The organism is Flavobacterium aquiphilum, from assembly GCF_027111335.1.
Taxonomy (GTDB): Bacteria; Bacteroidota; Bacteroidia; order Flavobacteriales; family Flavobacteriaceae; genus Flavobacterium; species Flavobacterium aquiphilum.
The window spans coordinates 1,787,406-2,018,091 of sequence record NZ_CP114288.1 but is presented as its reverse complement, the minus strand read 5'-3'; the positions used below and the strand labels follow the sequence as shown (position 1 = coordinate 2,018,091).

Sequence of the window (230,686 nt, the reverse complement as noted above, 5' to 3'; positions counted from 1 at the left end):
TCCGGCCAGATTTTGTCGTGACGTTTTTTGTACTCAATTTCAAAGCCCGGTTTTAATTTCATTTTGAAAGCGTTTCTAACTGTGTTGGTTTTCATTTTTTGGTTGGTTTAAGGTTAATATATACAGATTTATCTCTATTGCAAACTATTTCACCGTTGATGTATTCCAGTTCAGCGACCTGAATAGAGCTTCTTCTGGTTTCATAGCTGTCAATTCCTTTGTTCTCGAGTGTTCGCCCCGGATGAGTAAAATAAAAGACATAAGCTTTGTCTCCATTCTCCACGACATCGGGATGCCCGCCGATTACTCCATCATCTTTACCGGTTCCGGGTATTTGCAATATATTTTTTTCTTGTCGGTTCCAATTGACAAAATCTTCAGATGAATAGACACCTAAACCTCTCCAGGCATCGTTTATCAACCAATTTTTGCCTTTCCAGCTAAATACTTTTGGTCCTTCTCCCCTGTCTTTTACGACTTTTTTACCGCTGTTTGTCCAGTTGTATAAGTCTTTACTATCGGCATAATAAATAGATTTTCCGTCATTTTCATTATTATAATACATTCGCCAGTTTCCATCGGGCAATTGAAAAACAGAAGCATCAATGCAACGTTCTGAAGCAAGTGTTAGTTTGGATTCAAAATTCCAATCAATCAAATTTTTACTGGTCAAATGTATAATGTAGCGAGGGTGATACCAATCTGTAAAAATACCCGGAACAATAGTCAAATACATATGATATTTGCCTTTGTACATAATTACGTCCGGCGCCCAATACGTCACATCCTTAACCGAATAATTGATATTGCAATTGGTTTTATATTTCCAATGTGCACCATCTGACGATTCAGCAATTCCTATAGGTGTCCCATGTACCCAACTTACACCATCACCACCTATATTGGCTCTTCTATTGGTATAAAACATAAACCATTTTTTCTCTTTACTGTTCCAAATGATTGTTGAATCGGCAGCGCCGTCATAATTAGGGTCTCGAAACAGCGGTTTATCGGCAATTTTACCCTCTTCTTTTCTCTGATCATTTTGAGAAAAAAGAGGTATAGCAAATAAAAGAAACAATAGAACAAAAAATTTTCTATGGAATTGTATTAACCTAAATTTCATATAGTTTGGTGGGTGATTTATACCAAATATATTTATTTATTATTTCAATACTGTCCTGCTCTTCCCTGTAACCTAGAAGTATAAAAAAAGAGGACTTACAATGTTGTAAATCCTCTTAAAAAAGACTCTATTTTGTTATATTTTAAATGTTTTGCTAAATGATTTTGACTACCAATCATCAGTCCTGAAAGGGGAAGCCGGCAGTTTTTCTTTATTGAACAAATTTGGTTCTGGAATAGCTTTCCATGCAAAACGAACAGCAACAGGGCTTTTTACTTTTTCAGAAGAAACGACAACTGTTTTTCCTTCAATTTTGGCGTCTGCCGGATAAAACACTTTATCTTCTCCTGCAATTTCAAATTCTTTCAACACATCACCGTTTTTTACAAGACCACTTTCAGCATAATCAAAAAACAATTGGGCACGGTTCTTTTTGATTTTCATATTATTATAAATTGGTCCCGAAAACACCAGATTTGGTTCGTTATAAGTTTTGGCACGAGCCAATAAAGACAAACGGTAACCTACAGTTTGCTTATCAATTGGGTGAATATTATTGGCATCACCAACATCCGTTGTAACTACCATTCCAGAATTGGCAATACTTTTGGATGAAATTAACTGCGCTTCCCTTATGTCTGGATTTTGTCCTTTATGTGGAGCGATTTGGACAAAATAAAAAGGAAAATCTCCTTGATTCCAATCATTTCTCCAATTTTTAACCATCGCCGGAAACAAACTGCGGTACAAATAAGCTTGTTCTGCATTGCTCTCTCCTTGATACCAAATCACACCTTTCATCGTATAATTAACTAGCGGATTTAACATCGCATTATATAGAACGTATGAAGTTTTATTATCCTCTTTTTTAGGCTTTTTTAATTGACTTTTTGACAAATCATTATTATTTGCAATTCGCTCCTTTTTCAAATCCGAATAATACGCTTCGAGTTTTTCCTGATATAATTTTTCGTTTTTGGCATCGTTTTCCAAAATTGGTAAAAAATCAGTATTCTCTTCCAATACTTTTTCGGAAGTCCAAGCTTCAGCTTTAGTTCCTCCCCAAGAAGAAGCAATCAAACCAATCGGAACATTCAGTTTTTGGTACAGATTCCTTCCAAAAAAATAGCCTACAGCCGAAAAACTTTTCACACTAGCCGGTGAGCATTCCTTCCAACTCCCAGTAACATCATCAAGCGGTTTTTGGGAAGCTTTGGTCAAAACTGTAAATATTCTGATATTAGGGAAATTGGCATTTTTGATTTCTTCCTCATAATTCACCACGCCAGTTTTCCAAGTTCCCTCTTCTTTACCAACCGGAAAATACATGTTCGACTGACCGGAACAAATCCAAACTTCACCAATAAGTACATTGTGCAGAATAATTTTGTTTGAAGCATCAATAGTAATATCATAAGCCTTTTCATTTCCTTTCGGAGTATCAACTGCTGTTTTCCAGGTTCCATCAGGGTTTGCCGTAATGACAACTGGAGCAGTTTGCCATCCCAATTGAATATTAATTTTTTCGTTTGGTGAAGCCCAACCCCACAAATTCACTTTGGAATTTTGTTGCAGAACCATATTGTCTCCCACGAGAGCTGGCAATTTAACTTGGGCTATCAAAGGTAATTTAGCGCCCAAAACAATAAGAATTAGCAATAACTTTTTGAAGTAATTCATAAATATTTCGATTTTAATACTAAGCTTTAAAAATAAGAGAATTGATAGGCAATCGTATCCTGCCCTAACCTGCATAAGTTAAGTTAATTGAAAACAAAAAGCCGTCTCGAAATTGAGACGGCTTTCAAAAAAATAACTATAATTATTAATAACCTGGGTTTTGCCAAGCTGCTTTTTGACTGCTTGACAAGTTAGTACCGTCAGGATTCAATATACCATCAATAAATGATTGTGGTATTGGACGGAGTTCATGCTTATTAACTGTTATGTATTTAGCTTCAGGATTGAATACTTTAGTACGTTTGATTAATGTTCCTGTACGAGATAAAGTTTCCCAACGATCCCATTCACCCAACAATTCACGTGTACGCTCATCAAGAATGAAATTCAATGCACGATCCAAATCTGTAGAAGCACCAACTTGCGCAATTATTGCTTCATCTTCTGCTGGTAAATTAGCGGGGAACGATTTCAATGTCAAATCAGATGCAGCAGTTGTAACTGCCACTCCTGGATTTGACAAATAATAGGTGTTCATGTTCAAATTCGAATTAGTATAAAATGTTGCGTTTGTACCTGCATTTAAAGCATTTTTCTCAAAAGCTACCGAACCATCAATATAGTACGATCTGTTTTCTCCGGCTTTCCATTGCGCACGTGCACGAACAACATTAATATCGTTCATTGCAAGACCATATTGTCCAAGACGAGCATAACACTCTGCACGGACTAGATACGTTTCTGCAAGACGTGCCATAGTTACATCACGATGCGCATCTCCTTTTTCAGCAGTACGAGATCCATCCTCAGTTTTATTGATACCAGCAAAGAAATTACAAATAGGCGTACTTTTAAAGTTAGGCGCTACATATGTACCATTTTGATACAAAACCAATGAATTTGGAGCAAATTGCCCTTTCTTACTTGTCAGACTTCCAGCAGTAGGAGTTTGTCTAGTACCTGAAGCGCCTCCCCATGCTGGCAAACGTCCTGCAACATCTTTCCAAGTAGGATTTTGAACAAAGGCTCCAAAAGTATATCCATTATAAGTGTTATCATTTTTGGTATTCAAAATCATTACAACAGCAGGATCACCCAACGCTACACCATTTGGATTAGGTGTTTTTACAGTGTTTACACCATAAACAGTTTTAAATGTTTTCCACATACGGGCATCATTAACGTGATCAAAAACAGCATAGCTATACTCTGTAGGACGACAACGTTGGAAATCCATACCACCAATCCATACCCCACGTGCAGACCATCCTCCTGCAAAAACGGAGAATTGAGGATCAAAATAGTTATAAGTACGGTTACCAAAACGACCAACAGTAGTTGCATCTCCATTATAACCAGCAGCCATCAAAATTTCACTAAGTTGTTCATTAGGACAATCAATTCCTGTCCAGTTAGCGTATAAATCATTATAATTAGCAGTTAGTGCACCACGCGCAGTTATAGCGTAACTACAAGCATCGATCGCTTCTTTATAGTCACTCGTTTTGTAAGCACTATTCCATGCATTGTTACGCTCAGAAGAACGGAACAATAATGCTTTAGCAAGAAAGTGAGCCGCTGTCGCTTTGGTCCAGGTAATTCCTTTTCCATAAGTAAAAATTTCCCCTTCAAAAAGCTGATAAGCATTACGAAGATCAGATATAACCTGTGCCCAACAAGCCTCCTCAGTTGAACGAGTAAAACTACGAACTACAGTAGTAACTGGTTCTGTTTGAAGTACAACTCCTCCGTATTGAGCTGTTAGACGGTAGTAGTTATAACCACGCATAAAATAAGCGTGAGCCAAAACACGATTACGAATTTTTACATCAGTAATTACAGTTGGTGCTTTTGCAATAATCGTATTGGCAGAAGCAATTCCATAATACATCTCATCCCAAAGATCAGATGGTGCAGTAGCATTACCATTTGCCGCTCCTGTCGCAGTAGTTGCTTTAATTGGTCCTAACCTATTGTCATACGTATTCCACATTTCATTCGTAAGGTCATTTGCATTTGTAAACTCATCGGTACCATAAAGTGTAGTTCCATAAGCCCATTCATACCCAAAATGCCAGCGAATATTACCATAAAGTGACTCCGACAAATCTACAAGTCCCTGCTGTGTATTAAAATAGTCAGTGGAATATTTAGTTGTCTGTTCTTCATCAAGAAAGTCATTCGAACACGAGGCAATGGTGAGCCCCATCATTGCTAAAAAGACGAATCCTATATTTTTAATATTATTCATTTTCCTATTTTTTAATATTAGTTTTTTAACCCTTTTATTTATTAGAATCCAACTTGAAGTCCCATAACAAAACTTCTGTTGTAGTAGGTCGCGTTAGTATCAAAATCATACCAGCTCAATGATTGGTAGATATTTCCGGGGCTTATCGCTTGGGCATACAATTTCATATTAGCTACACCAATTTTGGAAGCCTGTTCTTTAGAAAAGTTATACCCCAAAGAGATATTACGAATTTTTGCAAATGCTGCTTTCTGAAACCCTAATAGCCCTGAAAATGAATCAGCAGAACCTGATGTCGCTTGCGCCAAAATCGGTTTTTGGAATTCAGCTCCAGTGTTTGTTGGCGTCCAATAATCCGTTTCACGTTGATTGGCATGAGCTGTCAACGCTTCACCTCCTAATGATGCCATATAACCCATACGTCCATAGATTTCTATCCCTAATTCTAGACCTTTGTACTCAAAAGTATTGTTCCATCCCATTGTCCAATTAGGATTACTATTACCAAGAACCACACGGTCATCTGCAGTCATTTTGTAGTCGCCATTTTGGTCTTTTGGACGAACATTTCCTGGTGTAAACTTGTATCCATTAGCATTCCACTTCGCCATTTCTGCAAGATCTTCCGGAGTATTTTGCCACATACCTAAATTATCATAACCATATTGCACATTAATAGATCTTCCTATGAACCATGCATTGTCAGCCATATCATTTTTACCATAAGCCAACTCTTCGATTCTATCTTTTTGCCAAGCACCAATCAGAGTTGATTCCCAAGTAAATCCACTTTTAGTTTCCACCGGAATTAAGTTAAGCGTAACCTCAACCCCATGATTACTTGTTTTACCGACATTGGCAAAAGTAGAAGGAAAACCTGTTAGAGTAGGTATTTTCATTTCCATAATCAAATCGTTAGTATATGTTTTATAGCCTTCAACACTACCACTGATACGGTTATCCAAGAAACTAAAATCAATTCCCAAGTTGTATTGTGTTGTTTTTTCCCAACCGAGGTCTTTATTAGCCATAGATACTTGATCTTTTGTATAATAAGGCTCATTAGTAGTATAAGCCATCTCATTTGCTATGCCGTTAAAAGGAAGTAAAATTGAACTAATATTTCCAGCTGTTGCATACGGATCAACTGATGAGTTTCCAGTCACACCAACACCTAAACGAAGTTTCAAATTTTGAATCCAATCAATATTGTTCATGAATTCTTCTTTATTGATACGCCATCCAAGAGCTGCAGATGGGAAAAAGTCCCATTTATGCCCTTCTGAAAGCTGAGAAGCTCCATCCCATCGTCCAGACATTGTCAATAAATAACGTCCATCATAACCGTAGTTTACACGTGCCATGTACGAATTCAATTGACGCTCTGTAAGACCAGAACTCATTCCTGCTTTATTTGCTGCATTAGTAATATCAACTGTTCCAAATGCATTCCATAAAAAAGATGGTACAGGTATATTATCAGCATTCATAGACGATTCTTCTATATTCCAAGCTGAAGCTGACTGAAGTAATGTAACCCCAAAATTATGTTTACTTGCAAAAGTGCGGTCATAAGTCAACATATTATCCAAAGTCCAAGAAAAATCACGACGATTTTTTAGTCTAGCATAATTAGATCCGGGAGTCCCGTTTGAATTAATTTTATTTACTGATGTTCCATCAATATAAACCCCCTCTCTCCAATGACGGAAATCTGGACCAAAATTCATTTTATAACTAAGTCCTTTTACAGGTTCCCAAACCTTTCCAATATCGATTGTTGTAGAGAAATTTCCTAACACACGCATAATTTGCGATAATTGTGTGCTTTTATCCCATTCATTCATAATAGTATAAATACCACTTTCTCCTCCTGGATTGATAACTAAATTACCGTTTGCATCAAAAGGAACAGCCATATTGTAAATAGATTTTGCAGCGCCATAAATAGAATTTGGTGATGAGTTACTGCGACCTCCCAAAGTTGACATTCCATAATCCTGCTCGCTCCAAGTTGCATTTAATGATGCAGTCATTTTGAACCAATCTGTAGCATTGATATTTGTACTCACTTTTGCAGTATAACGCTCATACGATTGTCCTTTTTGAGTCCCTTGATTATTCAAATAACCAAATGAGCCGTAACTATTTACTTTTTCTGAACCTCCACTTGCACTTAAAACATGCTCTGTGGTAACCCCTGTTCTGGTTACAAATTTAGTCCAATCCGTATTGGTTACTTTTGAAGGATCCCAGGAACCGCTTGCCCAACCTTTTAATACGTTATCTCTAGAAGTTTGTCCATCTAAAGCACTGTCAAAAATCAATTTATCATTTGCATAAGTTGGGGCGTCCGGACTTGGATATTTAGTTGGATCAAGATTATAAGCAGCTGTGCGCCTGAAATTAATGAAATCGGAAGCACTCATTGATGGAGAACGGTCAACAATCTCTTGCGTTGTAACAGTTCCAGAATAATTTAAGCTAAACTGTCCCGCTTTACCCTGCTTAGTAGTAACAATAATAACCCCGTTAGCTCCACGAGAACCATAAATAGCTGTTGCAGAAGCATCTTTAAGAATATCAATAGATGCAATATCACGCGGGTTAAGTGTTTCGATAGACGACGCCGACATCAAAGGCACACCGTCCACCACATAAAGAGGTGAATTACTAGCTGTCAAAGAACGGTTACCACGAATACGAACATCCCCAATAGTTCCTGGACGTTCACTTGTTTTAATATCCACTCCGGCCGCTTTTCCTTGCAAAGCCTCCAACGCATTGTTCACTGGACGAGTTGTCAATTTCTCGGCACCAACACTTACGATCGCTCCGGTTACATCCGACTTCTTAACCGTACCGTACCCAACAACTACAACTTCATTAAGTTGAGCTACTTCGTCAACCATAACCACATCAATAGCACTAGTTGATTGATTAACCGTTCTTTCTACCGTTTTAGAACCAGTAGAACTATAAACCAATACCTGACCAACAGAAGCACTGATAGAATACTTTCCATCAAAATCAGTACTAGCCCCCGTTTTTGTTCCTTTAACAACCACATTTACCCCAGGTATAGGCAAGCCGGTTGCGTCTTTAATTGTTCCTTTAACCACTTTGCTCTGAGCATAACTTGATACATGCAGTAAAGCAAACAAGGCGATAGTCAGAAAAAGACTAAATTTGTTTTTCATAATAGTTAAATTAAGTTAATTTTTTTAATAGTGTTTCAAATTTATCTACATCAAAAAGCAGTTCTATCCTGTAGTATGCTGTTAATTTTCAATAAATTAATTTAACCAAACCTAAAAAACTGTATTTATGCAAACCAAGTAGCTTAACAACAATCAATTAACATTTTTTAACTTTTACCAAATTTTTTTCAAGAAAAAAAATTTTAACATTATTAATTAAAGCTTAAAAAATTAGCAAATTCGTAAAATTTAGCTATTAATATTATATTTACACAAAAAGATCAAATCACCTTTTTTCAAATGAAACAAAAAAAACCGCCTCAATTGAGACGGCTTTCAAAAAAATATAAACTTATCGATTAATAACCAGGATTCTGCATTGCTTGTTTTTCAGAAGCAGTCAACGGTCTTCCATTTGAATAAACTCCATCAAGGAAAGTTTGAGGAATCGGGCGCAAGTTGTGAAAATCTTGAACATTTGCTGCAGCTTCAATATTATAAGCTTTTGCTCGTGCAACCAAAGTTTTGGTTCTACTCAAGTCCTCCCAACGGTGGAACTCACCACAAAGTTCTCTGGTACGCTCATTTAATACCAAACACAACATTCTGTCATAATCACTGGAGTAACCCAATTTTGTGATTACTGCTTGATCTTCTGCCGGTAATGCATTGATATTACCAATAGTCAAATTAGTTGCTGTAGTTACCACAGGAATATTAGTTGATTCATAATAGGAGTTTTCAGGGATATATGAAATTGGAATTCCAGCTTGTCCCGTTGTAGTATATGCCGCAGATCCATCAGCATAAGCAGCACGGTTTTCACCTGACTTATATGCAGCACGAGTACGAACTGCATTAATATAAGTTAATGCATCGCTGTATGAAGCCGATCCTAATTTTGCCAAACGTATTTTTGCTTCTGCAGCCATTAGATAAGTCTCGGCAGAACGTGCCAATGTAATGTCCCGTGATCCTTTTGTGCTACTCAAATCGATTCTGTTACCATCCATATATTTGCTCAAAGACGGGAATCTCACATCAGCCATTAAACCAACTTTGTCTGCCGCATAAGCCACATACACGCTAGGAATCGTTTTTCCTGTTTTAGAATAGATAATTGCATCTGTATTTTTTGTTTTTGCAAAACGAGTGTCTGTAGCTGTATTCACAACATACATTATACCCAAATCCCCATTTTTATAATATGTCCCTGATTGGTTGTTAACAATGCTTTTGGTTTGGAAACTTTTCCAAAAACGAGAATCGTTCACTTTATCGAAAACATCATAAACAAAATAAGTTGGAGCCAAACGGCTAAATGGTCTTCCTCCTGCAAGGTTACGTTTCATTTGCGCTAACTGATCGTATGTTGAAAGGAAATACAAATGTTGTTGATTTCCTCCTGTCGTCAACGTACTGGCATTAAATTGACCTGACAAAATCAACTCAGGCAATTTTTCGTTTGCACCATCGGCAGCTGTATAACTCCAAAGATTATCGTAGTTTGCTGCCAATGGGTGGCGAGAAATAACCTCATCTGCCAAAGAAACTACTTGTTGTAAATCAGCCAATTTTGTAGTTGAGTTCCAACTGTCATTGATTTCACTAGCACGAGCTAAATAAGCTTTTGCCAAATAATGCGCTGCGGCATCTTTTGTTATTTTAGCAGGAGATCCAGTATTGCTTAACAAATTATAGGCTTGCTTAAAATCGGCAATTATCTGATCAAAAACCGCTTGAGGAGCCGCTCTAGTAAATTCCAATTCTACTGTAGAACTGGTTTTCAATTTCAAAGGCACGGCACCGTATTGACTCACCAGTTTTAAATAATTAAAAGCTCTCAAAAAGTAACCCTCTCCCAATGCTGTTTTCTTGATCGCATCGTTTGTTGAATTAATATTTGTGGCCGCTTCAATTAATTCATTGGCATTACCTATTCCAATGTATAAGTTATCCCAATTTGTATTAGCTGCAACTGTATTTGAATTTGAAACCGTCACAAAAGCCTTAAATCCTGCACCATACGAATTCCAAATCCAGTTCGAAGGGTCACCTCCCGCATGAAATTCATCTGTTCCTGATTCTGTTGCGGTAAGTGGTACTTCTGTAGCAAATTCTGCCGCAAATGTCTGATAATATGTCCCTACAGCCAAAGCCTGTATCCCTGCTTCAGTTTTATAATAGTCTTTACTATAGGCTGTTGTCAAATTCTCCTCAAGAAAATCCTGGTTACAAGATGAGCTACCTAGAGCCATTACAGCTAAAAGCAACATATTGATATATGGTTTTTTATAATTTTTCATAGTGTATCGTATTAAAATTCAATTTTAGAATTGGACATTTAACCCCATTGTAAATCCTCTGTTTGAAGCCGTCGTTTGCGTGTCCAAATCAGTCCATTTCACTTTAGAATAAATCATGAATGGATTATTTGCCTGCATATACAATCTCAATTTTGTTAGTCCCATCTTTTGAACAAGATCTTTATCGAAAATATAACCCAAAGAAATATTTCTCATTTTTAAGAATGTCCCATCACGATAGCCCAAAGTAGGATAATAAGAATCTCCAGTACCAGCAGAATAAATTGGTTTTTGATATTCTGAATTGGTATCATTCTCATAATAATAATCGATAGATCTTTGGCTACCTTTTGCTCCTTCATTTTCACCTCCTGTATCATATTTGTAACCCATACGACCATATACAAAGAATGAAAACTCAACATTTTTATAAGTAAAAGTATTGGTCAATCCCGCAATGTATTTTGGGTCTTTACTTCCAATTATAACACGGTCATTATTAGCGTCAATTTTATAATCACCATTTTGATCTACTGGTCTTGCATTACCAAAAGTAAAACCAGCACCGTTGGCATTGAATTTTGCCATTTCGGCAGCATCTTCAGGTTTCCAAATTCCGTTTGAAGCAAAACCGTAAATCACGTTTTGAGATTGCCCAATGAATAAATTGTTGTTGATATCATCAAACTTACCGTTTTGCAAGGAAACAATTTTGCTTTTTTGGTATGAACCACTAAGACTTGAAGTCCACTCAAAATCTTTTGATGTAATGTTCACAGTATTCAAAGTAAGCTCAACCCCATGTCCTTCAGTTTCCCCTACGTTTTGATAAGTGTCTTTAACCCCAAGAACTGTAGGAACACTACTTTTCAACAACAAATCATTAGTATTACTTGTATAATATTCTAATGCTCCTGAAACTCTATGGTTAAACATAGAGAAATCTACCCCATAGTTAAACTGAGTAGTTTGCTCCCAACTCAAGTCTTCATTACCCAAAGAAGTATTATTTACAACACCAGAACCAGTTGCATAAACAATTCCTGTTAACGGTGGTTGTGTAGCATAAGCTGGTACAGCAGCATTTCCGGTTACCCCATAACCAAATCTAAGTTTTAGTTGGTCAACCCATTTCACATCTTGTAAGAACTTTTCTTTGCTGATTACCCACGCCAAAGAAGCTGATGGGAAAAAAGCCCATTTATTTCCAGGAGCCAATTGAGATGCCCCATCATAACGTCCTGATGCCGTAACCAAATATTTATCGGCATAACCATAATTTATCCTTCCCATATAGGATAACAATCCTGTTTGAGTTAAACCGGAAGAATATCCAGCAAGGGTTACATTGGCAGGATTAAGAGCATTCCATTTATTTTCAGGATTCTTGATATCATTGGCAGACATCGAACTTCCTTCATTTTGATATTGTGTCTGGCTCGCCAATAAAGTCACGCCAAAATTATGATCTCCGATTGATTTGTTGTAGAAAATCAAGTTATCCAACGTATATGAAATAGTTTGTTCTTTAGCCAAAGATGCAAAACTTGTCCCTGAACGAATAGCTGACTTACCATCCAAATAAACACCATCACGGTAAGAAGTCAAATCTGGTCCAAAATTGATTCGGTATTTCAAACCATCAAGAGATTTTGAAATTCCACCCAAATCAAACTGAGTGTACAAACTACCAAAAGCACGCATAGTGATACGTTGATCTTGTGAATACAAATGCTCATCAACAGGAGTTCTAATAGTTGAATCCCCTCCTGGGTTATCTATTCTGTTTCCATTGCTATCATAAGGAACAGCATAAGGTAGATTTGTGCGGGCAGTTGCATATATTCCTCCCGAACTAGTTACTGCTGTTCTACCTACGTTAGATTGTCCATATTCATTAATACTATAGCTGGTATTAAGACTTACCCCCATAGAGAACCATTTGGTAGGTGTAATATCGACATTGGCAGTACCATTATAACGTTTATAACTTTGTCCCAGTAATGTTCCCGTATTGTTTACATATCCAAAAGATCCATAAGATTTCATTTTTTCTGTACCCCCACTAACACTTAGGGTGTGTTGTTGCGTAACCCCTGTACGTGTAACGAATTTAGTCCAATCTGTAGTAGCTACTTTAGAACCATCCCATACATCTTTACCACTAGCATCTTTACTCCAACCTTTTGTAAAGTTCGCCCATGCTGAAGGATCCGCAGATTTCAAGAAAATCAATTCATCATTAGCAACCGTTGGCTGATCTCCTCTAGGAAATGCAGACGGATTAGAGTAATATCTTCCCCAACGACGGAAATCAATATACTCCCCTGCCGTCATCATTGGAGCATTCTCATGAATTGTTTCGGTCATTAACGAAGTATCATAATTCAATGTGTACTTACCGTTTTTACCTTTTTTGGTTGTAACGATAACTACCCCATTAGCTCCACGAGAACCATAGATTGCCGTAGCCGAAGCATCTTTCAAAATATCAATTGTCTCAATATCTGTAGGGTTCAAGAAATCAATCCCTCCTGAATTTGGATCCACACTGATTTTTCCAGTAGAAGCATCAGTAACAAGTCTGGTATTCATTGGTATCCCATCAACTACATAAAGCGGTGAGTTGGAAGCAGAAATAGAACGAGCCCCACGAATTGTAATACTCCCCACTTGTCCCGGACGCTCATTGGACGAAACATCAACCCCTGCTGCCTTTCCCTGCATAGCCTGTACGGCATTTACAACTGGTCTGGAAGCAATATCTTCAGCATCTACACTTACGATTGACCCAGTAAGATCCTTTTTCTTTTTTGTTCCATACCCCACAACAACAACCTCTTCCAATGCGTTATTTTCTTCTTTCAAAACCACATTAATTTCTGATGACTGTCCAACAGTTATCTCTTGCGTTTTGGAACCTACAAAACTAAACACAAGCACAGATCCTGAAGGAACACTAAGAGAATACTTTCCATCAAAGTCTGAGTCTGTACCCTTCTGAGTTCCCTTAATAAGAACATTTGCTCCCGGCAAAGGTAAACCGGAAGCATCCGTAATTTTTCCTTTGATCACCTTGTTCTGCGCATAGCCTGATGTATACATCATAGCAAACATTGCCACAATAAACAAAAAGGTCAATTTGTTTTTCATAAAAGTTAATTTTTAGTTAATTAATTAGTCAAAGCAAATATATTTAGAAGAAACACTGATCGCATCCTGTCGTATCCTGTTATTTAAGTTAATTTTAATAAAATTATCAATGTTTTTAAGAAAAAACAGATATTAATATTTATTTATAATGAAATAAAAATTGATTATGAAAAAATAAAATTAAAATACCTATAAAACAATTTATTTATTTTTTTCATCAAAAAAAATAAAAAACAACTAAATACTCAAAAAAATATGCTTTTTTCACTAAATCCTTTATGTTTTTATCAAAAACAGGATGCGACAGGATACTAATTAAATATACTACTGATATTTTTACAGTAATACAAAAAATCATCAATTTTAGATTATGTATTAGCAAATTCAAGGACTAACGATTACCAAAAAAACCAAAGAATAATTATTAATAATGAGAACTAAACTTCAGTATTGCTTTTTAGCATTCCTATTAGCATTCACAATCTCTTGTTCTTTGAGCACTTTGGCCCAAGAGACAAGTAATTCTCCTTGGCCAAAATCAACTAATATTAATCAGCCTTGGGCTCGTTGGTGGTGGATGGGAAGCGCAGTGGACAAACCTAATTTAAAAAAAAGTCTCTTGGATTTTCACAAAGCCGGAATTGGTGGAGTTGAAATAACTCCTATATATGGTGTAAAAGGCGAAGAAAATAATTTCATCGACTACCTATCACCTAAATGGATGGAAATGCTCGATTACACTATTAAGGTATCCGACAGCCTTCATATGCAGGTCGATATGGTTCTTGGAACAGGATGGCCTTATGGAGGTGCCCATGTAACACTTCCTCATGCTGCAACAAAGCTAATTGTGGAAAAATATCAAGTAAAAAAGAATGAAACAATCGATAAAAAAATAGCACTTGACAGTACAAAAGAAAAAGTACCCGCTACACTTTTATATGTGGTTGCTTATGGTAGTAACGGTACTTATGCTAATTTAACCGATCAGGTTGTAAACCAAAAGGAAAAACCCAATCAACTGAAATGGAAAGCAAAAAAAACCGACTATACTATTTATGCCGTTTTTAGCGGTAAGACAGGCCAGCAAGTCAAAAGAGCTGCCCCGGGTGGCAAAGGATATACTTTGGATCATTATTCCGAAGAAGCGCTCAATGAATATGTTGTTCCGTTTGACAAAGCTTTCAAAGGGCGCGAAGGCAAAATTCGCGCTATATTCAATGACAGTTACGAAGTTTACGGAACTGATTTTACACCAAATTTTTTCGAAGAATTCAAGACCAGAAGAGGTTATGATTTGAAAGAGCAATTACCTGCTCTGCTTGATGAAACAGACAATATAACCAGTAACAGAATTCGAAGCGATTACCGCCAAACATTGTCGGATTTATTGCTAAACAAATTTGACAAACCTTGGACTAATTGGGCGAATGCCAAAAACTTCAAAACCAAACTTCAAGCTCACGGTTCGCCAGGAAACTTAATTGATTTATACGCTTCGGCTGATATTCCTGAGTGTGAAACTTTTGGCTCTATGCCTTTTGATATTCCGGGCTTTAGACGTGAAAAAGAAGATATCCGCGAGGGAGATGCTGATCCTGTAATGCTCAAATTCTCTTCTTCGGCGGCACATATTTCAGGGAAAAATCTGGTTTCATCCGAGACTTTTACATGGTTAAGAGAGCACTTTAAAACAGCGTTATCACAATGCAAACCCGAAGCCGAAGATTTAATGCTTAACGGAATCAATCATATATTCCTTCACGGTTCGACTTATTCTCCAACAAGAGCTGCGTGGCCGGGATGGAAATTTTATGCATCTGTAAACTTTAACGCTAATAACAGCATTTGGGAAGATGCACCTTCCCTATTTTCCTATATTGCGAACTGCCAATCGATGTTGCAACAAGGAAAATCAGACAACGAAACATTGCTCTACTGGCCTATTTTTGATACTTGGGACAAAAATCTTAAAGGAACTTTATTTTTCCAATTTAAAATACATTCCTTATCCGAATGGTTATACGAGACTTCGTTTTATGACACAACCAAAAGTTTAATCAAAAAAGGATATGGAGTCGATTTTATTTCGGACAACTTTATTGCCCAAGCCAAAGTTGTTGACGGAAAAATTAGTCTGCCAGGAGGAACTTTCAAATCCTTAATTGTTCCGGCTTGCAAAAAAATGCCTTTAGCAACTTTGCAAAAACTTATCGATTTACAAAAAGCCGGAGCAATCATTATATTTGAAGGATTACCAGAGTCTGTTCCTGGATTTTATGATTATAAAAATCAGGAGCAACAACTTAAAGCTCTTTTAGAAGCAAACAAAGAAACTGTAAAACCGGTTACAGATATTTTTAAAGCTTTAGAAAATGTTCAGGTCTTCCCTGAAACACTTGTAGAATTAGGCCTCAAATACACTCGCCGAATTGTTGACGGTGAAAAATTATATTATCTCGTAAATCATTCATCTAAAACAGTAGAAGGATTTATTCCGTTGCAAATTGGTAATAAAGAAGTGGTGATTTTCGATCCTTTGACAAAAGATTTTGGCAATGCTATCGTAAACAAAAATGACAAAACTACATTGGTTAAACTTAGAATTGAACCAGGACAATCCTTTTTCCTAAAAACAGAAAATACCGCTTCGCAAAAAAGATGGAACTACTATGAAACCGCTGCTGATGGCGTTGCTTTGAACGGAAAATGGCAAATTAATTTCGATAAAGGTGGCCCACAATTACCTCCAAGCGCAACAGTTTCTAACTTAGAATCTTGGACAAAATTAGGTCCTGAAGCCGAAGCTTTCTCTGGATCAGCGACCTATACTTTACAATTTGACAATCCGAATGCCAAAATTGACAATTGGTACTTAAATTTGGGTGATGTTCGCGAAAGTGCAAAAGTTTGGTTAAACGATAATTTTATTGGTACAGCTTGGTCTGTTCCGTTCAAATTGCAGACTGGGAAATTAAAACCCGGTAAAAACATTTTGAAAATTCAGGTTACTAACCTATCTGCCAACAGAGTTAGGGATATGGAACTGAAAGGTCAGGAATGGAAGATTTTTTACGAAATCAATATGGTCGATAAAGATTATAAAAAGTTTGATGCTACAAAATGGAGTCCAATGCCTTCAGGATTACTAGGGCCTGTTAGCCTTACACCGTTAAAAAAAGAAAATTAATTATAACAAATAATAAAATGAAAAAAATAGTATTGTTTTTCGCCTTATGTTTTTCATCAATAAGCTCGATTACAGCTCAGGAAGCATTTGATAAAAAATTAATTTTAAAACAAATGATGCTTGCCAATGATTATTTTATGCAAAAATGGCCTGATGTAGGCAAAACCATTGTTACCAATAAAGAGCGTCCTAGCCATATCTGGACTCGTGGTGTTTATTATGAAGGATTGATGGCTTTGCATGAAATTTTCCCAAAAGAGACTTATTATGATTATGCCTATTCCTGGGCTGAATTCCACAAATGGGGCTTTAACGGAGGAAATACTACCCGAAATGCCGATAATTATTGTGCTGCTCAAACCTATATTGATTTATACAATTTAGAACCGGATTCAAAAAAATTAAAAAATACAAGAGCAAACATCAATATGCTTTTGAATACTGCTCAACTCGATGACTGGTCTTGGATTGATGCTATACAAATGGGAATGCCTGTTTTTGCAAAAATGGGGGTGATCGAAAAAGACGATCGTTATTTCGAAAAAATGTACCAAATGTACATGTATTCAAGAAACAAACATGGTGATCACGGTCTTTTCAACCCAAAAGACGGACTATGGTGGCGTGATGCCGATTTTGATCCTCCGTATAAAGAACCAAACGGACAAGATTGCTATTGGAGCCGTGGGAATGGTTGGGTAATTGCAGCTTTGGCAAAAGTCCTGACCATAATTCCAAAAAATGCACCTCACAGAGAACAATATGTAAACGATTTGAAAGCAATGGCTGCGGCATTGAAACCAATTCAAAGAGCCGATGGATTCTGGAATGTGAGTTTGCATGACCCAACAAATTTTGGCGAAAAAGAAACATCTGGTACAGCTTTATTCATTTACGGAATGGCTTATGGTGTAAACAGCGGAATTTTGAAAAAAGAAACCTATTTACCTGTTATCCAAAAAGCTTGGAATGCTGTCACAAAAGAAAGCTTACATGACAATGGATTCTTAGGCTATTTGCAATCAACAGGAAAAGAACCAAAAGACGGACAACCATTATCTTATGACAAAATCCCTGATTTTGAAGATTACGGATTGGGATGCTTTTTATTGGCAGGTTCTGAGGTTTATAAAATTAAATAATCGTTATTTTGTCAAAACCAAATTTTATGACCAAATTAAACTATTTTAGCCAAAAGGTATCTTTATTAAGTTTATTATTCGGAATGGCAATATCCTGTTTTTCGCAAAGCAAAGAAATAAAACTATGGGACAATATCCCCGGTGCAATAACTGCCGAAGGATATAAAGAAGAACCAAGAATCGATGCTCAAGGAAATATTACAGGAATTAAAAAAGTTACCGAACCTACCTTAAAAATATTTTTGGCAGAAAACAAAGGTGCTAAAAATGCTGCGGTTGTTATTTGCCCTGGCGGAGGTTACGCCCTTCTGTCTCACGAAAAAGAAGGTGATAAAGTAGCAAAATGGCTTCAATCTGTTGGAGTTTCGGCTTTTGTTTTGAAATATCGATTGCCAAGTGATGCCATTATGAAAGATAGGACAATCGGGCCACTACAGGATGCACAGGAAGCGATAAGAACTTTGCGCCGAAATGCTGACGAATGGAATCTTGACATATCAAGAATTGGTATTATGGGCTTTTCAGCAGGAGGACATTTGGCTTCTACTTTGTCAACACATTACAATGACAAGGTTTATGAATCCAAAGACAATACCAGCGCTCGTCCGGATTTCTCTATTTTGATTTATCCCGTAATTTCAATGGAAGACGGAATTACGCACAGCGGTTCGAAAGAAAATCTTATTGGGAAAAATGCCAGCAGTGAATTGGTTGCAAAATATTCGAATGAGAAACAAGTTAACGAAAATACTCCTAAGACATTTTTGGTACATGCCACTGACGACAAAGCGGTTCCTGTAGAAAACAGCATCAATTATTATTTGGCATTAAAGCAAAACAAAGTTCCAGCCGAAATGCATTTGTATGAAAATGGCGGACACGGTTTTGGTTTAGGAGTTGCCGGAACCAATAAAAATTGGCCAAACGCCTGCGAAAAATGGTTAGCTGCCAACGGACTGATTAAAGGTCCTGACACTTATTTATTTGCTTATTTCAAAGGAAACGGAGAGGACGGTTTACACTTGGCTTACAGCAATGACGGCTACAAATGGGAGGCTTTAAAGAAAGATGCTTCATTCTTGACTCCTGAAGTTGGTAAAGACAAACTGATGAGAGACCCTTGTGTCATAAAAGGTGGTGACGGCTTGTACCACATGGTTTGGACGGTAAGTTGGACAGATAAAGGGATTGGCTATGCTTCTTCAAAAGATATGATTCACTGGTCAAAACAAGAGTTTATTCCGGTTATGGCTCATGAAGAAAAAGCCCGTAACACTTGGGCGCCCGAAATCACTTATGATGAAAAGTCAAAAACATATATGATTTATTGGGCTTCCACTATTGACGGAAAATTTCCGGAAACACAATCAACCGAGGAAAAAGGATATAATCACAGAATATATTATACCACAACCAAGGATTTCAAAAAATTCAAACCTACAAAACTGCTTTATGAACCAGGCTTCAATGTCATCGATGCGACTATTGTAAAACAAGGCGAAGGATATGCGATGTTCCTAAAAGATGAGACTAAAGTTCCAGTTCAGAAAAACTTAAAAATTGCTTATAGCAAAAACCTAACTGGCCCTTACACTAAAGCAAGTGACCCTATTACAGGAAATTACTGGGCTGAAGGACCAACAGCAATTCAGATTAATGACGAATGGACAGTTTATTTTGATAAATATACTCAGAAAAAATACGGAGCTGTAAAACAAACTTCCAAAGGTTGGGAAGACATCTCCGAACAAATCAGTTTCCCGACGGGAACTCGTCATGGAACTGTTATCAAAGTTCCGGCAGAAGTTATTGCTAATTTGAAGAAAGAATAAAAACTGACTTTTTTAATAATTCTCAAGAGCCTGTAAATTTAAGTATTTACAGGCTTTTGTTATTTTATGCTGTCTTGGAATCCTTATCTTTACTTTCAAAAATTTTTTCCATGCAAAAAACCTATTCACTTGTTATTCATCCATCAGACGAAATTCTTGGTTTGGTAAAATCCATGAAAGAGCAATTAGCGGCAGAAGTGGGCTGGTTCAACAGTAAAAATTCTGTGGGGCATATCACCATCTGCGAATTTAAAACAACCGAAAAGGAACTTGAAAATATCAAAACCCAAATCAAAAAAATATGCGCAAAACTGTCTAACGTTGATGTGCATTTGAATGAATTTGGTTCTTTTCCAAACGGCGCTTTTTTTATAGCACCCGACAATGATTCCAAAAAAAGTTTAAAGCGAATCATGAAGCAATTCCATATCTCATTGCTTCTTCCCGACATGCTGAAAAGCGACAATCCTCACCTTACCATCGCCCGTCGCCTTAAACCCGAAAATCTTGTCAAAGCCAACCAAATGTTCACTACAATAGACTTAAACTTCGTTTGCGACAACGTGGTCTTAAGAGAATTTGACGAAAAAGTAAAGCAGTTTTTTGTGATTGACACTTTTGAATTTGGCAACAATCCGCAACCCGAAATGATTCAAGGGACACTTTTCTAGATCTTACAGGCCATTATTTATGATTTTTTTGACAAAATGAAAAAAATCGGCTTAGTAAAAAACGTTAAATTGCGATTCTAAAACAATGAAAATTTCTCCAAATATGCTATCAATGAAATTCGCAATAAAACACACTTTCATTATTGTTCTCTTGCTTTTTGTGTCTATCGCAAAAGCGCAAAAACCAGCGATCAATTTCTTGCAAAATGACTATAAATCGGCACTTGAAAAATCCAAAGCCACTAAGAAGCCTATTTTTGTTATGGTTTACGCCACCTGGTGTCCGCATTGCAACAAAATGAAAAATACCGTTTTAAAAGACGCTTCTGTAATTGATTTTTTCAACACCAATTACATCAACGTAATGATGGATGGCGAATCGGAAACGGGGAAAGATTTTATGAAAAAGTTCAAAATAACTTCGTTTCCAACCTTTTTATTTCTGGATAACAACGAAACCCATTTGTATAGCACCGGAGGAGAATTTACTTCAGAAGAATTTATTTTGGAATCCAAAAAAGCATTAAATCCAAATACTCAAATTCCCTATTTAGAGAAACAATTTAATGACAATAATAGTAACCCAGAAACTTGTCTTCTTTATCTAAATGCCATAAAAAAAAGCATTGAAAGATACAAAACGGATGATGTTGTTGCCAAATACATGTCTACACAACCCAAAGATCAACTATTTACCGCTATCAACTGGAAGATTTTTGCCTTTGGCGTTAATAAATTGGATACAAAAGAGTTTGATTTTCTGTTGAATCACCAAAGTGATTTTGCCAAAGTATCGTCTCCCAAAAGAGTCGATGCCAAAATCGTTAGCGTAGTCAATCAAGCTTTAACGCACAACATGGAAAGCATGGATTCTATTGCATATTCTAAAAGCAGGGCCATTGCAAAAAACAGTAATATCACAAAAGTAGATTCCTTAGTATTCAAATACGATTTACAGATGTATGAGGCCTGCAAATGTTGGACAAAATACAAACAAACTACACTAGAATCCGTTCAAAAATGGGCTTGGAATGATTATAAAACCATCAATGAGATTTCTAAAATTTACATACTCCACGTAAAAGAAACAGAAGATTTACAAACAGCTATTGCGTGGGCAAAACATTCACTGGAATTGAACAATTCAGCTGAGAGTAATTTTCTGCTCGCACGATTGTGCAACAAAATCAAGGATAAAAAATCGGCAACTGATTATGCTCGAAAGGCCAAAGCCATCATAACAGCAATGGGTTGGGATACCAAAGATATTGACCAGTTTTATTTGGATTTGGGGATAAAATAACTTTTTATAACCTATTTTCCAAGTAAAAAAAGCCTGCCAGAAATTAATCGTAAGCAGGCTTCGTTATCGAAATAATTGAATTAGTAAGCACATTTATTTCTAATTTTTATTCTTCAATCGATCGATCAATTCCCTGCGGTATGTGATTCCGATTGGTAGTTTTTCATCTTTAATGGTGACAAAATCCTTTTCGGCGGCATCAATTTTGTCTAATGCGACGATATAAGATTTATGGATGCGCATAAAGTTTTTTTCGGGAAGGCATTTCTCAAATTCACTAGTGGTTATGGAGGCGAGATAAATCTTTTTCAACGTGTACAATTTCACATAATTACCAAAACTCTGAGCAAACAAAAGTTGGTCCAATTCGATATCGATAAAATAACCATCCACTTTTACGCTTACCGAATTGACAACTTCCTCCTCCGTTTTGATCACATTTTCGGATGCAAAAAAACGGTCGATAGCCTTTAAAAAACGGGGGAAATAAATAGGTTTCAGCAAATAGTCAATTACTCCGTAATCATAACTCTCAAGAGCGTATTCGGAATAAGCGGTTGTTAAAATGGTTTTAGGATGTGTTGGAATGATTTTCAGCAGTTCCATACCCGAAATCTCAGGCATATTAATATCAAGAAACATCAAATCGACTTTGTTTTCCCGGAGATAATCCATGGCTTCGATGCCGTTGTAACCTTGAAAAACCAACTCCAATTGTGGATTCTGTCTGATGTAGTTCGCCAAAACATAATGTGCGGCCGGCTCATCATCAACAATAATACACTTTTTGACTTCTTTCATTATAAAATCTTTTTGAGTTGCAATTTCAAATCAACAATATAAGTGTTTTTATCGTCCTGAATATCTAGTTTATAGCCTTTTCCATAAATTAAATTCAAACGCTCAATAGTATTTTTTATTCCGATTCTAGTTGAAACCACATCGTTTTTCTTTGGAATCGAATTCACGATATGTAAATGCAGCAAACCGTTTTCAACCGTAATTATGATTCGGACAAAACATTTTTCTATGGCACAAGTTCCATGTTTGAAAGCATTTTCGATAAAAGCAATCAGCAACATTGGGGAGACTTTATAAGCGTTTTCATTGTCGATTTTACAATCATAAGTAACATCGCAACGATAGCCTACACGTTCTTTTTCGAGCTGTACATAGCTGTTTATAAAATCAAGTTCGTCTTCAAGAGAAACGCATTGTTTGCTGTTGCTTTCGAGTTGATAGCGCATCAATTGCGAGACTTTCATAATCAAATCGGAGGTTCTTTCAGGAAATTCCAAACTGATTCCGTAAAGTGTATTGAATGTATTGAACAAAAAATGAGGATTCAACTGCCCTTTGAGCGCATTCAACTGCATTTGATTGAACAGCAAAGCTTCATCGGTTTGTCTTTTGTGAATTCTATAAAATTTAAAAACGATTATCGGACTCAAAATACAAACCAATGTTCCTAAAACACTGGCTAATTGATACAAATAACTTCGTTGATGCGAGTTTTGGTACAAATTGAATTTATTGAAAAAGTCCAAAGAAGTGATTTCGAATAAAACTATCGAAAACACAAGTACTCCCAATAAGGTTAAACCAATGTAAGTTAACGGCCTTTGTTTCTTGAATAATATTGGCAATATGAAAAAACGGTTGAATTGGGCATGCATGTACAAAATCAGATAGAACAAAATTCCCATCAAAATGGAAGCTACGGAACTGAATAGCATCCAATCATTTTTTAACGTATAAATGGTGAATGAAAAACAGACGACGGCAATTTCCTGCCACCATTTGTTATCCATCATATTATCGAACTTTTTATCCATTTCTGATACTTAATAATTTGCAAATTAACCATAAATATTTCGTTTTTATTTCTAATAAATGATGAATTGAATTGGTCATTTATGATTGTATTACATCATTTAAGAAGGACTATTTCAACGCAAGAGAAATAATTTTGCTCCACTAATCATTTTTTAAGTTTTATGTATTTCAAAAAAATTACTTTTTTGCTTGTACTGATTTTTGCCACTGTGGGCTATTCACAGACCTTGACTTTGAAAGAAGCCATAAAAACAGGTCTTGAAAACTTTGGTTCAATCAAAGCAAAAAACAACTACGCCAACGCTTCGCGCGAAACGCTCAAACAGGCGCACCGCGATTATTTACCCAATCTTAGTTTGTCAGCCCAACAGGATTATGGAACGGTCAATGGACAAAACGGACCTTTATACGGATTTAATGGTTTAGGAACGGCTTCTTCCGGTCCAACATTGGCCGAACAAAACTGGAACGCCGCTTTTGGGGCTTTGTATCTCGCTAACGTAAACTGGGACTTTTTCACTTTTGGGAAAATTCAGGAAAAAATCAATTTGGCCAAAATTGATGTTCAGTCCAAAGAAACCGATTTGAAACAGGAACAGTTCCAACAGGAAATTAAAATTTCTTCGGCTTATCTAAATTTATTGGCAAGCCAAAGATTATTGATTTCGCAACAAAAAAATTTAGCCCGAACCGAAGTTTTCAAAAGAACTGCCGTTGCAAGGGTTAAAAACGGATTACTTGCGGGAGTAGATTCAACTTTGGCGACAGCCGAGGTTTCAAAAGCTAAAATCGCCCTGAACCTTGCCAAAAATCTGGTAAAGGAGCAAAACAGCAAATTGGTCGATTTAATGGGGGTTGCACCACAAAACATTATTACAGATACTGTTTTTGTGAACCAAATTCCAAAGAACATCGTTATGGATGAAAAAGCCACTGACAGCCTACATCCTTTGCTGAAATTCTACAAAACAAAAATTGATTACAGCAACCAACAAACAAAGCTGTACAAACGATTTTACTATCCAACTATGAGCGCTTTTGGAGTAATGCAAACGCGAGCTTCGGGTTTTAATTATGATTATGCTTTGGATCGAAATTCGTTCAGCAGAAATTATTTGGATGGCGTGAATCCCGACCGTTCCAATTATCTGGTCGGAATTGGAATTACGTGGAATTTAACCACTCCGTTTCGAATGAGTAAACAAGTAAGCGCTCAAAAGTATGTTACTCAAGGTTTGCAGGAAGAATACAATCAGGCCGATCGTGAACTGAAATCACAATTGAATTTGGCAGAAGAAAAAATAAAAATCACACTTGATAATTATGCCGAAGCTCCTGTACAGGTAAAAGCGGCTGCTCAGGCTTATCTGCAAAAAACGACTTTATACAAAAATGGCCTAACTGATTTGACTGATTTGACCCAAACCCTATACATTCTAAATCGTGCCGAAATCGACAGAGATATTGTCAACAATAATGTGTGGCAGTCATTTTTGTTAAAAGTAGCTGCAACAGGTGATTTTGACTTATTTATAAATGAATTTTAACATTTTAAACACATAGAACATAGCTAATCTCAATTTTTTAATTAGTCGTTTCACTTAATTTTAAAATACATAGTCTATGTGAAAACCAAGTATTGGTCTATCACAATCTTTTTTTTCTATGTTTCTATGTGTTTAGTTTTTTTAATTTCTTAAATACTTAACAATTTGAATTTTAATAAAAAATCATAATGAATTTAATACGCTTTGCACTCCGCAAACCCATCTCGATACTGGTATTGGTGGCAGGCTTGTTCTTTTTTGGTATTGGAGCCATAAAGGAAGTTAAAGTTGACATCCTGCCCAAAATGAACCTTCCGGTAATTTACATTGCTCATCCGTTTGGTGGATATACTCCTGACCAAATGGAAGCCTATTTTGCCAAAAACTACGTTAATATTCTACCTTTTGCCAATGGTATAAAATCAGTCGAAACCAAGAATATTCAAGGTTTGATGATTATGAAAATAACCTATTACGAGAACACCAATATGGCGCAGGCCGCTGCCGAATTGGGTGCGCTTTCGAATAGGATTCAAGCGGGATTTCCTCCGGGAACCCAACCACCATTTATCATCCGATTTGATGCTTCTTCATTGCCAATCGGGCAATTGGTATTGAGCAGTAAAATACGCTCCAACAACGAATTGCAGGATATGGCAAACGTCTATGTCCGCGCTTCGTTTACTTCGATTCCGGGATTGTTGTCGCCGGCACCCTTTGGCGGAAGCCCAAGAACAATTGAGGTTAACGTTGACCCTGATTTGCTGCGCTCGCATAACATGACACCCGACCAAATTGTAGAGGCGATTCGATTAAACAACCTTACTGCCCCTTCGGGAAATGTTAGAATTGGCGATAAAAACTATATCACGCCAACGAATAATACGATTAGAGAAGTTAAAGATTTTGAAAAAATTCCGTTGTTTAAAGGTGGAGTTCAAAACCTGACTTTGGGAGATGTCGCAACGGTAAAAGATGGTGCCGATATTACCGCAGGTTATGCTTTGGTAAACGGAAAACGTTCGGTTTATATCAGCATTGCCAAAGCGGGAGATGCTTCAACCTGGGACGTGGTTAAGAAACTAAAAGCCGAATTGCCAAAAATCCAAAGTACACTGCCTGAAGACGTAAAATTATCCTATGAGTTTGACCAATCGGTTTACGTAATCAATTCGGTTAAAAGTTTAATTACCGAAGGAATAATTGGTGCGGTACTGACAGGATTAATGGTTTTATTGTTTCTTGGCGACCGAAGAGCTGCCCTCATTGTGATTATGACCATCCCGATTTCTATCATTTCGGGAGTTTTATTCCTTAAATTATTTGGGCAAACCATCAATTTGATGTCGTTAAGCGGACTAGCTTTGGCGATCGGAATTTTGGTGGACGAAAGTACGGTAACCATTGAAAACATTCACCAACATCTCGATATGGGCAAGCCGAAGGCACTCGCTATTTGGGATGCGTGTAAAGAAATAGCGTTGCCAAAACTGCTTATTTTGCTTTGTATCTTGGCGGTTTTTGCTCCTGCCTTCACAATGGTGGGAATCCCGGGAGCCTTGTTTTTGCCTTTGGCGTTGGCTATTGGTTTTTCGATGATATTTTCGTTTTTATTGTCGCAGACATTTGTGCCTGTAATGGCGAATTGGCTGATGAAAGACCATGCAAAAATTGAACATGAACCAAACATTACCGATGATGAAGCCGAGTTTAACGCTTGCGGATTAACACCAGAATCTGAAAAAGATATCATCAGCCAAAAAAGGGTGATGGTCGAAAGAGAAGATTTTAACAATGATCATAAAATAAGTGCTTTCGAAAGATTCAGAATCCGATTTATGAAAACGCTGAACCGTCTTTTTCCACACAAAAAAGCGAGCAGTTTGATTTACCTCATCGGAATTACACTTTTGGCAGTTTTGTTCCTTACAACAATAGGAAAAGATGTATTTCCAAAAGTGAATTCGAGTCAGTTCCAACTTAGAATGCGAGCCCCTGACGGAACACGATTGGAACGTACCGAAGAAAAGGTGGTTTTGGTTTTAAAAGAATTAAAGAAAATGGTTGGTCCGGAACACATCGGGATTTCATCGGCCTATGTGGGACAACACCCATCGTTGTTCTCGATTAACCCAATCTACTTATTCATGGCGGGGCCGCATGAGGCGGTTTTCCAAGTGAGTTTAAAGGATTACGAAACCGACATGGACGATTTCAAAGACGAATTTAGAAAACGAATCAAAAAGATTTTGCCTGATGTAAAAATTTCGTTTGAACCGATTGAGCTTACCGATAAAGTATTGAGCCAAGGCTCTCCTACTCCAATCGAAATTCGAATTGCAGGAAAAGACAAAAAAAGGAATGAGCTTTACGCCAACCAAATTGTCGATAAACTGAAGAAAATATCCTATTTCAGGGATGTGCAAATTGGTCAGCCGATTCATTATCCTGCAATGAATATTGAAATTGACAGAACCCGAGCCGCCGAATTGGGTGTTGACATGAATGACATTTCACGTTCGTTGGTCGCCTCGACATCATCTTCAAGATATACTGAAAAAAATACTTGGATTGATGAAAAAGCAGGACTCTCGTACAACGTGCAGGTGCAAGTTCCTTTGAACAAAATGAAAAGTCAAACCGATATTGGGGAAATTCCCGTATTGAAAAATTCGCTTCGTCCGGTTTTGAGTGACGTTGCCAAAATTACGCCCACCTATGTAAATGGTGAAAATGACAATTTAGGTGCTATGCCTTTCATCACTGTAACAGCAAATACCTATCAAACGGATTTGGGTACTGCAACAAAAAATGTGGCGGCAACAATCAATTCATTGGGAGAATTGCCACGTGGTTTGTTCATTGAACCCATAGGTATGACCAAAGTATTGAATGAAACATTGAGCAGCTTACAACTCGGATTATTAGTTGCCGTTTTTGTAATTTTCTTGATGCTTGCCGCCAATTTTCAATCGTTCAAGGTTTCTGCTGTTATTTTAACAACCGTTCCCGCGGTAGTTTTAGGAGCTTTATTAATGCTGACAATCACTGGTTCGACACTGAATTTGCAATCTTATATGGGAATCATCATGTCGGTTGGGGTTTCGATAGCCAATGCCGTTTTATTGGTTACCAATGCCGAGCAATTGCGAAAACGAAGCGGAAATGCCCTTGAAGCGGCGCGTGAAGCGGCAGGTTTACGACTCAGACCTATTATCATGACAAGTGTGGCTATGATTGCGGGAATGTTGCCTATGGCGATTGGTCATGGCGAAGGAGGCGATCAGGTTTCTCCATTGGGAAGAGCCGTCATTGGAGGATTATTATTTTCGACTTTTGCCGTATTGCTGATTCTGCCTTTAATTTTTGCTTGGGCACAAGAAAAAACATCGACGCAATCTATCTCTTTGGACCCCGAAGACAAAGAAAGCATCCATTATATATCATCATTAAAACATAAAAAGAAAATCGCCAAGAAGTAATTTGTTGCAAACAAATAAGCGATACTATAAATAATAACTTTTAGATTTATGAAATCGCCATTAACAATAAGTTTGCGTAAGCAAACACCGACAAATAAAAAGGCGATAACATATATGACCGCTAAAAAATAAATTTTACATATATGAAAACTAAAATAGTACAATCAACAATATTATTTGCAGCACTATTGATTCTTAGCAGTTGCAATTCCAATAAAAAAGAAGAAGTTGTTGCCGAATTGGAACCTAAAATAGAAACTTTCGCTTTAGCAAAAGCAAAACTGAATACCGACTTGCGTTTACCTGCCGAATTATCTGGTTTCAGCCAAGTGGATTTATTTGCCAAAGTGAACAGCTATGTCAAAACACTCAAAGTTGATATTGGTTCCAATGTAAAAAAAGGGCAATTACTGATTGAACTCGAAGCACCGGAAATAAGCTCACAACTAGCCGCCGCCGAGTCGCGCCTACATTCGCAGGAAGCGGTTTATACGGCAAGCAACAGCACGTATCAACGATTACTTGAAACGAGCAAAGTGGAAGGGACAATTTCTAAAAATGATTTGGATTTGGCTTTCGCCAAAAAGAATTCGGATTTTGCTCAACTGTCGGCTGCGCGTGCGGGGCACAGGGAAATCAAATCGGTGCAGGGCTATTTGCAAATTCGCGCTCCCTTTGACGGAAAAGTTACGGCACGAAATGTTAATATTGGTGCTTATGTGGGACAAGGAGCCCAAATTCCGCTACTGACTGTGCAGGATCAAAAGAAACTTCGTTTGTCCATTTCGGTGCCTGAAGCTTACACCGGTTACCTGAAAGTGGGTGATGTAATCGACTTTAATGTAGTGTCTTTGCGTGGCGAAACATTTAAAGCTAAAATCAGCAGAATGGCCGGAGCCTTAGACCTCAAACTGCGTTCCGAGCGTGTCGAACTAGATGTAGTAAATACCAATGACAAATTACTTCCGGGAATGGTTGCCGAAGTGATTCTACCACTTAACAGCAAAAAAGAAACTTTTGTTGTACCAAAATCAGCGGTGATAAATACTGCCGAAGGAATCTTTTTGATAAAAGTAATCAACAAAAAAGCACAACGCGTCAAAGTAAGCCTTGGACTTGAAGTTGATGACAAGATTGAAGTTTTTAGCGATTCATTGCAAGAAAATGATGTTTTACTAAGCAAAGCAAATGAAGAAATTAAAGATGGTGATGAGATAAAGTAATAAAACGATAATTGCTAATTTGTTTGGAAAGTGCTGTGAGACTTAGGTTTTACGGCATTTTTTTTTTTGAGCTGATTCCTGCTGTACGCTGTATCTGTGGTCCTGAACCCCAGGACCACAGGATGCCGCTTCCATCAGGGCTAGTGATTTTGCATTTCAAAAGATGATTTTACTCTATCACGCAAATAAAATTCTTCTGACAATTTGTAAAAGTTTTTTCTATATTAGCAAAAGATTTATGGCACAAAGCCAACTCAAATTAGGTGTATTGGAGCCATTTTGTGGCTAGTATAAACAACTTAGTGGCAAGCAGACATTCACCGCGAAAAATAATGAAAAAAACAAAGTCTAAAACGTTCAAGTCATACATTTTACATACTTTAATATTACTTTTTTCGGTAATATTTTCTTCTTTTGTAATATTTCAATGTTTTGAAAAAAAGAAAACTAAAAATGTTAAGTTTAGATTTTCAATGGTTTCCAATAGTGCAGAAAATATCTCGTGCAAAATAAAGCTTAATGATTCAATTTTTATAAAATCTGCTGATATCTCAAAAACAGCATCTTCTTTCATTGAACTAAAAGATGGATTTTATAAAATTGAAGTATCAACTATTAATGGCGATTTTAAAAAATACAAGGAGTTTAAAATTAAAAATTCTGAAAAAAAAATTATTTACATAACATTCTTTTATTTTCTCAACTACAATGATTATTTACCAATTTATAAAAAGAGATACTTTGAACGATATTTAGAAAATAAAAGCTATTCCAAAGAGGAAAAATCTGAAATATGGAGACAAGTTAATGAAAAAATCACTTTAAAAACGCTGAAATTAAGTGGATACACACCTCAAAAAAGAGTATTTGAAATTGAGGTTCGTGATAGTGAATATATGATAGATTGAAGCCAGCCACTAACAGCTACAATGGATTTGGGCAATTGGCTTAATGAGAAGATGGTTTTGTATCTGAATGATTTGGCAAATCCGACAATAGGGCTTTATTTAATCCCAAATATTACGTTAAAATAACTATGAGAGAAATAACACCGAACGAATCATTCGAATTTTATATCGATACATTATCTTATTTAGACGAAAAAAATCTCTTGAATTCTGATGAGGAGCTTCAAAAAATCATATTGGAAGAACTAGATTCAGATTCTCATACATTTTTAAATCACTTTACTGTCAATAGATTAGTTGAAAATGATTTAATTCCGCAAAATGTAGCGAAAGAGAGCATCGAATTAAGGAAACAAATAAGAATACTAATAGATACTAAATTCTCGATCGATGAAATTCGTAATAATAAAGATTGGATTAAAGTTAGGGAAATAGCAAAAAACATACTTAAGGATATTGAAAAATGAAATATAAATTTGTCGTACGGGCTGTGCGACCCCCGAAAGCTTTCGGGGCCGACTTCGCACCCATTCCAATAAGCACTGCAGCTTAGCAAAATCTCCTTGCTTTTACGACAATTGAATTGATGTTTTGAATCTTAATTTACAATTCGAAAGCATATAATTCTAAAGAAAATTAACCAAAAAGTCGGGAGACTTTTGACTGATTTAGTGCTTTTAAGAACATTTTAAAAAAGCGCAAAGTCGGGAGACTTTGCGGAGCGGAGACGTTAGCCATTACTTGATACTACGAGAAACAACAATAAGACAATTCAATGAACTACAAAATAGAAAAATATTTAGAGCCCGAAAACAAATTAAATCTTTTAAATTTCAATTCCAACAATTCATTTTATTTTATTCCAGAAAATATTAATGATGAAACTGAAAGCGCAAAATACATATATTCTGAATCGACAACCGATATCCGTAAGTTGTTAAAAGCAGAAAATATAACTGTCGAATATTTAACAAAAGACAAACCGTTATTGAGGGCAAGAAAAAGCGCGGATTGGTTTGGACCAATTTTATTTATAACTTATTCTTTATTCACACAAAATTCAGCTTTAATTGGTGTTTCTCTAAACCTAATTTCAAGTTATCTCTATGATCATTTTAAAGGAAATACAGAATCAAAAAATATAAAATTTGAAATCATAATTGAGAATAAAAAAAAGAAAGAATATAAAAGAATAAAATACGAAGGAAACATTCAAGGAATAAAGGAACTGGAGAGTGTAATTAATAATATAGAAAAATGATAATTACTGACATTGAAGTAAAAAATATATTTGAAGAGTTTAATGCAATTGCAGATAATGCACAAAACATTGCTATTTTTTCAAGAGATATTGAATTACAAAAAAGCGAAGTATTAGAAATTGATTCTTATATGAACAAATTAAGCGATTTAATGTCGAAGAAAGGATTAACTGAGACTGAAATGAATCTTCTTTTATTCTTAAAGTATTCTATTGATTCTGTTAAACAAGAAATCCAAATGATAGTAAATTTGAAATTAGGTGAAACAGATTCTGCATGGACAGCTTTGATTTTAGCTCAAAATTGCATTTCAATTGCTTCAACAAATCATCCTTTTAATTCCAATCAATTAAATAATTACATCAATCGTCTTGAAATTTACGAAAAGATTCTTTTTCCAAAAATCATGTTCGCAAGTGTTGGCGGAATAATAAAAAAAACTAAATGCAGCATTTGTGAATTAGAATATGAAGATTGTGACCATATGAAAGGAAAATTTTATTCAGGTAAAATGTGTGTTAGAGAAATTCACGAAATGGAATTAGAAGAAGTATCAATGGTTGAAAATCCAGCAAGTAAAATGAATAGACAACTAAGAATAACCTATAAAGGAAAAGACGTTGATATATTCAGTTTAAAATAAAAATCCCGACAGCTCAGATCTAGACAACGATAGCAGAATTGCTTCTCCTATTCGCTATCACTCGGGTCGTAAATTTTTCTTTTTATCTGTGAATATACCATAAAAATCGAAGCAGAACTTCGAGGAATTAAACCAAAAGAGATTAAAAAACCCCAATTTTTACGTCAAGGACCCCATGTATGGGGTTCGAGACGCCAAATTTTACGTCATACAACCCCATTCATAGGGTTAGCAACGCCATTTTTGGGGTTCAGGACGCCAAATTTGGGGTTATACAACCACAAAAATGGGGTTCAGAACGCCATACATGGCGTTATATGGGATAAATGACATGGAGTAACAAAACCGCCTTTACTCCAAAAAGCGCTGTCGATTGGCTGGAAAGAGTTACGGATGAGGAATTCAATAGTTACAATTGGTAAAAACTGAGCGCCTTAAGTTTGACTAAGCAAAAGAAAACCGTTACTCCTCAATACCATTGGAGTAACGGTTTCGTTAAAAAAAAATGATTCGGGTTACTAATTCAAAATTATTTTTTTTCTAATTCTCGTATATAATTGACCAATTTCCATCTTTGGTCATCTGTTAATAGTTCAAAATAAGTTGCCATCGGGGCCTTTCCATTCGTTATCTTCCAAAAAATAGCACCATCAGTTTCATTTTTTACATTCAAAGCTAAAAAATTAGCGGGGTGAGGCTGTAAAGTAAGACCTGCTTCTCCATTTCCCTGACCCTTCGCACCGTGACACAAAACACACATTTGTTCGAAAATTACTTTACCTTCATTAGTAGCCTTCTGATTTCCTACAAATGGGTTTACTAAAGAACTTGAATACTCTGGTGCTACCCAGCTTATTTCTTGAGCTATACTTTTTGTACCTGACACAATTAGTAAAGCAAATACTACCAAAACTTTGATTACTGCTTTCATGGCCTGATGTTGTTTAATTATATATCAAATTTATGAAAACGTTGTAGCAAGAAAGCTGATAATTATCATGAAAACAGTACTTTTTTAAGTAAAAACCAAAATAATTGCGCAAAATTAATAATTATTAAATAAAATCAAATTTTATTAATAATTCAACATATTATTTAAGGGACTAGCATCCATAAATATACCATTATCAAGAGAAATCGACTTAATTTTTTTATCTGATTTCAAAGTAATTACAGTGTTTTTTTGATTAGTTTGCCAAATAGATGGATTTTGGTGAAAAATTTCTTTTGATCCGTCTTTATAAACAACGATAACATCAAAAGGAATGGCAAACCCTCCTACATTTTTGACCCAAATTGAATTTTTCGAATTAACACTTTCAACTTTTTCTATCATCAAATCGATATAATTATTGGAAAAAAACCAATTATTGAAAAACCAATTTAAATTTTTGCCCGAACTTGTATTCATGCAATTGAAATAGTCCCAAGGAATAGGATGTTTACCATTCCAAGTTTCCATATAAAAATGCAGTGCTTTTTTAAATTGCTCGTCGCCCAGCAGGTCTTTTAAGGCAAGATAAGAAAGCGATGCTTTACCATACGAGTTGTTACCATAACCTGCCTCTGATACTTGTGTTGACATCGAAATTATAGGCTGATCTTCCTCTGCTGAAGAATCATTTATATAATAGTCAATTCTGAATTCTTTATAAAATTTATCGGCAGCTTCTTTACCGCGCTCTTCTATACCAATCAAATATTCAAAAGTAGTAGCCCAGCCCTCATCCATAAAAGCATATCTGGTTTCATTTATTCCCATATAAAAAGGAAAATAAGTATGTGCAATTTCATGATCTTGTACAAATTGTGCAAAATTCGGATCACCAACTTGGGAGTCATTAACCATCATGGGGTATTCCATATCTGCAAATCCTTGAAAAGCGGTCATCTTAGAGTATGGATAAGGTACACCTGGCCAATTATTAGAAAACCAAGACAATGCGTAATTACTATTTTTAACAGAGTTTCTGAAATCGGTTCCTTTTACAATATCATAAGTGGCTTGAGTGCTCGCCCGGCGTTTGGTTTTTGCATCTACAACAACACTTCCGGCATCCCATACATAATGGTTGCTTAAACCAAAACAAACATCAGTAATATTGTTCGCCTGAAATTTCCAGCTATTCCATTCCTTTTGTTGAGTTACAACTCCTGAACTCATTTCTTTTTCATTGGCTATGTGCACTACCTCATCTGTCGTGTATGATTTTTTTAAACGATCTGCAAATTCCGGCTGCAAGACCTCATCAGGATTCAGTAAATCTCCCGTTCCATATACTACGTAATTTTTTGGAGCTTTTACTGTATAAGAATAATCATTAAAGTCATTATAAAATTCCTGACGATCTGTATGAGGCAATCTATCCCATCTATTGTAATCGTCAAAAACAGATACTCTAGGATAACTATAAGCGACATAGAAAGTAGTTTCGTCTATTTGTCCTTCCCTTCCACTTTCTTTTGACAAAGGATAGTTCCATTCGATCTCAAGGGTTGCTTTGGAATGTGGCAATATCACTTTATTCATTTTTACATTACCAACCGTTCCCCAATTTCTTGCATCTTCCTTATAAACTTCCCCATTTATTTTTAAAGAAGTTATCGTTAATCCATTTGACAAAAAATCATTACTAACACTACCGCCTCTGGGAGAAGAAGGCTTATGTATATTATTCACAAATCGTATTACCATATTCCTCAATGTGTCAGCACTGTTATTTTCATAAACTATGGTTTCTGCTCCACTGACCATTTTTGTGGCTGGATTTACGCTAATATCCATGTCATATTTACCATGATTTTGCCAATATTTTTTGCCAGGCAAACCGTCCATTGAACGGGTTCCTTTTTCATAAGCTTCCTTTATATTTCTGGGCATATAAAGCTCTTGTGCAAAAATATTTTGCTGAAAAAACAGAAATACTAATACTAATTTTAACAGGCTTGATTTTCTCATTTTTAGATTTTTAGGTTTATTGATGATGGTAACAATAATCTGTAAGTCTAAAAATGAAGATTTTGTAACAAATTTTTAAAAAAAATTATAAATTCAGATTACAAATGATAAAATGCTTTGATAAGAAAACGGACCAATAAATATAAAACAGAGGCTATCAAAACTACTGCTATAATGAAGGTAAGAATGTTGATGACAATATTAGGAATAAAACTTAGTCTGGGATGCACATAAAAAGGCTCACGGTGCAATCGTCCATGAACATTTCTGGCTGCTATTTTTATTCTCTTTTTGATGTTTGTAGTAGTAAAAAATTCATCAATTCAGTTACCCTATAGAAAACCATTTGAACGCAATATTCAATAGTTAGAAAAAACTAGGAATCGCTACTACAAATATAATCAATTAGCAAACAACATTTTGGAATAAATTCTAAAAACAAATCAGTTAACTAAATTTCAAAACAACTATTTGAAAATAAAAACCGCCTCACTTTTTAAAATGAGACGGTTATTAAAATGTTTAAGAAATGATTACAAAATATAATCGGTATTGATGAAATTCGATTCTTTGCTGTTCAACAAATCTTGTAAAATCTCATTGTTATAAGAATTGTCTTTTGAAGCTACAAAAGTTCTGATTGAGAACGAACGCAAGGCATCATGGATACTTAATGTTCCTGTAGCCGAATCTTTTCTTCCTGTGAAAGGGAAAACGTCTGGTCCTCTTTGGCAAGAACTGTTCAAGTTTACTCTACAAACCAAATTTACTAATGTATCAATTAGCGGTGCAATGGTTTTGATGCTTTTTCCAAACAAACTTACTTGTTGACCGTAGTTAGATTCTGCCATATCGTTCAATGGTTCTTGAATATCTTTGAAAGTCAAAACCGGAACAACTGGTCCAAATTGCTCTTCATTATAAACTCTCATATCTTTACTTACCGGAAACAAAATAGCTGGGTAAATAAAATTCTCTGTGCGTTTTCCACCTTTTGGATTGATTACTTTAGCTCCTTTTTCTTTGGCATCTTTAATCAATTCTTCAATATAGGCCGGTTTTTCGGTTTCCGGAAGCGGAGTCAATGCTACTCCTTTTTCCCAAGGATTTCCAAATTTAAGCGCATCCACTTTTTCAGCAAAACGTTTGTTGAATTCGGCTGCTACATTTTCGTGTACATAGATCAATTTCAATGCGGTACAACGTTGACCATTAAACGATAATGAACCTGTTATACATTCTTGAACTGCCAAATCCAAATCGGCATCCGGTAATATAATCGCAGGATTCTTGGCTTCTAATCCTAATACTAAACGTAATCTGTTTTTATTTGGATGTTGATCCTGCAAAGCAATTGCTGATTTACTGTTTCCGATCAAAGCCAAAATATCAACTTTTCCGGATTTCATAATTGGCGAAGCAATTTCACGTCCTCTACCATAAACAATGCTAATAACTCCTTTAGGAAAACAACTTCTGAAAGCTTCCAACAATGGCGAAATCAATAATACACCATGCTTAGCCGGTTTGAAAATTACTGGATTCCCCATAATCAAAGCAGGAATCAGCAATGTAAAAGTTTCGTTCAATGGATAATTGTATGGTCCAAGACACAATACTACTCCGATGGGTCCTCTACGCACCATAGCATTTATCCCTTGCACTTTAGAAAAATATGCCGAACGGCTGTTTAATTCTTTATAGCTTTCGATAGTATCATTGATATACTCTACCGTTCTGTCAAATTCTTTCTCAGAATCTCCAAGTGATTTACCAATTTCCCACATCAAAAGTTTAACTACTTCTGTACGGGTCTCTTTCATTTTTTCAACAAACTTCTCCATGCATTTAATACGATCAACAACTTTCATTGTTGGCCATAAACCTTGTCCGTTGTTGAAAGCAGCTTTTGCAGACTCTGCCACTTCTAATGCTTCAGCCTCTCCCATAAAAGGGATAGAACCTAATAATGTTGGTTCATACTTTTCGGTTGACGAAATTGTAGAATATACTGGTGTTGTTTTACCGGTCCATTTTTTCAATTCACCATTTACCAAATAGGTGTCTTGAACCAGTGGGGCAGTTATTTTAAATTCTTGAGGTATTGTATTCATTACTTTTCCGGTTATTTTGGTTATTTTTTATTGATCTTAAAAAAAGAGGCTTATGGCCTCTTTATGATGTTAAACTATATCTCCATTCCATTCTATTATTCCTCCGAGCAAATTATAGGCATTTTCAATACCTAACTCGTTCATTATCTCGCATGCTTTTGCACTTCTCATTCCTGAGCGGCAATACACATAATAATTTTTGTTTTTGTCCAATGCCTCAATAGCATCTATAAATTCCTGTCCTTTATGAATATCTATATTGATAGCACCTTCTATTATGCCTTGATCGCATTCATCTTCGGTTCTTACATCCAATATCACTGCATTATCATCAGCCTCTAATTGGGAAACCCATTCCTCTTGTGTTAGATTCATAATTTATATTTTTTTGTAAAAATACGAGGTTTTTCTCAAACAATACACCTCTTTTTTGTGAATTAATCAAAAAATCAAAGAAAACGTTTTCGTAGGATTCATTCTTTAACACCTAAAAAAAGCCTGTTTTTCAAATTATTAAAGAAGTAATTTTAATTAAAATACAAACAGGATTACGCTCATTTAAAAAAACTATACTAAATCTTCACCGTTTAAAACTTTTGGCTAAGATTTCAATAAAAAAATTATTGTCTTAGTTTTAATATACTATCCATAGCTATTTATAAAAACAGCTTCAATTTTTACTAATTTTACAATATCGATCGCCAATTCACTCCAAAATAAAAACTCAAAATGCAAGATCAGTTAAAAAAATTATTCCCATCCTTTTCAAACGAATTAATTAAAGACATTAAAGAAAACCAAGTCATTAAAAACTTTAGTTCGGGCGAAGTGATTATGCGTACCGGGCAATACATCAAAAATACAGTCCTGGTTAGCAAAGGAACTATCAAAGTGTATCGTGAAGATATTGATGGTGGTGAATTTTTTATGTATTATTTGCAGCCCGGGCAAGCTTGTGCCTTATCAATGGTATGCTCTGTCAATAGTGAAAAAAGTCAGTTTATGGCAAAAGTGGTGGATGACGCCGAACTTATTATGGTTCCGCTGGCTTTAATGGACAAATGGATGATGCAACATCGAACCTGGTACGAATTTGTGATTGGCAGTTATCGCAATCGATTTGAAGAAGTTTTGGAAGTAATTGACAGCATAGCTTTTAGAGCCATGGACGAACGCCTTGAATTCTACCTGAAACGACAGGTCGAAGCTTGTGGCTGCAAAGAGCTGAAACTTTCCCATCAGGAAATTGGTTCTGATTTAAACACTTCAAGAGAAGTCATTTCAAGACTGCTCAAAAAAATGGAACAAAGAGGTTTGGTGGTTTTGAGCCGTAACCAGATTGAAATTTTGATGTGATTCAAAGGGCAAAAAACAAAGGGCAAAAGGGCAAAACTAAACCTCTAAACTTTTAAACTTTTAAACTTTCTCAACCTCTAACCTTCTAATCTTTCTAAACTTTCCCTAAGTGACAAAAGTTACAGTATGTCAAAAATAGTCTTCGCATCTTTGCCTAAACAAAAAGCAAACATGGTATACATTGGTTATTTAGCATCTGTAGTTATAGGACTCTCACTAGGTTTAATAGGTGGTGGCGGATCTATTTTGACAATTCCCATATTGGTTTATTTATTTAAAATAGACCCTAAATTAGCCACAAGTTATTCCTTATTTATTGTCGGGATTACAGCTTTGTCTGGTTGTTTCAGTCATTACCGAATGGGAAATCTCAAAATCAAATCGGCATTGTTTTTTGCCATTCCTTCCGTATTTTCCATATTGGTAATCCGTGAAGTAATTATCTTAAAAATTCCTAATGTACTTTTTACGATAAATGATTTTCAGGTCACCAAAGATTTCCTGATTATGATTGTTTTTGCAGTCTTGATGATGGCTGCATCAATTTCTATGATTCAAAAAAAGATCCCTCAAATAGAATCAGTAAAAACTAATTATTTTCAATTGGCAATAATCGGTTCTGTCGTTGGTATTGTGACCGGGTTTCTTGGTGCAGGCGGAGGTTTTTTAATTATTCCAGCTCTGATATTTTTTGCCAATTTACCTATGAAACAAGCCGTAGGGACTTCATTATTGATCATTTTTATTAACTCTTCCATTGGATTTGCCGGTGATTTATACATTGGCACACCAATTAATTATACTTTCCTATTGAGTATCTCAACCATTGCTTTTATAGGAATGCTTATAGGTTCCTCTTTGTCTAAAAAAATAGACGGAAACAAACTCAAGCCCTTTTTTGGATGGTTTATTTTAGTGATGGGAATATACATTATTATCAGGGAGTTAAGTTTCTAATACAAAAGGCAAAGAGCAAAGGGCAAAAAAGCAACAAAAAGCAACAAATAGTAAACAAGAAACAACAATAACATTTTCTACATTTTTGAACCTTTAAAACTTAAAAATCAAAACCTTAGTTACTCAGAATCTTAGTAACTTTATATCTTAATAAAAATACCATGAAAATCGAACAAATTTATACTGGCTGTCTGGCACAAGGTGCTTATTATATCACTTCCAATGGCGAAGCGGCTATAATCGATCCGTTGAGAGAAACCCAACCATATTTGGACCGTATCGAACGTGATGGAGTTAAGTTGAAATATATTTTTGAAACTCATTTTCATGCCGATTTTGTTTCGGGACATTTGGATTTAAGCAAAGAAACAAATGCAGAAATCGTTTATGGTCCAACCGCTCAACCCGAATTTAAAGCTACAGTTGCTACTGACAATCAAATATTTGAAATAGGTAATATCAAAATAAAAGTATTGCATACGCCCGGTCACACACTGGAAAGTTCTACTTATTTACTGATTGACGAAAACGGAAAAGATCATGCAATTTTCTCAGGAGACACGCTCTTTATTGGCGACGTTGGAAGACCTGATCTTGCCCAAAAAGCTGCTTCGATGACTCAGGATCAATTAGCGGCCTTATTATTCCATTCGTTAAGAAACAAAATAATGACTCTGGCAGACGATGTCATTGTTTATCCAGCACACGGAGCCGGTAGTGCCTGCGGAAAGAACATGAGTAAAGAAACCGTATCGACTATTGGAAACCAAAAAGCAACCAATTATGCATTAAGGGACAATATGACCGAAGCTGAATTCATCAAGGAAGTTACAGAGGGACTGCTCCCTCCCCCAGCCTATTTTGGGATGAATGTTGCCATGAATAAAAAAGGGTACGATAGTTTTCAGGAAGTTTTACAAAATGGAATGCATGCTTTATCTGTAACCGAATTTGAAACCATAGCTGAAGAAAAAGGAGCATTAATTCTGGATACAAGAAACAACAGTGATTTTGCCAAAGGATTCGTTCCACAATCAATAAACATAGGAATCAACGGTGATTTTGCCCCTTGGGTAGGCGCTCTGATCGCCAATGTAAACCAACCTATCATACTTATTACCGAGGTAGGAAAAGAAGAAGAAACTGTAACCCGTTTGAGCCGTGTAGGTTTTGACCATTTAGTAGGTCATTTAAAAGGAGGTTTCGATACCTGGAAAAATGCCGGTAAAGATGTTGACACCATCAACCGAATCACCGCAGAAGAATTCAAAACGAAAGTAAAAATTGGCGAAAGCAAAATTATTGACATTCGTAAACCAAGTGAATACAGCGCCGAACATGTTGAAGAAGCGTTCAACAAACCGCTCGCAAACATTAACGATTGGATAAAAGACATTGACCCAAAAGAACATTTCTTCATGCACTGCGCCGGTGGCTATCGCAGCATGATTGCAGCATCAATTTTACAAGCCCGTGGTTTTAGAAATTTCAGTGAAATTGAAGGTGGGTTTAATGCTATTGCCAAAACTGATGTTCCCAAAACCGATTTTGTGTGTCAAAGTAAACTAATGAAATAAAAATCAGTCACTATATTCATCAACCTATAAATACTTTTTATTATGAAAAAAAACATGGGTTCTACAGACAAATTGATTCGTTCCGTAATAGGAATAATCATTGCAATATTATACTATTCGGGTATAATAACCGGTACATTGGCAATTGTCCTATTGGCTTTTGCTATCATCTTTTTACTAACCAGTTTTATTAGTTTCTGTCCATTATACACTCTTTTTGGCATCAACACCAATAAAAAAATATAATTCATGGAAAACTTACAATGCTGCATAACTTCTTGTGAAAAACCATTGGATCAAACCTATTGGGATAACCAATATCAGGCTAACTCAACAGCTTGGGATCTTGGTCAAGTGTCACCTCCTTTAAAAAGCTATATTGACTCTTTAAAAGATAAAAACATTTCGATTTTGATTCCGGGCTGCGGGAATACTTATGAAGCTGAATATCTTTTGGAACAAGGATTTACAAATATTACTGTAATTGACATTGCACCAACATTAGTAGAGAACTTAAAATTCAAGTTCAAAGACAATTCCAATATTAACATCGTATTGGGTGACTTTTTTGAGCATCGGGGAGTTTATGACTTGATTCTTGAACAAACTTTCTTTTGTGCCTTGCCTCCAACAATGCGCCAAAAATATGTTTGGAAAATGCATCAACTTTTGGATGATAAAGGAAAAATTGCAGGCTTATTATTCAATCGAACTTTCGAAAGTGGGCCTCCATTTGGCGGAAGCCAGGAAGAATACAATCTTCTTTTTCAGAAGTCTTTTGATTTTTTAAAAATGGAAATTTGCCGAAATTCTGCAGAAAAAAGAGCTGATTCCGAATTATTTATTGAATTTCAAAAAAACAGCGAAGTCCTTGTCAATTTATACCCGTTTGAAGGAATTACATGCAGTGGTTGTAAAAATACAGTTTCAGAAAAATTCTCTTCAATTGAAGGCATCTTAAACGTAAGTATGAGTAGTAATTTTGCCGAAGTTTTGATTGTAAGCAAAAATGAAATTGCATTAGAAACATTACAAAAAGAAATCGCTTATGATATCAAATACAAAATTGGAAAGCATTTTGTTTGAACCTCATAAACGTTAAACCATTTTAAAAGAAAAAATGAAAGAAATCCTATTTAGCAACTGGCATGTCATGCGGGTTTTCCGTCTTGCTTTTGCACTATTTTTATTCTCCCAAGCCTATTATACAAACGAATGGTTCTTCATCGTATTTGGATTATTTTTCTTAGTTCAAGTAATTTTCAATACGGGCTGTGGACCAAACGGCTGTACAATTCCAAAAAAATAACGCTTAAAAAATGAGTACTTTCAACGATATCATTCAATCCGAAAAACCTGTTTTAGTCGATTTTTTCGCTACTTGGTGTGGACCTTGCCAAACATTGGCACCCATCCTGAAACAGGTTAAAGACAATTTGGGCGACCGAATTTCGATCATCAAAATAGATGTGGACAAAAACCAGCAAATTGCTTCACAATATCAAGTACGCGGTGTCCCCACTATGATTCTTTTTCAAAAAGGAAAACAATTATGGAGGCAATCTGGAGTTGTGGGAACAAATGATTTAGTCAAAATAATCATCGAAAAAAGTAATACATGAACCAAAAAGCAATTTTAATCACCGGAATCGGAATTCTCACTGGCGCAATAGCTGGCTACTTGTATTACCATTTTGTGGGTTGTGCTTCGGGAAGTTGTGCTATAACCTCAAAACCTGTGAATTCTACTTTATATGGTAGCTTACTTGGCGGACTATTTTTTAATTTATTTACAAATCAAAAAAAATAAAACCAAGTAAAAGTCCTAAAAAGTGGCAAAACAGCATTACTTTCAAACCACAACTACCTAATATAAAACGCATTAATACTAATGAGTTATAAAAAAGTTAATTAATGAAAGTGATTCAAAAAAAACAATACTTTTGACTCATCATTAATCAAAACAAATAACTATGAAAAACCTAATCACAGTTTTGGCAGTTGCTCTTTTTTCGGCAGGAATGAACATGAGCGCTCAGGAAACGAAACCAAAAGAAACTTCAAAAAAAGAATGCACGGCTAAAGAAAAAAAAGCTTGTGACAAATCCACAAAATCTTGCTGCAAAGCAAAGACTGATAAGAAAGCGTAATTGTAATTAATTTATAATGACCCTAAAAAGAGTGTTTGTTACCTGCAAACACTCTTTTTTTATAAAAAAAAGAATGGCAACAATTTTATTGCCGTCTCTCCTTTGTCACTGCTTTATAATTCTATATTTTTGGCAAAAATCTTCTTTATGCTCAAAAAGTCTTCAATTCTCATAGGAATCCTCATCATTCTGTTTATAATCTTTAGAGTTTTTATTGTTGACAGCTGCAGCTCAAGAGATGGTGAATACACCGAAACACTTTCTGATAACAATGCCTATGTTGGAGATAAATCCTGTGTAAAATGCCACACCACAGAGCATCATCAATGGAAACAATCCGACCATTATATGTCTATGCTTCCTGCCAATGATTCTACTGTAAGAGGAGATTTTAATAATGTGACTTTCACCGCCGATGGCGTTACCAGCAAATTCTATAAAAAAGGTTCTAAATTTTTCATCAATACTGAAGGAAGCGACGGCAAAAACCATGATTTTGAAGTAAAGTATATTTTTGGATACAAACCTTTACAACAATATCTGGTTCAATTTCCGGGAGGAAGAATGCAAGTACCCCGTTTAAGCTGGGATGTCAATAAAAAGAAATGGTTCAATCAATATGCAGGGCAAAAAATACCCTCTCATGACTGGCTGCATTGGACAGGAAATGCCCAAAACTGGAATACGATGTGCGCTACCTGCCATTCGACCAATTTGCACAAAAATTACGACACCAAAACCGATACTTACAAAACCAGTTACAGCGTAATCAATGTTAGTTGTGAAAGTTGTCATGGTGCCGGACAAAAACATTTGAATTACATCAACGGCTCCGATTACAAATCAGGAGATAAAGTAACAGGCAGTTTTATGAAATTGGCCAAAAACACTGGACAATTGGAACTGATCAATACTTGTGCTCCCTGTCATGCCAGAGTTTCGGAAATTAGTCCAAAACATATTGACAGCAAGGAAATAATGGATAACTACATTCCGCAGATTCCGGACACTGAGTTTTTTCATGCAGACGGACAAGTTGATGACGAAGATTACATTTATACTTCTTTCTTACAAAGCAAAATGTATAGCAAAGGTGTAAAATGCAGTAACTGCCATAATCCACACAGCATCAAACTGAAAAAAATTGATAATCAAACCTGTTTGCAATGTCATATCGCAAAAAAATACGACACGCCAAAACATACCTTCCATACTGTTGGTTCAAAAGGTTCTCTTTGCGTAAACTGCCATATGCCAGGTAAATTATATATGGGCAATGATTTGCGTCATGATCACAGTTTTAGAGTGCCACGTCCCGATCTTTCGGTTAAATATGGCACTCCAAATGCCTGCAGTAATTGTCATAAAGACAAATCGGAAAAAGAATTGGCAAATGCCGTAATCAAATGGTATGGCCCAAACCGAAAATATCATTTTGCCGATGATTTGATTCCCGGAAGTAAATTGGATGCCAATAGCGAATCACATTTGGTACAATTAATTAATCTTCCAACTACTCCGAATATAATCAAAGCTACAGCTGTTTTCTACCTTGGCAGTATCAATACACCAACGAGTTTGAAAACAATATTGTCTTGTTTGAACCATAAAGATGCACAAGTGCGTTACAGAGCTTTGCGTAGCTTAGCTATTTTCGCCCCAAATGATTGGATTAGCAATGTAGGCCCTTTATTATTGGATAAAGTAAGAGCGGTTCGTATTGCTGCTGCAGATCTTTTTGTGAGTTTACCAAAAGACCAAATTCCAACTCAATACACAACTGCTTTTGAAGCTGCCAACAAAGAATTAGTAAGTTATCTTCGTTACCAAACCGACTTTTCCATTGGAAATGTAATGCTAGCAGATTACTATCTTAAAATTCAAGATTACGTAAACGCTGAAGCTTTCTATTTGAAAGGATTAAAAAAAGACAGCAAAATCAATTATGCTTTGCTTAATTTATCTTCGTTGTATAATGCGGTTGGGAAAAACGATGCTTCATTACAAGTATTGCAAAAAGCGTTGAAAAACGACCCAAATAACGAGCGTATTTATTATAATTTGGCTTTGCTTTATAACGAAATGAATAATGCTGTTGCTGCTGAAGCCGCTTTTGCGAAAGCTGTATCCTTAAAATCACAAAATCCGAGAGTGTATTATAATTATGGCTTGATGCTAAACGCTAAGAAAAAATTCAAAGAAGCCGAAGCGGTTTTACAAAAAGGTATTGCCATAAATCCTGATACTTCTGATTTATATTATGCGCTTACTTTTGTCTATATCCAAAGTGGTAACAATGCAAAAGCACAGCAAACCGCCTTACGATTGAAACAACTAGACCCAAACAATCCTAATTATCAAGATTTGTTTAGAAATTTGGGAGTATAAGAACAAATTCTTAGGACTTTTAAAAGAATGAACCTAACTCAATTGTTTTTGAGGCAACCATTTTCGAAATATTAAATCCAAATCGTCTTCGATTATTGGCTTAGAAACATAATCATTCATACCAAACTCAAGGCATTTGTCCTTTTCACCAACCATAATTCCTGCCGTTAGAGCAATGATAGGGATTTTGTCAGCTCCTTTATGGTTTCTAATTTCCATTGTGGCTTCATACCCGTTTTTTATTGGCATCTGAATATCCATCAAAATCAAATCGGGCTTATTAATTTCCAATTGATCTATCGCCAATTTTCCATCTGTTGCTTCTAGAATAACGGCATTCGGAATAATTCGTTTCACTAAAGTTTTGGTCAGAAACATATTTATTTTGTTGTCTTCAACAATCAAAATACGCAACGCTTCTAAATTATTTGCATATTCTATCTTTCTAATTTCTTTTTGCGGAGTCAATTCAACATAAGTATCTTTTATTGGGTTCGCTTTTTTAAATTTGATTAAAAAGAAAAAATCACTACCATCGCCGTATTTACTTTTCAACTGTAGATTGCTCTTCATTAATCCAAGCAATAAATTGGAAATAGCCAAGCCCAATCCGGTGCCACCAAATTTTTTTGAAGTAGCACTTTCTTCTTGCACAAAAGAATTGAAAATTTTCTTTTGGTTATATTGCTTAATTCCAATTCCGGTATCTTTAATGGAGAATTTTATAGTTACGTTATTCTTAGATTCTTTTACCAACTCAGCATCCAAATTAATATGTCCGAAAGAAGTAAATTTCAGAGCATTACTCATTAAATTCACCAATATTTGTTTCAATCGAATCGAATCGGCACAGACATATTGTGGCACATTCTCCTCTATATTTAATATCAACTCAATATTTTTGATATTGGCCTGATGTTTAAACAAATCAATCACCTGATGCAACAACACAAAAAGATCAATATCTTCTATGTATAAATCTAATTTTCCCGATTCAATTTTTGAAAAATCAAGTATATCATTAATGATTTCCATAAGGGAATTTGCCGAAACATTAATAGTTGACATGTATTCCAACTGATTTTTTTCCAGATTGGTCTTCATCAATAAATCGGTAAAACCAACTATACCGTTTAGCGGAGTCCTAATCTCGTGACTCATATTGGACAAAAAGTCTGACTTGGCTTTATTAGCTTCCTCGGCCTGAATTTTTGCTTTTTTAAGCTCCCTGTTGGTCTCTTTCAACTCCTGATTAATCTCCTCGTATTCTATATATTTAACATACAAATCCTTTTCGTTTTCTTCGGCTTTTTCTTTAGATCGTATTAATTCCAATTCCAATAATTTACGATCTGTTATATCGCGAATAGTTCCTACTACAACAGAAGGATTATCATCTTCATCATATTTTAAATTCCCTATTCCGTGTAACCAGCGTTCTGCTTTGTCACTTGCTCTTATGATTTTATATTCCTTGTTGAATGGTTTTCTTTTTTTAATGACTTCTTCCTGGAAATATTCCTCCAAAGGTTCCCGCCAATCAGGATGAAGAAACTCTGGCCAAGTTTGCTGATTCAAATCATAATCGGCATCTATTCCCAAAATAGCATTCAATATATCAGTTCTCCCCCATTTTCCGGTGCGCAAATCAATGCTATAAGACCCCAATCTCGCTATACTTTGGGTTTCTTTCAAGAACAGTTCGCTTTCTTTTAATTTCGTTTCGGCATTTTTTCTTTCTGTTATATCTTTTACAAATAATAAAACCTGTTTTTCCGATAATTTAACGGCATCAATGGACCAAAACCTTACAGTTTTTGCTTTATTTATAAATTTAACTACTTCATTTGAAGTCCCTTTCAAAGAAAGAGTTTCAAACAAACTTTCAATTTTACTCAATGAATCTGTCGGAATCAAATCCCTAAATGTTTTTTTTAGCAGCTTTTTTTTGGAATAACCAGTAATTTTTGTTGCGGCAGGATTTACTTCTAAAAAATTCCCATCATTGTCCACAACCATTACACCATCGGGCGCATTTTCAACATAGTTTCTGAATTTGGCATTGCTTTGCTGTTCTCTTTCTTTCTCTTTGATTTCCTCGAATTCTTTTTCTTTGGCCAAAATTTCACTCTCAATCCTTTTTTTCTCAGTTATGTCCTGGGCGACTCCCTTCAGCATAACAATTTCTCCTTTATCATTTGTGATCGGAACTGCGGTTCCAAAAACCCATTTAAAACGATTATCAGCAAAATTCAGTTTATGTTCTATTTCATAAGGTAATTTTGTTTTAATCGATTCATCTATTTTTTTGTAGAGAATCTCCCTGTCTTCTTCCGAAAAACAACTCAGATATAGTTCATACAAGTTTTCTTTGGTACCAAAGGGAATTTCAAAAATATGATACAATTCTTTGGACCAAACCAATTCCTGAGTTTTCAGATTGAATTCCCAACTACCTATTTTTGCAATTTTTTGGGCATCATTCAATAAACTTTCACTAGTAACCAGCTGTTCTTGAATTTTTCTAATGTCGGTAATATCTCTTCCTATGGAATAAATTAAAGTTTTTTCAGGATTGATAATGGATGTCCATTGTACTGACAAAAGTTCTCCTTTCTTGGTAACAATCCTGTTCTCAAAGGTAACTGAGGTACTTCCATTTAAAAGTTCTTGAAATGCTTGATATGATATTTCAAGGTCTTCCGGATAGAAAAATTTGGTATAACTATCCACCAATAATTCCTTTTTGGAATATCCTAACTTGTTCATGAACACAAGATTGAATTCCTTCAAATATCTATTTAAATCGGTAACACAAATGAAATCAGAAGTTTCCCGGGTGAAAAATTCAAAATTAGCAATTGAATCTATCTTCTTTTGCAATAAAGAAATCTTACGCTCTTGCTTCTTGATCTTTTGTAACAATTCTTCAACTGATGGTAGAGTTTCTTTCATATGTTGATATTTATTGTTTTTTATCGATCATATGAAATTAGCATATCACCATTGGTACTGCGCCCAATTTTGTAGTCATGCTCATTTCATAATCACAAAGCAAAATTGAATTAACAAACAAAAACAAGTAACCAAAATGCCATTTAAATATACGAAACTTAAGCTACATAAACCATTAATAACTAACTTTTTGTCTCCCTGAAATTGATCTATTTAAGCTAAAATATTCCTTACATTAAAGCATTAATCATTCAACCATTTTAACAACACTTTTTCAAGTTCAAACTGTACAATAGGCTTTGTTAGATAATCAGACATTCCGTGTTCAATGCACTTTTCTTTTTCTCCATTCAAAACTCCTGCCGTCAACGCAATTACGGGAATGTGCTTAGTTTTTTCTTTTTTTCGGATTTCCAAAGTAGCATCGTACCCGTTACGAATTGGCATTTGAATATCCATAAAAATTAAGTCGGGTAATCTTTCTTCGGCCAAAACTACGGCTTCAAAGCCATTTGTAGCTTCGATCAATTCACAGTTCTTTATGATTTTTTTGATTAAAGTTTTAGCCAAAAGCATATTTATTTTATTGTCTTCGACAACTAATACCTTAAAATTAGTCAGCGAATTAGACAAACGAAAAGGGATATGTACAACAGAATTCAGTTTTTCTTCAATAGCTCTTTTTTTAAATAAAATTTTCTCGAAAGCAACTGTAAAAAAGAATTCACTTCCTACACCATAAGTACTGATTAATTCTAACTCACTGTTCTTTAAAGCCAAAAGTTGATTTGAAATTGCCAATCCCAAACCTGTTCCTCCATATTTTCGGGTTGTGGTGTTATCAGCCTGAATAAAGGATTGAAAAATTTTCTTTTGATTATAATCCATAATTCCAATTCCTGTATCCAGCACCGAAAATTTGATTTTTGAAACTGAATCTTCCTCCTCGACCTGAGCAACCTTCAATTTTATATAACCCGAAAAAGTAAACTTCATCGCATTACTCAACAAATTGACCAATATTTGTTTTAATCGAAAAGAATCTCCTTTGATGTATTTTGGAACATTAGAATCGATCTCCAGCTCTAAATCAATTTTCTTGTGGTTTGCTTCGTATTTAAACAAATTGATAATTTGGTTTAGCAATTGTATAATATCAATTTCTTCAAAGCTCAATTCCAATTTTCCCGCCTCTATTTTTGAAAAATCAAGAATATTACTGATGATTTCCATCAATGCATTAGCCGATTCATTGACTGATTTGAGATATTCTAATTGGTCATTATCAAATTTTGTCTTTAATAACAAATCAGTAAAACCAACTATTCCATTAAGAGGAGTCCTAATTTCATGAGTCATATTGGCCAGAAAATCTGATTTAGCCTTATTAGCAGCCTCGGCTTTTTCTTTAGCTTTAATAGTCTCATCAATCAGCTTCTTCTGGGTAATATCCTGAACCACTCCTTTTAAAGAGACGACATTATCATTTTTATCCAAAACCGGAACTCCCGTACAAAACACCCACTTCATTCTTTGGTTAGCCAAAATTATTCGATGCTCCATTTCATAAGGAATCTTGTTCGAAATAGTGTTGTAAACGTTTCTATTTAATAGTTCCGCATCTTCGGGTAGAAAACTTGATAGATATTTAGCATACAGTTCGGAGTCATGAGGATTGTTTTCAATTTCGAATATCTCATATAATTCGTTGGACCAATTTAATTCCTGAGTTGTCAAATGAAAGTCCCAACTCCCAATTTTAGCAATTCGCTGTGCCTCATTAAGTGATTTTTCACTTGATAAAAGTTTTTCCTCAGTTTTTCTAATCTGCGTAACATCTCTGGCAATGCCGTAGATTAAATTATTTGTGGTGTGCAAATTGGCTTTCCATTGCAAAAAAACAGTTTCCCCGTTTTTAGTTATGTATCGGTTTTCAAAATCAATAGTCGGATGTTTTTTTGTCAAATTCTTGACTTCTGCCAAAGTTTTCTCTAAATCTTCCGGATGAATAAATTGAAGAAATGGTTTTGACAACAATTCTTCCTTAGAATAGCCCAAGACTTTGACAAAACCTTCGTTGATTACTTTGAAATAGGCATTAGTATCGGCAATGCATATTAAATCTGGTGATTCTTTTACAAAATACTCAAAATTGGTAATAGCATTCTTTTCTTCATTTAATTCTTTAATATGTTGCTCCTGCTCCTTTACTTTTTGGAGTAATTCTTCATAAGTAAATTCCTTTTTTAGCTTTTCCATTATCAAAAATCAAATAATTTAATATTTAATATGTCATTTTTTTATAAATATAGCATAGTCTTTTAGAAAAAAAAACAAACCTCAGTAAAAAGCAAATAAATCGGATCTATTGAAAAACTCGCCTAAAAGATTATTTATTATTTTTTTTCAGAATCTACAACCTCAACAATTAAAAAGGATTTAAATTTATTAACAAAAATTTAACTTTAACATTTGTATATACAAATTTAAATATGACTACATTTGTATCAACAAATAAGACACCTACAAATATGAGAATTGAAGAGGAGTTAAAAAGTACAGTTGACTATAATAAAGCAACAAGAGTGGTTTTGAATTTGATGTATACACAAAATGTCATCATTGAACGTTTTAATGAAATCATAAAACCTTATGACATTTCAGCAGAACAATACAATGTGTTACGAATATTGAGAGGACAAAAAGGTTGTCCTGCCAATATGTGCATCATACAGGAACGAATGCTGGCTAGGACAAGCAATACAACAAGACTTGTTGATAAATTATTACTCAAAGATTTGGTCACAAGAAATGTTTGCCCCGATAACCGAAGAAAGATTGAAGTATTGATTACTCAAAAAGGGATGGATTTATTAACCGAATTGGATCCAAAAGTAAAGGAGCATGAAGATTTCTTTGCAAAAAATCTAACCGAAGAAGAATTAATACAATTGAATACATTACTAGAAAAATATCGAACTAAATAAATACGAATATATTATGAGCAATTTTTTGAACAATCAAAACTGGAGATATGCAACAAAGAAATTTGATGCAACTAAAAAAGTTTCTGACGAAGATTTAAACACTTTAAAAGAAGCAATTCGTATGAGTTCATCCTCATATGGTTTACAACCTTACAAAGTTCTTATTATTGAAAATCCGGAATTGAGAGCACAATTACAACCTGCTGCCTGGGGGCAAACACAAATCGTCGATGCATCACATTTATTCATTTTTGCAAACGAAACAAATGTTGGAGACGAAACAATCGATAAATTTTTGAACGCTATCAGCGAAACAAGAGAAACTCCATTAGAATCATTAGCTGGATATGGTGACTTCATGAAATCGAAAATTTCGACTTTGGAACCAGCAGTTAAAAACGTTTGGACTTCAAAACAAACTTACCTGGCACTTGGAAATTTACTTAATGCAGCTGCCGAACTTAAAATTGACGTAACTCCAATGGAAGGTTTTGTTCCCGCACAAGTAAACGAAATACTAGGATTAGACAAACAAAATCTTAATGCTTCGTTAATCGCAACTGTTGGATACCGTCACGAAGAAGATGCCACTCAATTTTACAAAAAAGTAAGAAAATCACAAGAAGACTTATTTGTTACCTTATAATAATTACTAATTCAAATTAAAATCAATTAAATCAAATTAAACAATTTACACACATGAAAAATTTAAAAACAATTGCCTTAGCATTCGTAGTAGCTTTATCTACATTAACTGTATCTGCACAAACTAAAAAAATAGATGTTTCAAAAAGTACAATCAACTGGGTTGGAAAAAAGGTAACTGGACAACACTCTGGAACTGTAGCTTTCAAAAGCGGTTCTTTGGTTTTCAAAAAAAATAAATTAACTGGAGGTTCTTTCGTGGTTGATATGCCATCTCTTACTTCTACAGATTTAACTGGAGAATACTTAGGAAAATTAAACGGTCACTTGAAAGCCGATGACTTTTTTGGAACTGACAAATACCCTACTGCAACTCTAGTTTTCAAAACTATCGCTGCTAAAGCAAACAACGTATATACTGTAACTGCCGATTTGACTATCAAAGCAAAAACAAACCCTGTTACTTTTGATATCACCGTAAACGGAAATACCGCAACGACATCATTCCAAGTAGACAGAACTAAATACGATATCAAATACGGTTCAAAAAGTTTCTTCGAAGGATTGGGAGACAAAACAATCTACGATGATTTCGACTTGACAGTGAACTTGAAATTTTAATTTTAGATCATTTAATGGAAAGTACCCTCGGCAATTGTGTCGGGGGTATTTTTTTTACCCTAGTCCGTTTTTTTTTGGAGCAGAAATTTGGTTTTTCATGACAAGATTTGTCCCGCTGTCCACTATATCTGTTGTCCCGAACCCCGGGACAACAGGATGCCGTTTCCATTGGGGCTCATGAGAAAAACTTGACCTTTTCATAAGCATAAAAAAGTCTGCGTTAGTCTGCGCAAAAAAACACAGATCAATGAAAAACACATTCCCTTTACCCAAAATCTCCCAAAGCACCCGCACCCTTTTCCTCTTAACTCAAAGGTTACATATAAATAATCTTAACAAAATACGCTAAAAACATTGTTGCGGTAATTTTGACAAAAAATAAATAACCAAAGCTACACTGCAAAAAACCTACAATTTATAGCGCTATGAAAAAAAAACTATTCGTTGTCATTATTACACTTTTTATTATCCCGCTTAATGCACAACAGATAAAAGGAATCACCGGCGAAACTAACTGGCTTACCAATTGGACAAATTTCAAACCGGCCACGACAGAATACAGTGAACCAACACAAATATTGGCTGGCACCATCAACTCCGATTTAAGACTTACAAAAAACAATATCTATCTTTTGACTGGAACAGTTTACATAACTAATAAAGCCGTTTTGACTATTGAACCCGGTACAGTTATTAGAGGCGATAAAGAAACCTGCGGAACACTTGTCATCACCAAAGGTTGTAAAATTATGGCTGAAGGTACCGCTACTAATCCTATAGTTTTTACTTCAAACAAAAATATCTCTGAAAGAAGACCAGGAGATTGGGGTGGAATTCTAATCCTTGGCGAGGCGCCAATAAATAAAATTGGAGGTACAGGATTTTTAGATTTCAACCTTGATCCCGCAGTAAGCTACTATGGCGGACAAGATCCTAATAGCAATTCGGGTATTTTAAAATATGTTCGCATCGAATTTTCAGGACATAAAATAAATATGTTGAAAGAGTTGAATGGCTTATCAATGGCGGGAGTTGGAAAAGGAACTAAAATTGATTTTGTTCAAATCAGTTTCTCCAACGATGATTCGTTCGAATGTTATGGTGGAGACGTCAATTTTAGTAATCTGATTTCGTTTAGAGCTACAGATGATGATTTTGATTTCACACAAGGAGTTCAATGCACAATATCAAATAGTATTGCTATCCGTAACCCTTACTCTTCAGACTTTTCAGGTTCTCGTTGCTTTGAAATCGATTCTTACGACAAAGCTGAAAATGCTGATTTAACCAAAAAACTAACAAAAATCACCGCCAATAACATGACGTTGATCAATACAGAAGACAATAGCCAGGGATTAGTAAGAGAAGCGGTTTATGTCAAAGATAAAAGTTATTTCAATATCAATAACAGTGTAATTGACGGATTCAGCAGTTGTGTTTTACTTGAAAATAAAATTGGAAGCCTTCCAGCAAATTTAGCAAAAATCAACATTCAAGGCTTACAAATCAACCGATGCGGTGGAATTGTATTTAGCGAAAATGCAGAGCTAAATCCTGAACTAAACAAATGGTACAATAGCGATACATTCTCATTAGAATCGACAAAATTAAGTAATATCGAGTTGTTCTTACAGCCAGATATCAAAAAAGCCCCAGATTTCAGAACAAGAAACTCGAGCCAGCTGGTCAGTTCAAAATAGTTCTACTAAGCCTGATGTAAGTTATCAGGCTTTTTTTTTTGCAAAAACTTTTATTTTCTTTCAATATCTATTCCTTTAAACGCTTATTTCAATCTGAACTTAAAAAAAACATAACTCACTTATCCTTAAAATAATAATTCAAAAACTATAGGATTAATTTTTTTTGCTTTAACTTTATAAAGCATTTGACAATCTGTAATTTACAAATATTTAGGCTTTCGTTTTGTTTTTTGTAAAAAATCAAAATCAGCCGACACTTCGTTAACTATATTATTAACTTAATCGCTGTAAATATGAGAAGCTTAAAATCATTTAGTCTTGTTTTATTGGTTCTTTTTTCCTATACCAAAGTAATTTCGCAGACTTACAAAATTGATGTTTCCAAAAGTATCATTAATTGGGAAGGAAAAAAAATAACGGGACAGCATGAAGGAACAATTAAGTTTAAAGATGGCTACCTTATTTTCAAGGACAAAAAATTGACTGGAGGCAGTTTTACCGCAGACATGAAAACATTATCAAATACAGACCAAACAGGGAGTTCCAAAACAAAATTGGAAGGCCATTTAAGATCTGAAGATTTTTTTAGTGTCGATAATTTCACAACTTCCACTTTAGTATTCAAAAGCATTGCCAACAAAGGAAACAATACCTACCTCATCAATGCCGATTTGACTATTAAAGGAATTACAGGCAATGTTCAGTTTGATTTGGTTGTAAACGGAAATAAAGCTACCGCCGAATTGGAAATTAACCGTACCAAATATGATATCAGATACGGTTCAGGAAGTTATTTTGACGATTTGGGAGACAAAACAATTTATGACGATTTTGAATTAAACGTAGTTTTGGCCTTCTAAACAAAACAATTTAACAAAAAAGCAAAAAAAATATCTTTTTTTTTATTTCATATTTTTTGCCGAAACAAATATCATTTATATATTTGCAAACAACAAAACAAAACATGAAAACATTAACAAACAATACTTGGTGGTGGAACAATTTACGTCAAACGTCGTGAAGTAAGCTCCTATAGTATTATTTGAACTATAATATAAAAAGGCTTGTCATCACGACAAGCCTTTTTTTTATTTCGAAAAACACAAAAAAAATCCATTGTATCAAAAGCAAGATAAAGCATGAAAACCTATAAACTACAAACACATTACAAACAAATACTAGCCGATACGACGACACCGGTAAGCATCTATTTCAAAATAAGAGATAAATTTCCAAATAGCCTTTTATTGGAAAGTAGCGATTATCATGGAAACGACAACAGTTTTTCATATATCTGCTGCAATCCGATTGCTTCGATAAAAATTGAGAACGAAACGATCTCCAAAAACTATCCTGACAGAACGTCCGAAACAATTACAATTGATGCAAACACTGATGTACCAGAAATTATTCAAAACTTTTCAGGGCAATTCAAATCTGACAAAACCGATTTCAAATTCATCAATAACGGTTTGTTTGGATATATCTCATATGATGCCGTTCGTTATTTTGAAAAAGTAAGTATTGCTAAAAAAGAAAACAGCAATTCGATTCCGGATGTGTATTATGCGGTTTACCAAAACATCATTGCTATCAACCATTTCAAAAATGAAGCCTATATTTTCTGCCACAATCTTGACGGCACAAACAATATCTCGGAAATTGAACAATTATTACAATCGAGAAATATTGCTTCGTATAAATTCTCTAAAGAAGGTGAAGGTTTTTCAAACCTAACTGATGAAGAATTCAAACAAAATGTGGCTTTGGCCAAAAAACATTGTTTCCGTGGCGATGTGTTCCAATTGGTTTTATCCAGAAGGTTTACGCAAGGATTCAAAGGTGATGAGTTCAATGTTTACAGAGCTTTAAGAAGCATTAACCCATCCCCTTACCTATTCTTTTTTGATTATGGTGATTTCAAAATTTTTGGTTCTTCACCCGAAGCGCAAATTATTGTAAAAAACCGTAAAGCCGAAATTCACCCAATCGCAGGAACTTTCAGAAGAACCGGAGATGATGAAAAAGATGCCGATTTAGCAAAAAAACTATCCGAAGACAAAAAAGAGAACAGCGAGCACGTAATGTTGGTGGATTTGGCCAGAAATGATTTAAGCCGACACGGACATGCCGTTCAGGTAGAAAAATACAGAGAAGTACAGTTTTTCTCCCACGTAATCCATTTGGTATCCAAAGTAACCGGACATTTACACGATAAAGCTACTACCATGCAGGTTGTTGCCGATACTTTCCCGGCAGGAACTTTAAGCGGGGCTCCTAAACACAGAGCCATGCAATTGATTGAAGATTACGAAAAAACAAACCGTAATTTTTACGGTGGCGCCATCGGTTTTATGGATTTTGAAGGCAACTTCAACCACGCCATTATGATCCGAACTTTTCTTTCCAAAAATCACCAGCTGCATTCCCAAGCGGGAGCCGGAATTGTCGCCAGTTCAGATGAAGAAAGCGAAATGCAGGAAGTTTACAATAAATTACTAGCATTGAACAAAGCATTGGATTTAGCCGAAACAATTTAATCCCCCTAGCCCCCGAAGGGGGGACTTCAGCTACAGTGGAAAAGATAACACTAAACAATAAATAATAATTAAAACCCTATTTACCCCAATAGGCACTCCCCTCCTTCGGAGGGGCTGGGGGAGGAAAAATGAAAAAAATACTAGTCATAGACAATTACGATAGTTTCACTTATAATTTGGTACACTATCTTGAAGATTTAGATTGCGAAGTTACCGTTTACAGAAACGATGAATTTGATATTGATGAAATAGCAGGTTTCGATAAAATCTTGCTTTCCCCTGGACCCGGAATTCCTGATGAAGCGGGATTATTGAAAGCTGTTATCCAGAAATATGCCCCTACCAAAAGTATTTTCGGGGTTTGTCTTGGACAACAAGCAATTGGAGAAGTTTTTGGAGGAACACTTTCCAACTTGGACAAAGTATATCACGGTGTTGCCACACTGGTAAAAAAATCGGTTAGTGACGAATTACTCTTTGAAGGATTAGAGGACGAATTCGAAGTAGGACGCTACCATTCATGGGTTGTCGATGCCAATTTACCTGATGTTTTGGAAGCCACTTCTTTTGACGAAAATGGTCAGGTTATGTCTTTGCGCCATAAAACATACGATGTTCGAGGTGTACAGTTTCACCCCGAAAGCGTGTTAACACCAAACGGAAAAAAGATTTTGGAAAATTGGTTGAAAAACTAGAAATCAATATTTTAGACCTAACAGATTTTAAAAACCTGTTAGATCTCTAAATGACAAACAAATGAAAACAGTCAAAATCCGCTTTATCATCTCTTGCCTTATTTTTTGCTTTCTTTCCTGTAACAAACAAAAGGAGCAAAAAATAGAGCAAACCGTTACTGCACAACCCGAAATGGTTTTGGATTTAGTTGCTTTGCAAGCAAATAGTAAATTGGGAAAAGATACTGTTGTCACTGTTATTAATGATCCTGTTTATCATAAAACGAAGAAATATCATGCCGTAAACGCATCGCTTCTTTTAAAAAATGAAATGGATTTGTCAAAAGTTGACATCAAGAACACACTGATTGTTTTCGAATGCATTGACGGTTACAAACCCGAAATGCCTCTTGAATTATTTTTGGAAACAAAATCATTTCTAGCTTTCAAAGATGTTGATGCACCAAAAGGTTCCAATTGGGAAAAGATTGTCAAAAACGGAAACGAAATGAATGCAGATCCGTTTTATTTGGTTTACACATCGATTTCAGCGGATAATCAGAAATACAAATGGCCATATAATGTGATAAAATTTCACTTGGAGCCGAAAAATAAAAACATCGAAGCCTTGCAACCAAAAGATGATGAAGCGGCAATGAAAGGTTTTGAACTATTTCAAAAATACTGTATTACCTGTCATGCGATAAACGGAATTGGAGGCGAAATGGGACCTGAATTAAATTATCCCAAAAACGTAACCGAATATTGGAAAGAAACCGAATTGGTTGATTACATTGTAAATCCGGCTTCTTTCAGAAACAAAGTAAAAATGCCAACACTCGGAATCACAAAACAGGAATCGCAGGAAATTGTAGATTATTTGAAATACATGTCGGGAAAGAAAATAGAAGTTAGAAAATAGAGGATAGAAAACAGAAAATAGACGTTAGAAGTTAGAAAAAAATCTTAGAAACTTAGTCACTTAGAATCTTAACAACTTAAAAAAATGAACATAACCATTTCCGAAACAAGGGACATAAATCTCGATGACATATTAGTATTGTACAAAGCAAACGGCTGGAGCTCTGCTGAGAAACCAACACAGTTGTACAATGGTTTATTGAATTCCGAAACGCTGATTACAGCTTGGGAAGACAAAAAACTTATCGGACTTGGAAATGCTATTTCTGACGGGCATTTAACGGTTTATTATCCGCATTTATTGGTACTACCGGAATATCAGGGAAAAGGAATTGGTAAAATGATTGTTGACAAAATGCAGGAGAAATACAGTCACTTCCATATGCAAATGCTGACCGCCGACGGAAAAGCAGTGGATTTTTATAAAAAAAATGGTTTTGAGCGTGCCGGAAACACCGAACCAATGTGGATTTATCAAGGAAATGAACACTAAAAAAGTTGATTGTTTTCAGTATTTAGAATTCAGTCAATAATAAACTTAAAAACTTAGTTACTTAGAATCTTAGCAACTTAAAAAGAAAAATGAAAAACATATTAAACAGATTAATCAACCACGAAATTCTCTCCAAAGAAGAAGCCAAAAACGTATTGGTTAACATCTCTAGCGGAAGTTACAACCCAAGCCAGATTTCGGCATTCCTGACCGTTTACATGATGAGAAGCATTAGTATAGAAGAGTTAGCGGGATTCAGGGAAGCGCTTTTAGAATTATGTATTCGTGTAGATTTATCCGATTATAATACTATCGATTTGTGCGGAACGGGTGGTGACGGAAAAGACACTTTCAACATTTCTACTTTAGCCTCATTTGTATCTGCCGGTGCAGGAATAAAAGTCGCAAAACACGGAAATTACGGTGTTTCTTCGATTTCAGGTTCAAGTAACGTGATGGAAAAATTGGGCATTAAATTCAGTAACGACGCAACTTTCATTGAAAAATGCATCGACAAAGCCGGAATTGCGATTTTACATGCACCATTATTTCACCCTGCGATGAAAAACGTGGGTCCGATCCGAAAAGAATTGGGAGTTAAAACCTTCTTCAATATGTTGGGGCCAATGGTAAATCCATCTTTTCCACAAAACCAATTGGTAGGTGTTTTCAATCTCGAATTGGCCAGAATGTATGGTTATTTATATCAAAATACCGATATCAATTTTACTATTTTACATTCACTAGATGGCTACGATGAAGTTTCATTAACAGGGCCAACAAAAATAATAACCAGCACTAAAGAAGGAATATTGAATCCTTCTGATTTTGGTGTTTGTCTTTTAGCGCAAAGCGAAATTGAAGGCGGAAAAACCATCGATGAATCGGCAGAAATGTTCATCAATATTATTTCCGGAAAAGGAAACGAAGCGCAAAACAATGTAGTTTGTGCCAATGCAGCAATGGCAATTTCAACTGTAAATGGCAGTTCTCCATTAGAAAGTTTTGAATTGGCTAAAGAAAGTTTGTTCTCTGGAAAAGCATTAGCAGCTTTAAATAAATTGAAAGAATTAAGTATTTAAGTTGAATCAATAAAAACAAATAACTCATGTTTAAAAAGATTGTTTTTGCCATCACGCTTTTTCTGTCAATACATTCCTCTGCACAGAAAGTCCCGTTTTACGGCGATATTCAGGCTTTCAAAAAGGAAGACAGCTTAAAAACTCCAATAAAAAATCCCGTTCTTTTTGTCGGCAGTTCGTCTTTTACAAAATGGACACATTTACAACAGGATTTCCCATCGGTTCCTCTTATAAATCGTGGTTTTGGCGGTTCAACTTTATTAGATGTGATTCGTTTTCAAAATGAAATTATTTTCAAATACCATGCTCGAAAAATAGTTATCTATTGTGGAGAAAATGACATAGCGAGTTCTGAAAAAGTTACACCAACCGAGGTGTTCAATCGTTTCAAAACTTTGTACAAAAACATTAGAAAACAAGAGCCAAATGTTCCAATTATCTACATTTCTATAAAACCTAGTCCGTCACGATGGCAAATGAAAGAGAGACAAATAGAAACCAATAAACTTATTGAAAACTATATAAATAAAAATCACAATATCATTTTTGTAAATATTTGGGATAAAATGCTTGACGCAAACGGAAATCCAAAAGAAGATATATTTGGGTCAGATCGTTTGCACATGAATGAAAAAGGATATCAAATATGGATCGATACCTTAAAAGACAAATTGAATTAGGCAAAAAACTACAAGAATTAAGTAAGAAGAAAATCATGGCTTTTGAATTAAAAAATGTAGTCCCTTGGGGGCGAAATTTAGAAGAATACACCAAAATTTTCAAACTGACGGATGCTGATTTCAATAATCGAATTATCAGTTTTGGAGATGGACCGGCTAGCTTCAATTCAGAAATGGCAAAACTTAATAAAACTGTAGTTTCACTGGATCCAATTTATCAATTTACAAAAGCTGAATTAAATCAACGAATTGACGAGACCAAAGAAACAGTTCTGGAACAAATGAGAACGAATCAGGAAAAATTCGTTTGGAAAAACATCAAAAACGTTGATGAATTGGAACAAATTCGCATGAAAGCAATGTCTGTTTTTATTGATGATTATGAAAAAGGGAAAGAGCAACAAAGATACATTTATCACGAGTTGCCAAACAAAACAAAATATGACACTTCGGAATTTGATTTGGGGTTAAGTTCCCATTTCCTCATTCTGTATTCGCAACTGGGATTGGATTTTCACATTAAGTCAATTAGCGAAATGTTGCGTATTTGCAAAGAAATAAGGATATTTCCAATATTGAATTTGAATGCAACAAAATCAGAAGTTTTAGAAGATATCATTACTCATTTTAGTACTGATTTCAATGTGACGATTGAATCATCAGACTATGAATTTCAGAAAGACGGAAACAAAATGCTGGTAATTAAAAGAAAAATCAATTAAATAAAATGAATATATTAGACAGAATCATAGTTGACAAAAAAAGAGAAGTTGTTCTTAAAAAATCAATCATTCCGGTTTCGCAATTGGAATCCTCTGTTTTCTTTGAAAAAAAAGTGATTTCTCTAAGTCAAAATTTGAGAAACAGCAACACGGGAATCATCGCCGAACATAAACGTCGTTCTCCTTCAAAAGCGGTTATCAATCACGGTTTTACTGTTGAGGAAGTGGTTAAAGGATACGAAAGTGCGGGTGCTTGCGGGATTTCGGTTTTAACTGACGGAAAATATTTCGGTGGCTCTTTGGACGATTTACTTTTGGCGAGAGCATCGGTTAATATTCCGCTGTTGCGAAAAGAATTCATTGTTGACGAATACCAAATATTGGAAGCCAAAGCCCACGGAGCTGATTTAATTTTGCTTATTGCTGCAGTTTTGACAAGAGAAGAAATCAAATCATTATCTGAATTTGCTAAAGGTTTGGGATTGGAAGTACTGTTGGAAGTACACAATCTGGAAGAACTGGAAAAATCAATAATGCCGACATTGGATATGATTGGGGTGAATAACAGAAACCTGAAAACTTTTGAAGTTAGTCTTGATTTCAGCAAAGAATTGGCAGACAAAATCCCTAACGAATTTGTAAAAGTTTCTGAAAGCGGTATTTCGTCAATCGAAGCCATAAATGAACTGAAACCTTATGGTTACAAAGGATTTTTGATTGGAGAAAACTTTATGAAAACCGACAACGCCGGAAAAGCGGCAACGGAATTTATTGAGCAATTAAAATAAAGACACGGATTTCATAGATTAACACAAATTAATTCTGTGATTTATATCTAAAATTTAAAATGAAAAAACATTCAGAACATAAAGACACTTCGACTCCCTCTCCTTTGGAGAGGGCTGGGGTGAGGATTAAAATCTGCGGAATGAAATACCCTGACAATATGATCGAAGTAGGTTCGCTCCTACCCGATTATATGGGATTTATATTTTGGCCAAAATCGGCTCGCTATTTTGATGGAGAAATGCCTGAATTACCTAAATCCATTAAAAAAACGGGAGTTTTTGTCAATGAAAGCATCACTGTAATTGAGGAAAAAGTAAAAAAATATAATTTACAGGCTGTTCAATTACACGGTCAGGAATCGGTTGCATTTTGTTCGGAAATAAAAACTAAATTTGGTACTTCCATCGAAATCATCAAAGTGTTTTCAGCAGACGAAAATTTTGATTTCAGTGTTTTGGAACCCTACGAATCGGTTTGTGATTATTTTCTTTTTGATACCAAAGGAAAATTACCGGGCGGAAACGGAACCACTTTCGACTGGAAAATATTGGAGAACTATCCATCGACAAAACCGTTCTTCCTTAGTGGCGGAATTGGAATTGAAGAATTGGATTCGGTAGCAGCAATTTTAAAAACCAATTTACCGATTTATGCCATCGACGTAAACAGTAAATTCGAAATCGAACCTGGATTAAAAAACATCAATCTTGTACGGACAATTCGCGAATTGTCCCTACGCGAAAACAAATAAAAAAAATAAAATGTCATACAACGTCAACGAAAAAGGCTATTACGGAGAATTTGGGGGAGCTTACATCCCTGAAATGTTATATCCAAATGTGGAGGAATTACGCCAACAATACCTAAAAATAACCGCAGAACCTGAATTCCAAAAAGAATTCAACCAATTACTAAAAGATTATGTGGGTCGCCCAAGTCCATTGTATTTTGCAAAAAGGCTTTCTGAAAAATACAATACCAAAATCTACCTCAAAAGAGAAGACCTCAACCATACGGGAGCGCACAAAATCAACAACACTATTGGACAGATTCTGGTTGCCAAAAAACTAGGCAAAAAACGTATCATTGCTGAAACCGGTGCTGGACAACACGGAGTTGCAACCGCTACCGTTTGTGCTTTGATGGGATTGGAATGCATCGTGTACATGGGCGAAATCGACATCAAGCGTCAGGCGCCAAACGTTGCCCGTATGAAGATGCTTGGAGCGACTGTACGCCCTGCGCTTTCTGGTTCAAGAACATTGAAAGATGCGACAAACGAAGCCATTCGCGATTGGATTAACAATCCGGTGGATACTCACTATATCATTGGTTCTGCGATTGGACCACATCCTTATCCGGATATGGTAACCCGTTTTCAAAGTATTATCTCCGAAGAAATCAAATGGCAGTTACAAGAAAAAGAAGGACGCGAAAATCCTGATTTTGTTGTAGCTTGCATTGGTGGAGGAAGTAATGCAGCAGGAACTTTTTATCATTTCCTTGACAACGAACAAGTGGGAATCATAGCGGTTGAAGCTGCCGGAAAAGGTGTAAACAGCGGTCACAGCGCCGCAACGAGCAAACTGGGAAAAGTGGGTATCATTCACGGTTGCAAAACCTTATTGATGCAAACACCTGACGGGCAAATTACCGAACCTTATTCTATTTCGGCAGGATTGGATTATCCTGGTGTAGGACCAATGCATGCGCACTTGGCACAATCAGGTCGCGCCGAATTCTTTTCGGTTACCGATGATGACGCTATGGAATCGGGATTGGAATTATGTAAACTGGAAGGTATTATTCCTGCTATTGAATCTTCGCATGCTTTGGCGGTTTTGAAAGAAAGAAATTTCAAACCGACGGATGTTGTAGTTATCTGCCTTTCAGGTCGTGGAGACAAAGATTTGAATACGTATATTGATTTTTTCAAGTTGTAAAAATAAGTTACTGAGATTCTGAATGTCGAAAAACAACTTTTTTGGGGTATGATGGCAAATGAGCAATGGTGTTTCCTTTTAGCCCCGATAGAAGTGGAAATCCTTTTGTAGAGATGGGTTTCAAACCCACCTCTACAAAAGATTGTAACGGATAGCGGGAACAATGCCGGCAAAAAATGCCCTAATGTTTCTGCTTCAAAAAATAATAATTAAAACTCAGATTAATAATAAATGACAGTATAATATTCTCAAAACATAGTAGCTATGCAAAAATTATTCGCTTATGGGACTTTACAGGACAAGGATGTCCAAGAAAATCTTTTTGGCCGTATTCTTGACGGAACGCCGGAAACATTGGTTGGTTATGAATTAAATGAAATCCAGATTGAAGAAGAATTTGGCATAGAGCATTATCCTATCATTATGGAAACTAACGATTCCAACGACACCATCAGCGGTGTTTTATATGAAGTCTCGATGAGGGAACTCCATCAGGCAGATTTATATGAAGGACTGCATTACAAACGTGTGGAAGTTTTACTGCAATCAAACCAAAAAGCCTGGGCTTATAGCGCTGCGATTTAGCAAAAGGCAAAAAATAAACTATGCATTATTTAAAATTGCATAGCAATAAAAAACACAACGACAGGATTTTGGATCCCAAGAAAAATATTTTTAAAATGAACAGAATAAACCAAAAATTACAAGAAGATAAAAAAATACTTTCTATCTACTTTTCAGCGGGATATCCCAACTTGAACGACACAGTGCAAATCATTCAAGACTTAGAAAAAAACGGTGTTGACATGATAGAAATCGGGTTACCTTTTAGTGATCCTTTGGCTGACGGACCAACCATTCAGGCGAGTTCGACACAGGCTTTGGAAAACGGAATGACATCACAAATTTTATTTGACCAATTAAAAGACATTCGCAAAAGCGTAAATATTCCGTTGGTGATAATGGGATATTTTAACCCAATGTTGCAATATGGAGTGGAGAAATTCTGTGCAACATGTGCCGAAATAGGGATAGACGGTTTAATTATCCCCGACCTTCCTGTTGATGTCTATGCCGAACAATATAAAGCCATATTCGAAAAATACGGATTACTCAATATTTTCCTGATTACACCGCAAACTTCAGACGAGCGTATTCGTTTTATCGACAGCGTTTCGGACGGATTTATTTACATGGTAAGCTCTGCTAGTGTTACGGGTTCACAATCAGGTTTTGGAAATACACAGGAAACGTATTTCAAACGCATCGGCGAAATGAATTTGAAAAACCCACAAATCGTTGGTTTTGGAATCAGCAATGCAGAGACTTTCAATCAAGCAACACAATACGCCAAAGGAGCGATTATCGGAAGTGCTTTCATCACGCATTTGAAAGAAAACGGAAGCGGAAAAATAGGTGATTTTGTGAAAACGATTCGATAAACAGTTTCTTTTTATAAATCATTAAACCGCAAATTCGCAAATTATAATAAGTATTCTGTACTTAATAAATTTGCGAATTTGCGGTTATTTTTTTGCCTACGCAATATTTTCCCCATATCGTAATTCCCCTTCGAACCTAAACGCTATCATTATTTTTTGGAGCAGAAAGATTATGCCTTTTCAGAAACATTGGTCCCGCTTTCCGCTTCAATCTTGTGATCTCGTCTTTCAAAGGACGAGACCACAAGGATTTCCACTGCAATCGGGGCTAAAAAACAACATTACGCCTTTTAATAATCATTCAAAAAAAAGAGAACAATTAGTTCAGATTTAGAATAAACAGCAAAAACCGAAGCCTCTCAAGTTTTAGAGTGTTTCCCTCTCAAAAAACTCCTCCTTTACTCATACCCCTATTTAGCCTTCTCATAACTCAATATTAAGGGTTAATGCCATTTTTTTCCAAATCAACAAATCAATTCGGCAACTTTGAATTGGTAAAAATGTTAATTTTTTAACGAAAAAAAGCACAATTAACAAGTCTAACGACATATCTTTACAATATTACAACTATTTTTCCTAATAAAAACAAAAAAAATCTCCCAATACTGACATGAAAAATTCTGTAAATTTCTTTTTGAACGGAAAAGCCACTACCATAGAAAATCCCTCACCTGATTTACTTTTAATCGATTATTTAAAATCTCCAAAAGTGGCACTCTCAGGCCCTAAAAAGCCATGCGGTCAGGGTGGTTGTGGTGGTTGTACCGTAATCCTTTCGGAATGGAACGACACAAAAAAAGAGGCTGAACATCTTGCTATCAATTCCTGTCTTAGACCGGTATGCTCCATAGGCGGACTTTCAGTCACAACAATTGAAGGAACAGGAGGTGTTCGTAAACCAGATCCTGAACACCTTATACAAAAATCCAGTTCTACACGCAGCAACGTTCCCCTCGATGAGGATATTTCTCCTGTATTGGAGGCGGCAAAAAAAGAAGCAGAAGACAAACGACTTGCGGTACAGGAAAAAATAGCCGAAAATATGCAAAGCGTCATTTGTACAGCAGAATTAAAAATTATTGAGGAAATCTCAGAATATCCTTCTGAGGAATCACACTTAGGAATGAATCCTGTTGCATACCAATTGGCTTTAAACAATGGTAGTCAGTGCGGATATTGCAGCGTTGGATTTGTAATGAATATGTCTGAGTTCATACACAATAAACCAAATGCAACCAAAAAAGAAATTGAGGAAGCGTTCGACGGAAACTTATGCCGTTGCACCGGTTACCGCTCCATTCTTACCGGAATGAAAACTTTTGCCTCTGATTGGTCTGCCACCGACGAAAAAAACAGAATGCCCTGTAAACTAGATCCGGTTACCAAAGCCCAACTTCCTTCCAATGTCGAAATTCCCTTTCCTAGAGATGCTCAACAGCCTGCTTCCGGTGTTACCACAAACCGTTGGGTAGCTCCAAAATCGCTATCGGAATTGGCCGAAATATTTAAAAACAACAAGAATATAAGACTCGTACATGCCAACACTTCTTATGGAATCTACAAAAACGAGTATTTAGACACGACTTTTTACGTTGACATTCGATTCATTCCCGATTTGAATACCGAACACAAATTAACGGACGATTATCTTCAAATAGCTGCCAGCACAACATACAGTGAACTTATCGAGATCCTCTCTCAAGGTATCGATAAGCTCAAACACATAAACAAAAAAACATCAATATCTGACATTTCGATATTGGAGGCATTGGACTATATGGCACGCCGAACCGCTGGCCGAATTGTCCGTAATGCTGCTTCTATCGGCGGAAACACCATGCTGGTGCTAAAACATATTCCGATGCATACCGGAGAACCTTTTCCGTCCGATCTTTTTACTGCCCTATTTGCGGTGGAAACAAAAATTAATTACTTATTATTGGACAAAAACGGTATTTTCAAGGAACACACAAAAACTGCCGAAGCGCTAGTTGAAGCTATCATAAAAGATCCTAAACTCGCAGATGAAATTGTCCTTACTTCCTATGTAATTCCTTTGAAAAGTTCAAATGATGTGGCACTGGCGCAAAAAGTGGCACTTCGCGAAGTGAATGCTCATAGTATTGTCAACGCCACTACCAATTTCAGCATTAATGATAATTTGATTGTCAATTCGGCAATGATCGTATTTGGAGGGATTGCACCGTATCCTTGGAGAGCTACGGAAACTGAAGAGGCCATGAAAAATAAAAAACTGACCTTGGGGGATGCCGAAAATCTTTCAAAGATATTGGCAAAAGAAGTCTCCAAAGAACTGGATGCGCAGAAAAAAAGAATGGAAGAAGTTCCAAACGAAGACTTCACCTCGGAATACCGCACCCAACTAGCCGTTTCTTTTTTCTACAAGGCAATTGTAAATGCTTTGGCCGTAAAAGGAGCTTCTATACCGGAAAACCTGATTTCCACAGCTGAAACCAAATGGGGTAATTGGCCGGTAAGTGACGGAATACAAACTTACAAAACACAAGATTATAAAGCTCCGGTAGCGCAACCCTACATCAAGGTTACGGCTATGTACCAAACTTCCGGACAAACCAATTACACTCATGAACTCGCTGTACCGCCACTAACTCTAAACGGTGCATTCGTACAAAGTCAGAGAGCGTTGATGAATTACTCGTTTATAAATCCAAACAATAAAAAAATAGCTTCGATTGAGGAACTAAAAACATTTCTAAAAGAGAAATTCCCAACTTTTACTGATATTATTACCGCAGAAAATATTAAAAACGGGGGGCGTAACTATCAGGGAATGGGAAGTGACCAACCGTTATTTGCGGAACAATTGGTTAGTTATGTAGGACAATCCATTGCGATGGTACTTGCTCCAAGTGAGCAGGACGCTATTAAAATTGCTGCCTTTGTGTCCACGGAATGTGTGCAATATTCGAAACCTGGAGCGCCATGGACAGAGCAATGGAGCGAGCCAATCATAGATTTACTTGAGGCCATCAAAAAAGGAAGTATTTTCCCCGACGCACCGGTTTCTGCTTCTTTCGCTTCCCATATTTGGAAAATAACCCGTCCTGGAAGTCAATTTGAATGGGCCACAAATGATGACACGACGGTTCCTAAAACGCTTTTACGCGAACAAAAAATAGATACAAAAAAAGTTACTGTTGACAGCGTGCCTTGCACCGTCGTTAGTTCCTCACAGCTTTGCGGTGGTCAAGCCCATTTCTACATGGAACCACAGGCCTGTATCGTAACGCCAATGGATGAGCATCGCATGAAAGTACAGCCATCCGTACAAAGTCCCGGAGGAATGCATGATACCGTTGCTTCGGCATTGGCAATGTACCATCACCAAATTGAAGTCGAAGTACCGCCAGTGGGTGGTGGATTTGGAGGTAAAACGGAACAAACTCGTTTTATTGCCGGACCAACAGCCGTGGCTGCAAAAGCGACAAAAAGACCTGTTCGTCTTGCAGTTCCCCGAGATGAGGATACCGCAATGATCGGAAAACGTCATGCTTACTATGGTGAATACCAAATTGCTGTTGACACCGGTGAACATAAAAACGAAAACAAAGGAATTATTCACGGATTCCAACTAAAAATGTGGGGAGACGGCGGTGCTTTCTACGACTGCTCGTTTATCGTTTCCAATTGTATTCAGTTGAGAACGGACAATGCCTACAAAATCAAAAATTTTGAGAGTCAAATCGACGTGTGTCGCACCAATACGGCTCCAAGTACTGCAATGCGTGCGTTTGGTGACGTACAAGGTAAAAATATTGTTGAAAACGCAATTGATGATGCCGCTGTATCATTGAACATGAGACCGGAAGATTTACGCGAAAAAAACCTTTACGACCGTGGTGATGTCACACCATTTGGACAGGCACTTACTTATTGCTACATGAAACAAGTTTGGGCTTATGCCAAGAGAGTTTCGAATTTCGAAGCCAAATATCTGGAAGTGGAAAAATTCAACAAGAAAAACAAATGGCATAAAAGAGGAATTTCTATGATACCCGTAAAATACGGCTCAGGATATAATTTACTTGCATTGGAACAATCTGCTGCCATAGTGGTCATCAATCCCGGCGACGGAACCGTTGTCATTCATCAGGGTGGTGTCGAAATTGGACAAGGTTTGGTTACACAAGCACAACAAGTCGCGGCCTATGTCCTGGGAATACCGATGGAAATGATATTCATTGACAATGTAAACACAAGTGTTATTCCAAATCCAACAAGTACTGGAGGATCTACTGGAACTCCCTATTCTTGTGAAGCGGTAAAACAAACCTGCGAAGAAATGCGAGCCAGACTTATGGAATTTGGCTATCAATTGTTGAAAGAAAACGGTGAGGACTGGTGTAAAAAGAAAAACATAGACTTTTGGAATTATGGTGCCGGAGAAGACAAAGGCTGGGCTAAAAAAATTAAAAGCGGTGACGGAAAAGAAACAATGATTTGGCAAAATCTAATCAGCCAAGCGGCATCGCAAAGGGTTAATCTTATTGCTTCTTTTAACACCAAAATAAAAGGTGGTGAGGTTCAAATTCCGGCCATGACATTCAAAACCGAAAAAGACCAACCTAACATTCCTGGTATAGAACGCGTTAAAGATGCCAAACTTGGTGGTGGCGTTGATTCGTTTGTTGGATTTACCTATTCGGTGGCTTGTTCTGTCACAGAAGTGGATATCCTTACGGGAGAAGTCAAAATCATTAGTTCCGACATCATCTATGACATGGGATGGAGTATGAATCCAGCCATCGACATAGGACAAGTAGAGGGTGCTTTTGTTCAGGGGATCGGATACCTGTTAACCGAAAAATTAGTCTCAGAAACCGAAGGAGCCAATAAAGGTCGATTAAACTCGACAAATACCTGGCGTTATAAAATTCCAGCAATCACTACCATACCGCTGGAAATGAACACTTTTCTTTTTCCTAGAGATGAAGAATCGGTACAAAGTATTCCGGAAGACTCCAACCAAATATTTTCAGCAAAAGAGGTTGGTGAACCTCCTCTGGTATTGGCTAATAGTGTATTCTTCGCAATCAAAGCCGCGATTCGTGCTTCAAGGATTGAACGAAACCTAGACCCACTCTTCCGTTTCGATGCACCGGCAACAGTACAGGAAGTTCGCAGAGCCTGTGAAGTAACCGAAAAACATCTTGGACAATAAAATATTATAGACAAATAAAAACAATCATTACTAATCTTTTTAACAAATGAAAAACTTAAGACCATTAATTATTGCAACTTCCGTCCTTATTGCCTCCTGCAACGGAAAAAAGGATGAGGCGCCAATTATTGAAAAAAGCACGGCTGCACTTGCTGCTTTAGAAAAACAAAACTATGAAGAAAATGGATTCCCTGATTTTGGTTACATGGTAAGCCCTCAGGAATACAGAGAAAAATATTCTGACCAGCCTATATTTCGTTTAAAAACAGATTTCCCAACGGAAATGCCTGAAGACATGCCGAAATTTCTCGAAATAGATTTCAAAAAAGAACCTTTAAAATATATTGAAGCCGTTCGCGATTATGGTTTTGAAGGAAATACAGAAGACTGGGATCCTTATGAAAATAAAGTTCGCAACTGGTATCATATCCCATGGCTACATCCAAGTGTTGAAGGACCAAATGCCTATCCGCCAAATGGAGGAACTGAAGGTTTTCACGGTCTTATTAAAGAAGCTCCACTAGGACCTCTCCAATTAGGTCCTGGACTTAAAGGAGTTGACGGTGATTATTCTGTATATGCCATTACTTTGATCAATGATAAAGCAGGTTATGCAATGGGGCAAATGTGGAAAGATCCTCAACACCCTAATCTTAAAGTATTGGATAAACGTTATAATAATGGTGGATTCCCAACTGGAACCGTCTTCGTAAAATTATTATTTACCGATGCTCCAAAAGGAACCGATTTTGTAGATTATCTTGTAAATCCATTGACATGGAAAGCTTACATCACTGAAAATTTCTGGAAATCAAGCAAAAGAGTCGTTTCTGATGTGCATCTTTTACAAATGGATATCTCCGTTCGTGATCCAAGGGCAGACAGAAGCCCAAGCAATCCTGAAGGAACCGGCTGGGTATTTGGAACTTTTTGCTACAACGGAAAACTGAATAAGAAAAATAAATTGATGAATCTTGTGCCTGTTGGACTTACCTGGGGGAATGATCCTAAAAACAGAATAAATAAAACATCTCCATATCCGCCAATTAAAACTGAGGTTAACAAAGACCTAAAAGAAACTGTAATTTTCGAAAGTCCAAATCTTCCGCCTCAGCATCTTGGATGGAACGGACGATTAGACGGTCCTGCCGATTTAAATACCGTTTCTTGTATGTCATGTCATAATGCGGCTCAATATCCCGCAGTTACTTCACTTGTTCCGCCTAATGCAGCGCCTGATGGTGGACAAGCTCCTCCAGTAGGCGGCGGCGGTCATGAATGGATGAAATGGTTTCAAAATATAAACTGTGGTACCTCAATGAATCAAACTGTATATTCAACAGATTTTTCTTTTCAGGTGGCCATTGCTTTAGAAAACTTTTTCACTGCTAAAGAAGCTGCAGAGAAAGGAAGTTTTGCTTCCCAGTACAAAGCTGTACAAGTACCTATCCGACGTGGAGATGTAGCTCCTAATAAATAATTTGCAAGAGGGATTATTAATTCATAATAAGAATACCGATTCAAGTCATCAAAGATTTGAATCGGTATAACTATACTTGATACTATTAAGAAAACTTAAAAAAATATAAAATGGCTAATACAATTTCTGCATTAGATGAAAACGGTCAACAAGTTGATTGGTGGTTTGCATACAAAGTTCCAAAACTTGGAAAAACCGCAAACGAACCTACAGCCACCGGCTATGAATACGTTTATTATGACCCAAACATAAAAAAAGTTGTCCAATCACCTAATTTACTGACTGACGGAAAAGGAGCGCTTGACCTTACACTAAAAGCCATCTTTGACACACCGCCAACACCAACTACCGGGTGGATTCTTTACAATGATGAAATGCCTGCCGATGCCAATAGAACAGACAGTAGTACATTTGGACATACTAAAGGTGTTTTGGCTTTTGATACTGAAACAAAAACAGCATTATGGTTACTTCATTCTTGGCCAAAATATGCTGACGCAAAAGAAACATCAATGCCGACACCTGAATACGGCCAGACTTTCCTTTGTATTTCTATAGATATTGAAACGGCTGGAAAAATTGCTGCTCAAATGGCAAATCACCAGGTTCCGCAAGTATACTTACCACAAATTCCAGAATCATTAGATAAAAATGATCCTCTTTATATTCTCAGTCAACCCCTAAACCCAAATCCCACAGGGGATTCAGATGTGTTGGCTTATAAATCCCGAGGAGGATTTGACTTTAAAGTTATTGCAAAGAATCAAAAATGGAATAAAGATTTCTGGAATGATTTAGTTGGTCCTGCACTTAGAACAGACATTGATGTAGAAACCTGGATTCGGGGCAAAATCCCTCCAACATTGGACAGTGACGGTATTCATAAAACTTTCGATGTTAAATACATTGACCTGAGTCCGCTTGGAGTGCCATGGAATTGGCCGGAAACACACGATCATGCCAAATGGGCTGTTAGTGTGGACTCTGACTGGGTTTGTGTTGGTGATATCAATCGCATGATTTCGCAGGAAAAACGTGGTGGAGGTACTATTGCTTTTCAGGACAATACATTATGGGCGGCTTTATCTAAAACAGACCTTATCATAGCACCTCCGGGACATTCCAGGGTTGATGCCCAAAATTTAATTAAAGCTACACATTAAACAGCGTCTAATTTCTGCCAAAAAACTTAACCAAGATGAACCAATATCTAAAACCCAATACGGGAAAATTACAAGATACCATCAAGCATATTGTAGTCTTGATGATGGAAAATCGGTCTTTTGACAATCTTTTGGGTTGGTTATATGACGGTGAAAAACCGCCACACAACCAGCAATATGAAGGATTAACCAAAGATTTATGGAATCCGCTTAATAATATAGATTCAGATGGTATTCCTTTCATTGAAAAAGTAATGGTTGAGAAAAACGGTCAACCCAAAAAACGCAGAGGAGAACTTGTTCCAAATCCTGTAGATTTTACTCTTCCAAACCCTGATCCGGGAGAAGGTTTTAAAGACACCAATCATCAATTGTATTTAAAATATAATGTAGCTCAGCAATATGCACCTCCTGCTATTAATATGGGATTTGTTCAGAATTATCAAAATGCCATGCTTTACGGGGCGTTCAGCTTTGGGGATGATCCAACAAACCCTCGCAGCATTATGAAATGCTATACTCCAGAACAAACTCCCGTATTAAGCGAGCTCGCAAAAAGTTTTGCTGTCTGTGATCATTATCATTGTTCTGTTCCCAGCCAGACGATTCCTAATCGCGATTTTGTACACGCAGCCACTTCAACTGGGCATGTCAATAATAATCCGGTTGCTCAATGCGATGCAAAAACTATCTTTAACCAAATGCAGGATGCTATCGATGGAGGAAGAAAAGACCTTAGTTGGGGAATTTTTGGCAACAATGATTTTGCTAGTGCTAAAGATGAAGACGGCAAGTTTGGAAACAATCATTTTTCGCTCACCCGGCTTATCATGACGCAATTACATGATTCTAAATACAATAATAATTTTGGAACATTATCAGATTTTGAAGCAAAATGTAAAGAGGGGAACCTGCCGAGTTACTCTTTCTTAGAGCCTAACTATGGCGGAGAAGGGCAAAATGACCAACATCCGCCAACTGACATTCGGGCTGGTGAAAAACTGATTGCCGACATCTACAATATGATAAAATCGTCACCTTTTTTTGACAGTACACTATTTATTATTACTTATGATGAACATGGCGGTACTTATGATCACGTCCCTCCTCCAACCGGAGCCAAAAATCCTTATGAAGACGGACGAGCTGGTCAGGATGGATTTCTTTTCAACCGCTTTGGTGTGCGTGTGCCCTGTGTGGTCATTAATCCTTTCATTAAAAAAGGACTGATTGCAAGGCCTGATGGATATACGCCATTTGACCATTCCTCTATTATCAAAACCGTTCAAAATTGTTTTAACCTTGAAGGCTCACTTACGGAAAGGGACAAATCAGCCCCTGATTTTTCGTGTTTATTACAATTAGAAAATGCCCGTAAAGATGATATTCCGACAGTAAAACCATTAGAATGGAATTTGAAAGCAGGTGAATTACATGTAAACGACCTGCACAACCTGATAGCAGATATTCTGGAAGATATGACCGGTAATCCAAAACCTTCATCGAGTGAAATTTTGGAATATATTCAATTAAACTATAAAAATCTTTTCGGGAATAATTAATCATTCCCGAAAAGTTTAAACCGTAGAATAAATGACCCACGAGTTTTTAAAAATAATAGAGTCATACAAAAAGGCAAGTAAAAAGGATGTCCGGACAGTTCTTGCAACAATTGTCCATACAGAAGGTTCTTCTTATCGAAAGGAAGGCACACAAATGCTGATTGATGAATATGAAAATATAACCGGAGCATTAAGCGGTGGCTGCGTAGAACAGGAAGTTATAAGGCAATCCATCAGTGTGTTCTCTTCAAATTGCCCGAAAGTTTTTAAATACGACGGCCGTTTTCGATTGGGCTGTGAAGGAAGCATTTATATTTTAATAGAAATGTTCCATCCTGACAATGAACTCATTCAACTAATTGAGCAGGCTATTAAAAAAAGGCAGCCTTTTTCATTGTCTTGCTCATTCTTAACGGACGAAATTAGCAAACTCAATTTTGGAACTTCTTTTGAATTCAAAGACATCACTATCTATCATTCCAATTATCAGAAAGAATCAGACAATATGGTTTTCAAGCAGGAAATACAGCCTTTAAACAGATTATGTATTTTTGGAATAGAACATGATGCAGAAAAATTAAGTCAAATGGCGTCATTCTTAGGGTGGGAAGTTGTCATTATTGGTTCCGAATACAGTTCGGTAAATGACAGTGATTTTCCATTTGCAAAATCGGTTTTAACGATGAAACCGGAAGATCTCGATCAAAATCTCTTTTGTAAAAACACTGCGGTTGTGGTTATGAGCCATAATTTCTCAAAAGATCTGCGTTTTTTACTGACAATGATTACTTCAAAAGTTCGCTATATTGGTCTTCTTGGGCCAATTCATCGCAGAGAAAAACTACTAAATGCTATTCTTGATACTGATTTATTTATTGATGATGTTATTTTTGATAAAATTCATGGACCTGTTGGATTACCTATCGGAAGCCAGACACCGGAAGAAATAGCTTTATCCATCATGGCAGAAATTATTAGTGTTTTTAAGTCTGATACGAAAATTAACATTGCAAATAAAGAGTTCAAATGCACTGTTAAATAATATAGCGCAATTTGTAAATTTGTAATCAATAAAACTAAACCACTACAGACAATCACATAAATTTGCTCAAGTAAAACAACAAATCATGACCATCATAAGAACAACCTCTGAAAATATCGATTTCCAAAAACTGGTCGTTTTGCTTGATCAAGATTTGAAAATTAAAGATGGAGAGGATCATGATTTTTACGCCCAACACAACACATTGGCCAAAATAAATCATGTTGTGGTTTGCTATGAGGAAACTATTGCAATTGGCTGCGGGGCTTTCAAAGAATTTGATGCTGACACTGTCGAAATAAAAAGAATGTTTGTTCACCCAGATTTTCGGGGAAAAGGAATTGCAAGTCGGGTTTTGAAAGAATTGGAAATTTGGGCTACCGAAAACAATTATACCAACTGCATTCTGGAAACAGGTACAAACAATCCCCAGGCCGTTGCTTTGTACCACAAATCAGGTTACCAGATAATCCCAAATTATGAACCGTATGAAAATGTTGAAACCAGTGTCTGCCTAAAAAAATCACTATAACATGAACTTTCAAACGGAACCCAGAATTGAAATTTTACATGAAAAAAAATTAATTGGTAAGCAACTTCAAATGTCGCTTGCTGATAATAAAACGCATCAGTTATGGCAAAGTTTTATGCCAAAACGTGCCGAAATTCAAAATCCGTTAAGCTCAAATTTATTTGCTGTTCAGGTATATGAACCAAACTATTTCAAAGCTTTCGATCCTAAAGCCATTTTCGTGAAATGGGCAACACTTGAGGTTTCAGACTTCATTAATATTCCTTCCGAAATGGAGCCTTTTACTTTATCAGGCGGACTTTACGCTGTTTTCGAACTTAAGGGACACGACATCGCCATTTTTGACTACATCTTCAGAACCTGGATTCCTAATTCAGATTACGATTTGGACAACAGGCCGCATTTTGAAATATTGGGAGAAAAATATAAAAAAGACGATCCCAACTCCGAAGAAGAAATCTGGATTCCGATTAAAGAAAAAAATATTCCGGCATAAATAGCAGTTAATTTCAAAGCTTATTGAAATGATAATTTATACCAAAATTAATTTATAAAAAATTCTGTTTCTTCCTTTTTAAAACCCAAAAAAGTCCTTTCACATTTGCTTCCCACTTTGGGAGTAATACTACCAATGCAATTTCTTCAATAAGCTGAATAACGGTTACAAAAACAGCCAAGTAAAATAAAAAAAGTAAAGGTTCTGGCAAAATAAAACTCGATGTCAAAAAAACACCTTGTAATAAAGCTGCCAATTTAGCAAGATATGTGTGAAAACTTGAAATTTTCTTATAGCGAACCAAAGAAAAAGTGGTTTGGATAATATAAAATGAAAAAAGTATAGCTAATACAACAGTTTCCTTGTGAATAAATTCAGGGTTAAATACAAACAGACCAACCAGTGCGACAAAAACCGTTAAATCATCACCAATAGAATCAAATCTTGAGCCCAAGATACTGACAACTTTAAATTTTCGGGCAAGATAACCATCTACCAAATCAGTAAAAAAGCTAAAACAGAGAAACCACCTGAAAAGATCGAATTGCTTCGTATAAATAAAAATAAGCAACAAAGGAGCTGCCAAAATACGATACAATGTGATTGCGTTAACAATATAATAATTTCGATTTCTCATTTATTTATTTTATTACAAACCAATTAACTATCAAATATAACAAAAGATAGATGACCTTTTTCGTCATTTTTCTGACAGAACGCCTTTTCTGCTTATTTCAATTTGGTATTTCACCCTATCCTTTTTTCTCTTCAAACAAAGCCTTAACCCCTACCAATACTACAATTTAACTACATCGTTAACTGTTAAAGAAAAGTTAAAGAAAAATTAAACAACCGTTTAATTTAAACAGTTGTTTAATTTTGTGCCGTTAAAATATTAGAAATTGTGAAAACCGATTTAAACGACAAACAAATTGAGATCCTAAAAGTAGCCGAAACGCTATTTGCCGAGAAAGGATTTGAGGGTACGTCCATCCGGGATATTTCGAAGGAAGCAAACATTAACGTCGCTATGGTTTCTTATTATTTTGGAAGCAAGGAAAAATTATTGGAGGCGTTGATTTTGTACAAAACTTCGGGTCTCAAGGAACAACTGGTTAACTTGATTGAAGAAAAACTAGAACCTGTAGAAAAAATAAACAAGCTCATTGAGCTATATGTAAACCGACTCAATTGCAACAGGGGAATTTACCGAGTGCTCCATTTTGAATTGGCTTCCATGAAAAGGGCTTTGAAAATCCAGTCACTTTCCGACATCAAGAAAGCCAACTTACAATCATTGGAAATCATTGTCCACGAAGGTCAAATCAAGGGCATTTTCAGGAAAGACGTGATTATTCCGTTGATAATGCCAACGATGTTGGGCACTTATTTTCACTTCCAGATGAACAAACCTTATTTCGAGGAAATACTGAACTTGAAAACAGACGAAGAATTCAATACTTATATAAAAACAACACTGACAATGCACATTCAACAAACCATTAAAGCCCTCTTGACATATGAAAGTTAGAAATTTAATGCTCTTTGGAAGTTTCTTCATTGGAGTTTCATCAATCAATGCCCAAGACAAGACCAATATTAAGCTGGAAGAGGCGATACAATTGGCTTGGACAAAAAGTAATGAAATCTCATTGGCCAACACCAAAGTAGAAACCAAGAAACAGGAATTACAATCGGCCAAGAACACGCAATACCCGGACCTGAAAATCAACGGGCAATTGCTTCAATTAACCGAACCAACAGTAAAATTAGACATCAATGCTGGATCTGGAGCTTTTCCTGTACCGGATAGAATAATGATAGGCCAAGCCAGTTTAAATATCCCTGTATTTGCCGGAATGAAAATTCAAAACGGTATAAAACTTCAGGATAATTTATTTCAGGCTGAAAATGCGATGGCATCCAAGACTAAAGAAGATGTGGCCATGAGAGTGATAAACTACTATGCCAATCTTTATAAAGTACAAAGAACCATCGAATTATTGAAGGAAAACCAAAAAAGCGCCAATCAACGTGTTACGGATTTTATTGCTTTGGAAAAAAACGGAATCATTCCTCGAAATGATTTATTGAAAGCGCAACTTCAGGCTTCAAAAATTCAGTTGTCACTTGACGAAGCGTTAAACAATGAAAAAGTAATCAATTACTATCTCGTAACTTTGTTAAAATTACCAACAGAGACTAAATTGGTTGTTAATGAAAGTGATTTGATTAATCTTCACAAAGATGAAGTCCCATCAGACGAGAAACCCGCTTTTGAAAACAGAAAAGATTTGGAGGCATTGCAATTTCAGGAAAAAGCAACTCAAAACAATGTCAAAATTGCCAAAGGAGCCTACTACCCTAGCGTAGCTTTGGTGGGTGGATATGCTGCTTTGAACATGAACAATATCGTAACTTTGGAAAATGCGATGTTCTTTGGTGTAGGCGTATCTTACGACATCAGCGGAATCCTTAAAAATGGTACACAAGTAAAAATTGCAGAAAGTAAAGCTCTTGAAGTAAAAAACACTGAGGAACTTTTAAAAGACAACATTAGAGTTCAAGTACAGCAGTCAATTACCAATTATGATTTGGCAATAAAACAAAACATTGTTTACAAAGAAGCTGTTGATCAGGCAACTGAAAATTACCGAATCGTAAAAGATAAATACGAAAACGGTCTTTCGGACACCAATGATTTACTTGAAGCCGATGTAGAACAACTGAAATCAAAAATAAGCGAAACCATTGCCAAAGTTGACGTGATTCAAAGATATTACGAATTACTTTCGGCTACAGGACAATTATCACAAACCTTCAACCTTTCAAAAATATAACTACCGCCAATATCATGGAAAAGAAAAAAACAAACACAAAATTCATCATAATCCTATTGGTTTTGATCCTAACAGGAGGAACTTACGGAATCGTAAAATACATCCATTCTCAAGGACACGAAGAAACAGACGATGCCCAAATTGAGAAAAACATGAATCCTATTATCCCAAGAGTTTCGGGATATATCAGCAAAGTATATGTTAAGGATAATGATTATGTAAAAAAGGGAGATACTTTATTTACCATTGACAAAAGAGATTATCAATTAAAAATTGAAGAAGCAAACGCAGCTTTAATCGGTGCTGAAGGTGGTTATGAAGTAGCCAAAGAAGATATTGGAAGTGCATTGGCTAGCATTGCCGTTTCGGATGCTAACGTTCAATCGGCTGGAGGAAATATTGAAACTGCCAAAATCAGATTGGGCAGAGCAACTAGTGATTATGTTCGTTACGAAAACCTATACAAAAATCACTCGATCACAAAACAACAATACGAACAAGCATTGGCCGCCAAACAAGAAGCTGAAAGCCAAGTACGTATTTTGCAACAACAACAAAAAGCGAGTGCTTACCAAAAATCGGTAATCGAAGCAAAATCAAGAGTTACCAATAAACAAACGGAAGTTGCGGCTGCCAATATCAAAAAAGCAAAAGCATTGCTTGAAGTGGCTCAATTAAACCTGACTTACACTGTGGTAACCGCTGCTATTGACGGACAAGTTTCAAAAATTGACATTCAACCGGGACAACTGGTACAACAAGGACAATCTTTATTTTTCATCATCAATAACAATGAAGCTTGGGTTGTGGCTAATTTTAAAGAAACACAATTGAACAAAATGGTTATTGGCCAAAAAGTAACGGTAAGAGTAGATGCATATCCTGACTATGATTTTGAAGGAACGCTTACTTCTTTTTCACCGGCTACAGGATCCCGTTTTTCATTACTTCCTCCGGATAACGCAACTGGAAACTTTGTAAAAACCATCCAAAGATTACCGGTAAAAATAAGCCTTAACGCTTCAAACGATCCTCAAAAAATAAAATTGCTTCGTCCGGGTATGAACGCTGACGTGGATGTTCATTTGAAGTAATAAAACCGCTTTATCAAATAGATTATTTTAAACATATAAGTCATATAAGCTTTTTATTTAAAACGTTATCAAGCAAAATTAAAAGTTCATCTAAGTAAAGTAAGTTTTCAACTTATACTCTCTTTTAAACACTGATGAACAAAATTTTAAAAACTTATATGACTTATATGTTAAAAGAATACAGCGAATAAATCAGAAAAAAATGGTACAAAACCAAGAAGACGATTTAGTAGAATACGGCATTAACAGGGTTATTATCACGATAACCTGTATAATGTGTGCTTTACTGGAAATTGTGGACACCACAATTGTCAACGTAGCCCTAAATAATATGAGAGGTAGTCTTGGTGCTACCCTAACCGATGTCGCTTGGGTAATCACCGCGTATGCTATTGCAAACGTAATCGTAATCCCAATGACAAGCTGGTTGTCGCAACAATTTGGACGTCGTAATTACTTTGCAACTTCGATTGTTGTTTTTACGGTATCTTCCTTTTTGTGTGGTAATGCCACCAATATTTGGGAACTTGTCGCATTCCGATTCATACAGGGTCTGGGAGGAGGAGCCTTACTGGTAACCGCCCAAACCATCATCACCGAAAGTTATCCGGTTGCCAAAAGAGGAATGGCACAGGCCATTTACGGAATGGGAGTAATTGTGGGGCCTACATTGGGGCCGCCGTTGGGAGGTTATATCGTTGACAATTTCTCATGGCCTTTCATTTTTTACATCAACATTCCAATTGGTATTATTGCCGCCTTGCTGACTATTGGTTATGTAAAAAGCCCAAAATACGGAGACAAACTAAAAGCAAACCAAGTCGATTGGTGGGGAATTGCCCTCTTGGCAACTTTCATCGGTTCACTCCAATTTATTTTGGAACACGGACAACAAGACGATTGGTTCAATGACGGTATGATAGTGGCATTGAGCGTAGTTTCGGTCTTTGGCCTGGTGCTGTTTATATGGAGAGAACTCGTTTATAAACACCCTATTGTAAACCTAAAAGTATTGAAAGACAACAATCTTAGAGTAGGAACCATTATGTCGTTCATTATGGGATTCGGGCTCTTTGGTTCCACCTTTATTATTCCGATTTACACACAGTCAGTATTGGGATGGACAGCTACCGATGCAGGGTTGTTACTGCTTCCGAGTTCGATAACAACCGGAATTATGATGCCTTTTATTGGGAAAATGATTCAGCGTGGAGTTCCCCAAACCTATATGGCAGCGGGAGGATTCCTAGTGTTTTTCATCTTTACTTTCCTAATGCACGGGCTAATGACACCGGATACGGGAGTAGAACACATGTTTTGGCCGTTAATCCTTAGAGGAGTTGGTTTAGGATTTTTATTCGTGCCAATTACCACTTTGTCACTATCCACTTTAAAAGGAAAACATATTGGTGAAGGAGCCGCTTTTACCGGAATGATGAGACAGTTGGGAGGTTCATTTGGTATTGCCATCATCACGACATACATCTCTAGGCTTAATCAGGAACATAGAGTGAATTTGATTCAGTACCTTGACCAAAGTTCGCTCAAAGTACAACAAATGGTACATCAGTTACAGATGGGCTTCATGTCAAAAGGATATGCCGCCAACGAAGCCTTGTCCAAAGCCTATAAAGTACTCGAAATGAAAGTAATGCTCCAAAGCACCGTATTGTCCTATATGGATATCTTTCTGTACCTCGGAATCCTGTTCCTGTTCTGCATTCCTTTCATCCTTACGATCAAAAAAGGAAAAAACAAAATAGATCCATCCGAAGCGATGCATTAATATTTTAGAATTTAATTTTATAAAACTCCGGAGTTCACTGATTGATTAGTGAAATCCGGAGTTTTATTTTTTTATCATTTTTAGGAGCAAGAACAGTTGGTGTTTTTTACAACATTGTTCCCGCTTTACACTACAATCTCTTGTGTTGAACCCCAACACAAGAGGATTTTCATTTCAATCGGGGCTAGAGAGGAACATTTTTACCTTTTTACAATTATTCCTAAAAACAACATTCTTACTTTGTAAGTTTATAATTATTATTTTCTATATTTGAAACATCATAAAACCCACAAAACCTGAGCCAATCTACCTGATTTTGAGTATATATAAGAAGGTTTGTTGCACCTATATACTAGTTGGCAGTAATTCTAAAAAATGAGAAAAACAACGATAATATTAGCATTAATTTTAACTTTAATTTCTTGTAAACAGAAATCTAATAATTATGGGAGATTAATTATAGGCGATTGGAAAAGTTTTTACGAGATCCCAAAAGAAACAACAAATGAAGATATAATTATACTTCCAAGGAGATTTAGTCCATTTGGGGAATCCGGTTATTCATTTTACAAAAATGGAGAAGTCGAGAATAAAACCGGATATTTTGATTTTACTGAAAAAGATAATGATGGGAGAAATAAGAGAAAGTTTCTCGGGAGCTATACAAAATATAGAATTAAAAATGACAGACTAGAAATGTTTGATTTAAAAGATAAAAAGTGGGTAAATATTAAAATATTTAAACTTACTAAAGATTCTTTAATTTTAGAATACAATGACAAATCAAAAGAAAAATTTTTAAAGCAACACTATAAAATTGACCCACTAAATTCCTTTGACAAAGTTATTGTGTCAACTTCGGGATGTTATGGGACTTGTCCTATTGATGACATAATGATTTCCAAAAGTGGAGAAATTGAATACTATGGAAAGATGTATGTGGATCAAAAAGGATACTGTAAATCTAAAATTAGCCGAAAAAGTTTCATTAAAATTGAAAACAATTATAAAAAAGCAAACTTTATAAACTTAAAAGATGATTACATAGCAAGTCGCTCGGATGCGATGACTATTACGACTACATTTATTAAGGATGGCAAAATATTAAAAACTATAACAGATTACGGAGACGAATCACCAACGGAAATGAAATGGGCAACTTTACCAATAGTTTTTCTTAATCAAAATATTAAACTTGAAAGAAAGGATGAGCCCAGGAAATTTGTCGATTTTGAATATGCACGATTTATAAGCGGTAAGAAAGTCTGCGAATTAACTAAATCCGAATGCTTCTATTTAAAAAGTATTTTGCAAAATTGTGAAGAAAGCAAAAAAGACTTTAAAGTAAAATATACAATTAATTATTGGACAGATGATACTGAAAAAAAAGTAGAAAGTGATGGCCAGTATTTTAAATTTGAAACTAAAAAAGGTGAATTTACCACACTAAATCTTGGCTACAATTTTTTAGAGAAAAATAATTTATTAAAAAGAGTAAGAAACAAAACAGAATACGATTAAAAAGAACTACTGCCAACTGATAAGGTTTAGTTGCGTGCGCAGTACGAACAATGAAACTCGTGTTGAACTGAACCGTGTGATTCCTCAACTATGGACTTGTCGTAAAAAAAAAATGTAATATTTCAAGAGGATTTAATGTCCTCTTTTTTTAAAGAAATTCAAAGGTAATTTTTTCGTATTTTTAGTTACCAACTCTCAGAAGAGTTTCTTAAAAACAATCGTTCTTAAAACTGATAAGGCTGTACGAAGTCGGGAGACTTTCATAAAGCAAGAAGTTAGCTGCAATACTACAAGCGACAAACAAAAAACGAATGAAAGCACCAATCTTAGAAGAAAATAAATGTTCGATTCTTATCGCTGAATATACGACAGGTCACGTTTTTAAAAAAGACTTAACAATATTCTCAAAAGGTAACAACGAAGGAGAAGTTTATCAACTATTTGACAATTTTTATGATGCAGAAAGTTTTGTCCTTAACTTAATAAAAAGTAAACCTGAATTTGAATGTTCTATCTATAATCATAACGGCGAACATTTAAAAACTTACGATATCACAGGAGAACGAAAATTTACTAAAAATGATTAGAAATAATGTAGAATTAGTAGACAAATGGACTTTGCGTTTTGACGAGGTCACAAATAATGTTTATAAAGTTGAACTTATAGACAAATTTGGACGACAAACAGAAACAACTGACCACAATTTAGATAGGGCTATTGAAACTTGCATATCATATGCGTTTGACATAGAAAAACAACTTGGCAATTCTCTCAATAAATTTACGTATGATTTATTCAAATATTTTTTTGAAGATGAAAAGTTATTGGTAGACAACTATTCAGACAAAGATTTTGGTTCGTGGACAATTGAAAAAAACAAAAAGAGAATTATTTTAGACGGAAGAGATTTACAACTAATATTTCAGAGCACAACAGAAACAAGTAATTGGACAGACAATTTTTCCACAAAACTTACTGATATGACATTTGAACAAATTAACTCACTAAAAGATACATTTAAAAATAGCAACTAGCGACAAGCAATAAACTATTATTACTCTTGCGAAGTCGGGAGACTTTGCACAGCAAATTTTATTATTTAGTCAGTTAAACGTTTGAATTAAAATCCGTGGCAATCAGTTTTATCCGTCTAATCCGTGGCCAATTAAAGCCTACCTCGTAAAAACCAAATTATTTCCTTTGGATAAATTAGTGTCAAACTGATAGCCTTCGTAATTGAATCCTTTTAAATCATCAATGGTTTGGGCATTGGTGTCCAAAATATAACGCACCATCAATCCTCTCGCCTTTTTGGCAAAAAAACTGATCATTTTCAGTTTACCGTCTTTGTAATCCTTAAATTCGGGAGTGATGACAGGAACTTTCAGGGCTTTGGCATCCACAGCCGAAAAATATTCATTACTCGCCAAATTGATGAACAACTCCCCTTTTTTAAGTTCTTTGTTCAGGGAATCGGTGATGGTCTTTTTCCAAAACTCGTATAAATTTTTGCTTTCGCCAATGGGTAATTTCGTTCCCATCTCCAATCGGTAGGGCTGAATCAAATCCAACGGTTTCAAATATCCGTACAAACCTGACAAAATCCTAAGACTGCCTTGAAGCTGTTCCATTTTATCCACAGGAATTGAGTAAGCGTCGAGTCCGGTATAGACATCACCATCAAAGGCATAAATAGCGGGACGGGCGTTCTCGGGAGTGAAAGGTGTTTTCCAATCTTGGTTACGCTTCCAATTCAAATCAGCTAGCTTGTCCGAAATCGACATCAATTCCGATAAATTTTTCGGTGATTGTTGCTTCAAAACTTTATGGACTTGTCTGGATTCTTTCAGAAAAGAAGATGATGTATGTTGGGTTATTGGTAATTCCTGTTCGAAATTTAGCGATTTGGCCGGAGAGAGTACGATTTTCATTTTTATGTGTTCTTTTAAAACGATTTCAAAAATACAAATTGAAATTTAGATTTCGGAAACTATGAATTGAATTGTTTAATGTTGTCATAGATTTTTAAAATGAAATAGAAAAAAATAAACACGAATTTCAAGAATTAGCACAAATTAATTAGTAAAAATTCATGTAATTTGTAGCAGATTTTTAGCTTAAAACAAAAAAGCAAAATGCCGGCTTTTAGCCCCGATTGAAACGAAAATCCTCTTGTACTGGGGTTCAGTACAAGAGATTGCAGTGTAAAGCGGGACGATATTTCCTGAAAATGCCCTATGTTTCTGCTTCAAAAAATTATAATAAAACCGATTGAAATGATTGAAATTAAAAAAGCCAATATAAAAGACCTCAGCACGATACAGGACATAAGCATTAGGTCATTTACCGAAACTTTTTCGGAAATAAACACTCCCGAAAATATGGAAAAATACCTGCAGGAAAGTTTCAACACGGCTCAATTGACTTTGGAAATAAACAATCCGGATTCGCCATTTTACATTGCCTATTGGGACAATGAACCGGTGGGTTATCTCAAATTAAATCTGGGAAATGCACAAACCGAAACGGTTGAGGACGAGACAATCGAAATTCAGCGTATTTATGTTTTGAAAGATTTTCACGGAAAAAAATTAGGGCAACTGCTGCTTGACCAAGCCATAAAAACGGCACAGGAATATCAGGTGGATTATGCGTGGCTGGGCGTTTGGGAAGAAAACCACAGAGCGATACAGTTTTATGCAAAAAATGGTTTTGTCACTTTCGACAAGCACGTTTTTACTTTGGGCGATGAACAGCAAACCGATTTATTAATGAAACTAAAAATATAGACCAACTCTTGATAAATGGCGTTTCTCCGCTGATTTTTGGATCGCTTGGATAACAATGACACTATTTTATATGACTATCCGTTAATAATACCAACCCAAAATTTTGTCGGTTTATTAAAAAACAAAAGGTTTTTTCTCTTAAAACCATTAAGAAATTAAGGTTCATTAAGCCTAAAAACTTAATTTTCTTAATATCTTAATGGTAATTTTGGTCCGCTAAGCGGACAGTCATATTATTTTATTTAAGTCAATTTCACTTAGAGATAACATAAATTCATCTAATTTGATTATTTTTGAATGAAATTTAGAAAATGAAAATAATTTATACCTTCTTCTTTTCAATTCTACTTCAAACGGCTTTTGCTCAATCAGCCGAAAATTATTTAGAAAAAATCAGAAACAACGAAGCCGACCTTACGGCTTTTTTTGCACAAATGCCCAAAGGAGGCGATTTGCACCACCATTATTCCGGTTCGATTTATACTGAACCATTATTGGCTCACGCCATTGCCAAAGATTTCTATCTCAACACACAAACCATGGCAGTGAGTCAGGAAAAACAGTTGGGATCTGACTGGGTATTATTCTCTACGCTTCAAAAGAATGGAGAATTGGACGCTTACAAACAAAAAATAATACAAAAATGGTCTGCCAAAGACTACAACAATGTTGATTATCCTTCGGATAAATTGTTTTTCGAATCTTTCATGAAGTTTGAGCCCGCCACGCAAGGCAATTTTGAAGCCGGTCTACTGGAAATCAAAAACAGAGCTATCAAAGAAAATGTAAGCTACATCGAAACCCAATTGTCAACTATTCCATGTGATATAAAAACGGATGATTTAGCCACATACAATGCCTATTTGAGAAAATTGGCAGCAACCAAAAACGAAAAAGCTGTAATGAAATCTTTGGACTCCCTGTACGCTATTTTCATTCAAAAAGACGCCAAAAAATATGCTGCCGATTTTAACACCAACTTTGTTACCAAAATGCACGCAGCACTCAAAATAGATGACAGCCAATTCACAATGCGCTATCAAAATTTTGTCTTGCGTTTTATGGAACCTGTGGATTTATTCAAAAATCTAGTAGTTGCTTTTATCTCGGCAGACAGCAGTCCGTTGATGACTGGAGTCAATATCGTTTCTCCCGAAGATGGCGAAACCTCCATGAAAGATTATTGGCTGCACATGGTTATGTTTAAATATTGTCACAGCCGTTTTCCAAAAGTGAAATACGCGATGCATGCCGGTGAACTCACACTGGGACTAGTTCTCCCTGAAGAATTAAGCTGGCATATCAATGCTGCAGTTTATATTGCCGGTGCCAATAGAATCGGGCATGGAGTTGATATGGCTTATGAAGATAAAAGTTATGATTTGATGCGCTATATGGCCAAAAACAACATTCCGGTCGAAATCAATCTTGCGAGCAACGAATTCATTTTGAAAGTAAAGGAAAATCGCCATCCTATTCTGCTATACAAAGAATTTGGTGTGCCAATTGTAATCAGCACTGACGATGCGGGAATATTACGAACCAATATGACCGAGCAATATGTTTTACTGGCCAAAAGATATCCGACCATTTCCTATATCGACATCAAACAATTTGTTTACAACAGCATCAATTACAGTTTTATTCAGGATGCAAGAGTAAAAAAACAACTAGTTCAGGATTTGGATAATAGATTCAAGGCTTTTGAAGCTAATTTTAAAAATTAGTTTAATAGATTATAAGTCGTTAATATTAAAGAATTTAAACAACACTAATACTTTAACCGCAAATTCGCAAATTTTCATTTTTTATTAAAGCCTCAAATGTTCTTAACTAAAGTAAGTCAAATTTAACTTGACAATAAAACTGATTTGTGACACTTTTTAAAAATACAAAAAAACAATTTGCGAATTTGCGGTAATATAAATTCTTCTATTATGCATAGAGATTTTATTAACGAATCGAATTATATTTGTATCCGCAAAAAATCCGTTTAATCCGCGTTATCTGTGTGCCTATTTTGAGCATAAACAGGCAAAAAATACAAATCCAAAATGAAACATTGGGACATCCTTTTATCCAATCAAGTTGACAAAAAATCCTTTATAAACACTATACTATCAGGAAACATTCAGGGAGATTTGGCTGTTTTTAATCCTTTGAAAGGAATTTTGTATTCCGATATTTCGATCCAAAAATTAATCGAAGAAGAATTCATTCACGAATCGATGGAAGCAACGGCTGAATTCCACCGAAACCTAAGAACTTTTTCGTCCGGTGAGCGAAAAAAGGAGTTTTTAAAATATTGCCTTAAAAAAAATCCTGATTATATCATTCTTGACAATCCTTTGGACCATTTGGATCAGGCTTCACGAATTCAATTAGCAAAGGAGATTGAAGTTATTTCAAATTCGGTGCGCATCATTCAATTGGTTAACCGAAACATTGATTTACTTCCTTTTATTACCAATAAAGCCCACATTTCCGACAATTCATTTGAACTAAAACCAATAAACGGTTCCGAAAAGAATTCATTGGAAAACAACAGTTACAAAATACCAATACATAGAGAAGTTTTTGATGACAGTGTTCTTATCAAGATGAACGATCTATCCGTTTCCTATGATGAAAGACCAATAATCGATTCGCTTTCTTGGACAATAAAACAAGGTGAATTTTGGCATCTAATTGGTCCAAATGGTTCCGGAAAAAGCACTTTGTTATCCTTGATTTCAGGGGAAAACCCAAAAGGTTACGGACAGGATTTAGAAATTTTCGGCAGAAAAAAAGGAAGTGGCGAAAGTGTATGGGAAATCAAAAAGCGAATTGGTTTTTTCAACACTGCCATGACCGATCTATTTAGCAGGAATTCCACTTTGGAAGAAATGATTCTTTCCGGTTTCTTTGATTCGATCGGATTATATCGTCAACCCACAACTTTACAGAAAAAAATAGCCGCCGATTGGTTGGAAACCATCGAAATGACGCATCTAAAAAAGAAAATTTTCAATCGCCTTTCCATTGGTCAGCAAAGAATTGCTCTTATAGCCAGAGCCGTCATAAAGCATCCTCCCCTATTGATTTTGGACGAACCGCTTGAAGGTTTGGACGATCATAATGTATCCTTAGTAATCCAACTTATAAACACAATAAAAAAAGAAACCAACATTTCTATCTTATTCGTTTCCCACCGAATGGAACCCAATCTTTTCCCTGATTCTATTTTGGAATTAAAACCAAGCCCGACAGGGTCAAAAGGCGTTATTAATCATCTATTCGAAATACAATCAAAGTAATTTCCATAAAAAAGTCCCGAAAAATCGGGACTTTCATTTTTTATTTCTTGTTTGTTCAATATCAAAAAGCGATCTTAAACAATTTAAACTTTAAAACTTTAAACCTTTACTCCTCCTCAGCATGATGTGATTTCGAATACCCTCTCCATTTCTCGATACAATCTTTAAAATCCTGAGGCAATTCGGTATCAAAACGCATCATTTCTCCCGTAGTTGGATGCACAAAACCAAGTGTTTTGGCATGCAAAGCCTGACGCGGCAAAGCTTTGAAACAGTTTTCGACAAACTGTTTGTATTTAGTAAATGTCGTCCCTTTCAAAATCAAGTGTCCACCGTAACGCTCATCATTAAAAAGCGGATGTCCAATGTGTTTCATATGAGCACGAATTTGGTGTGTTCTTCCTGTCTCCAATTTACAGGAAACCAAAGTCACGTACCCAAAACGCTCCAAAACTTTATAATGTGTAATAGCAGGTTTTCCTATCTCAGGATCGGCAAAAACAGCCATCTGCATACGGTCTTTCAGGTGACGCGCCAAGTTTCCTTCAATAGTTCCTTCGTCTTGAGCAACATTTCCCCAAACCATAGCAATGTACTCCCTTTCAGATGTCTTGGCTTCAAATTGTTTGGCCAAATGCGTCATCGCCGCTTCGGTTTTGGCAATCACTAATAAGCCCGAAGTATCCTTGTCTATTCGGTGAACCAGTCCGGGACGTTCGCTGCTGTTCATTGGCAGATTCTCAAAATGAAAAGCCAATGCATTCACCAAAGTCCCCGTATAATTCCCATGACCGGGATGCACGACCAAGCCCGGCGGCTTGTTTATTAGCAAAAGAGCGTCATCCTCATAAACAATGTCCAGCGGAATATCCTCCGGATCTACCCTGTTTTCAAATGGCGGATGCGACAACATAATCTGCACCACATCAAAGGGTTTCACCTTATAATTCGACTTTACAGTCGCATCATTCACGTAAATATTCCCGTCGGTGGCTGCGTTCTGAATCTTATTTCTCGTAGCATTTGGAATCAGACTCATCAAGTATTTGTCAATTCGCAAAATGGCCTGTCCTTTCGGAACCTCAAACCTGTAATGCTCAAACAACTCGTCGTCCAGTTCCTCTATTGGTTCATTATTTTTGTTCATTTGTTGTAGTAGTTTCTTCTTCTTTTGGAGCAGCGGTAGAATCTACCGGTGTTTCCTCTTGATAACTCTCTTTCCCGTCTCCTAAAACCAAATCAATTTTTGAAGCTTTCAAAACTCTGTCCCCTACTTTCAGGTTTCGCCCTTTATAACGCATTTCCAAGACCATGTCTTTTCCTAAATTCGGTACATAAGTAACAGTCCCTGCTTCAAGCCCCAAAGCTTTAAGCGTTGGTACCGCCTCACGGTAGGTTTTATCAATTAAATCAGGGATTCGAACAGACGAAAACCCAGAAGAATTTATTTTAATATATACTTTTCTACCTACTTTCACCATAGTTCCCGGCATTGGATCTTGCTCCACAACGCTGTATTTTGGGTAATCTCCCCTAAAATCAACACTGTCCAACAACTCATAATCCAAATCCAATTGATCTAGCTTATCTTCTACTTGTTCCTCTGTCAATTTTCTCAAATCGGGAACAGCGATTTCATGCCCGTGGTCGGTCGTGAATGTCAACCAGTGCATAAACAAATAACCCAAAACTGCAATAATCGCAAGTGCGGCCAACACTTGTCCAAAAAATACGCGACTAGTAAGATACTTTTTTAAGCTCATAAATATTTTTGTTTCCGGCAAAGATAAAATATTTCATTCCAAAAAAAATGATAATTTTGTTTAAGCCAAAAAATGAGATTAATCTCGTTTCCCTAAGCCAAGTCGAAGGGAGGAGCTATTTCCCGCTATTCGTTGCAATCTTTTTATTTTTAAAGAAAAAATATAAAGGATTTCCACTTCTATCGGGGCTAGGGCATCAGTTTCCAAAAGAAGCTTTTGCAATTACGACAACAAAAACCACCCCGCCTTGCAGGCACCCCTCCAAAGGAGGGGAATACGTTCGACTTCCCCTCCTTTGGAGGGGTGCCTGCAAGGCGGGGTGGAAAATTTTCAAGATTTATAATATCACAATAATCAAACAAAAAAACATGAAAAACATTGCCATCATCATGGGCGGCTATTCAAGCGAATACAAGATCTCTCTCATCAGCGGAAACGTAGTTTACAACTTCTTGGATAAAACCAAATTCAACGCTTTCCGTATTCATATTTTTAAGGAAAAATGGGTTTATGTTGATGACAATGATACCGAATTCCCAATTGACAGAAATGACTTTTCGGTAAACATAAACGGAACCAAGCAAACTTTCGACTGCGTTTTCAATGCCATTCACGGAACTCCTGGCGAAGACGGATTGATGCAGGCTTATTTTGAATTGTTGAACATACCGCAAACTGCCTGCGATTATTATCAGGCTGCATTAACCTTTAACAAACGCGATTTATTGTCGGTTTTAAAACCATACGGAATCAAAACTGCCAATTCCTATTACCTAAACAAAGGCGACGCTATCAACACCGAAGAAATTGTAAACAAATTAGGTTTGCCTTGTTTTGTAAAACCAAACAAAGCCGGTTCCAGTTTTGGGATTTCAAAAGTAAAAACCGCCGCTGAATTGCCTATCGCTATTGAAGTAGCGTACAAAGAAGACAATGAAATTATCATAGAAAGTTTCCTTGACGGTACCGAAGTTTCTGTTGGGGTAATCAATTACAAAGGAAAGATCACGGTTTTACCAATAACCGAAATCATTTCCGAAAATGATTTCTTCGATTATGAAGCAAAATACCAAGGAAAATCACAAGAAATCACCCCTGCTCGCCTTTCGGACGAGATGACGCAAAAAGTGGGAGAAATTGCAAAACGCGCCTACGAAGTGCTAAAAATGAAAGGATTCTCCCGTAGCGAATTCATCATTGTGGATGGTGAACCACATATGCTCGAAATGAACACCATTCCCGGCCTAACCACCGAAAGTTTAATTCCGCAACAAGCTAGAGCAGCAGGAATTTCATTGGAAGATTTATTCACAAATGCCATCGAATTGGTACTGAATTAAGTTCCTGAACTACTACGATTCTGAGTTTCTAAGGATTTTATTAACTCAGGATCTTACCATATTAGCATATTAAAAACATAGAAACTCAAAAGAAAAATGAACAAAAGCAGACTCGAAGCCTTTAGTGATGGTGTACTAGCCATAATCATTACAATCATGGTTCTGGAAATAAAAGCTCCTGAAAAAGATAGTTTCGAATCTTTGCAACATTTAATTCCGATTTTCCTGAGTTATGTTTTAAGTTTTATCTATGTTGGCATTTATTGGAACAATCACCACCACATGCTTCAAGTGGTAAAAAGAGTAAATGGTTCTGTTTTATGGGGCAATCTCTTTTTACTTTTTTGGCTGTCTTTGATTCCATTTGCTACCAGTTGGATTGGGGAACATCATTTTTCAGCAGTTCCTATGAGCATTTATGGTTTTGTACTGTTAATGTGTGCTATTGCTTATAATATTCTTCAAAACAGAATTATATGCCTAGAAGGAAAAGATTCTATTTTGCACCGGGCAGTAGAAAAGGATCTTAAGGGTAAAATATCTGTAGTATGTTATATTTTAGCCATTCCACTTGCTTTTGTCTCCCCTTGGATTTCGGGTTTACTCTATATTGCGGTAGCATTACTTTGGATTATTCCTGATTCGAGAATTGAAAAACAATTAAATAAATTATAATGAACAAAGCCATTTTTCCTGGATCATTCGATCCTATCACATTAGGTCATGAAGATATTATACAAAGAGGAATTCCTTTGTTTGACGAAATTGTAATTGCCATTGGTGTCAATGCCGATAAAAAATACATGTTCTCATTGGACGAAAGAAAACGTTTCATTGAAGAGACTTTTAAGAATGAACCAAAGGTTACTGTAATCACTTATGAAGGACTTACTATTGATTTATGTAAAAAAATCAATGCCAATTTTATCCTGAGAGGACTCCGCAACCCCGCCGACTTTGAGTTTGAAAAAGCCATTGCCCATACCAACAGACGATTGTCCAAAATAGAAACAGTCTTTTTATTGACTGCAGCGAGAACATCTTATATTAGTTCCAGCATCGTAAGAGACGTTATCCGTAATCACGGAGAATATGAAATGCTTGTTCCGGACGCAGTTAGAGTTAAATTACATAAGTAATAAAAAATCAAAAAAAAGTCAGCCCCGACAGTTTTTTGAAACCTGTCGGAGCTGAATTTAAATTGATAGCATAAAAATCATAAACTTGCAAAAACTACCAATTTAGCGTACTTTTGCCACCAAAAAAAAAATCACTTATAATGAGCTTCGAAAGAGAATTAAATAAACGCAGCGGTTCCCAATGTGAATTATGCGCTGCTACCGAAAACCTGAAAGAATTACAATTATTACCTACTAGAAAAGGCGGATTGGACGAAAGTATTTTTGCTTGTCCAACTTGTATCGACCAAATCGAAAATCCAGGTCATGAAGACCTAAACCACTGGAGATGCCTAAACGACAGCATGTGGAGCGAACACATTCCTGTGCAGGTTGCCGCTTGGAGAATGTTGAGCCGTTTGCGCAAAAATGGTTGGCCGCAAGAACTTTTGGAACAAATGTACTTGGACGAAGAAACTTTAGAATGGGCACAAGCCACCGGCGAAGGAGAAGACGACGAAAACAAAATCGTTCACCGAGATGTAAACGGGGTAGTTTTATCGCAAGGTGATTCAGTAGTCCTAATTAAAGATTTAAAAGTAAAAGGATCAAGCATGGTTGCCAAACAAGGAACTGCTGTGCGTAACATTCGTTTAGATCACGAAAATGCTGAATATATTGAAGGAAAAGTGGATGGACAACAAATTGTAATTATTACGCAATACGTTAAGAAAATCTAATATTTCAAGTTTACATAAAAAAAGTCCTCGAAAATCGAGGACTTTTTTATTATCGGTATAATCTTTAGTCTTAATTCTAAAATCTTAATACTGACTAACTTTTTTGAAATAATTTTTCAATCTGCTCTCTTGATAAAGGCTCTGAAATATGGGTTAAACCAGCATCTTTGCTTGAAACCATAAACTGCACCATTGTTTTGTCAGAACTTGCAATATAGTGCAACCAAACAAAATTATTAGGTAATTCCAATTTCACATCATTCAAAGGGCTTGCGCTAAATCCACCTGAAATAATTTTGTAAAAACTTTGATAAGCATTGTCAACATTTTTAAAAGTAAAAGCTTTCAAAGCAGGTTCTTCATCTTCACTTTGAGCTGTTGTGTAAAAAAAGGTAAACTCATCACCTATTTTTTGAACATAAAAACTGTTATTTACTCTACCTAGTTTTTCAACTTGTACAGTTTCAAGAACTTTAATTTGGCTAAAACCAATAGAACTAATAAATAAAGCAACAATCGCAATAATTTTTCTCATAATATATTTGGGGTTAATAATACACTTAGTAGGTAAGCATTTACCAGCAAACATAATAATAAAAAAAGACAAGTTTTTTACAGCCCTATAATTTTATCAACAGGATTTTTTGTTTTTTGTTTGTAAATTAAACCTACAAGTGCCTGAATTTTTAAATTCTATTTTTTTGACCGTAGTTTAAAAAAAAAACATACTGTAATTTAAAAAACAGCTAACTACTCTTCTTTTTTGATAACTTTTCTTGCCACTTCAATCTTAAATTTCTTGCCTTTCATTTTTTCATCTTTCACATGATGAAGTAAATCCTTGACTTTATTGTATTTTACAGCAGCAAAAGAAATAAAATCTTTCACTTCAATCAGTCCCAAATCTCCTTTTTCCAGTTTCCCTTTTTGAGAAAAAAAGCCGACGATATCTATTTTATTCAGCTTGTTTTTCTTTCCACCACTGATGTAAATAGTTTGAAACTCGGGAGGTTTTGGCAGTGTGGCTGCAGTTTCCACATCAAGCACCTCCATACCATAATCCAAGTAATCCATTTTTTTCTCGCTCTCGTGGGCAATCACATAGGCGGTTCCGGTAGCCTGCATACGTGCGGTGCGACCATTTCTATGGGTAAACTCATCCTCTTTCAAAGGCAGATGATAATGAATTACGTGTTTCATTTCGGGGATATCCAAACCACGAGCTGCCAAATCGGTAGTAATTAAATAACTCATACTTCCATTTCGGAATTGAATTAAGGCTCTTTCTCGTTCTTCCTGATCCATCCCGCCGTGATAATAAACAGAATAAATTCCCTTTTCATTCAAAGTATCGCTAATCCTTTCGGCAGCGTCACGATGATTGCAAAAAACGATCGCCGATTGGGATTTTAACGAACAGATCAAATTAAACAAACTTCCAAGTTTGTCTTTTTCTTTTGAAACCACCATTTTGGTAACCAAATTACTTTCCTCTTTTTCCTCGGTTGGAATAAAATCCAAAATCGTTGGATTTACAACTCGGGTATATTTTGGAATTTCAATATCTGATGTTGCAGAAACTAAAACTCGTTTATTAAGCTTGGACAATTTTCCAATAATGAAAGACATTTGTTCATGAAAACCTAATTGAAGAGATTTATCAAACTCGTCCAAAATCAAAGTTTGGATTTTGTCTAATCTAAAAGTTCCTCTATCGATATGGTCTGCAACACGACCGGGAGTTCCTATCAAAATTGCAGGCGGGTTGCTCAGATTTTTGATTTCAGTATCAATTGAATGTCCTCCATAGCAAACATTCACTTTGTAATCAGTTCCCATTTTTTTCCAAACCTGCTCAATTTGTAAACCAAGCTCTCTTGACGGAACCAAAATCAGACATTGAACCGACAAAATTTCAGGCTGTAGCATTTCAAAAATTGGTAACAAGAATGCCAATGTTTTTCCCGAACCAGTTGGAGAAAGCAGTAAAACATTATTGTCATTTAGGATGACATCTTGTGCAACTTCTTGCATTTCGTTTAGGCTTTCGATACCTAAATTCAATAATATATTGTTTGAGTGGTGTTTCTTATTCATTTTGCAAAGGTAATCAAAAATAACACTTTGCTTTTGAGAGTAAATAGGAGTATCATAATATCGAAAATCACTTCTAATTATTATGACTTAATTAAAATCTGTAATGAAGGCAAAAGAACAAAAATATTTCCCTTTAGCCCTGATTGTAGCGGCATCCTTTTCCTTTTTAAAGAAAAAAGGAAAAGATACAGCGAAAAGCAGGATCCATGTTTACAAAAACGCCTTATGTTTCTGCTCCAAAAAAAAATTAAAAAGCCTCAGCAATTCTGAAATAAAAACCCCAATCCCCACGACCTACTGCAACATCTATTCCTGCATTTACTTTTTGACCAGCTTTTTCAATTACCTGATAACGGGCACCAGCACCTATACTTGGTAAAGGCTTGCTCCAGGAAGCGCCGGAATTATACCAATCCCCAGCTGCTGCACCTTCTTCGGACTTTCTGTAGGCGATTCCAAGTCCGGCAAAACCAACATAGCCCCATTTTTTATAAAAATTATTCCGGAATTCAGATTGAACCGTATAAGTTTGATTTCCTCTGTATTCCCCTTGGGTATAACCTCTTAAATCCGTTTGCCCTATATAATCTTGCGAAGCAAAAGGAACATCGCCAAAATTGGCTTTCATTGCGAACCGGCTGGCCAAAATTTTATGGTCTCCTAATTTTTTATAATGATTTACATATAGCATTGTTTTAACGAAATCATTGTCATTATCAAGCCATGAGGGGACAATTGAAAATCTTCCGTCAATAAAAATTCCAGAGCTAGGATTGTAGATACTGTTTCGGGTATCATAACTAATTGGCACTGACAATGAATTAATATTATTGGGTTGCACTACTTCACTGCCATCTGGGAGTGAGACTGTCACATCAGACCGCATCATGAATCCTCCTATTCCCAAATAAAAATTTTCAAAGACTCTTCTCTGTAAGGCAAAAGCAAACAAACCTCCCTTTGTGGTATATGGAGTTTCATAAACACCCGTAACTCCTCCAGTGCCGGCATCTTCAAAATCTTGAAATGCCTGAAAATTGTAATTAATATATCCTACAGCAGCAAGTATTCTCCACTGATCTTCCATTAAATAAAGACGCGTTCCCAGCATCATGTAATAAGAATCATTTGTAGCATAATTACCAATTGCCATAATCCTGGAAAGAGGTACTTTTTTTGAGTCATCTGCCTTAAAAAGTCCCATAGCTATTACCCCAATTCCGGCTCCTTGTGAACGGTCGTAAGTCAAGGTAGGCAATGGCATAAAAGCAAATTTCTTCTCTTTCTTTTTGATGGTATCTGATTTTTTCACAGTATCCAAAACACCAATTAACACTGTCGATGTCATTCCCTTTTTACAGAACGAAGGATTCTCATTTTTCGAAAATGAAAAGGCATAAAAAGTATAAGAGAGGAAAGCAAGGAGGGTGAGAGTTATTTTCATTCGAACTTAAATTTTGAATACCAATAAATGATAATTGTAAAAATTCAACTATCAAAAATAAGGATAAACAAATTTAAAAACGATTTTTTCTTAGACTAAAAATCACTAATAATCAAGCCTAAAGCGGCTCTATAGTGACTGAGGTTTTATTTAATCATTTTTTCTTCTTCAAACAGAAGCTTAATATTTTCATACGAATTTTGCAATGCAGCAGGGATTTCATTTGGTTTAAGCCAGGCCACTTTTTCAATTCCTTCTTCCAATTGTCCCTTTGGTGTACCTTCAAATGTAGATTGCATCTCAAACCAATGGGTAATCTTTAATCGGTACTTTCCGTTTCGTTTAAAGATGTGATAAGTCTTCTGAAGTTTTTTTACGACTTTTAATCCGTTTACACCGGTTTCCTCTTCCACTTCGCGCATCGCGGTTTCTTCAATTAACTCACCTTTATCGGTGCCACCTTTAGGCAAATCCCATTTTCCATTTCTAAAAATGAATAAGACTTCACCTTTTTTATTATATACCAATCCACCTCCAGCTTTATTGACAGCAATTTTAGCTTTCAAAGTTTTCATTATCACGCTTTCATCAGGATGATACAAATAAGCTTTCTTAATTTTATTCTGAAACATTTTCACAATAACCTGTTCAATATCAATACTGTCAAGCAAGAAAAGTTGAAAATCTGTCTCTTTTGAGATTTGATTTGTCAAAAAAAGTGGTTTGTCGTTAACAAAAACTTTATACATTTGTATTATGATTTTTAATAAAAATACAGCCGAAAAAACAGCCGAATTGCTTTTGCAAATAAATGCAATTAAATTGAATCCAGGAAATCCTTTTACATGGGCTTCCGGGTGGAAATCGCCTATCTATTGCGATAACCGTTTAATCCTCTCGTTTCCAGCGATAAGAAATTATGTTAGAGACGAATTTTCCAAAAATATAGAAAAACAATTTGGTAAACCAGACGTAATTGCCGGTGTAGCCACTGGAGCAATTGGTATAGGAATGCTAGTTGCAGAAAGTATGGGATTACCTTTTGTATATGTACGTCCTGAACCAAAAAAACACGGTCGCCAAAACCAAGTGGAAGGATTTTTGCAAAAAGGACAAAACGTAGTAATAATAGAAGATTTAATCAGTACTGGAAACAGTAGCTTGCTCGCCGTTGAAGGCTTACGGGAAGCAGGAGCAGTTATAAAAGGAATGGCAGCTATATTCACTTATGGTTTTGAAGTTGCAGACCAAAACTTCAAAAATGCCAATATCGATTTATACACTTTGAGTAATTATCAAAACTTATTGAATTTGGCTGTTGCCAAAAAGTATGTTACCGAAGAAGAAGAGCAAACTTTAAGAGAATGGAATGTAAGTCCATCTACTTGGAATATTTAACATTCATTCTCATTTTAGGTAAATTACTTTAAACAAAACACAAAAAATAATGAACTTAGAAAGTCCAAAAGTTACAGTTGAAAAATCAAGCCAAGAATTATTTAATTTATTGAGTGATGTAAAAAACTTCGAAAAATTAATGCCGGACAATATCGCTAAGTTTGAAGTTACCGATGCAGACGCTTTTATTTTTGGATTAAAAGGAATGCCGGAAATCAAATTAAAGATGAAAGAAAAAGTGGCTCCAAACAAAATTGTTTTGGGTGCTGCAAGCGACAAAGTTCCATTTACATTGGTAGCGAACATCGATACGGTTTCAGAACAATCAAGCGCAGTAAAACTTGATTTTGAAGGCGAATTTAATGCAATGATGGCCATGATGGTGAAAGGTCCTATCAGCAAATTCATTGAAACCCTGGCAAACAACATGACAAAACTTTAATCAGTTATAATCAAAAAAGAAAGCCTTTTAGCAAAAACTAAAAGGCTTTTTTATTGCTATAAAATAAATTCAGACTTAGTAAAGCATTTGCACTTCTTTCAGATTGTATTCACAAACACTGTCATCTTCCAAAAGAATCTGCAGTTTTCCCATAGAAGAAACCCCTTTTATGATCCCCATAAAGTTGTCTTCATTTTCATTAGAAAAAGCCGCAGGAACTCCAATTTTAAATAATTCGCTGGTATATTCTTCCCATAAATCAAAAGCGTTTACAGCATAACTACCTATCATTTGCTCCATTTCTGCAATAATTCCAAACAAAATTTCTTCTTTATCAAAAAAACAATTGCAGATTAATGCCAACGAAGAAGCTCTTGGTAAATTCTCAAATTGCATCTGATTTACATTCAAACCCAATCCTACAACTGAGTTTATAGCCCCTGTTCTTTTAATACTATTTTCAATCAGTATGCCACCAATTTTCTTATTGGCTGACATAATGTCGTTAGGCCACTTCACACTTAATTCAGGGATATTGTATTTTTTCAACGTCCTGATTACCGCCAACGAAACGACTACATTTATATTAAAAACGGACTCACTATCAAACAAAAAATCCTTAATCAAAACACTCATTATTAGATTTTTACCAGACTCAGAATTCCACTTTGCCCCCATTTGCCCCTTCCCTTTCAATTGATTCTCGGCGGTGACAACAGTAAAATTTTGAACCTCTTGCTTGTTCGATAAACCTTTTAGAAATTCATTTGTAGAATCTATGGCATCGAGTTTGATTAGCTTCATGTATACTTTTTTTTGGTAAAACATAATTTAATATTATGTTAAGGTTCAAAATTAATCACAAAAAATGGTAACTTTACAAACTTATACAAAAAAATAAATGACGAAAAAGACTATAAACAACGATGTTCTACTAGCAAACATCATAAAAGGAATAGAAGAAGTAAAAGGAAGTGATATCGATATTTTAGATTTAAGAGAAATAGACACAGCCGTTTGTGACTATTTTGTCATCTGCAACGGTAATTCAAACACTCAAGTGAATGCCATCGTCAATTCTATTCAAAAAACAGTTTCTAAAGATTTAAAAGACAAACCTTGGCATGTTGAAGGTTCTGATGTTGCCGAATGGGTACTAATGGATTACGTTCACATTGTAGTTCATGTATTTCAAAAACACATTCGTGAATACTACAACATTGAAAGCCTTTGGGGTGATGCCAAAATCACTAAAATTGAAAACAAATATTAAAGAAATAACATTCTGTAATGGCTAAAGAAAATAATCAAAATCCAAATAAATTCAGGGTAAGTCCTTGGTTAGTCTATACTGCTATACTATTAATTTTCCTAGCAATAAGTTTTTTAACTGGTGGATCTAACTTTCACGAACCTGCTCAATTAACTTCTTCCAAATTCAATTCTTATTTAGAAAAAGGACAAATCGAAAAAGTAATTATTTACAATAAAAACGAAGCAGAAGTTTATTTAAGCGAGAAAGCTTTAAGCGACCCTCAACATAAAAACGTAGCAAAAGACGTACTGGGCAACATAAACAAAGGCCCTCATTATACATTTGACATTGGTAATGACCAAATTTTTCAGACTAAGTTAGAAAAAGCCGTTTCTGAAGGAAAATTAAAAGATTATGATTTCAAACAAAAAAGTAATTGGACTGATCTTTTTGTAAGTCTATTACCGATAATTATCATTATTGGTGTTTGGATTTTCATCATGCGAAAAATGTCTGGTGGCCCAGGTGGCGGAGGCGGACAGATTTTTAATATCGGAAAATCTAAAGCGAAACTTTTTGATGAAAAAACAGATATCAAGACTACATTCAAAGATGTAGCTGGCTTGGAAGGTGCCAAAGAAGAAATACAAGAAATTGTAGAATTTCTTAAAAACCCTGAAAAATATACCAATTTAGGAGGTAAAATCCCTAAAGGAGCGTTGCTTGTAGGACCTCCAGGAACTGGTAAAACATTATTGGCAAAAGCTGTAGCTGGCGAAGCACAAGTTCCATTCTTCTCTTTATCAGGTTCTGATTTTGTTGAAATGTTCGTAGGCGTAGGTGCTTCAAGAGTACGTGATCTTTTCAAACAAGCTAAAGAAAAATCACCTGCCATCATTTTTATTGACGAAATTGATGCCGTAGGTAGAGCCAGAGGAAAAAGCAATATGTCTGGTGGTAATGACGAAAGAGAAAACACATTAAACCAATTATTGACCGAAATGGACGGCTTCGGAACCAATTCAAATGTAATTGTTTTAGCAGCGACAAACAGAGCCGATGTTTTAGACAAGGCTTTAATGCGCGCCGGTCGTTTTGACAGACAAATTTTTGTTGACTTACCGGATATTCGCGAGAGAGCTGAAATTTTCGAAGTACACCTTGCTCCATTGAAAAAAGTAGAAGGATTAGACATTGATTTCTTAGCCAAACAGACACCAGGTTTTTCCGGTGCCGATATTGCCAATGTATGCAACGAAGCCGCATTAATTGCTGCCAGAAATAACAAAGAAGCTGTTGACAAACAAGATTTCCTTGATGCAGTTGACCGTATCATAGGAGGACTTGAAAAGAAAAATAAAATCATCACTCCTGAAGAAAAGAGAGCTATCGCTATTCACGAAGCTGGACACGCAACAGTAAGTTGGATGTTGGAACATGCTGCTCCGCTAATCAAAGTAACCATTGTTCCTCGTGGACAAAGCCTTGGAGCCGCATGGTATCTACCAGAAGAGCGTTTAATTGTTCGTACAGACCAAATGCTTGACGAGATGTGTGCTACTATGGGAGGTAGAGCTGCCGAAAAAGTAACTTTTGACAGAATATCAACCGGAGCTTTAAGCGATTTGGAAAAAGTTACAAAACAAGCCCGTGCTATGGTTACTGTTTACGGCTTAAATGACAAAATCGGTAATGTAACTTATTACGATTCAAGCGGACAAAGTGAATACAGTTTTTCTAAACCATATTCTGATGAAACTGCTAAAGTAATTGACAAAGAAATTTCAGATCTTATCGAAAAACAATACCAAAGAGCGATAACTATTCTGGAAGAAAACAAAGACAAATTAGAACAGTTAGCTTCAATCCTAATCGAAAAAGAAGTTATTTTCAAAGACGATTTGGAAGCCATTTTTGGAAAAAGAAGTTTTGACAAAAACCTAGGTGAAGTAGTGTCGTAATTACTAAATAAACACAAATAATTAAAATCTTAATTCAAAACCCTGTTTTGAATTAAGATTTTTTTATCTTTGAACGTTTTCAAGTAACACAGAACGATTATTAACAAATTATGAATCTTTTTAAAAAATTATTTGGTTCAAACGATCCCGCTTCAGATGAAGCAAAAAGCGGTCATTCAGACAAACCAAATCCAGATATTAATTCCCCTATGGACGAGCAATTTGTCTATAATTTCAAAAAAAATGGGGGTAAATTTTTATACTGCGAAAACTCAAATGAAGTAAAAGAACAATTTGAAAATATACTTGAAGAAAACGATTGGTTTGAATGTGAAGCTTTATGTTACGAACCAAAATTATTTCCTTTATTGGATGAAAACAAACTCATTTACGGTCAAAACATAAATCCTAAATTTTTATTATCAAGCTGCGAAAATCTGGTTGCCGAAGAAGGTTCTATTTTATTTTCATCAAATCAGATCAAGCAAAAAAAACCAAATGATTTACCTACAAACATCATTATTCTTGCCAAAACAAGCCAAATAGTTGAAGGTAAAAGCGATGGCCTTAGTGCAATAAGACGAAAATACTTGACGGAATACCCTACCAATATCACAACAATAAAATATTTTGAAAAAGCAAAAGAGGAAGATTTTACGCAATACGGAAGTTCTGCCAAAAATTTATATTTATTGCTTTTAGAAGATCTTTAAAATGAATGAAACTCTAAAAAGATCGATATCCGGGGCTCTATATATTTTATTACTCATAGCTTCAATACAATACTCAATAGAAACTTTTTTCATTCTATTCGGAGTTTTTTTATTGATAGCGGTAATGGAATTTTGCAATTTAGTTCACTTAAACAAAATTACCCCTATTATAATTGCCAATGTATTTTATTTGCTTTTTTTCAAAATTGCAGTAGCCACAAAAGTTGATGGGATTTTTTACATTTTACGCTACAGCAAAAATTTTGATTTAGCAGTACTTTTTCTATCCCTGATCGTTTCCCTAAAATGTATTGTGTTCTTATTTGATAACAAAAATCTAAAGGTAGATACCTTTTCTAAATTTGCTTATCTAATAGGATACATCATCTTACCCTTTATCATTATTACCAAAATACCTTTCGGAATAAAAGGATACAATCCAAATATTCTGATTAGCATTTTCATTTTAATCTGGACCAATGACACTTTTGCCTATTTAGTTGGTAAAACCTTTGGTAAGCACAAATTATTTGAAAGAATTTCTCCCAAAAAAACTATCGAAGGCTTTTTGGGTGGAATTGGATTCTCTTTAATTGCCAGTTATTTTATCTCAAAATATTTTTTACAACTTCCAGAAAAGAACACTTACATTTGGATCATAATTGCTTTAATAGTAGGTATTTTTGGAACAATAGGCGATTTGGTCGAATCTAAATTCAAACGAATTTCAGAAAAAAAAGACAGTGGAAACATAATGCCTGGTCATGGAGGCATTCTAGATCGACTAGATAGTGTTATCTTTGTCGCACCAATAATATTTTTATTTTATCAAATTTTAAGTTATGTTTCATAAAGAAGGAACTCAAAGTATTTTACTAGGAACTGTTTTTACCGCTGTTGTTTGTTTAGTAGCTGATCATTTCATTCAGACAGAATGGATTAAAATGACTATTGAAATAATAGCTCTATTGCTATTAATTATCATTTTACAATTTTTCAGAAACCCAAAACGTACAGTAGAAATAAACGAAAATCATATTCTTGCTCCTGTTGATGGAAAAGTTGTTGTCATAGAAGAAGTATTTGAGAGTGAGTATTTTAAAGACAAAAGAATTCAGATTTCAATATTTATGTCTCCTATAAATGTTCACGTAACTCGTTATGCTATAAGCGGAATTGTAAAATTCAGTAAATATCACCCAGGTAAATTTTTAGTTGCTTGGCATCCAAAAGCAAGTGAAGAAAATGAAAGAACTACAATTGTAGTAGAAAACAATACTTTCGGCGCTATATTGTACCGTCAAATTGCTGGTGCATTAGCCAAACGTATTGTAAATTATGCGAAAGAAGGAATGCAGGTTGTACAAGGTACCGATGCTGGTTTTATTAAATTTGGTTCAAGAGTAGATATATTTTTACCTTTAGGTACTCCAATAAATGTGGAATTAAACCAAAAAGCAATTGGAGGGAAAACAATAATTGCAATTAAATCTTAATGACCGGAAAAGATTTAGATAAAAAATTTAAAGAAGCCGTTGAAATTGCTTCCGCTATGACACAAGCATCTCTACCACAAGATGTCCAGTTACGCCTTTATGCCTTTTATAAGCACGCGACATTTGACAAATCCAAATTTAGTGTTTCGGACAATTCTGACCTAAGAAATGCGTTCAAAACTAATGCCTGGATTCAAATAAGCCATCTTACTAAAGAAGAAGCAAAAAGACAATATATTGAACTAATTCATTCCTTGACAAAAAAGTAATTACTCTATATTCTGATGAAAAAGAAGACTTATATAGCAGCTTATTTACTCTTCATTTCGGTTTTAATTTCATGTAATGATAAAAAAATGACCGAAGTTGTAGAAGTACCACTTCCAACTGTACAGGAAAAAGTAAAAATAGGCAATCCAGATGACCTAAAAGCTGAAGAAGGTCCATTTAAAATGGAAAAACTTCCTTTTGGATATGATGCATTATCGCCAAATTTATCAGCTTTGACGATGGAATCGCATTATAGAAATTATTTGTATTACACCAACAGCTTAAACAAAACGATTGTTGGAACCGACAAAGAAAATCTCAGCATTGAAGACATCTTAACCAAATTAGATATTAACGATGCTGCCCTTCGAAATAATGCCGGAGGATATTACAACCATAGTTTATACTTTAGATGTATATCTCCAAAAGCGGGAGGTGAACCAATAGACACATTAGCATCAAAAATCACAAAAGATTTTGGCTCTTTTTCCAATTTCAAAACAGTATTTAAAGACGCCGCAAATAAACAATTTGGCTCAGGATGGGTTTGGTTAATAGTGGACAAAACAGGAGTTCTTCAATTATCAACAACACAAGACCAAGACAATCCGCTAATGACATACGCACCGGTTGTTGGATTTCATGGTACACCAATTTTAGGAATTGATCTTTGGGAACACGCCTATTTTATGGATTACCAATACAAAAAGAAAAAATATATCGATGATTTTTTCGATATAATAAACTGGGAAAAAGTTAACGAAAACTATAAGGGAACTTTCAAAAAATAAGAAACAAAAAAAGCTGATACCTTAAAAAATATCAGCTTTTTTATTTCTTTTCATCTTAGTTAATCCAACTGGTAAATAAATGATTCCAAAGGATGAATTGTTATTGAAGCTTTTCCTTCGCCATTTGAAACCTGCAACTGAACGGCATTTTTTCCATACAATTGATCATTTAAAACATAAGTTCCATCTTTCAAATTCCATTTACTTATAATATCTGATGAAATTTTCAATTCAAAACTATTTGTTGATTCAGAAGAAAAACTAGTAATAACAATTAATTTTTGCTTATCCGACCAACGAACAAAAGAATACAAATGATTAGGATCATATCCAAGACCCGCATGACGGTTTACTTCCTGAAGATCTTGAAATTGCCCCATTACTCCTGAGCTTTTAGCAGAAAAATTGAGCAATCTTTTATAAAAATCACGCAAGTCTTTTTCGCTTTGCGACAATTTCCCTCCATCAAATGCGCCATCATTCATCCATCGTTGATGATTTGGAACGCCTACATAATCAAAAATAGATGTTCTTGAATGGGATCCAAATCCACCATTCTCATTTCCGGCCTCTCCTACTTCCTGTCCAAAATAAATCATAATAGGTGCCGAAGTTATCATCGCCGAAACAACCATCATTGGTTTTCCTTTCTCGGGAGAACCTGCAAATTCAGGACTTGCCAATCTCTGTTCGTCATGATTATCCAAGAACTTCAACATGTGTACATCAATATCGGCTAGACCGCTTTGAATGTACGAAAGTCCGTCCGGTGGTGTTTTTCCCTGAATGATATCTTTTAATTTATCATACGTTTCTACCTTATCATACAAATAATCCATTTTTCCCAAATGAATATAATTACGATATTCTTTAGGATTATATACTTCAGCCATTAGGAAAGCATCCGGGTTCGCATTTTTTATAGAGGAGTTCATATAGCTCCAAAATTCATACGGAACCATTTCGGCCATATCGTATCTAAAACCATCAACTCCTTTGGCAATCCAATACAGAGCAATGTCCCTTAATTTAATCCAAGAACTAGGTACGCTTTTATCTTTCCAAAAATCATAATGTTCTTTATAGGATAACTTGTCATAACCTGAAGGCAATTCAGGGAAATCTTTTGAACCATCAGGGCGAATACCATAATTTACCTTAACCGTTTCGTACCAATCGTTTTTATCAGGCTTAGCCAATCGCGAACCATTTCCTGTCCATTTTGCTGGATTTTCTTCGAATTTACCATCAATAAGCGGATTCGCTTCCCCATTTAAAGGTCTGTCTCCATCAGGCAATTGAAAAGGAGTATTTGGTATGTAATAAAAATTATTGTCTCTTTTGTATTCTACAGTAACATCGTCATCTGCACCAAAATCCCTCACTCCTTTCGGATTACTTTTCCCTTCATATTTTCGGGCAATGTGATTGGGAACAATATCGATAATCACTTTTAGATTTGCCTTGTGTGTTCTTTGGATTAAGGCTTCAAATTCTTCTAAACGTTTGGCTGGATTCACTGCCAAATCAGGATTAACATTGTAATAATCCTTCACAGCATAGGGAGAACCTGCTCTTCCCTTTACCACTTCCGGATCATCATTTGAAACTCCAATTGCAGTATAATCTCTAATGACTGCATGGTGCGGAACACCTGTGTACCAAATATGTGTAACACCCAAATCTTTTATTTCATGAAGAGCTTTATCTGTAAAATCATTAAATTTTCCAACTCCATTTTCTTCAATAGTTCCCCATGGCTTATTCGTCGTGTTTTTGTTACCAAATAATCGGGTAAAAACTTGATAAACTACAGCTTTATTTTCAGGAACTGTTTCTTTCTTTTGTAAACTCATTTTAACATCTTTAGTTTTACAGGCAGTAGCTATAAGCAAAACAACTATTCCTGCCATTACTATTTTTTTTGCGATCATTTTTTTAAAATTATAAAAAATTAAAAATATACAACTGATACTATAACTACGTTCGGTATCAATCCATAAATTTAGCTCTTTTTTCAAAAAAACAATCGCACTAACCAGCCCATCACAACTGATTTTCAGATTAAAAAACCACTACAACGTAATAGCTAATTCATTTGTTTATAAATATTTTTTTTTAAAATTTATTCCCGTATTTCAAATATAGGCTATTATAAATAAATCCTAATATTTAAAGGGTTTACTTCATTTTTCATAAATTTACAAAAAAATTAAAACCATTGAAGAAATCTTTAAATTTCATTATCTACAGCTTAGTATTGCTTTGTGCTAATCTAATAATAGCGCAGGCTCCCAAAAAAATATTAATTGAACATTCTGATTTTGCGGATGTTGATGAAATCAAATTCCCTGACGCACTTTTACTGACCGGAAACGTAAAAGTTAATCATGATGGCGTGGTTTTAACCTGTAACAAAGCTTATTATTTTCAAAAAGAAAACTACTTAAAAGCCTTCGGAAATGTACAGTTAGTGCAAGGCGACACTTTGTATTTGAACAGTGATTATGCTGAATACAGTGGTCAATTAAAAAAAGCTTTTGCAACGGGAAAAGCTGTCATGAGTTCGCCCGATACGACTCTAGCCACCGATACAATTAATTTTGACCGAAATACTCAGGAGGTTTTTTATAACACTCAAGGAACAATTATCAACAAAGACAATACTTTAAAGAGTAAATCCGGAAGATATTATGTAGCACAGAAAAAATTCCAGTTCTTAACGGCAGTTACACTTACCAATAAATCATACGAAATCAAATCTAATCATCTTGATTATTTCAGTAATTCGGGGCACTCTTATCTTTTTGGTCCATCAACTATAACCAGTAAAACCAATTATATTTATACAGAAAAAGGGTTTTACGATACCAAAAAAAATCTCGCTCATTTTCTGGACAAATCCTATATCAAATATGATGACCGGCTAATAAAGGGCGACAGTTTGTATTATGATAGAAACAAAGAATTTGCTTCTGCCACAAGAAATGTAAAAATAACCGACTCCGTCAATCGCGGGGTTGTCCGAGGACATTATGCCGAATTATACAAAAACAAGGACTCGATGTTCGTAACCAAAAGAGCATTGGCTGTCAATTTTGTAGATAATGATTCGGTTTATATCCATGGTAAAAGACTCTTAGTTACCGGCAAAGAAGGGAACAGGATTATCCGGGCATTCAATAACGTTCGTTTCTACAAAACTGATATGAGCGGAAAATGTGACTCTATACATTCCAGCACCAAATTAGGTTTAACAAAATTGATTGGAAACCCTATATTATGGAATGGTGACAGTCAAATCACAGGCGATCTGATGCATCTTATCGCTGATAAAAAAACACAGAAACTGGATTCACTCAAAGTCCTCAACAACACTTTCATTGTCTCGAAGGACACCCTCGGAACCGGATTTAATCAAGTAAAGGGACTAAATCTATTTGGAAAATTCAAAGATGGAAAACTCCACGATGTTGATATCATAAAAAATGCGGAAGTAATTTATTATATGCGGAATGACAATCACGAACTCATTGGTATCAACAAAAATGTGAGTAGCAAAATCAATATTCTTTTTGACAAAAACGCAATAGAAGATATCACATTTTTCCACCAAGTTGACGGAACTATTTATCCTGAAGCCGAATTACCTGAAAATGGAAGAACGCTGAGGGGACTCAAATGGCGCGGTGATGAACGGATAATGACCAAAGATGACGTTTTTAGCAAAGAAGAAAATGATGAGGAACAAAAAGTTCAGGAAGCAACTGAAAAAGACAAAGCTAAAAAAGCTACTCCAATGAAAATCCGAAAGGAAACTTTGAATTATGATAAGAAGAAAAAAAAGATTTGAGATTGCAGATTTCAGAATATAGAATTTGAAACAAATTCCATATCCTAAACTTTTAAACTTTTAAACTCTTAAACATTTAAACTCTTAAACATTTAAACAATTAAACTTTTAAAAAGTGAACCCCGATTTCATAAAATACCAAGCACAAACTTCTCCTTATCCTTTAGGCATGGAGGTCTCACATGCTATTGGCTCTTATATTTTTGATACAAATGATAAAAAATACCTGGACTTTGTAGCAGGTGTTTCGGCTTGCACATTAGGACATCAAAACAAAAGAGTAAATGATGCCATAAAGGATCAATTGGATAAATATTCACATGTCATGGTTTATGGAGAATATTCACAAAGCCCTGCGGTAGAATATTGCAAACTGATGGCTTCACTTCTCCCCGCCCCCTTAGACAAAACTTATTTGGTCAATTCGGGTACTGAAGCTATTGAAGGAGCCTTAAAACTAGCCAAAAGAACCACAGGAAGAAGTCAATTGATTTCATGTCACAATGCCTATCACGGTAATACAATGGGCTCCATGAGTGTTATGGGATATGAAGAGCGTAAACAAGCTTTTCGCCCATTGCTCCCGGACATTGATTTTATAACCTTCAACAACGAAGCCGATTTACAAAAAATCACAACTAAAACAGCAGGAATCTTGTTGGAAACCATTCAAGGGGGAGCCGGTTTTATTGAGCCACATAATGATTTTCTAAAAAAAGTAAGGGCGCGTTGTAACGAAGTAGGCGCAATAATGATACTAGACGAAATCCAACCGGGTTTTGGAAGAACAGGCAAACTTTTCGGGTTTCAAAATTACGATGTCATACCAGATATTGTTGTTATGGGAAAAGGAATGGGCGGAGGAATGCCGGTAGGAGCTTTCACAGCTTCATCAGCAATGATGGATTTACTAACCGAAAATCCAAAATTAGGCCACATCACCACTTTTGGAGGACACCCTGTCATTGCGTCAGCTTGCCTGGCTACTTTGAAAGAATTAACTGAGACCAGTATCATGGCTGACACTTTAGAGAAAGAAAAACTCTTCAGATCACTTTTGGTACATCCTTTGATTAAAGAAATAAGAGGAAGAGGATTGATGCTTGCCGCCATGACGGAGAGTGCAGACATCACAAATGAAGTGATCCTAAAATGTCAAGACAGAGGTTTGATTCTATTTTGGCTACTTTTTGAAGGATGCGCAATTAGAATAACACCACCTCTAACAATTTCAGAAGAAGAAATTAGAGAAGGTTGTGCAATAATTCTCGAAGTAATGAATGAGATGATGATTTAAGATTTTTGATTGCAGATTTAAAATCTAAAACATCTAATGTTTGTTTTATTTAGATTTATATTTAAAGGTTGACATTGATATTGATATTGCCATTGAAATTGATTTTTGAATTTAATTTTTTACATTGACATTGAAAAATCTGTTAATTAAATTGTTCACAACAAATAGAATTCTTCCTCACATCAACAATACGTTTTCCTAATTTTATTATAGGATAATTTAAAAACACACAGTATGCAATTAAGCAACGAAGAAGAAGAGTATAACTTATCCCTATCCAAATTTGAGTCCATGTTGAAAACCAACAAAGTACTCTTTTTTGACTCCGAAGAATTTGAAGAAATCATTCTTCATTACCTCGATATGGGCAAGACAGCATTGGCCAAAAAAGCATTAAAACTAGCACTGGAACAACACCCTAGATCCAGCGGACTAAAATTAGTCCAAGTAGAAATGCTTATTTACGAAGACAAACTTGAGATAGCCGAAAAACTATTGAATGAGTTGTATGCCATTGAACCTACAAACGAAGAAATTTACATCCAAAAAGCCAACATTTGTTCCAAAAGAGACCAACATGAAAAAGCAGTCGAAATGCTTAAGATTGCTCTAGAATACACAGATGACTATGCCGATGTTTACAACTTAATTGGCATGGAATATCTGTTTATGGACAATCTTGAAATGGCAAAAGAAAGCTTTATCAAATGCTTGGAAGAAGATTTTGAAGACCAATCAGCCTTATACAATGTGGTTTATTGTTATGAATTTTTGGATCAAAACCAAGAAGCCATTGCTTATCTAAACAAGTACATTGACAAAAACCCTTACAGCGAAATTGCTTGGCATCAATTGGGACGTTTGTACTATGGTGTAAAAGAATATGAAAGTGCGATACGTGCTTTTGACTACGCGACACTTATTGACGAAGAATTCCTAGGTGCTTTTATGGAAAAAGCAAAAGCTTTGGAACGTTTAAAAAAATACGAACTTGCCATTGAAAGTTATAACAGAACCATCGAATTGGACGACGCCACATCCTATGCTTTGCTTCGAATAGGAAAATGTTACGAAAAATTAGGCAACAAAGTTTTGGCGCTAAAATATTTCAACAAGACGGTACACGAAGACCCTCTTTTGGACAAAGGCTGGATCGCAATCACCGATTTTTATGTTCGCCAAAAAAACTACCAAAAAGCGTTGTTTTTTGTCAACAAAGCACTAGCGATAGACAATCAAAACAAATTGTATTGGAAACGTTTTGCTGCCATCAACAAACAAATGAACCTTTTTGAAGAAGCCGAATATGGATTCAGAAAAGCGGTAGAATTTGGAGATTATCAACTTGACACTTGGCTGTTCTGGGTTGATATTTTGCAATTCTTAGGTGAATTCGAAAGCGCCATCCAAACGCTATTGCAAGCCTCTGAATATTTCCCTGAAGAATACGAAGTTGAATACCGTTTAGCAGGATTATATTTTATGATTTCAGACAATATTAAAGCAAAATTCCACTTGAGCAATGCTTTGCGTTTGAATTACGACAATCACATCTTGCTGGAAGAATTATTTCCTGTTGTTTGGGAGAAAAAAATGGTGAGAAATTATATTGACAAACATAAAAAACAATAATGATTGAAGTTTTAAGAAAACGTTTTGGTCTATTGGGCCGCAATATTAGTTACTCCTTTTCAAAAGGATATTTTACAGAAAAATTCAGCAAAGAGCATTTTGAAGGTTACTCTTATGAAAATTTTGATATTCCGGAAATCAGTCATTTTACAGAACTAAAAGAAAACAACACGGATCTTAACGGGCTGAATGTAACTATTCCTTACAAAGAGGCAGTAATTCCTTTTCTTGATAAATTATCAAAAAACGCAGCCCAAATTGGAGCTGTAAACACCATTAAATTCACAAAAAAAGGAAAACTAAAAGGCTATAATACTGATTACTACGGATTCAAAAAATCTTTAGAACCGCTATTACAACCACATCATAAAAAAGCGCTTATACTAGGTACAGGCGGAGCGTCCAAAGGTGTTGCTTTTGCTTTAGATCAATTGGATATCGCTTACACCTTTGTATCCCGTGAATCAAAGCCAAATTGCATTGATTACAGCCTTATCAATGCTACTACCTTTGACAATTACCAAATCATAATCAATTGTACACCGGTGGGAACAAGTCCAAATGTGCATTTATTCCCCCTTATTCCCTACGAATATTTTACCGAAAAACACATTGCCTACGATTTAATTTACAATCCGGCAGAAACACAATTTCTAAGCAAAGCCAAAGCACAAGACGCCCAAATAAAAAATGGTTTGGATATGCTTATTTTTCAGGCGGAAAAGGCTTGGAAAATTTGGAATAAATAGAAAATATCAAAAACAAATAAAAATCTTTAGTCCTGCTTCGGCGGGACTTTTTTTATTTTCTCCTTCCTAAAAACAATATACAACAAACTAGAAACAATACAAATTACACCCAAAAAGAAAGAATTATCCTTAAAACAAAACTATTAACCAAAGTTTTATTTTGTATTTTGGCGCACCTTTAGTATCTTTCGCTAGTAAAAAAATAGAAACCTTAAACATTTACAAAATGTTAGAAGAAAAGAACGATAGCCTGTCTCTTCAAGAAAATGAGATAGATGGAAAAACAGCCAATGAATTGCAAGAAACAATTCAATCAGAAATGAATGCAACAATTGAAAACGAAATTAGTTCTCCAGTTGCAGAGGAAAACACAGTAAATCCTATTTCTGAATCAGCAATTTTGAATCAAGATGAAGAAAGTGAAAAACAGAATGTAATTGATGCAATTGCTGAGACAAATGCTGAAGAAAGTGAAGACGAAACATTAAAAGAGCGTCACGATATCCCGATGCTTAATTACGAGGCATTACCTATGGATGAACTTGTAAATGAATTGAAAAATTTAGTTACAAATGAAAAGGTGATGTCTATAAAAGAGCATGTTGAAGAAATCAAAAAAGCTTTTTTAGCCAAATACAATCATCTCATTGAAGAAAAAAGAGAGGAATTCAATCATGAAAATCAAGATCCAAACGAAGAATTCCAATATCATTCTCCGCTAAAAACAAAGTTCGATCAGTATTACACTATCTACAAAGACAATAAAAATACTCACTTTAAAAGTTTGCAATCCAACTTAAAATCAAACCTTGAAGTACGATTAGCTATTGTAGAAGAACTTAAAGAACTGATCAATCCGCAAGCAAACATCAAAGACACTTTAAATCATTTTAATGAATTAAGAGAAAGATGGAAAAATGCCGGAGCTATTCCAAAAGACAAATACAATCACGTTTGGAACAACTATCATTTTCACGTAGAAAATTTCTATGATTATTTGCACTTGGACAGAGAAGCAAGAGATATTGATTTCAAATACAATTTGGAACAAAAACAAAAAATAATAGCACGCGTTGAGGAATTGCTAAATGAAGCAGACATCAACAAAGCTTTCAGAGAACTTCAGGATTTACACCGCATTTGGAAAGAAGACATTGGTCCTGTTTCCAGAGAATACCGTGATGAAATTTGGAACCAATTTAGCGAACTGACTAAAAAAATGCACGATAAACGTGAATTAATGTTTGAAAAGCTAAGAGGAACTGAGATTGAAAATTTAGAAAAGAAAAAAGAAATTATTGCCAAAATTGAAGTTTTAGCTACCGAAAAAGTAAATGCACATTCACAATGGCTAACACAAATTGAAAAAGTAGAAGCATTGCGTTCTGAGTTTTTCGCCGCAGGAAAAGTCCCTGCCGATGTTAACGAAGCTACTTGGTTGGCTTTCAAAACTGCCGTTAGAAATTTCAACAGCTTCAAAAACTCTTTTTACAAAGACATCAAAAAAGATCAAAACGAAAACCTGAATAAGAAAATAGCTTTGGTAAAAAAAGCCAAAGAATTACAGGAAAGTGTCGATTTTGCAAGCACTACTCCAATTATGAAACAAATTCAGGAAGATTGGAAAAAAATTGGTCACGTACCAAGAAAATATTCCGATAAGATCTGGAATGAATTCAGAGAAGCTTGCAACCACTATTTCGACAAACTAAAAGAACACAAAAGTGTTGAAAATGTTGAAGAAGTAGAAGCTTTTGACAAAAAGAAAGCCTATTTGGAAACATTAAGAGAATTCCAATTGACAGGTGATCACAAAACCGATTTGGATGCCATCAAATTGCATATCGAAACTTGGAAAAACTTTGGAAAAGTTCCTTTCCCAAGAAGACATATCGAAGGGAAATTCAACAAAATCCTTGATGCTTTATTCGAAAAATTAAGCTTAAGCAAAAAAGATACTGAAATGATGCGTTTTGCCAACAGAATGGAAAACCTTTCTGAAAGCAACGACACCAGAAAACTCGATAACGAGAAGATTTTCTTAATGCGCAAAATCGAAGAAGTGCAAAATGAAATTTTCCAATTGGAAAACAACATTCAGTTTTTTGCCAATACCAAGAACTCGAAAAAAGAAAATTCAATTGTATTAGAAGTTCGAAAAAACATTGCGATCCACAAAGAGAGCTTAGATGTTTGGAAGGAGAAACTAAAACAATTACGAAATTTAAACCTCGATTAATTTCAAATTAAATATCGAATCAAGCCTCAAAACCAATAAGTTTGAGGCTTTTTTTTATCAACTTTAACTTTCATTTACCACAATACACTCTGCTGATCAAAGTCTATTCTCTACATTTGCAGTATGAGAAAATTTTGGAAATTTATCGTATTCACAGCACTACTGATTCAGTTCAGTCTTGCCTTTGGTGCAAATCACGATTCTACGATTTCTTCAAAAAAAGATACTGCGACAGCTTTCAGCAAAGAAAGTTTAAGCGTTTCTCACTTTATACAACCTACTGTAGAGAGGAGCAATCCAGACGTAAAACACAACAACCGTATTCCAACTAGTTTTTACAACTTCAATACGGCTATATCCTTACATTCAAGTTTTAAAGAAGACGATCTCAAAATCGCTTTATCGGACCAAGACATCGACAGATGTTCCAAAGTCTCGATTTTACTTTTTCCCTTCCATTATTTTTGGTGATTTAATACCATGATTCCGAATTATTAAAGTCAAAGCGACTTTTAATCCATTCTTGATTCTAACTGAATCAGGAAAAAAAATCATTGTATCTAATCCTAAAAAATAAAAAATGGACACATCTGTAACCATAATTGGCGTAATAATTACAATTTTAATAGGTATTCCTATAACTTTAGTCTTTCGTTCCAACATAACGAACAGGGCAAAAATAAAAGAGATAAAAAAACAATACAGCCAAAACAATCACTACGACTTTGAATTAACTGAAACACAGAACAAAAAAATCCTGTCTATAGACCAAAAGAACAAAGGCTTTTTGTTCATTGATTTCAGTTATAAAAAAGACACTGCCTATTTTGTAGATCTAAAAGATATTATCCTCTGCAACCTAATTGAAACCACCCGAAGCAGATTAGGAATCATTGAAAAAGTCGAAATAGAACTCGTGCATAAAAACACCATGAAAAAAGAAATGATTCCGATTTACAATATCGAAAACCATTATCTAGATTTTAATTGCCTCTTTGAAGACCACAAATTGGCAAAAAAATGGGTTGCCATAATTAATCAAAATCTATAAAAAACACAAAGAGGTTCACACGAACCTCTTTGTTTGTATATAGCCACAAACAAAGAAAATATGACAATTATCATTTTAATCTATAAAAAGTCCTTTTAATTTTGTCATTTACATTAAATGCGAAATTATGAAAACCTCTCTTATTCAAAAATACAATGTACCTGGGCCTCGTTACACTAGTTATCCTACGGTTCCTTATTGGGATGAGTCAGGATTTACTAATGAACTTTGGATAGAAACCCTAAAAAGGTCGTTTCAGGAAAGTAATGACAAAGAAGGGATAAGTTTATATATTCATCTTCCATTTTGCGAAAGTTTGTGCACCTTTTGCGGTTGCAACAAACGCATCACCAAAAACCACTACGTCGAAAATCCATATATTGAGGCTGTCCTAAAAGAATGGACGCTTTACCGCAATATCTTGGGGAAAAAACCTAAAATTAAAGAAATCCATTTAGGCGGAGGGACACCAACTTTTTTCTCCGTAGAAAACCTTGAAAACTTAATAAACGGGATATTCGCGCTTGCTGAAAAAGCCGAAGGATTTGAATTTAGTTTTGAGGGACACCCCAATAACACCACACTTGCCCATTTGCAAAAACTGTACGATTTGGGCTTCAGAAGAGTGAGTTTTGGCGTTCAGGATTATTCCGAAAAAGTACAACAAGCGATCCACAGAATACAACCTTTCCACAATGTTGCCAAAGTAACTTTTTGGGCAAAAAAAATAGGTTATACCTCCATCGGACATGACATTATCTTTGGCTTACCTTTTCAGGAAGTAGAAGATGTCATAGATACGATTGAAAAAACAAACTCGCTACAACCTGATCGATTGGCATTCTATAGCTACGCCCATGTGCCGTGGATAAAAGGAAATGGACAACGCGGATTCCGTGATGAAGACATTCCGAAAGATGATGCCAAAAGAAAATTATACGAAGTTGGAAAAGAATTGCTTTTTGAAAATGAGTATTACGAAATTGGCATGGATCATTTTGCCTTAAAGTCAGACAGTTTATACAAATCGTTTGACAATAAAAAATTGCACCGAAACTTCATGGGCTACAGCTCCTCAAAAACCCAATTAATGATTGGTTTAGGTGTTTCGTCCATAAGCGACAGTTGGTACAGTTTTGCTCAAAATGTCAAAACCATCGAAGAATATTACGAAGTATTAAAAACCGATCAATTGCCGGTTTATAGAGGCCATTTATTATCTGCAGAAGATTTAATTATCAGGAGACATATCCTGAACCTAATGTGCCATTTTGAAACCAGTTGGGAAGATTCGGCAAATTATGTTTCTGAAATCCCAGATATTCTAATTCAGCTGAAAGAAATGGAAAACGACGGTTTATTGACTATTGGCGACAAAAAAATCATTGTCACTGAAGAAGGAAAACCGTATGTCCGCAACATTTGCATGGCCTTCGATTTAAGATTAAAAAGAAAAGCGCCTGAAACGGCACTGTTTTCAATGACTATTTAAAAAATTGATACTTTTAAAATATCATTTTGATTTAATTCATTTATAATTCACCCTTTTTGAGAGCTTTTGGCTTCGCCCCAAAAGACGGGACTGCGGGTCGTGCTAAGCGTACCCGCTTTTTTATTATACGTCCTTAAGTTAGGTCTAATCAAAAAATATCCACTAACGACAAAATCTCTTAAACATGGATACGATTATTAATTTTTGGAGCAGGAAAAATTAGGCATTTTCAGTAATCATTGTCCCGCCATCCACTATAATCTCTTGTCCTTCTCGTCTTTTGGGACGAGACAGGACAAGAGGATTTTCGCTACTGTCGGGGCTAAAAGGAAAGATTTTGCTTTTTTGCCATCATACTAAAAAATCGAGTTTAGATTTTAAAACTTATTTTGCTTGAAAAGCATAAAAAAAGCCAATTAATGACAATTGGCTTTTTCTTGTACAAACAAACTCATGTTGGAAGGCGAAACATAGGGAATCCCTAGCCCCAGTCCTCTTAGGATAAACAAAATACCTATCGCAATACCAACATAGGGAATAATTTTTTGAATATTATTCCGAAAGCCGACGGTCAGAAACGAATTAATATAAACTACCAAACTCATCAAAGGCACGGTTCCCAATCCAAAAAGTACCATGTACAAAACTCCAAAACCGGCGCTCTGCATGGCAATAGCTCCAAACAAAGCCACATAGACCATTCCGCAAGGCAAAAAACCGTTAAGCAACCCGATAATAAAAAGCGATTTGAAGCTTTTATTTTTGAAATGACTACCTAAACTTTGCTTGATTTTTGAAATCCAACCGTACACCGGTTTCGAAAAATTATATTTGGAAAAAATCTTTTCGGGAGTTAAAATCACCAAAATCATAGCTACCCCAATAAAAATAGACAACTGCTGTTGGATTCCTGCTAAAAACAAACCTCTGCCCAATAATCCAAAAAGCAAACCTATGCTTCCATAAGCAGTTAACCTCCCTGAATGATACGTAATGATTTGAATTACTTTCTTTGCGGGATTATTTCGTTCTACAGGCAACATCATAGCAATGGGACCACACATTCCTATGCAGTGAAAACTACTGATTAAACCAAATAAAAAAGCCGTGTAAAGCATTTGAGGTTAGAAATTAAAAGTTTGAAATTAGAAGTTAAAAATTAAAAAAAAAGATATTACCTTACAAAAAACAGGTTTAAGACAACTTCTTATTTCTAACTTCTACCTCTAACTTTATTTAATATAAATCTTTTGTTTGGTCAAATAGGCTTTACCATTATATTTCCATTCCATATTGATGTACCATTCACCACCAACAAACTTATCCTTAGGAATAGACAAAGAAGCTAAATCCGTAAAAGCGAGTGGTACTTGAAAATCAAATTTCTTATTGGAAGCTCTATATAAAGCGACTGTTCCTTTGATATCCTTTGGCGAAAAAACTGCCGGAAAAGAAACCGTCACACCATTGGAACCAACAATAATCACCGGTTTTTCTTTTAAATCATGTGCATTTTGAATTCGTACCATTTCATCCTGAAAATGGACATCGTGCTTGTAATACTCGTCCACCACCAATTCGTTGTCATACTTACTGTCTGACTGTACTTTTAAAACAAAATACATAATAAAGCTGATAAACAGAACGAACGCAATCACGATTGAAGTCCCCCAATTAATTTTTATTTTCATAAATGTAAAATTCATTTGTTATAGGTCATTTATGGTATCGCTTTTTATTTATTCGAGTTTGTTTGCAACAAACTTGTTGTTAATTGCGATTTCATCTCTTAATCTTAATATTTATTTTATTTGTCTTTTTTGATTACTCTTAAACCTAATCGAAACTGCGCGGGCTTAAAAAACTTGTATGGGTAGATTCTATTTTTTTATTCCCTTCATACAGATCAATCTCCAGATTTGTTCTGTCGCTTTCCAACAAATACTTATTAATTTCAATAAACATAGTTCCGCTAGACATTCCGTGCATAGGAACTTTTAATTCCTGAACCCCAACTACTTTCAATGTTCCTTTAATTCCAACCAATCTAAAATTCATGTCTTTGATATCATGATTGGTTTTGTTGATAATTTTAAAAGTATATATATTACTGATATTATCTCCTTTATGCTGATATAATTGCCCCGGTAATCTCAAAATGGTAGCCTCAACTTCGGTTCTTAAAAACAATAAACCTGTGAGTACACTAACCAATATAACCAAAATTGCAGTGTACCCTTTCATTCTTGCAGTAAACTTAAACTTGGCTTTAGTCTCTATTTCATCTTCCGAAGCATATCTAATAAGCCCTTTAGGCAGTCCTACACTTTCCATTATGGTATCGCATTCATCGATACAGGCGGTACAATTTACACATTCCAACTGAACTCCGTTACGGATATCAATTCCAGTCGGACAAACATTTACACATTGCTTACAATCGATGCAATCGCCTTTTCCGGAGGCAGCCCTGTCTTCCTGCTTATTAAATTTGGCTCTACCAACTTCTTTTTCACCTCGTACAAAATCATAAGCAACGTTTATTGATTTTTTGTCCAATAACACACCTTGCAATCTTCCGTAAGGACAGGCAATAATACAAACCTGTTCTCTAAACCAAGCAAAAACAAAATAGAAAACGCCCGTGAATATCAATAAAGAAATAAAACTGCTTGAATGTGCCAAAGGCCCATCTTCAATCAAACGAAATAATTCATCACTACCGATAAGATACGCCAAAAATATATTGGCAATCAGAAACGAAATCACAAGAAACATAAACCATTTCAAAGTTTTCTTTCTTATTTTTTCCCCGTTCCATTCTTGTTTTTGCAAACGGATTTGCGCCCCCCTGTCTCCTTCAATCCAATATTCTATACGGCGGAAAACCATTTCCATAAAAATCGTCTGCGGACAAATCCAACCGCAAAAAATTCGACCAAAAATAACCGTAAACAAGATAACAAACACAACCCCAATGACCATAAACAGTACAAAAATATAAAAGTCCTGTGGCCAAAAAGGGAAACTGAAAATATTAAAACGACGTTCCAAAACGTTGAACATCATGAATTGGTTCCCATTTATTTTTATAAATGGATTGACAAAAAGAATGATCAATAAAAAATAGCTCACCCATTTTCTATAATCATAAAATTTACCCGATGGCTTTTTCGGATAAATATACTTTCTGTGGCCTTCTTTATCAACAGTTCCAATGGTATCTCTGAAAGATTCGTCCAGTTTACTTGACATTTTATTATTTTTAAATTAAAAAAGAGCTTTCTCAAAGTATTGAATTTTGATAAAGCTCTTCATATTTATATAATTATTACTATTATTTTGTTGCGGTACCGGCAGGAGCGTTCTCATCAACCCAAATTTCACCGTCAGGTGCTTTTGGATCTTTTGGATTACTTCCTCTCAATGAGATAACATAACTTGCAACCGCCTGAATTTCTTTTGGTTTTAATCCATTTTTAGACCAGGCAATCATTCCTTTTCCGTCACGACCTCCATTTGTAATAGTATGGAAAATATTTTTGATCCCTCCACCCAATATCCAATGGTCGTCAGTTAAGTTTGGTCCAATTTGCCCTCCTGCATCAGCACGATGACAAGCCGCACAATTGGTCTCGAAAATAGTTTTCCCTTTATCTAAATCAGCTTTATCTGTTAGTAAAGTTACTGTTTTTTCGTCCATCAAATCAGGAGCCGTTTTCATATACTCGGCTACTTCAATTTTGGCCTGTGCCATTTCACTTTTTAATTCAGCTTCTTGATCCGGTGCTCCCATAATTTCGTAACGAACCAAATAGATCACTGCAAAAATAATACAGGCATAAAACAAATACACCCACCATGGTGGTAAATTGTTGTCCAATTCTTTGATACCATCATAATCATGATCCATCAACAATTGCTTTTCATCTTCAATCGGCACCGTTCTTGTCAAACGTTGCATCAGGTTTTTATACCAAGATTTTTCTTTTAGACTTAAAGTATCCTCATGGGCTAATTTTGCTTTTTCCTCATCTGACAACAATGTGTAAGTGATTGTGTTTACAGCCTTCAATGTTACTTCTATTGCAATCAAAAGAAAAAGCAATACAAACAAAAAGACAGCAACCATAGGGTATTTTACAAAAGCAGGACGATTTCCTGAGTCGATAAAATATTCCATCAATCCCATGACTGAGAAAAATATGAAAAGAACTCTTATATATGGTGGAATTAATTTTTTCATTATTTATATTTTTTGAAATTGTACAATTAGTCTTCTAACGGGATTTGGCTAATTTCGTCAATAGTCTCTTTTTTATAGGAGTAAACCCAAAAGCCCAAACCAAGAAAAAAGAAAAAGAAAATCAGCAACGATAGTATCGGAAATATTGCAACACCGGCAATGGTTTCCATATTGTGTTTTATTTGCTCAAACATAACGCTAACTTTTATTCTTTCACTTTAATATCAGTTCCCAGTCTTTGAATGTAAGCAATCAATGCCACAATTTCTCTTTCGTTCATCGGAACGAATTTCTCTCCTTTAGCCAAAGCTTTTTTCTTGCTTTCATCATAACTTTTCACAAAGTCAGGATCATTTTTAAGACTTTCCTCAATCGAAATTGCCTGAGCTCTTAAATCTTTCAAACCGCTTGCAATTTGAGCATCGGTATAAGGAACACCAAGAGTCTTCATTGCTTTCATTTTCTTTTCGGTCAAAGAAATGTCCATTGGTTTATTGTCAAACAACCATTTGTAGCTAGGCATAATAGAACCTGCCGAAATACTTTGTGGACTCCAGAAGTGGTTAAAATGCCAGTTGTCGTTATATTTCCCACCAACTCTTAACAAATCAGGACCTGTACGTTTTGATCCCCATAAAAATGGATGGTCATAAACAAACTCTCCAGCTTTGGATTGTGGTCCATAACGCTCCACTTCACTTCTAAATGGACGAACCGATTGAGAGTGACATCCAACACAACCCTCACGGATATACAAATCACGACCTTCTAATTCCAAAGGAGTATATGGTTTAACACTTGAAATTGTCGGAATATTAGATTTCACCATAATCGTTGGAACGATTTGAATAATTCCACCAATTAATATTGCGATTGTCGCGAAAACAGCCATTTTGATTGGTTTTCTTTCCAACCAGCTATGGTATTTTTCTCCTTTAAGTCTTCCTGAACTGATAGTTTTTAATGCCGGAGCTTCAGCCAATTCATCTTCAACTTCTTCACCAGCTTTAACTGTTTGAATAATATTGTAAACCAACGTTAACATCCCTGTTAAATACAAGGTTCCCCCAATCGCTCTCATCCAATACATCGGAATGATTTGAGTAACTGTTTCAAGGAAGTTACCGTAAGTTAGAGTTCCGTCAGGGTTAAATTGTTTCCACATAGAAGCCTGAAGGAATCCAGCTAAATATAATGGCAATGCATATAATATAATTCCAAGTGTTCCGGCCCAAAAATGGAAATTAGCCAGTTTAGTAGAATATAAAGTGGTTTTTGTCATTCTTGGAATCAACCAATAAATGATACCAAACGCCATGAAACCATTCCAAGCTAAAGCTCCAACGTGTACGTGGGCAATAATCCAGTCCGTATAGTGGGCAATAGCATTTACATTTTTAAGAGAAAGCATTGGTCCTTCAAAAGTTGCCATTCCGTAACCGGTCATAGCTACAACAAAGAATTTCAGAACCGGTTCTTCACGTACTTTGTCCCAAACTCCTCTTAAAGTAAGCAATCCGTTAATCATACCTCCCCAAGATGGCGCAATCAACATTACTGAGAAAACAACTCCTAAATTTTGAGCCCAAGTTGGCAAAGCAGAATATAATAAGTGGTGAGGCCCTGCCCAAATATATAAGAATATCAATGACCAAAAGTGGATAATGGACAATCTATAAGAATACACAGGACGATTGGCAACTTTAGGCACGAAATAGTACATCAAACCTAAAAATGGCGTTGTCAAGAAGAAAGCAACCGCATTATGACCATACCACCACTGCACCAATGCATCTTGCACCCCTGCATAAACAGAGTAGCTTTTCATAGCGGAAATCGGTAACTCCAAACTATTAAAAATATGTAATACCGCTACCGTAATGAATGTGGCTAGGTAAAACCAAATGGCAACATATAAATGACGCTCTCTTCTTTTTAGCATTGTACCAATCATGTTGATACCGAAAGCTACCCAAATTAAAGCAATGGCAATATCAATTGGCCATTCTAATTCGGCATACTCTTTTGACGAAGTATATCCCAATGGGAGAGAGATTGCCGCAGCAACAATAATTAATTGCCAACCCCAAAAATTCAGGTTGCTCAAGAAATCACTGTACATTCTGGCTTTTAATAAACGCTGCAACGAGTAGTAAATACCCGCAAACATTGCGTTACCTACAAAGGCAAAAATTACTGCATTGGTATGTAAAGGTCTCAACCTACCAAAACTTAACCAAGAAATACCCTCGGTCATGTTTGGGAAAAGGAACATAGTGGCCAATATAAGACCCACCAACATCCCAACTACTCCAAACACAATGGTAGCATAAATGAACTTCTTTACAATTTTGTTGTCATAATAAAATTGTTCCATTTCCATATTTATAATTGATTTTAAAGTTGTTTATAACAGAATTCAATCAAAAGATTAAAGAGTAATTTACCTTTAATTTTCAGATTTCTTTTGGGAAGATTTAATTAACTCATCGTCAAAAAGCATTCGAACCGATGGGGTATAATCGTCATCATATTGACCTGACTTTACCGCAAAAACAAAAGCGATAAAGAAGCAAATAGCAACGAAAATACTGATTGCGATTAATAAATAAATAACACTCATAAGACATCTTAATATTTAGTAAACAAAAGTAAATTCATCACTTCTAAGAAAATATGACATTTATCATATTTAATCCAATATGTTAAATTTATGAAAAAAAATAAGAAAACTACATATTGTGTTATTTTATTTTCCTTGAATAATAATTACTCATCACTGTCACAAAACTCACTATCGTAATGGTACTCAACGGCATAATGATTGCAGCCACCAATGGCAACAGATTTCCTGTAATTGCAAAAGACAATCCAACTACATTATACAAAAGTGACAAAGTGAAACTCATTTTGATTGTAGTTATGGATTTTTTGGACAGCTTTAAAAAGTAATGCAGCCTTTTAAACTCTTTTGCATCCAAAATAGCGTCACAAGCGGGCGAAAAAACATTCACGTTTTCTGAAATAGAAACCCCCACATTACTCTGTGCCAAAGCACCGGCATCATTAAGTCCATCACCAACCATCATTACATTTTTGCCTTGTTCTTGCAATGATTTTATGAATTCCAATTTCTGTTCCGGTTTTTGATTAAAAACCATTTCGGTTCCTTTGGGCAGAATTGACTCTAATAGACTGCGCTCTCCTTCATTGTCACCCGACAAAACTTTCAGTTGGAATTGAGAACTCAGTTTACTGAATAATTCAGATAAGCCTTCCCTATATTGATTGTTGAAAATATATTTCCCAAAGTACTCATCTCCTATTTTTACATGAACAGAAGTTTGCTGAATTTCGCTTTGTCCTTTTTCAGCAACAAAATTGGCAGAACCCATTTGAATTGAAATTCCATTAACTTCAGCCTGAATACCTTTTCCTGTTATTTCTTCAAATGAATCCAACTTTAATCTTTTGGTCTCCGGAAGAAAATCGTATAACATTCGACTCAAAGGATGATTTGATGCACGAAGTACACTTTTCAATAATGCCAAATTAGATTCGTCAATCACTTTTCCTTCATAAGAAATATTCGATTTTGCATTGGTGGTGATAGTTCCCGTTTTATCAAAAACAACCGTATCGACTTTGGCCAATTGTTCAATCACCAAAGCATTTTTTAGGTAAAAATGTTTATTACCAAAAATACGAAGCATATTCCCCATCGTAAAAGGAGCTGTCAATGCCAATGCACAAGGACAGGCAACAATCAGTACGGCTGTAAAAACATTGAAAGCGGTATTGGCATCAAAAAATATCCAATATCCAAATCCTGCAAATGCAATCAACAAAAGTATTGGCGTAAAATAACGACTTATACTGTCGGTAATGGTTTTATGTTTTTGCTCTACCCTTTTTTGGAAAACATCATTACTCCAAAGTTGAGTCAGATAGCTTTGGGAAACCGAATGCAACACTTCCATTTCGATTACTTTTCCAATTTGCTTTCCACCAGCGAAAACCTTATCACCTGATTTCTTGGTAATCGGAACGGCTTCTCCGGTAACAAAACTATAATCAATTTCTGCTTTATCAGATATTAAAATACCATCAACCGGAATCAATTCCTGATTTCGGATCAATAATCGGTCCCCTTTTTTAATTTCATAAACAGGAATACTTTCCTCTGTCGTGTCAGCATTAATTTTGGTAATGGCAATCGGAAAATAAGATTTAAAATCCCTTTCGAAACTAAGGAAACTATAGGTTTTAATTTGAAACATTTTTCCCAACAACATGAAAAAAATCAATCCGGTCAAACTGTCAAAAAAACCGGAACCATAGTCCATTACAATATCAAAAGTGCTTCGAACAAACATCACAACAATTCCCAAGGCAATAGGAATATCGATATTGAGCATTTTGGACTTTATGCTTTTAATGGCCGAAACATAATAACCGCTAGCCGAGTATAAAAAAGAAGGCAAAGACAAAGCAAAAATCAACCACCTGAAAAAGGGGCGATAATTATCCAACCAATATTCTTTTACCTCGAAATATTCAGGAAATGAAAGCAGCATAATATTCCCGAAACAAAAGAATGCCACACCTAATTTATAAGTCAGACTTCTATCGATATTTCTTTTCCCTGTTTCGTAATTTTCCAAACTAATATAAGGTTCATAGCCAATCGAGCTCAATAAATGAACAATACTTTTCAGGGAAACGACATCAGGATTGTAATTGATTCGGACTTTCTTTTCGGGAAAATTTACCTGCGAAGTGTTAATCCCTTTTTGGAGTTTTTGTAAATTTTCTAAAATCCAAATACAAGAACTGCAATGAATATGCGGAATACTTAATGAAATAATGGCTGTTGCATCTTCTTGGAACTCCAATAATTTTGCAACAATACTTTCATTATCCAAGAAATCATACTTCCCGCTTATATCTTGTGGAGTTGCCCCCGGTGATTTTTCAAAATCGTAATAGCATGTTAAATCATTTAGGCTAAATATCTCGTAAACTGTTTTACACCCGTTGCAGCAAAATTCCTTTTCATCAAAGATAATTTTATCCTCTATTACTAAACCACAATGAAAACAATTATTTTTTTCCATAAACAAAAGGGGGAAATTAAAAACGCACAAAATTCGTAAATTGATTGTATAACAACAATGATATTTATCATATAAATTTATAACTTTGTAGTCGAAAATACAATTTCATTATGAGTAAATGTGAGCAATGTATCGTGAGGGAATTTAGCTCTTTGAAAGCGCTAAGTAAAGACGAACTTATAAAAATTTCTGAATGCAAAACTTCCCGAACCATCAAAAAGGGAGAAACCATATTTGAAGAAGGTGAAAATGTCAACGGCATTTTTTGCGTAAAGGACGGTATATGTAAATTGACCAAATTAAGTCCAAACGGAAAAGATCAAATCGTTAAACTTGTTGCCAAAGGTGAACTATTGGGTCAGCGCTCCATGATAAGTGAAGAGCCTGCCAATTTGAGCGCCGTAGCATTAGAAGATATGCAGGTTTGTTTTATTCCCAAAAATGAAATACTTGGATTTTTCGACAAAAACAATCAGTTTTCAATGAACGTAATGAAAACTATTTGTGGCGATTTGAGATTGGCAGACGACCACATGGTTAATATGGCACAAAAATCGGTAAAAGAACGTTTGGCAGAAACTTTGATTTATTTACACGAAACTTTTGGCATCAATAACGATAAAACACTGAAAGTTCAGCTTTCTAGAGACGAATTGGCTAGTATGATAGGTACTGCAACCGAAAGTTGTATCCGTTTATTATCTGATTTCAACAAATTGGGGCTAATTGAATTAGTAGGTAAAAAAATTGTTTTAAAAGACCTTCAAAAGCTTAAAAAACTAGCTGAGTAAAACAGTGGTCACAATGCAAAAATCAGAAGACCACTAAATACTGACACAAAATTCTATTACGGAAATCTACAACTTCTTCGCTTCGTTCCAAAAAACGTCCATTTCGGCAAGCGTCATATCCATTAAGGGCTTACCAAGGTCTTTGGCTTTGCTTTCAAGATACTGAAAACGCTTAATGAATTTTTTATTGGTTCGCTCCAAAGCATCTTCGGGGTTAATATTTAAGAATCGGGCGTAATTAATCATTGAGAACAAAACATCTCCAAACTCGGATTCCATTTTATCCTGATTACCTGCTGTAACCTCAACCTGCAATTCCTGCAATTCTTCCTGCACTTTATCCCAAACCTGATGCGGTTCTTCCCAATCAAACCCTACACCTTTTACCTTATCCTGAATTCTGCTGGCTTTTACAAGTGCCGGTAAACTTTTGGGAACACCTTCAAGAACAGATTTCTTTCCTTCTTTTAGTTTGAGTTTTTCCCAATTCTGCTTTACCTCTTCCTCGTCTTTAACAATTGTATCTCCGTAAATATGAGGATGCCTGTGAATCAATTTTTCGCAAATATCATTACAAACATCGGCCATATCAAAATCATTCGTCTCACTCCCTATTTTGGCATAAAACACGATATGCAACAGCAAATCCCCTAATTCTTTTTTGACTTCGTTTAAATCATTATCCAAGATTGCATCCCCCAATTCGTAAGTTTCCTCAATAGTAAGATGGCGAAGCGTTTGCATGGTTTGCTTTTTGTCCCAAGGACATTTTTCGCGCAAATCATCCATAATGTTCAGCAATCGTTCAAAGGCTTGGAGTTGTTTTTGCTTAGAATTCATTAGAAAAATTTAGATAAGTTATTTGGTTTAAAAGTTTAGTGTTTTACTAAACATCATCATTGTAAAAACAAGAAATCCTGCCAAGAAAATCTCGGCAGGATAAATATACTGAATTTGGAATAATTACTCTTTCTTTGCTTTTGCTTTTTTAGCAGGAGCCTTTTTTTCGGCAACAACTTCTTCAACCGCAACTTCTTCAGCAACAGGAGCAGCTTCTTCTGCCTCAGCTGGAGCATCTATCAAAAGACCTTTATCCTGAAGCATATTGTACCAATTTACTATTTTCTTCACATCAGAAGCATACACTCTTTCTTCATCATATTCGGGCAATATTTCTCTGAAATAAGACAATAGTGTTGCATTGTCTTCTTTGTGAGAAATGGTTTGTCCATTGTTTTCTCTTTTGGCAATGTTTTGCATGATTTCGGTCAATGGTTTCTCACCTTCGTAAGTGTAAATGGAAATTTCAGATAACAAACTTACATTGCTTTTTAAACTTACTGTAATTTTTTTTCCATCCAATAATGACTCCGCCACAAAACCGGTACGCGTTTGCACTTTTAAAACATACAATCCTGGTTTTCCTGAAATGGATAAGATTTTCTCTAAACTCATTTTTATCTTTTTTATTTATTCTTTATTAAAATCTGAAAACTTAATACTGTCAATAGATTAGTTAAAAATTATCTCCCTTTTTTGGCAAAAAACTTCATTCTGTAATCCTGAAATGTTTTCCCTTCGCTGATATTTTTTAATTTCTTTTGAATCAAACGCTTCTTCAAAGATGATATTTTATCTGTAAATAAAATCCCTTCGATGTGATCGTATTCATGCTGAATAACTCTGGCAATCAAACCATCGAAAACCTCGGTCTTCATCACAAAGTCCTCCTCACAATATTCAATTGTAACTATTGGTTTTCGGTACACATCTTCACGAACATCCGGAATACTTAAACAACCTTCGTTAAAAGCCCATTCCTCACCTTCTTCTTTTATAATTTTGGCATTGATAAAAGTCTTTTTGAAACCTTTCAATTTGTTTTGCTCTTTGTCTTCCAAATCCTCATCATCGCTAAACGGAGTCGTATCAATAACAAACAATCGCACTGACAAACCCACTTGCTCAGCAGCAAGACCAACTCCACTTGCATTATACATGGTTTCGTACATGTTTGCAATAACTTCTTTCAAATTTGGATAATCCGGAGTAAGTTCCTCCCCTATTTTTCTTAAAACAGGATCACCATATCCTATAATTGGTAATATCATTTGATTTGTATTTATTATTAACTAGCGTAAATAAAGGGAAAAACCGTTTATTTAAGTTCGCAAAAGTAGTAAAAAAATAGATATCGATTGATTTCTTCCGAAAAAGTATTCGAATTTTGACCACCAAAAACTGCGAATTCTTTTCAACAGAAATAAAACATGATTTTGATACCATTTTAACCAAAAAAATTAACAGAATTTAGTAAATTAGTTCAAGAAAGGCTTTATAAAACTGCCTTAATACATATAAAACTTATCTTTGTATCAAACTTAGCTTCATGATTAATAAAATAGAAAAATTCACAGATACCACTTATTTTACTAATGCCATAAAAGCAACATTATCTGCGGTTTTTCCTGTTTTAGTACTCAGCTACCTGGGATATTTCGAAATGGGTTTTGCCATAGCGCTCGGTGCGCTGCTTACCTACCCTAGTGACATTCCAAGTAGTTTGCAACATAAAATCAACGGATTAATCGTAACTGCTTTTTTGGTGGCTGGAGTCAATCTATCCATCAATCTAACCTATCCTTACCCTGTAATTTTCTTTCCATTTTTTTGTTTGTTGGTATTTATTTTGGCAATGATTTCGGTATATGGGCAAAGAGCCACATTCACTTCGTTTTCTGCTTTATTAACTATATCATTGTCGTTATCCCACACGTACACCGGATGGGAAATGATCGAACATTCAGGTTTAATACTTGCGGGAGGGCTATTTTACACTATTGTCTCATTACTGTTTTATTACCTTCGTCCTTATCGATATGCCGAATTGCAGGTTACCGAATGCATCAAATTAACCTCAAAATACCTAAAATTAAGAGGCGATTTATGGAACAGCATTGCCGACAGAAAAGTAATACTCGAAAAGCAATTGCATTTACAGGTCGAACTCAATGACATTCACCATAATATCCGAAGAGTACTAATCGGGAAACAAATCAATTCTGTTTCTTCCAATCAAAATCGAAAAATGCTAATTGTATTTATTTCTTTGGTAGAAATATTAGAATTGGCACTATCTACTTCATTTGACCATAATAAATTACATCAAAAATTTGAAAAACACCCCAAGGTTTTAACTACTTATCAAAATCTTGCCTACAACCTTGCCTCCACTTTAAAACGCATATCCAAAAATATCGAGAACAGAACCAAATACGTTTCAAAACACTCCTTATTCAAAGGGCTTCAAGCATTAGAGCAAGCCATCGAAGAGTATGAAAACGAATTAGACAAAGAAGAAGCTTCTGAAGGTGTTTTCATGCTAAGAACCATGCTTGAATATGCCGAAAAACAAATTGAAAAAATCAAAATTATTGAACGAGCCTTTACAATCGTGACCAATACCTATGATTTCAAAGGAAAGGACAAAGATTTAGAAAAATTCTTGGCTCCACAATATTATCCGATAAGCACGTTTATAGAAAACCTTGGTTTTTCGTCAACCATTTTCAGACATTCGTTAAGGCTGACAACTACTTTGGCAGCGGGATACGCCATAGGGCTTATTCTTCCGTTTCAAAATGTATATTGGATTCTCATGACGATTATCATCATCATGAGACCTGGTTATGGATTAACCAAACAGCGATCCATCGAAAGAGCCATTGGAACAATAATTGGTGGAATCATTGCATTTAGCGTATTATTGTTAGTTACTAACCACTATACCTTAAGTATTTTAGCAATATTATGCATGCTTTTGGGATTCATATTCAACACCATAAAATACACTGTAAGCGCAGCATTTGTAACTATGTATATTGTATTTTTATATGGCGTATTAACACCGGATGTTGTTCATGTAATTCAGTTCAGAATAGTAGATACTTTAACGGGAGCTTTACTAGCCTACTTAGCCAACCATTTCCTATGGCCATCTTGGGAATACACCAAAGCCCCTGAATACTTGGAAAAATCGATTTCTGCGAATAGAGAATATTTAAAGGAAATATTCGATTTCTACACAAAAAAAGGAGACGTTACCACTTCCTACCGTCTAGCCCGAAAAAATGCATTTATCGAAATCGGAAATCTTATGGCTTCGTTCCAAAGAATGTCACAGGAACCAAAATCCAAACAAAAGAACAGGTTGCTCGTGTATAAATTGACAGAACTCAACCATTCTTTGCTTTCATCTATAGCCTCTTTGGGAACTTATACGCAATCCCATAAAACAACACCGTCTTCCAAAGCACTGACTATTGTTGTAGAAAAAGTGCTCAAAAATCTAGAACAGGCTATTGCCCTTTTAAAAGAAGAGGAATTTGAGACAAAAACCGAAATTACCAATGAAGAGTTAGCCAACCGTTTTACCGAATTAAAAAACATTCGTCAAAAAGAGCTAAAAGAAGGAATTCCAATTGATGAGGAAGCCTTTGTAATAAAAATGCAGGAAGCCCAATTGGTTATTGAACAATTAATTTGGCTGACTAATTTATCCGAAAATATTTTAAAAACAACCAAAACTTTAATGGAAGAATAAAAAAACATTGGGTGCAATTCTGCTTCATTAAAATAAAACGGAATTACACCCAAGAGGTTAAAAAAACAGCCACAAGTTCCAAACACTAACTGTGGCTGAAAAAAAAATCTATTCATTGAGTTTCAAAACATCAGAAGTATTCTTTCTGATTTCCGCTAATAACTCTGGCTTATCATTTAATGTTTGTCCAAAAGAAGGAATCATTTTCTTGAATTTCTCTTGCCATTCAGGAGTTTGACTTTTTTCTTTAAAACATTTACCAACTAATTCCAACATAATAGAAACTGCAGTTGACGCTCCTGGCGAAGCTCCCAACAAAACTGCCAAAGAACCATCGGCAGTAGTAATCATTTCAGTACCAAATTCAAGGACTCCACCTTCTTTTTCGTCTTTCTTGATTACTTGTACCCTTTGCCCAGCTCTTTCCAAAACCCAATCTTTGGCAACAGCTTTAGGAACATATTCTTTCAAAGCTTTTATTCTGTCAGCAGGCGATTGACGCACTTGCTCAATTAAATATTTGGTAAGAGGTAAATTTTTGTAACCCGCGGCAAGCATCGGAATTACGTTATTCGTTTTTATAGACAAAGGCAAATCAGAGTATTTACCATTTTTCAGAAAACGAGTTGAAAATCCTGCAAAAGGTCCAAAAAGCAATGCTTTTTCGCCATTTATCATTCTCGAATCGATATGAGGAACAGACATTGGAGGTGCTCCAACACTAGCTTTTCCATATACTTTCGCTTCATGTTTCGCAATAACTTCCGGATTGGTACATTTCAACCATTGCCCGCTTACAGGGAAACCACCATAACCTTTTCCTTCCGGTACATTTGCTTTTTCTAACAATGGTAACGAACCACCACCAGCTCCAATGAAAACAAATTTAGTATAGGATTTTCTCTTTTGACCGCTTTCTAAATCTGTGATTTTAATCCTCCAAGTTCCATCCTCACGCTTTTTCAGTTTTTTTACCTGATGATTAAAATGCATTGACACCCCTTCCATTTTGGACAGATGATTAAACATGCATCGTGTCAATTCACCAAAATTAACGTCGGTTCCCATTTTCATGGTTGTTCCTGCATATTTACCCGTTTCTTTTCTGGACTCCATTACCAAAGGCATCCATTCTTTCAATTTATCAAAGTCAGTGGTAAATTGCATATCCTTAAACAAGGCATTTGGCTGTAAAACATCAAATCTCTTTTTAAGATAAAAGACGTTTTTATCCCCCCAAACAAAACTCATATGGGGAATACTTTTGATAAAACTTTCAGGAGAGGTAATATAGTTTTGTTGCACCATATAAGCCCAAAACTGTCTTGATACCTCAAAAGATTCGGCTATACTAATGGCTTTTTTAGGATCTATTTTGCCATTCTTTTCTGGAGTATAATTCAATTCACAAAAAGCGGAGTGACCCGTTCCCGCATTATTCCATGCATCAGAACTTTCGGCGGCGGCAATATCCAATCTTTCGTAAATCTCTATTTTAATGTCGGGCTGTAATTCTTTCAGAATCATCCCTAAAGTGGCGCTCATTATTCCTGCACCTATAAGTACTACTTCGGCATTTGTCCTAATTGTTGAATCTGGCATTTTGTATGAAATTTAAAAAGCTGCAAAATTAGCTCTAAAAACCCCAAAAAAAAATATTTTTTCAGTTATAAAACCTTGAACACACCAACACATTGTTAAAAAAACCACATTATTTCCGATTCAAATAATCCTGAAGCATAATTGTGGCCGAAATTTCATCAATTAACGCTTTGTTTTGACGCTGCTTTTTATTGAGACCGCTATCAATCATGGTTTGAAAAGCCATTTTTGAAGTAAAACGCTCATCTACGCGAATGACTTTCATATCCGGAAAATGATTGGTGAAATGTGTTACGAATCCTTTTATGATGGAAGCACTTTGAGATAGCTCTCCATTCATTTGTTTGGGCTCTCCAATAAGAACCGCTTCTACTTTTTCTTTGGCGAAATAATCTTTCAAAAAATCAATTGCAGTAGCTGAAGGAATCGTAGTCAAACCCGAAGCGATAATTTGCAATTCATCGGTAACCGCTATTCCTGTTCGTTTTTGTCCGTAATCTATGGCGAGTATTCTTGGCATTTTATTTTTTTTATCAAAGGTAACTATTTTAATTTTCCAATACGGAGCAACAAAGGAAAAGTCACTTTCTTATCATTTTTTTGCCAGGAAATTTTCAATTCTTCTCTAATTAAATCAATCGGATTGCTTTTATTTTTCAAAATATAATGCTGTGTTGCTGACCAGGTTTTCAAATAACCAATCAATTCTTCAAAAGTCCAAATGAAATGATTTTCGAAACTTTTTGTTTCCATTTCATTAAAAGGAAAAGGAATCGTAGTATAATTTTCATCCAAATATTTTCGCTCTTTATCCCAATACGACCCAACAATGTTGTAGTAATAATTGCGAAGTATCACATCTGATTCGGAATTGGTAGAAAACAATCCGTATCCCAATACCGCAAAAACTCCATCAGGCTTCAAGATTCTGTAGATCTCTTTATAAAACAAATCAAAATCAAACCAATGGACAGCTTGGGCAACAGTAATTAAATCGAAAGCCTGATTATCAAAACTTGATTTTTCAGCCGGCTCTAATCGATAAACTAAATTTGGAGCTTGAATAGCATTATCCAATTGTTTTTGACTGATATCAGTTGCATACACTTTTTCAAAATAAGCTGTTAGTTTATGGGCAATCTGTCCGTTTCCTGTAGCAATATCAAGTGCCATTGATTTATTATTGACAAACGAAATCAAATAATCAATCATCTCATCAGGATATTGAGGTCGATATTTTGAATATCCCAAAGCTTGTTTAGAAAAATTATCTTTCACATTTCCATTCTTTTTACTTTTACCAAATTTACAATTATTAAACAAGCATAAGTTAAATCCATAACATTTTCAATACATTTCCTTTTTTTGCTATTGGCCAAAAATGGTATATTTGCAAAAAAATTATCAAAAATGAACGAATTACAGTCCATAATAGAGCAAGCTTGGGAAAACCGCGCTTTACTACAAGAAACAAAAACTACTGATGCCATCAGAGAAGTTATCGAATTATTAGATTCAGGAAAATTACGTGTTGCCGAACCAAAAGAAGACGGATGGCAAGTAAACGAATGGGTAAAGAAAGCTGTTGTAATGTATTTCCCAATTCAAAAAATGGAAACATTAGAAGCTGGAATATTTGAATACAACGATAAAATGTTGCTGAAAAGAGACTATGCCGAAAAAGGAGTTCGTGTAGTTCCGGGCGCATCAGCTCGTTATGGTGCTTACATTTCTAGCGGTGTAATCATGATGCCAAGTTACGTAAACATTGGTGCTTATGTTGATGCCGGAACAATGGTAGATACTTGGGCAACTGTTGGTAGTTGTGCACAAATTGGTAAAGACGTACATTTAAGTGGAGGTGTTGGAATTGGTGGTGTTTTGGAACCATTACAAGCAGCTCCTGTAATTATTGAGGACGGTGTATTTGTTGGTTCAAGATGTATCGTTGTAGAAGGTGTACACGTAGGTAAAGAAGCGGTTCTTGGCGCCAATGTATGTTTGACTGCTTCAACAAAAATTATTGACGTTACTGGAGATACTCCTGTTGAAATGAAAGGTTTTGTTCCTGCTCGTTCAGTTGTAATTCCTGGAAGTTACACTAAAAAATTTGCTGCTGGCGAATACCAAGTGCCATGTGCTTTGATTATTGGAACTCGCAAACCATCAACTGATTTAAAAACATCTTTGAATAACGCTTTACGCGAATATGATGTAGCGGTTTAATTTTTCAAATTAAATTCCAAAATAAAAAATCCAAATCTCAATCTAAACAATTGGGATTTGGATTTTTTATTTAAACCTCTTTTCTGATAAGACAAAAAACTTATCCTTTGTCAGCATTCTGAATTTTAATCAGTTTAAAATACTTACTGTAAGAAAAGAAACCTTGAATCAACGAAATTGTCAATCCATCAAGTCCGTTCAAAAAACCTTTTTTAAAAAAATAACAACGAACAAACGCAACCGTTCCGCTCAAAACAGGCCTAAATGATGATATCCTAAATCCTTGATCAAAAAGTTGCTGAGCATGCCAATTGGAATATTGATTTTTTTTGGAAAGCATTTGTCCCAAAGAATCCCAACCATAATGCAATATATGTACCGGAACTTTCTTTTCATTTGTTGTAACTATTGTCTGATGCACTCTTGAATCCGAAGGTCTGGCCGTTGTTTTATTAAAAAAACGAACTTTGTGATCCGGATACCAACCTGCAAAATCTATTAATTTATTTCCTAAGTGATTTTTTACCCTAAAACTAAAAGCGTCATAACCGCCTTTTAAATATTTTTCTTTCTGTATAAAATCCTCCGCATCGACATCCAAAAATTCATCTGCATCCAAATTAAGAATCCAATCATTTTTGCAATATGGCAATCCGTGTGAACGTTGGGGACCATCCCCCAGAAAAGATTGTTCGATAACTATTGCTCCCTTTGCTTTAGCTATCTCAACTGTTCGATCCTTACTAAAGGAATCAACTATAATTACTTCATCACAAACTCTAAAAAGCGCATCGATACACTCACCTATTGTTTTCTCCTCATTGAAAGTAATAACCAATCCGCTTATTGCCATTAAACTATTTATTTTTTTATTAAAATGTATTTCTAAAACTGAAAAACTGTCTCTTTATTATCACCTACCATCAAAATCATCACTGCTTAGACAATCCTAAGCAGCAACAACTTCGACTTAACATCTTGACTAATTAATCTGAAATAAAAATTACTTTATTCAAGAGTTTAGACTCAAACCCTTTTTTTTAGTTTAATGACGAATGTCTGTTTTAATAAAATTTTAACAACTAATCCAAATAGCACATGACTCTACAACCTCTTTTGGCCTTAACGCCAAATAAAAAATCCAAATCCCAATTATTTAGATTGGGATTTGGATTTTTCTTTTTTGAACTCCTTTAAAAGGATTATTTATTTTTAATCTGAATTTTAATGAGTTTAGCGTATTTCAAATAGGAGAAGAAAGCTTGAACCATTGAAATGGTTAGCCCGTCAAGTCCATTCAGAAATCCTTTTTTGAAAAAATAGCATCGTATAAATGCAACTGTCCCATTAAGAATAGGTTTATAACCCGAAACCCTAACACCGTCGTCATAAAGTTGTTGCGCAGCCCATGTCGAATACAAATTCTTTTTGGTTATAAATTGATTCAAATCCTTCCATGCATAATGATGAATATGAAGATTTACCTCAGTTTTCTTAAGCCCGGAAACTCTTTGATGAACCACATCTTTTGACGGCGATGCTGTTTTTTTATTAAAAAAACGAGATGTTCTGTCAGGATACCAACCAGAGAAATTGATTAGTTTATCGTCCATATAATTATACAATCGGAAAGAGTAAACATCATAATCGTCTTTCTCATATTTTCCAGACAAAATAAATTCTTCAGCATCGGTTGCAAGAATCTCATCGGCATCTAAGTTTAAAATCCAATCATTTTTACAATAAGCCAGTCCAAATATTCTCTGGGGACCATCACCTAAAAAAGCTTGCGAAATGACCTTCGCTCCTTTTTCTTCGGCAATTTTAACAGTATTATCAGCACTTAGTGAATCGATTATGATTACTTCATCGCACACTTTATAAAGCGCATCAATACATTTTCCTATATGTTTTTCTTCATTATAGGTTATAACCAGCCCACTAATTTTCATAATATCTATTAAAACAATTTAAGTTTTCCAATTTTTAATTTTAATCTAAATCTAAACAAATTATCCTCCCCCTTTATATCAATTCGTTTTACCAAATAATTATTTTTGAAAGGAAAACGATTTACTCTGTTTCCAATTCTCAAGCCAAAGATTATGCCATTTTGAGATAATACTTTTTCAAAAACGGCAAATTTTTCATCCTTTTTGGGATAATTTCCAAAAGGATAAGCCAAAACCGGTACAATATTAAGATTATTTTCTTTTATAAAAAGATTGCTTTTCTCAAAATCACTCAACAACTCCTCTTTAGACATCGAGGCATATCTTTTATGTTCAAAAGAATGATACCCCAGCTCTATCAAATTGCTATCCAAACCTTTCAATTGTTCAACACTCATTATCTTTTCCTTGCCCTCAATCCAATAGTCATAATTTCCCACATATGTAAACGGAACAAAAAAAGAAGCCTTTAATTGATATTTTTCAAGTAATGGCACGGCAAAAATAAGCTGATTTTCGGTAACATCATCAAAAGTAATAATAACGCTTTTTTCGGGTAAAGAATTGCGATTTTCTAATTCATTAAAGTGAAATGTCTGATAGCCATTATCATGCAAAAACTTAAACTGAGATTCAAGTTTTTCGGTAGAAACAGTTAAATCATTCGTTTTAGATACATCATCTGTAACATTATGATACATTAGGATTGGCAACTTCGACATTAATTTTTTTTTTTGTAATATTGATGACTTTTCAAAAGTAACTTTTTTATTTAAAAATAGTCGAAACAATAATGAGAATTTTAGTTATTCAACAAAAAAGAATTGGTGACGTACTTACAAGTACAATAATATGTAACAATTTAAAAAAACAATATCCCGATGCAACAATTGATTACATGTGTTACACCAATAGCCTTGATGTACTAATAGGGAATCCATATATTGACAACATAGTTCCACTACCTCACAAAATAAGAAAGAATTATTTCTCTCTATTTAAGTTTATTTTTGAAATTAGAGCTAAAAAATACGATATTGTAATTGATGTTTACAATAAACTGGAAACAAACCTCATTACGATGTTTACTGGAGCTAAAATTAAAATTGGCTATTATAAATGGTACACTACAATTTTCTATACCCATAATTTAAAACGTTTTGACAATAATGCACAACCAAAATATGGTTTTGCCATTGACAACAGGCTTTTGTTATTGGAACCATTAAATTTGGATAAAAGCAAACTAGACCCCTATCCAAAATTATTTGTCAGTCCAAAAGAAAATGAAGAAACCATTGCTCTATTTGAAAAACACAAAATAGACCGAAGCAAAAAAACAATAATGATAAGTTTGCTGGGAAGCGAAAAAAACAAAACTTATCCATTACAATATATGACCAAAGTTGTTGAATACGTTGCAAACCATAAAGACGTAACAATTCTTTTTAATTATTTCGATAGTCAAATTGAAGATGCAAAAACAATTTACAATGCCTGCTCAAAAGAAACTCAGGAAAAAATACGTTTTGATTTATTTGGTAAAGATTTAAGATCCTTTGTAGCGATAATGAATCAATGTGATTTAATAATTGGTAATGACGGTGGTGCCATCAACATGGCAAAGGCGTTAAACAAGCCCGCTTTCACAATTTTTTCTCCTTTTGTAGAAAAGAACATTTGGGCCACATTCGAAGATGGATTGAAAAACATTTCAGTTCATTTGAAAGATTTCAGACCCGATTTATTTACGGACATCCATCATGACGAAATAAAGAAAAACCACACTTCTTTGTACCAACAGCTAACACCTGAATTATTTAAAGATAAAATCGATTTTTTCATAACCAGCAATACATAAAAATCAAGTCCATCAAAAAACCTATCCAATCACATTAATGGATATATCTATTATTATTGTCAATTACCGAAGTTGGAAACCTTTGCTTAAGTGTCTGGAATCAATACTTTCGGCAGATAAAGCAAACATCCTTTTTGAAGTAATCGTAGTTGACAATTTTTCTGATGACGGGCAGTTTGATTTTTATCAAAATAAATTTAAAAATGTTGTTTTCGTCCAAAACGATACTAATTCAGGATTTGCCAATGGATGTAATTTGGGAGCAAAAAGAGCAAAAGGAAAATATTTTCTTTTTTTAAATCCTGACACAATAATTTCACCAAATACCATTGATGTACTCTACACGACATCCAAAAAACATCCTGAGATAGGAATATTATCCTGCCTTCTGAAAGACAAAAATAACCGCCATTTTAATCAACAAAATATTTTTCCGTCACTGTTTCAGATTTTTGGAATAGGCCGTTTTTTATACCGAAAAACAAAAACTAGTTTTAACGGCGACGAAGAATTATTTTATCCTGACTGGGTTTCAGGCGCTGCCATTTTCATCAGCAAACATAGATTTGAAAAAGTAAATGGATGGAATGAAGATTATTGGCTTTATTTTGAAGATGTAGAAATTTGCAAAAAAATCAGTCAACAAAATGGTAAAATTACAGTAACTCGAAACACAACTATTTTACACGAACATGGTGGGTCTTCAAGAAATGATTTTGAAACCGAACACATCAGTAAAACTGAAGTTTTAATTTCAAAACACGTTTATGTAAACAATAATTTTTCTGCTTTGTCTAAAGTACCAGCTCACCTTTTCCTTATTATTTTTACGCTTATTGAAAAAAGCTTTCTAACGATTTTAAGTCTATTTTTGTTTTCTAATATAAAGTTGAAAACCAATAGACACATTCTCAAAAATCTTTGTGATTATTATTTTAACGCTATAAAAAAACAAACTTGGCTGAGCAAACAATCCGTTAACTATCAAAAATAAATTCATGATCAATAGCAATTCCGAAAAATTGTCTGTGTTAATCATCACTTTAAATGAAGAAAAACATTTAAAAGCTTTGCTATCGGATTTGGATTTTGCTGATGAAATTGTGGTTGTCGATTCATTCAGTACAGACGGAACGCAAACTATTGCCAAATCATTTCCCAAAGTAAAGTTTATTCAGAATAAGTTTGAAAATTTTTCTGCTCAGCGAAATTTTGCAATTTCAAAAGCTCAGAATGACTGGATTCTATTTCTTGACGCCGACGAGGTTTTGACACCAGAATTAAAGCAGGAAATTGTCCAAACTTTACAAAATAATAAAACCTATTCGGCTTATTTTTTTGAGCGGATTTTTATGTTTGAAAATAGTATTCTGAAATATAGCGGCAATCAAACCGATAAAATATTTCGGCTTTTCGATAAAAAATCAGCTCGATATGATGAAAAAAGATTGGTTCATGAAAAGCTGATTGTTAATGGCGAAATTGGTTTTCTAAAAAATAAACTCATTCACTATTCCTATTCGAGTTATCAGGATTACAGGGATAAAATTATTTTTTACGGCAAATTCAAAGCTCAGGAAAAGTTTTTAAAAAACAAAAAAACAACTGTTTTCCATCAACTTTTCCATCCTTCATATAATTTCATTTATAATTATTTCATGCGATTAGGATTTCTTGATGGCAAAAAAGGAATAATCATTTGTTATCTAAATGCTTATTCGATCGTTATTCGGTACAGAGAACTAAAAAAACTTTGGAAACAAAAGAAAAGTTTTATTTCTTCCAAAACCTAAGTTTCTTTTTTAATCTTTTTTTTCTGTAAAATTTCTCCTGAAAATCGGCAGTGTATTTCCAAAGTGTTTCGAAAATTAAACTCTCAGATTCGCCTGAAAGTTTTGCATATTCATTGCTCATTACCGCAACCATTTCTTTTAATGGTGTCAAACGGCGCAGATTTTTCATTCGCAGATCAAACGACATTTTTTCATGAAAGCTCATTCGGTTCAAATCAACCAAAAAGAAGTCATACTCACCTTCGGCATTCTTCTTAATTAATGTATTTCCTGGTGAATGATCTTTGAATTCAATCCCTTTTTGATGCAAAGAATACGAAAAACGAGTAAATTGGCGAAGGATATTCTCATGATCAGGATAAGAAGGTATTTCGACCAATTCCCTATAAGTCAAATCACACTCAAGATGTTCGCTCGCATAATAACTATCTTTCAATCCTATCCAGTCGTAATTTTCAAGATATGCAAGAGGTTGAGGTGTTCCAATTCCTTTTTCTAACAAAAGCGTAGCAAACTCAAAAGAGCGCCTTGCTTTGGACTTTCTAAAATACCGATAAGCAATTTTATTGATTAAATTAGGTGTTTTGAAAGATTTAATATTCATCGTCAATCCCCCAAGTTCAAACAACTTAATAACATTTCTTTTGCCGTCGCCAAAGAGTTTTCCAGTAGTTTTGAAATTAGAAATACAATCTTTGATTGCTATTGACTTTGAACTGAATTTAGGATTTACAGTAAAATACATAAATTATTTATGACTTTAATTTTTTACAAAAATACCAAATGATTTTTTAGAACCATAAAAAAGATTACTGATACAACAAATTAGTTTGTAAACAAAATTATGTTTATGACTTGTTTTCTGCACACAAAAAAGGGCTAATTTAAAAAAACTAGCCCTTATTACATTGAATGATTTAGTTTGCGAAAGCAATACTTAAAGAAATATCTATTAATTTAATTACCAATTAACATAATTTGTCCATGCATTATAATATGCGTCGCCATTTATTTGCTGATAAATTGTCCCTGTAATATCAACATGCCACTGCGGAGATCCAAAATCTTGAGAATAGTATAATAAAATAGTCTGATCTTGAGAACAATTATATGTCTGATTAACTGCAAATTGACCGTATGTCCCAGGTACTTCATCTCCATATGTAGTAGTCAAAATTGCATTCCCGGAAATATTTACTGTAATTGTTCTTTTTTCTCCTGCAAAACGCCATTTTCCGCCGCTTGGATTCCACTCTAACTTAACCCTTAAATAAAGTGAATTCCAACCATTTACAGTTTCAGTGTATAGCTCATGCACATATTTTTGATCTCTCGTTGTTGTTCCTTGATTAACTGTCGATCCACAATCATAATATGATTGTCTACGAAACTGATATTGATACCTTGCATCAATTGCTCCATTAGTACCAATCGAAGTTCGACTGCTTAATCCTTTATTATTAGATTTTGATTCGCTTACAATACCTGTAACAATTTTTTCACTTACGGGGATATTTTTATAGTTAAGTTTTAAAGAATCCAATATTTTTTCATCTTTCACATTAAATGAATAAAAATTACCATCTTTAAACCACATGATTTCATTTCCTATCTGAAACTCGTTATCTTTATTCATAAACTTATTAAGAGCAGGAGATAAATTCTCACGGCTTTCATCATTTTGAATAATTGATTCATAGTCATTCTCTCCAAAAATTTCTTCTTTACTCAACTTAGAGATTCTCGCATACTCGTTAGTCAAATCAGTCCAATCTTTAAAAAAAACTCTTTCTGTTTTTAATCCTGATTCTTTGGAAGCTACTGGACTTTCATTTTCCGTTTGAGGTGAATCACAACTAGCAATACTAAATAATATCACCATAAGAACAATACATTTTTTCATAATACAACTTTACTTTATAAATTAAATTCACAACAAATGTAGTCTTTTTTTTTATTTTAAAACAAAAAAACAAACAAAATACTTACAAAAATTTAAATATTCAAAAAAAGAAAACAAGTAATTCCAAAAATTAATTAAAAATCCTTCTCCAAATAAATTAACTTCTAAAATTTCACTGAGTAATATTTTTACAAAATAAAACACATAATTTTTATTTGCATAAACTAAAAGGCTCAAAAAAAGTGTATTTTTGAAGCTCAATCAATATGCAGTGATTTTTTATTAATTGTAAGCAATTAAATACTCAACTCAATTATTTAATATCAGAATAAATCAAAAAACTTAAATAATGTCCCATCTTAGATCCCTAATTTGCATAATTATATTTTTTTATTCGTTCCTTTGTGTAATGATATTATTAAATACAATCTAGAATCAACCATTCAGAATTCTTAATATTCAATAATGTTTTCTATCTGATGTTGACCAATTAAAATCAAACATTTACTATATCACCAAAATTATCTATTAAATATTTTTATTAAACAATATGATATTCCCTAGTTCCAGTTTAATAATAGCTGTATATAATCGTTCTGAAGCGCTAGAACTCATTTTTCTAAGTTTGATCAATCAAACTGTTTTACCTAATGAAATAATTATTGCTGATGACGGATCAGGAGAAAACATAAAAAAAATTATAGATAATTTTAGAGACAAACTTCCTATTCCTATTATCCATGTTTGGCAAGAAGACAATCGTAATCAAAAACCAAGAATTTTAAACAAAGGAATTGCTCAATCCAATTGTGATTATATCATACAAATTGATGGCGATATAATTATGAATAAACATTTTATCGAAGATCATTTAACCTTTTGTAAAAAAGGCTATTATCTTTTTGGTTCAAGAGTCAACATTCAAAAATCAATCCTGGAAAGCATCAATAAATTCAAAACTATGCATTTCAATTTTTTTTCAAAAGGAATTAAAAGACGAAGCAGAACCATTAGAATTCCATTCTTAATGAAATTTTCTAAAAAAGTTGACAAACGTTCTTCAAAACTTCGAGGATGTAATTTATCTTTCTGGAAAAAAGACTTTATAAGTGTAAACGGCTATAATGAAAACTTAGTTGAAGCATGGAAAGAAGACTCCGAACTAATTGAAAGAATGCATAATAATGGAATAAAAGGCATCAGATTAAAATTTGCAGGAATTGCTTATCATCTTTATCATAAATCTCAAAACAATCCGCAACTGGAAATTAATTTAAAAATCGAGAGGGAAACAATAGAAAAGAAACTCAAGTTTACAGATAAAGGAATAAATCAATATCTATGATTGGAGTGTTTTTTAAATTCGATGAAAGTTTGACAAGTAATTTTCAATCTTGCTTTTAGCCATAGAATTTCCAATTCCTAAAACAAGGTTTTCACTTCTCCAAATACAGAAATTAAGTTAAACTATTTGTTGTTCATCACTCCCATCAATTTGCCCCCAAAAACATGCAATATTCTCATAATAAAAACGTTTTTTTTATACAAATACAATTATTTCACTCAAATATATTTCGTTTATTTGCTAAATTAGACAGTATCATAAATTTATTATAATATAGCGAGATTTAGCAAAAGAACTCAGCAATAAACCTAAACAAACAATCAAAAAAATCTGCCTTTTTTCGAAAAAACAATCAACAGACATGATATTTGACATCGCAATAATTCTTATTAATTATAATTCAAGTAAGCATACTGTAAATTGTATTCAATCCATAGTAGATAATACTTCCGAAAAACTTAACTATCAAATCATCATAACGGATAATTGTTCAAGAAAAGAAGACTATTTGGCGCTTAAAGAATTTTGTGAGACTATTTCTTTACCAAATCTGGAACTTCACAGAAACAATATCAATACAGGTTTTGGTGGTGGAAATATGAATGGAATTCAATTTGCGAACTCAAAATATTATGCGTTCATAAATAACGACACCTTGTTTTTAAACGATTGTTTATCGATTCTAAAAAACGAATTAGACAATAATCCAAACATCGGAATTGCCGGAGGGCAATCATATAACGAGAGCGGAGATTTTATGGTTTCATGGGATCATTTTACTTCACCTTTAAAAGAAATTATTGGTCGGAATTTTCTTGAATTTATCAATCCAAAAAAATATCCAAAAAGAAAAGAAAGATACACAACTCCAATTCAAATTAGCTTTATTTCAGGTAGCTTCATGTTTTTAAAAGCCCCGGATTTTAATGAAATAGGCGGATTTGACACCAATATATTTCTTTACTATGAAGAAACTGATTTGTGTCTCAGATTGAAAAAAATAGAAAAACATGCTTACCTTATCCCCGAAGCAAAATTCATTCATTTACATGGTGCAAGCACCGAAAAATCTTTAGCTATAAAAAAAGAGCTCAAAATTTCATTATTATATGTTATCCGAAAACATTATGGCCTTTTTGGCTATAAATCGGTACAGTTATTTTTAATTATTAAATATTTACTAAGCAGTTTTTTTAAACCCAAAAATTGGCAATTGTTTATTTTAATCTTATTAGGAGCTCCATTATCTCAATCATTAAAAACAAAACAGAAATTAGAGCCTGTTTAAATTTTATTTTTGAGATTTATTATTAGAGGATTTCTTGAGTGAAACGAGGCATTTTTTTACAAAATAGAAGAGCTATTGTATAAAAAATTTAACAAAGTTGTAACCAAAAAAGTCATAAGAGAGCCAATAAATAAAACTTAAACAGGCTCTTAAATTAACAAATTACTTTTTTACAGATAGAAAATAAAACTTTTGGAATTATTCTTAAAAATAAAATCCAGTTTTTAACTCTTTAACTTTTAAAGTGTTTTTTTATTTTTCTTTCGTACATATTTAAACCATTGTCCAAAATTTTTAAAAAACAATTTCCTTTTTGAAATATTTAATCTTTTTGATTTTCTTACTATATTCTGTATGATATTCAAGTCTTTTGATGGAAAATAAGCTAACTTTTTCCACCTTTTAGGATTAATATAATAAAAATCTCTAAAATCTGTATAGTTATTTTCATTAACCTCTATCCATTTTTTGAGAAAACCATCATTCACCTCTTCATTGTGTCCCCAATTTTCTAGCTTAAAACGCAATTCCGTTTCACTTCTAGCTACTGATTCATGAAGAACCAAACTATCAACATAAATGATTCTTTCATTGGTTCTTCTTGCATATTCATAATTGGGATAATTAGTTGCAAAAACAGCTTTCTTTGGTTTATCAACATATAAAATACCATTTTCTGTATATTTATAAATGATCAACCAAAAAGCATAAATCTGAATTTTATACTTTGCAGGATTGATAAGATAACGATCATATTTTCTAATACTGGAAACAAATTTCTTAAAGTCAACGAAATACTCATCACTATCCACTTGAATCAACCAATTTCCAATCCCCATTCTATGGGAAAGCATTGTTCGTTCACGTGTATCATTTTCAATTGTTGAGAGAGATGGAACATAAAAATCATCTTCATAAATTTCTATTTTATTTTGAACATCAATTTCTTTTAACCAAGTATAAAAAGATTCATCTACAGTAAATTTTTGTCCATTCCACGTCCTTAACTCCTGATCTTTTGCCAAGAAAATTCTATCCGATGCTTCATAAACCGGAGGAATCGACAGCTTCAATTTTTCGTAATCATACGAAAATAAAAATCCAACATGAATCTTTTTCATTTTTTGTTTTTAGGTATGAATATCAAAATTATGCTTATCAAAATTTTTAAAATTTTCCATGCGATAGCATATTGCTGAATATATAATACTTGTTGTACTCTTTTAGAATTTAATTCTGCTATTTGAACAAAATCTTTAGCAAATGAAGGAAAATATTTCTCAATTACTTCTGCTCTTTCTGCTTTTGCTAAATGTTTGTATTTATCCAAGGATGAAATTCCTGTAAAATCATAATTAGCAATTGTCTTGGCCAAATATTTATAAGGCACATTTTTATAACAAATTGCATAAATGAAAAATTCCCAGTCTGATACAATTTTATACTTTTCATTATAATAAAAATGATCTTCGAACAATGACTTTCTAATGAATGTTGATTGATGATTTATACAGCTGGTATAAAAAAAGGAAAAAGTTAATTTTTCTGGATAGGTTTTTAATCGTTTGGAACCATTCTCTTTTACCTTATAATTATCTCCATAATAGATATCGAAATCCTCTGTTAAATCTTCTGCAACTATTGATAACACATTTTTATCAAAAAAAGTATCTCCACTATTCATAAAAATCACAAAATCTGAAGTGGCTATCTTTATCCCTTTATTCATAGCATTGTAAACCCCAGTATCAGGCTCACTTTTCCAATAACTTATTTTATCTTTGTTTTTTTCTATTACTGCCAAACTACCATCGGTGCTACCTCCATCGATAATGATATATTCAAAATTTTGAAAAGTCTGATTTCTTACACTTTCAATAGTTTTTTCTAAACCTAATTTGTCATTGTAGTTTATGGTAATAACTGCTATTTTATTCATTTACAAATATTGGCTTTATATTCATTTAGTCTCATTAATATCCCTAGTAGCCGCAATATAAACATTCAAACACTCATTAGCCGCATTATTCCAATTAAATTTTTCTGCTTGCTTTATTCCTTTTAAAGAATATTCTTGTCTCAAAGATACATTTTGTATTAGTAAATTAATTTTACTCTCTAAATCTCCTGATTTTTTTAAATCAAAAAAAACACCAGCCTCACCGGCAACCTCTGGAAAAGAACTATGATTTCCTAAAATAATTGGACATCCAGAAGCCATAGATTCCAAAACGGGAATACCAAAACCTTCATATATTGATGGAAAAACAAAACAGATAGCCTTATTATAGATTAAACCAAGTTGTTTTTCTTCAAAATCAACCTGAATAACTTGTCTGGTTAACTTTAATTGGCTCAAATACTCCTTTTCACCTTTCTTAAATTTCCCTCCTCCTGCGCAAACCACATATAAACTGGAATTCCTTTCTAAAATTCCTGCCACTTCTTCAATAAAGAATTTGAAATTTTTATACTGAAACCTGGGCCCTACAAACAAAATATACTTGGAAGGCAAATCTATTTTAGCATTTTTATTCACTACTATTGAGTTACCATGGTAAATCACATCAATTTTAGACTCAGATATATGAGGATAAATATTGAGTATATCCCTTTTGGTATTATGAGAAACCGCAATTATCCTAGTTGCTTTTTCCATCAACAATAATTTATTTTCTATCAATTTGGCATCCTCCGCAATATTTAGCGGGAATAACTCATGAATCATATCATAAACAGTTAAAACAAAAGGTTTCGAACCAATGTAATCTAAAAAATAAGGATCATAATAAGTAGGAATAAACAAATCAAAATCCTGCTTTTTAAGAGCCTCTATTGTTTTTTTACAATTGAGTTTCCTTGTTTTTTTTCTTATGCTAATACCTGCCTTAACAATTAAATTGAAAAAAAAAGCATTCCTTTTTTGTTGTTTTGTAATCAGTGAACTTTCACTAAAATAAATATTATTAGTGTAGATCAAGGGAACTTGAATTTCTATACCATTTCTCGTTTTTAAGTCAACAAAAATTTCGGAATAATATCTGGAAATACCTCCATATTTTTGATTATTAAATATTTGAGGATCTAAAAGTATTCGCATTGCAATGGTTTTTTTGCAAAAATATATTTATTAATTGACAACCACTTAAAAAAAAACTCCTTTACGATCAAAAAAGCTCGCTAAAAACGCTTAATTAACAGAAAAATACCTGCTAATTCAAAGAATAAAAATAAAATTATTCTTTAAAGTCTTTTTTTTAAATATAAATCTCAAAAAAATTCCATTTTAAAACCAATTCTATAAAAATTAAGATTTATTATTTAACGTAAGTTCGATATAAATCATTAAAAAACATTAGTTGTTTAGTATCAATAAAGTTGCTTTTTAAAGAAGTTTTTTTGTCAGCAAAATTATAAGTAATTAAAGCTGAAAATATGCTGTTAAAGTAATTGGTTTGTGATTGATTTCTTCTATGTTCACCTTGAAAAATGTTCTTTAGTTGATCCAAAATTATCTCGATAATGGCTCTTTTTCTCAAATGAAATGCATCTTGAATTGGTGTTATTAATTTGGTTTTCTTTTTTTTCGTAGTTTGGTAACCAAATGGATTCCGTTAGTGAAAAGACTTTTAAAAAGTTCTTTTGAGAGATACCCCTTATCTCCAAAAAGTTTCCCGTAAAGTTTCTTGATAACTCCTTTTATTTTTAATGGATTTGTATCGTGTACATCAGCAGGAGTAAGCATAAAACCAATGATTCCACCGCAATCATTGGTTACAATATGCAATTTAAATCCATAGAACCAACCTAAAGAGCATTGCCCTCTTTGGACTACATCTTTAAAAGTTTTGTGTTGATGAATGCGACTTTTATCGCAAACTCTTAAAGAGGCTGAATCCACAAAACTTATAGCTGTACAATCGGCTAAACCTTTGTTTTAAGATAGATCATCATTGGAATAAGCGAAGAGGATTTGAGTTCAACCATTCTATTATAACTCACTAGATTTCGAAATTCACTTGTCAAAAATTTTGAAACATATTCGATATAACAAGCTTTGAAATTTCTATATCCTGAAATATGAAAAAGAACTTGGATTGTTATTATTTCAGAAAGAGACAAATTGGACTTTCTAATCCGTTTTTTGGCTTCTGTGAGTAATTGTTTTCAGAATTTGGGATAAAAACTTTACAAAAATCATCAATAGAGCAAAAAATATTAATAATTTTATCAAGCGAAAGCATAAACGAAAATTTAGTATTTATTTGATTTTAAACACATTAAACACACTGTTTTCTGCTTTTTTATACAAATATTTCTACATATTTATTACTTACTTATAGAGAACTCACATTATTTAATATTTCTTATTGCCCTTTACAAATTGAATTTTGAGTAACTTTGAAATCAAATATTCAATATAATAAAATGAAAATATCTGTTGCGCTATGCACTTATAATGGAGAAAAATTTCTCCATAAACAAATTGATTCTATACTCGCCCAACCCCTAAAAGTCGACGAAATAATTGTTTGTGATGATTGCTCTACTGACAGCACATTAACGATATTGGAAGAATATGAAAAAAATAATCCTGGCATTTTTCAGATATATCAAAATAAAACGAACTTAAAAACTAGCAAAAATTTTGAAAAAGCTATTGCGCTTTGTACTGGTGATTATATCTTTTTAAGTGATCAGGATGACATTTGGCGAAATGACAAAGTTGAAAAAACTTTAGCCGTTTTTAATCAAAATCAAGAAGCAGATGGTGTTTTTTCAGATGGAGTATTAATAAACAATGAAGGAGAAGTTATTTATAAAGACAATTCGTTATGGGATTCCTTTTTCTTTTATGAATCAAAAATGAATAAGCCAATCGATTTGTTTGAATTCCTAATTTCAAATGGAAATTTTTTAACTGGAGCTACATTGTGTATTCGAAAAGAAGTAAAAAAATTTTGTTTCCCATTCATAACCTCTAATGAATTCTTACATGACGAATGGTTCGCTTTAATTTTATCCAAAAGAAAAACATTATATTACACTACAGACAAGCTACTTTTATACCGTTTACATGATTCGCAACAACTTGGAATTGCCAACATAGTCAATATTGCAGAATATGTCAGAAAATTTACTAAAAAGCAAAATATTATCTTAAAGTTAAAAAAACCAACATCATTTAAGGATTATAAATTTTTAACAAATCGGTACTTTGCCCAATATGAAAGATTTAAAAGCCTAAAAAGCAAAAACCCAAATACATCAATTATTAACGTATTAATTGATACTACTACCGAATTATACACCACTTATGATCTTGAAATGAAAATAAAACATCCGATTCGGTATTTTTTCAGAAAAAGAAAAAATGAAAAAAAAGGCAGAATGCAAATTAAAGACTAATAATCGCCTTCAAAAAATATATTTACAAAAAATCTTAATCTGATTCATTATAATTCCACGTCAATAATTCACAATACATGGATACAAAAGCCCGAATAATAGCATTTTATTTACCACAATATCACCCTATTCCAGAAAATGATGAATGGTGGGGAAAAGGCTTTACGGAGTGGACCAATGTGGGTAAGGCAAAAGCTCTGTTTAAAAAACATTATCAGCCGCGTGTACCGGCAGATTTGGGTTATTATGATTTGCGTCTGCCCGAAACCCGCAAAGCCCAAGCGGATATGGCTCGTGAATATGGTGTTGAAGGATTTTGCTATTGGCATTACTGGTTTGGTAATGGTAAGCGATTAATAGAAAGACCTTTTAATGAAGTGATCACTTCAGGAGAACCTGATTTTCCTTTTTGTTTAGCATGGGCAAATGAAACATGGAAAGGTTTTGACCATGGCTTACAAAATCGAAATATTTTGATTGAACAATTCTATCCTGGCATCGAAGATTATAAGGCACATTTTCATGAAGTATTACCTGCTTTTAAAGACAAAAGGTATATCACAATTGACAACAAACCAGTTTTCATGATTTACAAACCCTTAGCCAATTCTGAAATTCCTGTATTTATCAAAACATGGCGTAAACTGGCAGCAGAAAACAGTTTGGAAGGTATTTATTTCATCGGACACAACATGGATATTACTATCAGTAATGAAAAACTGCTGGAAACGGGGATTGACGCTATAAATACTGTTCGATTAAACGATTTTTTATTCGAAAAAAAATCCATCCCCCGAAAACTCTACAAAAGATACAATAAATTTTTCAGGAGTAACATAAAAGCATATCCTTATGAAATTGTTTCAGAAAAATTCATTTTACCTGAAATAGACAGTAAAGAAAATGTTTACCCAAGTATCATTCCCGGTTGGGATCATAGTCCGCGTAGCGGTAAAGAAGGATTAATCTTAACCGAAGCTAATCCTGAAGCATTTGAAAATCATGTAAAAGAGGCTGTCGAAATTGTAAAAAATAAAAGTGACGAGCACAGAATTATTTTTATTAAATCATGGAATGAGTGGGCAGAAGGTAATTATATGGAACCCGATTTACGGTGGGGCACCAAATTTCTTGAAGCTTTAAAAAGACAAATTTCGAAATAAATTCTTTCTTAAATGAAAATCACAATAATAAGCTATGATAATTGGGGACTAAACAATCACCTTAAAAATGCCTTAACTCAAAATGGACATACTGTTCGTCACATTAATTTTTTTGAATTCAAGCACAAATACCCAAATTTTGGATCCAAACTTTACAATTTTCTTTTAAAAACAGTTTTTAACAAAAACATAAAGCAAACTTATTACGGCAAAGAAATACTAAAAAAGTTAGCCCAAAACAATGAAATCCAAGACGTAATTCTTACAATAAAAGGTGATTTCATTGATCCTAACTGTATTTTGGAATTCAAAAAGTTTACCAAAAAATCAATCGCCTTTTTCAATGACAGTATTACTCGCTGCCAAAAAATAAAAAGAGTTATCTCTTCTTTTGACGAAGTATATTCATTTGAAAAAAATGATTGTAAAAAATATAATTTACATTTTATAACCAATTGGATTTATCCGATAAAAGCACAAAATCAGAGTAAGGTACAATTTCAGGTTTATAACATTAGTTCCAAAGACAATCGATTAATTATCTTATCAAGAATAGCTGAAGTTTTAAAGACGAATAACATCAATTATAAAATTGTGATTTTCGATAAAAAAAATAAAAAACAGGATAAAAATCTGGAATACACCAAAAAACCAATTCCGTTAGTAGAAGTAATAGACAATCTATGTAATTCTAAAGTGCTATTAGACATTAATCGAAGTGGACAAAACGGACTTACTTTCAGAGTATTTGAAAGCATAGGTCTTGAAAAAAAGTTAATCACTACAAATGTCGATATTAAAAATTATGATTTTTACAATCCAAATAACATATTGATCATTGATGAGAAAAAGCCCCATATTCCTTTGGCTTTTTTCAATAGTGAGTATGAAAAGATTCCCGAGACCATTTCCGAAAAATACACTTTAGAAAAATGGATTAATCAAGTTTTTCAATAATTGCATTAAATTATCTCAAAACACAGCAAAGAAAACCTTTTACAAAAAGTATATTTGCACTTTTGATTATTGCATTAACATAAAAATACTATGAGACTATCTGTTGCCATGTGTACTTATAATGGCGAAAAATATATCAAAGAACAGTTTGAAAGTATTTTAACCCAAACAATAACTATTGACGAAATAATCGTTTGTGATGATGGATCTAGTGATAAAACCATCGCAATCATTAAACAATTTCAGATCGAATATCCCAATAAAATATCACTGCATCAAAATCATATCAATCTTGGGATTAGCAAGAATTTTGAAAAAGCCATTTCTAATTGCACTGGAGATTATATCTTTTTGAGTGATCAAGACGATATTTGGAAAAAAAACAAAGTCGAGAAAATAATTAAATATTTTCAAGTAAATCCATCAATGGAAGCAGTTTTTACAAACGGGGATTTAATAAATGGCAAAAGTGAAAATTTTACCCAAAACAGCCTTTGGGATTTCACTTTTTTCATGGAAAGTCAGTTAGAGAAACCTATAAAACTATACGACCACATCATATTTAAAGCGAATATGGTAACTGGCGCCACACTTTGTTTAAAAAAGGAAATAAAAGAATTAATTCTCCCCATTCCAAATATTAAAAAGTTTTATCATGATGAATGGATTGCTATAGCCATTGCCTACCGAAACAATTTAGGATATTTAACCGAAAGATTGATTTCCTATAGAATTCATGGCAATCAGCAAAGTGGTTTTAGTGACAATCTTAAGGCCAATAAGTCAAAAAAATACCAATTAAAAAGCAACCATATATTAGGTCATGACGTACCTAAATCATTTAAGGAATGTAATCAATTGGCCAAAGTCTATTACAGGAATTATATAAAATTCAAAACAGCATCCAAAGAAGCTAAAGAAGGATTTCCTGTGAATTTTAATGAAATAGCAGAAATCTACTTAGACCAATTCAAAAAATGTAATGACTCGTTAAAAAAATCGAACCCTTTTTTCTATTTTTTCCGAAATTTGTCGGACAAAATAAGAGGCAAAAGACAATTAAACTAATACAAAATGGACGTTAATCAAGAAGTACACAACGCATTTGAAGTCATAAAAGAAGGCGGAATCATACTATACCCTACTGACACTGTTTGGGGAATTGGTTGTGATGCAACTAACCCTGAAGCGATTGCTAAAATATACAAACTCAAACAAAGAGCCGAAACACAGAGCATGATTTGCCTAATGAATGGCGAAAAAATGGTTTACAATGTTTTCAAGGAAATTCCGGAAGTTGCTTGGCAAATCATCGATTTGTCCGAAAAACCAACGACATTAATCCTAGATCAACCGCGAAATGTGGCTCCAAATATTATTGCACCTGATAACACATTGGGAATGCGCATTGTTAAAGAACCTTTTTGTTTCAAATTAATGGAACGCATGAAGAAACCATTGGTTTCCACTTCGGCTAATATTTCAGGGCAACCAACTCCAAAAAGTTTCAAAGAAATTAGCCCCGAAATTATAAAAGGCGTGGACTATGTTGTAAATTTGCACCACGATAAAATCACCGAAAAAGCATCTACAATCATTAAATTAACTAATGATTCACAGGTAAAAGTGATTCGTAAGTAAAATAATTAGCCACAGATTCACAGATTAAAATCTAAAAATCATATGAGTTTAATCTAAAAACCTATATGAAACATAATTTTATTCTAAATTTGAGATTTACTAAAGTCATTACATGTCAAATTATTTATACGAAGAAGATACTTATAAAATTATTGGAGCCTTAATTGAAGTTCACAAACATTTGGGTAAAGGTTTTTCTGAAATTGTTTACAAAGATGCGTTCGAATATGAGTTAAACAGGATTAAAATTTCTTTCGAAAGAGAAAAAGAATATTTAGTTCATTACAAAGACACAATTTTAAATCATAAATTCTATGCTGATTTTGTCGTTTTAGATAAAATCATTATTGAAATAAAATCCACTGATTCAATACATGAAAAACATATTTCTCAATGTTTGAATTATCTACACGTTTCAGGTCATAGACTTGCAATTTTAGTTAATTTCAATAAGACTTCCCTTGAATACAAAAGAATTATCAAATAATATTTTGAAAAAAAATCTGTGAATCTGTGGCTACTTTAAATAATTACAAAAAAGCTCTAAATAATAAAATATTCGAAGTCATTGCGCAGGCTTCCCAAGAACTTAATGTCGAAAGCTATGTCATTGGCGGTTTTGTCCGTGACTTACTTTTAAAAAGGGATTTCAAAAAAGACATTGATGTTGTAGCTGTTGGGAGCGGAATCGAATTGGCTTTAAAAGTTTCTGATTTGCTTCCTAAAAAACCAAAAGTTCAGGTTTTCAAGACGTATGGAACCGCAATGTTGCGCTTTGAGGACACCGAAATTGAATTTGTGGGAGCCCGAAAAGAATCCTATAATCAGGACAGTCGAAATCCAATTGTAGAAAACGGAACGCTTGAAGACGACCAAAACAGACGCGATTTCACAATAAATGCGTTGGCTTTATCTTTAAATCCAAACACTTTCGGAGATCTTTCTGACCCTTTCGGAGGTATTGCTGATTTGGAAAACAAAATCATAAAAACACCTCTTGACCCCGATATCACCTTTTCTGATGATCCTTTGCGAATGCTCAGAGGAATTCGGTTTGCGACTCAATTGGGTTTTGACATTGACAAATATTCATTGGACTCGATTACCAAAAATGCCGAGCGCATCAAAATAATCTCTGGTGAGCGAATCGTTGAGGAATTAAACAAAATCCTTTCTACCGATAAACCTTCAGTTGGATTTTTATTACTGTATAAAACAGGGCTTTTGGATATTATTCTTCCGGAACTGACCGCTTTAAACCAAGTAGAAGAAATCGAAGGACACACACACAAAAACAATTTTTACCACACCCTTGAAGTAGTTGACAATATTTGCCCAAACACTGATGATGTTTGGTTACGCTGGTCTGCATTGCTTCACGATATTGGAAAAGCACCAACTAAACGCTTCAACAAAAAACAAGGCTGGACTTTTCACGGACATGAATTTCTAGGTGGAAAAATGGCAAAAAAGATATTCGAACGCCTACACATGCCGTTGAATCACAAAATGAAATTTGTGCAAAAAATGGTTATCATGAGTTCCCGTCCAATCGTTTTGGCACAGGATATCGTAACCGATTCGGCCGTAAGACGCTTGGTTTTTGATGCCGGCGAAGATGTCGAAAATCTTATGACACTCTGCGAAGCCGATATCACAACGAAAAACCCAAATAAATTCAAAAAGTATCATAAAAATTTTGAAATTGTCCGCCAAAAAATCGTGGAAGTAGAAGAACGCGACCATATTCGTAATTTTCAACCACCTATTTCCGGTGAGGAGATTATGGAAATTTTCGACTTAAAACCTTCTCGCGAAATCGGAACGCTGAAAGAAGCCATTAAAGAAGCCATACTAGAAGGAGAAATTGCCAATGATTATGACGCCGCTTATGGATTTATGATGGCAAAAGCAGAAAAAATGGGTTTGAAAAAAACGGAGAAATAATTGAAAAAGATTAACATATTTAAAAATGAAAAATAACAAATCCGTAATTATCTGGCTTCTTTCCGGTTGCTTTTTAGTGTTTGTAATGGTTGTCGTGGGCGGTATCACCCGATTGACAAATTCCGGTTTATCCATGACCGATTGGCATCTGGTAACCGATACGCTCCCTCCTCTTACCGAAGCCAAATGGCAGGAAGCTTTCGAGCAATACAAACAATTTCCTGAATACCAAAAAATCAACATCCACAACGATTTTACCCTATCCGACTATAAATTCATCTATTTTTGGGAATGGTTCCACCGTTTCATCGGAAGAATAATTGGCCTTGTATTTATCGTTCCTTTCTTTTATTTTCTGTGGAAGAAAAAGATTGACAAAGCAACTTTAAACAAATGCTTTATACTTCTTGGAATGGGTGCTTTGCAGGGATTTTTCGGTTGGTTTATGGTTCGAAGCGGTTTAGTGGATAACCCGGACGTGAGTCATTTCCGTCTTTCGTTGCACCTGACTTTTGCCTTCATCACATTTGCTTATACACTTTGGGTAGCTTTGGATTTAATTTATCCTGACAAAAAAGCCCCAAATATTCCTTTGAAAAAAATAGCCCGAATCACATTGATTCTCTTGCTTTTGCAAATCATCTACGGAGGTTTTGTTGCAGGGCTCAATGCCGGTCTAGTACACAACCACTGGCCCATGATGAGTGACGGGCAATTCATCCACGAAAGTGTGTTCATCGAGCAAAAAACACTCTTCTTAAATCTTGTCGAAGGAAAAAGCGGCGTGCAGTTCGTTCACAGAACATTGGCATACGTAGTAGTGGGATTCATTCTATTCTTATATTTCAAAGGCAAAAAATCCAATCTCGACTCCCAACAAAAAAATGGTCTAAACGCTTTGGTTTTCATTGTATTCCTGCAATTCATTTTGGGCGTTTACACCCTGCTTTGCTACGTTCCGCTTTGGTTGGGCTTAACTCACCAAGTCAACGCTTTCTTTTTACTGACCGCAATGACTTATACTTTGCATCGATTGAGCAAATAAAAATGTTTTTTTTAGGAGCGAAAGAATAGGCTTTATCAGGCAGGCATGGATTCCTGCTATCCGCTACAACCCTCCTGTGTCTCGTTGAAAAAACGAGACACAGGAGGATTTTCGCTTCTATCAGGGCTAAAGAGTAAGCAATAGGCTTATTTGAAAATATTATTTTCATTCCGTATGTCTTTGCGAGGAACGAAGCAATCACACTTGTTTTCACCCTCTTTACTTGCTTAATTTCGCGTGATTGCTTCGTCCCTCGCAATGACTCAACTAACTCAAAAAAATCCGCATAAATCAGTTGCATCCGTATCATCCGTGGCTAATTAACCTATTCCAACTTCCAAACGTAAATTCTAGGTTAAAAAAGCGTTATTTTTGCAGTTACACTTTATTATTCCATCCTAATTATTTGCTATAAAATGCCAAAACTCGCCCCAAAACATCAATTTCTCGATCTTTCCGATTACGGCAGACCATTGGCACGTTTATGGGCAAATTGGCTAAAAAACACCCGCTTCACTCCCATACATGTAACCCTGATTTTCGGTGTTTCGGGATTGATTGCGATTTATTGCATTTTGCAAAACCACTACTTTACCGCTTCCTTTTTTCTGATTTTAAAATCAATAATCGATGCTGTGGATGGCGAACTCGCACGTGTCAAAAAAACACCATCCTATTCCGGCAGATACCTCGATAGTATATTCGACCTCATCCTTAATTTTTTGATTTTCATGGCGATCTGTTATATATCCCAAACTACTTTTTGGCTAAGCCTATTGGCTTTCATTGGGATACAGCTTCAGGGTACGCTTTTCAATTACTACTATGTGATTTTGAGAAACCATTCGGCGGGTGGAGATGCAACTAGCCAAATTTTCGAAGATCATTCCCCTCGTGCTTTACCGGGTGAAAGTCAAAAATCTGTAGATATTTTGTTTGCAATCTACACTGTTGTTTATGGTGTTTTCGACAAAATAATCCATACTTTGGACAGTTCGGCCTATAAAGTAAAAACCTTTCCAAACTGGTTTATGACCTTGGTTTCCCTTTATGGATTGGGTTTTCAATTGCTATTGATTGCATTATTGTTGTCTTTGAACAGGGTTGAAATGATCGCGCCGTTTTTCGTGGCTTATTCGGTTTTGATTTTGGTTCTGATTGGAATCAGGAAAGCTTTTATAAAATCTGAAACCTAACGGATTTTGAAAACCTGTTAGGTCTTTGAACAAGATTGATTCCAAAAAAGTCATATGTCTGCCCTTAGCCCCGACAGAAGTGAAAATCTCCCGATTTAGAAAAACAAGGCTTTTTTAGCCGTAGTTTTTTCTTTATCGGGAATTGCAACGAATGGCGGGACCAATACCTCCAAAAATGCTAAATCTTTCCGCTCCAAAAAAAAAGAGTAAAAACGAACTTGTCTTTACTCCTTTTCTGCGCAATTCAAATCAAATTATTTCTTTGCCTTAATCGAACAGCCTATCGCTTTTGTGGTTTCCGGAGAAGGCGTTTTTCCGGTTTCTAGAGCCGCAATGGCGTTTTCAAGGTATTTTTCTTTTACTTCACTCGCACTATCCACATTGTCATCGATAGCTCCAATGTATCTCACGATTAGATTTTTGTCCAACAAAAAAGCATGAGGCGTTTTGGTGGCGCCATATTGAGGGTATATTTTTTGCCCTTCATCAACCAAATAAGGAAAGGCAAAACCTTTTTCTTTGGCTCTTACTTTCATTAATTCGAAGCTGTCGTCAGGTTCAACTGCCGGATCGTTTGGGTTAATGGCCAATAAAATATAGCCTTGCGGTTTGTACTTTTTAGCCAAATCATTGATTCTGTCTTCATACTTTTTAGCAAAAGGGCAATGATTACAGGTGAAAACGACAATAAAGCCTTTTGCGGCTTTAAAATCAGCCATGCTATACATTTTCCCGTCAACCGATTTTAATTTAAAATCAGTGGCTTTATCACCAATCTTGTAGGGTGTTGGAGTATCCGGAGCAAATCCCGCAATGAAAAAAACGGAAACAAACAATAAAAGACCTGACAAAATTTTCATAATTATAGAAGGTTTAGTTAATATTCGTATTTACAAATTCATTGAGTTCCTCATAGCTTGAAAATGACCTTTCGGCAAAAACTTTCTTCTCTCCATTCTTGATAATTAAGGTCGCCGGAATCGATCCCGACCAATCTTTACTCACAACGGGCAACCATGCATTATAATCTTTATCGGTAAGTAAAACGACCTCAGAATTGATCTTTCTGTTCTTCACAAATGGCAGTAATTTGGTCTCATACTGATTCTTAAAATCCAAACTTACCAAGACCACTTTTACCTTTTTATTCTCCGAATTTAATTTCTCAAAATGGGGCAATTCTTTTACGCAGGGCGCACACCAAGTCGCCCAAAAGTTGACAACATAAGTGGTACTTTTATCGTTCAAAATCTTTTTTTCTAAAGTGACATAATTATCATAAACGGCTACTTTTTGAGCAACTATTGCATTCGAAAAAAGAAGCGGAAAAATTAAATAGAGTAAATGTTTCATCCTGAAAATTTATTTGTACTGACTGAACGAATGTACAATCTTTAAACAATTTGAGAGAAATGATTAACAAAAAATTATCAGTCCAAATTTAAATATCGAAATCATATAAAACTTTCTAAAGAGAAAAAACAGTTCTTAATTTTAAAAAAAGAGGGGATGATAATTTCACAAACGACTAAACAGTCGAAAATATTTTTAAGCTCTCTGCAAAAAAAATCCCAACATTCAATTCAAATTTTAAAATTCAAACAACAACCTTCTTCTTAGTCGTTTTTGGGCTGATCTTGGACTAAAAAACCACCATAAACAAAATCTATATATTACATTTAAAAAACACAAATTCAGTATTTTAAATAAAAACATATAAACAATAATTTCAAGTATTTTTCAATTTATCCAATTTTTGAAATCTGATACCTTTTCGCGGCTTACAATCACCTCATCTTCCCTGTAAGTGGGCAAAATAATCTTTAATCGAGAGTTGCTGTACACGGTAATCTCCTTTATCGCCTTGAGCGGAATAATAAACTTTCTGCTGATTCGATAAAATTCGGTCATGTCCAATTCCTGCTCCAAAACTTCCAAAGTGGAGTCCACCAAATAATTTCTGTTATCAAAAGTGTGAATGTAGGTTCCTTTATTTTCGCTAAAAAAACATTCAATTTCGTCGGTGGAAATCACTTTGAGGTGCTGCCCTATTTTGACGGTAAATCTTTTTTTGAATGTTTTTTCGAAAGGGTTCGAAAGCATTTTTCGGATCTGTTCGAAGTCCAACTGCATGGGTCCTTTTAGCGTTGTTTTTGAAAGTTGATAACGCTCCTTGAACTTGATCACCGCCACTTCCAAATCGTCTTCGTCGATGGGTTTCAACAGGTAGTCGATACTATTTAATTTGAATGCCCGAAGTGCATATTCGTCATAAGCGGTCGTAAAAATAACTGCGCTTTTGATGTCTATTTTTTCGAATATTTCAAACGACAAACCATCCGATAATTGGATGTCCAAAAAGATCAAATCGGGGTGATCATTTTCGGAAAACCAGTTGAGCGCTTCCTCAACCGAATGAAGCATTACGTCAGCCTGAACATCAATTTTTTCGAGTTTTCTTTGCAACAATCTTGCTGCCGGTTTTTCGTCTTCTATAATTATTGTGGTCATTTTTTGAGGTTAGAAGTTAGAGGTTAGAAATTAGAATGCAGAAAGCAGAATTCAGTTTTCCGTCTTCTGCTTTCTGCTTTTTATTATTTTACTTTTTGTTTGCTTTTTGCTTTTTGGTTTTTGCCATTTGCTTTTTGCTTTTCACTCCCACTTCTGGCTTTTTTCTTTGTCCATGAATTCTTTAATTTTCTTTTGTTCCCAATCGTCACTAAAGAAAATATTGGAACCAAAAACAGATAATCCGTGAGCAAGCAAACCTATTCCCCAAAAAAATGCTGTCGAATAAGTATGCCATTCCAATAAACCACTTGCCTGAATACCATCAGTAAAAATCCCTCTATTTGTACTTGCCACAATGATAATCACATTCACTATGATATAAATCTTCAAATGTGTATAGAATCCTTTTATCCTTTTCACTTTTCTATACGCCGCCATAAAACTTTCATCAGAGGTAAATTCGTTCCCATATTCTTTTCTATATTCCCTTTCCAATTCTTCGTAAAATTGTCTTCTAAATCGTCCCATATTCTTTTATTTAATTATTTCCACTTATTGGTATTTTGTTTTTCTTTTTCCATAAACTCTTTGATTTTTCGCTCTTCCCAGTCTTTTCCCACAGTTGGAAAAACTTCGAAAACTTTCAATCCATGAAAAACCACTCCAATTCCCCACCACATTAAAGGCCAATAAAACCATAAATTTTGTGGTGATGTGTATAGGTTTATAAAAAGTAAAACTGCGTTTACAACTACAAAAGCAATTAGATTTCCGTAAAACCCTTTAATATTTTCGACTTTCTTTTTTGCCAAATAATATTTATCATCTTCAATAAAATTTCGTTCCATAATCATCTCCAGGTTTTCTGATTATTATTCTCTTTTTCTAAAATTTCCCTGATTTTTCGCTCTTCCCAGTTAGAGCTGTAACCAAAAACTTTGAAGGCATGCATGACCACCCCAAAGCCCCACCCCAAAGCCGAAAACCAAAACCAATGAAATCCGGGTGAAAACTGTAAATTAATGAAGACTAAAAACGGAATCACACAACAATAGGAAATAAGATTTCCGTAAAATCCTTTTAATTCTTCAACTCTTTTTTTGGCTCTATAATAAGCTCTATTTTCATCGTTATAATCTGTATTTATTTCCATGACACTAATTTGTTTGGTTAAAATCGGAATCTTAACCGTAAATGTTTTTTCATTTTGTTCGATCAAAACCTTTCGGTTCGTAATAATTCCATAGCGGTCCACTATGTTTTGCAATCCCACTCCCTGACGGGTTTGCATCACTTCCTTTTTCTGAAAATCATTTTGAATCGCCAAATAATCCCCATCAATAAATATCCTGATATGCAATGGCCTCTGTTCACTAACCACATTATGTTTTACCGTATTTTCCAACAATAACTGTAATGAAAGCGGCACCACTTTGGCTTCGGGATTCAAAACTGTTTCGGGCAATTCATAAAACAAACTGTTTTCGAAGCGCATTTTCAGTAGGTTCATATACGTTTTTGCAAAAGACAACTCTTCGGCAACCGAAACCAGTTCTTTGTCTTTCTGATCCAAAACATAGCGGTAAATCTTGGACAAAGAAGTGGTAAACCGTTGTGCATTATCCGGATTCTCTTCGATTAACGAACTCAAAACATTCAGGCTGTTAAAAAGAAAATGCGGATCGATTTGGTTTTTTAAAGTTTCAAACTTTGCATTGGCCGTTCCTGCAATGATTCTTTGTTGGGTCACCTCCGATTTTGAAGCTTGTTTCCAATTCAGCATAAAGCTTCGGGCATGCATAAAAACAGAAACTCCTAATGATAAAATGATATAAAACAGGTGTATCAGTACCATTTTTGAACTAAAGAACACAGACGGGTCATTTTTTTGGAAAACAATAAAAGTGACATAATTAATCCCTAAAACAGCAGGGACAGTGTACAAAACAGTCGCAATTATACCAAAGTAAACCCTCATGTTGGTTTGTTCCAACCAATCCCATTTTTTATTCAAAAAAAAATTAATCACCCCATTTCCAAAACCAAGCCCAAAAGAATACATAGAACTAACCAAAAATGTTTTCCAAAGATTTTCAAAACTGAAATCGTTTCTAAATATCACAGAGAATATCAATGTAAAAATCAAAGCCATCTTTAAACTCGTTAAAGCTCCTTTTTTCATTTCTGAGAAAACATATATTCTTTGATTTTCCATCTTATTCTGTTTATTCTAAATTATTTGCAATTTTTCTGAGCTTCCAATGCTCTTTCCAATCCCCATTTTGGTGAAAAAGGGGTTTCCGGTTTAAAAGTAGCAAAAAGTTCAATAGCTTTATCAACTTGGGCGCAAAGCGGTTTGGTATCCACGCCCGTCCATTTTGCCCCTCCCAACTGATAATCAGCTTCACCAAAAACAACTCTCGGGTTATTTGGGTCTATCGCTTTTGCTTTTGCGTAAGCTTCCATTACTTTGGCCGAATATTTCATTCCGTTTGTCATTGGATCAATAATTACCCAAGCCGTGTAAATCAAAGCCTGCAACACATAAAGCTCAGCATTATTTTGATTTTTTATCATTTCAACATCCAGTACGTTCTGTGCTTTGGTAAGCATTGCGCTGATTTGTGTTTTATCCTGCGTTTTAAATGAAGAAGTCGTATTTACCAATGCCACATAATAGTTAGGTAACCAACTCGTTTTATCTGCCGCCGCGATTCGCTCAAACAAATCGGAGGCCTCAGTATTTTTCCCTTCTTTCCAAAGCTGCATTGCTTTCCCCATGCCTTGCTCAAATTGTCCTTGCGCTGAACTTATAACAGCTGTAAATAATGCGATAATAGCGATAATTTTTTTCATCTTAATTAAGTTTAAATGGTTTTGTTTAGTTATTGAATTTTACATCTATTTTTGAATCTTTATTGACCTCGAATTTAGCATCCTCATATCTTGGAGGCCCCATAAATCCTTTGGCATTGTTTGAACAAGCAAAATCTTCTGAAGGAATTCCCACGATATTCTTGTCAAGTTTACCATCATTATTTTCGTCTTGAAAGGCCGAAATTCCATAAACTCCTTTTGGAATACCAACAAAAGTTACGGTCGCACTGTTGTTTTTGATTTCGGATGAAATTCCTTTGAAGGCCGTTTTTAAAAACATGTTTTCCGAATTATACAAACCTACTCTCAAGGTTCCTTTGTTGCTCTTTAAACCCGAAACAGAAACTGTAAGATTTACATTTTGAGCAGACAATAAACTGCAGATAAAAAATGCGATTGCTGTAATGATTTTTAACATGGTGATTGATTTTTTAGTTGTGATTGATTTACTATTGAAACTCTTGATTGTATTGTTATTCCTTTTATTCTTGAACAAATTTATATTGGTTGCAACCATTTTAAAATTTATAATAACTGAACTGTTGATTTTAATAGATGAACTGTTATGAACCCATTTATTTTGGCTAAAGCCTTTCCCTTATTCATTTATTTCTCTCCAGCTGAAGCTGGAGGCTATTCAAAATTTGCAATTGGTTGAACAAACCCAATTTTAAACAATTAAACCTTTAAACGATTAAAACAATTAAACCCTTCCTCTACAAATTCTTCAACTGATTGTCGTTTTTGTTTTTGCTGATGGTCCAAAAGAAACCGACAAAGAAAAACCGATCCGCAGCAGGCTTGATCGCGCTTCGTCTGTATTCGCCATTTGCATCGGGTTTAAGGGCATAATTATACCCATACACATTGTTTGCTCCCAAAATATTCGAAACCGAGAAGTACAAAATCTTTTGGGTTGTCAATAAATAAGCCCAGTTAAAACTCAAATCGTTGTATGATTTTGTCTTTCCGTTCATAAATTGAGTTTCATTTGGATTGTTATACGGTCTTCCGGAACTGAAGGAATTGGTCAGACCCACCTGTGATTTCCAATCCGTAATCCAATATTTGGTCACTATCGACAAACTATTATTTGCAACAAAATTTGGAGTCACCTGAGTTGGATAATTCTTGTACAAACGTTCTGTATCAATGTATGAATAGGAAACCCAATATTCCAAATGGTTGATGGTTTTATTGTCTCTCCAAAACAAATCCAAGCCTTTGGCATATCCTTTTCCATCATTTGTAAATATTGAATTGTAAGCCACCTGAGGCGTATCAAAACGAACCAAATTACTGTAATCTTTGTAATAGGCCTCGGCTCTCAGTGTACGTCCTTCTTTACTGTATTGGTAATTCAATATGTAATGGGAAGCTTTCTCGCTCTCAAACTGATTGAATTTGGAAAACTTGATATACTCCACACTTGGAGTTTGGGAGAAATCACCGTAAGCAAAAGAAAGCTGACTGAATTTAGCCATTTTGTAAGCAAAAGAAATTCTCGGCGAAATCACATTATCGTTTGTCAAGTCATTTGCGGAAGCGCGAACACCAACCTTGGCCGCCAATTTTTTGGAAAAGAAAATATCCGCTTCTGTGTACAAAGCACCAATATTGTTGTCATAGCCGTAATCAAATTTATTTTCTGTATTTCTAGTAAAACTCTCATTGTATTTGGTGATAAAATAATCCGCGCCAAAAGACAGTTTAAAACGATTTGATATGTTTTTTTTCAGTTTCAGTTTGAAGTTAACAGCGTTTTCATCATTTCCCAATTTGTCTAAATCAATATCGGATTTCACTTGATTATAGCCATAACTCATTCCCGCCGTTATGTTCCAATTGGTTCCAAAAGAACCATTGTACGACGAATTCAAATAGAAATTATCATTCTTGGAATCAACCGTGATTTTATCAACCGAATTGATATTTTCCTGCTTAATGATAAATTGGGAAGCATCAAATGCCGCGTACATTTTGAAAATACCTCTTTCAAAATTGTATCTGTACACCATTTCTCCGGACAAAGCCTGAGGAGCGCTTTTCCATTCCACATCCTGCGGAACAAGCGCCTGATAAGGAGCCAAATTGATATACGAAGTATTGATACTAAAAGAACTTTTTTTCCATTTTTGAGTATTTCCTAGCCCCGCTCCAACCGACATAATTGAGATTTCGGTTTTTGCCTGATCCGGTTCGTCAATCGTATTCAAAAGCAAAACACTCGACAAAGCATCACCATATTCGGCAGAATATCCTCCGGTTGAAAACGAAATCCCACTGAAAAGGAAAGGCGAAAAACGGCTGCGTGTAGGCAAATTATTCGGAGTCGAATTATAAGGCTGAGGCACCCGCATTCCGTCAACATAAGTTTGAGTTTCATTGGCCTCGCCTCCGCGAACGAACAGTCTCCCGTCCTCACCCACCGCTTGCGTTCCCGGTAAAGTTTGCAACGCAGCCACAATATTCCCAACAGAACCCGCAGTAGTCACAATATCTAACGGTTTTAAAACCGAAACTCTCGCTTTACTTCCGGATTCCAACGATCCGGCAGTAACCACAACGGCATCAAGAGAATTAACATTATCTCTAAGTTTGATCGTTTGGTTTTTAAAATGTGCCACATCAATCATTGTGTTGGACGTTTCGTAAACCAAGGAACTTGCCACCAAATTTTGATTTCCGGTGGTGGTGGTTTCAAAAGCAAAATCACCGTTTTCCGAAGTCGATGCGCCATCATAACTGCCTTCGATATAAACATTGACACCGGCGATCGGAACTCCTTTTTCATTAACAATTCTACCTGAAATGGTCGTTTGGGAAAAAAGTGTAATACTGAATAACGAAACAAATGCTAAAAATAAAGTCTTCATATTTATGGTTTTGATGAGACAAATGTCATTAAGAAAAAAAAGGAACTGAAATTGTTCTGACCCAATTGCGGAAAATTAGGGATGAATTGTAGTGTTATTTTTTTGGAGCAGAACATTTGTGTTTTTCACAAGTTCACTCCCGCTTTACGCTACAATCTCTTGTACTGAACCCCAGCACAAGAGGATTTCTACTTCAATCGGGGCTAAAAATCAAGATTTTCGTTTTTTACGAGTATTTAAAAGTCGCGCCAACATTAAAAATCTACGAAATCTGCGTGAAAAAAATAAGCACGCAGATTTCGCAGATTTTTGCAGATAATTTCAAAACCTAAAAATTTAAGAATCAAAATCAAGCATCTAATAAATCTTTAGAATTCGTAAATTTGATATATAAAACCAACTACTGATGAAAAAAGCTATCCTTACCTTGTTGCTTCTTACTAATCTCAATCTGCTTTTCTCTCAGGAAGCGAATTCCGCTTATGACGAAAAACTCGCCAAATCCCTGAATGCAGATGAACGCGGAATGAAAAAATATGTATTTTGTCTCCTAAAATCAGGCACCAATACAACGGCCACAAAAGAAGAAACCCAAAAGTTATTTGAAGGTCACATGGCCAACATCAATAAATTAGCCAAAGAAGGAAAATTGGCTGTTGCCGGGCCTTTTATGAAAAACGAACGAAATTACAGGGGTATTTATGTTTTTAATGTTGAAACAATTGAAGAAGCCCAAGCTCTTGTTGAAACCGATCCGGCCATAAAAGCCAATTTACTAGAAGCCGAATTAACGCCTTGGTATTGTACTGCAGCATTGCAGGAAACAGTAAAAATTCATGAGAAAATAGCGAAGAACAAGTTTTAGTTTTCAGTAAAAAAACTATCTCAGAATTAACCATTCTTGAAATAATCAAGATAAAGCAATAACATTTTTACCATTAAAATTAAGAATCATTAAGCCTTAATTAAACTTAATTTCTTAATGGTATATAAAAAATCAAAATCTTTATTTTCAAAAACCTTAATCCCAAAGAAAATGCCACACCTTTTAGCAAAACTCAGAAATGTCCCTTTTCAGACAATCAAAGAAGTCTTGGAAAAAGACAAAGCTTTTCATGCTTCCGAAGAAATGTTTTTGGAACATATTTGGCAAAATGTCGATGATGAAAATGAAGTGCTCTTTCTCTTTAGAATAAATTCGATAGAGAACACCAAAAAGCTAATTGATAAATTACATACCAAAGCATTGGAACAAAATCCCGAAGCCAACTTACCAACGATGATCTACTTGCAATGATTTATCTAGTTAATATCATTATTTTCAAATGGATAAAAAATTCAAAAAATACCATACTTTTTTGGATCCATGACTATAAGAAATATTACACCCTTAGTTTACTCTTTTTACCTTTACTGTCATTTTCCCAAAGAATTGACAATACAGCTTCTTTCAGGGAAATAAAAAGCAATCATTATTTTCGTTATAATTACGATAATGACTTTTTTGCAAATACCGATTATTACTATACCCAAGGTCACAATCTTGAATTGGTAAGTCCAAAATTGCTTAAAAACCCAATAAATATATTGTTTATAAAATTAAAAAACAGCGAACAAAAATACGGGGCATCATTTGAACAAATGGGTTTTACACCAACAAGTCTCAAATCGAACGAAATCCTTTATGATAACAGACCTTTTGCGGCAGCAGCCATGCTAAAACCATTTTTAATTTCAACTGATACAATACATAAAACTACACTTTCTTCAAATCTAACTATTGGAATTATTGGTCCCTATGCTTTAGGCCGAGAAATACAAACTGAAATTCACGAATGGATTAGTGGTACAACTCCTTATGGTTGGCAATACCAAATCCAAAATGATTTAATCCTAAATTGTGAAATTTCACACGAGAAGCAATTGTATCGACTCAATAATTTATTTGCATTAAATTCTAACGCAAAACTCCGATTAGGAACACTGAACACAAATATATCAGGAGGATTGACGACTACTTTTGGAAAAATCAACTCCCCTTTCGTTTCCCTAAAAAACAAAAATAATTTCCAAATCTATGGTTATTGGCAGGGTCTTGTTACCGTTGTTGGATATGATGCTAGTTTGCAAGGTGGTCTTTTTAATCAAAATAGTCCCTATGTTATCGCTAATGAGAATATGGAAAGATTTACTTTTCAAAAAAATTTCGGAATAATTTTGCATTCCAAAACATTTTACCTCGAGTATTCTCGTTCTGCTCTTTCGAAGGAATTCAAAACAGGAAGAACACATAAATGGGGTGGATTCAGAATTGGATTCACACTATAATTTTTTCAAACACAAAATGCATATTCCGAAAATAGATTGTAATACATTAGCATTAAATCCAAATACCAAATTATCAACAATGATATACTTATGATAAGATTAAACAAAATTCACCACATCGCTATTATTTGTTCCGATTATGAAAAATCAAAACATTTTTATACCTCGATTTTAGGACTAACAATCACACAAGAAATCTACCGCGAAGAACGACAATCCTATAAACTTGATTTAGCTCTTAACGGAAACTATATCATCGAACTGTTTTCATTCCCGAATCCGCCGAAAAGGGTTTCCCGACCGGAAGCTGCCGGATTACGTCACTTGGCTTTTGAAGTTGATGATATTCAGGAAACCCGAAAACACATCATTGAACAAGGTTACACTGCTGAGGAAATTCGTATTGATGAATTTACCAAAAAGAAATTTTTCTTCATGGCTGACCCGGATGACACTCCCATTGAGTTTTATGAGAAATAAACATTTTAAACTCTATTTCCTATTTTCACCATATAAGTCATGTACGTTTTTTAAGTAAGCAAAGGCAAACACTTTAGACTCGTATTGTCTTCAATAATTAGCCCATAAAAGATAAATACACTATTAAACTTTAGTTTTTACTCTTATATGCTCTTTTATCCAAAAGATTTTTTTCGAGTCAAACATCAGACTTTAATACTCTTATATGACTTATATGTTTATTTTTTGCTAAATGCATTTCTTAAAAAAATCACAAAACAGGGCAATTATCATTGAGATTTTAACCATTTCCGATTTTGTTTATCTAATTTTGTAATTCTCAAAAATTAAAACGGACATTTTTATCTAATTTAAAGGTTCGTTTTTATCAAAATTAATCCAACCGATTCGGTTAAAAAAAAGAAAATGATTCCAACTGTACGTAATTTTCAATTTACAAAACTGCAAAAATTAGTTGTTGTATCTATTTTAATTGGTTTTCTATCTGCATTTTTAGGTATTGCCTTAAAAAGATTGACTGAATATTATGAAGGAATATTTGCCCATCAGGCGACGATAAATCCTTTGTATTATATCTTTTTCCCAATATTTGGATTGTCTGTCATTTACTTTCTGAGGGAATATCTTTTTAAGAAAAAAGAAAACAAAGGAATTAAGGAAATCTTTGAAAGCACTGCTTCCAAATCGCAGAATTTACCCAATTATAAAATTTCGTCCCACTTCATCAATGGATTGTTAACCGTAATTTTTGGAGGTTCAACAGGAATCGAAGTATCCACAGTTGTCGCATCGGCAACAATTGGTTCTGTAGCCCAAAGAAAACAAAACGTTTTCAAGGAATATAAAACCGAATTAATTTGTGCCGGAGTTGCAGCAGGAATCACCGCTTTGTTCAGCAGTCCAATTGCGGGGATTCTTTTTGCTTTGGAAGTGATTTCAAGAAAAGTAACGAAGACATTTTTAATCACAAATTTGATCGCGGTTCTTACCGCTTTCGGACTTATTTTCATCTTGGACGAAAAACCATTGTTTATTGTAAATATTACCACTTGGTATTTGAAGGCAATCCCGTATTTTATTCTTTTGGGAATTTTGGCGGGTTTTTTCTCGGTGTATTTAACCCGATGCGTTCTATTTTTCAAAAATCAGTTTTCAAAAATAGATACCCATTATTATAAAATCATTATTGGTTCTTGTATTCTAAGCATCTCTTTGCTCCTATTCCCTCAACTTTACGGCGAAGGATATCATTCGATCAAAGAATTGACCACTAATCCAAACGAAATGCAATTAAGCTTTTCGCTAGTCTTAACATTTATCGGAATCCTAGTTCTAAAACCTATTGTCACATCTGCAACTCTCGTTTCAGGAGGAGACGGAGGTGTTTTTGCGCCGAGTCTTTTTATTGGGGCTTTTTTAGGGCTATTGGTTGCAATGGTTTTAAACACTTATTTTTCAGCCAATGTTATTCCGCTTAATTTTATCGTCATCGGAATGGCAGCAGTTCTTAGTGCAAGTATTCATGCTCCTTTTACCTCTATTTTCCTTGTCTGCGGATTGACGAATAATTACACACTATTTATACCAATTTTGGTGGTTTGTTTGATTTCTAAATACACCGCAAAAATGATTTACCCTTTTACCGTTTATACCTACTCACCAAGTTTAGTAAAACAACACGTTCAGTAAAATAAAGTTACCTCATGCCTGTTCAAAAAATAAAGCGAACTTATCGCAAAACAAAATACATCCTTTACAAAGAAACTTTAGTCGATTATAAAGAACAATTTTGGTCATTTTTAGGCTCGTTTGTTGGTATTGGAATTCTTGCTTATATTCAATCCATCCACTTTAAAGGAAATGACGCGGTTTACCTGATTGGTTCTTTTGGAGCGTCGAGTGTATTGATTTATGGAATTATACAAAGTCCGTTTTCGCAACCTAGAAATTTGGTTGGCGGACATTTAATTTCGGCCTTAATTGGAGTTACCGTTCATAAATTGATTCCGGATATTATTTGGATAGCCGCTCCCCTCGCCGTTTCATTTGCCATTATTCTGATGCAGATAACCAAAACGCTGCACCCACCGGGAGGAGCGACAGCTTTGATTGCCATCATTGGTTCTGACAAAATAAAGGCCTTAGGGTATATGTATGTGTTTTCGCCGGTTCTGTTAGGTGTTTTGATTTTGCTTTTTACCGCATTGATTTTTAACAACATGACTCCAAATAGATATTATCCAACTCATAAAAAATACCATCAGCTTAGAAAGAGGATTTCAAAAGCTATAAAAATTTGATCGTAAAGACAAGAAGTCCTTAAAGCAAAATTTCTCAACAAATTGCACAAATTTTCACAGATTTATTAGTGAATTTTGTGCATTTTTTGTTTGAATATGGTTGCATTTGAAATTTATAATTCTATTTTTGATAAAACTTATCTCACTTTTAAAAGAACCCCCATATGAAAAAACCTTGTTACTCTTTCTTTTAATTCTTACTCAAACTACATTCAGTAATAACAAACTTACCGAAACCCAAAACTTGCCGCTACTTGCAAAGTTTTTTTTGAGGGATAAGGCTAAAATATTATCAACGAATTATCAATTTTAAACAAATGAAAAAATATCAATTGCTCCTTTTAATTATTTTAACGAGTATAAGTTCTAAAGCACAAACCATTACACCAAATATTTCAGCCAGAGTAGATACTTCCAAGGTTGCAATTAAACAAGTATATCATATGTATAAAAACTACCTTAATTCAAGACCTGATAGTATTTATCAAAATCCAAATTGGAATGTTGATGAAGCTAAATATTATGTGAAAAATAAATTAAGACCTGACAGATCTTCCAATTTGATGTTTGTTTATAGTAATTCAATTAAGTATTTTAGTTCCTATACACCTAAAATATTACAAATTGATAGTATTGCGATAAACAGATATCAGATAAAAACTATTTTTGAACAAAAATGTCCTGATGCAGAATATGATAAATATACCCCAGATTGGATTACCAAATTATATGCTGTAAGAAATAACAAAGGAGAATTTAAATTAGAAAACACAATCTTATATGACACCCAAAAATGGGAAAAACATCAGTACAAATTCATTAATTATGTAGTTCATCCCGATTGTGTTTTCAACAAAGAGGAAGCTGCTAAGTCGGTAGTTTTTTGCGAAAAAATAGCAAAACAATTTAACGTTAAAGTAGAGCCTTTTACTTATTATCTGTTACCAAATCCTGATGCAATGGGTAAACTCTACAATTTTGATTATTGGATGTCTTATTTAGGTGGTCAAACATTTACTTCTACAAAAGAAATTTTTACCACTTATGGAAAGGCCTATTTTCCTCATGAATTTATTCACATGTTATTCCCTATTCCAAAAAATGGTGATGCTGGATGTCCAATGATTGTTACAGAAGGTCTAGCTACTTGGTTAGCAGGCCCCGGAGGCAATACAACTTTTGAAGAAGCCCTAAAAGGTGTTTCAAAAACATTTCAAAAACAAAACAACCTTACTATTGAAGACATAATGACTTTTAAACTCCGTAACGAATTTGACAACAATATTTTATATGTCACTGGAGGCGTGATTTGTAAACTTGTGTATGAAAAACAGGGTGAAAAAGGAATTTGGGAATTGTACAATTCTAACAAAGCTAATTTTAATTCCGTTTTAGAAAAACAGTTTGGGATGAGTTACGATATGGTAGAAACATTAGTTATAAAAACTATAAAAGATTACAATGTGATGAAATAACGAATAACATAACCAAAAATCTTTTCAACAAAACCCAATTCATAAATTAAATTCTAAAATTAAGCTTTACATTTGCTCCTTCAATAAAAATTAAGATTATGGTTTATAAATTCAGAGTCATTCTAGATGCAGAAGAAGACATTTTCAGAGACATAGCAATACTTTCAGAAGATACTTTAGAAGATTTACACAATGCTATTTTCAATTCATTTGGTTTTGACGGAATGGAAGTAGCTTCTTTTTATACTTGTGATGAAACTTGGAATCAGGAAGATGAAATTTCGCTTTTTGATACAGGCGATGTTCAGGGTGAACAAAAAATCATGAGTGACTATCAGTTATCTGACATACTAGACGAGGAAAACACTAAGATTATTTATGTTTACGATTTCATCAATATGTGGACTTTCTTAGTAGAATTGGCTGCTATCGAAGAGGAGCACGTGGGCGCAACCTATCCTGAAACTTTATTTTCGCATGGCGAAATGCCGGCCGAAGCCCTTGAAAAAAACTTTGAAGCCGATAGCATGCACGACGATATTTACGGTGAATTTGAAGACGATTTGGACGAAGACGACCTAGATATGTTTGAAGGCGACGACAGCTTTGAAGACTACGGGTTTGAGGAGAATTGGAATTAACAAAAAGACTATAAGAATAAAGAGCCAAGAGTAAAGACTTTAATTCCGTCTTTTTTCTTGGCTCTTCCATCTATCATCTAAAAAACAAAAAATGATCAACTTATACAACACGCACATTGAGACGCTTTCCATACACCGTGTGGGAAATATGAGCCGTAACGAGCCTCTTTTTTTATCGGAAGAACCATTTAAATTGAGCGATGAAATTGTGCCTTTGATGAAAGAGTTTTTCTTTAAGCCTTTTAAAGAAAAGGAAGAAAACTACTTTCAGTTTGCACACGAAGTAGATTTGGACTACAATGACATGTTTAAATATGCGACTGAAATTTTTGCTAATCCAAATTCGTTGCATGATGTTTCCAAAAAGATAACCAAACATCTTTTTGAACAGTCCAACCATCCGCACATCAAAAACGGTGAGGTCTATGTGACGTATTTGACCAATTTGAACATTGACAACAATGTGGTGGACGCCATCGGTATTTACAAAAGTGAAATCCAATCCGACTTTTTACAGTTTGAGGAAAAAGGAACGCAACTAGAGATGATTCTTCAACACGGTGTGAGTTTGAACAAAATGGACAAAGGTTGTCTTATTTTTAATTACAAAAAAGAAGAAGGCTACAAAATCCTTTCTGTGGACAGCAATCGTTATGATGCTAGATATTGGTTAGAGCATTTCCTTTCTGTTGATGCTTTTGAGGACGAAAACTTTATCACCAAAAAATACTTGAAATTCTGTCAAGGATTTGCCAAAGATGTTGTTTTCCCTGCCGAAGACAAAAAGGAAGAAGTAATGTTCATGAACCGTTCGGTGAATTATTTTGCAAAAAACGATCAATTCGAAGAGAGCAATTTCTTGAACGAAGTATTGGACAATCCTGATTTGATTCCGGAGTTTAAAAACTACAAAGTTGATAAAGGAGAGAAATACAGTATTGAAGATGTAACCTCATTCCCTATTGCCAATGCAGCGGTAAGTGATGCGAGAAAATCAATAAAAAACGTAATTAACTTGGACACACATATCCAAATTAAAATGGATTTCATCAACCCGGAAAGTGCAGAGAAATTTGTTGAAAAAGGTTGGGACGAAGAAAAACAGATGTATTACTATTTGGTTTATTTCAACAAAGAACAAAAAAGCTAGAATTTATTCTATTTCAATTTCCTATCAAAAAAACGGCAGCCCATTTGAAGCTGCCGTTTTTTATGGATTAATATCTATATCACTATAATCGAAAGAAATTACAAATTGTCAAACGTTCTTAATTTATCACTAATTTTATAGTTTAAATCAAAAATCAAGATGGATACTCATTTACATAAAGATAGTCCTTTCCAAACCATAATTTCCTTTCATAAACTGATCGAATCTTTTGAAGAAATCGCTTTATCAAACGTTGATTACAGATCAAACTATGCCAAAGCACTACTAAAAGAAATAGAAACTTTGCCGGAATTTAGAACCGGAATCCGAGATTATTCTTTGATCAAAAAAAATGAACCTTTAATTAAAAATCTTTTAGCTGATTTATTCCCAACTGCTTTAACTCACAATGAAATCAAGGCTGTTACTATTCCGTTTCAAAATGTATCTTTCAATTATACAGAGCGTTTCAAGAAAATTTTGAGTAACGCAGGTAATGAATTTTACATGGAAATTCGTGATTTTGACGATCATCAGTTCTATATAACCAACTGCTGTTTAATTCTAAGCGGTTATTACAAACAGCGCATTGACTTTAACAGACCTTTTTTCTACGACATTCCTGATGAAAATGGTATCGAAAAACACTATCGCATTTTGTACAATGCTGATTTCATTGAAATTACACCAACTGAAAACGCTATACATTTGACGCAAGACGATATTGATTTACTAATTGACAACTATGATGATATTGAACTTTGGAAATCAAAATTCCCAAAAGAAAGCTGGATTTTAAAAGGTTTTGGAATTGTTTCCTTATTTGATGCCACTATAGAAAGTGCGATCTCAAATTTAAAAAGCAACTTATTAAAACCCAATACCAATTCTGTTGCATCTAACGATATTATTGAAAACATTTTCAGGTCAATCTTTAAAATTCCGAGTTTGAGAGTTGGCTTCATCATCTATAATCCAGAAGAAGAAAAATTCATAAAGCCCATCAAATTTGATAAACAGATGCAGAGTTTTTTACTTTCATCTGATCAGGAAGTTGAATGTAAAAACGATTTTTTTGGCTGTTCCTTTGAGAATTTGCTTCATAATAAAGAGCCTTTTGTAATTTCAAATGTTAAAAAATTTATAGAAGAATCTTCAAATAAAAAACTTGGAGAACATTTACTAAGACAAAATATTCAAAGCTGTGTTTTTGCTCCGGTAATAAAAGATGGAAATTTATTGGGCGTTGTTGAATTAGTTTCAGAAAATCCAAGAGATATAAACAGCATCAATATCACTAAACTCGAATTAGTTTTACCGTATTTAACTGATACTATCGATCGTTATAATACCGATATGCAACATCAGATTGAAGCTATTATTCAGCGTGAATACACTACAATCCATCCAAGCGTTTATTGGAAATTCAAAAAAGAAACCCAAAATTATTTTCAAAATATCAATCATACGAAAGATTATATTTTTAAAGAAATTGTCTTTAAAAATGTATATCCGTTGTATGGTCAAATCGATATCAAAGGATCCACTGAACACCGAAACGAGACTGTCAAAAAAGATTTAAAAAATCAGCTCAACGCACTTTTGGAGATTTTTGACAATCATACCCCTAGTGCAAACATGGTACTTTTGGAGCAAAGAAAATTTGAATTGGAATCCTTTCGAAACGAATTAAAATTCCCTCTAAAAGCCGACACCGAACAACATATTCAACGCTATATTGAGGAGGAAATCCATCCTATTTTAAAAAACACGAAAGGCTTTGCCAAAAACGAGAAATTAGAAGAATCGTATTTTGAAAGTTTGGATGAAAAATCAGGTTTGTTTTATCAGGAAAGAAAAAAATTTGATAATGCGATGTCTATTATCAACAAGAAACTAGCCTCAATTTTAGATGAAAAACAACTCGAAGCACAACAAATTTATCCTCATTATTACGAGCGATTTAAAACAGATGGTGTCGAACATAATTTATACATTGGAGCTTCGATTTCGCCAACCAAACATTTTGATATAATGTATCTGCACAACTTGCGTTTATGGCAGTTGCAAACGTTATGTGAAATGGAATTGGAACATCATCAACTCAAAGAATCGCTTCCTTACGAATTGGATGTAACATCGTTAATTCTAGTTTTCAGTGTACCGCTTTCTATTCGTTTTAGAATGGATGAAAAACGATTTGATGTTGACGGAACGTACAATGCAAGATATGAAGTTATTAAAAAACGTATCGACAAATCATATATAAAAGGAACAAAAGACCGAATTACAGAAAAAGAAAAAATCACGATTGTTTATTCTCAAAACAACGAAGAAACTGAATACTTAAAATATATTAAATACCTGCAACATAAAAAAATACTCGAACCCGAAATCGAGCAATTCGAAGTCGAAGACCTTCAGGGAGTTTCAGGTTTGAGGGCGATTCGTGTAAAAGTGATTAACAATACTGTAAATCCTGCAACCAAAAAGATTACTTATCAAGATTTATTAGACGAGCTCAACTAGTTTTAGTTGAGCTTCGTTTTTAAGAGCCAAGACTTTTAAAGGCAATTACAAAAGCAATCACTGTCACGATTATCCCGACCATAAAAATATTATAGGCAATTCGCAGCAAGTTGTATTTTCGCTGCAACACCAATCCGAGGTAATACAAGTCTTTGATCATCGTAGAATACAAATAATCACGGTCTTTCATCATTTCGTTCATTGCCCAATCATATTCTTCCAAAGACATTTTATAGAAATTCCCAAAAAACATCAAATTTACTTTTTTGTCTTCAACATCTTCCCGTGTAAAAAATCCCGAAGTCACTTTTGGACGTGTCGAAAGAATCGCGAAAATAATGGTGATAACGCTCGACATCAGCATAATGAAAGTAGGGATTACCAAATGCGCGTTTTTTGGACTGTCCAATTTCGGAATGATCGAAGAAAGAGCAATAGAGATAATAATTGCATTTACTGACAATAAAATATTGGCTTTGCTATCGGCTATGCCACTCAATCGAGTGTGATTTCCCAACGTTACTCGAAACAAAGTATCAATGCCACGATCCGGTTTTTCGACTTTTTCTTTCTTTTTATTTTCTTCTTCAAGTGCTGAGGCTGCTTTCAATTCCTGTTTGTTCATTTTTTTCTGAATAAGAACCAAGTTTTTCTCTTTCAATGGCTGCCATTTTTTTATTGCATAATCGGTATAAAAACGATGTTTATTCAGTAAAAAGTTTAGATTTTCCCGTGTCCACTCTGCATTTGAAAATGCTGCTATTCCTGTGTTTTTCAGTTCTAAACGCAATAATTCGCAAGTTGTGGTATATTCAGTTTTTATAAGATGAACGTAATCAGCGTCTTTGATTATTTTTTCCAAATGTGTTTTGGGTTCGTGTTCTTTGACTGTTGCCAAAATCAAATTTGATACATTGGCTATAAATTCATCTGATTGCCCTTTTTCCTTTAAAAAATCTACAGCAATTTTTACGCTCTTTTCCTCGTGATTTTCATACCCATCAATGTAACCTGAATCATGAAACCAAGCTGCAACCAAAAGAGCCTTTTTATCGTCATCGCTTACTTCCTCTTTCTTGCAAAGCTCTTTAACCGCATTTACGACAGTCAAAGTATGATTAAAATTATGGTAAGAATATAAATTGGAAAGTTTATCTTTGAGTAATGTACTGATGAAATCTTCGGATTGTTCTACTAGATTCATAAAGAGTATTTTTATAGCACTAAATTATGAAATTGTTTTTGGATAACCATTTTATTGCCAAAATTAAAAACTATTCCCTGCTAATAGTTGTCTCAGTAATTCTTAATTCCTGCGCTACGCATAAAGCGCAGTACGGAAAAGATGTGAGCGCCAACAAGACATACAGTTCATCTGATACCCTAGGGATTTCACATACTTTCTATTTAATTGGAGATGCCGGAAATGCCGATGAAGAACAGGCACAACAAACATTAGAATTACTACACCAAAAACTTAAAAAATCAAGCAAAAAAGCCACTTTGCTGTTTTTGGGCGACAATATCTATCCAAAAGGCTTTCCTAGCAATAAAAATGCTTCTGAGGTTGCATTGGCAGAAAAAAAACTAACGAACCAATTAAAATTAGCAGAAGGATTTAAAGGAAAAACAATTGTGATTCCGGGGAATCATGATTGGTACAACGGCATCAAAGGTTTAGAACGCCAAGCCGATTTCGTAACCAAACATTTGAATGATAAAAAAGCATTTCTGCCTAGAAAAGCCTGCCCAATTGAAGATGTAGCTATTAATAAAACAACAACCTTAATAACCATTGACAGTGAATGGTTTTTGGAAGATTGGAACAATCATCCCACAATCAATGACAATTGTGACATCAAAACAAGAGAGGATTTTTTTAATGAACTGGAAAGCATTTTAAATAAAAATCAAGAAAAAACAGTAATTCTTGCCGTTCATCACCCGTTAATGAGCAACGGTTCACACGGTGGGCAATTTTCATGGGAAAAGCAACTCTATCCCTTAGAAAATAAAATTCCGCTGCCTGTAATTGGTTCGATTATCAATTTAGTCAGAAAAACATCGGGTGCAAGTTCGCAGGATATTCAAAACAAACAATACACGATTTACGCAAAACGAGTTAAGACACTTCTTCAAAAGCATAAAAATGTAATCGTTGTTTCTGGACATGACCATAATTTACAATACATCAACAACGAGAACATCAACCAAATCATTAGTGGAGCCGGCTCAAAATCTGAAACTGCGCGAGCAATTAATCCCAATGATTTTTCATACGGAGGAAATGGTTACACAACACTGACATTATACAAAAACGGTGATGCAAAAGTCGCTTTCTTTGGAAATGAAAACAATCAGGAAAAAAAACTGTTTGAACATGACATTATAAAAACAAAGGAATTTAATTGGTCTTCTTCAATTGCAAATAACTTTCCATCAACTATTACGACTTCCATTTATTCTCCCGAGATGACCCGCAAAAGTATTGTCCATAATTTTTTATTTGGGAAACATTATAGAAAATACTACAGTGTACCGATTGAAGTAAAAACTGCCACTTTGGATACTTTGATGGGCGGTCTGAAACCCATTCGCGAAGGCGGAGGACATCAATCTTCTTCATTACGAATGTCAGATTCAAAAGGGAGAGAATACGTACTGCGTGCCATGAAAAAAAATGCCACTCAATTTTTGCAGTCGGTTGCTTTTAAGGATCAATATATTGTAAATGATTTTGAGAAAACATATACAGAGAATTTTCTGTTGGATTTTTACACAACATCCCATCCTTATGCTCCTTTCGTGACTGCGAGCATGTGCGACCAATTGGGCATTTCACATACCAATCCGGTTTTGTATTATATTCCGAAACAAGAGGGTTTGAAAGAGTTCAATTCAAATTTTGGAAACGAATTGTATATGGTTGAAGAGCGCCCAAGTGATAATCATTTGGATGCAAAAAATTTCGGAAACCCAACAGATATCATAAGTACAGACGATATGCTGAAAAATCTTCATAAAGATGAGAAATACTCGGTCGATGAGAAAGAATATATAAAAGCGCGTTTATTTGACATTTTGATTGGCGATTGGGACAGACACAGCGATCAATGGCGTTGGGGTGAATATAAGGTAGGAGACAAAATTGTTTACAAACCCATTCCACGAGACCGCGACCAAGCTTTTTCTAAATACGACGGAACTTTATTATCGCTCTTAATGAACATTCCTGCACTTCGCCATATGCGAACTTTTGACAGTAAAATAGACAATGTTAAATGGTTGGAAAGAGAGCCGTACCCATTAGATTTAGCTTTGCTAAGAACTACAGAAGAAAAAGATTGGATTGCGGAAGCCCAATTTATTCAGGAAAATTTATCCGACGAAGATATTGACAATGCTTTTAAAAACATGCCGAAAGAAGTTCAAGACGAAACCATTGAAGACATCAAAAAGAAATTAAAAAGCAGAAAAAAAGATCTTCAAAAATATGCTTCAGAATATTTTGATGCGCTAAGCCACACTGTAATAATTGTTGGAACGGATAAAAAAGATAAATTCATTATCAGTCATAATGCTAAAAAAAGCATCGAAATAAAGGTTTTAAGAATCAAAAAAGAAGGTGATGATTTAGTTTATACCAAAAACGTAAGCGATGCCAAAACGAAAAATTTATGGATTTATGGCTTGGATGACAATGATACTTTTGAAGTAATTGGAAACCAAAAATCAAATATAAAAATCAGGTTGATTGGCGGGCAAAACAATGATACTTACAACATTGAGAACGGAAAAAAAGTTATAGTTTACGATTTTAAATCAAAAGAAAATACATATAAATTAGATTCTAAAACCCAAACTCAACTTACCGATGACTATGACGTCAATTTATATAATTATCAAAAACCTAAGTATAATGTTGTTTCCGGATTTCCAAGTATTGGCTATAATCCGGATGATGGCGTCAAAGTAGGCTTTAATTTAAATTATACAGTCAATAATTTCAAACAGAATCCTTATACACAAAAGCATATTTTAAACAGTTCCTATTATTTTGCGACTAGTGGTTTGGAATTCAATTATGAAGCGCATTTTCCCGGATTATTGGGGAAATGGGTTATCGACGTGGAATCACAATATACGACGCCTAACTTTGCGATGAATTATTTTGGATACGGAAATGAAACTCAAAATCATGATGATGAATTTGGAATGGATTACAACCGGGTTCGTATTCAAAAATTCAATGTTTCCGGGGCAATCAGACATGTTGGACGCTATGGAGGTGAATTTAGTTTTCAGCCGATGTTACAACAAATGGAAGTCGAAGAAACCGAAGGCCGATTCATAAATACTCCGGGAATTATAAACCCAAGCGTTTTTGACCGTCAGGTTTTTGGCGGAGCAAAAGTGAAATACCTTTTCAAAAATGCAGATTTTGCTTCGAAACCAACTCTTGGAATGACTTTTATGGCTTCTGCATCATGGCTGACTAATTTGGATGATTCCAAACAAAATTTCCCAACCGTTGAAAGTTATTTACTTTTCACCCATAAAATTGACCACAACGGAAAATTAGTTTTGGCAACACTTTTTAAAGGAAAAGCTGTTTTAAATAATAACTACGAATTTTATCAGGGCGCTAGTTTAGGCGGTGATTTGGACTTGCGCGGCTATAGAAACGAACGCTTTTTAGGAAATTCCTATTACTCACAAAGCAGTGATTTACGGTTTAGTCTTGGAAAAATTCGTCATACCATTGCCCCACTGACTTATGGAATTCTAGCCGGTTTTGATTATGGAAGAGTCTGGCTTCAGGGAGAAGATTCTAAAAAATGGCATCAAGATTATGGTGGCGGATTATGGCTAAATACAATTAATCTCATAACTGCCCGTATCTCTTATTTCCAATCTCCTGACGAAGCAGGACGAGTTATTTTTGGAGCGGCGTATAGTTTTTAATCCAAGTTTCTAAGCTACTAAGACTCTGAGATTCTAAGTCCTTTTCTTAGCAACTTAGTATCTTAGAGACTTAGTAACTCATTTAAGACGAAACTCATAAACCTTTCCTCCTACTTTATTCGTTTTTTCGTCAGCGATAAGTAATGTGCTATTGTCTTTGAAAACGATGGCTTCTTTTTGCGTAAAATGGTTTAGACTTACTTCTGTTTGTTTTCCTTTATGAAATAAATCTCCTTTAAAATCTTTAAACACAACAATTTTATCGTGACTCAAAAGCACTACTTTCTTCTCATCCGGGCTGATAGTTGCGCTTGTCAAAACACAATGATTGTAATTGTCACAGGTTTTAAAAGTTCCTATTTTGACTGCTTTCTGTGTTCCCCTCGCATTTTTAACTTTGTAAATAAAAGCAGTTCCGTCAAAACCTTTGCTTCGATTTTTAGTGAATAGGTAAAAATAACCTCCCTGCTCAAAAAAGCCTTCGACATCATAAAATAGTTCTTTTTTCTTTGGAGGAAATTCGGTTTGTTCAGGGTAGGAAAAGGAAATTTTATATTCGGCTACAGCCAAATCTTTATTCAATTGATTTTTGGCAACTTTATAAATACACAAATCTTTGCGTTCGTTATCATTATTTCCAAAATCACCAATATAAATATTCCCGGCTTTATCTTTGGTAATATCTTCCCAATCAACATTTTCAGCATTTGAAATTGTTATTGTTTTAGCCAGTTTCCCTTCGGAATTAATCGCATAAATTGCATTTTTATTACCACTGTCTTCCAATGTATAAATTATATTTGCCTCCGGAAAATAGGTTATTCCTGAAACTTCCTTTAATTTCTTCGGAAGCGGATAAAGCGTTTTTAAATTAGTATTGGATTGCTCCTGACATGCTAACAAAGCAATAGAAACTGCAACTAAAAATAACTTTTTCATATCGATTATTTTTTTTAAAAACATGAATATAAAGCAATTTAAGCTTTTTAATTTTCATAAACCTATTCAACTGACAAGTTCAAAAAGCTCAAAGCTAAAATTCGTTTACAATATTTCTTTTATATAAAACACAATTATCATCTACTTAGATGGTTGTATATTTTTTTAAACAATAAACACTATAGATTTTGTCAAAAATAACATTATTGTAAGATTTACACTTCTTACTAAAAAAAAGCGTGTATTTCATCGGGTTTATTTGAATAATAAGTGTATTTATTATACGTTTGTTAAAAATTATAATCCACACACTATGAGCTTTTTAGAATTCATGTCAAAATTTGTTGACAAAAAAACTGCCTGCTCCATTTTTGGACACAAAATAGTGACTGTCAGAAACGTAACAGGACATTTTAAAGAATATAAATGTACTAACTGTCAGGTAGAATTAACTAATGATTTACAAGACAGAAAAACATTTCTGACTCCCCAGTTAAAAGAAATAAATGAAACTTTATTGAATTATAATAGAAAGAAATTTTCTTCTATATAATACCATTTTTACTAAAATCCCGGTCTAAATAAATTGGTAGCGTTGAAATTTCGTGTAACAAATTCAAAAGCAGCGCTCAATACATTCCCCATCGATTTTGCATTTTTAAAATTTATATCGTTTGTATAACGATACAATTCTACTTTCAGCTGACTCAAATTCTCATCTGTAGAAATATTGTCATTACCCATAATTTTCATCAAAATCTTGATTCTATTTTCGGCAGTATTGATTCGTTTTGCCAATGCTGACCGTTCTTCATTTTTGTATTGTTCTATAGACCGCTCCTGAAGTTTATTCTTTATATTCAGAATCATCGGATAATTTTCCTTGAAAAACTGTGGTCTGTACACTTTGAAATTTCCTTCATAACATTGCTGGTCAAAATCTATTGGTCTTATTTTATAGACTACCTGATCAAAATCGTGAATTGGAATGACTACATAGTTGTACGAACGCATATCACCCAACAAACGAATCATACACCGTTCGTTAAACTTAACAAATTCTTTGGCTATTTGCGCTTTTTCGGTTTCGGAACATTTATGCAATAAAGTTTGCATGAAAACATCTCCTGGAATTCCAGTAATATGCTCTTCTATTAAAGTATCTTTAAATACCAAGAAGCTGATTTTGTAAGGCGAAAGAAGGTGTTCCAATTCTAAACCGTAAACCCTTGATGCATCAGCTTTTTTGATATAAAAATAAGTATAGTTGTCGTTCAGAATGTTTCTTACTTTGATTCGGAACGGCTTTGAATTTCCAAAAGTACAATAGTCAATTGCATCGACATTGAGGTATTGCAGGATATCGGTCTTTCCGTCTGAATACAATAAAGAATAAACTTTTTTAAGATTAAAATCTATTTCTTCCCTTTCAAATTCATTATAATATACCCTAACCCACAAGGTATCCTGATCGTTTTTGTCAAAAACACTAATCGCTCCCGAAAACCGCAAAAGATCTTCATAAACTACAGGCTCTTTCGACACTAGATCAAACCTTTCCAAATAATTCATCAAGGAATTATTTATGGGATAACACGGCTTTTTAAAAAACATTAACTGCTCTTCGCTCATTTCAGATAGATTTGCCACAAATTTAAGCTAATACGGTTGTTTATTCAAGTTGTTTTACTTTTAAAATCAATAAATAAATTTGATTTTTATCAATCAAACCATTTTTTGTTTCTTAGCTACAAACTGATTAAAAGAAAATATTTCAGTACCAAAGTAACAAAAGTAAAATTGCCTCGTCCAATACGAAAAACACTTAGTAATTTGGAAACAATTCTTTCAATACATAACCTCAACAAACGTTATGGCAGTCTTCAGGCCTTAAAAAATGTTTCTCTGGAAATACAAAAAGGCAATGTTTATGGTATTCTTGGCCCGAATGGAAGCGGAAAATCGACTACTCTGGGAATTGTCCTGAATGTTGTAAATAAAACTTCAGGCGAATACAGTTGGTTTGGCGGTAGCGAGCAAACACACGAAGCCCTCAAAAAAGTGGGAGCTATTATTGAAAGACCCAATTTTTACCCTTATATGAGTGCCGAGGAAAACCTGAAATTGGTTTGCAAAATAAAAAACATCAACTACTCAAAAATTTCAGAGAAATTAGAATTGGTTGGTCTTGAGGATCGAAAAAAAAGCAGGTTCAGCACTTTTTCTTTGGGAATGAAGCAACGTTTAGCGATTGCCTCTGCCCTATTAAACGACCCTGAAATATTGATTCTGGACGAACCAACCAATGGATTAGATCCACAGGGAATTCACCAAATAAGGGACATCATCAAAAAAATTGCATCCAAAGGGACTACCATTTTATTGGCTTCCCATTTATTGGACGAAGTCGAGAAGGTATGTTCCCATGTTTTAGTTTTGAGAAAAGGAGAAGTTCTTTATTCGGGTTCTGTTGATGGAATTTCAGCCAATGAAGGTTTCTTTGAATTACAGGCAGAGGATACTGAGAACCTTATTCGTGTTTTACATACTCATCCAGCAATTGACAAAATAACCAATGCTGGAGGAAAAATTTTGGTTTACTTAAAATCGGAATTAGAATCAAAAGATTTGAATTATTTTCTGTTTTCCAACAATATCTGTTTGAGTCATTTGGTAAAAAGAAAAAACAGCCTGGAAGAACAATTTCTGGAATTAACTAAGGGCAAATGACAATGGTAAATTCAATATCAATGGCAATGTCAAATCCAAAATCTAAATTCTGAAATCTAAAATTAAAAACATGAAACGTTTACTCTCTATAGAATTACAAAAAATATGGCTGAACAAAGCCAGTCGTATTCTTACTTTGACTTACTTTATATTGCTTTCTTTCATAGCGCTAATCGCTTCAATTAAATTTAACATTGGAAATATCCATTTTCAGGTTGCAGAAATGGGGATTTTTAATTTTCCTTATATCTGGCATTTTAACACATATATTGCGGCTATTTTTAAGCTTTTTTTAGCAATTGTAATTGTTTCTATGATGGCTAATGAATATAGTTATGGAACTTTAAAACAAAACCTTATTGACGGATTGAGCAAAGAAGAATTTATTCTCTCCAAATTCATTACCATTATTTTTTTCTCACTATGCTCAGCAGTTTTTGTATTTGTTCTAACTTTAATTTTGGGTTATAGTTTTTCATCCTATACTGAAATTGGTATCGTTTTTTCGGATTTGGAATACATTCTGGCATTTTTCGTAAAACTGGTTGGATTTTTCTCTTTCTGCCTGCTCTTAGGAATCTTGGTTAAACGCTCTGCATTTGCTTTAGGATTTTTATTGATTTGGAATATTATTGAAGGCATTGCTAAAGCATTTTTGAACTTCCGTCTTTTCCCTGAAGGCAAAACAGCAGGTTACATCACCCAATTTTTCCCGTTGGAATCAATGGCAAATTTAATATTGGAACCCTTTTCGAGATTGTCGATTGTTAAATCGATTGGAACACAAATGGGAGTTGAAAATCTTAAAGATTATAGCGTCCATTTTTCGAGTATTTTTATCGTTTTATGCTGGACAATGGTATTTTTATTCCTTTCATTTAAAATATTAAAAAACAGAGATTTGTAGTATATTTGTATGCTATGAACGGTATAAAAAATCTTTTATTTTTAATACTTTGCACTTTCTCTACTGCTGCAAGCGCTCAGTATATTACAGTAGATGACACCCAAACTGCTCAACAACTCGTTGAAAATGTTTTGGTTAAAAGTACTTGTGCGACTGTTTCCAATTTCAGTGCTACAGGAGATAATTTTACCGCCGGTCAAAAAAGTTTTGCCTATTTCAATGCAGGTACCAGTAATTTCCCGCTTAAAGAAGGTGTTATATTATCTACTTCGGCCAGCAAAGCATCTATAGGGCCTTATACAAACGGACAAGGTGGCGGAAGTACTTCTTGGAAAGGAGATCCTGATTTGGATCAAACTTTAGGAATTACCAGTATCAACGCTACGGTACTCGAATTTGATTTTGTACCACTAACAACAGCCATCAGTTTCAATTATATTTTTGCGTCAAACGAATATCAGCTTTATTTTCCATGCCAATTCTCTGACGCTTTTGCTTTTTTGATTAAAGAAAAAGGAACCGCGACTTATCAAAATATAGCCGTAATACCAGGAACAACAACTCCGGTTTCTTCCAAAAACATACACCCTATTATTCCTGATGTCGTTGTCTCTGGAACGCCACATACAGGTTGCCCTGCCGTAAATGAAACTTATTTTGGAGGTTATAATCCTGCTGCAAGCCCCGTAAATTATAGTGGACAAACTGTAAAATTAAATGCTCGCGCCGATGTAGTCATTGGTAAAACGTACCATATCAAATTGGTTATTGCTGACGATAAATTTGAGTATTATGATTCGGCTATTTTTTTAGAAGCGGGAAGTTTTACTGCAAATATTGATTTAGGTGCAGACCGTACTTCGGCAACCAATAATCCTTTGTGCTATGGAGATACTTTTACAATTGACTCCAAACTCCCTGCAACTTATGCTTACGAATGGTACAAAGACGGTTCAGCAACTCCTATACCCGGCGAAACAAAACCTAGCCTGACCGTTAACAGTCCTGGTACTTATAAAGTAAAAGTTACTTTGTTACCAGCTACTTGCACCGCCGAAGATGAAATAAAAATAGAATATGCTCCTCAAATTGTTTTAAACAATACAACCTTATACCAATGTGATGACAATAGTGATGGCATTTCAGTATTTAATTTGACCAAAGCCGATAACATTATTAAAAATAACGATCCAAAATTGACAAAATTGGCTTATTACAAATCGTTGACTGATGCACAAAATCAAACAAATCCTATCGGGAATACAACCGCTTATACCAATTCAGTGCCCAACGAAATACTTACTGCCCGAGTGAGTAATGCTTTTGACTGTACCAATTATGCACAATTGACATTAGCCATTTCCAACAAACCTATTTCTCCGCAAAATCCAATTCAAAGCTGTGATACAGATGCAACTCAGGACGGAATAACACAATTTGATTTGAATGCCAAAGTTACTCCTCAAGTCCTTAATGGATTACCAGCCGGATTAACCGTTGAATATTATCAAAATCAAACCGATGCCATTGCGCAAAAGAACCAATTACCTAATCTTTTTACCAATACAGTTCCAAATCAGCAAATCATTTATGCACGAATTGTAAATGGCCCTGATTGCTATAAAATCACTCCGGAAACACTTGTTGTAAACACTTTTAATCCAGCTGATTTTCAAGACGAAACAACTTTTATTTGTGAGGGTTCTACTAAAACTCTATCTGTAAATACCGGATTTACAAGTTATCTATGGAGTAACGGTTCTACAACCAACACGACAACTATTAACGCTCCGGGAGAATATACCGTTACTGTGACAAATTCTGGCGGATGCCAAAAAACAAAAAAATTCATTGTAAAACCTTCCGGAATAGCAACTATTACTAATGTAACCGTATCTGATTTTTCAGGAAATGATAATTCTGTTTTAATTTCATACTCTGGTACCGGGGTTTATGAATTCTCATTAGATGGAAATTCATACCAAGACAGCCCAGAATTCAAAGGTATCAGTCCGGAAATATACTGGGCAACCGTAAGAGACAAAAATGGCTGTGGAATTTCGGCTCCTTATAAAATCTACGTTCTCGATTATCCTCGGTTTTTCACTCCAAACAATGACGGATTTAACGACACTTGGAAAATTAAAAATCTGGATGCTTTGCCAAAATCGACTATAACAATTTTTGACCGCTACGGAAAATTACTAAAACAGCTCAATGAATCCAACAATGGATGGAATGGCACATATTCAGGAAGAGAATTGCCTTCAGATGATTATTGGTTTGCTATAAGTTTTGTAGATGGTAAAATAATAAAAGGCCATTTTTCTTTAAAAAGATAAATACTTTTTCAAATAAATCATCACCACATAAATCTAATTTCAAAAAGGATAAATTGTTAACCAGACTCGATTCTGAAATGTTGGGAAGAAAAACATCACATCTTTAAAAAAAATTAAAATAAAAATTATTTTTTTGGTAAATAGATAACCAAAATTGTTCAATAAAACTTATTTTTGGTTTGGCTATCCCATTCATTATATAGCTATTAACCAAACTTATGAAAAAAAAATTACGCTTCCTGATATTACTATTTTTCACCGCAAATTGTTTCGCCCAATTTAGTAAAACTCATTATATTCCGCCTATAATTTCAGCCAATGGATTAGCAAGCGATCAATACTTATACATCTCGACTCCCAGTCTTACAAATGTGAATTTTAAAATAATTGCAAATGGTGGAAGTGTAGTAAACGGAACCGTAAATAGTAGTACCCCCTACCGATATGATATTGGAACAGGCACCAACACTCAATTATTTACCCCAATAACCAGTACCGGAATTGTGACCAACCGTGGATACGTAATTGAAGCCGAAGACTTGATTTATGTAAGTGCCAGAGTTAATGCCGGTCTCAGTAACAATGGAACCTATAGCCATGCAGGAGGATTAGTTTCTAAAGGAAATAGTGCCCTCGGAACTATCTTTAGACTTGGCGCAATGCTAAATCCCCTTTACGATACAACCTTATTGAATTTTGCTTCTATAATGGCTACAGAAAATGGAACCAATGTCACCATTTCAAATATTCCAAACGGAACTATCCTTTTAAACGGAACTACTGTTTCTGGACCTATATCTATCACTTTAAATAAAAATGAAAGTTATGTATTGGCTTTGCAAAACAATAATTATGGAGGCACTCCATCCAATAGTTCTAAAATGATTGGGGCACTGGTTGCTACAGACAAACCTGTTGTGGTTAACTCTGGTTCCTTCGGCGGAAGCAACAGTACACTAGTTGGCAGCAATGGAGCGCCAACGGGAAGAGATGTTGGTTTTGACCAAATTGTTCCATTGGAAAAAACAGGAAAAGAATATGTATTCGTAAAAGGACTTGGAACAGATGAATTAGAACGTGTTTTATTAATTGCTCATTATGATAATACTCAAATCTTTCTTAATGGCAGTACAATCTCGTATAAAACACTCAATAAAGGTGAATATGTAGCAATTGACGGAAGCCAATTCATAAACGGAAATATGTATGTTACTACTTCTGAAAGTGTCTTTGCTTATCAAAGCATTGGAGGTTCTAATGTCCCTGCTAATCAAAATTTGTTTTTTGTTCCTCCTATAAATTGTTCTACACCAAATGCAGTTGACAATATTCCGCTAATACAATCCATTGGTAATAATAGTTTTAGTGGATATTTAAATATTGTTACTGAAACAGGAGCGTCCGTTTTAGTAAATAACAGCCCTATAACTACTCTACCTGTTCCAATACAAGGAACCACATCATTTGTACGTTATACCATCCCTGGATTATCTGGAAATATAGCAGTAAAATCGAGTAAACAAGTATATGTTTCTTATTTTGGAACCAATGGGGCAGCAACCTATGGAGGCTATTATTCCGGTTTTGATTTAAAACCTGAAATTGTCGGCAGTAAAATAGCCTTAAGTAATTCGGCCTGTATCCCAAACGTATCTTTAAAAATAAATACTTTGTCCTCCTATGACACTTTCCAGTGGTACAAAAACGATGTTTTGATTCCCAATGAAACAAATAATAACTACAAACCTACTCAACCCGGTTTTTATCAAGTAAAAGGCAGTATCTCAGGCTGTGTAAGCGATGTTTTCTCAGATAAAATTCCGGTAAGCGAGTGTGCAACGAACAACGACAATGATTTGGCCAATGATAATATCGATATCGATTATGACAATGACGGACTAACCAATTGCACCGAATCTTATGGAAACCAAGACTTAAACATTTCTAACCCAACTTCAGGAACAGTAGCAACCGGAATTTATTCCAATACTTTCACAGGAACCTTAACCAATTCTACGCCTGCTGCTGCAATCCCTTTTACCGGAAAAACAGACGGTAGTTTTGTTACCGAAGTTTTGGCTGGAAAAGGTTTTTCGGTAAGTTATAATTTGAATTTTGTGAAACCAATAAATCTAAGTTTAGAATATGTTTCTACGGCAAACTCAACTGACTTATTGAATTCCGATTCTGAATACATAATCAATTCAGACATTGATAAAACAGTCACTGTCTTAAACCCTGACAATCAATTATTGATTGACACCAATTATGATGGAATCTATGAAAGCGGAGTTACTCAATTCTCTTCTTTCGAAATTCGTTTCCGATTGAACGGAAATATTCCTTTACCTGCGGGGACAGGAACTTTTAAATTCCAATCGTATCAAACACAATCTTTCAAAATCACACATAAAAATCTTTTGGATACCGCCGGAAACAAATCAACATTCAAACTTATTGCGACTTGTATCCCTAAAGATACCGATGGTGACGGAATCCCTGATCAATTAGATTTGGATTCAGACAACGATGGTATTCCTGATTTGGTAGAAGTACAGGCAAAACCAAAAGCATTATCCAATACGGATGCTAATTCTGATGGATTGGACGATATGTTTGCTACTTTAACAACACCAATCGACACCGACAATGACGGAATTCCCGATTATCTTGATTTAGACAGTGACAATGACGGAATTTATGATTTAGTCGAATCTGGAAGCAATGCTCCTGATGCAAACAAAAACGGAATCATAGATGGTATTAGCTTTGGAAACAATGGACTATTCGATGCTTTAGAAACTAATCCTGACAGCGGTATTTTAAAATACACTATTCAAGATTCTGATAGTGATGGAATAAAAAACCACACAGAAATAGACAGTGATAATGACGGTTGTAATGACGTTATCGAAGCCGGTTTTTCCGATCCTGATTTTGACGGCAAATTAGGAAACAAACCGCTTACGGTAAGCGCTAATGGTATAGTAACCAGCGGAACGAATGGCTACACTGCTCCTAACCTCAATTACTTAACTGCAACACCAATTATTATAACCAAACAACCCGAAAACCAAACTATTTGTGAGTTACAAAAAGCAATTTTCAGTATCGAGTCCAATGCTGATAGTTTTCAATGGCAACTTTCCACTGATGGAGGTAATACATGGAATTCATTGGCTGATGGTGCTATTTATACCGGAACCAAAACCGCAAATTTGATCCTTCAAAAAGGAATTCTTGCAATGAATGGTTACCAATATCGAGTTCTTTTAAACAGATACAATAATGCCTGTGGATTAACCTCTGCCAATTCCGCAAAATTAACCCTCAATACTTTACCTGTTTTAAATTCTCCCATTACAATTGTGCAATGTGATGATGATACTGACGGGATTTCGAATTTTAATGTGACAGAAAAAAACAGTTTTATCTCAAGCAATTTTGCTAATGAAACTTTTACGTATTATACTACATCGGCGGGAGCAAATGCAAAAGATGCTACGACACTTATTACAAATCCCCTTATTTATACAAGCAATAGTAAAAGTATTTGGGTAAGAGTCGAAAATTCGAACGGATGTTTTTCGGTATCACAATTAAATTTAGTGGTTTCTACAACTCAAATCAATTCTAATTTTAAAAGAACATTTACGGTTTGTGATGATTTTATAGATGCGGCCAATGACGACAAAGACGGCATAACTGCCTTTAATTTCAGCAGTGTAACAACTGATATTCAAGCCATGCTTCCCACTCCGACGTCAAACTATTCTATAAAATATTATGCTAATGAGGCTGATGCATTGGCAGAGACTAATCCAATTACAAATCCTGCCAATTACAGAAACACAACTCTAAATCAACAACAAATTTGGGTACGTGTTGATAGCAATCTTGATAATGCTTGCTTTGGATTAGGAGCTTATATAACATTAATCGTTAATCCCAAACCAGATATTGACATCAACAGCAATCTAAGCGCAAACAAATTAATCTGTTCTAATTTACCTACCTTTTTTGTCAAACTCGATGCAGGAATTATAGGCAATATACCTGCCAGCACCTACAATTATGTTTGGTCAAAAGACGGAAGTATAATCCCAGGCGAAACTAGTGAAACTTTAGACGTTAATGAAGAAGGAAAATTTACTGTGGAAGTTTCTAATAAATCCGATAATAGCTGTAGCAGAACCCGAACTATTACTGTAACAGCTTCGGATATTGCACACCTCGACTCCGTTTCTATTTCCGATTTATCTGTATCCAATACTGTCGAAGCGAATGCATCCGGACTTGGAGATTACGAATACAGTATTGATGCTCCAAATGGTCCCTACCAAGATTCAAATTTCTTTGAAAATGTTCGAGCTGGCATACACGATCTCTACGTCCATGACAAAAACGGCTGCGGAACAATTTCAAAAACTATTGCAGTGTTGGGAATTCCAAAATTTTTCACTCCTAATAATGATGGATACAATGATTATTGGAACCTCAAAGGCGCAGATGAAACTTTCAATTCTGGGGCTAAAATCTTTATTTACGATCGATACGGCAAAGTAATCAAGCAAATCACAGCCTCAAGCAATGGCTGGGACGGTACCTATATAGGTAATCCAATGCCTGCCGACGATTATTGGTACACCATAAAACTGGAAGACGGTCGTGAAGCCAAAGGACATTTTTCTTTGACTCGTTAAAATTATTATTTGGGCGTGACCACAATAAAAAAAAGGGACTATTTTAGATTATCTTGAGTCGCCCCTTTTTTTATTGTGGTCGGGCTGTCCGCGTTACAAGGTAACTTGCTTCCATCCCTCACGCAGTTCACAATAATCAAAAACAATTGCTTTCAGGTGTGATATTTGTCCTTTTTGAAAAACAATTTATAACTAAAACAATTATGTTAAAGCATTTCATCCCAATACTATCATTTATTTCCTGCATAGGATTTGCCCAAAATTCAAATCTTACTGTTACCGTTTCAGACATAAAAAACAACTCAGGAACAGTAATCGCCGAACTGTACAATTCCAAAGGAAGTTATCTCAAAAAAGCCTTCAAAATAGCTTCGTCAGAAATTAAATCCAATTCGGCTACTCTTACTTTTACCGGAATTCCAAAAGGAGAATACACTGTTAAGGTCTATCATGACGAAAATAAAAACGGAAAACTCGATAAGTATATCATCGGAATGCCAAAAGAGCCAGTTGCTTGCTCTAATAACGCAAAAGGTTTTATGGGGCCTCCAAAATACGATGACGCAAAATTCACTGTTTCCTCTGATTTAAAAATGAACATAAAAATGAATCCTGCGCATTAGTAAAAAGAGACAATGCTTCCCTTTAGCCCCGATTGAAGTGAAAATCCTTTTTATTTTTTCTTTAAAAATAAAAAGATTGCAACGAAAAGCGGGACCAATGCCTCCAAAAAATGCCTTATGTTTCTGCTCCAAAAAAAAAATCCCAAACTCTTATCGAATTTGGGATTCTTACTATTTATTTTAAAACTCAAATTAGAATTTGAATCTTTTTCTGTCTGTTTCAGATAAATATATTTTTCTCAAACGAAGTGATTTTGGAGTTACCTCTACGTACTCGTCTTTTTGAATATACTCTAAAGCTTCTTCCAAAGAGAATTTGATTGCAGGAATGATTCTTGCTTTATCATCAGCTCCAGAAGAACGAACGTTTGACAGTTTCTTAGTTTTAGTAACATTTACAGTCATATCATCGCTACGAGTGTTTTCACCAATTACCTGACCTTCATAAATATCCTCGTTTGGATCAACGAAGAATTTACCACGATCTTGTAATTTATCGATAGAATAAGGAATTGCTTTTCCGTTTTCCATAGAAATTAATGAACCGTTGTTACGTCCAGGAATCTCACCTTTGTATGGTTCATAACCAATGAAACGGTGTGACATAATAGCTTCACCAGCAGTTGCAGTCAACAATTGGTTACGCAAACCGATGATACCACGAGACGGAATGTTGAATTTTACAATCATACGCTCTCCTTTTCCTTCCATACTCAACATCTCACCTTTACGGATAGACACAAACTCTACAGCTCTACCTGAAAGTGTTTCTGGTAAATCGATAGTCAATTCCTCAACTGGCTCACATTTTACACCATCAATTTCTTTAATGATTACTTGTGGTTGACCAATTTGTAACTCATATCCTTCTCTTCTCATTGTTTCAATAAGAACTGACAAGTGCAATACTCCACGTCCGAAAACCATGAATTTATCGGCAGAATCAGTTTCTCCCAATCGCATTGCCAAGTTTTTCTCTAACTCTTTTGTCAATCTTTCTCTAATGTGACGAGAAGTTACAAACTTACCTTCTTTACCAAAAAACGGTGAGTCGTTGATAGTAAACAACATACTCATTGTTGGCTCATCGATAGCGATTGTTTGCAAAGCTTCCGGATTTTCAAAATCGGCAATTGTATCACCAATTTCAAAACCTTCGATACCAACAACAGCACAAATATCTCCAGCAACAACTTGCTCTACTTTTTTACGCCCAAGACCTTCAAAAGTATGTAGTTCTTTAACTCTCGATTTTAAAACTTTACCATCTCTTTTTACCAAAGAAATTGGCATTCCTTCTTTCAAAACACCTCTTTCCAAACGACCGATAGCGATACGACCTGTAAAAGAAGAGAAATCCAAAGAAGTAATCAACATTTGTGGAGTTCCTTCAGATACTTTTGGAGCTGGTACATTTTCAATAACCATATCCAATAACGGCTCGATATTTTCTGTTTTGTTTTCCCAGTGGTCTGACATCCAGTTATTCTTAGCAGAACCATAAACTGTTGGGAAATCCAACTGCCATTCTTGAGCTCCTAATTCAAACATCAAGTCAAAAACTTTTTCGTGAACTTCTTCAGGAGTACAGTTTTCTTTATCTACTTTATTGATTACAACACATGGTTTTAATCCTAAATCAATTGCTTTTTGCAATACGAAACGCGTTTGCGGCATTGGTCCTTCAAAAGCATCTACCAATAAACAAACACCGTCTGCCATATTCAATACACGTTCAACCTCTCCACCAAAATCGGCGTGGCCAGGAGTATCGATAATATTAATTTTCGTTCCTTTGTAAACTACAGAAACATTCTTAGAAGTAATGGTAATACCTCTTTCACGCTCTAAGTCATTGTTATCAAGGATTAAATCACCTGTATTTTCGTTTTCACGAAATAATTGACAGTGATACATAATTTTATCAACCAAAGTTGTTTTACCGTGATCGACGTGGGCAATAATTGCAATGTTTCTAATAGCTTCCATCTGTGATTTTTAATGGGTGCAAATGTACACTTTATTTTGACATAAAAAACCTTTGCACAATTCTTTGATATTTTACTAACATTTAAGCACTTGTTCCCAATGAAATTTCACACGCCTCTAATTAATTTAAACAGATATTTCAAATTTTAACATTTATTATTTATATTTGGTTCAATGAAAAACAAGGCCAACCAAATAACGCTAATTTACATTCTTTCTACTTTGTTTTTAGCTATTGTTAGCTATAAATTGGCTAAACATTTACCTTACTTAACCACTTTTACTTTCAATTTTGTCAAAGACCTTTTTTTTATAACTATTACAGGTCTTTTTTTCAGATACATTTTATCCAAAAACGACGAAAAAAATTCCGAAGTCAACAAAAATCTTAGACAAACCAACGATAAATTAAAAGAATCAAACGACAAATACGACATTGTTGCCAAAGCCACCAGCGACACTATTTGGGATTGGAAAATACCTGAAGACCATATTACATGGAATAAAGGAATCAAAGAAATATTCGGCTACAGCCAAAATCAGGTAGGACATAATTCCAGATGGTGGTTTGACAACATTCACCCGGAAGACAGTATAAAAATGTCTATCAAACTCTATTCTTTTTTAGAGCAAAAAACAGAAAAATGGCAAGACCAGTATCGTTTTAAATGCTCTGATGGATCATACAAATATGTTCTCGACAGAGGTTTTATAATAAAAGACGAAAACGGAAAAGCCATCCGAATGATTGGTACCATACAGGATATTACCAAACAAAAAGAAGAGGAAAACCGTTTGAAATTACTCGAAACTGTTTTTACAGAAGCTAGAGATGCAATCATTATTACAGAAGCTATCTCAAATGACAATCAAGTTCCAAAAATAGTTTTTGCTAACCCTGCTTTTAATAGAATGTCAGGTTATGAGCATTCCGAAGTTATAGGCAAATCCCTTAATTCTTTTATGGGAAAAAATTCCGATTTACACGAAATAGAGAAACTAACCGATTCCATAAAAAATAGAAAAGAATGCTTCCTGGAAATCATTCTGTACAAAAAAGATCAATCCGAATATTGGGTTAGGCTTTCGTTTATTCCTGTTTACAATGTAGAACACGATCTTTCCCACTGGATTTCCATACAAAGAGATATTACTGAAGAGAAAAAATTAGAAAAAGAAAAAGAAATACTTATCCGGGAATTAACCCAAAACAATAAGGATTTAAAACAATTTTCCTATATTACATCTCACAATTTAAGAGCTCCACTTTCAAACCTAATGGGATTACTAAACCTAATCGAAGATTTCACAATTGAAGATGAAGAATTAAAAGAAATCCTAGCAGGTTTTAAAATGTCAACCCATTTTTTAAACAACACCATCAATGACCTTGCTAAGGTAATTACGATAAAAGACAGTACTTCCATACAAAACGAAGAACTGCTGATTCGGGACGTTTTCAAAAATATTCTAAATCAACTCCAAATTCAGTTAGACGACATAAAACCTCAACTGAATATTGATTACGGAACCATCACTAAAATAAACACTAACAAAGCTTATTTCGAAAGTATCTTCATTAATCTATTAACCAATTCTCTAAAATACAGATCAAAAAACAGGGACTTGACAATTGACATCATAATAACTGAAGAAGAAAACAATACTATAAAAATTATTTTCAAAGACAATGGAATCGGGATTGATCTAGAAAGAAATAAAAATAAAATTTTTGGTCTTTACCAAAGATTCCATGATTACCCAGACAGCAAAGGCCTCGGTTTATTCTTGGTTAAATCACAAATAGAAACAATGGGAGGCAATATTGGTATACAAAGCGAAGTTGATAAAGGAACTGAATTCACACTAACTTTTAAATCATAATAAGATGTTAGAAATTATCATGTGCATTGATGACGATCCTATCACGTTAATGCTATTCAAAAAAGTAGTACAAAAAGCTTCGTTCGCAAAAGACATAATAAACGCCATTAATGGTCAACAAGCCATTAGTCTAATAAACACCATCAATAACAACCCTAACCAAGAAAAAAAACCCGAAATAATCTTTTTAGACTTAAACATGCCTATAATGGGGGGCTGGGAGTTTATTGATTTATTTAATACATCCAATTATCAAAATCTAAAGAACACAAAAATCGTCATCTTAACTTCAACAATAGATCCTGAAGACATCAAGAAATCAAAATCATATCCCAATGTTATTGAATTCCTTCCAAAACCTATTACCGTTGAAATGCTAAACGATCTAAAAGCCAAAATATAAAAACCAACATTTTTTAATCACAAAAAATAAGGCATAAAAAAAGCTCCTCAAAAAGGAGCTTCTTTATTTATGTAAATTATATTACTTACAATTTAGCAACATGTTTAGTTAACTTAGACTTCAAGTTTGAAGCTTTGTTATCATGAATAATATTTTTCTTTGCTAATTTATCAATCATAGAGATTACACTTGACAATTTAGCAGTAGCATCAGATTTATCAGTTGCAATTCTTAACGCTTTAATAGCATTACGAGTAGTTTTATGTTGGTATCTATTTAATACTCTTCTCTTTTCGTTACTTCTAATTCTTTTTAGAGCTGACTTATGATTTGCCATTTTGTTATCTTTTTATCTTAATTATTTCATTTTATGTAGTCCGTAAGGGAATCGAACCCCTGTTACCAGAATGAAATTCTGGCGTCCTAACCCCTAGACGAACGGACCATTATCCCTCTAAGTTCTGGAACATTCTAGATTGAAAAAATTTGTAGTCCGTGGGGGAATCGAACCCCCCTTACCAGGATGAAAACCTGGCGTCCTAACCGATAGACGAACGGACCAGTAATCTTTTTTGTATTCTCAGAATTTTTTCAATCTAAACACTTCTTGTAGTCCGTGGGGGAATCGAACCCCCCTTACCAGGATGAAAACCTGGCGTCCTAACCGATAGACGAACGGACCCTACTTTTGTAAAACGCCTTACTTCTGTAATGCGGATGCAAAAATACAACTATTTTTGAGAAGCACAATAGCTGATGCAAAAAAAAATTATTTTTTTTTAATATGCCTTAGCAAACAACACCCTTCCAACTGAGCTTTTCCCAGTAAACACACAGCTTCCAGCCTCTTCAACCCTATCCAAAGGAATGCATCTTATGGTTGCTTTAGTCAATTCTTTGATCTTCTCCTCAGTCTCTGCAGTACCATCCCAATGCGCTGATACAAAGCCTCCTTCTCCTTCTAAAACCGATTTAAATTCATCAAAATTATTCACTTCGGTAATATGAGTATTTCTATAATTTAATGCTTTTTCAAACAAATCTTTTTGAATTTGCTCTAATAAATCACTGATGTAAGTTACAATTCCATCCTTAGAAACCACTTCTTTTGCCAAAGTATCTCTTCTTGCCACCTCAAAAGTTCCGTTTTCCAAATCTTTTGGCCCTACCGCAATTCGAACAGGCACCCCTTTTAATTCCCATTCAGCGAATTTAAATCCTGGCTTCTGAGTGGTTCTGTTATCAAATTTAACGGAGATATTCAATTTTCTCAATGCTTTAACTAACACATCCACTTCGTTTGAAATAGCATCTAGTTGTTCGTCGCTCTTATAAATAGGAACAATTACAACTTGGATCGGAGCCAAGTTAGGCGGCAACACCAACCCCTGATCATCAGAATGCGTCATTACCAACGCTCCCATTAATCGAGTAGAAACACCCCACGAAGTCCCCCAAACATACTCTTGCTTTCCTTCTGCGTTAGCAAATTTCACATCAAAAGCCTTTGCAAAATTTTGACCTAAAAAGTGCGAAGTTCCCGCTTGCAATGCTTTTCCATCCTGCATCAACGCCTCTATACAATAAGTTTCCTCTGCTCCAGCAAAACGTTCCGTTTCTGTTTTCAGTCCTTTTATAACCGGAATAGCCATAAAATTCTCAACAAAATCAGCATACACATTCATCATTTTTTCAGATTCTTCTATTGCTTCTGCTTTCGTCGCATGCGCAGTATGTCCTTCTTGCCATAAAAACTCAGCTGTTCTCAAAAACAATCTGGTTCTCATTTCCCAACGAACCACATTCGCCCATTGGTTTATTAACAACGGTAAATCTCTGTATGATTGTACCCATCCTCTATATGTAGACCAAATAATAGCCTCACTGGTAGGACGAACAATTAATTCTTCCTCCAACTTCGCATTTGGATCCACCATTAATTTTCCGGCTTTGTCCGGATCATTTTTCAATCTATAATGAGTAACAATAGCACATTCCTTGGCAAACCCTTCAGCATTTTTCTCCTCAGCCTCAAACATACTTTTAGGAACAAACAAAGGAAAATAGGCGTTTTGATGCCCTGTCTCCTTAAACATTCTATCTAATTCCGCTTGCATTTTTTCCCATATGGCATACCCATAAGGTTTTATCACCATACAGCCTCTAACTCCTGAATTTTCAGCTAAATCGGCCTTAACAACCAATTCATTGTACCACTTTGAATAATCTTCTGCTCTTGTTGTAAGGTTCTTGCTCATTTTGAATAATTTGGCATAATATTTGTTTATATATAAATTAACTAAATAATTACGCAAAACTAACTAAATTTGTATTGTCCAACAATAAAATAATCTGCCGAAATGAAAACTAAAACATTAATTACTCGAAAAACACCTCTTTATTTCTTGATAGTTTTTTTGGGCTTGGCGGTAACCTCTTGTGGTTCTTACCAAAACAGTTCCTATTACGACAATGACGGTGTCTATAACACAAATGGAGAGAAAGTTGTTACAAAGGACAACCAACCTAATTCATCTGCAAATCAATACAAACAGTACTTTAGCTCATTGCAAAACACCAGCGGAAGTTCTGATGAAATTTTCACCGATGTTAATAATTACTCAAGCAACTACAATGTCGATAATGATTCCATTCAAGCACCATCAACAGTAACAGGTTATGCATCTTGGGGCAGTAAACCAGATAGTACAACAGTAGTTTATTACTCAGATCCATACTGGTATGCCGGATTTGGATGGGGTTATCCTTATTATGGCTACTCTTACTATGGTTGGGGATATCCATATTACGGATGGGGTTACCCTTACTATGGTTGGGGTGGTTATTACCCAGGCTGTGGATATCCAGGATATGGTTATGGTTATGCCCATGCTACACCTTATGCATATAATTACAGCAGAAGAGGTTCTTCTTACGGTGGCGGTTACAACAACTATACAAATAGAGTTACTCCTTATTCCAATAGAGCCACTTCTTACTCCAGAACTGGTACTACCGGAAGAAACAGTATCTATAATAGTGTTTACAACAGGAACAGTGTTAACGGTATAACAAGTAGAACTTCATCAACGTTTACAAACAGAAACAGTAACGCTGCATCACGAAATTACAGCACAAATCAATCCAGATCTTACTCTTCTGAGGGCCGATACTCTTCCCCTAGTAGTAACTATCAACGATCAAGCTATACACCTAGCAACAACAGCTACAGAAGCAGTGGAAGCAATATGTCTAGCGGTAGTACTACTAGAATGTCAAGCGGTGGTGGATACAGTGGCGGTGGCGGATACAGTGGCGGCGGCGGTGGCGGAGCCAGAACGTCTGGCGGAGGCCGAAGATAAAGAATATCCTAATTAAAACTAACCAACACTAAGATCAACCTAATGAAAAAGAACCTATTATTATATATAGTAGCAGGGCTGTCATTCTCTGCAGTACACTCACAAGAAATCAAAGACGCTATGCGTTATGCGCAAAGTGAATTACACGGAACCGCCCGTTTCACAGCAATGGGAGGTGCTTTTGGAGCATTGGGAGGTGATTTATCATCCATAAATGTAAACCCGGCTGGTTCGGCTGTTTTCAATAACAATCAATTCGCCGCTACCATGGGGAACTACGACACCAAAAACAACTCTAATTATTTCGGGACTACCACTTCGTCTAGCGAAAGTACTTTTGACCTAAATCAAGGAGGAGGTGTTTTTGTTTTTAAAGCTGGAAACCCAAATAATGACTGGAGAAAATTTTCCATGTCCATAAATTACGAGCAGACTAATAATTACGACAATTCATTGTTTTCAGCAGGAACCAGTCCAACTAATTCTGTCGCAAATTACTTTATCAGTTATGCTAATGGTGTCCCTTTGAGTTTACTACAAGACGGTGAATATGCTAGTCTAGACCATGGAGCTCAACAAGCCTTTTTAGGATATCAGGGATATATTATCAATCCGGTAACTGAAACAAGCAATAACACATCATATACATCAAATGTTCGTTCAGGTGGTAAATACTATCAAGAAAACGGAGTTTATTCCAATGGCCATAATGGAAAATTGATTTTTAACTCAGGTGCTCAATACAAAGATGTTCTATTTCTTGGTTTTAACCTCAACTCTCATTTTACGGATTATGTACAAAATTCAAACTTTTATGAATCCAACAACAATCCTTCAAACTCAATTTACGATATCCAGAACTTAAATTTTTCAAATACCTTACACACATACGGCACGGGTTTTTCATTCCAAGTGGGAGCTATCGCAAAATTAACCAATGAAGTTCGTGTAGGTTTGGCCTACGAATCACCAACATGGTATAATTTACGTGATGAATTATCACAAAGACTAACTTCTAACAATAGAAACGCCCACAATGTAGTTGATCCTTATGTTGTCAATTATTATGCTCCTTATGATTTGCAAACTCCTGGAAGTGTAACCGGAAGTTTTGCCTATGTTTTTGGAAAAACAGGTTTAATAAGCTTGGATTACAAATATAAGGACTACAGCAACACTGAATTTGGACCAACAAACGACTCCTATTTCAGAGGCATAAACAATGAAATGCATAATGTACTTGGCAGCAGCAATGAGGTAAGAGTTGGAGCCGAATACAAAATTGATCATTTCAGACTAAGAGGCGGATACCGTTTTGAAGGAAGCCCTTATAAAGATTCGGTTACCATAGGCGATTTGAATAGTTTTTCAGGTGGTATAGGATATAGTTTTGGGCCTGTAAAACTCGATTTTTCGTATGTAAACGTACATACCTCATCACGCGAGCAATTCTTTTCACAAGGATTTACTGAAAGAGCCTGGATTGACACTTACAAAAACAATTTCACGATGACTTTTACATTCGAAATGTAAAAAAAATAATCACACACTAAAAAACCACTTTTGATTATTCTCGAAAGTGGTTTTGTTTTTTACACATAAAGCTTTCCTAGAGTTCAGGTTATGAAAAACAAAATTTCTTCAATAGCCCCGACAGTAGTAAAAATCCTTATAAGCCGGGGTTCGGCTTATAAGATTACTTCGTCAGTTTGCTATCGCTCGTGTGAAGCGGATGGCGGGACTAATCTCCCTAAAAAAGACCAAATGTGGTGCTCCAAATTATTTTTATTCAACAAAAACGCCATTTTAAAAGGAAAGAGAGAGGGTTTGCACAAAAAATTGTAATTTTGCAAAATTCCTAAAATTATCAAGGAAGAGAATACTATGAGAACGAAGTCTTTAAAAAAGAACAAAATAAATGTGATCACGTTAGGGTGTTCCAAAAATGTGTATGACAGTGAAGTGCTGATGGGGCAACTCAAAGCGAGTGGCAAAGAAGTAACCCACGAAGCCAAAGCGGAAGATGAAGGAAATATTATCGTGATTAATACTTGTGGTTTTATTGATAATGCGAAGGCAGAATCGGTGAACATGATCTTGGAATATGCCGATAAAAAAGACAAAGGACTTGTAGACAAAGTTTTTGTGACCGGATGCTTATCTGAAAGATATCGTCCCGATTTAGAAAAAGAAATTCCAAATGTCGATCAATATTTTGGAACCACCGAATTACCTGCTTTATTGAAAGCTTTGGGTGCCGATTACAAGCACGAATTACTGGGAGAGCGTTTGACAACAACCCCGAAAAACTATGCTTATTTAAAAATTTCGGAAGGTTGTGACAGACCTTGTAGTTTTTGCGCCATTCCGTTGATGAGAGGAAAAAATGTTTCACAAACTATTGAAAAATTGGTTAAAGAAGCCGAAGGATTAGCCAAAAACGGCGTAAAAGAATTGATACTAATTGCTCAAGACTTAACATATTATGGTCTTGATTTGTACAAAAAAAGAGCTCTTGGCGATTTACTTGAAGCATTGGTAAAAGTAGAAGGTATTGAATGGATCCGTTTGCACTACGCCTTCCCTACCGGTTTCCCGATGGATGTTCTTGAAATCATGAAACGCGAACCTAAGATCTGTAAATATATCGATATTCCGTTGCAACACATATCGGATTCTATTTTGAAATCGATGCGCCGCGGAACAACTCAGGAAAAAACAACGCAATTATTGAAAGACTTTAGAGCTGCAGTACCCGGAATGGCAATTCGCACGACTTTGATCGTAGGTTATCCAGGGGAAACAGAGGAAGATTTCAATATTCTAAAAGATTTTGTTCAAGAAATGAAATTTGACCGAATGGGATGTTTTGCCTATTCACATGAAGAAAACACTCATGCTTATCTTCTTGAAGATGATGTCCCTGACAATGTAAAACAAGACAGAGCCAATGAAATAATGGAGTTGCAATCTCAAATTTCATGGGATTTAAACCAAGAAAAAGTTGGCAAAACTTTTAGATGTATTATAGACAGAAAAGAAGGAGGTCATTTTGTTGGACGAACAGAATTTGACAGCCCCGATGTAGATAATGAGGTTTTAATTGATGCAACTAAACACTATGTAAAAACAGGCGAATTTGCAATGATTAAAATTATTGAAGCAACAGAATTTGATTTATACGGAGAACCAGTTTAGATTTTTGAATTTTAATTTTTCAATCTTACATTTATGAAGACATTAAAAACAGCATTTTTTGCGTTATTATTATTACTATCGGTAAACACCATTTCGGCGCAATACGGAAATGGATACGGTGGCGGTTATGGGGGTGGCTACGGTGGTGGCTACGGAGGTTATGGAAACGGTTACGGCAGAGCCAGTCAAATGTCACAAATGCCACACGAAACAAGCAAACCTAAAGAAATACCAGCAGAAGTAACTGCCGGGAAAATTGTAGCTTATTATAAAAAAGAACTTAATTTGGATGCGCTTCAGGAAGTTGTTGTTACTAATATCTATGTGAAATCATTAAAAAAACAAGAGGCTTTGATGAAAAAAGAAAGTAGCGACGAAGATAAAACAGCCGAATTCAAAGTACTCAATGAGATGACCGAAATGGAGATGATGGAGATACTAAACAAAGACCAAAAAGAAAAGTTTAAAAACTTGATTGAAGAGCGAAAAAGTAAAATTGAAGCTCAAAAACACTAATCAATTTCTATAAAAAACATTTTTCACCTATATGAAAAAGTATTTTTTCTATATCATATCCGCCTTATTTATTGTTTCGTGCGCTACCAAAAATCCACATAAAGCCACTGAAAAAGTTTACAACGCCCAAGTAAAAAATTTAAATGAAACTATTGCCAAAAAAGAAATAGTTAACTTAAAAAAAGAACCGTATGTTGTTATTGACAGCGTAGCTTATCGATACAACAATCAGTTACTTAATTTCAAGGACACACTTTCGAAAACAAACTCAGATATTTTAAAAAATGGAATCGTCTCTGAATGGGTAGGAACAGTTAATTTCAATTTAAGAAAACCTAATTTCGTTATTATACATCACACCGCTCAGGATTCGATACAACAAACTGTAAAGACTTTTACCTTACAACAAACCCAAGTAAGTGCTCATTACGTTATTGGCAGGGACGGAAAAGTAGTTCATATGCTCAATGATTACCTTCGAGCCTGGCATGCCGGAAACGGTTCTTGGGGAAAAAACACTGACATCAACTCCAGTTCTATAGGAATTGAATTGGACAATAATGGAACCGAGCCTTTCTCGGATGCTCAAATCAATACTTTACTGGCTTTGTTGACCAAATTAAAGAAAGATTACAATATCCCTACACAAAACATAATTGGTCATTCGGATATTGCACCTTCAAGAAAAATAGATCCAAGCGTATTATTCCCATGGAAACTTTTGGCAGCAAATGGTTTTGGTGTTTGGTCGGACGAAGTACTTCCTTGTCCTCCGGACAATTTCAATGCTGAACAAGGTTTGCAAGCTATTGGTTATAACACCAAAAATCTCTCAGCTGCTATCACCGCTTTCAAACTTCATTTCATACAAACTGAAGTCAACAATATTTTGGACGAAAAAACAATCAGTACCATTTACTCGATTTACAAAAAATAAAATTTTACACTTAATCTAAAAAAGCTTTTTGGTCGATTCAAAAAGCTTTTTTTGTTACCGAAACAACTAACCGTTCAGTACATTTTCAAACTTTTTTCAAAAAAGGCTATTTTTACATATTTAATTCATTCTGTGAGTTTCACCCAAAGACAATGAACCAACCAAAGATATGGTTATCCTCTCCTCATATGGGAGGAACCGAATTAGAATACATACAAGAAGCTTTTGACACTAATTGGATTGCTCCAGTTGGGACAAACATTACCGAATTTGAAAATGATTTGGAAAAATATTTATCTAAAAATCTTTTTGTTACAGCTCTAAACTCGGCAACTTCGGCTATTCATTTGGGTTTAATTCTTCTAAACGTAAAAAAGGACGACATTGTCATTTGTCAATCATTCACATTTGCAGCATCGGCAAATCCTATTCTCTACTTAGGCGCAACACCTGTTTTTGTTGACAGCGAACTTGAAACCTGGAATCTTTGTCCGATTGCTTTGGAGGAAGCTATTTTGGATACGATTTCCAAAGGAAAAAAACCAAAAGCGATAATCACAGTACATTTATATGGCGTTCCTTATAAAATTGACGAAATAAGAACGATCGCTAATAAATACAATATCCCTATTTTGGAAGACAGTGCCGAAGCTCTTGGAAGCTGTTATAAAGGACAAAAGTGTGGTACTTTTGGAGATATTAGTGTTTTTTCATTCAACGGAAACAAAATTATAACTACATCTGGAGGTGGAGCCATTGTCACTCAAAATTATGAATTAAAGAAAAAAGCAGAGTTTCTAGCTTCGCAATCAAAAGATGAAGCTCCTCATTATCAGCACAGCGAATTAGGATACAATTATCAAATGAGTAATATCAACGCAGGTATTGGTCGAGGCCAAATGAAAGTATTGAACGAACATATTATCTTAAGACGAGAGATGCATGATTTTTATGTAGCTCTTTTTGAAAAGACACCTGAAATTTCAGTTTTCTCAACCTCTAGTCCAGACTATTTTTCCAATTACTGGCTGACTTCTATACTTGTAAATCCTGATGAAACCAAAAACGGGATCAATCGGGAAACCATCCGATTAGCCTTACTGGATTCCAATATAGAATGCAGACCCTTATGGAAGCCAATGCACTTACAACCGCTTTATAAAGACTATCCTTTTTATGGAAATAACGTTTCCGAAACATTGTTTGAAAAAGGATTAAGCTTGCCATCTGGCTCCAATCTTACCGATTCAGACAAAGAGCGAATCAGTACTGCTCTTTTAAATTTACTAAGCTGATTGAGTTAAATTTCAAACAAATAAAAAAAGCTGCCAAAACCACGAATGGATTTTGACAGCAAAAAAAAAATATACTTTTATTATTTTATATAAGTCTAAACTAAAATAAATGCTTTGACTAGAATCCGTAAACTACGGCTAAAAGTACTTGTGAAGCTGAACTAGTTGGGTTCATATCTGAATTAACGAACATAACTTTATCTGAATTAGAATCAATTCTGAACTCAGGAATAATAGTCAAACCACTTACTTTGTAGTTTCCTGACAATGTAAAAGCAGTTACATCTGTATCCCCTGAACCTTCTTTATATTTGAAATACTCTGCACGTAATCCCAAAGCAAATGCATCACTAAAAGAATAAGATGGGTACAACGCAGCTCCAGTATATCCTACATCATTTTTATTTGAAAAATCAGCAGCATTCAAACCTAATTTGAATTTTTCAGAAAGTTGGAAAGTTGCTGTCAAGTCCAAAATAGTACCACTAACAGAACCATCCATTACATTAAAATAAGCACTTGTTCCTCCAGACACGAAAGACAATTGTCCTCCTACTGCATTCAATCCTTTGATTGGATCTGCTTTATAGCTGTTCCAAGAATCATTAAATATACCTACCATTGCACCAAATTTATCCGAAATTTTGTAGTTTGCTTTAACTCCAGCATTTTGGAATGGTCCGTTAGTAAACAAATAAGAAGTAGAATAAGAGAAATTACCCAAAGGTGAAATAACCTCATAACCCACAAAAGTTCCCATATATCCAGCTGTGAAACTAAGTTTATCAGTAGCTGCAAAGGTTGCATACAAATTTTGAATGTGGAATGAATTTCCATCAGTTCCATCACCATTTGGTATTGATTGGTATTGCCCTCTTGGACCAAAAGATACTTCACCAACGAAAGACACTTTTTTAATGCTTTTCTTCAAAGCAATGTCTAGCATCCCCAAAGAAACCGAATTTTGGTCTGTACCAAAGCTTGTTTTAATATTTTGTGTTTTTGCAAAATCGTATTTATAATATAAATCCCCCGAACCTGAAATTTGTAATGGAGTAGATTCTGGAGCGTCTTGTGCAAAAGTTAAACTTGTTGCCAATGTTAAAAATAAAATGGTAATAACTTTTCTCATGTTTAATTGGTTTTAATTAGTAACTCGAATTGGGTAAAAAATCCTCGGTTTTTACGTTATTTTTTTTCTTTCTTGAGACGAAATTATTAACTTTTACTTAACAGAAAAATTTTTTTTAAACTTTCAGAAAAGAATTATCGATATCCGAAAATCATCCAAAAATAATGTGCAATTCCTATTTTTTTGTGATTATTTTAAAAATTCAATAATGGCTTTTTTCAAAAATTACCCCAAAAAAATTAAACTTAAATCCCAATTATATGTTTTTAAAAATCAAAAAATACAAATTAAAATATAAATAAAAAACAATACCCCCTAAATTTTTAGGGGGTATAAAAAATATAAATAATTTTGTTGATTTATAAAATCCAAAAAGACACTCTTAAAAAATCACTCAATAATTACCGACTTCATATTCACAAACTCCTTAATTCCTATCTCGGACAACTCTCTCCCGTATCCGGATTTTTTGATACCTCCAAATGGGATTCTGGAATCAGATCGAACCAAAGAATTGACAAAAACATTGCCAGCTTCAATTTTCCTGGCCAAAATAGATGCCCGCTCTCTATCTTCGGTCCAAATTGCCGATGCCAATCCATATCGATGGTTGTTTGCAATTTCAATTGCGTTATTTTCATCCTTTGCTCTAATAATAGTCGCCAATGGCCCAAAAGTCTCTTCTTTGAAAACAATATTATTACAATCTACAAAATCAACTAATGTAGGCTGAAAATTACAATGGTCTCGTTCTCCTCCTGTTACTAATTCAGCTCCTTGCTTTAATGAATTTTCTAATTGATAACTTAACTTCTCAGCCAAATCTATTCTTCCCAGAGGTCCTAAATGAATTCCTTGTTGTAGTGGATTCCCCTGCTGTAAAACCTTTACCTTATCAGCAAAAAGGGCTGCAAATTCATCAGCCACTTTTTCTGTAACAATAAAGCGCTTTGCACAAATACAAGCTTGGCCTGCGTTGAGCATTCTGGATTTGACGGCAACTGCTGCTGCTTTTTCCAAATCTGCATCATTCAAAATGATAAAAGCATCTGAACCACCCAACTCCATGACCGATTTTTTTATATATTTTCCCGCCAAAGCTGCAACAGACGATCCTGCCATTTCACTCCCTGTTAAGGTAACTCCTGAAACAACATCAGAAGCAATCACGCTTTCTACTTGCGGAATATCAATATTAATTTGTTGAAAAACGCCTTCGGGGAAACCAGCTTCGAGAAAAGCTTTTTCAATGGCTTTGGCACACCCTACAACATTTGGTGCATGCTTTAAAAGTGTAACATTACCAGCCATAATTGCCGGCGCTGCATAACGCAACACTTGCCAAAAAGGGTAATTCCAAGGCATAATAGCAAACACTGCCCCCATTGGATCGTAAACAGACATACTTTTGAAAGGTGTGTCATAATACTCATCTTTAAGCATTTTTTCAGCATTTTCGGCATAGAAATCGCAATTTCCAGCCGATTTTTCAACTTCAGAAATTGCCTCAGGAAGAATCTTACCCATTTCATTGGTAATTAATAATCCTAGTTTTTCTTTGTCTGCCTTCAATATTTCGGCTAGCTTTTTCATTTTTTCTGCTCTTTCCTGAAAAGTAGAATTACGCCAGTTCTTAAATGCGAATTCCGATAATTTTAGTTTTTGTCCCAATTCAGAATTGGATAAAACTTCATGTTCCGCAATAACGGTTTGCGTGAACGGATTTATAGACTTAAATATTTTAACTGTTGTACTCATTTGTTTACTTCTTAAATTACCGATTCCGGTTAAGTTGTTATATCTCTTTTCAAAAATTATTCATACAAAACTGCAGTGTTTCATTTATCATAATGCAATATTTTAACAAATTTACCACCAAAAAGAAGAATTCAAACCACAATCTATAGATCAACAGCTTGAAAATATATTTTTTTTTGTAAATTTAGTTTTCCAACCTCAAAAACTAACTAGACATGATACGCAAAGCCAACCTCCAAGATTTAGAACAATTGACAAATCTCTTTGATCAATATGTTGTTTTCTATAAGAACCCTTCTAATTATGATAAGCATTACGCTTACTTAAAAGAACGATTAGAAAACGATGAAGCTACAATTTTTGTGGCCTGCGATGAAGATAATAAAGAAAAACTAGTTGGTTTTGTATTGAATTATATAACTTTTTCATCTTTGGCACTTAACAAAATTTTAATTCTAAACGATATTTTTGTGGATTCTTCCGCAAGAAAAAAAGGGATTGGGGAAAAATTAATTGCAAAAACTGTTGAATTCGCCAAAGAGATTGGCTCACATGACGTACGATTAAGAACGGCAAAAAACAATACGGTGGCTCAGAAATTATACCAAAAAATGGGTTTTGTTAGGGAAGATTATCTTTATAGTTATGACCTTGTACTTAATACTTAACTAACAAATTACATAAAAATTAAAAAAACAGGGTTTCAGATGAAACCCTGTTTTTTTTTAAAAGACCAAAATCAACTAATGACATTATTTTGAAAAGTCTTGTTGATTAATTCGAATATTTTTTCTTTATCCAGCGGCTTGGTGATATAACCTGAAAAACCAGCCTTCAGGATTCTTTCTTTCACTTCAGCAGAAGAATGTGCCGTTTGTGCAATGACAATTCGTTCCGGAGTTTCTTTTTTTATGATTTCAAAAGCTTCGTAACCGTCCATAACCGGCATTTTTATATCCATGAAAATCAAATCGATATTTGGATTTGAGGCATTAATATCGACGACTTCCTGTCCATTTTTAGCTCTCAAAACAGTATGTTTTTTCTTTTGCAAAATGGTTTTAAGCAGCAAAAAATTAATATTGTCATCTTCGGCTACCAAAATGGTCTTACCTTCAGTATCATTAAATGCCATTATTGGTAAGCTTTCATCATCCTCATGAACCGTGACGTCATAACGTAGCGGAATCGTAAACTTAAAGACCGATCCCCCGCCAAAAACCGATTCTACGGTAATTTCGCCACCTAGCATTTCCACATAAGCTTTGGAAATCGACAATCCCAATCCCAAACCGCTTAGTGAAATAGAATAATCATCTTCAACCCTTCTAAAGCGATCAAATATGACATTCAAATCTTTTTTGACAATCCCAATCCCTGTATCTTCTACCCTAAATTCCAAAAACTTTTGATCGGAAAAAACGCTGTACCCAAACGCAACATGGCCATTTTCAGTGAATTTTATCGCATTGGTCAACAAATTAATTATGACTTGTTTTAATTTTATTTCATCGGTCAAGATATCATTCGTTAGCTTAAAATTACTTTCCTGCTGATAAAATCTTATGTTTTTATCATCGGGAATAGTAACCTTCAACGTATTGAATAATTCATTTAAGCATTTTTCAATATTAACCCCTTTAAATTTTGGAGCTATTTGTTTGGCTTCGATTTTGGACATCTCAATTAGATCTTCAATAATGGACACGAGACTTTTGCCGCTGCTGTTAATAATTTTAAGGTATTTTTTCTTGAATTCATCACTCAACTTTTCATCCAACAGTAAATCCGAAAAGCCAATAATCGCATTCATCGGGGTTCTAATCTCATGCGATAGATTGGCCAAGAAAGTTGATTTCAACTTATCGCTTTCTTCGGCTTTTTCCTTTGATTTTTCCAATTGGGACCTATTCTTTCTATGATCTTCAAACAAATTGCCTATATAACCAAATTCTCCAGGCTCTTTCTTTAATTGATAGATTGATATTTCACGGTCACTTTCCAAAATAGTGGTAACTAGTTTCAATGGTTTATACACCCATTTTCTGAAATAATGAATTGCTGAGATAAGACTTATCAAAGTGGCAATCACAATAATCAGCAACAATTCTTTGGTTTTTTCAAAATTTAAATGCGAAGGCCTTTCAAAAAATAATTTGGTCACCACCAAATTATCCGCGTCTCGCAATTCTATTATTGAAGTCACTTTTTTGTTTCCAATATTGTGCGGTATCACTTTTTTATCCAAAAACTTAATTTTGGAACTGCACATATCTTCCAAATTTTTAAAATATTTTTGGTTCAAAATGCGAGCCATAAACATGTAGCCCGCCGGTTTTGATTTTACCTTTTTAGGATCATTCGAAGCATGGATTGTTCCTCCAAAAACTTCAACCACCCCTTCAGGAATCCGCATATAAAACTTAGAAAACTTTTTTTTATACAAATGCATCATCGCCTGGACAGGAATGAAGTTATTCGATTTAAAATTAGGATTTGATGTGTGGGCTATGTTTTTTTTATCCAATCCGTAAATAGCGATATAATCCACTTCATAGGTTGGAAATTCATTTACAATGTGGGTATTGTACCAAACCGTATCTTTTGTCTTGGTAAATTTGACCAATGAGTCCCAATAAGTAAGGTCATTAATAGTAACTACCTGAGTTTTGGAATTAAAATCAAACAACTTACTGACCTCCGTTTTGTACTGATTCGAATTGACCTTAAAAACGTCTTTTTCCTGCTGACCCACGTATAAATAAAGAGAAAGAAACAACAATAAAAATAACGAACAAATGCCAATGATCAACAAAAGCATTTTAAAATAAGTCGTTAATTTTAAAGTTAATCTCATTTAGTTACAAGCGGGGTAAATCAAAAAAACAATGTTGCAATATACTGTTTTAAATTGCAACACAAAAAAAATCCAATTTCTTCAAAAATTGGATTTTTTTGTTTTAGTAAACTTTCTAATTATTGTATTTCCTTAAATATTCACGGGTTTTCAAGCCCGATTCCTTAAGATCTGAATCTTTCCAATTCCCCTCAGAATCTGCCGATTTTTTCAACATCGAACAGGTTTCATCTTTATCCGAAATAGACCAAACAATCCAACTTAACTTTTTGGTTTCCATCCAATCGATATATTCCTGCCAGGCAACATAATTCATTGGTCCGTCTCCTGAAGCTTCCATTCCGGCTGATTCGGAGACAAAAATGGGCAAGCCACTTTTGATTGCTTCATCTGTTCTATCACGCAGCCATTTTTCATGTGTTGCCGCATAAAAATGCATGGTGTACATCAAATTATCAAAACCTTTTATAGGATCTTGGGCAGGTAATTGAATATCCTGATCCCATTTGGGACATCCTACCAAAATAATATTGTCCGGATCATTGGCACGGATTACCTTGATTACTTCTTCGGAATATGACTTGACTTCCGCCCAGGTTTCGTAATCCGGTTCATTGAACACCTCATAAATCACGTTCGGGTATTTCCCGTATTTCTTGGAAACTTCATCAAAATATTCTTTGGCTTCTTTCAAATTAATATTATGACTGTGCCAATCGACAATAACATAAATATCCGATTTGATTGCTCCTTTTATGACTGCCTCGATTTTTTCTTTGGAGAATTCCGGTTCCTTCACATAAGGGTGTTCTCCAATTTCGATCCCCAATGCCGCACGAACAACGGTGCAATGAAAATCATTTTTAAGCCAATTGACCACTTTCTCATTATAAAACCTTGGCCACATACTATGCCAACCAATGCTTACTCCCCTCAAAACAATTGGATTTTGATTTTTATCCACCAACTGTGTTCCTTTTACGCTAAGTTGTCCATGTTTTTTAACAAATTGTGCGTTTGCCATACTGCAACTTAACACGAACAAAAACAGGGTGATTTTAGATTTGAAATTCATATCATTCGAATTTTAAGGAATCAATCGTAACGTAATTACATCATGAGAAGCAATATCGGCCATGAAATTCTTTTTGGTCGTGCCCGCCTCCTTGTTTTTCCAAAGGTCTTTTATCTTGAAGGCTACCTTATTGAAATCGGCTTCATAGCCAAAATCAGCATCTTTTATTGGATTTTTTTTCCAATCGAAATTTATTTTTTTGCTCACATCTGATCTGTTCAGAAAAGTAATTGCCCAATTTCCGTCAGATAACGGTTTTACCCAAACTTCCAAACCGTCTTCGGCAGAAAGTTTGAATCCTTGAATCCCTAATTTATCCTGATCGACGGCAATAAGTTCTTTATTGGTTAAAATAGCCAAAGTTTCTTTTGTCATTTTTCTGAAATCATTTCCGGCGATTAAAGGTGAAGCCATCATGCACCACATGGAAAAATGAGTTTTATCTTCGGTATTGGTCATTCCGTCTCCCACTTCCATCATATCGAAATCATTCCAATGATCCGGTCCGGAAAATTTACGGATATCTTTGCGCATTTCGGCAATTTTCATGAATCCCCATGACGACCAATTTCCTTCTTCGTGATGAAATTCACAATCGAAACAAGGATAAATGTCGCCCGAAATTCTCCAAAGGTTTCCTATTGGTTTTCCCCAATCCCAAGGTTTATTATCTCCCCATTCACAAAGACTGAAAACGATAGGCCTTCCGGCAGTTTTGAGCGCGTTGCTCATCGTGGCATACGCTTCGGGAGCATTAATCCCTGCGGTGTTGCACCAATCGTATTTCAAGAAATCGATTCCTAAATCAGCATAAAAACGGGCATCCTGATACTCGTACCCGCGTGTTCCGGGGTACCCCGCACAAGTGTGGGTTCCGGCGCAATTGTACAAACCAAATTTCAACCCTTTGGAGTGTACATACTCAATTAATGCCTTCATTCCGCTTGGAAATTTAACCGGATCAGGAACCAAATTACCATTGATATCCCGATTTTTGGCCATCCAGCCATCATCTAAAACAATGTAATTGTAACCTGCGGCCACCATTCCGGAAGAAACCATAATATCGGCGGTTTCTTTGACCAATTTTTCGTCGATATTTGTTTCAAAAGTATTCCAGGAATTCCAGCCCATTGGCGGAGTCATCGCAAGACCTTCAAATTTTCCGAATCCTTGTTTATAGACATTTCCTTGTGAGAAACCTTGAATTGCCATACTACTTAAAAGTAATGTGAGAAGTATTTTTTTCATTCTAATAGTATTTATTTTAACAAAATATTGTTTTTATCACTAATTATGATGTCCTGCACAATCTGCGTGAGGGATGGCAGTGGAGCTCTCCCGATTTTTCATCGGGAAGCGGGAACGTACAGCCCGACCCGGAGTTTTTACGGAGGGACACGCCCAAAAAAACTTATTTTTATTGTTATCTAATCTTTTACTGCATTTATTTTTATTTCGGCTTTTTTGAGTCCGTTACTAGTTGCAGTCAGGGTAATTTCTCCTGCTTCTCCAGTGGTTTGAACGATAACCTGAGCCAAACCGTTAAATAATTTTCGCTTATAATTTTCGGCTTTGGCAATAATTTGAATCGTTCCCGGATTTTGGTTCACCACATCCCATTTGTATTTTTTCAATAAAGGCTGAGCAATAATTGCGATGGAATTTTTGCCCGAATGCAGTATTTTTTTGTCCAAAAGAAAGGTGTCGCCCTTTTTGTTTTCAGGAATTTCATTGCAGATTTTATGACCGTTGATAAAAATGGATTGCTTTTTCCCTAGGCTGTTGTAAAACAAACTGATTGCTGTATCGTTATAATTTACAGGCAGTTCAAACTCGGTTCTGTAAACAACTGCTTTTACTTTTTTGCCAAAAACAGTGTCTCTGTCGTCCGTGAAGGCTTTTTGCCAAGATTCGGCAATAACGTTTTCATTAATTCCTTCTGAAACATTGAAATCGTCCACTATTTTTTCTTTCAGATTTTCAAGATTCAAAACAGTGATGGTTTCCAAATATTGATCCAGTTCCAATGAGGTTGGATTCCCGTTGCCAACACCGATAATTTTCCCCGGACCTGTGATTGAAAAAGTAACTTCGTTATCAGCAATTGGCACTGAAAGACCTGATTTGTCCTTGGCACTTACCGTAATCATTGCTATGTCATTTTTGGACGCCTGAATATTATTTTTATTGGAAGCCAAATTTAGAGTGTTGGCTACACCTGTAGTTTTTACAACTTCGGTTATGATTTTCTTTCCGTTTTTGTAGCCTATGGCCTCAAGCGTTCCGGGTGTGTAATTGACGTTCCATTCGAGATGCCCGTCTTTTTCCATTACTTTTTTGCCTAAACTTTTCTTGTTTAAAAAAAGTTCTACTTCGTCACAATTGCTGTAAGCCCAAACTTCGATGTTTTGATTCTCCTTTCCTGCCCAATTCCAATGCGGCAAAAGATGTAAAACCGGTTCATCTTGCCACCACGCTTTCAGGTACCAAGCGGTATCTTTATAAAATCCGCATTGATCTACCATCCCGAAATAAGAACCTGTTGAAGGATATTCAAAAGGTGTAGGCTCACCGCGATAATCAAATCCTGTCCAAACAAACATCCCTGACAGATACGGACGGGAATTATAATGTTTCCAGCCTTGTTCTATACTAATAAAACTTGAACTAGGCGCTTTGTCATAAGCAGGCATAATGTGTTTTTGATTGTCACGATAATACTCGCCGCGAGTAGTATTGGTACTTCCTTCCTCAGTTCCCCAAATAGATTGTTTAGGAAATAATTTATGCTGCTCATCGGTGTTTTTATTCACGATATAATTGATTCCCAGCAGATCCATAACGGTTGTTATTCCGTTACTGCCAATACCTCCGCTAAAAGCGGCCGTTGAAGGCCTGGTGTCATCGATAGATTTCACATAGGACTGCATGGCACTCGCAATGCGGGCTCCCACAATATCATTTTCAATTCCCCATTCTTCGTTTCCGATGCTCCAACTAATGATTGAAGGATGGTTCCTGTCGCGCTCAATCATTTTTTTTATGTCGCATAAATGGGTTCGGGTACTTCCCATTAAACGGTTTTCGTCAATAACCAGCATTCCCAAACGATCGCAAGCTTCCAGCAATTCGGGTGTTGGTGGGTTATGAGAACAACGATAAGCATTACTTCCGAAGGATTTTAAGGTTTTGATTCTGAAATCCTGCAATGCATCCGGCATGGCCGTACCTACTCCTGCGTGATCCTGATGATTGTTTGTTCCTTTTATTTTGACATGTTTTCCGTTAAGAAAAAAGCCCTCATTGGCATCAAAACGGACAGTCCGGATTCCAAAAGAAGTTTGAAAAGTATCTACCAGTTTATTCTCTTCGTAAACTGAAGTCACCATTTTATACAAATAAGGATTTTCAAGCGACCAAAGCACAGCATTCTCAACTGTTAAATCTGCCAAAAAATCTTTAGTCTCCCTTGGATTTAAAGTACAGGAATTTATTGCTTTTTCAACAATACTTTTTCCCGCCACGTCCAAAACAGTCTGTTTTATTCCAAATGATTTTGCAGTTTTCCCTTCATTTGTAAGTGTGGCCAAAGCATTAATTGTAGTTGTATTTCCGCTTGTTTTTGTTTTCACAAAAGTGCCGTTGTCCGGAACATGAAGTTCGTTAGTTTTATTAAGCCAGACATGGCGATAAATCCCGGCTCCTTCATAAAACCAGCCTTCTTCCATGGTTGCATCTGCCCGAACGGCGATTGTATTTTCGCCTCCATAATTAATGTAATCGGTGATATCATATTCGAAACCCAAATAGCCGCTGTCTTGGTTTCCTAAATAATGACCGTTTACCCAAACAATGGAATTACGGAAAACGCCATCGAATGCGATATGAATTCTTCTTCCTAGATCACTTTCGGGAATAATTATTTTTTTACGGTACCAGCCGATGCTTTTGTCAGGAAAATTTCGGCCAATTGCTTTGAATCCGTGGCTAAAACTGGCTTCAGGACTAAAACCCTGCTCTACTGCCCAATCATGAGGAAGATCTAATTTGCGCCAGGAACGATCATCAAAAGAAGCATTGGCAGCGCCATCGCCAAAACCTGTTTTCGCTAAATAGGAAAAATAAGCTGTCCCGGTATTAAAATCTTTCTTGGTATCTGATGGATGGCCAAAAGCAAATTTCCAGTCTTTGTCCAACGAAATATGCTCCCTATTTTTGATATTTGAAGATGTTTGCGAGAAAACGGAAAGACAAAAACCAAGGAATAAAAACAGTGGTAATAGTATTTTATTTAAATTTTTCATTCAATGAGATTTAACAAACCTATCAAAGGTTTTACATACAAGGATAATCAATCGAAACTAAATATTATGATACTTTTTTTTCAAAATACCCTTAAAAAAGCTCAAAAAAGGAAAACTGCCAACATTTTAAAAAAATATTCCCTAATTTTTCAACTAGGGAATATTTTAAACTAACTCAAAACACCAATTTTATTTTAATACAAATCCCATCTCATCCATTAATATGGTATTACCTCCAAAATTACCAGACTCTTGGAATGTCAATTGATCAAAAGTAGTAGGATTTCCTATAGCCGAAAATGGAATTTCAATAGTAGTCCAATTTGAAGTAATTGATTTCTGTATTTGATAAGCCCACCCTCCAAAAACAAAAGTTAGCTTTGCTTCAGGTTTTGTAGAAGTACATTTAATTTTAACTGTAAATGCTTTATATTTTGAAACATCTCTTGAATTAAACTTCATATCGGCACCACTCCATCCACCAAATACTAATTTTATTGCCGAGCTGCCTTGAGCTTTATCTGTAGCATAATCTGTCGTAAAAGGGCTGCCGTCCCAAGTCCAATGACCAGCATCACCTTGGATCTCATCATCATACAATGCTGCACCAACCGCCATACTAGAAGTTGCAGTACCGGTAATATTTGAAACTGATACCAATTGATTAGCAGAATTAGCTGGCATTTTAAATTTAATCTCTGTCAATGTAGAAGAAACGATAGTAGCTTGTTGTGTCCCAACTTTTACGACAGGATTTAAAAAATACTTTCCATCGATTGTAACCACATCACCTGCTACTGCATTTATAGGATTGAACCAATTGACAGTTGGCGGCGGCGGTGCTATCACAAAATCATAAAGAACAGTACCATAATTCGTTACTATTTTTAATTTATTAGAAGCATTTGCATAAGGAGTATTTTCATCAATTAAAATAATGATATCAGTATCTGTTACGAAAGTCGGACGAAAATACGTATCATAATCATTGAAGTAAACTTTCTGAGTTGTAAGTAACCCTTTCCCATGGATAATGTAATAACTTTTTGGGTCTCCTTTAGTAACAGGAGTTAATGGTAAAACGTTACCGGCCTTATCATAACCTGATGGCATTACCGATTCTATAACCGGTGGACCGGCACTATCGGACGAATTAGTATCATCGGAGCATGAACTAAAAAGCATTAAAGATAACATCAATGCTATACATGCTGTTAACGTAACAATTTTTATATTTTTCATATGTTGATGTTTATTATTTTTTATTGGTCATATGTAATTCACATAACATTATTGGTGTTTACAACCAATCCAAAATCATGCTTATTCCATATTTTTAATTTTGAAATTATTTAAAAGTATACGGAACTACTTCAGTCAATTTTGGATTTTTAATCAAATCATCAGCCGGATAAGGCAATAAAAGACTCGTAGCAGTAATCGTTATATGTTTAGGAGTGTCTTTATCACCTCTATTTTGTGCTTCCAATATTGCTTTAGCTTTAGCAAAAGGCAAACGTCCTAGATCAAAATAATAATCTCCTTCACAAGCTAATTCAGCACGTCTTTCTCTAAACACATCATCAAAAGTGATTGTCGCCTTGGTAGGCAAACCGGCTCTTTTACGAACTGCATTGTACGCTTTAAGAGCCAAAGCATCAGAAGTACTACCTGTTTGCGAGCCTATAACTGCTTCTGCATAAATCAACAACAGCTCTGCATAACGCATCTGGTAAGTGTTCATGCTACTTTCCCCATTAAAAGGTTTGTTGAACTTTCCGGTAACAGGTAAATTTTCTTTTCCGATTACATATTTTTTTAATCCTGCCCCTGAATTTTGAACTCCATTTGGAACATCAGTTAAATTAAATGTGTATCCTAATAAATAAGGAGAATCTACAGCTAGGGTTGCAGCATAAGTTAAATTTGGATAATAATCGCCGGGAAGCATAAAAGTCTCTTTTCTTCTAAGATCTCCATCCTCAAAAACGTTTTTGATTAAATCCTGAGATGGTGCCACCTGAGCAGAATATGTAGTTTCAACCAACCTATTTTCCGGAGCAAATGTTGTATTAGAGAAGTTACCGTCAAAATAAGTTCCTGCTCCTGTCCATTGCCATGCAAAGATTGACTCTTCGTTATTATTGTTCATTTGCAAAAATAAATCAGCAAAGGATTTTGTAGGTAATTCATCACCCCCCAATAATTTAAACTCACCACTATTAATTACTTCTAAGGCCATAGCTCTGGCAAGGTCATATTTTTTCTCATATAAATATACTTTTGCTAAAAAAGCCTTAGCAGACCCGCTTGAAACATGCGCATTAGCAGCGTAATTAGAACCTCTAACTTTAGTTCTTAAATTAGCAGCTGCAAATTTCAAATCATTTTCTATAAATTTATACACATCTGCAACTGGATTACTAGGAACTACAAAATTCGCAGCATAATCAGCAGTGTTTTCAACAATAGGCACATTACCCCATAATCTTACCAAGAAAAAATAAGAAAAGGCTCTGATAAAATGTGCTTCTCCTAATGCGTTATTTAATGCTTCTTTGCTTACTTCAGGACCAACTCCTGTTGGCAAACCATTAATATAAGCATTACAATTTGCAATGGCTCCATAACATGATCTCCATGAATCAGAAATGTAGGATGCTGTATTGGTAAAGCTCAAATCAGTGAATTTACCAAAATCATTATAAGGACCGGCATACATATTACCAGAGATAACATCAGTAATACCATAATATCCGGCTTTATTCATATTAAACCAAACCAAACCATACAATCCATTAGCAGCATTATCCAACTTAACATCCGAATCATAATAGTTAGTTAAAGTAGGTGTTCCCTGTGCCGGCACATCTATAAAGTCTTGAGAACAAGAAGATGAAACCAACAACATCAATGTCGCTGCAACAACACTGCTTCTTTTTATTATATTTTTCATATTAATTACGTATTAAAATTCAACATTTAAACCAAAAGTTATCTGTCTAGGCGTTGGATAACGTCCGTTATCAATGCCTGATAATAGTGCATCTTGGTTGTAGGAGCCCACTTCAGGATCATAACCTTTATATTTGGTAAACGTATACAAGTTTTGTCCGGTAGCATAAAATCTCAATCTTGATAATTTTATTTGTTTAATAAGATCAGCCGGCAATGAATATCCTAGAGTTACATTTTGAATTCTTAAATAAGAACCATCCTCAATAAAGCGAGATGATACCGCATTATTGATATGATCATAAGTTGATGGTCTTGGTAAAGCTGCATTTAAATTGTCAGCTGAATAAAAATCTGCCGCTTCAGTTAAATAATTTGTTCCTACACCACTGTTCATTGTGCCTGTGGCACGAGTTAAATTCATTATTTCATTTCCATAAGTTCCCTGAAGGAAAATAGACAAATCAACATTTTTGTATTTGAAATTATTGGTAAAACCATAATTAAAATCTGGATTTGGATTTCCAATTGGAACTAAATCTTTAATATCAATAATACCATCGTTGTTTTGGTCCTTATAAATCACATCACCTTTTTGAAAACTTGGTAATAATGAATTAGTCCCGTCTTTCAAAGGCACTTTGGAACTTCCGTTATCATGCCCATAAGTCAATAAATCAGCATCTGTTCTATAAATACCTACTGCCTCATAACCTATAAATGACCCGATTGGCAAACCTTCCATTGTTCTCGAAACAGTTACAGTATTGTAAGCCAAGGTATTGGTAGTTTTAACAATATTCAATCCTTTCATATCAGTTACCTCGTTTATATTTTTGGAGAAATTAAAACTGGTATTCCATGAAAATTTTTCAGAAAAGTTATGAGAATAGCCTAATGTAAACTCAATTCCTTTATTTCGCATACTTCCAAGATTAAAGTATGGAGGATTTACACCACCTTCATAATCTCCACCACCAGAAAGGAAGTTTGGCAAAGGAACTTGATACAAGAAGTTATCATTATCCTTTCTATAAACATCTACAGAAGCGGTTAATTTAGAATTAAACATTGTAAAATCTAAACCTAAATTTGTCTGTACCTGAGTTTCCCATTTTAAATTTGCATTATTGGTGTTTGATGGCAAATAAGAATTCCCCATTGAACTGTTAACCAAATGCAGGTTAGAATCATATAAATTATTAGGAATTTGATTGTTACCTGTTTGTCCCCAACCAAATCTAATTTTAATATTATCAACATACTTTTTAGTACTTTCCATGAAGGTTTCATTAGAAAGTTTCCAAGAAGCTCCAAATGACCCAAAAACACCCCATTTTTTACCAATATCAAACTTTGAAGATCCATCTGTTCTAACTGCTCCAGTGATTCCGTATTTGTCACCATAATCATAAACAACCCTTCCTAAATAAGAAGACAATGCCTGGTCTCCTTCGTATGGACTATTTACTATTGCTTTAGACAAATCAGAATAAGCTAATTCATGATGGCTATTGTCTTTAAAACCAGTTGCGTTAATTGAATACCCTTCCCAATGTGATTTGTTCGACTCCTGTACTGCCAAAACTGTGAAATTATGTTTACCGATAGTATTTCTGTAAGTAAGCATGTTTTTTAAGTTCCATGAGTTACCTGAAGATGGATTATAATACAAATTCGCATAGCTTTTTACAGCATTCCCTAAAGAATACATTGGATCGTATTGTTGCCCTAAATTGTCATAAATATATCCACCCGCTTCAAAACGATAATCCAATCCTTTGAACAGATCGATTTGAGTATAAAAATTCCCAGAATAATTTTTTCTAACCAAGGTATTAGACCCTAATAAAGAAGTCGCCACAGGATTAACGAATGAAGTTGCTCCTCCTGTCGGTGGTCCTGCAAAAGCTCCTGACAATTCTCTAACAGCTACATCTGGAGTAGATGATAATGAAGTAGCAACCACTCCATTAAATTGACCGTTCAAAGTTAATTTTTCATCTGTAATAGCACCACTCACATTGGCACCAACTTTTATGAAACTATTCAGTTTGGCATCAATATTAGATCTAAAATTATATCTTTTGAAACCCGATTCAATTACAATACCTTCTTGATCTAACATACCTCCGGATATATAATAACTTACCCCCTCTTTTCCTCCTGAAAAAGATAACTGATTCGATTTCATAATCCCCGTTTGATAAATTTCTTTCTGCCAGTCAGTCCCAGTCCCTAAATATTCTGGATGGGCAAATTCTGGTCGAAGAGGAATACCATATACTTTTGACAAAGCATTTTGATGTGTTGCATATTGTTGCAAATTCATCGAAGGTAATTGTTTAGGCAAATTGCTGATAGAATAACTATTTTCATAGGTTAATTTACCTGTTCCTTTTTTACCGGATTTTGTTGTTACGATAATAACTCCATTAGCTCCTCTTGAACCATAAATAGCGGTAGCAGAAGCATCCTTAAGTATATCAATCGATTCTATATCACTAGGATTTAACATTGCCAAAGGACTTACCGTAATATTACCGGCATTGGAAAAATTAGAATTTCCAGATGCATTTCTCCCTGATGTAGACGAATTTCTTGCATCTCCAGAAATTGGCACTCCATCTATTACATACAAAGGCTCATTCGTTCCTGTCAAAGAAGAAGCTCCCCTAATTTTTACTGAAACATTACTTCCCGGTTCACCGGAATTATTACTTACAACAACACCAGCAGCCTTTCCCTGCATCATTTGGTCAAATGATGAGGCCTTCAAATTTTCCATATCTTTTGAACTAATACTGGAAATAGCACTGTTTACGTCTTTTCTTTTCATAGTCCCATAACCAATAACCACAACGTCTTTTAAATCTTCAGCACTAGATTTTAAAATTACATTTATGGTTGATCTTCCATTAACAGCAATTTTTTGTGTAACGAATCCCACGAAAGAGAATGACAAAGTAGCATCTGAAGGTGCATTAACTACAAATTTTCCATCAAAATCGGTTGAAACAGATTTTCCTGAACCCACAACCGTAATATTCGCACCTGGAATTGTAACCCCCTTATCATCTTTCACAACTCCTTGCACCTTGGTTTGTGCAGTAATTAAATTGCATGATAACAATAAAAATAAAATCAATGGAACAGCCCAATGTTTAGCATCCCAATGAAATAAATTAGACAATGGTTTTTTCATAATAATTAGTTTGTTAGTTAAGTTTAACAATCTCATAAAAAAAATATTACATGAGACCATTTTGGCATTAATAAATATTTAAGATTTATAATTGACAAATTTAGAGCAGTAGTCAACATTATATTAATATTATTATATCATTTAATGATAATATATTTTCAAAATGAAAAATTAAATTATACATAACAAAATTATATACCTATTTTTTTAAATTATCAATACTTTATAACCATAATATATGGTATATATGCAATTATTAAAACAAAAAAAATACCCCTTAAAAATAATTTTCAAGAGGCATTTTAATTAAAACTCAAGCTGTTTTATAAAATTCTTTTCAAACCTGAGAAATCATCACGGTATTGACTAGGGGTACATTTCTTAAATGACTTAAAACTTCGATTAAAATTAGCAATATTATTGAAACCTGACCTAAAGGCAACCTCAGAAATACTAAGGTCTTTCTCCACCAACCACCTTGCAGCATAGCCAATTCGGATATCATTAATATAATTGACAAATGTTTTTCCGGTACGTTTTTTAATAAACCTATTAAAGGAAATCGTTGTCATATTAGCAACACCTGCAACTTCTTCCAATGATAATTTTTCAGCAAAATTCTTTTGAATATAATCGTAGATTGTTTTCATTTTATCATTCTCTTCAAAAGTGTCATTTTCTACCGTAAACGTTGACAAAAGCCTTTGATTACGGGAGTTGGCAAGATCATAAAGTATCGATATGATTTCCAAAAAATAATCCATACCATCCAACTTAGATATCTTTATTAGTCGCGGGGTGAGCATTTCTGCCACTTGATTTGAAAATAAAATACCATGCACAGAACGGTTGAACATCTCTTTTATGGGAGTCATAATTCGTCTAGACAACAAATTTTCATGAAAAAGATCATTATGAAATTGAATGGTTATTTCCTGAATATCCTTGTTTTTACA

The 230,686-nt window shown here is 34.8% G+C and carries 193 protein-coding genes, 3 tRNA genes and 1 pseudogene (2 of these 197 only partly in view); 121 read left to right on the top strand and 76 right to left on the bottom strand.

Going from position 1 to position 230,686, the window contains the following annotated elements; translation table 11 throughout:
• The 7 genes from rhaM to OZP12_RS08540 form a co-directional block, all read right to left on the bottom strand.
• Positions 1 to 95, bottom strand: the start of a protein-coding gene (gene rhaM / locus OZP12_RS08570) for an L-rhamnose mutarotase (protein WP_281228642.1). It extends 232 nt beyond the left edge of the window; only the first 95 of its 327 coding nucleotides appear in the window; the start codon lies at positions 93 to 95; its stop codon lies off the left edge, out of view.
• Complete coding sequence (locus tag OZP12_RS08565; protein ID WP_281228641.1) at positions 92 to 1,081, bottom strand: family 43 glycosylhydrolase; 990 nt, start codon at positions 1,079 to 1,081, stop codon at positions 92 to 94. Before OZP12_RS08565 ends, rhaM begins: the two co-directional genes overlap by 4 nt.
• Before the next feature lie 213 nt (positions 1,082 to 1,294).
• Positions 1,295 to 2,806 (bottom strand): sialate O-acetylesterase, encoded by a 1,512-nt coding sequence (locus OZP12_RS08560; protein ID WP_281228639.1) that lies wholly within the window; start codon positions 2,804 to 2,806, stop codon positions 1,295 to 1,297.
• A gap of 145 nt (positions 2,807 to 2,951) precedes the next feature.
• Positions 2,952 to 5,057 carry a RagB/SusD family nutrient uptake outer membrane protein gene (locus OZP12_RS08555; protein WP_281228637.1) on the bottom strand — a complete coding sequence of 702 codons (2,106 nt, stop codon included), beginning with the start codon at positions 5,055 to 5,057 and terminating at the stop codon, positions 2,952 to 2,954.
• Positions 5,058 to 5,098: 41 nt separating this feature from the next.
• Positions 5,099 to 8,257, bottom strand: coding sequence for a SusC/RagA family TonB-linked outer membrane protein (locus OZP12_RS08550; protein WP_281228635.1), 3,159 nt, complete (start codon positions 8,255 to 8,257; stop codon positions 5,099 to 5,101).
• A 359-nt stretch (positions 8,258 to 8,616) separates the two neighbouring features.
• The gene (locus tag OZP12_RS08545; protein WP_281228634.1) at positions 8,617 to 10,563 is read right to left on the bottom strand and encodes a RagB/SusD family nutrient uptake outer membrane protein; all 1,947 of its coding nucleotides are present in this window, start codon (positions 10,561 to 10,563) and stop codon (positions 8,617 to 8,619) included.
• Positions 10,564 to 10,587: 24 nt separating this feature from the next.
• Positions 10,588 to 13,716 carry a SusC/RagA family TonB-linked outer membrane protein gene (locus tag OZP12_RS08540; RefSeq protein ID WP_281228632.1) on the bottom strand — a complete coding sequence of 1,043 codons (3,129 nt, stop codon included), beginning with the start codon at positions 13,714 to 13,716 and terminating at the stop codon, positions 10,588 to 10,590.
• A gap of 430 nt (positions 13,717 to 14,146) precedes the next feature.
• Here OZP12_RS08540 and OZP12_RS08535 point away from each other — a divergent pair, with 430 nt between their 5' ends.
• From OZP12_RS08535 to OZP12_RS08515, 5 genes are all read left to right on the top strand, one after another.
• Positions 14,147 to 16,906: a glycosyl hydrolase gene (locus tag OZP12_RS08535; protein ID WP_281228630.1), complete on the top strand. Its 2,760-nt coding sequence runs from the start codon at positions 14,147 to 14,149 to the stop codon at positions 16,904 to 16,906.
• Positions 16,907 to 16,923: 17 nt separating this feature from the next.
• Positions 16,924 to 18,048 (top strand): glycoside hydrolase family 88/105 protein, encoded by a 1,125-nt coding sequence (locus OZP12_RS08530; RefSeq protein WP_281228629.1) that lies wholly within the window; start codon positions 16,924 to 16,926, stop codon positions 18,046 to 18,048.
• A 26-nt stretch (positions 18,049 to 18,074) separates the two neighbouring features.
• Positions 18,075 to 19,880 carry an alpha/beta hydrolase fold domain-containing protein gene (locus OZP12_RS08525; RefSeq protein WP_281228628.1) on the top strand — a complete coding sequence of 602 codons (1,806 nt, stop codon included), beginning with the start codon at positions 18,075 to 18,077 and terminating at the stop codon, positions 19,878 to 19,880.
• A 110-nt stretch (positions 19,881 to 19,990) separates the two neighbouring features.
• Positions 19,991 to 20,551, top strand: coding sequence for a 2'-5' RNA ligase family protein (locus tag OZP12_RS08520; protein ID WP_281228627.1), 561 nt, complete (start codon positions 19,991 to 19,993; stop codon positions 20,549 to 20,551).
• A gap of 112 nt (positions 20,552 to 20,663) precedes the next feature.
• A complete protein-coding gene (locus tag OZP12_RS08515; RefSeq protein ID WP_281228626.1) occupies positions 20,664 to 21,854 on the top strand; it encodes a thioredoxin family protein in 1,191 nt (396 codons plus the stop codon).
• 99 nt (positions 21,855 to 21,953) lie between these two features.
• Here OZP12_RS08515 and OZP12_RS08510 read toward each other — a convergent pair whose 3' ends face one another.
• Positions 21,954 to 22,655, bottom strand: coding sequence for a LytR/AlgR family response regulator transcription factor (locus OZP12_RS08510; RefSeq protein WP_281228624.1), 702 nt, complete (start codon positions 22,653 to 22,655; stop codon positions 21,954 to 21,956).
• Positions 22,655 to 23,668, bottom strand: a complete 1,014-nt coding sequence (locus tag OZP12_RS08505) for a sensor histidine kinase (protein WP_281228623.1) — start codon at positions 23,666 to 23,668, stop codon at positions 22,655 to 22,657. Before OZP12_RS08505 ends, OZP12_RS08510 begins: the two co-directional genes overlap by 1 nt.
• Positions 23,669 to 23,875: 207 nt before the next feature.
• Between OZP12_RS08505 and OZP12_RS08500 the strand changes: the two genes are divergently transcribed.
• The 7 genes from OZP12_RS08500 to OZP12_RS08470 all read left to right on the top strand — a co-directional run bounded on the left by OZP12_RS08500 (position 23,876) and on the right by OZP12_RS08470 (position 32,755).
• Positions 23,876 to 25,237 (top strand): TolC family protein, encoded by a 1,362-nt coding sequence (locus OZP12_RS08500; protein WP_281228621.1) that lies wholly within the window; start codon positions 23,876 to 23,878, stop codon positions 25,235 to 25,237.
• 188 nt (positions 25,238 to 25,425) lie between these two features.
• Complete coding sequence (locus tag OZP12_RS08495; RefSeq protein WP_281228620.1) at positions 25,426 to 28,719, top strand: efflux RND transporter permease subunit; 3,294 nt, start codon at positions 25,426 to 25,428, stop codon at positions 28,717 to 28,719.
• A 143-nt stretch (positions 28,720 to 28,862) separates the two neighbouring features.
• Positions 28,863 to 29,942 (top strand): efflux RND transporter periplasmic adaptor subunit, encoded by a 1,080-nt coding sequence (locus OZP12_RS08490; protein WP_281228618.1) that lies wholly within the window; start codon positions 28,863 to 28,865, stop codon positions 29,940 to 29,942.
• Between the two features lie 332 nt (positions 29,943 to 30,274).
• A complete protein-coding gene (locus OZP12_RS08485) occupies positions 30,275 to 30,850 on the top strand; it encodes a hypothetical protein (RefSeq protein ID WP_281228617.1) in 576 nt (191 codons plus the stop codon).
• A 128-nt stretch (positions 30,851 to 30,978) separates the two neighbouring features.
• Positions 30,979 to 31,317, top strand: coding sequence for a hypothetical protein (locus tag OZP12_RS08480; protein ID WP_281228616.1), 339 nt, complete (start codon positions 30,979 to 30,981; stop codon positions 31,315 to 31,317).
• Positions 31,318 to 31,625: 308 nt separating this feature from the next.
• Positions 31,626 to 32,111, top strand: coding sequence for a hypothetical protein (locus OZP12_RS08475; RefSeq protein WP_281228615.1), 486 nt, complete (start codon positions 31,626 to 31,628; stop codon positions 32,109 to 32,111).
• The gene (locus OZP12_RS08470) at positions 32,108 to 32,755 is read left to right on the top strand and encodes a hypothetical protein (RefSeq protein WP_281228614.1); all 648 of its coding nucleotides are present in this window, start codon (positions 32,108 to 32,110) and stop codon (positions 32,753 to 32,755) included. The genes OZP12_RS08475 and OZP12_RS08470 overlap by 4 nt, the downstream gene beginning before the upstream one ends.
• A gap of 529 nt (positions 32,756 to 33,284) precedes the next feature.
• On the opposite strand, the gene OZP12_RS08465 is transcribed toward OZP12_RS08470, so the two are convergent.
• The 4 genes from OZP12_RS08465 to OZP12_RS08450 form a co-directional block, all read right to left on the bottom strand.
• A complete protein-coding gene (locus OZP12_RS08465) occupies positions 33,285 to 33,686 on the bottom strand; it encodes a c-type cytochrome (RefSeq protein ID WP_281228613.1) in 402 nt (133 codons plus the stop codon).
• A 144-nt stretch (positions 33,687 to 33,830) separates the two neighbouring features.
• Positions 33,831 to 35,714 carry a M1 family metallopeptidase gene (locus OZP12_RS08460; protein WP_281228612.1) on the bottom strand — a complete coding sequence of 628 codons (1,884 nt, stop codon included), beginning with the start codon at positions 35,712 to 35,714 and terminating at the stop codon, positions 33,831 to 33,833.
• Between the two features lie 533 nt (positions 35,715 to 36,247).
• The gene (locus tag OZP12_RS08455) at positions 36,248 to 37,828 is read right to left on the bottom strand and encodes an NADP-dependent glyceraldehyde-3-phosphate dehydrogenase (protein WP_281228611.1); all 1,581 of its coding nucleotides are present in this window, start codon (positions 37,826 to 37,828) and stop codon (positions 36,248 to 36,250) included.
• A 69-nt stretch (positions 37,829 to 37,897) separates the two neighbouring features.
• Positions 37,898 to 38,203, bottom strand: coding sequence for a rhodanese-like domain-containing protein (locus OZP12_RS08450; protein WP_281228610.1), 306 nt, complete (start codon positions 38,201 to 38,203; stop codon positions 37,898 to 37,900).
• A gap of 354 nt (positions 38,204 to 38,557) precedes the next feature.
• Between OZP12_RS08450 and OZP12_RS08445 the strand changes: the two genes are divergently transcribed.
• The 10 genes from OZP12_RS08445 (at position 38,558) to OZP12_RS08400 (ending at position 46,256) form a co-directional block, all read left to right on the top strand.
• Positions 38,558 to 39,184: a Crp/Fnr family transcriptional regulator gene (locus tag OZP12_RS08445; RefSeq protein WP_281228609.1), complete on the top strand. Its 627-nt coding sequence runs from the start codon at positions 38,558 to 38,560 to the stop codon at positions 39,182 to 39,184.
• Positions 39,185 to 39,355: 171 nt separating this feature from the next.
• The gene (locus OZP12_RS08440) at positions 39,356 to 40,141 is read left to right on the top strand and encodes a sulfite exporter TauE/SafE family protein (RefSeq protein ID WP_281229042.1); all 786 of its coding nucleotides are present in this window, start codon (positions 39,356 to 39,358) and stop codon (positions 40,139 to 40,141) included.
• 161 nt (positions 40,142 to 40,302) lie between these two features.
• The gene (locus OZP12_RS08435; RefSeq protein WP_281228608.1) at positions 40,303 to 41,718 is read left to right on the top strand and encodes an MBL fold metallo-hydrolase; all 1,416 of its coding nucleotides are present in this window, start codon (positions 40,303 to 40,305) and stop codon (positions 41,716 to 41,718) included.
• A gap of 42 nt (positions 41,719 to 41,760) precedes the next feature.
• On the top strand, positions 41,761 to 41,964 hold the full coding sequence (locus OZP12_RS08430) for a YgaP family membrane protein (RefSeq protein ID WP_281228607.1): 204 nt from the start codon (positions 41,761 to 41,763) through the stop codon (positions 41,962 to 41,964).
• A 3-nt stretch (positions 41,965 to 41,967) separates the two neighbouring features.
• Positions 41,968 to 42,804 carry a methyltransferase domain-containing protein gene (locus OZP12_RS08425; protein WP_281228605.1) on the top strand — a complete coding sequence of 279 codons (837 nt, stop codon included), beginning with the start codon at positions 41,968 to 41,970 and terminating at the stop codon, positions 42,802 to 42,804.
• Positions 42,805 to 42,838: 34 nt separating this feature from the next.
• The gene (locus tag OZP12_RS08420) at positions 42,839 to 43,027 is read left to right on the top strand and encodes a hypothetical protein (RefSeq protein WP_281228604.1); all 189 of its coding nucleotides are present in this window, start codon (positions 42,839 to 42,841) and stop codon (positions 43,025 to 43,027) included.
• A 10-nt stretch (positions 43,028 to 43,037) separates the two neighbouring features.
• Entirely contained in the window at positions 43,038 to 43,340 is a 303-nt protein-coding gene (trxA, locus tag OZP12_RS08415; RefSeq protein ID WP_281228602.1) for a thioredoxin, read from the top strand.
• On the top strand, positions 43,337 to 43,528 hold the full coding sequence (locus OZP12_RS08410; protein WP_281228601.1) for a DUF6132 family protein: 192 nt from the start codon (positions 43,337 to 43,339) through the stop codon (positions 43,526 to 43,528). Before trxA ends, OZP12_RS08410 begins: the two co-directional genes overlap by 4 nt.
• A 163-nt stretch (positions 43,529 to 43,691) precedes the next feature.
• Entirely contained in the window at positions 43,692 to 43,868 is a 177-nt protein-coding gene (locus OZP12_RS08405; protein WP_281228600.1) for a hypothetical protein, read from the top strand.
• Between the two features lie 147 nt (positions 43,869 to 44,015).
• On the top strand, positions 44,016 to 46,256 hold the full coding sequence (locus tag OZP12_RS08400) for a tetratricopeptide repeat protein (protein WP_281228598.1): 2,241 nt from the start codon (positions 44,016 to 44,018) through the stop codon (positions 46,254 to 46,256).
• Positions 46,257 to 46,289: 33 nt separating this feature from the next.
• Here OZP12_RS08400 and OZP12_RS08395 read toward each other — a convergent pair whose 3' ends face one another.
• Positions 46,290 to 49,211: a PAS domain S-box protein gene (locus OZP12_RS08395; RefSeq protein ID WP_281228597.1), complete on the bottom strand. Its 2,922-nt coding sequence runs from the start codon at positions 49,209 to 49,211 to the stop codon at positions 46,290 to 46,292.
• Between the two features lie 243 nt (positions 49,212 to 49,454).
• Positions 49,455 to 51,470, bottom strand: coding sequence for a PAS domain-containing protein (locus tag OZP12_RS08390; protein WP_281228595.1), 2,016 nt, complete (start codon positions 51,468 to 51,470; stop codon positions 49,455 to 49,457).
• 272 nt (positions 51,471 to 51,742) lie between these two features.
• Between OZP12_RS08390 and OZP12_RS08385 the strand changes: the two genes are divergently transcribed.
• From OZP12_RS08385 to OZP12_RS08270, 24 genes are all read left to right on the top strand, one after another.
• The gene (locus OZP12_RS08385) at positions 51,743 to 52,198 is read left to right on the top strand and encodes a MarR family winged helix-turn-helix transcriptional regulator (protein ID WP_281229041.1); all 456 of its coding nucleotides are present in this window, start codon (positions 51,743 to 51,745) and stop codon (positions 52,196 to 52,198) included.
• Positions 52,199 to 52,211: 13 nt separating this feature from the next.
• The gene (locus tag OZP12_RS08380) at positions 52,212 to 52,844 is read left to right on the top strand and encodes an NAD(P)H-dependent oxidoreductase (protein WP_281228593.1); all 633 of its coding nucleotides are present in this window, start codon (positions 52,212 to 52,214) and stop codon (positions 52,842 to 52,844) included.
• Between the two features lie 53 nt (positions 52,845 to 52,897).
• On the top strand, positions 52,898 to 53,464 hold the full coding sequence (locus tag OZP12_RS08375) for a YceI family protein (protein WP_281228592.1): 567 nt from the start codon (positions 52,898 to 52,900) through the stop codon (positions 53,462 to 53,464).
• Between the two features lie 425 nt (positions 53,465 to 53,889).
• Positions 53,890 to 55,164, top strand: coding sequence for a hypothetical protein (locus tag OZP12_RS08370; RefSeq protein WP_281228591.1), 1,275 nt, complete (start codon positions 53,890 to 53,892; stop codon positions 55,162 to 55,164).
• 293 nt (positions 55,165 to 55,457) lie between these two features.
• Complete coding sequence (locus OZP12_RS08365) at positions 55,458 to 56,024, top strand: YceI family protein (protein WP_281228590.1); 567 nt, start codon at positions 55,458 to 55,460, stop codon at positions 56,022 to 56,024.
• A 279-nt stretch (positions 56,025 to 56,303) separates the two neighbouring features.
• A complete protein-coding gene (locus tag OZP12_RS08360) occupies positions 56,304 to 57,704 on the top strand; it encodes an anthranilate synthase component I family protein (protein ID WP_281228588.1) in 1,401 nt (466 codons plus the stop codon).
• A gap of 128 nt (positions 57,705 to 57,832) precedes the next feature.
• Positions 57,833 to 58,399, top strand: a complete 567-nt coding sequence (locus OZP12_RS08355; RefSeq protein ID WP_281228587.1) for an anthranilate synthase component II — start codon at positions 57,833 to 57,835, stop codon at positions 58,397 to 58,399.
• A 61-nt stretch (positions 58,400 to 58,460) separates the two neighbouring features.
• Positions 58,461 to 59,300, top strand: coding sequence for a c-type cytochrome (locus OZP12_RS08350; protein WP_281228586.1), 840 nt, complete (start codon positions 58,461 to 58,463; stop codon positions 59,298 to 59,300).
• 84 nt (positions 59,301 to 59,384) lie between these two features.
• Positions 59,385 to 59,792 (top strand): GNAT family N-acetyltransferase, encoded by a 408-nt coding sequence (locus tag OZP12_RS08345; protein WP_281228585.1) that lies wholly within the window; start codon positions 59,385 to 59,387, stop codon positions 59,790 to 59,792.
• A gap of 89 nt (positions 59,793 to 59,881) precedes the next feature.
• On the top strand, positions 59,882 to 60,874 hold the full coding sequence (gene trpD / locus OZP12_RS08340; protein ID WP_281228584.1) for an anthranilate phosphoribosyltransferase: 993 nt from the start codon (positions 59,882 to 59,884) through the stop codon (positions 60,872 to 60,874).
• Between the two features lie 26 nt (positions 60,875 to 60,900).
• Positions 60,901 to 61,554: a GDSL-type esterase/lipase family protein gene (locus tag OZP12_RS08335; protein ID WP_281228582.1), complete on the top strand. Its 654-nt coding sequence runs from the start codon at positions 60,901 to 60,903 to the stop codon at positions 61,552 to 61,554.
• Positions 61,521 to 62,276: a hypothetical protein gene (locus OZP12_RS08330; RefSeq protein WP_281228581.1), complete on the top strand. Its 756-nt coding sequence runs from the start codon at positions 61,521 to 61,523 to the stop codon at positions 62,274 to 62,276. The genes OZP12_RS08335 and OZP12_RS08330 overlap by 34 nt, the downstream gene beginning before the upstream one ends.
• Positions 62,277 to 62,281: 5 nt before the next feature.
• A complete protein-coding gene (trpC, locus tag OZP12_RS08325) occupies positions 62,282 to 63,064 on the top strand; it encodes an indole-3-glycerol phosphate synthase TrpC (RefSeq protein WP_281228574.1) in 783 nt (260 codons plus the stop codon).
• Positions 63,065 to 63,123: 59 nt separating this feature from the next.
• Positions 63,124 to 63,816, top strand: a complete 693-nt coding sequence (locus OZP12_RS08320) for a phosphoribosylanthranilate isomerase (protein ID WP_432419521.1) — start codon at positions 63,124 to 63,126, stop codon at positions 63,814 to 63,816.
• 10 nt (positions 63,817 to 63,826) lie between these two features.
• Positions 63,827 to 65,008 carry a tryptophan synthase subunit beta gene (gene trpB, locus OZP12_RS08315; protein WP_281228573.1) on the top strand — a complete coding sequence of 394 codons (1,182 nt, stop codon included), beginning with the start codon at positions 63,827 to 63,829 and terminating at the stop codon, positions 65,006 to 65,008.
• Positions 65,009 to 65,272: 264 nt separating this feature from the next.
• Positions 65,273 to 65,593 (top strand): gamma-glutamylcyclotransferase family protein, encoded by a 321-nt coding sequence (locus OZP12_RS08310; protein ID WP_281228572.1) that lies wholly within the window; start codon positions 65,273 to 65,275, stop codon positions 65,591 to 65,593.
• 95 nt (positions 65,594 to 65,688) lie between these two features.
• Positions 65,689 to 66,450 carry a tryptophan synthase subunit alpha gene (trpA, locus tag OZP12_RS08305; RefSeq protein WP_281228571.1) on the top strand — a complete coding sequence of 254 codons (762 nt, stop codon included), beginning with the start codon at positions 65,689 to 65,691 and terminating at the stop codon, positions 66,448 to 66,450.
• Positions 66,451 to 67,060: 610 nt separating this feature from the next.
• The gene (locus tag OZP12_RS08300) at positions 67,061 to 71,653 is read left to right on the top strand and encodes a molybdopterin cofactor-binding domain-containing protein (protein ID WP_281228570.1); all 4,593 of its coding nucleotides are present in this window, start codon (positions 67,061 to 67,063) and stop codon (positions 71,651 to 71,653) included.
• Positions 71,654 to 71,699: 46 nt separating this feature from the next.
• A complete protein-coding gene (locus tag OZP12_RS08295) occupies positions 71,700 to 73,133 on the top strand; it encodes a hypothetical protein (protein WP_281228569.1) in 1,434 nt (477 codons plus the stop codon).
• Positions 73,134 to 73,243: 110 nt separating this feature from the next.
• Positions 73,244 to 74,296, top strand: coding sequence for a deoxyribonuclease II family protein (locus OZP12_RS08290; protein WP_281228568.1), 1,053 nt, complete (start codon positions 73,244 to 73,246; stop codon positions 74,294 to 74,296).
• Positions 74,297 to 74,331: 35 nt separating this feature from the next.
• A complete protein-coding gene (locus OZP12_RS08285) occupies positions 74,332 to 75,858 on the top strand; it encodes an alkaline phosphatase family protein (protein WP_281228567.1) in 1,527 nt (508 codons plus the stop codon).
• A gap of 31 nt (positions 75,859 to 75,889) precedes the next feature.
• A complete protein-coding gene (locus OZP12_RS08280; protein WP_281228566.1) occupies positions 75,890 to 76,900 on the top strand; it encodes an XdhC family protein in 1,011 nt (336 codons plus the stop codon).
• Positions 76,901 to 76,985: 85 nt separating this feature from the next.
• A complete protein-coding gene (locus tag OZP12_RS08275; RefSeq protein WP_349293571.1) occupies positions 76,986 to 77,432 on the top strand; it encodes a GNAT family N-acetyltransferase in 447 nt (148 codons plus the stop codon).
• 1 nt (position 77,433) lies between these two features.
• Positions 77,434 to 77,928: a GyrI-like domain-containing protein gene (locus tag OZP12_RS08270; protein ID WP_281228565.1), complete on the top strand. Its 495-nt coding sequence runs from the start codon at positions 77,434 to 77,436 to the stop codon at positions 77,926 to 77,928.
• A gap of 52 nt (positions 77,929 to 77,980) precedes the next feature.
• On the opposite strand, the gene OZP12_RS08265 is transcribed toward OZP12_RS08270, so the two are convergent.
• Entirely contained in the window at positions 77,981 to 78,565 is a 585-nt protein-coding gene (locus OZP12_RS08265; protein ID WP_281228564.1) for a CDP-alcohol phosphatidyltransferase family protein, read from the bottom strand.
• A gap of 267 nt (positions 78,566 to 78,832) precedes the next feature.
• On the opposite strand from OZP12_RS08265, the gene OZP12_RS08260 reads away from it, so the two are divergent.
• The 7 genes from OZP12_RS08260 to OZP12_RS08230 all read left to right on the top strand — a co-directional run bounded on the left by OZP12_RS08260 (position 78,833) and on the right by OZP12_RS08230 (position 86,204).
• The gene (locus tag OZP12_RS08260) at positions 78,833 to 79,459 is read left to right on the top strand and encodes a TetR/AcrR family transcriptional regulator (RefSeq protein WP_349293570.1); all 627 of its coding nucleotides are present in this window, start codon (positions 78,833 to 78,835) and stop codon (positions 79,457 to 79,459) included.
• Positions 79,449 to 80,768 carry a TolC family protein gene (locus tag OZP12_RS08255; protein WP_281228563.1) on the top strand — a complete coding sequence of 440 codons (1,320 nt, stop codon included), beginning with the start codon at positions 79,449 to 79,451 and terminating at the stop codon, positions 80,766 to 80,768. Before OZP12_RS08260 ends, OZP12_RS08255 begins: the two co-directional genes overlap by 11 nt.
• Before the next feature lie 14 nt (positions 80,769 to 80,782).
• Entirely contained in the window at positions 80,783 to 81,862 is a 1,080-nt protein-coding gene (locus tag OZP12_RS08250) for an HlyD family secretion protein (RefSeq protein ID WP_281228562.1), read from the top strand.
• A gap of 202 nt (positions 81,863 to 82,064) precedes the next feature.
• Positions 82,065 to 83,648 carry an MDR family MFS transporter gene (locus tag OZP12_RS08245; RefSeq protein ID WP_281228561.1) on the top strand — a complete coding sequence of 528 codons (1,584 nt, stop codon included), beginning with the start codon at positions 82,065 to 82,067 and terminating at the stop codon, positions 83,646 to 83,648.
• A gap of 375 nt (positions 83,649 to 84,023) precedes the next feature.
• Positions 84,024 to 85,169, top strand: coding sequence for a DUF6438 domain-containing protein (locus OZP12_RS08240; RefSeq protein WP_281228560.1), 1,146 nt, complete (start codon positions 84,024 to 84,026; stop codon positions 85,167 to 85,169).
• Between the two features lie 311 nt (positions 85,170 to 85,480).
• Positions 85,481 to 85,756, top strand: a complete 276-nt coding sequence (locus OZP12_RS08235; RefSeq protein WP_281228559.1) for a hypothetical protein — start codon at positions 85,481 to 85,483, stop codon at positions 85,754 to 85,756.
• Positions 85,749 to 86,204, top strand: coding sequence for a hypothetical protein (locus OZP12_RS08230; protein WP_281228558.1), 456 nt, complete (start codon positions 85,749 to 85,751; stop codon positions 86,202 to 86,204). The genes OZP12_RS08235 and OZP12_RS08230 overlap by 8 nt, the downstream gene beginning before the upstream one ends.
• A 138-nt stretch (positions 86,205 to 86,342) precedes the next feature.
• On the opposite strand, the gene yaaA is transcribed toward OZP12_RS08230, so the two are convergent.
• Positions 86,343 to 87,101 (bottom strand): peroxide stress protein YaaA, encoded by a 759-nt coding sequence (gene yaaA / locus OZP12_RS08225; RefSeq protein WP_281228557.1) that lies wholly within the window; start codon positions 87,099 to 87,101, stop codon positions 86,343 to 86,345.
• 345 nt (positions 87,102 to 87,446) lie between these two features.
• On the opposite strand from yaaA, the gene OZP12_RS08220 reads away from it, so the two are divergent.
• From OZP12_RS08220 to OZP12_RS08210, 3 genes are all read left to right on the top strand, one after another.
• Positions 87,447 to 87,959: a GNAT family N-acetyltransferase gene (locus tag OZP12_RS08220; RefSeq protein ID WP_349293569.1), complete on the top strand. Its 513-nt coding sequence runs from the start codon at positions 87,447 to 87,449 to the stop codon at positions 87,957 to 87,959.
• Between the two features lie 311 nt (positions 87,960 to 88,270).
• Entirely contained in the window at positions 88,271 to 89,686 is a 1,416-nt protein-coding gene (locus OZP12_RS08215; protein ID WP_281228556.1) for an amidohydrolase family protein, read from the top strand.
• Positions 89,687 to 90,013: 327 nt separating this feature from the next.
• Positions 90,014 to 91,255: an ATP-binding cassette domain-containing protein gene (locus OZP12_RS08210; protein ID WP_281228555.1), complete on the top strand. Its 1,242-nt coding sequence runs from the start codon at positions 90,014 to 90,016 to the stop codon at positions 91,253 to 91,255.
• Between the two features lie 106 nt (positions 91,256 to 91,361).
• Here OZP12_RS08210 and OZP12_RS08205 read toward each other — a convergent pair whose 3' ends face one another.
• Positions 91,362 to 92,402 (bottom strand): RluA family pseudouridine synthase, encoded by a 1,041-nt coding sequence (locus tag OZP12_RS08205; RefSeq protein WP_281228554.1) that lies wholly within the window; start codon positions 92,400 to 92,402, stop codon positions 91,362 to 91,364.
• Positions 92,389 to 93,018 carry a PASTA domain-containing protein gene (locus tag OZP12_RS08200; protein WP_281228553.1) on the bottom strand — a complete coding sequence of 210 codons (630 nt, stop codon included), beginning with the start codon at positions 93,016 to 93,018 and terminating at the stop codon, positions 92,389 to 92,391. The genes OZP12_RS08205 and OZP12_RS08200 overlap by 14 nt, the downstream gene beginning before the upstream one ends.
• A gap of 368 nt (positions 93,019 to 93,386) precedes the next feature.
• Between OZP12_RS08200 and OZP12_RS08195 the strand changes: the two genes are divergently transcribed.
• From OZP12_RS08195 to OZP12_RS08180, 4 genes are all read left to right on the top strand, one after another.
• Positions 93,387 to 94,358, top strand: coding sequence for a D-alanine--D-alanine ligase (locus OZP12_RS08195; RefSeq protein WP_281228552.1), 972 nt, complete (start codon positions 93,387 to 93,389; stop codon positions 94,356 to 94,358).
• Positions 94,359 to 94,454: 96 nt separating this feature from the next.
• Positions 94,455 to 95,033 carry a TMEM175 family protein gene (locus tag OZP12_RS08190; RefSeq protein ID WP_281228551.1) on the top strand — a complete coding sequence of 193 codons (579 nt, stop codon included), beginning with the start codon at positions 94,455 to 94,457 and terminating at the stop codon, positions 95,031 to 95,033.
• Entirely contained in the window at positions 95,033 to 95,497 is a 465-nt protein-coding gene (coaD, locus tag OZP12_RS08185; protein WP_281228550.1) for a pantetheine-phosphate adenylyltransferase, read from the top strand. Before OZP12_RS08190 ends, coaD begins: the two co-directional genes overlap by 1 nt.
• A gap of 140 nt (positions 95,498 to 95,637) precedes the next feature.
• Positions 95,638 to 96,216, top strand: coding sequence for a PhnA domain-containing protein (locus OZP12_RS08180; RefSeq protein WP_281228549.1), 579 nt, complete (start codon positions 95,638 to 95,640; stop codon positions 96,214 to 96,216).
• Between the two features lie 94 nt (positions 96,217 to 96,310).
• Here OZP12_RS08180 and OZP12_RS08175 read toward each other — a convergent pair whose 3' ends face one another.
• The 4 genes from OZP12_RS08175 to OZP12_RS08160 form a co-directional block, all read right to left on the bottom strand.
• Complete coding sequence (locus OZP12_RS08175) at positions 96,311 to 96,805, bottom strand: hypothetical protein (protein ID WP_281228548.1); 495 nt, start codon at positions 96,803 to 96,805, stop codon at positions 96,311 to 96,313.
• A 161-nt stretch (positions 96,806 to 96,966) separates the two neighbouring features.
• On the bottom strand, positions 96,967 to 98,313 hold the full coding sequence (locus OZP12_RS08170; protein ID WP_281228547.1) for a DEAD/DEAH box helicase: 1,347 nt from the start codon (positions 98,311 to 98,313) through the stop codon (positions 96,967 to 96,969).
• A 247-nt stretch (positions 98,314 to 98,560) separates the two neighbouring features.
• Complete coding sequence (locus OZP12_RS08165; protein ID WP_281228546.1) at positions 98,561 to 99,757, bottom strand: BamA/TamA family outer membrane protein; 1,197 nt, start codon at positions 99,755 to 99,757, stop codon at positions 98,561 to 98,563.
• Positions 99,758 to 99,903: 146 nt separating this feature from the next.
• Positions 99,904 to 100,506, bottom strand: a complete 603-nt coding sequence (locus OZP12_RS08160; protein WP_281228545.1) for an NUDIX hydrolase — start codon at positions 100,504 to 100,506, stop codon at positions 99,904 to 99,906.
• A 7-nt stretch (positions 100,507 to 100,513) separates the two neighbouring features.
• On the opposite strand from OZP12_RS08160, the gene pyrE reads away from it, so the two are divergent.
• The gene (gene pyrE, locus OZP12_RS08155) at positions 100,514 to 101,155 is read left to right on the top strand and encodes an orotate phosphoribosyltransferase (RefSeq protein ID WP_281228544.1); all 642 of its coding nucleotides are present in this window, start codon (positions 100,514 to 100,516) and stop codon (positions 101,153 to 101,155) included.
• A gap of 49 nt (positions 101,156 to 101,204) precedes the next feature.
• The gene (locus OZP12_RS08150) at positions 101,205 to 101,597 is read left to right on the top strand and encodes an SRPBCC family protein (RefSeq protein WP_281228543.1); all 393 of its coding nucleotides are present in this window, start codon (positions 101,205 to 101,207) and stop codon (positions 101,595 to 101,597) included.
• 75 nt (positions 101,598 to 101,672) lie between these two features.
• Here OZP12_RS08150 and OZP12_RS08145 read toward each other — a convergent pair whose 3' ends face one another.
• Positions 101,673 to 102,401 (bottom strand): biotin--[acetyl-CoA-carboxylase] ligase, encoded by a 729-nt coding sequence (locus OZP12_RS08145; protein ID WP_281228542.1) that lies wholly within the window; start codon positions 102,399 to 102,401, stop codon positions 101,673 to 101,675.
• Between the two features lie 97 nt (positions 102,402 to 102,498).
• Here OZP12_RS08145 and rsfS point away from each other — a divergent pair, with 97 nt between their 5' ends.
• From rsfS to OZP12_RS08110, 7 genes are all read left to right on the top strand, one after another.
• A complete protein-coding gene (gene rsfS / locus OZP12_RS08140; RefSeq protein ID WP_281228541.1) occupies positions 102,499 to 102,870 on the top strand; it encodes a ribosome silencing factor in 372 nt (123 codons plus the stop codon).
• Positions 102,871 to 102,887: 17 nt separating this feature from the next.
• Positions 102,888 to 104,813 carry an ATP-dependent zinc metalloprotease FtsH gene (gene ftsH / locus OZP12_RS08135; protein WP_281228540.1) on the top strand — a complete coding sequence of 642 codons (1,926 nt, stop codon included), beginning with the start codon at positions 102,888 to 102,890 and terminating at the stop codon, positions 104,811 to 104,813.
• Positions 104,814 to 104,923: 110 nt separating this feature from the next.
• On the top strand, positions 104,924 to 105,526 hold the full coding sequence (locus OZP12_RS08130; RefSeq protein WP_281228539.1) for an LUD domain-containing protein: 603 nt from the start codon (positions 104,924 to 104,926) through the stop codon (positions 105,524 to 105,526).
• A gap of 1 nt (position 105,527) precedes the next feature.
• Positions 105,528 to 106,379, top strand: a complete 852-nt coding sequence (locus tag OZP12_RS08125; RefSeq protein ID WP_281228538.1) for a phosphatidate cytidylyltransferase — start codon at positions 105,528 to 105,530, stop codon at positions 106,377 to 106,379.
• Positions 106,369 to 107,022, top strand: coding sequence for a phosphatidylserine decarboxylase family protein (locus OZP12_RS08120; protein WP_281228537.1), 654 nt, complete (start codon positions 106,369 to 106,371; stop codon positions 107,020 to 107,022). The genes OZP12_RS08125 and OZP12_RS08120 overlap by 11 nt, the downstream gene beginning before the upstream one ends.
• The gene (locus OZP12_RS08115; RefSeq protein WP_281228536.1) at positions 107,022 to 107,291 is read left to right on the top strand and encodes an acyl-CoA-binding protein; all 270 of its coding nucleotides are present in this window, start codon (positions 107,022 to 107,024) and stop codon (positions 107,289 to 107,291) included. The genes OZP12_RS08120 and OZP12_RS08115 overlap by 1 nt, the downstream gene beginning before the upstream one ends.
• A gap of 15 nt (positions 107,292 to 107,306) precedes the next feature.
• Complete coding sequence (locus OZP12_RS08110; RefSeq protein WP_281228535.1) at positions 107,307 to 108,083, top strand: superoxide dismutase; 777 nt, start codon at positions 107,307 to 107,309, stop codon at positions 108,081 to 108,083.
• Positions 108,084 to 108,142: 59 nt separating this feature from the next.
• On the opposite strand, the gene OZP12_RS08105 is transcribed toward OZP12_RS08110, so the two are convergent.
• Positions 108,143 to 109,996 carry an alpha-amylase family protein gene (locus OZP12_RS08105; RefSeq protein ID WP_432419520.1) on the bottom strand — a complete coding sequence of 618 codons (1,854 nt, stop codon included), beginning with the start codon at positions 109,994 to 109,996 and terminating at the stop codon, positions 108,143 to 108,145.
• A gap of 308 nt (positions 109,997 to 110,304) precedes the next feature.
• Here OZP12_RS08105 and OZP12_RS08100 point away from each other — a divergent pair, with 308 nt between their 5' ends.
• The 8 genes from OZP12_RS08100 (at position 110,305) to hemN (ending at position 120,396) form a co-directional block, all read left to right on the top strand.
• Positions 110,305 to 111,936 (top strand): OstA-like protein, encoded by a 1,632-nt coding sequence (locus tag OZP12_RS08100; RefSeq protein WP_281228533.1) that lies wholly within the window; start codon positions 110,305 to 110,307, stop codon positions 111,934 to 111,936.
• A 115-nt stretch (positions 111,937 to 112,051) separates the two neighbouring features.
• Complete coding sequence (locus tag OZP12_RS08095; protein WP_281228532.1) at positions 112,052 to 113,233, top strand: aspartate aminotransferase family protein; 1,182 nt, start codon at positions 112,052 to 112,054, stop codon at positions 113,231 to 113,233.
• Positions 113,234 to 113,467: 234 nt separating this feature from the next.
• Complete coding sequence (locus tag OZP12_RS08090; protein WP_281228531.1) at positions 113,468 to 114,865, top strand: tetratricopeptide repeat protein; 1,398 nt, start codon at positions 113,468 to 113,470, stop codon at positions 114,863 to 114,865.
• Positions 114,865 to 115,614 carry a shikimate dehydrogenase family protein gene (locus OZP12_RS08085; protein ID WP_281228530.1) on the top strand — a complete coding sequence of 250 codons (750 nt, stop codon included), beginning with the start codon at positions 114,865 to 114,867 and terminating at the stop codon, positions 115,612 to 115,614. Before OZP12_RS08090 ends, OZP12_RS08085 begins: the two co-directional genes overlap by 1 nt.
• A 226-nt stretch (positions 115,615 to 115,840) precedes the next feature.
• Positions 115,841 to 117,853, top strand: a complete 2,013-nt coding sequence (locus tag OZP12_RS08080) for a DUF349 domain-containing protein (protein ID WP_281228529.1) — start codon at positions 115,841 to 115,843, stop codon at positions 117,851 to 117,853.
• Between the two features lie 123 nt (positions 117,854 to 117,976).
• Positions 117,977 to 118,324, top strand: a complete 348-nt coding sequence (locus tag OZP12_RS08075) for a hypothetical protein (RefSeq protein ID WP_281228528.1) — start codon at positions 117,977 to 117,979, stop codon at positions 118,322 to 118,324.
• Positions 118,325 to 118,433: 109 nt separating this feature from the next.
• The gene (locus OZP12_RS08070) at positions 118,434 to 118,904 is read left to right on the top strand and encodes a hypothetical protein (RefSeq protein ID WP_281228527.1); all 471 of its coding nucleotides are present in this window, start codon (positions 118,434 to 118,436) and stop codon (positions 118,902 to 118,904) included.
• Positions 118,905 to 119,031: 127 nt separating this feature from the next.
• Entirely contained in the window at positions 119,032 to 120,396 is a 1,365-nt protein-coding gene (gene hemN / locus OZP12_RS08065; RefSeq protein WP_281228526.1) for an oxygen-independent coproporphyrinogen III oxidase, read from the top strand.
• A gap of 416 nt (positions 120,397 to 120,812) precedes the next feature.
• Here hemN and OZP12_RS08060 read toward each other — a convergent pair whose 3' ends face one another.
• The 8 genes from OZP12_RS08060 to OZP12_RS08025 all read right to left on the bottom strand — a co-directional run bounded on the left by OZP12_RS08060 (position 120,813) and on the right by OZP12_RS08025 (position 129,759).
• On the bottom strand, positions 120,813 to 121,514 hold the full coding sequence (locus OZP12_RS08060) for a sulfite exporter TauE/SafE family protein (RefSeq protein ID WP_281228525.1): 702 nt from the start codon (positions 121,512 to 121,514) through the stop codon (positions 120,813 to 120,815).
• Between the two features lie 114 nt (positions 121,515 to 121,628).
• Entirely contained in the window at positions 121,629 to 122,087 is a 459-nt protein-coding gene (locus OZP12_RS08055) for a FixH family protein (RefSeq protein ID WP_349293568.1), read from the bottom strand.
• A gap of 145 nt (positions 122,088 to 122,232) precedes the next feature.
• Positions 122,233 to 123,651, bottom strand: a complete 1,419-nt coding sequence (gene ccoG / locus OZP12_RS08050) for a cytochrome c oxidase accessory protein CcoG (RefSeq protein WP_281228524.1) — start codon at positions 123,649 to 123,651, stop codon at positions 122,233 to 122,235.
• A gap of 82 nt (positions 123,652 to 123,733) precedes the next feature.
• On the bottom strand, positions 123,734 to 124,642 hold the full coding sequence (locus OZP12_RS08045; protein WP_281228523.1) for a cbb3-type cytochrome c oxidase N-terminal domain-containing protein: 909 nt from the start codon (positions 124,640 to 124,642) through the stop codon (positions 123,734 to 123,736).
• Positions 124,643 to 124,668: 26 nt separating this feature from the next.
• Positions 124,669 to 124,836, bottom strand: coding sequence for a CcoQ/FixQ family Cbb3-type cytochrome c oxidase assembly chaperone (locus OZP12_RS08040; RefSeq protein ID WP_281228522.1), 168 nt, complete (start codon positions 124,834 to 124,836; stop codon positions 124,669 to 124,671).
• An 11-nt stretch (positions 124,837 to 124,847) separates the two neighbouring features.
• Positions 124,848 to 127,025 (bottom strand): cytochrome-c oxidase, cbb3-type subunit I, encoded by a 2,178-nt coding sequence (gene ccoN, locus OZP12_RS08035; RefSeq protein ID WP_281228521.1) that lies wholly within the window; start codon positions 127,023 to 127,025, stop codon positions 124,848 to 124,850.
• A 66-nt stretch (positions 127,026 to 127,091) separates the two neighbouring features.
• Positions 127,092 to 127,265: a cbb3-type cytochrome oxidase assembly protein CcoS gene (gene ccoS / locus OZP12_RS08030; protein ID WP_281228520.1), complete on the bottom strand. Its 174-nt coding sequence runs from the start codon at positions 127,263 to 127,265 to the stop codon at positions 127,092 to 127,094.
• Positions 127,266 to 127,386: 121 nt separating this feature from the next.
• Entirely contained in the window at positions 127,387 to 129,759 is a 2,373-nt protein-coding gene (locus tag OZP12_RS08025; RefSeq protein WP_281228519.1) for a heavy metal translocating P-type ATPase, read from the bottom strand.
• Between the two features lie 110 nt (positions 129,760 to 129,869).
• On the opposite strand from OZP12_RS08025, the gene OZP12_RS08020 reads away from it, so the two are divergent.
• The gene (locus OZP12_RS08020; protein ID WP_281228518.1) at positions 129,870 to 130,550 is read left to right on the top strand and encodes a Crp/Fnr family transcriptional regulator; all 681 of its coding nucleotides are present in this window, start codon (positions 129,870 to 129,872) and stop codon (positions 130,548 to 130,550) included.
• A gap of 66 nt (positions 130,551 to 130,616) precedes the next feature.
• Here OZP12_RS08020 and mazG read toward each other — a convergent pair whose 3' ends face one another.
• The 3 genes from mazG to def all read right to left on the bottom strand — a co-directional run bounded on the left by mazG (position 130,617) and on the right by def (position 132,661).
• Positions 130,617 to 131,390 (bottom strand): nucleoside triphosphate pyrophosphohydrolase, encoded by a 774-nt coding sequence (gene mazG, locus OZP12_RS08015; RefSeq protein WP_281228517.1) that lies wholly within the window; start codon positions 131,388 to 131,390, stop codon positions 130,617 to 130,619.
• Between the two features lie 123 nt (positions 131,391 to 131,513).
• Entirely contained in the window at positions 131,514 to 132,005 is a 492-nt protein-coding gene (locus OZP12_RS08010; RefSeq protein WP_281228516.1) for a DUF5606 family protein, read from the bottom strand.
• Positions 132,006 to 132,073: 68 nt separating this feature from the next.
• The gene (gene def, locus OZP12_RS08005) at positions 132,074 to 132,661 is read right to left on the bottom strand and encodes a peptide deformylase (protein ID WP_281228515.1); all 588 of its coding nucleotides are present in this window, start codon (positions 132,659 to 132,661) and stop codon (positions 132,074 to 132,076) included.
• A 278-nt stretch (positions 132,662 to 132,939) separates the two neighbouring features.
• Here def and OZP12_RS08000 point away from each other — a divergent pair, with 278 nt between their 5' ends.
• Positions 132,940 to 135,153: an FUSC family protein gene (locus OZP12_RS08000; protein ID WP_281228514.1), complete on the top strand. Its 2,214-nt coding sequence runs from the start codon at positions 132,940 to 132,942 to the stop codon at positions 135,151 to 135,153.
• A gap of 108 nt (positions 135,154 to 135,261) precedes the next feature.
• Here the strand turns inward: OZP12_RS08000 and OZP12_RS07995 are convergent, their stop codons facing one another.
• The 3 genes from OZP12_RS07995 to OZP12_RS07985 all read right to left on the bottom strand — a co-directional run bounded on the left by OZP12_RS07995 (position 135,262) and on the right by OZP12_RS07985 (position 138,033).
• Entirely contained in the window at positions 135,262 to 136,755 is a 1,494-nt protein-coding gene (locus OZP12_RS07995) for a malate:quinone oxidoreductase (protein WP_281228513.1), read from the bottom strand.
• Between the two features lie 109 nt (positions 136,756 to 136,864).
• Positions 136,865 to 137,275 carry a Holliday junction resolvase RuvX gene (gene ruvX, locus OZP12_RS07990; protein WP_281228512.1) on the bottom strand — a complete coding sequence of 137 codons (411 nt, stop codon included), beginning with the start codon at positions 137,273 to 137,275 and terminating at the stop codon, positions 136,865 to 136,867.
• 23 nt (positions 137,276 to 137,298) lie between these two features.
• The gene (locus OZP12_RS07985) at positions 137,299 to 138,033 is read right to left on the bottom strand and encodes a class I SAM-dependent methyltransferase (protein WP_281228511.1); all 735 of its coding nucleotides are present in this window, start codon (positions 138,031 to 138,033) and stop codon (positions 137,299 to 137,301) included.
• A 132-nt stretch (positions 138,034 to 138,165) separates the two neighbouring features.
• On the opposite strand from OZP12_RS07985, the gene OZP12_RS07980 reads away from it, so the two are divergent.
• Positions 138,166 to 138,981 (top strand): 2,3,4,5-tetrahydropyridine-2,6-dicarboxylate N-succinyltransferase, encoded by an 816-nt coding sequence (locus tag OZP12_RS07980; RefSeq protein ID WP_281228510.1) that lies wholly within the window; start codon positions 138,166 to 138,168, stop codon positions 138,979 to 138,981.
• Between the two features lie 100 nt (positions 138,982 to 139,081).
• Here OZP12_RS07980 and OZP12_RS07975 read toward each other — a convergent pair whose 3' ends face one another.
• The 3 genes from OZP12_RS07975 to OZP12_RS07965 all read right to left on the bottom strand — a co-directional run bounded on the left by OZP12_RS07975 (position 139,082) and on the right by OZP12_RS07965 (position 141,655).
• A complete protein-coding gene (locus OZP12_RS07975) occupies positions 139,082 to 139,834 on the bottom strand; it encodes a glycosyltransferase family 2 protein (RefSeq protein WP_281228509.1) in 753 nt (250 codons plus the stop codon).
• A 349-nt stretch (positions 139,835 to 140,183) separates the two neighbouring features.
• Positions 140,184 to 140,933, bottom strand: a complete 750-nt coding sequence (locus tag OZP12_RS07970; RefSeq protein WP_281228508.1) for a glycosyltransferase family 2 protein — start codon at positions 140,931 to 140,933, stop codon at positions 140,184 to 140,186.
• A gap of 8 nt (positions 140,934 to 140,941) precedes the next feature.
• Positions 140,942 to 141,655, bottom strand: a complete 714-nt coding sequence (locus OZP12_RS07965; protein WP_281228507.1) for a polysaccharide deacetylase family protein — start codon at positions 141,653 to 141,655, stop codon at positions 140,942 to 140,944.
• Positions 141,656 to 141,726: 71 nt separating this feature from the next.
• Here OZP12_RS07965 and OZP12_RS07960 point away from each other — a divergent pair, with 71 nt between their 5' ends.
• The 3 genes from OZP12_RS07960 to OZP12_RS07950 are packed head-to-tail and all read left to right on the top strand — an operon-like array spanning position 141,727 to position 144,587.
• Complete coding sequence (locus OZP12_RS07960; protein WP_281228506.1) at positions 141,727 to 142,794, top strand: glycosyltransferase family 9 protein; 1,068 nt, start codon at positions 141,727 to 141,729, stop codon at positions 142,792 to 142,794.
• Between the two features lie 37 nt (positions 142,795 to 142,831).
• A complete protein-coding gene (locus tag OZP12_RS07955; protein WP_281228505.1) occupies positions 142,832 to 143,788 on the top strand; it encodes a glycosyltransferase family 2 protein in 957 nt (318 codons plus the stop codon).
• 4 nt (positions 143,789 to 143,792) lie between these two features.
• A complete protein-coding gene (locus tag OZP12_RS07950) occupies positions 143,793 to 144,587 on the top strand; it encodes a glycosyltransferase family 2 protein (RefSeq protein ID WP_281228504.1) in 795 nt (264 codons plus the stop codon).
• Here OZP12_RS07950 and OZP12_RS07945 read toward each other — a convergent pair.
• Entirely contained in the window at positions 144,568 to 145,332 is a 765-nt protein-coding gene (locus tag OZP12_RS07945) for a protein kinase family protein (protein WP_281228503.1), read from the bottom strand. The genes OZP12_RS07950 and OZP12_RS07945 overlap by 20 nt on opposite strands.
• Positions 145,333 to 145,548: 216 nt before the next feature.
• Positions 145,549 to 146,490 carry a hypothetical protein gene (locus OZP12_RS07940; protein ID WP_281228502.1) on the bottom strand — a complete coding sequence of 314 codons (942 nt, stop codon included), beginning with the start codon at positions 146,488 to 146,490 and terminating at the stop codon, positions 145,549 to 145,551.
• Positions 146,491 to 147,040: 550 nt separating this feature from the next.
• On the opposite strand from OZP12_RS07940, the gene OZP12_RS07935 reads away from it, so the two are divergent.
• Together OZP12_RS07935 and OZP12_RS07930 are read left to right on the top strand one after the other, a co-directional pair.
• Positions 147,041 to 147,835: a glycosyltransferase family 2 protein gene (locus OZP12_RS07935; protein WP_281228501.1), complete on the top strand. Its 795-nt coding sequence runs from the start codon at positions 147,041 to 147,043 to the stop codon at positions 147,833 to 147,835.
• Between the two features lie 361 nt (positions 147,836 to 148,196).
• A complete protein-coding gene (locus tag OZP12_RS07930; RefSeq protein WP_281228500.1) occupies positions 148,197 to 149,123 on the top strand; it encodes a glycosyltransferase family 2 protein in 927 nt (308 codons plus the stop codon).
• A 239-nt stretch (positions 149,124 to 149,362) separates the two neighbouring features.
• Here the strand turns inward: OZP12_RS07930 and OZP12_RS07925 are convergent, their stop codons facing one another.
• From OZP12_RS07925 to OZP12_RS20600, 4 genes and pseudogenes are all read right to left on the bottom strand, one after another.
• Positions 149,363 to 150,244 (bottom strand): hypothetical protein, encoded by an 882-nt coding sequence (locus OZP12_RS07925; RefSeq protein ID WP_281228499.1) that lies wholly within the window; start codon positions 150,242 to 150,244, stop codon positions 149,363 to 149,365.
• Positions 150,241 to 151,062: a glycosyltransferase family 2 protein gene (locus OZP12_RS07920; RefSeq protein ID WP_281228498.1), complete on the bottom strand. Its 822-nt coding sequence runs from the start codon at positions 151,060 to 151,062 to the stop codon at positions 150,241 to 150,243. Before OZP12_RS07920 ends, OZP12_RS07925 begins: the two co-directional genes overlap by 4 nt.
• A gap of 21 nt (positions 151,063 to 151,083) precedes the next feature.
• A complete protein-coding gene (locus OZP12_RS07915) occupies positions 151,084 to 152,223 on the bottom strand; it encodes a glycosyltransferase family 4 protein (RefSeq protein WP_281228497.1) in 1,140 nt (379 codons plus the stop codon).
• 217 nt (positions 152,224 to 152,440) lie between these two features.
• Positions 152,441 to 153,367, bottom strand: a pseudogene (locus OZP12_RS20600) (IS982 family transposase).
• Positions 153,368 to 153,551: 184 nt separating this feature from the next.
• On the opposite strand from OZP12_RS20600, the gene OZP12_RS07905 reads away from it, so the two are divergent.
• From OZP12_RS07905 to OZP12_RS07865, 9 genes are all read left to right on the top strand, one after another.
• Positions 153,552 to 154,532: a glycosyltransferase family 2 protein gene (locus OZP12_RS07905; RefSeq protein ID WP_281228496.1), complete on the top strand. Its 981-nt coding sequence runs from the start codon at positions 153,552 to 153,554 to the stop codon at positions 154,530 to 154,532.
• 77 nt (positions 154,533 to 154,609) lie between these two features.
• A complete protein-coding gene (locus OZP12_RS07900) occupies positions 154,610 to 155,695 on the top strand; it encodes a glycosyltransferase WbsX family protein (RefSeq protein WP_281228495.1) in 1,086 nt (361 codons plus the stop codon).
• Positions 155,696 to 155,707: 12 nt separating this feature from the next.
• Positions 155,708 to 156,652, top strand: a complete 945-nt coding sequence (locus OZP12_RS07895; protein ID WP_281228494.1) for a WaaS/CpsH family glycosyltransferase — start codon at positions 155,708 to 155,710, stop codon at positions 156,650 to 156,652.
• Positions 156,653 to 156,742: 90 nt separating this feature from the next.
• Complete coding sequence (locus tag OZP12_RS07890; RefSeq protein ID WP_281228493.1) at positions 156,743 to 157,720, top strand: glycosyltransferase family 2 protein; 978 nt, start codon at positions 156,743 to 156,745, stop codon at positions 157,718 to 157,720.
• Positions 157,721 to 157,726: 6 nt separating this feature from the next.
• Complete coding sequence (locus OZP12_RS07885; protein ID WP_281228492.1) at positions 157,727 to 158,293, top strand: L-threonylcarbamoyladenylate synthase; 567 nt, start codon at positions 157,727 to 157,729, stop codon at positions 158,291 to 158,293.
• Between the two features lie 112 nt (positions 158,294 to 158,405).
• Positions 158,406 to 158,780: a GxxExxY protein gene (locus OZP12_RS07880; protein ID WP_281228491.1), complete on the top strand. Its 375-nt coding sequence runs from the start codon at positions 158,406 to 158,408 to the stop codon at positions 158,778 to 158,780.
• Positions 158,781 to 158,848: 68 nt separating this feature from the next.
• Positions 158,849 to 160,240, top strand: coding sequence for a CCA tRNA nucleotidyltransferase (locus OZP12_RS07875; protein ID WP_432419526.1), 1,392 nt, complete (start codon positions 158,849 to 158,851; stop codon positions 160,238 to 160,240).
• Between the two features lie 25 nt (positions 160,241 to 160,265).
• Positions 160,266 to 161,285 (top strand): COX15/CtaA family protein, encoded by a 1,020-nt coding sequence (locus tag OZP12_RS07870; RefSeq protein WP_281228489.1) that lies wholly within the window; start codon positions 160,266 to 160,268, stop codon positions 161,283 to 161,285.
• Positions 161,286 to 161,701: 416 nt separating this feature from the next.
• Positions 161,702 to 162,481, top strand: a complete 780-nt coding sequence (locus OZP12_RS07865; protein ID WP_281228488.1) for a CDP-alcohol phosphatidyltransferase family protein — start codon at positions 161,702 to 161,704, stop codon at positions 162,479 to 162,481.
• Between the two features lie 254 nt (positions 162,482 to 162,735).
• Here the strand turns inward: OZP12_RS07865 and OZP12_RS07860 are convergent, their stop codons facing one another.
• From OZP12_RS07860 to OZP12_RS07820, 9 genes are all read right to left on the bottom strand, one after another.
• Positions 162,736 to 163,341: a thioredoxin family protein gene (locus tag OZP12_RS07860; RefSeq protein ID WP_281228487.1), complete on the bottom strand. Its 606-nt coding sequence runs from the start codon at positions 163,339 to 163,341 to the stop codon at positions 162,736 to 162,738.
• A gap of 13 nt (positions 163,342 to 163,354) precedes the next feature.
• The gene (locus tag OZP12_RS07855; RefSeq protein WP_281228486.1) at positions 163,355 to 163,834 is read right to left on the bottom strand and encodes a TlpA family protein disulfide reductase; all 480 of its coding nucleotides are present in this window, start codon (positions 163,832 to 163,834) and stop codon (positions 163,355 to 163,357) included.
• Positions 163,835 to 164,221: 387 nt separating this feature from the next.
• Positions 164,222 to 164,992, bottom strand: a complete 771-nt coding sequence (locus tag OZP12_RS07850; protein WP_281228485.1) for a LytR/AlgR family response regulator transcription factor — start codon at positions 164,990 to 164,992, stop codon at positions 164,222 to 164,224.
• 141 nt (positions 164,993 to 165,133) lie between these two features.
• A complete protein-coding gene (locus tag OZP12_RS07845; RefSeq protein WP_281228484.1) occupies positions 165,134 to 165,520 on the bottom strand; it encodes a 2TM domain-containing protein in 387 nt (128 codons plus the stop codon).
• Positions 165,521 to 165,534: 14 nt separating this feature from the next.
• The gene (locus OZP12_RS07840) at positions 165,535 to 165,840 is read right to left on the bottom strand and encodes a 2TM domain-containing protein (protein ID WP_281228483.1); all 306 of its coding nucleotides are present in this window, start codon (positions 165,838 to 165,840) and stop codon (positions 165,535 to 165,537) included.
• Positions 165,841 to 165,842: 2 nt separating this feature from the next.
• On the bottom strand, positions 165,843 to 167,207 hold the full coding sequence (locus tag OZP12_RS07835) for a 2TM domain-containing protein (protein ID WP_281228482.1): 1,365 nt from the start codon (positions 167,205 to 167,207) through the stop codon (positions 165,843 to 165,845).
• 20 nt (positions 167,208 to 167,227) lie between these two features.
• On the bottom strand, positions 167,228 to 167,848 hold the full coding sequence (locus OZP12_RS07830) for a hypothetical protein (protein WP_281228481.1): 621 nt from the start codon (positions 167,846 to 167,848) through the stop codon (positions 167,228 to 167,230).
• Positions 167,849 to 167,873: 25 nt separating this feature from the next.
• Positions 167,874 to 168,287, bottom strand: a complete 414-nt coding sequence (locus OZP12_RS07825; protein ID WP_281228480.1) for a DUF2141 domain-containing protein — start codon at positions 168,285 to 168,287, stop codon at positions 167,874 to 167,876.
• Between the two features lie 298 nt (positions 168,288 to 168,585).
• On the bottom strand, positions 168,586 to 170,745 hold the full coding sequence (locus tag OZP12_RS07820; protein WP_281228479.1) for a TonB-dependent receptor: 2,160 nt from the start codon (positions 170,743 to 170,745) through the stop codon (positions 168,586 to 168,588).
• A 406-nt stretch (positions 170,746 to 171,151) separates the two neighbouring features.
• Between OZP12_RS07820 and OZP12_RS07815 the strand changes: the two genes are divergently transcribed.
• From OZP12_RS07815 to OZP12_RS07770, 10 genes are all read left to right on the top strand, one after another.
• Positions 171,152 to 171,610 carry a YciI family protein gene (locus OZP12_RS07815; protein WP_281228478.1) on the top strand — a complete coding sequence of 153 codons (459 nt, stop codon included), beginning with the start codon at positions 171,152 to 171,154 and terminating at the stop codon, positions 171,608 to 171,610.
• 171 nt (positions 171,611 to 171,781) lie between these two features.
• On the top strand, positions 171,782 to 172,042 hold the full coding sequence (locus tag OZP12_RS07810) for a hypothetical protein (RefSeq protein ID WP_281228477.1): 261 nt from the start codon (positions 171,782 to 171,784) through the stop codon (positions 172,040 to 172,042).
• Positions 172,039 to 173,073, top strand: a complete 1,035-nt coding sequence (locus OZP12_RS07805) for a lipid A deacylase LpxR family protein (protein ID WP_281228476.1) — start codon at positions 172,039 to 172,041, stop codon at positions 173,071 to 173,073. The genes OZP12_RS07810 and OZP12_RS07805 overlap by 4 nt, the downstream gene beginning before the upstream one ends.
• 90 nt (positions 173,074 to 173,163) lie before the next feature.
• Positions 173,164 to 173,553 carry an SMU1112c/YaeR family gloxylase I-like metalloprotein gene (gene gloA2 / locus OZP12_RS07800; protein WP_281228475.1) on the top strand — a complete coding sequence of 130 codons (390 nt, stop codon included), beginning with the start codon at positions 173,164 to 173,166 and terminating at the stop codon, positions 173,551 to 173,553.
• 405 nt (positions 173,554 to 173,958) lie between these two features.
• Positions 173,959 to 175,242 carry a chloride channel protein gene (locus tag OZP12_RS07795; RefSeq protein WP_281228474.1) on the top strand — a complete coding sequence of 428 codons (1,284 nt, stop codon included), beginning with the start codon at positions 173,959 to 173,961 and terminating at the stop codon, positions 175,240 to 175,242.
• 14 nt (positions 175,243 to 175,256) lie between these two features.
• Positions 175,257 to 175,853 carry an HPP family protein gene (locus OZP12_RS07790; protein ID WP_281228473.1) on the top strand — a complete coding sequence of 199 codons (597 nt, stop codon included), beginning with the start codon at positions 175,257 to 175,259 and terminating at the stop codon, positions 175,851 to 175,853.
• 317 nt (positions 175,854 to 176,170) lie between these two features.
• Positions 176,171 to 177,328, top strand: coding sequence for a hypothetical protein (locus tag OZP12_RS07785; RefSeq protein ID WP_281228472.1), 1,158 nt, complete (start codon positions 176,171 to 176,173; stop codon positions 177,326 to 177,328).
• 98 nt (positions 177,329 to 177,426) lie between these two features.
• Positions 177,427 to 177,969: an IS1096 element passenger TnpR family protein gene (locus OZP12_RS07780; protein ID WP_281228471.1), complete on the top strand. Its 543-nt coding sequence runs from the start codon at positions 177,427 to 177,429 to the stop codon at positions 177,967 to 177,969.
• Positions 177,970 to 178,060: 91 nt separating this feature from the next.
• A complete protein-coding gene (locus tag OZP12_RS07775; protein ID WP_281228470.1) occupies positions 178,061 to 179,119 on the top strand; it encodes a nucleoid-associated protein in 1,059 nt (352 codons plus the stop codon).
• A gap of 159 nt (positions 179,120 to 179,278) precedes the next feature.
• Positions 179,279 to 181,648, top strand: a complete 2,370-nt coding sequence (locus OZP12_RS07770) for a GAF domain-containing protein (RefSeq protein ID WP_281228469.1) — start codon at positions 179,279 to 179,281, stop codon at positions 181,646 to 181,648.
• A gap of 19 nt (positions 181,649 to 181,667) precedes the next feature.
• Here OZP12_RS07770 and OZP12_RS07765 read toward each other — a convergent pair whose 3' ends face one another.
• Positions 181,668 to 182,852 carry a Pycsar system effector family protein gene (locus OZP12_RS07765; protein ID WP_281228468.1) on the bottom strand — a complete coding sequence of 395 codons (1,185 nt, stop codon included), beginning with the start codon at positions 182,850 to 182,852 and terminating at the stop codon, positions 181,668 to 181,670.
• Positions 182,853 to 182,878: 26 nt separating this feature from the next.
• Here OZP12_RS07765 and OZP12_RS07760 point away from each other — a divergent pair, with 26 nt between their 5' ends.
• Positions 182,879 to 186,613 carry a metallophosphoesterase gene (locus OZP12_RS07760; RefSeq protein WP_281228467.1) on the top strand — a complete coding sequence of 1,245 codons (3,735 nt, stop codon included), beginning with the start codon at positions 182,879 to 182,881 and terminating at the stop codon, positions 186,611 to 186,613.
• Positions 186,614 to 186,691: 78 nt separating this feature from the next.
• On the opposite strand, the gene OZP12_RS07755 is transcribed toward OZP12_RS07760, so the two are convergent.
• Positions 186,692 to 187,552 (bottom strand): hypothetical protein, encoded by an 861-nt coding sequence (locus tag OZP12_RS07755; protein ID WP_281228466.1) that lies wholly within the window; start codon positions 187,550 to 187,552, stop codon positions 186,692 to 186,694.
• A gap of 313 nt (positions 187,553 to 187,865) precedes the next feature.
• Between OZP12_RS07755 and OZP12_RS07750 the strand changes: the two genes are divergently transcribed.
• Positions 187,866 to 188,105: a DUF1660 family phage protein gene (locus tag OZP12_RS07750; protein ID WP_281228465.1), complete on the top strand. Its 240-nt coding sequence runs from the start codon at positions 187,866 to 187,868 to the stop codon at positions 188,103 to 188,105.
• 11 nt (positions 188,106 to 188,116) lie between these two features.
• On the opposite strand, the gene OZP12_RS07745 is transcribed toward OZP12_RS07750, so the two are convergent.
• Complete coding sequence (locus OZP12_RS07745; protein ID WP_281229035.1) at positions 188,117 to 189,184, bottom strand: hypothetical protein; 1,068 nt, start codon at positions 189,182 to 189,184, stop codon at positions 188,117 to 188,119.
• Positions 189,185 to 189,385: 201 nt separating this feature from the next.
• Between OZP12_RS07745 and OZP12_RS07740 the strand changes: the two genes are divergently transcribed.
• The 5 genes from OZP12_RS07740 (at position 189,386) to OZP12_RS07720 (ending at position 198,857) form a co-directional block, all read left to right on the top strand.
• Entirely contained in the window at positions 189,386 to 190,282 is an 897-nt protein-coding gene (locus OZP12_RS07740; RefSeq protein ID WP_281228464.1) for an ABC transporter ATP-binding protein, read from the top strand.
• Positions 190,283 to 190,352: 70 nt separating this feature from the next.
• Positions 190,353 to 191,189 (top strand): ABC transporter permease, encoded by an 837-nt coding sequence (locus OZP12_RS07735; RefSeq protein WP_281228463.1) that lies wholly within the window; start codon positions 190,353 to 190,355, stop codon positions 191,187 to 191,189.
• Positions 191,190 to 191,203: 14 nt separating this feature from the next.
• The gene (locus OZP12_RS07730) at positions 191,204 to 193,531 is read left to right on the top strand and encodes a T9SS type B sorting domain-containing protein (RefSeq protein WP_281228462.1); all 2,328 of its coding nucleotides are present in this window, start codon (positions 191,204 to 191,206) and stop codon (positions 193,529 to 193,531) included.
• A 218-nt stretch (positions 193,532 to 193,749) separates the two neighbouring features.
• Positions 193,750 to 198,234, top strand: a complete 4,485-nt coding sequence (locus OZP12_RS07725; protein WP_281228461.1) for a T9SS type B sorting domain-containing protein — start codon at positions 193,750 to 193,752, stop codon at positions 198,232 to 198,234.
• Between the two features lie 203 nt (positions 198,235 to 198,437).
• Positions 198,438 to 198,857, top strand: coding sequence for a DUF2141 domain-containing protein (locus OZP12_RS07720; RefSeq protein ID WP_281228460.1), 420 nt, complete (start codon positions 198,438 to 198,440; stop codon positions 198,855 to 198,857).
• A 192-nt stretch (positions 198,858 to 199,049) separates the two neighbouring features.
• On the opposite strand, the gene typA is transcribed toward OZP12_RS07720, so the two are convergent.
• Complete coding sequence (gene typA / locus OZP12_RS07715) at positions 199,050 to 200,846, bottom strand: translational GTPase TypA (protein ID WP_281228459.1); 1,797 nt, start codon at positions 200,844 to 200,846, stop codon at positions 199,050 to 199,052.
• A 174-nt stretch (positions 200,847 to 201,020) separates the two neighbouring features.
• On the opposite strand from typA, the gene OZP12_RS07710 reads away from it, so the two are divergent.
• Complete coding sequence (locus OZP12_RS07710) at positions 201,021 to 202,730, top strand: PAS domain-containing sensor histidine kinase (RefSeq protein WP_281228458.1); 1,710 nt, start codon at positions 201,021 to 201,023, stop codon at positions 202,728 to 202,730.
• A gap of 4 nt (positions 202,731 to 202,734) precedes the next feature.
• A complete protein-coding gene (locus OZP12_RS07705; RefSeq protein WP_281228457.1) occupies positions 202,735 to 203,133 on the top strand; it encodes a response regulator in 399 nt (132 codons plus the stop codon).
• 85 nt (positions 203,134 to 203,218) lie between these two features.
• Here OZP12_RS07705 and rpsT read toward each other — a convergent pair whose 3' ends face one another.
• From rpsT to proS, 5 genes are all read right to left on the bottom strand, one after another.
• Positions 203,219 to 203,470 (bottom strand): 30S ribosomal protein S20, encoded by a 252-nt coding sequence (gene rpsT, locus OZP12_RS07700; protein WP_115810838.1) that lies wholly within the window; start codon positions 203,468 to 203,470, stop codon positions 203,219 to 203,221.
• A gap of 36 nt (positions 203,471 to 203,506) precedes the next feature.
• A tRNA-Glu gene (locus OZP12_RS07695) sits at positions 203,507 to 203,578 on the bottom strand.
• A gap of 44 nt (positions 203,579 to 203,622) precedes the next feature.
• Positions 203,623 to 203,694: transfer RNA gene (locus tag OZP12_RS07690), tRNA-Glu, on the bottom strand.
• Positions 203,695 to 203,743: 49 nt separating this feature from the next.
• Positions 203,744 to 203,815 (bottom strand) — tRNA-Glu (locus OZP12_RS07685).
• 97 nt (positions 203,816 to 203,912) lie between these two features.
• On the bottom strand, positions 203,913 to 205,391 hold the full coding sequence (proS, locus tag OZP12_RS07680) for a proline--tRNA ligase (protein ID WP_281228456.1): 1,479 nt from the start codon (positions 205,389 to 205,391) through the stop codon (positions 203,913 to 203,915).
• Positions 205,392 to 205,493: 102 nt separating this feature from the next.
• Here proS and OZP12_RS07675 point away from each other — a divergent pair, with 102 nt between their 5' ends.
• The 7 genes from OZP12_RS07675 to OZP12_RS07645 all read left to right on the top strand — a co-directional run bounded on the left by OZP12_RS07675 (position 205,494) and on the right by OZP12_RS07645 (position 212,441).
• Positions 205,494 to 206,495 (top strand): hypothetical protein, encoded by a 1,002-nt coding sequence (locus OZP12_RS07675; protein ID WP_281228455.1) that lies wholly within the window; start codon positions 205,494 to 205,496, stop codon positions 206,493 to 206,495.
• Between the two features lie 42 nt (positions 206,496 to 206,537).
• Positions 206,538 to 208,028, top strand: coding sequence for an OmpP1/FadL family transporter (locus tag OZP12_RS07670; protein WP_281228454.1), 1,491 nt, complete (start codon positions 206,538 to 206,540; stop codon positions 208,026 to 208,028).
• 90 nt (positions 208,029 to 208,118) lie between these two features.
• The gene (locus OZP12_RS07665) at positions 208,119 to 208,340 is read left to right on the top strand and encodes a hypothetical protein (protein ID WP_281228453.1); all 222 of its coding nucleotides are present in this window, start codon (positions 208,119 to 208,121) and stop codon (positions 208,338 to 208,340) included.
• Positions 208,341 to 208,379: 39 nt separating this feature from the next.
• Entirely contained in the window at positions 208,380 to 209,693 is a 1,314-nt protein-coding gene (gene rimO / locus OZP12_RS07660) for a 30S ribosomal protein S12 methylthiotransferase RimO (protein WP_281228452.1), read from the top strand.
• Between the two features lie 33 nt (positions 209,694 to 209,726).
• Positions 209,727 to 210,209, top strand: a complete 483-nt coding sequence (locus OZP12_RS07655; RefSeq protein WP_281228451.1) for a hypothetical protein — start codon at positions 209,727 to 209,729, stop codon at positions 210,207 to 210,209.
• 31 nt (positions 210,210 to 210,240) lie between these two features.
• Positions 210,241 to 211,146, top strand: coding sequence for an N-acetylmuramoyl-L-alanine amidase (locus tag OZP12_RS07650; protein ID WP_281228450.1), 906 nt, complete (start codon positions 210,241 to 210,243; stop codon positions 211,144 to 211,146).
• A 152-nt stretch (positions 211,147 to 211,298) separates the two neighbouring features.
• The gene (locus tag OZP12_RS07645; protein WP_281228449.1) at positions 211,299 to 212,441 is read left to right on the top strand and encodes a DegT/DnrJ/EryC1/StrS family aminotransferase; all 1,143 of its coding nucleotides are present in this window, start codon (positions 211,299 to 211,301) and stop codon (positions 212,439 to 212,441) included.
• 118 nt (positions 212,442 to 212,559) lie between these two features.
• Here the strand turns inward: OZP12_RS07645 and OZP12_RS07640 are convergent, their stop codons facing one another.
• Positions 212,560 to 213,573, bottom strand: a complete 1,014-nt coding sequence (locus OZP12_RS07640; RefSeq protein WP_281228448.1) for an outer membrane beta-barrel protein — start codon at positions 213,571 to 213,573, stop codon at positions 212,560 to 212,562.
• Positions 213,574 to 213,963: 390 nt separating this feature from the next.
• The gene (locus OZP12_RS07635) at positions 213,964 to 215,331 is read right to left on the bottom strand and encodes an NAD-dependent succinate-semialdehyde dehydrogenase (RefSeq protein WP_281228447.1); all 1,368 of its coding nucleotides are present in this window, start codon (positions 215,329 to 215,331) and stop codon (positions 213,964 to 213,966) included.
• A gap of 215 nt (positions 215,332 to 215,546) precedes the next feature.
• Here OZP12_RS07635 and OZP12_RS07630 point away from each other — a divergent pair, with 215 nt between their 5' ends.
• Positions 215,547 to 215,999 (top strand): GNAT family N-acetyltransferase, encoded by a 453-nt coding sequence (locus tag OZP12_RS07630; protein ID WP_281228446.1) that lies wholly within the window; start codon positions 215,547 to 215,549, stop codon positions 215,997 to 215,999.
• Between the two features lie 71 nt (positions 216,000 to 216,070).
• Here OZP12_RS07630 and OZP12_RS07625 read toward each other — a convergent pair whose 3' ends face one another.
• From OZP12_RS07625 to OZP12_RS07590, 8 genes are all read right to left on the bottom strand, one after another.
• Positions 216,071 to 218,188 (bottom strand): ATP-binding protein, encoded by a 2,118-nt coding sequence (locus tag OZP12_RS07625; protein ID WP_281228445.1) that lies wholly within the window; start codon positions 218,186 to 218,188, stop codon positions 216,071 to 216,073.
• A 115-nt stretch (positions 218,189 to 218,303) separates the two neighbouring features.
• Complete coding sequence (locus tag OZP12_RS07620) at positions 218,304 to 219,263, bottom strand: glycoside hydrolase family 5 protein (RefSeq protein ID WP_281228444.1); 960 nt, start codon at positions 219,261 to 219,263, stop codon at positions 218,304 to 218,306.
• Between the two features lie 12 nt (positions 219,264 to 219,275).
• A complete protein-coding gene (locus OZP12_RS07615) occupies positions 219,276 to 220,514 on the bottom strand; it encodes a glycoside hydrolase family 27 protein (protein ID WP_281228443.1) in 1,239 nt (412 codons plus the stop codon).
• Positions 220,515 to 220,693: 179 nt separating this feature from the next.
• A complete protein-coding gene (gene galA, locus OZP12_RS07610) occupies positions 220,694 to 223,570 on the bottom strand; it encodes a beta-galactosidase GalA (RefSeq protein WP_281228442.1) in 2,877 nt (958 codons plus the stop codon).
• A 189-nt stretch (positions 223,571 to 223,759) separates the two neighbouring features.
• Positions 223,760 to 224,812 (bottom strand): IPT/TIG domain-containing protein, encoded by a 1,053-nt coding sequence (locus OZP12_RS07605; RefSeq protein ID WP_281228441.1) that lies wholly within the window; start codon positions 224,810 to 224,812, stop codon positions 223,760 to 223,762.
• A 106-nt stretch (positions 224,813 to 224,918) separates the two neighbouring features.
• Entirely contained in the window at positions 224,919 to 226,526 is a 1,608-nt protein-coding gene (locus OZP12_RS07600) for a RagB/SusD family nutrient uptake outer membrane protein (protein WP_281228440.1), read from the bottom strand.
• Between the two features lie 12 nt (positions 226,527 to 226,538).
• Positions 226,539 to 229,730: a SusC/RagA family TonB-linked outer membrane protein gene (locus OZP12_RS07595; protein ID WP_281228439.1), complete on the bottom strand. Its 3,192-nt coding sequence runs from the start codon at positions 229,728 to 229,730 to the stop codon at positions 226,539 to 226,541.
• 323 nt (positions 229,731 to 230,053) lie between these two features.
• Positions 230,054 to 230,686 carry the 3' portion of a helix-turn-helix domain-containing protein gene (locus OZP12_RS07590; protein ID WP_281228438.1) on the bottom strand. The gene runs 246 nt beyond the window's last position, so the window shows 633 of its 879 coding nt (coding positions 247–879); its start codon lies beyond the right edge, outside the window; its stop codon occupies positions 230,054 to 230,056.

What these genes read in the sequence shown, in the direction of transcription:
- OZP12_RS08560 (WP_281228639.1), bottom strand. Translation starts at nt 2,806, where the DNA reads ATGAATTACTTCAAAAAGTTATTGCTAATTCTTATTGTTTTGGGCGCT.
- OZP12_RS08555 (WP_281228637.1), bottom strand. Translation starts at nt 5,057, where the DNA reads ATGAATAATATTAAAAATATAGGATTCGTCTTTTTAGCAATGATGGGG.
- OZP12_RS08550 (WP_281228635.1), bottom strand. Translation starts at nt 8,257, where the DNA reads ATGAAAAACAAATTTAGTCTTTTTCTGACTATCGCCTTGTTTGCTTTA.
- OZP12_RS08545 (WP_281228634.1), bottom strand. Translation starts at nt 10,563, where the DNA reads ATGAAAAATTATAAAAAACCATATATCAATATGTTGCTTTTAGCTGTA.
- OZP12_RS08540 (WP_281228632.1), bottom strand. Translation starts at nt 13,716, where the DNA reads ATGAAAAACAAATTGACCTTTTTGTTTATTGTGGCAATGTTTGCTATG.
- OZP12_RS08535 (WP_281228630.1), top strand. Translation starts at nt 14,147, where the DNA reads ATGAGAACTAAACTTCAGTATTGCTTTTTAGCATTCCTATTAGCATTC.
- OZP12_RS08530 (WP_281228629.1), top strand. Translation starts at nt 16,924, where the DNA reads ATGAAAAAAATAGTATTGTTTTTCGCCTTATGTTTTTCATCAATAAGC.
- OZP12_RS08525 (WP_281228628.1), top strand. Translation starts at nt 18,075, where the DNA reads ATGACCAAATTAAACTATTTTAGCCAAAAGGTATCTTTATTAAGTTTA.
- OZP12_RS08520 (WP_281228627.1), top strand. Translation starts at nt 19,991, where the DNA reads ATGCAAAAAACCTATTCACTTGTTATTCATCCATCAGACGAAATTCTT.
- OZP12_RS08515 (WP_281228626.1), top strand. Translation starts at nt 20,664, where the DNA reads ATGAAATTCGCAATAAAACACACTTTCATTATTGTTCTCTTGCTTTTT.
- OZP12_RS08510 (WP_281228624.1), bottom strand. Translation starts at nt 22,655, where the DNA reads ATGAAAGAAGTCAAAAAGTGTATTATTGTTGATGATGAGCCGGCCGCA.
- OZP12_RS08505 (WP_281228623.1), bottom strand. Translation starts at nt 23,668, where the DNA reads ATGATGGATAACAAATGGTGGCAGGAAATTGCCGTCGTCTGTTTTTCA.
- OZP12_RS08495 (WP_281228620.1), top strand. Translation starts at nt 25,426, where the DNA reads ATGAATTTAATACGCTTTGCACTCCGCAAACCCATCTCGATACTGGTA.
- OZP12_RS08490 (WP_281228618.1), top strand. Translation starts at nt 28,863, where the DNA reads ATGAAAACTAAAATAGTACAATCAACAATATTATTTGCAGCACTATTG.
- OZP12_RS08485 (WP_281228617.1), top strand. Translation starts at nt 30,275, where the DNA reads ATGAAAAAAACAAAGTCTAAAACGTTCAAGTCATACATTTTACATACT.
- OZP12_RS08480 (WP_281228616.1), top strand. Translation starts at nt 30,979, where the DNA reads ATGAGAGAAATAACACCGAACGAATCATTCGAATTTTATATCGATACA.
- OZP12_RS08475 (WP_281228615.1), top strand. Translation starts at nt 31,626, where the DNA reads ATGAACTACAAAATAGAAAAATATTTAGAGCCCGAAAACAAATTAAAT.
- OZP12_RS08470 (WP_281228614.1), top strand. Translation starts at nt 32,108, where the DNA reads ATGATAATTACTGACATTGAAGTAAAAAATATATTTGAAGAGTTTAAT.
- OZP12_RS08465 (WP_281228613.1), bottom strand. Translation starts at nt 33,686, where the DNA reads ATGAAAGCAGTAATCAAAGTTTTGGTAGTATTTGCTTTACTAATTGTG.
- OZP12_RS08460 (WP_281228612.1), bottom strand. Translation starts at nt 35,714, where the DNA reads ATGAGAAAATCAAGCCTGTTAAAATTAGTATTAGTATTTCTGTTTTTT.
- OZP12_RS08455 (WP_281228611.1), bottom strand. Translation starts at nt 37,828, where the DNA reads ATGAATACAATACCTCAAGAATTTAAAATAACTGCCCCACTGGTTCAA.
- OZP12_RS08450 (WP_281228610.1), bottom strand. Translation starts at nt 38,203, where the DNA reads ATGAATCTAACACAAGAGGAATGGGTTTCCCAATTAGAGGCTGATGAT.
- OZP12_RS08445 (WP_281228609.1), top strand. Translation starts at nt 38,558, where the DNA reads ATGCAAGATCAGTTAAAAAAATTATTCCCATCCTTTTCAAACGAATTA.
- OZP12_RS08440 (WP_281229042.1), top strand. Translation starts at nt 39,356, where the DNA reads ATGGTATACATTGGTTATTTAGCATCTGTAGTTATAGGACTCTCACTA.
- OZP12_RS08435 (WP_281228608.1), top strand. Translation starts at nt 40,303, where the DNA reads ATGAAAATCGAACAAATTTATACTGGCTGTCTGGCACAAGGTGCTTAT.
- OZP12_RS08430 (WP_281228607.1), top strand. Translation starts at nt 41,761, where the DNA reads ATGAAAAAAAACATGGGTTCTACAGACAAATTGATTCGTTCCGTAATA.
- OZP12_RS08425 (WP_281228605.1), top strand. Translation starts at nt 41,968, where the DNA reads ATGGAAAACTTACAATGCTGCATAACTTCTTGTGAAAAACCATTGGAT.
- OZP12_RS08420 (WP_281228604.1), top strand. Translation starts at nt 42,839, where the DNA reads ATGAAAGAAATCCTATTTAGCAACTGGCATGTCATGCGGGTTTTCCGT.
- trxA (WP_281228602.1), top strand. Translation starts at nt 43,038, where the DNA reads ATGAGTACTTTCAACGATATCATTCAATCCGAAAAACCTGTTTTAGTC.
- OZP12_RS08410 (WP_281228601.1), top strand. Translation starts at nt 43,337, where the DNA reads ATGAACCAAAAAGCAATTTTAATCACCGGAATCGGAATTCTCACTGGC.
- OZP12_RS08405 (WP_281228600.1), top strand. Translation starts at nt 43,692, where the DNA reads ATGAAAAACCTAATCACAGTTTTGGCAGTTGCTCTTTTTTCGGCAGGA.
- OZP12_RS08400 (WP_281228598.1), top strand. Translation starts at nt 44,016, where the DNA reads ATGCTCAAAAAGTCTTCAATTCTCATAGGAATCCTCATCATTCTGTTT.
- OZP12_RS08395 (WP_281228597.1), bottom strand. Translation starts at nt 49,211, where the DNA reads ATGAAAGAAACTCTACCATCAGTTGAAGAATTGTTACAAAAGATCAAG.
- OZP12_RS08390 (WP_281228595.1), bottom strand. Translation starts at nt 51,470, where the DNA reads ATGGAAAAGCTAAAAAAGGAATTTACTTATGAAGAATTACTCCAAAAA.
- OZP12_RS08385 (WP_281229041.1), top strand. Translation starts at nt 51,743, where the DNA reads ATGAGAATTGAAGAGGAGTTAAAAAGTACAGTTGACTATAATAAAGCA.
- OZP12_RS08380 (WP_281228593.1), top strand. Translation starts at nt 52,212, where the DNA reads ATGAGCAATTTTTTGAACAATCAAAACTGGAGATATGCAACAAAGAAA.
- OZP12_RS08375 (WP_281228592.1), top strand. Translation starts at nt 52,898, where the DNA reads ATGAAAAATTTAAAAACAATTGCCTTAGCATTCGTAGTAGCTTTATCT.
- OZP12_RS08370 (WP_281228591.1), top strand. Translation starts at nt 53,890, where the DNA reads ATGAAAAAAAAACTATTCGTTGTCATTATTACACTTTTTATTATCCCG.
- OZP12_RS08365 (WP_281228590.1), top strand. Translation starts at nt 55,458, where the DNA reads ATGAGAAGCTTAAAATCATTTAGTCTTGTTTTATTGGTTCTTTTTTCC.
- OZP12_RS08360 (WP_281228588.1), top strand. Translation starts at nt 56,304, where the DNA reads ATGAAAACCTATAAACTACAAACACATTACAAACAAATACTAGCCGAT.
- OZP12_RS08355 (WP_281228587.1), top strand. Translation starts at nt 57,833, where the DNA reads ATGAAAAAAATACTAGTCATAGACAATTACGATAGTTTCACTTATAAT.
- OZP12_RS08350 (WP_281228586.1), top strand. Translation starts at nt 58,461, where the DNA reads ATGAAAACAGTCAAAATCCGCTTTATCATCTCTTGCCTTATTTTTTGC.
- OZP12_RS08345 (WP_281228585.1), top strand. Translation starts at nt 59,385, where the DNA reads ATGAACATAACCATTTCCGAAACAAGGGACATAAATCTCGATGACATA.
- trpD (WP_281228584.1), top strand. Translation starts at nt 59,882, where the DNA reads ATGAAAAACATATTAAACAGATTAATCAACCACGAAATTCTCTCCAAA.
- OZP12_RS08335 (WP_281228582.1), top strand. Translation starts at nt 60,901, where the DNA reads ATGTTTAAAAAGATTGTTTTTGCCATCACGCTTTTTCTGTCAATACAT.
- OZP12_RS08330 (WP_281228581.1), top strand. Translation starts at nt 61,521, where the DNA reads ATGGATCGATACCTTAAAAGACAAATTGAATTAGGCAAAAAACTACAA.
- trpC (WP_281228574.1), top strand. Translation starts at nt 62,282, where the DNA reads ATGAATATATTAGACAGAATCATAGTTGACAAAAAAAGAGAAGTTGTT.
- OZP12_RS08320 (WP_432419521.1), top strand. Translation starts at nt 63,124, where the DNA reads ATGAAAAAACATTCAGAACATAAAGACACTTCGACTCCCTCTCCTTTG.
- trpB (WP_281228573.1), top strand. Translation starts at nt 63,827, where the DNA reads ATGTCATACAACGTCAACGAAAAAGGCTATTACGGAGAATTTGGGGGA.
- OZP12_RS08310 (WP_281228572.1), top strand. Translation starts at nt 65,273, where the DNA reads ATGCAAAAATTATTCGCTTATGGGACTTTACAGGACAAGGATGTCCAA.
- trpA (WP_281228571.1), top strand. Translation starts at nt 65,689, where the DNA reads ATGAACAGAATAAACCAAAAATTACAAGAAGATAAAAAAATACTTTCT.
- OZP12_RS08300 (WP_281228570.1), top strand. Translation starts at nt 67,061, where the DNA reads ATGAAAAATTCTGTAAATTTCTTTTTGAACGGAAAAGCCACTACCATA.
- OZP12_RS08295 (WP_281228569.1), top strand. Translation starts at nt 71,700, where the DNA reads ATGAAAAACTTAAGACCATTAATTATTGCAACTTCCGTCCTTATTGCC.
- OZP12_RS08290 (WP_281228568.1), top strand. Translation starts at nt 73,244, where the DNA reads ATGGCTAATACAATTTCTGCATTAGATGAAAACGGTCAACAAGTTGAT.
- OZP12_RS08285 (WP_281228567.1), top strand. Translation starts at nt 74,332, where the DNA reads ATGAACCAATATCTAAAACCCAATACGGGAAAATTACAAGATACCATC.
- OZP12_RS08280 (WP_281228566.1), top strand. Translation starts at nt 75,890, where the DNA reads ATGACCCACGAGTTTTTAAAAATAATAGAGTCATACAAAAAGGCAAGT.
- OZP12_RS08275 (WP_349293571.1), top strand. Translation starts at nt 76,986, where the DNA reads ATGACCATCATAAGAACAACCTCTGAAAATATCGATTTCCAAAAACTG.
- OZP12_RS08270 (WP_281228565.1), top strand. Translation starts at nt 77,434, where the DNA reads ATGAACTTTCAAACGGAACCCAGAATTGAAATTTTACATGAAAAAAAA.
- OZP12_RS08265 (WP_281228564.1), bottom strand. Translation starts at nt 78,565, where the DNA reads ATGAGAAATCGAAATTATTATATTGTTAACGCAATCACATTGTATCGT.
- OZP12_RS08255 (WP_281228563.1), top strand. Translation starts at nt 79,449, where the DNA reads ATGAAAGTTAGAAATTTAATGCTCTTTGGAAGTTTCTTCATTGGAGTT.
- OZP12_RS08250 (WP_281228562.1), top strand. Translation starts at nt 80,783, where the DNA reads ATGGAAAAGAAAAAAACAAACACAAAATTCATCATAATCCTATTGGTT.
- OZP12_RS08245 (WP_281228561.1), top strand. Translation starts at nt 82,065, where the DNA reads ATGGTACAAAACCAAGAAGACGATTTAGTAGAATACGGCATTAACAGG.
- OZP12_RS08240 (WP_281228560.1), top strand. Translation starts at nt 84,024, where the DNA reads ATGAGAAAAACAACGATAATATTAGCATTAATTTTAACTTTAATTTCT.
- OZP12_RS08235 (WP_281228559.1), top strand. Translation starts at nt 85,481, where the DNA reads ATGAAAGCACCAATCTTAGAAGAAAATAAATGTTCGATTCTTATCGCT.
- OZP12_RS08230 (WP_281228558.1), top strand. Translation starts at nt 85,749, where the DNA reads ATGATTAGAAATAATGTAGAATTAGTAGACAAATGGACTTTGCGTTTT.
- yaaA (WP_281228557.1), bottom strand. Translation starts at nt 87,101, where the DNA reads ATGAAAATCGTACTCTCTCCGGCCAAATCGCTAAATTTCGAACAGGAA.
- OZP12_RS08220 (WP_349293569.1), top strand. Translation starts at nt 87,447, where the DNA reads ATGATTGAAATTAAAAAAGCCAATATAAAAGACCTCAGCACGATACAG.
- OZP12_RS08215 (WP_281228556.1), top strand. Translation starts at nt 88,271, where the DNA reads ATGAAAATAATTTATACCTTCTTCTTTTCAATTCTACTTCAAACGGCT.
- OZP12_RS08210 (WP_281228555.1), top strand. Translation starts at nt 90,014, where the DNA reads ATGAAACATTGGGACATCCTTTTATCCAATCAAGTTGACAAAAAATCC.
- OZP12_RS08205 (WP_281228554.1), bottom strand. Translation starts at nt 92,402, where the DNA reads ATGAACAAAAATAATGAACCAATAGAGGAACTGGACGACGAGTTGTTT.
- OZP12_RS08200 (WP_281228553.1), bottom strand. Translation starts at nt 93,018, where the DNA reads ATGAGCTTAAAAAAGTATCTTACTAGTCGCGTATTTTTTGGACAAGTG.
- OZP12_RS08195 (WP_281228552.1), top strand. Translation starts at nt 93,387, where the DNA reads ATGAAAAACATTGCCATCATCATGGGCGGCTATTCAAGCGAATACAAG.
- OZP12_RS08190 (WP_281228551.1), top strand. Translation starts at nt 94,455, where the DNA reads ATGAACAAAAGCAGACTCGAAGCCTTTAGTGATGGTGTACTAGCCATA.
- coaD (WP_281228550.1), top strand. Translation starts at nt 95,033, where the DNA reads ATGAACAAAGCCATTTTTCCTGGATCATTCGATCCTATCACATTAGGT.
- OZP12_RS08180 (WP_281228549.1), top strand. Translation starts at nt 95,638, where the DNA reads ATGAGCTTCGAAAGAGAATTAAATAAACGCAGCGGTTCCCAATGTGAA.
- OZP12_RS08175 (WP_281228548.1), bottom strand. Translation starts at nt 96,805, where the DNA reads ATGTTTGCTGGTAAATGCTTACCTACTAAGTGTATTATTAACCCCAAA.
- OZP12_RS08170 (WP_281228547.1), bottom strand. Translation starts at nt 98,313, where the DNA reads ATGAATAAGAAACACCACTCAAACAATATATTATTGAATTTAGGTATC.
- OZP12_RS08165 (WP_281228546.1), bottom strand. Translation starts at nt 99,757, where the DNA reads ATGAAAATAACTCTCACCCTCCTTGCTTTCCTCTCTTATACTTTTTAT.
- OZP12_RS08160 (WP_281228545.1), bottom strand. Translation starts at nt 100,506, where the DNA reads ATGTATAAAGTTTTTGTTAACGACAAACCACTTTTTTTGACAAATCAA.
- pyrE (WP_281228544.1), top strand. Translation starts at nt 100,514, where the DNA reads ATGATTTTTAATAAAAATACAGCCGAAAAAACAGCCGAATTGCTTTTG.
- OZP12_RS08150 (WP_281228543.1), top strand. Translation starts at nt 101,205, where the DNA reads ATGAACTTAGAAAGTCCAAAAGTTACAGTTGAAAAATCAAGCCAAGAA.
- OZP12_RS08145 (WP_281228542.1), bottom strand. Translation starts at nt 102,401, where the DNA reads ATGAAGCTAATCAAACTCGATGCCATAGATTCTACAAATGAATTTCTA.
- rsfS (WP_281228541.1), top strand. Translation starts at nt 102,499, where the DNA reads ATGACGAAAAAGACTATAAACAACGATGTTCTACTAGCAAACATCATA.
- ftsH (WP_281228540.1), top strand. Translation starts at nt 102,888, where the DNA reads ATGGCTAAAGAAAATAATCAAAATCCAAATAAATTCAGGGTAAGTCCT.
- OZP12_RS08130 (WP_281228539.1), top strand. Translation starts at nt 104,924, where the DNA reads ATGAATCTTTTTAAAAAATTATTTGGTTCAAACGATCCCGCTTCAGAT.
- OZP12_RS08125 (WP_281228538.1), top strand. Translation starts at nt 105,528, where the DNA reads ATGAATGAAACTCTAAAAAGATCGATATCCGGGGCTCTATATATTTTA.
- OZP12_RS08120 (WP_281228537.1), top strand. Translation starts at nt 106,369, where the DNA reads ATGTTTCATAAAGAAGGAACTCAAAGTATTTTACTAGGAACTGTTTTT.
- OZP12_RS08115 (WP_281228536.1), top strand. Translation starts at nt 107,022, where the DNA reads ATGACCGGAAAAGATTTAGATAAAAAATTTAAAGAAGCCGTTGAAATT.
- OZP12_RS08110 (WP_281228535.1), top strand. Translation starts at nt 107,307, where the DNA reads ATGAAAAAGAAGACTTATATAGCAGCTTATTTACTCTTCATTTCGGTT.
- OZP12_RS08105 (WP_432419520.1), bottom strand. Translation starts at nt 109,996, where the DNA reads ATGGCAGGAATAGTTGTTTTGCTTATAGCTACTGCCTGTAAAACTAAA.
- OZP12_RS08090 (WP_281228531.1), top strand. Translation starts at nt 113,468, where the DNA reads ATGCAATTAAGCAACGAAGAAGAAGAGTATAACTTATCCCTATCCAAA.
- OZP12_RS08085 (WP_281228530.1), top strand. Translation starts at nt 114,865, where the DNA reads ATGATTGAAGTTTTAAGAAAACGTTTTGGTCTATTGGGCCGCAATATT.
- OZP12_RS08080 (WP_281228529.1), top strand. Translation starts at nt 115,841, where the DNA reads ATGTTAGAAGAAAAGAACGATAGCCTGTCTCTTCAAGAAAATGAGATA.
- OZP12_RS08075 (WP_281228528.1), top strand. Translation starts at nt 117,977, where the DNA reads ATGAGAAAATTTTGGAAATTTATCGTATTCACAGCACTACTGATTCAG.
- OZP12_RS08070 (WP_281228527.1), top strand. Translation starts at nt 118,434, where the DNA reads ATGGACACATCTGTAACCATAATTGGCGTAATAATTACAATTTTAATA.
- hemN (WP_281228526.1), top strand. Translation starts at nt 119,032, where the DNA reads ATGAAAACCTCTCTTATTCAAAAATACAATGTACCTGGGCCTCGTTAC.
- OZP12_RS08060 (WP_281228525.1), bottom strand. Translation starts at nt 121,514, where the DNA reads ATGCTTTACACGGCTTTTTTATTTGGTTTAATCAGTAGTTTTCACTGC.
- OZP12_RS08055 (WP_349293568.1), bottom strand. Translation starts at nt 122,087, where the DNA reads ATGAAAATAAAAATTAATTGGGGGACTTCAATCGTGATTGCGTTCGTT.
- ccoG (WP_281228524.1), bottom strand. Translation starts at nt 123,651, where the DNA reads ATGTCAAGTAAACTGGACGAATCTTTCAGAGATACCATTGGAACTGTT.
- OZP12_RS08045 (WP_281228523.1), bottom strand. Translation starts at nt 124,642, where the DNA reads ATGAAAAAATTAATTCCACCATATATAAGAGTTCTTTTCATATTTTTC.
- OZP12_RS08040 (WP_281228522.1), bottom strand. Translation starts at nt 124,836, where the DNA reads ATGTTTGAGCAAATAAAACACAATATGGAAACCATTGCCGGTGTTGCA.
- ccoN (WP_281228521.1), bottom strand. Translation starts at nt 127,025, where the DNA reads ATGGAAATGGAACAATTTTATTATGACAACAAAATTGTAAAGAAGTTC.
- ccoS (WP_281228520.1), bottom strand. Translation starts at nt 127,265, where the DNA reads ATGAGTGTTATTTATTTATTAATCGCAATCAGTATTTTCGTTGCTATT.
- OZP12_RS08025 (WP_281228519.1), bottom strand. Translation starts at nt 129,759, where the DNA reads ATGGAAAAAAATAATTGTTTTCATTGTGGTTTAGTAATAGAGGATAAA.
- OZP12_RS08020 (WP_281228518.1), top strand. Translation starts at nt 129,870, where the DNA reads ATGAGTAAATGTGAGCAATGTATCGTGAGGGAATTTAGCTCTTTGAAA.
- mazG (WP_281228517.1), bottom strand. Translation starts at nt 131,390, where the DNA reads ATGAATTCTAAGCAAAAACAACTCCAAGCCTTTGAACGATTGCTGAAC.
- OZP12_RS08010 (WP_281228516.1), bottom strand. Translation starts at nt 132,005, where the DNA reads ATGAGTTTAGAGAAAATCTTATCCATTTCAGGAAAACCAGGATTGTAT.
- def (WP_281228515.1), bottom strand. Translation starts at nt 132,661, where the DNA reads ATGATATTACCAATTATAGGATATGGTGATCCTGTTTTAAGAAAAATA.
- OZP12_RS08000 (WP_281228514.1), top strand. Translation starts at nt 132,940, where the DNA reads ATGATTAATAAAATAGAAAAATTCACAGATACCACTTATTTTACTAAT.
- OZP12_RS07995 (WP_281228513.1), bottom strand. Translation starts at nt 136,755, where the DNA reads ATGCCAGATTCAACAATTAGGACAAATGCCGAAGTAGTACTTATAGGT.
- ruvX (WP_281228512.1), bottom strand. Translation starts at nt 137,275, where the DNA reads ATGCCAAGAATACTCGCCATAGATTACGGACAAAAACGAACAGGAATA.
- OZP12_RS07980 (WP_281228510.1), top strand. Translation starts at nt 138,166, where the DNA reads ATGAACGAATTACAGTCCATAATAGAGCAAGCTTGGGAAAACCGCGCT.
- OZP12_RS07975 (WP_281228509.1), bottom strand. Translation starts at nt 139,834, where the DNA reads ATGGCAATAAGCGGATTGGTTATTACTTTCAATGAGGAGAAAACAATA.
- OZP12_RS07970 (WP_281228508.1), bottom strand. Translation starts at nt 140,933, where the DNA reads ATGAAAATTAGTGGGCTGGTTATAACCTATAATGAAGAAAAACATATA.
- OZP12_RS07965 (WP_281228507.1), bottom strand. Translation starts at nt 141,655, where the DNA reads ATGTCGAAGTTGCCAATCCTAATGTATCATAATGTTACAGATGATGTA.
- OZP12_RS07960 (WP_281228506.1), top strand. Translation starts at nt 141,727, where the DNA reads ATGAGAATTTTAGTTATTCAACAAAAAAGAATTGGTGACGTACTTACA.
- OZP12_RS07955 (WP_281228505.1), top strand. Translation starts at nt 142,832, where the DNA reads ATGGATATATCTATTATTATTGTCAATTACCGAAGTTGGAAACCTTTG.
- OZP12_RS07950 (WP_281228504.1), top strand. Translation starts at nt 143,793, where the DNA reads ATGATCAATAGCAATTCCGAAAAATTGTCTGTGTTAATCATCACTTTA.
- OZP12_RS07945 (WP_281228503.1), bottom strand. Translation starts at nt 145,332, where the DNA reads ATGTATTTTACTGTAAATCCTAAATTCAGTTCAAAGTCAATAGCAATC.
- OZP12_RS07940 (WP_281228502.1), bottom strand. Translation starts at nt 146,490, where the DNA reads ATGAAAAAATGTATTGTTCTTATGGTGATATTATTTAGTATTGCTAGT.
- OZP12_RS07935 (WP_281228501.1), top strand. Translation starts at nt 147,041, where the DNA reads ATGATATTCCCTAGTTCCAGTTTAATAATAGCTGTATATAATCGTTCT.
- OZP12_RS07930 (WP_281228500.1), top strand. Translation starts at nt 148,197, where the DNA reads ATGATATTTGACATCGCAATAATTCTTATTAATTATAATTCAAGTAAG.
- OZP12_RS07925 (WP_281228499.1), bottom strand. Translation starts at nt 150,244, where the DNA reads ATGAAAAAGATTCATGTTGGATTTTTATTTTCGTATGATTACGAAAAA.
- OZP12_RS07920 (WP_281228498.1), bottom strand. Translation starts at nt 151,062, where the DNA reads ATGAATAAAATAGCAGTTATTACCATAAACTACAATGACAAATTAGGT.
- OZP12_RS07915 (WP_281228497.1), bottom strand. Translation starts at nt 152,223, where the DNA reads ATGCGAATACTTTTAGATCCTCAAATATTTAATAATCAAAAATATGGA.
- OZP12_RS07905 (WP_281228496.1), top strand. Translation starts at nt 153,552, where the DNA reads ATGAAAATATCTGTTGCGCTATGCACTTATAATGGAGAAAAATTTCTC.
- OZP12_RS07900 (WP_281228495.1), top strand. Translation starts at nt 154,610, where the DNA reads ATGGATACAAAAGCCCGAATAATAGCATTTTATTTACCACAATATCAC.
- OZP12_RS07895 (WP_281228494.1), top strand. Translation starts at nt 155,708, where the DNA reads ATGAAAATCACAATAATAAGCTATGATAATTGGGGACTAAACAATCAC.
- OZP12_RS07890 (WP_281228493.1), top strand. Translation starts at nt 156,743, where the DNA reads ATGAGACTATCTGTTGCCATGTGTACTTATAATGGCGAAAAATATATC.
- OZP12_RS07885 (WP_281228492.1), top strand. Translation starts at nt 157,727, where the DNA reads ATGGACGTTAATCAAGAAGTACACAACGCATTTGAAGTCATAAAAGAA.
- OZP12_RS07880 (WP_281228491.1), top strand. Translation starts at nt 158,406, where the DNA reads ATGTCAAATTATTTATACGAAGAAGATACTTATAAAATTATTGGAGCC.
- OZP12_RS07870 (WP_281228489.1), top strand. Translation starts at nt 160,266, where the DNA reads ATGAAAAATAACAAATCCGTAATTATCTGGCTTCTTTCCGGTTGCTTT.
- OZP12_RS07865 (WP_281228488.1), top strand. Translation starts at nt 161,702, where the DNA reads ATGCCAAAACTCGCCCCAAAACATCAATTTCTCGATCTTTCCGATTAC.
- OZP12_RS07860 (WP_281228487.1), bottom strand. Translation starts at nt 163,341, where the DNA reads ATGAAAATTTTGTCAGGTCTTTTATTGTTTGTTTCCGTTTTTTTCATT.
- OZP12_RS07855 (WP_281228486.1), bottom strand. Translation starts at nt 163,834, where the DNA reads ATGAAACATTTACTCTATTTAATTTTTCCGCTTCTTTTTTCGAATGCA.
- OZP12_RS07850 (WP_281228485.1), bottom strand. Translation starts at nt 164,992, where the DNA reads ATGACCACAATAATTATAGAAGACGAAAAACCGGCAGCAAGATTGTTG.
- OZP12_RS07845 (WP_281228484.1), bottom strand. Translation starts at nt 165,520, where the DNA reads ATGGGACGATTTAGAAGACAATTTTACGAAGAATTGGAAAGGGAATAT.
- OZP12_RS07840 (WP_281228483.1), bottom strand. Translation starts at nt 165,840, where the DNA reads ATGGAACGAAATTTTATTGAAGATGATAAATATTATTTGGCAAAAAAG.
- OZP12_RS07835 (WP_281228482.1), bottom strand. Translation starts at nt 167,207, where the DNA reads ATGGAAAATCAAAGAATATATGTTTTCTCAGAAATGAAAAAAGGAGCT.
- OZP12_RS07830 (WP_281228481.1), bottom strand. Translation starts at nt 167,848, where the DNA reads ATGAAAAAAATTATCGCTATTATCGCATTATTTACAGCTGTTATAAGT.
- OZP12_RS07825 (WP_281228480.1), bottom strand. Translation starts at nt 168,287, where the DNA reads ATGTTAAAAATCATTACAGCAATCGCATTTTTTATCTGCAGTTTATTG.
- OZP12_RS07820 (WP_281228479.1), bottom strand. Translation starts at nt 170,745, where the DNA reads ATGAAGACTTTATTTTTAGCATTTGTTTCGTTATTCAGTATTACACTT.
- OZP12_RS07815 (WP_281228478.1), top strand. Translation starts at nt 171,152, where the DNA reads ATGAAAAAAGCTATCCTTACCTTGTTGCTTCTTACTAATCTCAATCTG.
- OZP12_RS07810 (WP_281228477.1), top strand. Translation starts at nt 171,782, where the DNA reads ATGCCACACCTTTTAGCAAAACTCAGAAATGTCCCTTTTCAGACAATC.
- OZP12_RS07805 (WP_281228476.1), top strand. Translation starts at nt 172,039, where the DNA reads ATGATTTATCTAGTTAATATCATTATTTTCAAATGGATAAAAAATTCA.
- gloA2 (WP_281228475.1), top strand. Translation starts at nt 173,164, where the DNA reads ATGATAAGATTAAACAAAATTCACCACATCGCTATTATTTGTTCCGAT.
- OZP12_RS07795 (WP_281228474.1), top strand. Translation starts at nt 173,959, where the DNA reads ATGATTCCAACTGTACGTAATTTTCAATTTACAAAACTGCAAAAATTA.
- OZP12_RS07790 (WP_281228473.1), top strand. Translation starts at nt 175,257, where the DNA reads ATGCCTGTTCAAAAAATAAAGCGAACTTATCGCAAAACAAAATACATC.
- OZP12_RS07785 (WP_281228472.1), top strand. Translation starts at nt 176,171, where the DNA reads ATGAAAAAATATCAATTGCTCCTTTTAATTATTTTAACGAGTATAAGT.
- OZP12_RS07780 (WP_281228471.1), top strand. Translation starts at nt 177,427, where the DNA reads ATGGTTTATAAATTCAGAGTCATTCTAGATGCAGAAGAAGACATTTTC.
- OZP12_RS07775 (WP_281228470.1), top strand. Translation starts at nt 178,061, where the DNA reads ATGATCAACTTATACAACACGCACATTGAGACGCTTTCCATACACCGT.
- OZP12_RS07770 (WP_281228469.1), top strand. Translation starts at nt 179,279, where the DNA reads ATGGATACTCATTTACATAAAGATAGTCCTTTCCAAACCATAATTTCC.
- OZP12_RS07765 (WP_281228468.1), bottom strand. Translation starts at nt 182,852, where the DNA reads ATGAATCTAGTAGAACAATCCGAAGATTTCATCAGTACATTACTCAAA.
- OZP12_RS07760 (WP_281228467.1), top strand. Translation starts at nt 182,879, where the DNA reads ATGAAATTGTTTTTGGATAACCATTTTATTGCCAAAATTAAAAACTAT.
- OZP12_RS07755 (WP_281228466.1), bottom strand. Translation starts at nt 187,552, where the DNA reads ATGAAAAAGTTATTTTTAGTTGCAGTTTCTATTGCTTTGTTAGCATGT.
- OZP12_RS07750 (WP_281228465.1), top strand. Translation starts at nt 187,866, where the DNA reads ATGAGCTTTTTAGAATTCATGTCAAAATTTGTTGACAAAAAAACTGCC.
- OZP12_RS07745 (WP_281229035.1), bottom strand. Translation starts at nt 189,184, where the DNA reads ATGAGCGAAGAGCAGTTAATGTTTTTTAAAAAGCCGTGTTATCCCATA.
- OZP12_RS07735 (WP_281228463.1), top strand. Translation starts at nt 190,353, where the DNA reads ATGAAACGTTTACTCTCTATAGAATTACAAAAAATATGGCTGAACAAA.
- OZP12_RS07730 (WP_281228462.1), top strand. Translation starts at nt 191,204, where the DNA reads ATGAACGGTATAAAAAATCTTTTATTTTTAATACTTTGCACTTTCTCT.
- OZP12_RS07725 (WP_281228461.1), top strand. Translation starts at nt 193,750, where the DNA reads ATGAAAAAAAAATTACGCTTCCTGATATTACTATTTTTCACCGCAAAT.
- OZP12_RS07720 (WP_281228460.1), top strand. Translation starts at nt 198,438, where the DNA reads ATGTTAAAGCATTTCATCCCAATACTATCATTTATTTCCTGCATAGGA.
- typA (WP_281228459.1), bottom strand. Translation starts at nt 200,846, where the DNA reads ATGGAAGCTATTAGAAACATTGCAATTATTGCCCACGTCGATCACGGT.
- OZP12_RS07710 (WP_281228458.1), top strand. Translation starts at nt 201,021, where the DNA reads ATGAAAAACAAGGCCAACCAAATAACGCTAATTTACATTCTTTCTACT.
- OZP12_RS07705 (WP_281228457.1), top strand. Translation starts at nt 202,735, where the DNA reads ATGTTAGAAATTATCATGTGCATTGATGACGATCCTATCACGTTAATG.
- rpsT (WP_115810838.1), bottom strand. Translation starts at nt 203,470, where the DNA reads ATGGCAAATCATAAGTCAGCTCTAAAAAGAATTAGAAGTAACGAAAAG.
- proS (WP_281228456.1), bottom strand. Translation starts at nt 205,391, where the DNA reads ATGAGCAAGAACCTTACAACAAGAGCAGAAGATTATTCAAAGTGGTAC.
- OZP12_RS07675 (WP_281228455.1), top strand. Translation starts at nt 205,494, where the DNA reads ATGAAAACTAAAACATTAATTACTCGAAAAACACCTCTTTATTTCTTG.
- OZP12_RS07670 (WP_281228454.1), top strand. Translation starts at nt 206,538, where the DNA reads ATGAAAAAGAACCTATTATTATATATAGTAGCAGGGCTGTCATTCTCT.
- OZP12_RS07665 (WP_281228453.1), top strand. Translation starts at nt 208,119, where the DNA reads ATGAAAAACAAAATTTCTTCAATAGCCCCGACAGTAGTAAAAATCCTT.
- rimO (WP_281228452.1), top strand. Translation starts at nt 208,380, where the DNA reads ATGAGAACGAAGTCTTTAAAAAAGAACAAAATAAATGTGATCACGTTA.
- OZP12_RS07655 (WP_281228451.1), top strand. Translation starts at nt 209,727, where the DNA reads ATGAAGACATTAAAAACAGCATTTTTTGCGTTATTATTATTACTATCG.
- OZP12_RS07650 (WP_281228450.1), top strand. Translation starts at nt 210,241, where the DNA reads ATGAAAAAGTATTTTTTCTATATCATATCCGCCTTATTTATTGTTTCG.
- OZP12_RS07645 (WP_281228449.1), top strand. Translation starts at nt 211,299, where the DNA reads ATGAACCAACCAAAGATATGGTTATCCTCTCCTCATATGGGAGGAACC.
- OZP12_RS07640 (WP_281228448.1), bottom strand. Translation starts at nt 213,573, where the DNA reads ATGAGAAAAGTTATTACCATTTTATTTTTAACATTGGCAACAAGTTTA.
- OZP12_RS07635 (WP_281228447.1), bottom strand. Translation starts at nt 215,331, where the DNA reads ATGAGTACAACAGTTAAAATATTTAAGTCTATAAATCCGTTCACGCAA.
- OZP12_RS07630 (WP_281228446.1), top strand. Translation starts at nt 215,547, where the DNA reads ATGATACGCAAAGCCAACCTCCAAGATTTAGAACAATTGACAAATCTC.
- OZP12_RS07625 (WP_281228445.1), bottom strand. Translation starts at nt 218,188, where the DNA reads ATGAGATTAACTTTAAAATTAACGACTTATTTTAAAATGCTTTTGTTG.
- OZP12_RS07620 (WP_281228444.1), bottom strand. Translation starts at nt 219,263, where the DNA reads ATGAATTTCAAATCTAAAATCACCCTGTTTTTGTTCGTGTTAAGTTGC.
- OZP12_RS07615 (WP_281228443.1), bottom strand. Translation starts at nt 220,514, where the DNA reads ATGAAAAAAATACTTCTCACATTACTTTTAAGTAGTATGGCAATTCAA.
- galA (WP_281228442.1), bottom strand. Translation starts at nt 223,570, where the DNA reads ATGAAAAATTTAAATAAAATACTATTACCACTGTTTTTATTCCTTGGT.
- OZP12_RS07605 (WP_281228441.1), bottom strand. Translation starts at nt 224,812, where the DNA reads ATGAAAAATATAAAAATTGTTACGTTAACAGCATGTATAGCATTGATG.
- OZP12_RS07600 (WP_281228440.1), bottom strand. Translation starts at nt 226,526, where the DNA reads ATGAAAAATATAATAAAAAGAAGCAGTGTTGTTGCAGCGACATTGATG.
- OZP12_RS07595 (WP_281228439.1), bottom strand. Translation starts at nt 229,730, where the DNA reads ATGAAAAAACCATTGTCTAATTTATTTCATTGGGATGCTAAACATTGG.